Source organism: bacterium, from assembly GCA_019637795.1.
Lineage (GTDB): Bacteria > Desulfobacterota > Binatia > HRBIN30 > CADEER01 > JAHBUY01.
Genome location: JAHBUY010000003.1, coordinates 114,748 through 342,999, shown reverse-complemented (window position 1 = coordinate 342,999; position 228,252 = coordinate 114,748). Strand labels below are relative to the sequence as shown.

The following is a 228,252-nucleotide window of genomic DNA, read 5'->3' as shown; positions in this document are numbered from 1 at the left end:
GAAGTCGAGCTTCGACGGCGAGACGCTGCGCACCCACGGCTTTCGCCTGATGGTGCCGCCGGCGGCGCCGGTGCCGATCTACATCGGCGCCCTGCGGCCGGCGATGATCGAGCTCGCGGGCGAGATCGGAGACGGCGTCGCCATCAACCTGCTGCCGGCCGCCGCCGTGGCGCCGACCAGGGCGCACCTCGCGGCCGGCGCGGCGCGGGCCGGCAAGGATCCGGCGTCGCTCGAGGTGGTCTGCCGGCAGCAGGTGCTGGTCACCGACGACAAGGCCGGGGCGCGCGACCTCTTCCGCAGCGCCCTGACCGGCTACTTCGCGACCCCGGTCTACAACCAGTATGCCGCCTGGTACGGATTCGAGGAGGAGGCGAAGCAGATCGCCGAGGGCTTCAAGAGCGGCGATCGCGCCCTCACCCGCAGGGGGATGAGCGACCGCCTGATCGACGCCATCGCCATCTTCGGCAGCCTCGACGAGTGCAGGGAGCGGATCGCCGAATACGCCGCCGCCGGCGTCGACACGACCGCGATCAGCGTGCTCTCGTTCGATCCGAGCGTCTTCGCCAAGGTCATCGAGGGGTTCGCGCCGGGGAGGTGAGCGCGTCGGCGCCTCAGCCAGGTGGTCCGCCGGCCGCCGGTCATCGTCGCGACCAGCGCCGCCGCGCCGCCTCACTCGCTCGCGGGTGACGGGCCCCTGAGCGGCAGTCCCGCCTTCCGGTACACGGCATCGATCACCGCCATGTTGGCGATCGCGTGCGGCGGATCGGTCGGCGTCGGCGTGCCGTCGCGGACGGCGGCGACGAAGGCGCGCAACTGGTGCGTGTAGGTGGCGTCGCCGGCGACGCGCTCGGACGTCCTGCCGGCCGCGGTGCGCAGGCTGAGGCGGTGGTAGAGCTGCGGCAGGTACGGGTTGAAGACGCGCATCTCGCCGCGATCGCCGCGGACGATCGCCTCGACCTTCAGGAGGCGGAGGGAGAACAGCGAGCAGGTGATGCGCCCGCTGACGCCGCCGGGAAACGCCAGCTCGGCGGTCATCGCGCGATCGACGTCGGGCCGCGCCAGCCGCGCGGTCGCCGACAGGACCTCGGGCTCGCTGCCGGCGAGGAAGCGGACAACGCTGATGGTGTAGCAGCCGACGTCCATGGTCGCGCCGCCGGCGAGCTCGAAGCGGTAGCGGATGTCGTTCGGCAACGGCAGCGGGATGCACATCGTCGCCTCGACGTGGCGCACCGTCCCGAGGACGCCGGAGTCGACCACCTCGCGCATGCGCGCCGCCAGCGGATGGAATCGCCAGTGGAAGGCCTCGACCAGGCGCCGCCCGCTGCGTCCGGCGGCCTCCGCCATCTGCCGCGCTTCGCCGGCGTTGCTGGCCAGCGGCTTCTCGCAGAGCACGTGCTTGCCGGCCTCGAGGGCGCGGATCGTCCACTCGCAGTGATGACTGTTGGGGAGTGGGTTGTAGATGGCGTCGATCTCGGGATCGGCGACGAGGGCGGCATACGAATCGTGGACGCGCGGGATCCCGTGCCTGGCGGCGAACGCGCGGGCCCGCGCCGGATCGCGCGCCGCGACGGCGGTGATCGCCGCCTCGGGCACGCGGCGGGCTGGACGGAGCAGTGCCATCGGGGTGATGCGAGCCGCGCCGAGCACGCCGATACGGAGGGGAGTCATGCAGGGCTCGTATCCCGACGGCGTCGCCGCTGCCAGCGGGTGCATGGCTCGTTTCCGCAGATCCGTCGATCCACATCCGTCGGCCGGCGCTGGGTTCCGCGACGAGGGCCGGCGCGGTATGGTGCGTCGATCATGGCGCGCCTGGATTTCATCCGGCCGGCGGTGCGGGCGATGGCCGGCTACACGCCGGGGGAGCAGCCGCAGGGCGGCGGCTTCATCAAGCTCAACACCAACGAGAATCCCTACCCGCCGTCGCCGCGGGTGCGGGTGGCGATTGCCGCCTGTGCCGGCGACGATGTGCGGCTGTATCCCGATCCGATGGCCAACGCGCTGCGCGACGTCGCGGCGCGCCGCTACGATCTGCCGCGGGACTGCATCGTCGCCGGCAACGGGTCCGACGATCTGCTCGCGATCGTCATGCGGGCCTGCATCGATCCCGGCGACCTGCTCGCCTATCCCTCCCCGACCTACAGCCTCTACGATACGCTGGCCGAGATCGCCGGCGCCCGCGTCGAACGCCCGCCGTGGGCGCCCGGATACGCGCTGCCCGCGGCGTTGGCGGCCGCGGGGGCGCGCGTCACCATCGTCTGCAATCCCAACGCGCCCTCCGGCACGTTCGTCGCGGTGGAGGCGCTCGCGGCGCTGGCGCGCCGGCTCAGCGGCCTGTTGGTGGTCGACGAGGCGTACGTGGACTTCGCCGCCGACTCGGCGCTCGGGCTGGTCCGCCGGCACGACAACGTCATCGTCCTGCGCACGCTGTCGAAATCGTTCTCGCTCGCCGGCATGCGCGTTGGCCTAGCGTTCGGTCCGGCCCCGGTGATGGCCGAGCTCGGCAAGGTGAAGGACTCGTACAACCTGAGCCGGGTCAGCATCGCCGCCGGCGTCGCCGCGCTCGAGGACTACACGGTGATGCAGGCCCACGTCGTCCGCGTGCGCGCGACGCGCGATCGCCTCACCGAGGCGCTCCGCCGCCGCGGCTACGAGGTGCCGGACAGCCACGCCAACTTCGTGCTGGCGCGCCGGCCGGGCATCGACCAGCGCCCGGTCCTCGAAGCGCTCAAGCAGCGCCGCATCCTCGTGCGCCACTTCGCCACCCCCGCGCTGCGCGATGCGCTGCGGATCTCGATCGGCACGGACGAGGAGATCGACGCGTTGCTGCGCGCGCTCGACGAGCTGACCGCTCGGGCGTGCTGAAACGAGGCCGTCGGCGGTCGGCCGTCGCTCCCCGGCGGTCTCGCTCCGGCGCGGCTCCGCCGCAGGCCGACCGCGGCCGGCGCTGACTCAGAGCGGTAGATCCCCGGTGGCGGTGCGGGTGCTGCCCTCCTTGGTGTAGGCGGCGATGGTGCGCTGCGCGATGCGCATCTGGTGCACCTCGTCGGCGCCGTCCGCGAAACGGGCCCAGCGCGCGTGCTGGTACATGTGGGCGAGCGGCGTGTCGGTGGAGTACCCGAGGGCGCCGTGGACCTGGATCGAGCGGTCGATGATGCGGCCGAGCGCGTTGGCGACGAAATGCTTCGCCATCGACACCTCGGAGACGAAGTCGAGCTTGTTGTCGATGCGGTAGGCGGCGTGCAGGACCATCAGCTTGGCCTGGTACAGTTCCATGGTCGAGTCGGCGATCATCCACTGGATGCCCTGCTTCTCGGCCAGCAGCGAGCCGTGCGCGAAGCGCTTGAGGGAGCGGTCGACCATCATGTCCAGCGCCGTCTCCGCCTGGGCCAGCCAGCGCATGCAGTGCGCCAGGCGGGCCGGCCCGAGGCGGTACTGGCCGAGTCGATGTCCCTGGCCGCGTTCGCCGAGCATGTTGGCCGCGGGGATGCGCAGGTTCTCGATGCGGATCTCGGAATGGCCGGTCGCGCCGTGCATGGTCTCGATCTCGCGGACGCGGTGCCAGCCATCGCTCGGGATGTCGACGATGAAGCCGGTATTGGCGGCCTGCGGCCGATCGGGGGTGTCCTCGGTGCGCGCGATGAGGATGGCGAACGCGGCGCGGCGGGCGTTGGAGATGAACCACTTGTGGCCGTTGACCACCCAGTGGTCGCCGTCGAGCACGGCGCGGGTCTGGATCAGGGTGGGGTCTGAGCCGGCGACCTCCGGTTCGGTCATCGCGAAGCAGCTCATGGCCACGCCGTCGCACAGCGGGCGCAGGTACTTCTCCTTCTGCTCCGCGGTGCCCCAGTGCAGCAGGGTGTGCATGTTCCCCTCGTCCGGGGCCTGGCAGTTGAGGACCCACGGGCCGTAGTAGGCCTTGGCGGCCTCGGCCTGCACCATCGCCAACTGCACGTGGCCGAGCCCCATGCCCCCCCACTCGGCCGGCATGTGCGGCAACCAGAGGCCGGCGGCTTTCGCCTCGCTGCGCATCTGCAGCAGGATCCGCAGGTAGTCGGCGCGCTCGATCTTGTCGGGATCGCCGATCCTCTCCTCGCCCGGCTTCACGACCTGCTGGATGAAGTCGCGCACGCGCAGGCGCAGGTCCTCGAGCTCCGGGCCGAGGGTGAAATCGATGGCCATGGGATGATCCTCCTCGCCCGCGGATCATGACCCAAAGCCGCGCTCAGCACCACAGACGTCGCTGGGGCCAGAGGGGCCGAATCAGCGCCTTCACGCGCCTCCGCAGCACCTTCGTGGTCGCTGCCTCACTCTTCCTCGTCGAGCGGCGCGGCCTCGTCGTCTGGCATGCCCTCCATACCGGGAGGCATGCCGGCTGGCGGCCGCGGCGGGCGGGTGAAGTCGTCCGGCTTCTTGTCCACCTGGTTGAACTGGAACTCGCCAAGCTGCATCACCGCGGGGTCGCCCTCGCGCTGCGCCGTGTACTGGGTCGCGGGCGGATGTGGCGTCATCGAGCCGATGCGCACCGTGGCGAGGCGCTCGCCGTCGCTGCCGGTGACGCGGATGGTGATCGCCGGCGGGGCGAGGCCGTAGGCGGCCAGGTCCGTCGCCGAGTCCGCGAGCACCTGCGCGCCAGCGAGTCGACTGAGCGCGCCGACGAAGGCCTGCGCCGTCGCCGGATTGGTGGGCGCGCTCGCGCCCTCGAGCGCCCACTGTCCATCCTTGGACACGAGCGTGAAATCGGCGCCGTCGGCGCGGCTGACGGCGATGGCGGCGGCCGCCGTCGGGTCGAAGGTGAGCAGTGTCTTGTCGCGCAGCTCGTTCACGCCCTTGCTCAGATCGCTCTGCACCCACTTGCCGACCACGAAAACGGTCGGCCGGTCGCTCGACTTCACGTACAGCCCCTGGTCGGTTGCGTTGCCGACGTCGAGGGTGATCGTCTTGTCGGCGCCGGCGCGCAGCGCGAGCTGGCGCTGCGGCGGCGTGAGCCCGTAGGTGGCGAGATCCGCGGGCGCGGGGTTGTCGTTGGCGAAGTCGGTCGCGCGCAGGTTGCGCACGGTCGACAACAGCGCGCGCACCGCGTTGTTGTCGGCGCGGTAACGGGCCGGCTGCTCGATCCACCAGTTGCCGTCCTTCTTCGCCAGCTCGACGGCATTGCCGTCGCTGGCACTGAGGGTGACGGCGGTGACGTCGGCATCGTTGAAGCCGACGATCGTCTTGTCGCGCAGGTCCTTGGGCTGCTTGTCGACGCCGCTGCGGAAGCTCGATGGGGCCAGGAGGACCGCTGGCTTGTCGGCGCGCTGAACGTAGGTGGAATAGCTGACCGCGGTCGTCTTGCCGACCTTGATCGCCGGCACCGCCGTGCCGTCCCTGGTGGTGATGGCGATGGTGACGAATGGCGGGGCGAGCCCGAACGGGAGCAGGTCCTGCGGCGGGTCGTCGATGGACTTTTTCACCTCGACGTCGGCGATGGCGCGCACCAGATTCTTCACCGCCAAGTCGTCGGCGGCGGCCTCGACCGGCTTGGTCATGCGCCAGACGCCGTCGCGCTGCTCGAGGGCGATCTCGTGGTCGCCGTAGGTGAGGGTGAGGCCGGCGACGTCGTCTGGCTTCACATCGAGGAGCGCCTGCTTCTTCTCGCTCTCCGCCTGCTGTTTCGACTCGACGAAGTACAGGTAGGCGCCGAGGCCGACCAGGATCAGCGCCAGGACGATGGTGTAACGGGCACGCATGGCGGGTCAGCCGCCGGCGACTACTCGCGGCGCCACCAGACGAGGAGGCCGGCGAGCAGGAGCAGCTCCGGCAGCACCAGCACCGACAGGTAGAAGATGGCGGTGCCCTCGCGCTCGGTGAACGACACCCGCGAGGCGCGCATGGCGCGCGGGCGGATCGAGACGAGATCGGACTGCCCGGCCAGCCAGCCGACCGTGTTGAGCAGCAGGTCCTGGTTGTAGAAGGTTCCCTCGAGATTCTGGTTGCTGGCGAAGTCGCTCGATCCGAACACGGCGATCCGCGCCTCGCCGCCGCTACCGCCCAGTTGCTTGAGGTCGAGCTCGGCGGCGACGGCGACGGGTACGGGTCCCTTGCGGTCGGCCGGATCGAGCGTCGCCTGCTGATTCTCGAACAGGCCCACGAGATCGGTCTCGGCCCAGCTCGAGGGGCTGGTCTTCGCCAGCTCCGTCGCCTTCACGCCGGCCGTGCCCTCGGCTGCCGAAACCGATCGGGTCATCGGGAAGATGGTGCGCCCCTTGAGTGCCCTCGTGATCTCGTGTGTGGCGTCGTACGTCTCCACCAAGGGGGTCAGGCCGAGCGCCGGGCCCTGGAACAGTCGCACCACCTGGTCGACGACGACATCCTCGCCGAGCGCGATGCCGTACGGCTTGAGGAACGCCACGAACTCCTCGGCCTTCCGCGGCGGCAACAGGAAGAGCAGGCGGCCCCCGCCCTTCAGGTAGGCGTCGAGGAGTGGCAGCTCCTGCGCCAGGAAAGGCCGGGTGGGGCCGGCGACCGCGACGATGCTGCAATCGGCGGGGATCTGGTCGACGGTCGCCAGCAGCAGCGGCTTCACCTGGTAGGTTTCGTTCTCCAGCGCCTGCTTGAAGAGCGCGTAGCCGCGCGGGCTTTCGCGGTCGTTGAGGTCGGGCTCCCCGTGTCCCTCGACCACGCACACGGTGCGCGAAGTGGTGCGGGTGATCTTGATGATCGCGTTGGTGAGGTTCTCCTCGGTGGGCTGCGTCACCTGGTTGGACGCCTCGCCGTACTGCAGGCGCACGGTGTTGTACGCCTTGATGCCGTAGCGCTCGGCCAATTCGGGCTCGCGATCGGGATCGATCATGCGGACAGTCACCCTGTCCGACGCTGCGCGGTAATTGCGCAGCAGGTCCTCGATTTCGGGGTTGGCGCCGCCCTCGACGAAGGCCTCCAGCCGGAGGTCCTGGGTGAGCCCTTGGAGCAACTGCACCGACTGCGGCGAGAGGCTGAAGACCTTCTCGCTCGTCAGGTCGAAGCGGTGGTGGTGGCGGTAGGCGAGGAAGTTGAGCACGCCGAGGATGGCGATGAACAGCAGCGAGGCGACGACGGTGTTGGTGCCATAGCGGGTCGAGCGCTCGCCGAGGAAGGTGCGGAGGCTGTCGATGCCGGTGCTGAAGTAGGCGATCAGCAGCAGCACGCCGAAGACGCCGTGCACGGCGATGTAGATGACGTCGAAGATCGTCTCGCCGCGCGTGAGGACCAGCGCGACGCCGGCGAAGAGCAGGAGGATGACGCCGATGAGGCCGAACAGGCCGCTGCTGCGCCGCACGGTCTACCTCCAGCGCAGCGACTCGACCGAGCGCTGGGTGAGGAACAGCGCCAGGACGATGACGCTGCCGAAGTACGCCAGGTCGCGGGTGTCGATCACGCCCTTCACCAACTCGGAGAAGTGCTCGGTGAGCGAGACGTACTTGAGCACCGCGCCCATGGTCTCGCCGGCGGTGTCAGCCGGCCAGGAGATCACGTAGAGGAGCAGCAGGGCGACGAGACAGCTCACGGCGGCGATGATCTGGTTCTCGGTGAACGACGAGGTCAGCAGCCCGACGGCGACGAACGCGGTGGCGAGCAGCAGCAGGCCGAGGAAGCCGCTGAGCAGCACGCCGATCTCCGGATTGCCGTAGAGGACCAGGATCAGCGGGTAGATGCCGGTGAGCAGCAGCATGAAGAAGACGAAGGCAAAGGCCCCGAAGAACTTGCCGAGGACGATCTCGGTGACCGACAGGGGCGAGGTCATCAGCAGCTCGTAGGTGCCGCTGCGCTTCTCCTCGGCGAAGCTGCGCATGGTGATCACCGGCACGAGGATGACGAGGATGACCGAGAGATTGTGGAGCAGCGGCGCGATGACGAAGTCGTTGAGGTTCAGCCGCTGCATGGCCTCAGGGTTGCGGAAGCTGAGATAGAGGTTGAGCAGGACGTTGAAGCGCGCCAGCAGGTTGAAGAAGAACCAGCCGCCGAGCAGCAGAAAACCCGTGAGCACCACGTAGGCGATCGGCGAGACGAACTGCGAGCGCAGGTCCTTGGCGGCGATGGCGAGGATGTTCCTCATGCCGTCGCCTCCTCGCCGCGACCGCGGCTGATGTAGCGCATGAAGACCTCTTCCAGCGTCGCCCCCTGCGTCAGCGTGTCGATCTGCTCCTCGACCACCACGCGCCCCTCGTTGATGATCACCACCTTCTGGCAGATCTGCACGACCTCCTGGAGAATGTGGGTGGAGAGGATGACCGTGCGTTCGGCCGCGAGCTCGCGCACCAGGGCACGGATGTCGACGATCTGGCGCGGGTCGAGGCCGATGGTGGGCTCGTCCAACACGAGCACGCTGGGCTCGTGGATGATCGCCTGGGCGAGGCCGACGCGCTGTCGGTAGCCCTTCGAGAGGTGCCCCAGCACCCGCCGGGTCACGCCGGTGAGCCCGCAGCGCTGTAGGGCGCGGTCGACCGCGTCATCGAGCGCGGCGCGCGGGATGCCTTTGATCCGGCCGACGAACTGCAGATAGCTCGTCACCGTCATGTCGGCGTAGAGCGGCGGGTTCTCGGGCAGGTAGCCGGTGCGCTTCCGCACCTCGTGCGAATCGTCGAAGATGTCGAAGTTCTCGACTTTGACCGTTCCCTGGGTGGCGGGCAGGAATCCAGTGATGATGCGCATCGTGGTGGTTTTGCCGGCCCCGTTGGGGCCCAGGAATCCGACCACCTCGCCCTTGCGGGCGGTGAAGGAGACGCGATCGACCGCGACCAGGTCTCCGTAGCGCTTCGTCAGCTCGCGAACCTCGATCATCGCCTGAACCGATCGCCTGTGACGGCGGATCCCCTCTCGATATTCACCGTCAGACAGAAAAAATGGGCCGCATTTAGGCGGGGGCAAACTACTTGTCAAGGCGGACCTCTGTCACCAACGGGCGGGCCTCTGTCGCCGGTGGGGGCCCCCTGCGCTGCTGAGCGCCGCCGGGCGCCTGAATTGCCGCCCGGCGGGGGGTCTGGTAGCGTCGCCGCCCACCATCATGTCCGGACCTCGCCCGCGTCTCGTGTTGGTGGACGGCAGCTCCTACGTCTACCGTGCGTTCCACGCCCTGCCGCCGCTGACCGGCCCCTCGGGCCTTCCCACGCATGCCGTCTACGGCTTCACGACGATGTTGCTGAAGCTGCTGAACGACGCCAAGCCGGACTACCTGGCAGTGGTCTTCGACGCGGCGCGTAAGACGTTTCGCGACGAGATCTACGCCGACTACAAGGCCCACCGGCCGGCAATGCCGAGTGATCTCGCGGCCCAGTTGCCGGACATCCTGCGTGTCGTCAGCGCGCTGCGCGTCCCCACCCTGCGGGTCGAGGGGGTCGAAGCGGACGATGTCATCGCGACGCTGCTGACCCGGTTTGCCGCCGACGACCTGGAGGCGGTGGTGGTGACGGCCGACAAGGACCTGATGCAGCTCGTCGGACCGACGGTGCGGCTGTGGGACACCATGCGCGATCGCTGGATCGATGTCGCGGCCGTGCAGGCGCGGTTCGGTGTCGCCCCGGCCCAGGTCGGCGACGTGATCGCCTTGATGGGCGACGCCAGCGACAACATCCCCGGCGTCACCGGCATCGGCGAGAAGACGGCAACCGCCCTGGTGCGCGCGTTCGGTTCAGTCGAGGGCGTGCTCGATCACCTCGAAGCGGTCGCCCAGCTTCCGCTGCGCGGCGCCAAGGCGGTCGCGGCCCGCCTCTCGGCCGAGGCCGACGCGGCGCGGCTCAGCAAGCGGCTCGTGCAGGTGCGCCACGACGTGCCGCTCAGCGTCGCGCTCGAGGATCTGCGGGCCCGCAGCCCGGATGTCGACGCGGCGCGCGCGCTTTTCACCGAGCTCGGCTTCGAGAGCCTGCTGCGCCAGCTCGCCGCCGAGGCTCCGGCGCTCACCGTCGACCTGCGGCGCTTGGAGTCGGCCGGCGAGGTCGCCGCGTTCTTCGCCGAGGCGGGGCGCGCCGGGTGGGTGGGGCTGTCGACCTTGTGCGCCGCGGGCCCACCCGCGACCACGCCCGCCGGCGAATTGGTGATGAGCGCTGGCGCCGGCGGCGCGGTGCGCGTGCCTCTGGGCCCGGCGGAGACCCTGGCGGTTGCGCGCGCTGGGCTGGCGACCCCCGGGATGGAGACGCTCGGCCATGACCTGAAGCGCGATCTGCTGGCGCTGGCGGCGGCCGGGCTCCCGCTGCCGGGGCGACTCTTCGACGTCGCCATTGCCGCCGCGTTGGTGGACGTCACCGCCGCGCCGACGCTGGAGCGCCTCGCCGCCGATCTGCTGGGCGAGCGCCCGCCGCCGTATCGGGATGGGCCCGACGGCGCCGCCGCCGGCGTGACCCTGCTGCGGCCGCTCGCCGAGCGGCTGCGCAAGCAATTGGCGGCGGGCGAGCTGACGCGTCTGCTCGACGAGGTCGAGATGCCGTTGGTGCGCGTGCTGGCGGCGATGGAGCGTCGCGGCATGCTGGTCGACGTCGAGCATCTGCGCCGCCTCGGCGCCGAGTACGGGGAGCGCATGGACGCGCTGCTGCACGACATCCACGCGCTCGCCGGCGGCGAGTTCAACATCAACTCGCCGCCGCAGCTCCGCACGATCCTGTTCGAGCGGCTGCAGCTTTCCACCAAGGGGGTGAAGCGCGGCAAGACGGGGTTGTCCACCGACGTCGATGTCCTCACCCGCCTCGCCGCCCAGCACCCGCTGCCGGCCAAGATCCTCGACTACCGCGCCCTGTCGAAGCTCAAGTCGACCTATCTCGATGCACTGCCGGAAGCGGTGAATCCGGCCACCGGTCGTCTCCACACGAGCTTCAATCAGACCGGCGCGGCCACTGGCCGTCTGAGCTCCAGCGAGCCCAACCTGCAGAACATCCCGATCCGCGGCGAGGAGGGGCGCCGCATTCGCGCCGCTTTCGTGGCCCCGCCGGGCTCGGTGCTGATCGCCGCCGATTACTCGCAGATCGAGCTGCGCATCCTGGCGCATCTCTCTGGCGACCCAGCGCTCATCGACGCGTTCGCCAGCGGCCAGGACATCCACACCCGCACGGCCGCGGAGGTGTTCAACGTCCTCCCCGGGTTGGTCAGCGCCGATCAGCGGCGTGCCGCCAAGGTGATCAACTTTGGCATCCTCTACGGCATGGGGCCGCAGCGGCTGGCCGGCGAGCTCGGCATCCCGCTCGCTGAAGCGCAGGGATACATCGCGAGCTACTTCGCCCGCTACGCGGCCGTGCGCCAGTTCATGGAAGGGGTCGTGGCGTCGGCGCGGGCATGCGGCCATGCCACCACCATTCTCGGCCGGCGGCGGGCCATTCCCGAGCTGCGCAGCCGGGAACGGAGCGTGGCGCAGGCCGCCGAGCGGGTCGCCGCGAACACGCCCATTCAGGGGTCGGCAGCGGACCTCATCAAGCTGGCGATGGTACGGATCGACCGCCGCTTGGCGGAAGAGGAGGTGGCCGGGGGAATGATCCTGCAGGTGCATGACGAGCTGCTGCTCGAAGTGACCGAAGAGGATCGTGAACGGACGGCCGCCGTGGTGCGCGAGGAGATGGAAGGGGTGATGACGCTGGCGGTCCCGCTACGAGTCGACCTCGGCGTGGGCCACAACTGGGCGGAGGCCCACTGAATATGCGCGCGGCGCTGAATACGCGCTCGGGCATGCCGTCTATGGCCGTGGGTTGTCATCGTGGAACGTAGCGATCGCGAGTTGGTTCGCGAGAGCCGTCGCGGTGACAAGGAGGCCTTCCGCGAGCTCGTCGAACGGTATCAGCGAAAGATCTTGGCGGTGGCGATGGGCATGGTCCACAACCGCGAGGATGCCCTGGAACTGGCCCAGGAGACCTTTGTCAAAGCTTACGAGAACTTAGACCGCTTCAAGGGCGAATCGAGCTTCTACACATGGTTGTACCGCATCGTCGTCAATCTGGGCATCGACTTCCGTCGCCGCGACCGGCGGCATGGAACGGTGTCACTGGCGGATCGTCCCGGTGGCGGCGAGGACATCGAAGCGGCGCTGCCGGAACAGCGATTGGCGGATCCCTATCAGCAGACGCGCTCGCGGGAGATCGCGGAGCGCATGCAGCAAGCGATCGGCGAGTTGACCCCCGATCACAAAGCCGTCATACTTTTGCGCGAAGTCGAAGGGCTTTCCTACGAAGACATCAGCCGAGTCATGCAGTGCTCGAAGGGCACGGTGATGAGCCGTTTGCACTATGCCCGCAAGAAGCTGCAGGACAAGCTGAAGGATCTGCTGTGAGCGCGACCGGCAGCATCCTGGGATGGCCCGGCGCCGCAGCGAGTGCGGCGCGAAGGGAGCAGCGATGACCACGTGTCGCGAGGCGAGGCCGCTGCTGCCGCTCTTCTTCGACGGCGAGCTCGAAGCGCGCCAGATGCGAGCCGTGGCGCTGCACAGCACGCGGTGTTCGGAGTGCGAGCACGAGTTGCGCGATCTCGAGCAGTTGCAGGAGTCGATTTCGCTTCACATCAACGAGCTGGTCGACACCATCGATCCCGGTCAGGTCTGGGCCGGTGTTGCGCCCCGCCTCTCCGGCCGCGCTCCCTCGTGGCACGAGCGTTGGGTGACCTGGTGGGAGGAGGCGCGAGCCGGCTGGCGCATTCGTGGTCCCGCCTTCGCCGGCCTCGCGGCGGCCGCGCTCCTGGCACTGATCGTGGTGCAGCGCGGGGGCGAGATGGTGCCGGCAGCCAAGCAGGTCGCGACCGCGCGCGGGCCCAAGATCGACAACTCCGCCAAGCTGGATTCCATGCAGAGCAGCGTCGATTCGGTGGCACTGGTCACCGAGCCGGAAACCAATACCACGATGCTCTGGATCATGGACGATGCCACCGGCGCCATCGAGCACGTCGCCGACGACCTGGGAGCGGCGGAGTGATCGCGCGCGCGGTGCTGCTGGTCGCCGGCTGTCTGGTGATGGCAGGGGCTGGCGCCGCCGAGGTGTTGAGCACGCCCGAAGAGGGCGTCGAGGTGCGAATCGACACCGTTCTCGCCGGCAACTCCGACAAGGGATTCGATCCGGCGCTGCGACCGCTGAAGCAGCCTTTTCGGGCCCTGTTCCCATTCTCGTCCTATCGTCTGGTGCAGGCTGAGCGACGCCGCGCCAGTTGGCGCCGGGAGGAGCAGTTCATGCTTCCCGGGCAGCGCTATCTGGTGATCATTCCACGCGGTGTCCAGGGCGATCGCGTGTCGCTGAGCCTGATGCTGATCCAGGGCTCGCGGCCGTTGCTGAACACGGTGCTGTCCCTGAAGAACAACGGCACCTTCCTGGTTGCGGGTCCGCGCTACAACGATGGGGTGCTCATCTTCGCCATCAACGCCCGCACCCGCCCCGTGCCGGCGCAGGATCTGCCGCTCCGCGCCAGTGCCAACGTCGCCACCGGCGTGCCGCAGCCGTGATGGCGCAGGCGGGGGCCGGCCTGTGGGAGCAGGCGAGCACGCGCTGGCATGATCTGCGCGGACTGATCGGCTTCGGCGACGCGCTGTCTGCGCTGCCGAGCTGGCTGGCGCCGCCGCTGGCACTGGGTTCGCTGCTGGCGCTGGTGGTGCTCGCCGGCATCGGTCTCGCCGCGCTGGGTCTGCTCCTGACGGTCCTGCTCGTCGTGCACCTGCTGCTCGATCAGGTGTTCGGCATCCACCTCGAGCTCGCGCTGCCGCGCTGATCAGTGCACGTGCGCGGCGCGCCAGCGTGACGGCGTACCGCGCTATGGCCCGCAGGCGGCGCAGTCGGAGCGGCGCGGGTACGATCGCGGCGTGAGCATCGACGTCTCTGCCGCGAACCACAGCAGCGGCGAGGCGGGGGGCTCGAGCCCGAGCGCGCATTCCAGTCCCGCGAGCGCCAGCAGCGAGCCCAGCACGCCCGTCGCGACCGCGGCCAGGCGCGTCGCTTCCGGCGCCCGCGGTATCGACGCGACGGCACGTGCGGTGCAGCCGGCGCAGCCGTCCCCGCTGGCCGCGTGCAACCAGCCGGCGTCGCCGGCGCATGCCGCTGCCGTCAACGGGACCGCCTGCGCGCGCGCCTCGCGCACGCAGGCATCGAGTGCCGGCAACGCCAGATCGGCGGCGATGATCGCGGTCGCCGCGCCCGCGCGCGGCCGTTCATCGACCCGTACCTCGGGGTTCAGCCGCCGGAGGTCGTCGCCCAACGAGGCGAGCCCGGCCGCGTCGAGATGCAGGACGCCGACGCCGGCGCCGACGAGATAGCGGGCGGCGATGGTGGCGAGCTCGCCAGTGCCGTGCAGTGCGACCACCGCCGCACGCAGCCGCTCCTGCCCGCGGCCGCCGATCTCCGGCAGGATGATCTGGCGACTGTAGCGCTCGATCTCGGCGTCGCGCAGCGCCATCCTCACTCGATGTCGCCGTGCTCGATCGGCTCGCCGGCGGCGGCGCGGCCGCACCGCCAGGCGATGCCGCGATTGCTCTCACGGCGCGTCCGCTCCGGCTGCGGCGCCACCGGCCCCATCGTGCCGGGGACCGTGGCGCCGCGGACGGCGCGCAGCGCGTCCTGCGCGCCGTTCGCGCGGATCGCCGGCTCGATGATCCGGCGCGCTGGGTCGGTGGATGCGGTCCCTTCGCGCCTCGCGGCATCGCCCATCGGCGAGCCGGCCCGCGTCGGGCTCATGCGCGCGGGTGGTGTCGTTGCCATTTCGCCCATCCCGTCCACAGGTTCGTGCTCAGGTAGCGGTCGCCGAAATCCGGGAAGATGGCCACCACCACGCCCGCGTCGATGTCGCGGGCGATGCGCCGCGCGGCGTACAGGGCGGCGCCGCTCGACTGGCCGACGATCAACCCGTGCCGCGCGCCGAGCTCGTACACGAGGTCGTAGGCGGCGTCGGTGGGGACGGGCACTTTCCCGTCCAGCTCCGTCTCGTGGTAGATGCCGGGCACGATCGACGTCGCCATGTGCTTGAGGCCCTCGAGGCCGTGCAGCGCGTCGTCGGGCTCGGCGGCGATGACCTGGATGCGCGGATTGCGCGCCTTGAGATAGCGCCCGGTGCCCATGATCGTGCCGCCGGTGCCGATGCCGGCCACGAAGTGCGTGACCCGGCCTTCCGTCGCCTCCCAGATCTCCGGGCCCGTGCTTTCGTAGTGGGCCTGTGGGTTCATGGCGTTGAAGTACTGGTCGGGCTTGAAGTAACGCTCCGGCTGTTCGTGGAGCAGGGCGCGGCACTTGAGGATCGCCCCGTCGGATCCCTCGAGGCCGCTACTGTAGACGACCTCGGCGCCGAAGGCGTTGATGATCCGCTTGCGCTCCCGACTGACGTTGTCCGGCATCACCAGCGTCACCGGGTAGCCGAGGGCGGCGCCGATCATCGCCAGCGCGATGCCGGTGTTGCCCGAGGTCGAGTCGATGATCGTCTTGCCCGGAGCCAGCGCGCCGGTCGCCAGACCATGGCGCACCATCCACAGCGCGGCCCGGTCCTTGACCGAGCCGCCGGGGTTGAAGCCCTCCAGCTTGGCGTACACCTGCACGCGCGGCGACGCGCCGCCCGCGAGCGCGGTGACGTCGAGGAGCGGCGTCCGCCCCACCAGTTCGAGGATCGAGCCGCGGCGCGCGGCGCCCTCGGGCAGCGGGACACGCGTCGCTGCCCCCGCCATTCCCTCAGCCTCCCGCGATCGCCGGCACGATGGACAGCTCGTCGCCGTCCTTCACCGCCGTCTCGAGATTGCTGAGGAAGCGGATGTCGTCACCGTTGAGGTAGATGTTGACGAAGCGGCGGACGCGTCCTTCCTCGTCACACAGGCGTTCTCTGATGCCAGCGAACTGGCGTTCGAGATCGCTGACCACGGCGCCGACGGTGGCGCCGGTGGCGCCGACTTCTTCGGCGCCGCCGGTGAAGCGACGCAGCGGGGTGGGAATGCGGACCTTGGCGGGCATGGGGATCCTCCTGGCGAGCACGCGCTCACGCGTCGCCGGCGGCACGGCGCGCCTGCGGGGTGAGCGAGTCGAAGAGATGGTCGAACTCCTGCAGCCTGGCGTTGATCACGACCGGTGACGCGACGCTGTCGCGCACCGCTTCGAGCGTCTTGTAGCCGTTGCCGGTGATGCTGATGACGATCGACTCGTCGCGCGGGATGCGTCCCTGTTCGATCAGCTTGCGGGTCACCGCCACGGTGGTGCCACCGGCGGGCTCGGTGAAGATGCCTTCGGTGCGCGCCAACAGGTGGATGGCGTCGACGATCTCCGCGTCCGTCGCGGCTTCCGCCCAGCCACCGGATTCCCGCAGCGCCTGCAGCACGTAGTAGCCATCGGCGGGATTGCCGATGGCGATCGACTTGGCGATGGTGTCGGGCTTCACCGGCTCGATGAGGTCGGTGCCGCGATGCATCGCGTGCACCACCGGCGCGCAGCCGGCGGCCTGCGCCGAGTAGATCTTCGGCAGCGGCGCGTCGACCAGCCCGAGCTCCTGCAGCTCGCTGAAGGCCCTGGCGATCTTCGGCAGGATCGTGCCGCCGGCGGTCGGCACCACGATGTGCTGGGGGAAGGTCCAGCCGAGCTGCTCGGCGATCTCGAACCCGTAGGTCTTGGCGCCCTCGGTATAGAACGGACGGACGTTGATGTTGACGAACGCCCAGCGATACTTGTCGGCGATCTCACTGCACAGGCGGTTGACGTCGTCGTAGTTGCCGCGGATCGCCACCGTGTGCGGGCCGTAGATCGCCGAGCCGAGGATCTTTCCCTGCTCGAGATCGTCGGGAATGAAGATGAAGCAGTTGAGCCCGGCGCGGGCGGCATGCGCCGAGACGCTGTTGGCGAGGTTGCCGGTCGAGGCGCAGGAGACGGTGTCGAACCCGAGCTCGATGGCCTTGGAGATGGCGACCGACACGACCCGGTCCTTGTACGAAAACGTCGGATGATTGACCGAGTCGTCCTTGACGTACAGCTCGCGCACGCCCAGCGCCGCCGCCAGCCGATCGGCCCGGACCAGCGGTGTGCAGCCGGAGTGCGGCCCCACCACCGGGTCGGCGAGCACCGGCAGCAGCTCGCGGTAGCGCCAGAGGTTGCGCGGCCGCGCCGCGATGGTCTCACGGCTCACGACGCGCCGGATGGCGGCATAGTCGTACTGCACCTCCAGCGGGCCGAAGCACTGCTCGCAGACGTGCAACGGTTCGTGCGGGTAGTCGGCGCCGCACTCGCGGCAGCGCAGCCCCAGAACGTAGGCCATGGACCCTCTCCCTTATCGCGCCGCATCCGCGGCATCCAGACGCCGCCGGACGGTTGGCGCGCAGATCGGGCAGCGGGGACTGCGCGACAGCCGCACTCGCCTCCAGACGCCGCTGCGCGCGTCGATGGTCAGCAGCCGGTCGAGGAGTGGCTCGCCCCGACCAGTCAGGTGCTTGATCGCCTCCCCGGCCTGGATGGCGCCGATGGCTCCGGCCAGCGGGCCGATCACCCCCGCGTCGCGGCACGAGACATCCTCCGCCTCGCTCGGCGGCTCCGGGAACAGGCAGCGGAGGCAGGCGCTCCGGCCCGGCACGACGGTCATCGTCTGGCCGAGGAACCCGAGGATGCCGGCGTGCGAGAAGGGCGTCCCGATGCGGACGGCGCCGTCGTTGATGAGGAACTTGCTGGCGGCGCCGTCAGTGGCATCGATCACGAAATCGACGCCGGCGAACAGCTCCGGCAGATTCGCCGCCTCGAGCCGGACCGCGTGCGCCTCCAGCCGGAGGTTCGGGAACTCCCGCTGCAGGGCAGCGGCCGCGGAGGCGACCTTGAGCTCGCCGATGGCGTCCGTCGTGTGCAAGGGCTGTCGGTGCAGATTCGAGAGCTCCACCCGATCCGGGTCCACGAGCGCGATGGTGCCGACGCCCGCGGCGGCGAGAACCCGCGCCGCCGGACACCCCAAGGCGCCGAGGCCGACGACCATCGTCCGCGCCGACGCCAGCCGCTCGCTGTCGGATGTCCAACCTCGTCCGTTCATCAGGTCCAAAAAAGAAAGCCTCTGCCCACCGGGGCAGAGGCCAGAACGTGTGCTCGCTCTCGCCTTATCTCCCCGGGTCTCCCGGCTGGAATTAGCACCTGCATCGGCTGCGTATCGCTCGCCGATCGGTTGCTGTGGCTTCGTCGGGCCAGTCCCTCAGCCACTCTGGATAAGGTATGTGTCTACTTCGCTGCGGCGATCTAAGCCGGCGTCCTCCGCAGTGTCAACAAACGCCCTCTCGACGACCGTGGCGCCCTCACGGTCCGCTCCAGGTCACCTGATGGGCGGTGAAGTTGAGGTAGAAGTACCACCCCGGTACGCCGTCGGGTCCGATGTCCTTGGCGGTGTGGGAGGCGCAGTTGCCGGTGCCACCCGGCAGCGCGACGCTGACGGGTTTCCCCGCCAGTCCGACGAGCTGGAAGGTCGGGTCGTCGGGCAGGAAGATGTTGTCCGCCGCCGCTTCGCTGAGGAAGCCAACCAACAAGCCGTTCATGATCTGGTTGGCGGGGGGGCCGCCAACGTAGGTGCCGGACGCGCGCACGTCCTCGAGCGGCAGCTCGAACAGTCCGATCGGGAACGTGATCGTGGCGGGATCGGTCCCGAAGCACGGGGCGCCCGAGTTGGTGATCGGGGGACTGTACGGGGTCGCATTGTTGATCCCGCTCGTGCCTGGCAGCGGCGCCCCGCACGAGCCGCTGCCCTGGTTGCCGTAGGTCACGGTCGAGGGCGTGTTGGCGCCCAGGCTGCAGACGTCGGCCGTCGTGCAGTCGCCGAGCGTGACCTGGATGTCGGCGCCGGGGAGCGGCGGCTGCTGCAGCGGACGGAACAGCGCCAACAGGCTGAGATCGAAGAGCCCATCCATGTCCGAATCGCCGCCGATGAGGGTCGCGATCTGGCCATTGGCGGACAGGTTCGCGACGCCCGGCGGATCGGTGACATCGAAACAGCTCACGCCGAACAGCAGCGGAATGAGATGCGGATCGCGCAGCGAGAGGGAGTCGACCCGGAACGCGGTGGCGGGTGCCAGGGTGGGCGTCACCGTCGCGGTGCTCCCGGGCGGCACGGTGAAGGTCGCCGTGCGCGTCGACGACGGGGTCAGGGTGATGGTCGCCGTCGCCGTCGCGCTGGCGGTCAGGGTGATGGTCGGTGTGCTCGACGTCGTCGGCGTCCGCGACGGCGTCGGCGTCTCGGTGACGGTTGGCGTGAGCGTGATCGTCGGCGTCGGCTGCAGGCACGCGCTCGACGGGCCCTTGATGAGGATCTGGTCCGGGTCGTTCTTGATGAACGGCGAGCTCGGCGGCGCGAAGCGGCCGCAGTAGCCGCCGCCGTCGGCGACGATCTGCACTTCCAGGAAGCCGATCGGGCCGCTGATCGCGTCGACGCCGTAGCCGTCGCCCTTCAGCTTGATCAGCAGCTTGCCGCCGGTCGGTTTGCTCGCGAGCTTGATCGTGGTGACGCCGCCGGCGCTTCCGCTCGCGTCCTTGTAAGCGTAGCCGCTGCCGCCGCTCGCCGACCAGAAGCTGCAGTCGAGGTCGATGAGCAGGTCCTTCGTGTCGGTCTTCAGCCGCACCGTCGATGCCGCCGGGCACAGGGGGCTCGGCAGGGTGGTGATCAGTCCCGATTCCTTCACGAACTTGACGATGACCTGGTCGCCTGCCGTGCCGTCCTTGTCCCTGATCTTGACGAGGCGGCCGAAGCGCAGCGTGGTGTCGATGCCGATCGCCGGCAGACACCAGATCGCCACTGCAAATGCCAACACCACCCCAACTGCTCGTCGCATTGCGCCCCCCTGAGCTGATTCCGCACGGCCCCGGAGCCGTGGTCGCTGTCGGATCCGCTACCGCCGCCCACCGGCCAGGCAGACTCTGCGGCAGCGGGGGGGCGACAGTCAATGCGGAACCGCCACCCTGAGGCCTGGAATCGTTGGGAGTGCGGCCGCGCTCAGTAGCGGCCGCCGTACGGCCCAGCCCCCTGGCCACCGAACGGCCCGGCGCCGCCAGGGAGGCCGAATCCGGTGCCGGCCGGCGGGGGACCACCGCGCTGACTCTTCTGGACCGGCTTCGGCGCTGCCTGCGTCGCCGCCAGATCGCGGGTGCGCCCGGTCTCGGCGCGCAGCAACACGAGCGGGTCGCCGCTCGGCGCCGGGTGGTCCTTCTCCAGTCGGTCGAGCGCCTCCTCGGCCTGGCGCGCCGCCTCGTGGTCCGGGTGGTGGTAGACGACCGCGGTGTACGCCAGCACGGCCTTGTCGGGATCGTCGACGCGCTCGTACAGCGCGCCGAGATCGAGCAGCGCCTGTCCGGCCACGTCCGTCTCCGGATACCGGTTCACCAGGTCGATGATGCGGATCTCGGCGGCGCGGTCGTTCTTCTGGTGCTCGTAGAACTTGGCGACGTCGAGCTCGTGCGTCGCCAGGGTCTCGCGGGCGTAGGCGAGGCGGTCGCGCGCCAGCAGCGCGTATGGGCTGGTCGGATACTGCTGGATCAGCGCCTGGTAGTAGGCCTGGGCGTTTTGCGAGGCGCTCTGGTCGCGGTCGGCGGTGCGCATCTGCAGCTCGGCGCACTGCCCGAGGAGGTAGCCGACGAAGGGCAGGTAGGGGCTCGTCGGATGCCGCCGCTGGAAGTCGGTCAGCGACGCGCTCGCTTCGGGACAGGCGTTGTCCTTGTACTGGGCGACGCCGATCTCCAGCTCCGCTTCCTCGCTGTGCTCGTTGAACGGGTGCTCGTCGAGCAGCGACTTGTAGCCCTGGATCGCCTGCGTGTACGAACCGAGGCGCATGTTCTCGGCCGCGGTGTTGTAATACTCCGCGGCGCTGATCTGCTGTTTCGGCCCGCAACCGGCGCCCATCGCGGCGGCCGCCGTCGCGACCACCAGCATCGTTGCCCTTCGCATGGGGCAACTATGCAGCAAGCCGCGGAACGCCGCAAAGTCGACCGGTCAGCGGGCAGCGGGGGGCGAATGCCAGGGGGGCGGCGCCAGCCGCGCCAGGGGCACGCGCGTGCCCGGGCTAGTGGAATGCCGGCAGGACCCGTTCGGCGACCAATTCGAGCAGCTCGATCAGATGGCGGGGGCTGTCGTGCGTGAGCCCGAGGTGGACGGCGTCGGCGCCGGCGTCGCGCCACGCGGCTGCGGTGGCGATCAACTGCGCCGGATCCTCGACCCGCCCGGCGGCCACCGGCGCGACCGCCGTGAAGGTCCCGCCGCGCCCGGCGGCGCGATGTGCCGCCCGCGCCTGCGCCGCCTGTGCCGCGAAGTCCTCGCGCGTGATCTGCCAGGGCACCCAGCCGTCGCCGCAGCGGCCGGCGCGCTCGGCCATCGCCGGGGTGTTGCCGCCGATCCACAACGGCGGGCGGGGCTGCTGCAGCGGCCGCGGCGACACCATCATGTCGCGCCAGCGGACGAAGCGGCCGCTGAAGCTGGAGACGTCGTTCGCCAGCGCCGCCGCCAGCGCCTCCAGGTACTCCTCGCTGATCGCGGCGCGGGTCGCGTGATCGATGCCGAGGGAGCGGAACTCGGGCTTCAGGTGACCGCTGCCGGCGCCGATGATGACCCGACCGCCGGACAGCCGGTCGAGGGTGGCGAAGAGCTTCGCCGCCAGCAGGGGATGGCGGTAGGGGAGCACCAGGACGTGCGACATCAGCCGCACGCGCTGGGTCGCCGCGGCGACGAAGGCCAGCGTCGTCGCCGGCTCGTACCAGGTGGCGCCCATGCTGGCGGCATAGGCGGCGGGGACGGCGACGTGATCGCTGCACGTCACCCAGGCGTAGCCGAGGCGGTCGGCGGCGCGGGCCACGGCGACGATCTCCTCCGGCCCGGCGTCGCCCTCCCACGCCTGGGTCTGCGTCGGCACCTGCTGCACCACCGGGAGGCCAATGCCGAAGGAGAGCGCGCGCCGCATTGCGCCGCAGCAGTACCATTTGCTAGCCGAGGCCGGGAAGCATCATGAGCGAGCTCGAACTGCCCGTGCGTCGCGCCGCGCTGCTGCTGGTCGAGCTGCAGAACGACATCGTCCACGAATCGAACGTCGGCGCCCCCGGCTTCCGCGGCATCCTCGCCGCCCAGGTGCAGAAGCGCGGCGTGCTCGGCAAGGCGCAGGCGCTGGCCGCGGCAGCGCGCGCCGCCGCGGTCCCCGTCGGCTACGTCAACTACGCGCGCAAGCCGGACTTCCCGCGCCCGCGCACCCTGCTGCATCGCCGCACCGGCGCGACGCCGACCCTCATCGAGGGCACCTGGGGGGCGCAGACGCACGCCGCGGTCACGCCCGACGAGCGCGATTTCGTCTTCACCCGCTCCATCGGCATCGACGGCTCCTACGGCACGCAGCTCTACCCGGTGATGCGCATGCTCGGCCGCGACGCCCTGCTGGTCTGCGGCGTGTCGACCAACCTCGCGGTCGAGGGGTTGGTGCGCGCCTCGGTGAACCGCGGCTTCGAGATGTTCGTCATCGAGGACTGCTGCGCTGGCTTTCCCGATGCCTGGCACGATTTCTCGGTGACCAACATCCTGCCGCTGCTGTCGACGGTGACCTCGTCCACCGCCGTGCTCGCCGCGCTGCAGGCGGCGTCCGTATGAGCCATCCACTGGCGGGCGCGGTCGTCGTAGTCACCGGCGCCTCGAGCGGCATCGGCCGGGCGCTGGCGACTGCGCTCGTCGCCCGTGGCGCGCGCGTGGTCGCGGCAGCGCGCTCCGCCGATCGTCTCGCGGCGCTCGCCGAGGAGCTCGGTTCGGCGCTCATCCCGGTGGTGGCCGACGTCGCCAGTGCCGCCGCCGCGCAGCGGCTGATCGCCGCCGCCGGCCGCGTCGATGCCGTGATCAACAATGCCGGGATCGGTCAGGTCGAACCGTTCCTCGAGTCGGACCCCGCGGTCTGGCAGGCGACCCTCGACACCAATCTGATCGGCGCGCTGCTGGTGACCCGCGCCGCGCTGCCGGCGATGCTCGACGCCGGGCGCGGCGTCGTCCTCAACGTCGGCTCGGCCAGCGCCGCCGGGTGGCCGTATCTGACGCTCTACGCGGCGTCGAAGGCGGCGCTGCACGCCGCCAGCATCGCGCTCGACCGCGAATACGCGGAGCGCGGCGTGCGCGTGCTGCACGTCGAGATCGGTCCCACCCAGGGGACGGACTTCGGCAGCCGCTCCGACCCGATCCACCTGCCGGCCGCGGCGCGCGCCTGGACCGCGCTCGGCATCCCGTGGAACCGCGGCGTCACCACTCCTGCCGACTCCGCCGGGGTCATCCTGGCCGCGCTCGAGCGGGCGCTGGCCCGGTGCGCGGGGTGATGCGCTGGCGGGCGCTCGCGGTCGTCGGCCTGGCGCTGCTCGCGCTGGCGGTCGCGGCGCTGCCGCTGCTCGCCGCCGCCGGCCGCTTCCTGGTCGAGGACGACCCGCTGCGGCGGACCGACGCCATCGTCGTCCTCACCGGCTCGTACCCCGATCGCATCATCGAGGCGGCGACGCTCTACCGCGAGGGCTGGGCGCCGCGCATCATCCTCTGCCGCGAACCGGAGAATGCCGGCTTCGCGCGGCTGCGGTCACTCGGGGTGACGGTGCCGCGGCTGTTCGAGCTCAACCGCTCGGTCGCCGAGCAGCTCGGCGTGCCGGCCGACGCCATCACCGTGCTCGATCGACCGGCGGGCAGCACCTACAGCGAAGCCGAGGTCGTGCTCGGCGACGCCATCGCCCACGGCTACCGCTCGATCCTCATCGTCACCTCGAAGTACCATTCGACCCGGGCGGCGCGGATCTATCGGCATCTCGCCGCCGGACGGCTGGAGATCATCGTTCGCGGGGCGCGCGACGACGACTTCCAACCCGCCGGGTGGTGGCGCGACCGTCCGAGCACGCGCCGGGTGGTGATCGAGTACCAGAAGCTGCTCACCTTTCTCCTCCTCGATCGCTGGAAGATGGCGCCCGTCCCCGACGCCGCGACCCCGGCGCCGACGCCGGCATGAACGCGATGGCGGACGTCGGCGGTCTCGAGCCGATCTTCCTGCGCGTCGCGCCGATCGACATCGCGCTGGTGAAGTTCATCTTCGAATCCTACGAAGGCGTCGGCATCGTCCGTACCCTCGATCGCCGCGCCGCGGTCATCGTCGCCCTCATCAGTCGCGACTTCCTCGCCGACGCCCGCGGCATCGTCGCCGACCTGCAGGGCCGCATCGGCTGCGAGGTGATCCCCCCGCCGCCCGGCGCCGGCGACGACTGGCTGCTGGCGCTGATGGAGGATTCCTCCGGCGAGTGAGGGCCGCCGCGCGAACGCGCGCGGTCGTCAGCCCTCCGCCGCGCCCCTGTTCTGAATCCCCACCACGTCCACCGGCTCGCTCCGCCCCCGCACCGCGACCGGTTCCAGCTCCTGCAGCGCGCTGGCGAAGCCGCCGTCCGCGGCGAGCTGGCGGGTCACCGTGGTGGCGAGGAGCGGGTGGGCGCGCTGCTTGGCTGCCTCCTGCAGGCGCGCGGCGACGTTCACCGCGTCGCCGATCACGGTGTACTCGTAGCGGTCCTCGGCGCCGATGGTGCCGGCGATGACGACGCCGCTGGCCAGGCCGATGCTGAGGGCGAGCGGCGGCGCGCCGCTCGCCGCGCGCGCCGCGTTCAGCGCCGCCAGGCGGGCGGGCAGGCCGAGGGCGCAGCGCAGCGCCGCCGCCGCCGATTCGCGCCGCGCCGGTAGGTCGCCGTCGCCGAACAGGCCGAAGACGGCGAGGATGCCGTCGCCGATGAACTTGTCGACGTGGCCGCCCTCGACCCGCACCCAGCTCGCGACGGCGGAGAAGTACTCGTTCAGGATCGCCACCACCTCGCCCGGCGGCAGCCGTTCGCCGAGGGCCGTGAACCCGCGCAGGTCGGCGAACAGCACGGTGACGAAGCGCTCCTCGCCGCCGCGCCGCAGGTCGCCGGCGAGCAGCCGATCGCGCACCGCCGGTTCGACGACGCGGCCGAAGGTCTGCAGGATGCGCTCCCGTTCCTGCAGACCCTCCGCCATCGCGTTGACGCCGTCCTGCAGGACGCCGAGCTCGTCGCTCGCGGTCGACTGCAGGCGCGTCGTCAGGTCGCCGCGGCGCAGACGGCGCAGCGCCTGCGCGATCTCGGTCAGCGGCAGGGTGAAGGTGCGCGCCAGGATGACGGTGAACGCCATGCCGAGGGCGACGAAGACGAGAAACGTCACCTCCCCGGCGTGGGTCAGCGCCGGCACGACGGTCGCGATGTCGCCGCCGGCGCCGATCCGCGTCGCCGCGGCGCGGATCAGCCCGAGCATGGTGAACAGGGGGACGAAGGCGACGGCGATGAGGAAGATCAGCAGCCGGGCGCGGACGCCGAGCGCCCAGGAGCCCGGGACCTCCACCAGGCGCCCGGCGGGGAACACGCGTGGCAGCACCATGGCGCGGAACAGCCAGTCGAGCAGCAGGTAGGTCGTGGTCGCCGCCAGGAAGCCGTTCACCACCGGCGACAGCATCTGCTGCGAGGCCAGCTCCGGCTTCCAGGCGCCGAACGTGAGGAGGGTGGCGGTCGGATAGACGACGATGTTCAGCAGCCACGGCAGCAGGCCGATGCCGGCGACCACCGCCGGGGCGTTGAGCGCCCGCCGCTGCACCACCGGCGGGGCCGTCTGCGCCGCGTCGCAGCGGAAGAACGCGAAGATCGGCCACAGGTAGGCGAGCACGGCCGTCGTCGCGACGGCGTACGCGATCGCCTGATAGTAGGGCAGGATCCGCAGGTCCTGCAGCCGCACCGCCTCGGCGAACGGCGTCCGGCTGCGCATCAGGTCGATGGTGATGCGGGTCATCGCCGACGCCAGGGTGTTGGCGCCGAGGGCGATGACGATGGCGAGCAGGGTCCAGCGCGGGACGGTTTCACTCCGCGCTGTCATCGGCGGCCTCGGCGGCGGGAGCCGGAGCGCGCGCGAAGACGTACGCGACGCCGATGCTGAGCACGTACAGCACCAGCAGGGGTCCGGCCATCAGCATCTGCGACGCGACGTCGGGGCCCGGCGTGAGCACCGCCGCGACGATGACGATCACCAGCACGGCATAGCGGAAGTAGCGCAGCATGCTCCGGTGCGTCACCATCCCGAGGCGGGCGAGGAAGAACGTCACGACCGGCAGCTCGAACGTGACGCCGAAGGCGAGCAGCATGCGCGCCGTGAACGACAGGTACTCGCTGATGCGGATCGACGGCGACACCCCGATCGTCGCGTACTCGGCGAGAAAAAAGCGGTAGCCGACCGGGAAGACGACCACGTAGCAGAAGGCGGCGCCGAGCGCGAAGAAGACGGTGGCGAAGAACACGAACGGCCGGGCGTACTTCTTCTCGGCATCGTACAGACCCGGCGCGACGAACATCCAGAGTTGGTAGAAGATCACCGGACTGGCGACGAAGAGCGCGGCGATCGCCGAGACCTTGAGCTTGGTGAAGAACGCCTCGGTGACGCCGGTGCCGATCAACTGCACCGAGCCGTCGTGCAAGCCGATCAACGGCCGCGTCAGGACTTCGAAGAGCAGGTCCGAGAAGTTGTAGACGGCGATGAAGGCGACGGTGATCGCCAGCAGCGCCTTGATGAGCCGCCAGCGCAACTCCTCGAGATGCGCCGTGAGCGGCATCTGGACGTCGGACATCGGTGCCGCTGCGTGGGGGGCCGGCGTTCAGTCGCGCGGAGGGTCACCGACCGGCGCGACCACCGGCTCGACGGCCTCGCTCGCCGGCGCGGCCGCGGGCGCCGGCTCGACGCGCTGCTCGACGCCGGCCGGCATCGGTCGACTGGCCGCGGGCGGCCGGGTGGCGCGATCGGTTTCGCGCGCCTCGCGCTCGATCATGGTCTGCGCGCCGCGCAATTCCTCGGTCAGGTCGGCGGTCGCCTTGCGGAACTCCGCCAGGCCCTTGCCCAGGGCCTTGGCGACCTCGGGCAGCCGCTTGGGACCGAGCACGACCAACGCCACCACGAGGATGACGAGCAGCTCCGGCATACCGATGCCAAACATGACGCTCTCGGAGACTAGAGCCGCCGGCGGGTGGAGTCAATCAACGGAGATCGTCAACGGGGATCATGCGAGCGCGGCGCCGGCGCCGTCGGAACACGGATGGACACCGACCCCGCCCCCCACCCGCCGATGAACACGGAGATCCCCATCCACGCCGGCGGCCCCTGGGTGGCCTGGGCTTCGGTGTCCATCGGCGGGCGGGGGGCGGGGTCGGTGTCCATCCGTGTTCCCGTGTTTCCATCCGCGTCCGTCTGTGGTTTTCACGGGACATGCAGACCGGCGTCGTCCTCGATGCGCGCTACATGGCGCACGACACCGGTCACGGGCATCCCGAGCGGGCGGAGCGCATCGCCGCCCTGCTGCCGGCGATCGGCGAGCGTCCCGACGTGGTCCACGTGCCGCCGCGGCCGGCGACCGGCGACGACATCGTGCTGGTGCACGGCGAGGGCCACTTCGAGCGCGTGGCGCGCACCGCCCGCCACGCCCACGACGCCTTCGACGCCGACACGCCGGTGTCGGCGCAGTCGTTCGCGACCGCCTGCCTCGCCGCCGGCGGCCTCCTGGCGCTGCTCGACGAGGTCATGGCGGGCCGCCTGCGCAACGGCTTCGCCCTGGTGCGGCCGCCCGGCCATCACGCCGAGCGCGAGCGCGCCATGGGCTTCTGTCTGTTCAACAACGTCGCCATCGGCGCCGCCCATCTGCGCGCCCGCCATCACCTGGACCGGGTGATGGTGATCGACTGGGACGTGCACCACGGCAACGGGACCCAACAGGCCTTCGCCCGCCAGCCCGAGGTGCTGTTCGTCTCGACCCACCGCTGGCCCTTCTATCCCGGCACCGGCGGCATCGACGAGGTGGGCAGCGGCGAGGGCAGGGGCTTCACCGTCAACCTGCCGTTTCCCGGCGGCTTCGGCGATGCCGAGTACCTCGAAACCTTCCACGCGGTGGTGGTGCCGCTGGCGCTCGAATACGAGCCGCAGCTCATCCTCGTCTCCGCCGGCTTCGATGCGCACCGCCGCGATCCCCTCGGCGGCATGGCGGTCACCGAGCACGGCTTCGCCGGCATGGCCGGCGCGTTGCGCCAGGTCGCCGATCGGGTCTGCGGCGGCCGCCTGGTCGCCGTGCTCGAGGGCGGCTACGACCTGCGCGGCACCCGCGACTCGGTGGAGGCGGTGCTCGACGTCTTCTGCGGCCGCGCCCTGCCGCCGCCGCCGCCCCTTCCGCCCAGCCACGCCGGCCCGCTCCTGGCCGCCGTCAAGCGCCAGCACGGCGACCACTGGCGCGCGCTGTAGGCGTGGACCGCGCGCCGGCGCGGTCCGGGCGCTCAGTAGTCCTTCCGCATGAACTCGAGCGTCGACGGTTGGCGGGTGGCTCCGCCGTCGTTCGCCATCTGCACCGGCGGCACCGCCGGCACGGCACCCGGCTGCGGCTCGCTGCCCTCGCGGAAGCACTCCAGGTACGGCGCGCCGCCGGCACCGGCACGGGTGCCGGTCTGCGGATCGATGTTCACGCACTTCAGCCCGTTCGGCACCGGGAACTGGCCCTCTGGGACGTCCTTCAGGGCGGCCGCCATGAAGTCCTTCCAGATCGGCGCCGAGACGTGGCCGCCGGTGGACTTGGGGCCGAGCGGCCGCTTGTTGTCGAAGCCGATCCAGACCACGGCGAGCAACTGCGGCGTGTAGCCGACGAACCACGCGTCCTCGAGATCGTTGGTGGTGCCGGTCTTGCCGGCCGTCGGTTGGCTCAGCCCCTGGGCCGCGGTGCCGGTGCCGCGGCGCACCACGTCCTGCAGCATGCTGGTCATCTGGTAGGCGGTGGTCGGCGGCAGCACCTGCGTCAGGTCCGGCTCGTTGCGCGCCAACACCTGGCCCTCGGCGTCGGTGATCTCGCTGATCATGATCGGGACGGGCCGCTGCCCCTGGTTGGCGAAGGTGCTGTAGGCGACCGCCAACTGCAGCGGGGTCACCTCGAGCGTGCCGAGGGAGATCGACAAGTTGCGCGGAATCGGTCCCGGCAGGCCGAAACGCGGCAGATAGCCGGTGAGGTAGTTGAGCCCGATGCGTTCGGCGAGGCGCACGGTGACGACGTTGCGCGACTTGGTCAGCGCCTCGCGCAGCGACGTCGGCCCGTAGTACTTCCGGTCGAAGTTCTGCGGTGACCAGATCCGGCCGTTGTCCTTGTAGGAGATCGGCTCGTCGACGATCACCGACGCCGGGGTGAAGTTGCGATCGAGCGCCGCCGCGTAGACCAGCGGCTTGAACGCCGAGCCCGGCTGCCGACGCGCCTGGATGGCGCGGTTGAAGTGGCTGCGATCGAAATCGTAGCCGCCCACCAGGGCGCGCACGTACCCGGTGCCCGGCTCCATGGCGATCAACGCGCCCTCGAGCAGCGGGCTCGCATCGTACTCGAAGCGCAGCTTGCCGTCGCCGCCGTCGTCCTCCTCGATCGGCCGGGCGCGCACGAGGTCCATCAACCCCAGCTTCGCCTGCTTGCCGGTGGGCGAGGTCGGCAGCACGAGATCCCCGGCGAACGGTCCGACCTGCACCCGGGCGCTGCTGCCGCGCACGCTGGAGACCAGCGCCTCGTAGCTGAAGCCCGCCTCCGGGCGTTCCATGCCGCGGAACGCCGCCGTCTGCAGGCGCAGGTAGGTGTTGCGCTCCTCGTGCGACATCGCGCGGTAGGCGCCGTGATAGCTGTCGTGCTCGGCGGTCAGCCGCTCGATGCCGCGCCGCAGCGCGCCCTCCGCCTCGTTCTGCATGCGCAGGTCGAGCGTCGTCTTCACCCGCAGCCCGAGCTCGTAGAGCACCGTCCGCCCGTATTGCTCCTCGAGCAGGCGGCGGATGTGCTCGACGAAGTACGGCGCGGCCTGGAAGCTGCCCTTGCGACTCGACAGCGCGATCGGCTCGATGATCGCCGCGTCGCGCGTCTCGCGATCGATGTAGCCCTCCTCGTACATGCGGTTGAGCACGTAGCGCTGGCGCGCCTTGGCGTCCGGCCAGTGGCGGTACGGGGAGTAGCGGCTGGGCGCCTGCGGCAGGCCGGCGAGCAGCGCCGCCTCGGCCAGCGTGACGTCGCCGATGTCCTTGCCGAAGTACTCGTCGGCGGCGGCGGCGACGCCGTAGGCGCCGCTGCCGAGGTAGATGTGGTTCAGGTAGAGGGCGAGGATGTCGTCCTTCGACACCTCGCGCTCGAGGCGGGTCGAGAGGATCATCTCCTTCAGCTTGCGCTCGTAGCTCTTCTGCGGCGTCAGCAACACCGTCTTCACCACCTGCTGGGTGATGGTGCTGCCGCCCTGCACCTTGCCGCCGGCGACGAGGTTGTTGACGAAGGCGCGCAGGATGCCGTTGGCGTCGACGCCGCGGTGCTCGTAGAAGGAATCGTCCTCGGCCGAGATGAAGGCCTGACGGACGTAGAGCGGGATGCGGTCGAGCGGGACGAGGTAGCGCTTCTGCGAGTAGAACTCGCCGATCAGCGACCCGTCGGCGGCGAAGATCTGGGTGGTCGTCGGCGGCTGGTAGTCGACCGCCGCCTGGATCGGCGGCAGGGTCTCCATGAACTGCCGGTAGACGAACACCCCCACCGCCACCGCGACGAACCCGGCGACCGCGATCGCGCCGAGCAGGAGGCGGCGCACCGCGAGAAACCGGCGTCGCCGGGTGCGTGTCACCGCCATGGCGCCTCGACGATAGCGGGGGTCCCGATGATGTCAAGCAAGCGTCGGGCCGCGCCCTGATCGTCGCAACGGTGCGCGGCGGGCACGCTGCGCCGCCCTCTCCCAACGTGGTAGTGGCCGTCGAGATGACCCGCGCCGACAAGGCCCGACGCATCAGCGCCATCCTCGACCAGCTCTATCCGGAGGTGCCGATCCCGCTCGACCACCGGGACGCCTTCACCCTGCTGGTGGCGGTGGTGCTGTCGGCGCAGTGCACGGACGCCCGGGTCAATCTGGTCACGCCGGCGCTGTTCGCGCGGGCGCCGACGCCGCGCGCCATGGCGCGGCTGTCGGTGGACGAGATCCTCGGCCTGATCCGTTCCTGCGGCCTGGCGCCGTCGAAGGCGAAGAATCTGAAGGCCCTGGCGGAGCAACTGGTGGCGCGACACGGCGGCCGCGTGCCGCAGGATTTCGCCGCCCTCGAAGCGCTGCCGGGCGTCGGCCACAAGACCGCCAGCGTCGTGATGTCGCAGGCGTTCGGCCAGCCGGCGTTCCCGGTCGACACCCACATCCACCGCCTGGCGGCGCGCTGGGGGCTGTCGAACGGCAGCAGCGTCGAGCGCACCGAGCGCGACCTCACCCGTCTCTTCCCGCCCGCCGCGTGGAATCGCCTGCACCTGCAGATGATCTACTTCGGGCGCCAGCACTGTCCGGCGCGCGGCCACGACTTCTCCCGCTGCCCGATCTGCTCCTGGGCCGCCAGCCGGGCGCGCGCCCAGCGCGAGCGCCGGCGGCGCGCCGCCCGCGCCCCTCAGGGCTGATCGAGATGGCGCGTGCAGTTGAGCACGCGGACGGTCCACGGCGGCGCGGCGTCGACGACGGTCAACGAGGCGTTGTGCCAGGCGCCGCGCGGCGTCTCGGCGGCGAGCTGCAGGTGACGGTCGGCGAGCACGTGGCAGACGAGGCCGTGGGTGACGACCGCCAGGTTGCCGCCGGTCGCCGCGTGCGCGGCGACGATGCGCGTCCAGGCGGTCTCGACCCGGGCGCGAAACGCCGTCCACGACTCGCCGCCCGGCGGCTCGTAGGTCGAGGAGAGGATGTCCACGCCCAGCGCGCTGTAGGGCTGGCCGCGGGCGTCGCCGAAGTTCCGCTCCTGCAGGCTCGCATCGAGGGTGAGCGGCGCGCCGCAGGCCTGGCGGATCTTCTCCGCCGTCATCACCGCGCGCGGCAGATCGCTCGACAGGATGGCCGTCACGCCCTCGCCGGCCAGCCGCCGCGCCAGCGCGTCGGCCTGCGCCAGCCCGCGCGCGCTCAACGGCGTCTCCGGCGTCTGCACGACGCGCGCCGCGTTCAGCGCCGTCTCGCCGTGTCGGATGAGGAAGATCGCCATCGCCGCGCGCCGACCCTCGCAGTCGGCCGGGCGCGAGGCAAGATGCGATGGCGGCCGCGGGTGGGGCCCGGTACAGTGCGCCCATGCCCGCCGTCACCGTCAATGGAGTCGAGCTCGCCTACGAGGACCTCGGCGCCGGCGATCGCCCGCTGGTGCTCGTGCACGGTCTGACCGGATTCCGCGACGACTTCCGCGAGCGTCTGCCGGCGCTGGTCGCGCTCGGGCGCACCGTCATCTACGACCATCGCGGCCACGGCGATTCGACCAACACCGGCGATCCGGGGGGCTACTCGTTCGCGCAGCTCGTCGACGACCTCGCCGGCCTGCTCGCGGCGCGCGGCATCGGCCGCTGCGATCTGCTCGGACACTCGATGGGCGGCATGATCGCCCTGCGCTTCGCGCTCGCCCATCCGCAGCGGGTCGCCTCGCTGGTGCTGATGGATACCGCGGCGCGCGCCCCCGACCGCATGCCGCGGGCCGCGTTCGCCGCCGCCGGCGCGATCGCGCGTTCGGACGGCATGGCGACCCTGGCGGCCCTGCTGCGCGCCCGCGCCGGCGACGAGCCCGACCGCCCAGCCGCCGAGCGCCGGCTCGCAGCCGAGTGGGGCGAGGCCTACTGGGAGCGCCGCCACCGCCGCTTCACGGCGATGGATCCCGAGGCGTTCGCGGTGCTCACCCTGGAACTGCTGGATCAGCAGCCCCTCACCGATCGCCTCGGCGAGATCGACTGCCCGACGACGGTCCTCGTCGGCGAGCAGGACGCCGGGTTCCTGGCGCCGGCGCACGAGCTGGCGGCCGGCATCCCCGGCGCCCGCCTGGTGCGCATCCCCGACGCGGCGCACAGCCCGCAGATCGAGAACCCCGCCGCCTGGCTGCAGGCGATCACGGAGCACCTGCGGCGCGTCCGCTGACGCGACGGCGGGGCTACGCGACGACCCGCGGCACCAGCGGGAAGCGCCAGCCGCGCGGCGGTACGAAGGGGCGCCAGGACCCTTCCGGCTGCGCCAGCCGGTCGGCGATGGTCAGCAGCACCACCGGGTGGTGGCCGATGCCGAGATGGCTGCTCTCGACCTCGAGGTTCTCGGTGCGCGGCGCGGCGTCGGCGCGACAGCTCTCGCCGGCGGTGATGCCGTCGCTGTGGCTGAAGATCGCCGTCGTCGGCACCGGCAGCGGCGCCCGCAGGCGGGCGCGCACCAGGGCATCGTCGCCCACCGGGTTGCGGCGGCGCGCCCGGCCCTGGAGAAAGCGCGGCACGTTCACCGCGTCGAGGTCGCGGAAGGGGCTGGCGAGGGTGATCACCTGCCGCACCAGGTCCGGCATGGCGCGCGCCAGCTCGCGGGCGTAGATGCCGCCCAGGCTCCAGCCGATGAGACTGACGCGGCGGCCGCTGCGGCGGTGGACGTCCGTCAGCCGCTGGACCATGGCCGCGATCAGCGCCTCTGATGGCCCCAGGTTGCGGCCCTGCTTCCAGCCGTGCGCCTGGTACCCCTTGTCGCGCAGGAAGCGGCGCAACGCGCGGGTGGAGAAGTCGCTCGCCATCAGGCCGGGCAGGACGAGCACCGCATGGCCGTCGCCGGCCGGGGCGCGGCGCAGCACCGGGTAGGCCGGCAGCAGCGCCGCCAGCTCGAGCAGCGCTCGCCCCTCGAGCAGCAACAGCCGGCGCGAGGGAGCGGGAATCGATGTGACGTCCGTCATGTCGAGGGCCACGCCCGTAGAGTAGCCTTCAATGTTTCGCTGCGGTAGGGCTCGGACGATGCGAGAGGGAGGCCGCGCGCGGAACGTCGGCACGCGGATCGCCAGGTGGAGGGCGCGGGCGGCGTGAACAGTCATCTGGAGCCCACGCCGGGCGCCTCGGGTCGCGCGTTCGTCGGCCGTGAGCGGGAGTTGGCGGAATTGCAGGCCGGTCTGCGCGACGCGATCGAGGGGCGGGGCCGCCTGTTCCTCATCGTCGGCGAGGCCGGCATCGGCAAGACGCGCCTGGCGACCGAGTTGCAGATCGGCACCGATCCCGGCGCGGCGCGCGTTTCCTGGGCGCGCTGCTGGGAGGGGGAGGGCGCGCCGGCGTTCTGGCCCTGGACCGTGCTGCTGCGCCACGTCACCCGCGGCCTCGACGACGCGCGCCTGCGCGCTGCGCTCGGCGCCCGCGCCGATCTGATCGCGCATCTGCTGCCGGAGCTGCGCGAGCGCCTGCCCGAGGTGCCGTGCCCGGCGGCGGCCCCGGGGCTCGACAGCGAGCACGCGCGCTTTCCGCTCTTCGACGCCATCGCCCGCTTCCTCCGCCAGGTGGCGGAGACGATGCCGCTGGTCCTGCTGCTCGACGACCTGCAGGCGGCGGACGACGCGTCGCTGCGGCTGCTCAGCTTCGTCGCTCGCGATCTGGACGGCGCGCGCCTGCTCGTCATCGGCACCTGCCGCGAGGGCGGCGGCGCGCCGGAGTCCGACCACAGCCGGCTGCTGGGCGGCATCGGCCGCGCCGGCGTGCGCCTGCCCCTCGCCGGTTGGGCTCGCGACGAGACGGCGCGCTTCGTGCGCGCCGCCGCCGGCGTCGAGCCGGCGCCCGGCCTGGTCGAGCACCTGCACGCGCTGACCGACGGCAATCCGTTCTTCGTCGACGAGATCGTCCGCCTGTTGCTGGCGGAGGGCGGCGGCCGCCTGCCGGCGACGCTGACCCTGCGCCTGCCGGGCAGCATCCGCGCCACCATCCACGAACGCCTGCGGCCGTTGCCGCCGGCCTGCGTCCGCGTCCTGGAAGCGGCGGCGGTGATCGGCCGCGAGTTCGATCTCGCCACCCTGCGGGCGACGCTCGAGGACGAGGGCGGCGCCGTCGTCGAGGCGCTCGCCGCCGCCGAGGCCGCCGCGGTGATCGTCCGCCGGCGCGGCGCCGTGCCGCGCTACGGCTTCGCCCACGCGCTCACCCGCGAAGCGCTCTACGAGGCGATGTCGAGCGACGCCCGCATGACCTGGCACCAACGGGTCGGCGAGGCGCTGGAACGGCTGCACGCCGCCGACCTGGGTCCGCACCTCGACGAGCTCGCCCATCACTTCGCCCACGCCGCCTCCAGCGAGGCGGCGGCGAAGGCGATCGCCTACGACGTGCGCGCCGCCGCGCGCGCCGGCGACATGCTCGCCTACGAGGCCGCGGTGCGCCATCTCGAGCGGGCGCTGCAGGCGCACGCCCTGCTCGCCGCGCCCGATGCCGGGGCGGCGCTCGAGCTGCGACTGCAGCTCGGGGAAATGCAGGCCGCGGCGTGGGCCAACGACAGCGCCAGGGCGACGTTCCACGCCGCCGCCGAGCAGGCGCGCCGGCTCGGCCGCGCGCAGGAGGTGGCGCGCGCCGCCCTCGGCGTCGCCGGGCTCGGTTTCGGGCTGCCGCGCGGCGTCGTCGACGCGGAGAACGTCGCTCTGCTCGAGGAGGCGCTGCGCGGACTGCCGGAGTCCGATCCACTGTGGCCGCGCGTCGCCGTCCGCCTGGCGGTCGAACTGCACTTCTCCGCCGATGCCGAACGCCGCGAGACGCTCAGCCAGGCGGCGGTCGCGGCGGCCCGCCGGCTCCCCGACCTGGCGACGCTGGCGTACGTTCTCAACGCCCGCCACTTCGCCGCCTGGGACTCCGCCGAAGTGGAGGAACGGCTGGCCCTGGCCGACGAGGCGGTGCGGCTCGCCGATCGGATCGGCGAGCCCGAGACGGCCTTGCAGGGCCGCACGTGGCGGCTGATGGATCTGTGGGAGGTCGGCGACGTCACCGGCTTCGACCGCGAGTACGAGACCTACGCGCGCCTCGCCGAGGCGCGCCAAGCGCCCAAGTTCCTCGGTTTCGCCAGCGCCCTGCGCGGCCTGCGCCTGCTCTGGGCCGGCAAGTTCGAGGAGGTGGTGAGCCACAGCGAACGGGTGCTCGCGTTCGGGCAGCGCATCGGCGATCGCGCCGCGTTCATGAGCGCCGGCATCCAGGTGTTCGTCGCCCGCCGCGCCCAGGGCCGCCTGGCGGAGATCGAGCCGACGGCGCGCCTGTGGGCCGAGCAGGCGCCGACGATCCCGGCGGCGCGCTGCCTGCTGGCGGTGCTCTACGCCGATCTGGGGCGCGCGGCCGACGCGCGCCGCGAGTACGAGCTGCTGGCGGCGGACGATTTCGTCGCCCTGCAGCGGCGCAACGTCTGGCACCCGCTGTTGCCCTACCTCGCCGAGCTGGCGCTGGCGCTCGCCGACGGCCGCCGCGCCGCCATCCTCTACCGCGGGTTGCTGCCGTTCGCCGGCCGCAACATGGGCCTCGGGCCGCACGTCATCTTCGGTCCCGCCTCCCACCCGCTCGGCACCCTCGCCGCCCACCTCGGTCAGTGGGACGACGCCGAGCGCCACTTCCGCCACGCCATCGAGGAGGCGACGCGGGCCCAGGGGCCGGCCTGGCTGGCGGCCATCGAGTGCGACTACGGCGCCGCCCTGTGGGCGCGCGGCGAGACGGCGCGTGCCGACCCGCTGCTGCGCCGCGCCCGCGCCGCCGCCGAGCGCCTGGGCATGGAGCTGATCAGCCGCCGCCTGACGGCGCTCGAACGCCTGGAGGTGCCGCAGCGCGAGGCGCTCAGCGGCGCCGTTGCCGCCGCGGCCGAGAGCGGCCGCGGCGGGCCGGCGTCCGGGCGTGATGGGTCCAACGGCCGCGTGCTCCGCTTCCCGGTCAAGGCCGGGGCGCGCCCCGCCGCCCGCCCGCCGGGGCCGCAGGACGGCCAGTTCCGCCGCGAGGGCGAGTACTGGACCGTCGGCATCGGCGGCGACGTCGTCCGCCTGCGCGACACCAGCGGCCTGCGCTACCTCGCCGCGCTCCTCCAACAGCCGAGCGCCGAAGTGCACGCCCTGCTCCTCGCCGGCGCCGAGCAGGGCGTGGCGGTCGAAACCGGCGGCACGGAGGAGGCCGCGGCGCGGCAGGCGGGGCTCGCCGTCGACGAGGCGGCCGGCGCGCACGCGCTGCTCGACGAGCAGGCGCGCGCCGCCTATCGCAGCCAACTCGGCGACCTGCGCGAGCAGCTCGCCGAGGCGGAGCGCTTCAACGATCCGGCGCGCGCCGAGGCGGTGCGGCGCGAGATCGACTTCCTGTCGCGCGAGCTGGCGCGCGCCGTCGGGCTGCACGGCCGGGCGCGGCCGGGATCGACCCGCGCCGAGCGCGCCCGTCTCAACGTGACGCGGGCGATCCGCTCCGCCATCCGCCGCATCGCCGCCGCCAATCGCGACCTCGGCCTCTATTTCGATACCACCATCCGCACCGGCGCCTTCTGCGCCTACCACCCGGATCCCCGGGTGCCGGTGCGCTGGACGTTCTGAGGCCCGCGCGTCGCGCCCGGCTGGACTGGCCTAGGCTTCGAAGATGCGCGCCACCGCGGCGAGGCGGTGCGGGGCGCAGAGGACGAAGGCATGGTCGCCGACGTTCAGGCGGGTGGTGCCGCGCGGCGCGATCAGCTCGCTGCCGCGGACGATCAGCATGACGGTGACGTCCTGCGGCAGCGGCAGCTCGCTCAGGGTGCGATCGGCCGCCGGCGACGACGGCGCGATGAAGAACGTCCGCTGCGCCTCGCGCATCGGGGCGCTGGTGGTGATGTCGATCGACGCCGCCGGCTCGGGCGCGACCGGCTCCTCGAGGCGCAACAGACGCGGCAACCAGCGCACCGTCATGCCGGGAATGAACGAGCCGATGACGACGACGAAGAACACCAGGTCGAACTCGTCCAGCAGGTCGCGCTCCGGGGCGTGCGGCGTGCCGAGCATCAGCACCGGCACCGTGGCGAGGATGATGGGCACCGCGCCGCGCAGTCCCAACCAGGCGATGCAGAGGATCTCGCGCCACTGGAAGCGAAATGGCAGCAGGCAGACGGCGACGACGACCGGCCGGGCGACGATCGCCAGGAAGAGGGCCAGCAGCAGCCCGAGGCCGGCGACCGTTGGCAGCTCGGAAGGAAACACCAGCAGACCGAGCATGAGGAACATCGCCACCTGGGCGAGCCAGGCGAAGGACTCGTGGAAGCGCTGCAGCGTCACCTGGTGCGGCAGGTCCCCATTGCCGATCGCGATGCCGGCGACGTAGACGGCGAGGAAGCCGCTGCCCCCGAGCTCGGTGGCGACCCCGTAGGCGATCATCGCCACCGCCACGGTCACCGTCGGCAGCAGCGCCGGCGTGGACAGGCGGACGTGGCGCAACAACCAGCGGCCGAGCGCGCCGACCGACACGCCGAGCGCGAGACCGAGGATGAGCTGCAGCACGATGCCGGTGGCGAGCGTCCACGCCGCCGGCGCTTCGCCGGCGAGGTTCAGGGTCGCCGCGGTGGTGAGGATCACCGCCACCGGATCGTTGAGGCCGCTCTCCAACTCGATGGTGCGGGCGACCCGCCGCCGCAGCGGCACCCCCTCGAGCACCGCGAACACCGCGGCCGCGTCGGTCGAGGAGACGATGGCGCCGATCAACAGCGCCTCCGGCCAGGTGAGCCCGAGCCAGTGGGCGCCGGCCGCGGTCAGCGCCGCGATGCCGACGACGCCGACCGTGGCGAGGACCGCCGCCGGCGCGACGGCCAGCCGCACGTCGCGGACGCGGGTGTTGAGACCGCCGGCGAACAGGATCATCACCAGGGCCGCGGTGCCGCAGGCATAGGCGATGTCGAAGCGGTCGAACCAGATGCCGCCCGGCCCGTCGGAGCCGGCCACCATGCCGATGGCGAGAAACAGCAGGCTGACGGGCAATCCGATCCGGTTGCCGATCCGGCTCAGCAGCGAGCTGACGAGCAGCAGCACGCCGCCCATCGCCAGCGCGATGCCGATGAAGTCGATGACCCGCATGCGATCAGGGCCGCAGCGCCGCGTAGACCAACTGATCGAGGATCCGCCCGTCCTTGACCACGGCGCGCCGCAGCCGCCCCTCGAACTGGTAGCCGGCGTTGGTCAGGACGCGCGCCGAGGCCGGGTTGGTGGCGAAGACGCAGGCGAACACCCGCTCGAGCGCGCTGGTGGCGAACGCCCACTCGGTGACGGCGCGCACCGCCCGGGTCGCGATGCCGCGGCCCCAGTACGGCTCGCCGAGCCAGTAGCCGATCTCGGCGCTCAGGCGGTGGACGTCGCTCTGCCGCTGCAGGCCGATGCCGCCGATCGCCTCCCGTTGGCTGGCGATGGCGAAGTCGGCCGCCGGTTGCTGGGCGGTGGCGGCGGCGAGAAACGCCGCCGCGTCGGCCAGCGTGTAGGGGTGCGGAAAGCGATCGCGCAGGGTGATCCACACGGCCCGATTGTTGGCGTAGCGGGCGATCGCCGCCGCGTCGTCGGCGGTGAACGGGCGCACGCAGTAGTCGCCGAGGTCGAGACGCACCCCGGCTCCTCACAACCCGACGGCGGGGGCGGGCCGCCGCGGCGCGCGCGCGTTCATGGCCGCGCACTACGGCCGCGCGGCGAGCGGGTCAAGGCCGCGCCGCCGGCCTACTGTCGCTGACACTTTGAAAAGTCCGGGTCATTAGCTTTGAAGAATGTCCGCTGTTCGTGGATGCCATTCAGGCCCGCGGAAGGGACGCGGGGCGGCCTGGGGCGGTGGGGGTGCGCCGGGGTGGGCGGTGCGGGCCGGAACCGAGCCGGGCACCGCGGCGGGGGGTGGCGGCGCGCGGCGGCGGGGTGGCGAGCGCGGTGCCGTCGGGTTCGTAGCGCGCGAGGAGCCGGCCTTGGTAACTCACCCCGAAGCGCCCATCGGGAAACTCGTGCACCAGCACCGGGCAGCGGACGTAGTGCGCTCGGTCGCCGGTGCGCGGGAGTTGGAGGGCGAGGCGCCGGAACGACACGGTGCTGTCGTTTTGCACCGTGCGCGCATGCTGTACGGACAGCAGCAACTCGAGATCGACTCCGACCACCGGAATGAAGGCACTGCCGGTCTGCGCCGGGGCGACGGTGAAGCGGGCGTTGAAGTCGGGGACGAACACCTCGGCCAGATAGCGATTGGCCGCCGCATAGCTGGTGATGCCGGCGTGGCGGAGCTCGGCCGGCAAGCGGCCCTGCACCGTCCCGAAGGCGCGCTCACTGCGGCCGCGCGCTTGCGGGGAGTAGGCGAGAATCTGCCGAATGCCGAGCACCTTCAGGGCCCGGCTCACCTCGCCCTGATGCTCCGTGGTGGCGCCGCCCCCGGCCGTGGGCGTATGGCAGAAGTGGCTGCCGCGGTCGGTGTAGAGCTCGGCGAAGCGGCCATAGGTGCGCAGGATGTGCGCCACGGCCGCGAAGGTGGATGCGGTCCCCTCTTCGGGCACGAACGCGGCGTAGAGCATCCGGCTGTCGGCATCGTCGAGCGCCACCACCAGATCCTGCGGCGGCAGCCCGGGCAGCCAGTCGTGCCGCGACGCATCCAAGTGCACCATCTGCCCGCGCAGCGCCCGCCGCTCACGGCGCCGCCGATACCTCCCCCGCGCCCCCCCTGTCGGGGCCAACCCGGCGGCCTGCAACGTCAGCTTCGTCCACGTGTACGACACCGCCACGCCGTGCCTCGCGCTCAGCTGCTCCCAGAAGTGCTGGACGCTGTAGTCCGGGTATTCCTCGCGCTTGAGCCGACAGATCTCCTCCAGCGTGGCCACTGCAATGCGCTGCCGCCGCGGCGTGCGCCCGCGCTGGTCGAGCACCGCATCGAATCCCCGGCGCTCCACCTCGCGCTTGAGCCGCCGCATCTGGCGCGCGCTCATGCCGCAGATATCGGCTGCTTGCACCCACGTGAGCTCCCGCGCGATCGCTCGCAGGATCACTTCGCGTCTGGTCATCGCCTTCACCTCTCTCGCCACCGCTCGCTCCAGGGACACCATCCCCGAGCCGGTAGCCGGTTAAGGCGGACATTCTTGAGTGCTTATACCCCCGGACATCTTGAGTGCTGCCTACACGCGCCGCCGGCCTACTTGTGAGCCGGACGGCGACGTGGCAGCGTCGCGCCATGGAGCGCGAGATCGTGGTCGCCAGCCCGCGCGGCTTCTGCGCCGGCGTCTCGCACGCCATCGAGATCGTCGACCTGGTGCTCGACCAGCAGGCGCCGCCGATCTACGTGCGGCACGAGATCGTGCACAACCGGCACGTCGTCGAGCGCCTGCGCGGGCGCGGCGCGGTGTTCGTCGACGATCTCGCCGAGGTCCCGGAGGGCAGCGTGCTGATCTTCAGCGCCCACGGGGTGTCGCCGGCAGTGCGCGCCGAGGCGGCGGCGCGGCGGTTGCGGGTCATCGACGCGACCTGTCCGTTGGTGACCAAGGTGCACGTCGAGGCCCTGCGCTACGCGCGCGAGGGATACGACATCCTCGTCGTCGGGCATCGCGGACACGTCGAGGTGATCGGCACCCTCGGCCACGCGCCGCAGCGCATGCACCTGGTCGAGACCGCCGCCGACGTCGCGACCGTCGCGGTGACGGACCCGCGGCGGGTCGCCGTGGTCACCCAGACCACGCTGTCGGTGGACGACACGCGCGACATCGTCGAGGCCATCCGCGCCCGCTTCCCGGCGGTGTGCCTGCCGGCCAAGGACGACATCTGCTACGCGACGCAGAACCGGCAGACGGCGGTGAAGGAGTTGGCGCGCCAGACCGATCTGGTGTTGGTCATCGGCTCGCCGACCTCGAGCAACGCCAACCGCCTGGTCGAGGTGGCGCGCAACGCCGGCACGACGGCGCACCTGATCGAGGATCCCGCCGCGATCGATCCCGCCTGGTTGGCGCCGGCCCGCGCCGTCGGGCTGACGGCCGGCGCGTCGACGCCTGAGGAGCTGGTGTCGGCGGCGATCGACCACCTGCGCGGCCTCGGCTTCGGGCGCCTGCGCGACGTCACCACCGCCGTCGAGCACGTCGTGTTTCCGCTGCCGCGCGGGCTGCGCGAGGGCATCCTGCCCACCGCCTCGCGCCCGCCCGCCTGAGCCCTCAATCGGCCTGGGCGCGCTGGTACCCCGGCCGTTGCACGAGGCGCTCGACGTACGCGCCGAGCGCCGGCTGCTCGTCCAGCAATCCCATCAACGACGCCCAGGCGAGCGTCGAGCCGATCATCACGTCGGCGGCGGTGAAGTGCTCGCCAAGCAGGTAGGGGCCGCCGGCCAGGGCATCGGCGATCACCTGGCCGACCTCGGCGAAGCGGGCCCGGCCGGCCGCGGCCTGCGCCGCCGACCGCTCCGCCTCCGGAAGCTGAAGCGTGTGCATGAAGACCTGCAGCACCGGCGGCTCGAGCGTGGCGATCGCGTACACCACCCACTGGTAGTAGCGCGCGCGCTCCGCCGTCCCGACCGGCGGCGCCAGGTTGGCGGCGGGGAACTTGTCGGCGAGATGGAGGCAGATCGCCGCCGATTCGATCAACGCCAGGTCGCCGTCGACCAGCGCCGGCACCTGGCCGTGCGGGTGCGCGCGCCGGTGCGCCTCCGAGCGCGTTCCGCCGAGGTCGACGGTGACCAACTCGTAGTCGGCGCCGATTTCCTCGAGCAGCCAGCGCGGCCGCACCGAGCGCGAGCGCGGCGAGTGGTAGAGCGTGATCATCGGCGATCCTCCCTGGCGCGAGGCGTTAGCACCGGCGGCGGCGCGGCGGAAGTGCCGCGCGTCATCGCGGTTCGTGCCGCCACCGCCGTCTGCTATGCGCGGCACCGGGAGGGGCGTCCATGATGGACCGACGTGACATGCTGAAGATCGCGGCCGGCGCCGTCGCCTGGCTGCTGTGGCCGCGCGCGGGCCGCGGCGCGGCGTTGCCGCCGGCGACCGAGGCGGCGCTGCGGGCGTCGGATCTGATCTACGTCGCGACCCGCCGGCGCGACGGCTCGCTCAGCGCGGTGGCGCCGATCTGGTTCTACTATCGCGGCGACGGCACGCTGTTCTTCACCACCTCGCCCACCGCCTGGAAGGCGAAGCGCATCGCCGCCGGCAGCCCGCTCTACATCTGGGTGGGGGCCGAGGACGGGCCTTTCGTCCAGGGCCGGGCGCAGCCGACGACCGACGCCGCGCTCATCGACCAGATGGGCGCGGCCTATGCCGAGAAGTACTGGATCGCCTGGGCGGGCTTCTTCAAGCCGCGCAGCAGCCGCGTCGCCGAGGGCAAGACGAAGGCCTACGTGGTGACCCTCGAGGCGGCCGCGCCGCCCGAGAGGACGCCGGCGTGAGTCGGCGCCGCGCCCGCCCACGGGCCGGGTGGCAGGCCGCACGGACCGGCGGGCGCGCGCCTCACTTCAGCTCCTTGCGCGAGTAGCCGAGCAGGGTGCGGGCGATGATCAGGCGCTGGATCTCGCCCGTGCCCTCGTAGATGTCGGTGATGCGCACGTCGCGGAACCACTTCTCCAGCAGGTGGTCGCGGGAGACGCCCATCGGGCCGAGGATCTCGATGCAGCCCTGGGTGATCTCGCGCACCGCGCCGCCCGCCTTGGCCTTGGCGATCGACGCCTCCATGTTGTTCGGCTGGCCCTGGTCGGCGAGCCAGGCGGCGCGGATGGTCGCCAGTTGCGCCGCTTCGAGCAGCGCCTCGAGGCGCATCAGCCGCTCCACCGGCGCCGGCTGTGCCGCCAGGGTCGGGCCATAGGTGATGGCGAAGCCCGCCTCGCGCAGCGCGTCGCGGGTGAAGTCGATCGCCGCCTCGGCCATGCCGAGGCCGATCGCGGCCACCGCCGGGCGCGTCATGTTGAAGGTCTTCATCACGCCCTTGAAACCGCCCGAGCTCTCGCGGTGCACCTGCTCGTCGCCGCCCAGCAACTGGTCGCGCGGGATGCGGCAGTCCTGGAAGACGTAGGCGGCGGTGTCGTCGGCGCGGATGCCGAGCTTCTTCTCCTTGTGGGCGACGATGAAGCCGGGCGTGCCCTTGAGGACGAGGAAGGATTTGATGCCGCCGCGGCCGGCCGCCTTGTCGACGGTCGCCCAGACGACGACGCCCTCGGCGCGGCAGCCGGTGGTGACGAAGATCTTCTCGCCGTTCAGCACCCAGTGATCGCCGTCGAGGCGCGCGCTGGTGCGCACCAGCGAGGGATCGGAGCCGCAGCCCGGCTCGGTGATCGCCATCGCCAGCGTGAGGTGGCCCCATTTCGCCTTCTGCTCGTCGGTCCCGGCGGCCTGCAGCGCCGAGTTGCCGAGGCCGCGCTCCTGACGGCGCAGGCGCACCGAGTAGTCGCCCCAGGTCTGGCCCATGGCGATCAGCATCGACAACACCGCCATGCCGGCGTCGCCGTCGCCGCGGTGGCCCATGCGGGTCATGAAGCTCGGGTGATCCTTCGCCTCCGGCAACTGATCGGGCGGAAACTCGTGCTCGTTCTCGTCGTAGTAGCGGGCGTAGCGGCGGGCGATCAGGGCCTCCTCGCGCACCGCGCGCAGCACCTGTTCGTCGTTGGGGGAGAGGGTGAGATCGATCATCTGGATCCTCCGATCATGTGCAGAGCCACCGATGAACACGAACCCCACACCCCGCCCCCCGATGACCACGAACCCAGCCCCGCCACTGCCCCGAGAAGAAAATGGCTGGGGTGGGGTTCAGTGTTCATCGGGGGGCGGCGAGTGGGGTCCGTGTCCATCGGTGTTCTCTGATTCAGCGAGCGCCAACGGTGAACACGAACCCCGCCTGCCGCTCCGCGAAGAGATAGGGGTGGGGTGGGGATCGGTGTTCATCAGGGGGCGTCCGCGTTCATCTGTGCTCCGGTTTCACACCGCCGCGAGCCCCTCCAGCACGCCGAGGGTGCGGGCGTTGCGGTACCACATCTCGACCGGGTGCTCGCGGATGAATCCGTGGCCGCCGAGCACCTGGATGCCGTTGTCGGAGATCCACATCGCCTTCTCCGCCGCGTAGGCGCGGGCGAGGTGGGCGCTGCGGGTGGCGTCGAGTCCGCGCTCGAGCTGGCTCGCCGCCTTCCAGATCAGCCAGCGCATCGACTCGACCTCCATCTGCATCTCGGCGAGGCGGAAGGCGATCGACTGCTTGCGCGCGATCGGCTCGTCGAAGGCGACGCGCTCCTTGGCGTAGGGCACGCAGTAGTCGAGGACGGCGCGCGAGAGGCCGTTGAGGATCGCCGCCACCGCCACCCGCGACTGATTGAGCAGCCGCGTCACGTCGCAGCCGTCCTGTTCGCCGAGGCGGTCCTCCTGCGGCACGCGCACGCCGTCGAGCTCGAGGCTCACGGTCGGCAGCGCCTTGAGGCCGAGGTTCTTCTCGATGTCGCCGATCGCCAGCCCGGCGGCGTCGCGCGGCACGATGAAGGCGTCGAGCGCGTCGCCGGCGCGCGCCACGACCAGGAAGTGGCTGGCGCGGTCGCCGAGCGGCACGAAGCACTTGCGGCCGCGCAGCACCCAGCCGGCGCCGTCGCGCTCGGCGCGGGTGCGCGGCTGCCAGGCGGTCGACGCCGGGTGCGGCTCGTTCACCGCCAGCGAGGCCGCCTGGTAGCGCGTGCCGCAGAACGCCGGCAGGTAGCGCTGGCGCTGCGCCGCGCTGCCCTGGTCGGCGATGGCATAGGCGAACAGGGACGGCGCCACCGCCGCGAGGGCGAGCGTCGCGTCGCCGTAGGCGAGCTCCTCGAGCACGATGGCGTTGCTCACCGGCGAGCGCGGCGCGCCGTAGCCACCGGCGGCTTCCGGCAACTGCGTCGCGGTGAGCCCGAGCTCCCAGGCCTGGGCGTAGAACGCCTCGGGAATGGCCGACGCCTCGTCGCAGGCGCGCGCGTGGGGGCGCAGCGCCGCGGCGGCGAAGCCGCGCATGCTGTCGCGCGCTGCCTCCTGTTCATCGCTCATGGCGAACGAGATCATGCAGGGACTCCTCGTCGCGGCGCGGCCGCGCCACGGGCGCGGGACTGGCGCTGCGCTGCTGGGGATGACGCCGCGCCGTCGCGGCGGCGGTTGATCTGATGGAAGTAGAAGTCGAGCGCCTCGCGGCCGCCGTCCTTGCTCATCAGGCCGTCGCGGTGCACGGCCTTGGCGTCGCTGAGGCCGAGGGCGACGCCGCACCAGACGCGCGCCTCGGCGGTGTAGCGGACGTCGGCCCGCTCGGCGAAGCCCTCGCGCACCGTGCAGGCGCCGTCGTGGATGCGCACCGTCCAGACGCCGCCGCCGAGCCCGGTGAGGCGGATCTCGAAGGTGAGGTCGACGCCGGCGGCGCGCTCCTCGCGCAGCAGGAACGGCAGCGATTCCAACACCGAGCGCGCCGAGGTGCCACTGAAGCGGTTGGCATCGACCTGCAGCTCGTCGAGGCCGTCGCGCAGGTACCAGCGCGCCATCGCCGTGATCACCGGCTCGAGGGTGCGGCCGCGTTCGGTGAGGACGTAGGGCGCCCGGGCGCCATCGGCGCGGCTGACGAAGCCGCGCTTGGCCAGGGCCCGCAGCCGCATCGCCAGGACCCGCGGCGCGATGCCGGTGCGCGCCCGCAGCTCCTGGAAGCCGAGCGGCCCGCCGAGCAGATGGCGGATCAGCCCCAGCGTCCAGCGGTCGCCGATCACGTCCAGCGCCCGCCCGACCGGGCAGAAGATCTGGCCCGGGGCCAGGATCGACCCCCGCGTCGCGACTTCCCGCTTGGGCATGGCACGAATACCTATCGCAGCACTCGATCAGTATTCAAGTGATATCTCGGGGCTGCGTGCCTGTCTGCTGCCCGGTCCCGGCGCCCAGTGGGTGCCGCGCCCCGGGGTGGTCTTTGCGCCATCGGCTGTGCTTTCACCTCGGGGCATGCCGAGGACCAGCCGCGCCGTCGTGCAGACCGGGCCGCGCCAGCTCGAGATGCGGGAGCTGCCGCTGCCCGAGCTCACCGACGATACGGCGCTGCTGCGCGTCGAGGCGTGCGGCATCTGCGGCAGCGATGCCGAGCAGTACGCCGGCGTGCTGCCGGTGCGGCTGCCGGTGATTCCCGGCCACGAGCCGCTGGGGATCATCGAGCGCATCGGCGATCGCGCCGCGCGGCGGTGGCAGGTGGACGTCGGCGATCGGGTGGCGGTCGAGTCGCTGATCCCGTGCGGCGCCTGCCGCGACTGCCGCGCCGGCGCCTATCAGTTGTGCCGCGGGCGCGGCGGCCTGTTCGGGCACGGTTACGTGCCGCTCGCCACGCCGCCCGGCCTGTGGGGCGGCTACGCCGACTACATGCACCTCGACGCCGGCTCGATCGTGCACCCGGTCCGGCGCGACGTCCCGGCGAGCATCGCGGTGATGTACAACCCGCTCGGCGCCGGCTTCCGCTGGGCGGTGGAGATCCCGAACACCCGGCCGGGCGACTCGCTGCTGATCCTCGGTCCCGGCCAGCGCGGCCTGACCAGCGTCATCGCCGCGCGCGCCGCCGGCGCCGGCACGATCCTGGTGACGGGCCTGACGCGCGACGCGCCGAAGCTGGCGCTGGCGCGCGAGCTCGGCGCCGACCACGTGATCGACGTCGAGCAGGAGGACGTCGGCGCCCGGGTGCGCGAGGCGACCGGCGGGCGCGGCGTCGACATCGTCGTCGAGGTGTCGGCGAACGCCACCGAGCCGGTCGCCGAGGCGCTGCGCTACGTCAGGCCCGGCGGCACCGTCGTGCTGGCGGGCGTGAAGGGCTTCAAGCCGGTGCCCGACTTCGTCAGCGACTTCATCGTGGTGAAGGAGATCACCATCACAGGCGCGTTCGGCGTCACCGCGCGCGCCTACGAGCAGGCGATCGCGCTGATCGAATCGGGGCGCGTGCCGCTGGCGAGGATGCACACCCACGACTTCCCGCTGGCGCAGGCCGAGCTGGCGATCCGCACCCTCGCGGGCGAGGTCGAAGGACCGGCGAGCATCCACTCCTGCCTGCTCCCCTGACGCGGCGACGGCCGCGCGGGAGCGCGGCCCTCCATGCCGAAATGAAGCTTTCCTGCGTCAGTCGGCGTCGGCCGGCTCGCCGTCCTCGTTGCGGGCGGCGAAGTAGTCGGCGACGTAGGCGCGCATCTCCGCGTTGGTCGTCGTCCAGCGCCAGGCGCCCTGCGGGTCGACGGCGATGTCGGCGAAGGGATCGAAGCCGAAGCGACTGAACTCCTCGTGGCGGCGGCGGTAGCGGCGCGCCTTCAGGTCGCCGTGCCAGAGATGGACGAGGGTGGCGTCGGCGCAGCCGATGTCGCCGCCGACGTCGGCGAAGAACGGATCGGCCCAGGCGCGGAAGTGCATCGTCTGGCGCGCATTCATCGCCAGCCGGTCGAGGAGGTCGAAGCGGCCGAGGGCGGCGATCGCCATCGCCTTGTCGCCGCTGCCGAGGATGCAGCCGTCGTACAGTCCGTGCCGGTCGAGCAGGGCGCGGCGCGCCGCCCAGGCGAATCCCACCGCGTGGCCGCGCGCCAGGCGATGGCCGACGCCGCGCCGGAACAGCTCGTCGACCGGCGCGCCGGCGGCGAGCCGTCGTCCGAGCGCCTCGCCGCCAGGCCAGCCCGCGCTCGCCCCGCCGTCCCACGCCGCGGCGTCTGGCGGCGCTTCGCGGAAGCGGGCGAAGGGCTGGATGAGCGTGTGGCGGGTCAGCGCCTCGGCGACCCGGCGCGGCCAGTCGGGGGCGTCGAGCACGACGTCGCAGTCGAGCCAGACGACGGCGTCGCACTCCGCCGGCAGCGCCCGCAGCGCCACGTTGAGCAGGCGCTCTTTCTGCCACAGCCGATCCTCGCCGGTGCGCTGGAGCAGGCGGTCGGCGTCGCCCGGTCCGAGCTGGAATCGCGCCGGGTCGCGCGCCAGCTCGACGGTCAGCAGCGGCAGCGGCAGGTGGCGGCGGAAGTGACGATAGTTGGCGAGGCGGCGGGTCCAGCCCAGGGGATTGAAGTAGCTGCTGATCGCCCACAGGCGTTGCGGGGCGTTTCCCCGTGCCGCGCCGTTCATCGCCGCTCAACCCGCCTCGCTCTACGCGCCGCCGCGGGCGCGGTAAAGCCGTCGATCGGTCGCGGTGCTCCTTGCTCGGCCTGGTGACAGCGGATATGAGGCCGACGGGTTGCCGGGGATGCCTGCCGTCGAGGAGCCGAGCGCCGAGACGCTCGAACGGGTGATGCGGGCGCTGGCCGGCGTTCCCGGCGCTGCCTACTGCGTCCCGCACGAGTATCCCGGCGCGGCGCCGGCGTTCAGGCCGGAGCCGATGGCGGAGCGGCCGCCGCTCGACGGCGACCGCTTGCGCCTCTACGCCCACGTTCCGTTCTGCCGCTACCACTGCACCTTCTGCTGCTTCGCGGTGCGCACTGGCGTCGCGGACGGCACCATGGCGCGCTACGTGCGCGCCCTGCAGCGCGAGCTGGAGTGGATCGAGCCGGGGACGCCGCTGGCGCAACTGTTCATCGGCGGCGGCACGCCGACGGCGCTGCCGCCGCCGTTGCTCGACGAGCTGCTGGGCGCGATCTTCGCGCGCACGACGCGCTTCGGCGATGGCGTCCACACCGTCGAGGCCTCGCCCGAGACCCTCACCGCGGCACACATCGACGTCCTGCGCCGGCACGGCATCGGGCGCGTCAGCATGGGGATCCAGAGCCTCGACGACGCCGTGCTCGAGGGCGTCCACCGCCGCCACGGCGCGGCCGACGCCCTCGCCGCCTGCGAACGCCTGGTCGACGCCGGGCTGATCACCAACACCGACCTCATCTACGGCCTGCCCCGGCAGACCGAGGCGAGCTTCCTCGCCGACATGGAGACGGTGGCGGCCACCGGCGTGCACTCGCTGACGATCTACAGTCTCCATCTCAACGACCGGACGCCGGTCGCCAAGGCCCTGCACGAGACGGAACGCCTCGCCCTGGCGCGGCTGATCCGCTGGCGCGGCGCGGTGAAGCGCAAGGCTCGCGAGCTCGGCTTCGCGCAGACGCGCATGCACACCTTCAAGCGCCTCGACTCGATCGGCGCGCGGCACGAGCGCCTGGAGCACTTCCAGCCCAACGGTTGGGGGTACCAACTCGGCGTCGGCATGAGCGCCCGCTCGCATCTCGGCGGCACGGCGTATCGCAACGCCTCGCGGCTCGAGACATACCTCGAGCGCGTCGAGAGCGGCCGCAGCCCGGTCGAGGGGGCCCTGCCGCTGGCGGACGAGGACCGCAAGACGCAGTTCATCGGCCGCAGCCTCGGCGACGGCAAGCCGCTCAGCCGCGCCCTCTACGCGCGCGCCTTCGGACAGCCGATCGAGGACGATTTCGCCCCGGTGCTGGCTCGGCTCAGGGACGCGGATCTGATCGTCGACGACGGCGAGCACCTGACGATGAGCGAGCTCGGCACGTTGGTCTACGATCTGGTGGCGCTCTGCTTCTATCCGCCGCGGGCGCAGGACTGGCTGCGGGCGCGGCAGTCCGCGCTCGTGCGACCGCCGATCGAGCCGAGCGCAGCGGCGAGCTGATGGCCGCCGCGCTCCCCGATCGGTCGGCGGCGGAGCAGGGCCTGACCGCCAGGGACGCGGACCGCCGGCCGCGGCTCTCCATCATCATCGAGTGGGCGAACACGCGCCTGAACGGCGTGCCGCGCGCCTGGCGCCTGCTCGACGTCGTGCGCGTCCAATGGCGGCAGATCGTCGATCGACGCTTCCCGGCCTCGCTGCCGGCGGACGCCGCCGGCTTCCTCGCCGGGCTCGCGCCGCGCGCCGAGGTGCTGGTCGTCTCGGGCGAGGTGCTCGGCGCCGCGCTGGAGGCGGAGATCCGCGCCCGTCTCGGCGACGGCGTCGACGTCGCGGTCCACGTCGCCGAGGGGCTGGAGTACTACCCGCTCAAGAACCTGGGCGCGCGCCGCGCCGGCGGCGACCTGCTGCTGTTCCTGGACAGCGACGTGTGGCCCGACGACGACTGGCTGCCGCACCTGGTCGGCGCCTTCGCGCGCCGCGAGGTCGACGTCGCCTGCGCCCAGACCTACATCGCGCCGACCGGCGTCTTCGCCCGCGCCTTCGCGCTCGGCTGGCGTTATCCGCCGCGCGACGACGCGGACGCGCTGCGCACGGTGCGGACGTTCTACTTCAACTCGATCGCCTTCCGCGCCGCCGCCTTTCCGGCGGCGGGGTTCGCCTCGTTGGGGCGGCGCAGCCGCGGCGCGGGAACCATCATGAGGCGGACGTTGGCGCAGCACGGCACCTGCGTCTGGCAGAATCCCCGCGCCTCCGTCGCGCATCCTCCGCCGGCGAATCTCCGCCACTTCGTCATCCGCGCCCTCGCCGAGGGGCGCGATACCTACCTGGCGCGCGCCGACGATGACGCGCGAACCCTCGCCGGCCTCGCGCACAGCCAGGCGGAGGCGCTGCGGCGCCTGGGGCGGGTCGTCCACCGCGCGGCGCGCCACGGGCGGCGCGTCGGTCTCCGGGCGTGGGAGCTGCCGGTCATGCTGGCGATCTGCGGCGGCTACTACGGCCTCTCGGCGCTGGGCGGCGTGCTGACGCACCTGAGCCCCGAGGCGATGGGGCGCCGCTTCCGGGTCTGAGCCGGCGATGCCGGAATGCTATCTCGCCGCCTGCGCCATCTTCCGCAACGAGGCGCCCTACCTGGCGGAGTGGATCGACTTCCATCGCCTGGTCGGCGTCGAGCGCTTCTTCCTCTACGACAACGGCAGTGACGACGCGTCGCTGGCCGTGCTCGCTCCCTACATCGCCGCCGGCTGCGTCAGCGTGCAGCCGTGGCCGATGCCCTTCCGCCTGCCCGCCGCGCGCCTGGCCTATGCCGACTGCCTGACCCGGGTGCGCGGCCGCACCCGCTGGCTGACCTGCATCGACATCGACGAGTTCCTCTTCGCGCCCCAGGAGCCGACGCTGCCGCCGGTGCTGCGGCGCTTCGAGCGGGCGCCGGGCGTCGTCGTCCGCTGGCAGGTCTACGGTTCCAGCGGCCATCAGCACGCCAGCGACGAGCCGGTCATCGCCCGCTTCGACCGGCGCGCTCCGACGCAGTGGATCCGCAACCGCCGCGTCAAGTCGATCGTCGACCCGGCGCGGACGCTGGAGCCGGTGAATCCGCACTGCTTCCGCTACGCCGGCGGCGGCCTGGCGGTCGACGAGACCGGTGCGTCCGTCGATCTGGTGGCGCGCGCCCGGTTCAAGAAGCGGCTGCGGCGCTTCTACCGCCTGCTCGGCCCGGCGCTGCGCTACGTCGATCCGTGGGCGGCGACGGACATCACCAGCCGGCACGTGTCGGTCGATCACCTGCGGATCAACCACTACCCCGTCAAATCGCGCCAAGAGTTCGAACGCAAGGCGCGCAAGATGGAGGGGAAGGGGCGCTACGACGGCGTCGACTACTTCGCCTACCACGATCGCAACGAGGTCTTCGATCCGATCCTGTCGCGCTATCTCCCGCACCTGGGACGAGGACCGGCGGCCGATCCTTCCGTGGCGTCCGCGGGGGCGAGCCCGCCGCATCCCTCCGGTCCGCTTTCGTGATCCGGAGCGGCGCCCGCGTCTGGCATCCCTTCGGGATGCGGTGGATGCGGGCTGCTTCTCGAAGGGCTCGCCGGATTCGACCCGAGCGGCGCGCGGGCACGGGGCCGCCGTGCCGGGAGGGCCGGCGGCGTGTTCAGCGCCAAGCGGCGATCGCCGTCTCGGTGTGGGCGACGCCGTCGAGATCGAAGGCGTGCCGCGGCGGCGGCGCGGCGAGCGCGGCGCGCATCGCCGCGGCCAATGCGTCCACCGCGGGCGGGTCGCCTTCGACCACCTGGGCGAGCCCGAGCTGGGCGAAGCGCCGCGCCCGGTAGGTCTGGTCGGACATGGCCGGATCCGGCACCAGCACGGCGCGCGTGCGGGCGCGCAGCAGCGCGGCGCAGGTGTTGTAGCCGGCGCGGCTGATCGACAGGGGGCTGCCGGCGAGGGCGGCGGCGAATTCCGGTCCGAAGCCGCGCAGGCGGATCGGCTCGCGCTCCACGGCCGCGAGTCGGGCGAGATCGGCGGGCGTGGCGAAGCCGCCGGCGAAGACGAGCAGCGGCATCGCCGCGGTCGTGCCGTCGGCGGCGAGGCGCGCGAACGCCGCGCTGGCCGCGAGCAGGAAGGGCAGGGCGCCGGCGCCGCCGCCGCAGCTCAGCACCGCCGCCGGCGGCGAGGGCGGCGCCGCGAGGGGCGGCGGGGGCGGGGTGACGAAGCCGGTGTACGCGACGCGCACCGGCAGCGCGGCGGCGGGCGCGAAGTGCTCCTCCAGGCGGGTGAAGGCGGGATCGGCGTGCACCAGGACGCCGTCGAAGCCGGCGCGCAGCTCGTCGCGCACGCGCGCCGCGTAGGCCGCGGCGTCGGCCGGCTCGTGGCGCGTCCGCGGCGCGACGTCGCGCAGCGAGCAGAAGATCCGCGCCGCCGGATTGCCGCGCCGCGCCGCGGCGATCGCGGCGGCGATCTCCGCCGCCAGCTCCCACTTGCTGAACGGAAAGTGGTCGATGAGGACCGCGTCGGGCGGCCGCGCCGCGATGGCGCGCGCCAGGATGTCGGCGCGCTCCGCCAGCATGGCGGCGACCGGCGCGCCGCCGTCGAGCGCGACCAGTCGGCCTCCCGCCCGCGCCAGCCGTGGCAGCGACAGCAGCCGCAGCGCGGGCGGATCGGGGGCGCGCGGCACCGGGCGGCCGCCGTCGACCAGCTCGACCTCGTGCTCCCGGCTCAGGCCGCAGGCGAGGGCGTGCATGCGGACGAAATGCCCGACGCCCGACAGGTGCTGCGCGTAGCAGAGGATGCGCAGACCGTCAGCCCTCCGCCGCGAGGCCGAGCAGCGCCAGGATCTCGCGCCGCAGCGGGCTGTAGCGGACGTGGCTCATGGCGATCGATTCGGCGAGGAAGGTGTCGCCGGCGCCGTACTTGTCGCGCTCCTGCGGCAGCTCGATGATGTGGTTCTCCGCCGGCGCGCGCACCGTGCCGAGCGGATCCTCGCCGGCGCGCACGCGCTCGATCTGCTCGAACAGCAGGCGGCGGAGGAGGACGATGCCGCTGTCGGTGTCGACCAGCATCTCGCGCGTGCGGTCGGCGATCGCGCCCTGGGTCAGCCAGGTCATGATGTCGCCGCCGTCGACGAAGTCGAGCAGGAAGGCGCCGCGCTGGTCGCGGAACGGGACCTCGTAGACCGGCACCGCCTCCTGCGGCGGCGCCGTCGCGCCATCGCGCGGCCGGTAGCAGGAGTACCAGAAGTGCAGCGTGTGGGTGTCGTCCACCGGCACGCGGATCTGGAAGCGATGCTGGCGCTGCGCGCCGACCCGCACCATGCAGGGGAAGACCAGCGGATGACCGACGCGCCAGTCGTCGTCGTCGCGGCTGCCGCCGGCGAGCCGGCGCCGCTTGATGATGCCGTGCGCGAACAGGTCGAAGCCGATCTCCTCGTGGCGCCGGCCGTAGCGGCTCGGCGCCGGCAGCCCGGCGGCGGCGCGGGCGGCGCCGAGGTGATGCCCGTGCAACCACTCGAGGTGCGTCGGGTCGACGCTGTTCTCCATGATCTGCAGCCAGTTGCACGGCAGCAGCGCGCGTCCGATGTCGCGCAGCACGCCCTCCCACACGAAGAGGTCGTAGCGCGGCAGCAGCGGCGCGGGGTGCGGGCCGAGGTAGGCGAAGATCAGCCCGCCCAGCTCCTGCGTCGGGTAGGCGCGGGTGCGGGCGCGCTCGCGCAGGCCCGCCGCGTCGCCGCGCAGCGTCGGCACCTCGAGGCAGGCGCCGGCGGCGTCGAAGCGCCAGCCGTGGTAGGCGCAGCGCAGCGAACAGTCGTCGACGACGCCGTGGGCGAGCGAGGCGCCGCGGTGCGGACAGCGCGCGTCGAGCAGGCCGAGCGCGCCGTCGCCGGCGCGGAAGAGCGCCAGATCCTCGCCGAGGAGGCGCACCGGCAGGGCGGTTCCGGCGCGCAGCTCGACGCTCGCCGCCACCGGATGCCAGTAGCGCCGCAGCAGCTCGCCGGCCGGCGTCCCGGCGCCGACGCGGGTGAGGGTCTCCTGCTGCTCGCGGGTCAGCACGGATCGTCCCCGTACACCGCCTGCGCGCGCGAGTAGAAGGCCGCGTCCCAGATGCCGTGCTCGGGCGGGCCGATGCCGGACGCCTTCCAGCCCGAGAACGGCGCCCGCGGATGCACGGCGAGCGGGCCGCCGCCCAACTGCAGGATGCCGGCCTCGGCGGCGTCGCGGACGCGCGCCCGCCGGCGCGGGTCGCGCGTGTGCACGCTCATCACCAGGCCGTGCGGCACCCCGTTGGCGATCGCCAAGGCGGCTTCGAGATCGGCGGCGGGCAGGATGAGCGCCAGCGGGGCGAAGGTCTCCTCCTGGGCGATGCGATCGCGCGGGTCGACGCCCGCGAGCAGCGCCGGCGCCAGCCAGGCGCCGTGCGCCAGGGCGGGCGGCACGTCGCCGCCGATCAGCCGCCGCGCGCCGCGCGCCATCGCCTGCTCGATCGCCGCCATCACCGCCGCCCGCTTCTCGACCGAGATGAGCGGTCCGACCTCGGTCGCCGGGTCGTCCGGCTCGCCGTTCACCAGCCCCGCCACGGCGTCGCGCAGCAGCTCGGTGAAGCGCGTCGAGACCGATGCCTCGACGACGATGCGGCGGATCGCGGTGCAGCGCTGTCCGGCGAAGGCGAAGGCGGCGCGCGCCAGATCGTGGGCGGCGCGTTCGAGGTCGGCATCGGCGAGGACGATCGCCGCGTTGTTGCCGCCCAGCTCCGCCTGCAGCGGCTTCATGCCGAGGGCGCAGAGGCCGGCGACGACGCGGCCGGTGGCGATCGAGCCGGTGACCGAGACCGCGGCGATGCGCGACTCGCCGCACAGGGCGCGCGCCGTCGCGCCGTTGCCGAGCACGACGTTCACCAGCCCGGCCGCCAGGCCGACCCGGTGCAGGCTCTCGAGCAGGGCCAGGGCGGTCGCCGACGCCTGGGGCGCGGGCTTGAGCACGACGGCGTTGCCGAGCCCGAGGGCCGGCGCGAGCTTGCCGACCGGAATCGCCAGCGGGTTGTTCCACGGCGTGATGACGCCGACCACGCCGAGCGGCCGCTGGCGCGCCGCGACGCCGGCGGCGAGGCGGGACGCATCCGCGGTGGCGCGCGTCACCTCGGCGGCGACGCGCGCGTGCGCCACCGCGCGTTCCACCTCCTCCGCGGCGGCGCGCCGCGGCTTGCCGACCTCGCGCACGACGAGCGCTGTGAGCCGCTCGCGCTGCGCCGCGAGGTCGTCCGCCCAGCGCTCGAGGAGATCGGCGCGGACGGCGGGGGCGACGTGCGCCCAGTCCGCCTGCGCCGCGGCGCACGACGCGGCGGCGGCCGCGATCTCCGGCGCTCCGGCCAGCGGCACCTCGGCCAGGACCTCGGCGGTGCGGCAGGGATTGCGGTGGCGGACGCTGGCGTGCGCCGGGCCGGCGGGGCGCGGCCGGGCGTCGATCACCGCGGCCGGCAGACGCGTCGCCGCGGCGTCCGGCGCGGCGGCGGGCGCGAGCTCGGCGAGCAGGGCGTCGGTGCGCGCGAAGGTGGCGGCGCGTTCGCCGAGCCAGGCGCGGGTCAACTCCGCGTGCAGCGGTTCGGTGCTGCCGACCGCATCGTCGGCGACCGCCACCGCGTAGCCGCGCTCGTAAGCGTCGAGCGCCGTCGAGCGCACGCAGCCGTGCAGATAGACGCCGGCGACGAGCAGGCGCTGGACCCGGTGCTGGCGCAGCCAGGGCTCGAGCCGCGGATCGGCGAAGGCGCTGAAGAAGCGCTTGCGCAGTACCAGCTCGCCGTCGGCCGGCGCGAGCGACGGCGGCGCCAGGGCGCCGCGTGTTCCCTCGACGCAGGCGAGACGGCCCAGCCGCCGCCAGTGCGGCATGGCGTCGGCGCCGTCGGCGCCGATCAGCGTGTGCGCGTGCGCGACCGGGATCGATTGCCGCCGCGCCGCGGCGAGCAGGGCGGCGGCGCGCGCGCACAGCGCGTCGGCGGATGGGACCAGCCCGGGGCGTTCGAGGAAGTCGTGCTGCAGGTCGACCAGCAGGAGGGCGGTGCGCGGGCCCGGCGCGCTCACGCGATCTTCCTGGTGCCGCTCGCCAGATCCTCGGCTGCGCGCGCGATGCGCTCGGCGAGCTCGCGCGTGCCGACGACGCGGCTCGCCGGGCCGGCGATGTCCGGGGTACGCCAGCCGGCGGCGAGCACGGTCTCGACGGCGTCCGTGATGCAGCACGCGGCGTCTTCCAGGCCGAAGGTCTCGTGCAGCATCAGGGCGGCGGACCGGATCTGGGCCACCGGGTTGGCGCGGTCGAGGGATGCCAGATCGTGGGCCGCGCCATGGCCTGTCTGGTACGCGGCGCGGCCGTCCGGCCCGTAGTTGGCGGAGTACGACATGCCGCGCGAGCCGAGCAGCACGGTCGCCGAGTCGGCGAGGATGTCGCCGAGGAAGTTCGGCGCCAGGATGACGTCGAAGCGTCGCGGATCGGCGATGAGCTGGTAGCTGGCGTTGTCGATCTCCAGGAACTCGGCCGCCAGGCCGTGCTCGGACGCCACCGCCTCCGCCGTCTCGCGCCACAGCGCGCTCACCTCGGGGACGCCGCCCGCCTTGCCGGCGACCGTCAACCGCCCGCGGCGCGCCACCGCGAGCCGCGCCGCGACCTGCACGATCCGTTCGATCTGGTCGCTGTGGTAGGCGAAGGTCTGGTAGGCGACGCGCCCGCCATCGCGACGGCCGAACTCGCCCGCGTACACGCCGCCGAGGTTCTCGCGCACGATCAACACGTCGACGTCCGTCAGCCGTTCGGGGCGGACGATCGCCGCGTCGGCCAGCACCGCCGTCGGACGCAGCGGCACCAGCTTGCAGTAGAGATCGAAACGGGCGCGCAGCTCGTAGACGGCGCGGCCGCCCAGCGGGCCGCAGAACAGCGCACCGGCGCCGGCGAACACGCGCTCGCAGAAGTCGAAGCCCTCGCCCCTGAGCCAGCTCCGTTGGCGGCCGCCGGCCGGCGCCGCGGCGCGCAGGATGGTGATCGGCAGCCGCCTCGCCTGGGTCACCGCATCGAGGACGAGCAGCGCGGCCTCGACGACCTCGGGGCCGATGCCCTCGCCGGGGAGCACCCCGACGATGCAGGGATCGTGCGGCGAGCGGGGCTGCCACCCGGGCAGGCTCTGCGTCAGGCACCGCGTTGCGCCACGCGGCGAGGCGACACGATCAGCCACGGCGATTCCTGCGGCGCCTTATGCCAGGCTGGTCGACGGGGTCAACATCGCGGGTGGCGCCTGCGCCGGCGCTCGTCGATCGCGGTCATCGTCCGGAAAATCGCGGGGCGCGCTTCTCGCGGAAGGCGGCGACGGCCTCGGCGTGGTCGGCGGTGCGATAGAGGTGGTCGAGGACGTAGCCCTCGAAGCGGACCTGGGACTCGAAGCTGTTCTCCAGCCCCTGATAGATCGCCTGGCGGGTCATCGCGATCGACAGCGGCGCGCACTGGCCGACCTCGCGGGCGATGGCGCGCGCGGCGTCGAGCAGCTCGGCGCGCGGCACGACGTGATTGACCAGGCCCATGCGCTCGCACTCGGCGGCGCTGAAGCGACGGCCGGTCAGCATCAGCTCGCAGGCGCGGGCGGTGCCGACGATGCGCGGCAGCAGGTAGGTCGAGCCGAGCTCGGCCATGACGCCCATGCGCGAGAAGAGAAAACCGATCTGCGCCTCGGGACAGGCCAGACGCAGGTCGCAGAGCAGCGGCATGGTGGCGCCGATGCCGAGCGCGTAGCCGTTGAGGACGGCGATGGTCGGCTTCGCCAGCTTGCGCATGAGCTGCGGGAAGTCCTCGACCCGCGACGGCCCGCCGCCGCTGCCGCCGCTCGACCCGGTGCCGCCGCCGGCGGCGATCTGTTCGGCGAAGAAGCCCATGTCGGCGCCGGCGCAGAAGGCGCGCTCGCCGCTGCCGGTGAACAGCACGGCGCGCACGCCGGGGTCGCGGTCGGCAGCGCGGAAGGCGTCGACCAGCTCGCCGCCCATGATCGGCGTCCAGGCGTTGAGCTTGTCGGGGCGGTTGAGGGTGACGGTGGCGATGCCCTCGGACACCTCGTAGGTGATCTGCTGGTAGGTCACGACGTCCTCCGTCCGCGGCGCGATTGAGATAACCCGATGCGTATGCAACGCATCGCGGCGATGGTCGAGACCCCGCGCGTGGCCTGCGATTCGCTCGTCGCCCTCGGCGCCGCCACGGCGGACGGCGCGGTGCTGTTCGCCAAGAACAGCGACCGGCCGGCCGCCGAGCCGCAGCCGCTGCTGCAGCGGCCGGCGCGCCGGCACCCGCCCGGGGCGCGGCTGCGCTGCACCTACATCGAGATTCCGCAGGTGGCGGCGACCGCCCGGCTCATCGGCTCGCGGCCGTACTGGTGCTGGGGGTTCGAGCACGGGCTGAACGAGCACGGGGTGGCGATCGGCAACCATACCGTCTTCACCCGCGATCCCCTGGGCGCGCCGGGCCTGATCGGCATGGACCTGGTGCGCCTCGGCCTCGAGCGGGCGGCGAGCGCGGCACGGGCGGTGGAGGTGATCACCGACCTGGCGGCGGCGTACGGGCAGGGCGGGTCCGGCTACGCCGACAAGGACTGGCCGTACCACAACTCGTTCCTCGTCGCCGATCGCCGCGAGGCCTACCTGGTGGAGACCTCCGACCGCCGCTGGGCGGTGCGGCGGGCGCGCGAGGTCGACAGCGCCAGCAACCACCTCGCGATCGGCGCCGACTGGGACGGGCTCGCCGACGACACCATCGAGCACGCGATCGCCAACGGCTGGTGGCCGGAGGACGCTGGCGGCCGCTTCGACTTCGCCGCCGCCTACCGCGACACCGCGACCGCGCCCGCGGTGGTCTCGAACGGCCGTCATCGCCGCACCTGCGAGCTGCTCGCCGCCGGCCGCGGCCGGCTGACGCCGGCGGCGCTGCGCGCCGCGCTGCGCGACCACTACGGCGCCACCGCGCACCGCGCGGCGGACGCCCCGGACGACGAGCGCTACTTCGGCGTCTGCATGCACGCCGATCCGGTCGGCACCACCACCGCCAGCATGATCGCCCGCCTGCCCGAAGACCGCGACGACCTGCTGCGCTACTGGGGCAGCCTCGGCTCGCCGTGCGCCGGCGTCTTCCTGCCCTACTACGTCGACGGCGAGCTGCCGGCGGCGCTGGCGCGCGGCGGCGCCGAGCCGACCCCGGACGCGCCGTGGTGGCGGTTCAAGCATCTCCTGACGTTGGTCGAGCAGGACGTCCCGCGCCGCGCCCCGCACGCGCGCGCCTTCTGGGACGAGTTCGAGCGGATGCTCGACGGCGAGGCGGCGGAGGTGGAGCACAAGGCGGTGCGCCTGCGCCGGGCCGGACAGGTCGACAGCGCGGCGCGCCTGCTGACCCGCTTCATGGACGCCAACGTCGCGCTGGCGCTCGAACGCCTCGAGCGGCTGATCGGGGAGTTGGCGAGCTGAACGACCGCGGCGGCCACGGAGGGGCAGCGAGGCCCTCAGCGCGCCGCCGTGACCTCCGTGGTGATCGATGTGGATTGAGAAGCTGCGTTTCGGGGACCTGATCGACCGCGCCGCCGAGCGCTGGCCACAGCGCGAGGCGCTGTGGTTCGAGGGGCGGGGCTGGACGTTCGCCGCGCAGCGCGACGAGGTCGATCGCGCGGCGAAGGCCCTGATCGCGGCCGGCGTCGAACACGGCGATCACGTCTGCCTGTGGCTCGGCAACCGGCCGGAGTTCGTCTTCCTCTTCTTCGCCATCGCCAGGATCGGCGCCGTGTTGGTGCCGATCAACACCCGCTTCCGCACCCGCGACATGGCCTACGTGGTCACCCAATCCGACGCGACGACGCTGATCACCGCCGACCGCGCGCACGGCGTCGACTACCTCGGCATGGTCGAGGAGCTGCTGCCCGGCCTGCGCGACCAGCGCCCCGGCGCGCTGACGGTGGATGCCGCACCGGCGCTGCGCCGGGTCATCGTGCTCGGCGAGGCGATCGCCGGCACGACCGGCTGGGACGCGCTGCTGCGCGCCGGCGCGGCGGTGAGCGATGGCGAGCTGGCGCGGCGCCACGCCGCCGTCGATCCTGATGGCACCGCCTACATCATGTACACCTCCGGCACCACGGGATTTCCCAAGGGCGTGATGCAGGGGCACAACGTCGTCCGCAACATCCTCGACAACGCCAACCGCCTCGGCGTCACCTGCGCCGACGTCATCCTCGACTACCTGCCGCTGTTCCACGCCTTCGCGGTGTACAAGGCGCTGCTGATGTCGCCCGCCACCGGCGCCCGCCACGTGCTGATGGCGAGCTTCGACGCCGGCGAGGCGCTGCGCCTGATCGAGGAGCAGCGGGCGACGATGATCAACGGCTTCGACACCCACTACAAGGATCTGCTCGAACACCCGTCGCGGCCGTCGCGCGACACCTCCAGCCTGCGCACCGGCGTCTGCGCCGCCGGCATGCTGTCGAGCGAGCCGATCGCCCGCCGCGCCCAGGCGCTGATGCGCACCATGACCGGCTACGGCATGACCGAGATCGGCGTCGGCGTCACCGGCTCGTTTCTCGATACCGACGAGGAGACGCGGGTGACGATGAGCGGCTGGCCGCTCCCCGGCTACGAGATCAAGATCATCGACCCGGCGAGCGGCGCGACGCTGCCGGCCGGGCAGGTGGGCGAGATCTGCGTCCGCGGCTACCAGGTGATGCAGGGCTATTACAAAAAACCGCAGGAGACGGCGCAGACGATCGACGCCGACGGCTGGCTGCATACCGGCGACTCGGGCCTGCTGCGCGCGGACGGCTGCATGCGCTTCCTCGGCCGCTACAAGGACCTGCTCAAGGTGGGGGGCGAGAACGTCGACCCCACCGAGGTCGAGAGCCTGCTCCTCGCCGATCCGCGCATCAATCACGTCGCCGTGGTCGGCGTCCCCGACCCGCGCCTGTCGGAGATTCCGGTGGCATTCGTCATCCGCGAGCCCGGCGCGCAACTCAGCGAGGAGGACGTCATCGCCCTCTGCCGCGGCACCATCGCCGGCTTCAAATGCCCGCGGCGGGTGTTCTTCGTCGACTCCTTCCCGATGACCGGCAGCGGCAAGATCCAGAAGTACCTGTTGCGCGAACAGGCGCAGAGGTAGGGCCCGCCCCCGGGATCCGCCGACATCGGATCGCAGCAAACGGCCAAAAATGTCATTCCCGCGACGCCGCGGCTGGGTCATTTTTTGACACAGCGCAAGGCGCACGATGCGCGAGGCGTTCCAGCAGCGGCGGCAGCATGTTGGCATGCATGCTGCTCCAGCGTTTGGCCGTCGATGATGAGATCACGGCAAGCTGCTGGAGCGGCGGATAGAGGACGAGGCGCGGGGCTGAGGTCGGCCGCTTCGGAGGGGTTGCGCGCGCGTCTGGGGTTCGCGCGACCCATTACCGGACAGGGGGTATGCTCATGGGCAAGACGAGACAAGTGACGCTGCTGGAGTTGATCGCGGCCGTGCAGGACACCGCGCGTTCCGACGAGGAGGCGGTGGCAGTGCTCACGCACCTTCTGCGCACCGTTCGCCTCCATCGGTCGCTCCAGCTTCCCGAAGCTGCGTAAGGCGTTTCCCTCCCCGCTTCTCGGTTCCGCGTAGTTTCCCCCCTCTTTCCCCCACCGGGAGCCGGCGGTCCGCGTCAGCGGCGCCGTCGGCTCCCTTCCCCCCCACGCACCCCCGGGGGGCCGGCGGCGAGGCGCCGCCGATCGCCAAACGGCTGTTTGACCGCGGCCTGCGGCCCGGCTAGGAGAGTCGCGCTCTCCGCACCGATCCGAGTCCCGACATGCGCGCGCGTCTCCTGTTCGTCTTCGCCCTGTTGCTATGGGGGCGACCCGTCTGCGCCGACCCGACGCCGGGAGCGGAGGGCATCCCACCGCTGCCGTCGGTGGTGCAGTGGCACGCGACGCCGTCCGGGCTGCAGTACGCCGACACGGCGCTCGGCAACGGGCCGACGCCCAATGACGGGCAGATCGTCGTCGTCCACTTCGTCGGCTGGCTCGACGACGGCACCAAGTTCGACAGCACCCGCGACCGCGGCAAGCCGTTCGGCTTTCCGCTCGGCTCCGGACAGGTGATCCGCGGCTGGGACGAGGGTGTGCGCGGCATGCGCGTCGGCGGCAAGCGCCGCCTGGTGGTGCCGCCGGCGCTCGGCTACGGCGAGAAGGGCGTGCCGCCGATCGTGCCGCCCAACGCCCGCCTGATCTTCGACGTCGAGCTCGTCAGGGTGCTCGACAAGCCGCCCGAGCGCCGTCAATGAGCCGTCCCGCCCGCCCATTCGCGGCGCCGCCGCCGCGGCGCTGACATCACCAGCGAGGTATCCATGCCCGAGACGCCACGGCCCCGGCAGCCGATCAAGCCGGGGTTCTTCACCGTTCCCGACGATCCGGCGCAGCCGCCGAAGCTCCTCGGCACCCGCTGCGAGGACTGCGGCGAGTTCTTCTACCCGCGCCGCGCGCTGTGCGGAAAGTGCATGTCGCGTCGAACCGTCGAGGTGGAGCTCGACGCCCGCGGCACGCTCTACAGCTACACCTTCGTGCACCTGCCGCTGTTCGGTTCGACCAACATGGAGCACGCCGACGGCTATGGCGTCGGCCAGATCGATCTGCCGGAGGGGCCGCGGGTGCAGGCGCCGCTGGCCGGCAAGCAGCCTGAATTCCAGGTGGGCCAGACGGTGCAGGGCGAGCTCGACGTGCTGCGCGACGACGGCGGCACCGACATCATGATCATCCGATTCCGTCCGCTGGGGGAGGCTCGTCCATGAGAGAGGTCGCGATCCTCGGGGTGGGGATGCACCCCTTCGGGGCCTACTACAGCGGCAAGACCAACGCCGAGATGTCGTTGGTCGCCGGGCTCGCCGCGCTCGACGACGCCGGGCTCACGTTCGCCGACGTCAACGCCGCCTACATGGGCCACATCTTCGCCCAGGTGATGAGCGGCACCCGCATCCTCAAGGAGTTCGGCCTCACCGGCATCCCGGTGCAGCGCATCGAGAACGCCTCGGCGACCGGGTCGGCGGCGTTGCGCGAGGCGTACCTGTCGGTCTCCGCCGGCCACTACGACGTCGCCATGGTGCTCGGCTTCGACAAGATGACGAGCATGATCCAGAGCGGCACCGCCGGCACCGCGCCGGAGAACCTGGAGGACGCGATCCTCCCGGCCGCCTTCTTCGCCATGTGGGCGACCCGCCGCATGCACGAGCGGGGCACCAAGCCCGAGCACCTGGCGCGCATCGCCGCCAAGAACTTCAACAACGGGGCGCTGAACCCGATGGCGCAGCGGCAGGCGAAGGAGCGCATCACGGCGGAGAAGGTGTTGAGCTCCGGCATGGTGGCGTGGCCGTTGACCAAGATGATGTCGTGCCCGATCGGCGACGGCGCCGCCTGCGCCATCGTCGGCACGGTCGAGATGGCGAAGAAGCTGCGCCCCGGTCGGCCGGTGGTGAAGATCGCCGCCTCCACCCTGCAGAGCGAGCGCTACGAGCGCGGGCACATCTTCCAGGGCCCGGTGGTCGGCCCGGCGCGCATGAGCATCGACAGCTCCAACGCCGTCTACGAGCAGGCGGGCGTCGGTCCACGGGATCTCGACCTGCTGCAGGTGCACGACGCCTTCGCCATCGAGGAGCTCGAGTACTACGAGCTCGTCGGCCTGTGCCGGCCGGGCGAGGCGGAGAAGCACATCGAGGAGGGGGCGTTCGAGATCGGCGGCTCGCTGTGCGCGGTGTCCACCGACGGCGGGCTCATCGCCCGCGGGCACCCGGGCGGTCCGACCGGGCTGGCGCAGATCTGGGAGACGACGCTGCAGCTCCGCGGCGAAGCCGACCGGCGCCAGGTGCGGCGCAAGAGCGGCGACCTGCCGCGCCTCGGCATGTGCCACATGATGGGCGGCGGCAGCGTCTGCGTGATCCACATCCTGCAGCGCGTGTGAGCGGCCTCACGACGGCTGCGACGGCGGGATCGGCGTCGGCCGCGCGGTCGGCGCCGCCGTCGGCGGCGGTCCGCGCTGGATCAGCGCCGTCTTCTTGAGCTCGAGCAGGTAGGCGCGCTGCGCCTGGGCGCGCAGATCGTCGAGCAGCGAGCGTTCGATCGCCGGCTTGAGGGTCGCGAACGGCTTGCCGCCCAGCTCGGCGCGGTGCTGATCGTAGTACTGCTGCGCCGCGTCGGGCGGCAGGCGCACGTCCTTCCACACCACCTGGGTGAGGAAGGCGTCGACCATCAGCGTCTTGCGGGTGTCGGCGCGCAGCTCGGCCATGGTCAGGCCGCTGCGCGCCAGGGCGGCGTCGTAGTCCGAGGGCTTGGCGAACCGCTTGCGGCTGCGCGCCACCTCGGCGTCGATCTGCGCCTCGCTGATGGTGATGCCCTGCTTCTGCGCCGCGCCGTAGAGCAGCTCCAGGTCGATCAGCGACGCGAGCGCGGCATCGCTCAGCTTCGCGATCTCCTCGCTCGACGGCTCGTGGGCGCGGCCGCTGATCGCGTTCTTGACCACCGCGTTCACCATGTCCTCGGTGATCGGCACGCCGTTGACCCGCGCCACCACGGTGTCGTCGGCCGCCGTGGCGGCGACCAGCAGGGCGACCAGGATCGCCGGCAGCATCACCGCGCGCGCCTCGGCCGGAACTTCGGCAGGGAGATGGCGTCGTCGAGCGGTTCGAACACCACCTCGACCGCCGCGCCGATGCGCAGGTCCTCGGCGCTGCCGCCGACCAGGTTGCTGACCATGAAGGGTCCTTCCTCCAGCCGCACCACGATCACGTTGTACGGCAGCCGATCCTCGAACGCCGGCAGGGTCGGCCGGTGGACGATGGTGAAGGTGTGCACCACGCCGCGCCCGCTCGCCAGCGCCCACTCGCAGGCGAAGCTCTGGCAGCGCGGGCAGATCGGCCGCGGATGATGCCGCCACGCGCCGCAGCCGAGACAGCGCTGCAGCCGCAGCTCGCCGCGCCGGCAGCCATCCCAGAATCCCTGGTTGTCGGCGTCGGGAACAGGAACGGGAACGGGGATCTCAGCCATCGGTCACTCACCACGGAGGCGCGCAGCGGTGCGCGGTGATCCTCGGTGTGCCGCTCGGCGCTCCTGTGGTCGTCATCGTCGCAGCAGCACGGCGCCGGTCGGGTCGGTGTTCGAGCTGGTCACCAGCACCAGCTCGCAGTCCGGCACCTGGCAATGGGAGGTGCCGCGGATCTGCCGCACGCCTTCGAGGATGTGGTTGTAGCCGTGGATGTACGCCTCGGACAGGCTGCCGCCGTGCGTGTTCACCGGGATCGAGCCGTGCGGCCAGGCGTGCTCGCCGGCGGCGACGAACGGGCCGCCCTCGCCGCGGGCGCAGAAGCCGTAGTCCTCGAGGCTGAGGATCACCGCCGGGCTGAAGTGATCGAAGAACATCGCCGCGTCGACGTCGCGCGCCGTCACGCCCGCCATGCCGTAGAGCTGCTCGGCGACGGCGGCGCCGGCGGTCTTCTCCTGCCAGTGCGCCAGGTAGTCCGCCATCTGGATGTGAATCGGCCCCTCGGCCTGGGCGCCGGCGAGGAGGTAGGCGGGCGGCTGGCGGCAGTCGCGGGCCCGCTCCGCCGAGGTCATCACCACCGCGCAGGCACCGTCGGTCTCGAGGCAGCAGTCGAGCAGGCGCAGCGGCTCGGCGATCCAGCGCGACGCCTGGTGGTCGGCGAGCGTGATCGGCTCGCGCATCACCGCCTCGGGGTTGCGCGCCGCGTGCGCCCGCTGCGCCACCGCGACGGCGCCGAAGTGCTCCGTGGTGGTGCCGAATTCGTGCATGTGCCGGCGGTAGATCAGCGCCATCTCCTGCGCCGGAGTGATGAGCCCGAAGGGCACGTGGTACTGGTAGAAGTCGGTGAGCGCCGCCGCGTGCTTCGCCCAGGGCCGGCCGCCCTGCAGCGGCTTGGCGCCGTGCGACGACTGCCTGCCGCGGTTGCGCGCCCGGTAGCAGACGACGACGCTGGCCTGTCCGGTGGCGATGGCCATCGCCGCCAGCACCAGCGTCCCGGCGACCGCGCCGCCGCCGGAGGGGACGCCGGCGAAGAAGCGCAGGTGCGGGATGCCCATGCCGTACACGAGCTGCAGCTCGTTGACGTTCTCGATGTCGAAGCGGGCGATGCCGTCGACCTCGGCGATCGACAGCCCGGCGTCGTCCAGTGCCGCCAGGATGGCCGCCGCCGCCTGGTGCTGCTCGGTGACCCCGCTGCGCTTGCTGTACGGGGTGCGACCGATGCCGACGATGGCGGCGCGATCGCGAATCGAGAGAGGCGCGGGCGACATGCGGTGGGCTCGGCTATCGCCACCGCGGGCCGCTGTCAACGCGCCCGGCGGGGGATGCCGGCGGCGGCGATACGCCGCCGGCTCTCCGCTCGAACCGTGCCCGATCCCCTACGCCAACTCCGCCCGATGCGATCCGGTGATCCACCGCCCATCACGATCCACCACCCGGACCCAACCACCGCGCCACACCTCCCGTCGCATCATCACCACGGGCGATTCCTGTCAAAGCACTGGGCGTGCCAGCCGGGGCGGATGGGAAAGGCCGTCATACAACTGCCGATGCCCCATCATCGGGTGCGTCACCTGATCGATCATCGTCAGCAAAGTGGCACCAAGCGGTCTGCAGTCGTCGCGGTGACGACTCCCGCTCGCGGCATCGCGCATGGCATGACGCAGATTGCGACGCGGGCGCGCTCCGGACTACAGGTGACCGGACGGGGAGCGGGCATGGCACGACGACAGGGGGCGGAGCGGGCGCGTTGGGCGGCGGCACAGCCCGACCGGCCGGGCGAGGACTGCAAGGCGGCGCCGGGAACCTGGCGGCCGCAGGTCGACCACGCCCGCTGCGAAGGCAAGCGCGACTGCCTCGAGGTCTGCCCCTACGACGTGTTCGAGGTGCGGGTCATCGACGACGCCGACTACCGCCAGCTCTCCTGGCTCGCCCGCCTCAAGTCGACGGCGCATCGCTGGCAGACCGCCTACACGCCGCGCGCCGACCGCTGCCAGGCGTGCGGCCTCTGCGTCGTCGCATGCCCCGAGGACGCCATCCGCCTCGAACGCGCGTGAGCCGTCGACGGGCGCGAACGGAACAGCCCCGTGCCGCGGCGGCGATGTCCGCCGCGCGGCCGGATCAGAGCGCCACCCGGCGCAGACGCAGGGCGTTGGTGATCACCGAGACCGATGAGAAGGTCATCGCCGCGGCGGCGATCATCGGGCTCAACAGCAGGCCGAACAGCGGATACAGCGCGCCGGCCGCGATCGGCACCCCGAGGGTGTTGTAGGCGAAGGCGAAGAAGAGGTTCTGGCGGATGTTGCTCATGGTCGCGCGGCTGAGGCGGCGCGCCTTGGCGATGCCGCGCAGGTCGCCCTGCACCAACGTCACGCCGGCGCTCTCGATCGCCACGTCGGAGCCGGTGCCCATGGCGATGCCGACGTCGGCGGCGGCCAGCGCCGGGGCGTCGTTGACGCCGTCGCCCGCCATGGCGACGCGGCGGCCCTCGGCGCGCAGGCGGGCGACGATCGCCGCCTTGTCCTGCGGCAGCACCTCGGCGTCCACCGCATCGAGCCCGAGCTCGCGGGCGGCCTGCCCGGCGACGGCCTTGCGATCGCCGCTCACCATGTGCAGGCGCACCCCCTCGGCGTGCAACGCGCGGACCGCATCCGGGGTCGATGCCTTGATGGGATCCTGGATCGCCAGCACCGCTGCGGCGTCGCCGTCCACGGCGACCAGCGCCGTCGTCACCCCTCGATTGTCGAGATTGGACTGCATGACCCGCAGCGGCGCGTCGTCGATGCCGAGCCGGGCGAACAGGCGCGTCGTGCCGACGGCGACCCGCCGGCCGTCGACCAGGCCGCGGATGCCCTCGCCCGGCGTGGTCTCGACCTCCGTCGCCCGGCCGCGGACGTCGATGCCCTGCTGCCGCGCGTAGGCGACGATCGCCGCCGCCAGGGGGTGCTCGCTCGCCAACTCGAGCGCGGCGACCAGGGCGATGACCTCGCCCTCGCGCGCGCCCGGAGCCGGCATCACCCGCACCACGCGCGGCTTCCCCTCGGTCAGGGTGCCGGTCTTGTCCAGCACCAGCGTGTCGACGCGCTCCAGCACCTCGAGCGCTTCGGCGTTGCGGATGAGCACCCCGGCCTGGGCGCCGCGCCCGGTGCCGACCATGATCGACATGGGGGTCGCCAGACCGAGGGCGCACGGGCAGGCGATGATCAGCACGGCGACGGCGTTGACCAGCGCGTGCGCCAGGCGCGGCTCCGGCCCGAGCCAGGCCCAGACGACGAAGGTGACCAGCGATGTCAGCAGCACCGCCGGCACGAACCAGCCGGCGACGACGTCCGCCAGGCGCTGGATCGGCGCCCGGCTGCGCTGCGCTTCGCCGACCATCTGCACGATGCGCGACAGCAGCGTGTCGGCGCCGACCCGCTCGGCGCGCATGACCAGGCTGCCGGTGCCGTTGACCGTGCCGCCGGTGATCCGATCGCCGGCCTGCTTCTCCACCGGGATCGGCTCGCCGGTGAGCATCGACTCGTCGAGGCTGCTGCGGCCGTCGAGCACGACGCCGTCCACCGGCACCTTCTCGCCCGGGCGGACGCGCAGGCGATCGCCGACCGCCACCTGATCGAGCGGCACGTCGGCCTCGCCGCCGTCCTCGGCGAGCCGCCGCGCCGTCACCGGCGCCAGCCCGAGCAGGGCGCGGAGGGCGCTGCTGGTCTGGCTGCGGGCCCGCAGCTCCAGCACCTGGCCGAGCTGCACGAGGACGACGATGACCGCCGCCGCCTCGAAGTAGACCGCGACGCCGCCGTGAGCGTGGAAGGCGGGCGGAAACAGCGCCGGCGCCAGGGTGGCCACGACGCTGTAGAGCCAGGCGACGCCGGTGCCGATGGCGATCAGGGTGAACATGTTGAAGTGGCGCGAGCGCAGCGACGCGGCGCCGCGTTGGAAGAACGGCCAGCCGCCCCACAGCACCACCGGCGTGGCGATCAGCATCTGCAGCCAGCTCGTGGCGCTTCCGAGCGCGTGCTGCAGCGGCCGGCCGGGCAGCATCTCCGACATGGACAGCGCGAACACCGCCAGCGCCGGCGGCACGCACCAGCGGAAGCGGCGCCGCATGTCGTCGAGCTCCGGGTTCGCCTCCGCGAGCGCGCCGACGGTGCGCGGCTCGAGCGCCATGCCGCAGATCGGGCAGCTCCCGGGCGCGTCGCGGACGATCTCCGGATGCATCGGGCACGTCCACTCGCCGCGGACCGTCGGCGCCGCGGGCCGCAGCGGTTCGAGCGCCATGCCGCACCGCGGGCAGGGCCCGGGGTGATCGGCGACCACCTCGGGATCCATCGGGCAGGTGTAGCGGGACGCGGCAGCCGGCGCGCGCGCCCCCGCCGGTGCCTCGGGCGGCCGCAGGTAGCGCGCGGCATCGACGGCGAATTTCTCGCGGCAGCGCGGGTTGCAGAAGCCGTAGGTGACGCCGGCGTGGGTGAACGTCCCGCCCCTGGGCGCGGCGGGGTCGACGCGCATGCCGCAGACGGGATCGCGATCGGTGCTCATCGGGGGCGCCAGGATACGGCAGGGCTGGCGCGGCGCAAGGCGGACCGAACCGCAGGGGCCACGGCGCCCCACGGTGATCAGGCGCGGGCCGGTCGGGCTGGGGCGTCGTCCTGACCGCGGTCGTGGATGGGTCGCCCGCCCCGGTGAGTCGGGCCGAGACCGGGGGAGTGGTCTCGCCGTCGCGTGAGGGGGGCACGGACGGAGCTCACCAGGGCGGGCGATGGGGCCGGTTCAGATCGTCGGAGACTCCGGGTCGTCGAGCGCGGCCCGGCGCAGGGCGCGCATCGCCCGTCGCTGCAGGCGCAGCGCCGCGGCCGGGCGCAGGCCGAGGCGGCGCGCCGCGGCGGCGAGCGAGCAGGGCGGGCCATCGAGACCGAAGGTGAGGCGCAGGACGGCGGCTTCCGCGCCGTCGAGCGCCAGCGACAGGTAGCGCGCGACGGCGGCATCCAGCTCCGCGCGCACGAGGGTCGGGGATGGCGCCATGGCGTTCATCGGAATCTCCTGCTGGCGGAGGTGGCCGCGATGCCGTGCCGTCGCGGCGACACGGCATCGGCGGCCGGCGGGTCAGCGCACACCAGATCATCCACTGCGTCGCTGCCCGCATAGCGGTAGGGGGCGAAGAGCTCGGTGGCGAGGTAGCGCTCGCCGAAGCTGGGAATGATGACGACGATCAGCTTGCGGGCGTTCTCCGGCCGGCCGGCGTAGCGCACGGCGGCGGCGACCGCCGCTCCCGAGGAGATCCCGACCAGCAGGCCTTCCTCGCGCGCCAGGCGTCGGGCCATGACGAAGGCGTCCTCGTCGTCGACGGGGATGATGTCGTCGATCAGTTGCGGGTCGAGAATGTCGGGGATGAATCCGGCGCCGAGGCCCTGGATGCGGTGTCTGCCCGGCAGGCCGCCGGAGAGCACCGGGCTGCCGGCGGGCTCGACGGCGACGGCGCGGAACGAGCGCCGGCGCGCGCGCAACGCCTGGGCGATGCCGGTCAAGGTGCCGCCGGTGCCGACGCCGGCGACCACGGCGTCGACGCGGCCGCCGGTGTCGCGCCAGATCTCCTCCGCCGTCGTGGCGCGGTGCGCGGCTGGATTGGCGGCGTTGTCGAACTGGCCGAGGACGACGGCATGGGGAATCTCGCTCGCCAGCGCCGCGGCGCGGGCGACGGCGCCGCGCATGCCGTCGGCGCCGGGCGTGAGCACGACGCGGGCGCCGAAGGCGCGCAGGGTGACGCGGCGTTCCTCGCTCATCGTGTCGGGCATCACCAGGACGCAGGCATAGCCCTTGACGGCGGCGACGAAGGCGAGGGCGATGCCGGTGTTGCCGCTGGTCGGTTCGACCAGCACGTTGCGGCCGGGCGCCAGCCGGCCGTCACGCTCCGCCGCCTCGATCATCGCCAGGCCGATCCGGTCCTTCACGCTGGCCGCGGGATTCCGGCTCTCGAGCTTGGCGACGATCTCGGCGGGGAGATCGCCCGTCACCCGGTTCAATCGGACCAGGGGGGTGTGGCCGATCAGGTGGGTGATGTCGGGGGCGATGTTCATCTCGATCCGTGTCCGCGACGTGCGGTTCGCATGTGAGCCAGGCTGGCCGCTGGTGGGCGATCGGTGGCCCGGGAGGGGGGAGGGTGCCGAGCAGCCCGACCGCCCACCGGCGTCACAGCCTGTTCAGAACACGAACTGCACTCGGCTCATGATCACGTCCTCATCCGGCCGGTCGCCGCCGTTCTTGGCGCCGCCGGTGAACGTGCTCTGGTCGTAGTCGAGCATCAGGCGCACCATCGGATTGAGCGACCAGTTGAGGGCCAGGGCCCACGAGTCCGCCTCGCGCGCCGCCTTGTTCCGGTCGGCGAACCCGAGCGTGTAGACCTTGTTCTCGACGCTCAGCGCGGCATAGCGGAAGGCGATCTGGAGCGCGCCCCAGTTGCCGTCGAGGAACGTCCACGGATCGAAGTTGTGGGCGGGGACGATCGGTTTGTAGCTGTTGTCCTCGCCGGTCAGCACCCACGAGATCTGGGTCTGCCAGGAATTGGCGCGGATGTTCGCGGTGTTGTTGTTGAGGGTGATGTCGTTGTTCGACTGCACCCACTCGCCGAGGAAGCCGAAGGGTCCCCAGTAGTAGGTCGCCTGCGGCGAGATGCGCCACTGGTAGCCATTGGCGTATGCCGTGCCGGCGGCGGTCGGCGGGCTGTTGGTCACGTAGGTGAAGAAGTTCTGCTGGCCGTCGGTTTTGTACTGCGGCAGGCCGGGGGTGGAGAGCGATCCCTTGCGGATGCCGATGGTGCCGGCGATGCCGGCGCCCAGGCCGCGCGCCCACTCCCACTGCCCGTCCTTGAGCGGCTGGAAGAAGAGGCGGCCGGCGAACGTCTTGTCGTCGCCGAAGCCGACGTCGCCGTTGTTGCTGCCGCCGTCGGCGGTGCCGTTGAGGAGCGCCAGCTCGTACTCCATGGCGCCGTAGAACGGCACGCCCCAGAGCATGAAGCCGAGGTCGCGGTTGGGGACCAGGTTGTTGGGCAATCCGCGCTCGATGAAGACGAGGGCGTTGGCGGACTGCAGGCGCTCGATGCCGAACGGCGTCTTGTACTTGCCGGCCTGGATCCGGGCGTAGGGCACGTAGTTGACGTTCAGGTACGCGTCCTGGATCACCACCTGCCCGCCGGCGAAGTCGGGCATGAAACGGAACTCGTAGTACTTGAGGAACTTGCCCCGCAGGTCGAGACGGGCGCGGCGGAGGAGGAACTGCGAGACGCCGGAGTTGCTGCCGTTGATGAAGTACCGCCCGTCGAAGTGCACGTAGCCGCCGACGGTCATCTTGTTGGCGCCGTCAGGCGACTGGAGGAAGAATCCCTTGTCCCAGCCGGCGATCGGCTTGAGCTTGGCCGCCTCCTCGTTGGCGACCTCGAGCTTGCGGGTGTCGGTCCGGAGCTGCTTGTTGGTGGCGTCGAGCTTCTGGGTGTCGGTCTTGAGCTCCTTCAGCTCGCGTTCGAGGCGGTCGATGCGCTGTTGGGTCGTCTCCTCCGCCGCCGGACCGGCGGCGCCAGCCGCGCCGGCGAGGGCCAGGGCGGCCAGGATGACGAGATACCGGGTGAGTCGCATGGTGTTCTCCTGGTCGTCATGCGCGCACCTCCGGTGATCCGGTCAGTGGCGAGGGGTGGCATGGGGCCTCCCGTCGTCGGGTTGGCGAAACGAAACACGTCGCGTCAGGGGCGCGCGAGGCGGACCTTCTCGGTGCGCTCGACCTGCACCACGACGCCGTCCTGGACGACGACGGTGACGGTGCCGTAGCGCAACTCGGCGAGCGCGTCCCGCACCCTGTCGAGCGCCTGCGCGGCGCGTGGATCCTCCTGTGGCGTTCGGACCGCGTTGGTCATCTCTCCTCCTCCTCAGATCGAATAGTCCTGGACGAAGACGCGCACCCGCTTGGGGAACACGTACACGGATTCGCCGGTGCTCAGCCGCAGCTCGCTGTGGCGATCCGGGGTGAGCACGACGTTGATCGGCACGCCGAAGTCGCGCACCAGCAGCTCGACCTTGACGCCGATGCCGGCGGGATTGATGCGCAGCACCTCGGCGCGCAGGCTCGACGGCCCGTTGGCATAGCGGTCGATCTCGAGCTCGTTCGGCCGCACGTAGACCGTGGCGGGCTTGGCTTCGCCGTGCGGGTACTCGGGGAAGGCGAGCTCGAGCCCGCCGGCGACCGCGCGGCCGCCCTCGACGCGGCCGTGGAACACGTTGACGTTGCCGAGGAAGTCCATGACGAAGGCGTTGGCCGGCCGCTCGAAGACCTCCTCCGGCGTGCCGACCTGCTCGATGCGGCCGCGGTTCATCACCACGACGCGGTCGGCGACCTCGAAGGCCTCCTCCTGGTCGTGGGTGACGAAGACGCTGGTGACGTGGATCTCGTCGTGCAGTCGGCGCAGCCACTGCCGCAGCTCGGTGCGGACCTTGGCGTCGAGGGCGCCGAAGGGCTCGTCGAGCAGCAGCACGCGCGGCGAGGCGGCGAGGGCGCGGGCCAGCGCGACGCGCTGCCGCTGGCCGCCGGAGAGCTGCGACGGCACCTGCTGGCCGATGCCGTCGAGCTGGATCAGGCGCAGCAGCTCGTGCACGCGCGCCTCGACCTTCTCCCGCGGCCACTTCCGCACCCGCAGCCCGAAGGCGATGTTCTCGAACACCGTCATGTGGCGGAACAGCGCGTAGTGCTGGAAGACGAAGCCGACGTTGCGATCGCGTGGCGAACGGTTGGTCGCGTCGCCGTCCTCGTAGTGGATCTCTCCCCCGTCGGGGCTCTCGAGACCGGCGATGATCCGCAGCAGCGTCGTCTTGCCCGAGCCCGACGGCCCGAGCAGGGCCACCAGCGAGCCGTGCGGAATGTCGAGACTGACGTCGTCGACGGCGACGAAGTCGCCGAACCTCTTCGTGATGTTGCGAACCGAGATGCCCACGCCGGCTCCCTCCTCTCGGCGCGGTGCGCCGGTGGCGTCGCTCGCGTTGTCGCGTTGCACGAGCCGTAGTTGTCGTGACTGACCGGGCGTCGCCAGCTCGCCGGCGCCGTCGTCGGTGGCCTCGCGCACCCGCGCCGCGAGATCGCGCCGGGTCTTCCACTCGAGGCCGGTCTTCACCGCCAGCGTCACCAGGGCGAGCGACGACAGCAGCGAGGCGGCGGCGAAGGCGCCCGGCATGTTGTACTCCTGGAACAGTTTCTCGACCCGCAGCGGCAGGGTGTCGGTCTGGCCGGTGATGCGGCCGGAGACCACGTAGACGGCGCCGAACTCGCCCATGGCGCGTGCGTTGCAGAGGATGACGCCGTAGAGCAGGCCGTACTTGATGTTCGGGAGCGTGATGCGGCGGAAGATCTGCCAGCCGCGCGCCCCGAGGCTCACGCCGGCGATCTCCTCCTCGGCGCCGATCGCTTCCATCACCGGCACCAGCTCGCGGGCGACGAACGGAAAGGTGACGAATGCGGTGGCGAGGATGAGGCCGGGGGTCGCGAAGACGACCTTGAGGTCGTTCGCGCGCAGCCACTCGCCGAGCAGGCCCTGGAGGCCGAAGATCAGCATCAGCGCCAGGCCGGCGACCACCGGCGACACCGCGAACGGCAGGTCGATGCAGGCGGTGAACAGGGTCCGACCGCGGAAGCGGAAGCGCGAGATCGCCCACGCCGCCGCGACGCCGAAGACGACGTTGAGGACCACCGCCGTCGGGGCGACGATCAGCGTCAGGCGGATCGCCGCCAGCGTATCGGCGTCGTTGACCAGCGCGTTCCAGTAGGCGGTGAGGCCCTTGCCGAGGGCTTCGTAGAAGACGTTGACGATCGGCGCCACGATCAGGACGCCGACGACCGCGACGGAGAGGGCGATCAGCACTCCCTGGACGAACTGCGGATCCTCCTGAGCGCGGCGGACGGCCGTGGAATCAGGCGTAGCCATGGCGCTTGGTCCACCTTTCGAGGATGTTGATGGCGAACAGCAGCGAGAACGACATCGCCAGCATGACGACGGCGATGGCGGCGGCGTCGGCGTAGTGGAACGATTCCAACGAAGCCACCACCAGCACGGGCGCGATCTCGGTCTTGAAGGGCATGTTGCCGGAGACGAAGACGACCGAGCCGTACTCGCCGATGCCCCGCGCGAAGGCGAGCGCGAAGCCGGTCACGGTGGCGGGCAGCAGGATCGGCAGCAGGACGCGCCAGAACGTCTGCAGCCGGGTCGCGCCGAGGCAGGCCGCCGCCTCCTCCACCTCGGCCTCCAGGTCGGCGAGGACGGGCTGGACGGCGCGGACGATGAAGGGCAGGCCGATGAAGGTCAGCACCAGGACGATCGCCAGGCGCGAGTACGCGCCCTGGATGCCGAGCGGCACGAGGAAGCGGCCGAACCAGCCCTTCGCCACGTACAGGCTCGAATAGACCAGGCCGGCGACGGCGGTCGGCAGCGCGAAGGGGAGGTCGATGATGGCGTCGAGCACCCGCCGGCCGGGGAACTCGTAGCGCACCAGCACCCACGCGATGAGGATGCCGAAGGGGATGTTGACCAACGCGGCGACGAAGGAGGCGCCGAGGGTGAGCGCGTAGGCGGCCTGCGCCCGCGACGACCACGCCGCGCTGACGAACTCCTCCCAGCCGAGGCTCGAGGACTTCACCAGCACCGCGGCGATGGGGAGCATGATGAGCAGGCCCATGTACGTGGAGGCGTAGCCGAGACTGAGGCCGAACCCCGGCAGCACGCGGCGGTTGACGTCCGACATGGCCACGCTCAGCGCAGGACGCCCAGCACCAACCAGGCGATGCCACTCCACAGGACCAGCGCCAGGGTCAGCCCGGAGAGGAGCCCGAGCAGCGGCATCTGCGGCGCGCGATCGGGACGGTCGCGGTCGGCGATGAACATGGTCAGCTCCTCGTACGTCGGCCGCATGACGTCACTTCTGCTGGTAGATGGCGTCGAAGACTTGTCCGTCGCCAAAGAACTTTGCGTAGGCATCGTTCCAACCCTTTGCGACCGCATCGACCGTGAAGAACCTGATGGCGGGGAAGGTGGACTGGTACTTCGCCGCCACCGTCTGATCGATCGGCCGATAGAAGTTCTGCGCGATCAGCTCCTGGCCTTCCGGGGTGTAGAGGAAGTTGAGGTAGGCAGTGGCCGCGTCGGTGGTGCCGTGCCGCCGCGCGTTGACGTCGACGACCGCCACGGGCGGCTCGGCCAGGAAGCTGACCGACGGGTAGATGATCTCGAACTCGCCCGGCGTCTCCTTGAGCTGCAGGTGGGCTTCGTTCTCCCACGTGAGCTGCACGTCGCCGATGCCCTTCTGCGCGAAGGTGACGCTGGCGCCGCGCGCCGCGGCGTCGAGCACCGGGGCCTGCTGGTAGAGCTTGGTCACGAACTCCTTCGCGTCGGCCTCGCTGCCGCCGCCGGCCAGCACCGCGCCCCAGGCGGCCAGAAAGCTCAGTTTGCCGTTGCCCGATGTCTTCGGGTTCGGGGTGACGATCTCGACACCCGGCTTGACGATGTCCTTCCAGTCCTTGATCCCCTTTGGATTTCCCTTGCGCACCAGGAAGACGATCGTGCTGGTGTAGGGCGTCGAGTTGTTCGGGAACCGGCTCTCCCAACCGTCGCTGATCAGGCCGACCTTGCGGATGGCCTCGGTGTCCGGCCACATCGCCAGGGTCACGACGTCGGCCTCTAGGCCGTCGACGACGGCGCGCGCCTGCGAGCCGGAGCCGCCGTGCGACTGCTTGATTTCGAACGTCTGACCCGTCTGCTGCTGCCAGGCGGGGATGAATCTGGCGTTCACCGCCTTCCACAGCTCGCGCGTCGGGTCGTACGAGACGTTGAGGAGCTGATCGCCGGCGAAGGCGGGCGCGGCGAACAACAGCAGGGCAGCGAGAAAGGTCTTCATGGGTGTTCTCCTCCGAATGGGTTGGTGGTTGCCGGACGCGGGGGGCGGCGAGTGCCGCTCCAGCCGCGCCGGGGGCGCGAAAAGAAAAGGCCCGGGAGGATTCGTCCTCCCGGGCCTTTGGTCAGTTCAGCGTTGTAGCGCCGTCGTCAGCGACAGACGGCAGCAGGCGCAGCGTAACCACCGGCGCGAGAGGCCTCCCAGGCCTGCGGACAACAACACATCGCGATGTGGCGGAACGACTGCATTGCCGGTGGAGTTACCGGCGCGGTTGGTGAGAGTCAATGGTATTCGTCGAGCACATGGGATTTCGTCGAACACGGTCGCGGCAGGGGCGCGGGATGGCGGCCCGCGCGCCTGGCGCGCGGCGGAGGCGCTACCAGCTCACCGCGACGTACTTCGTCTCCGTGTACTCGAGGATCCCTTCCGGGCCGCCCTCGCGCCCGAGTCCGCTCTGCTTGATGCCGCCGAAGGGCGCCGCGGGGTCGGAGACGATGCCGCGGTTGAGCGCCACCATCCCCGCCTCGAGCGCCTCGGCGACGCGCAGCGCGCGCCCGAGGTCGCGGGTGTAGACGTACGACACCAGTCCGTACTCGGTGGCGTTGGCGAGGCGGATCGCTTCCTCCTCGGCGTCGAAGGCGACCACCGGCGCCACCGGGCCGAAGATCTCCTCGGCGAGGATCGGCGAGTCGGGCGCCACCCGATCCAGCACCGTCGGCGGATAGAAGAAGCCCGGGCCGCTCGGCGCCGTGCCGCCGACGCGCACGCGCGCCCCGGCGCCGCGCGCCGCGTCGACCAGGCGCGCCACCTTGGCGCGCGTTTCGGCGTTGACCAGCGGGCCGACGCGCACCGCCGGGTCGAGGCCGTTGCCCATCGCGAGCCCGCCCATGGCGCGCGCCAGCCGGTCGCTGAATTCGTCGGCGACGGCGCGTTCGACGTAGAAGCGGTTCGCCGCCGTGCAGGCCTCGCCGTTGTGGCGCATCTTGGCGATCATGGCGCCGGCGATCGCGGCGTCGAGGTCGGCGTCGGCGAAGACGATGAACGGCGCGTTGCCGCCGAGCTCCATCGAGCACTTCACCACCCGCTGCGCCGCCTGGGCGAGCAGGAGCCGGCCGACCTCCGTCGAACCGGTGAACGACAGCTTGCGCACCCGCGGGTCGGCGAGCATGGCGGCGGCCACCGCGGCGTTGCGCGTCGTCGGCACGACGTTGACCACGCCCGGCGGCGCTCCGGCCTCGGCGAGGATGGCGGCGACGGCGAGCGCGGTGAGCGGCGTCTCGGTCGCCGGCTTCAGGACGACCGTGCAGCCGGCGGCGAGCGCCGGGCCGATCTTGCGCGTCGCCATCGCGGCCGGGAAGTTCCACGGCGTGATCAGCAACGCGACGCCGATCGGCTGCCGCAGGACGAGCATGCGGTTGCCGCCGCCCGGCGCCGTGGCGAATCGACCGTCGAGGCGCACCGCCTCTTCCGAGAACCAGCGGAAGAATTCGGCGGCGTAGGCGACCTCGCCGCGCGCTTCGGCGATCGGCTTGCCGTTCTCGCGCACGATCAGCTCGGCGAGCCGATCGGCGCGCGTTAGCATGAGCTCGAAGGCGCGGCGCAGCACGTCGCTGCGCTGCCGCGGCGGTGCCGTCGCCCAGCCCGGACCGGCGGCGTGCGCCGCGGCGACCGCGGCGAGCGCATCGTCGACGGTCGCGTCGGCGACGCTGGCCAGCTCGGCGCCGGTCGCCGGCTCGCGCACGGCGAAACGCGCGCCATCCGCGGCGGCGCGCCACGCCCCGGCGATGGCGAGCTCGGTGTACGGGTCGGTCATGGCCCGGGAATACACCAATTCGCCGCCGGGCGCCGCTTCGAACCGCGCCCGGAGCGCGACGCTGGCGCGCGCATCGCGCCGTCGCCCGCTCGCCGTGGGGCCGCCGTGCTGGCGGGCTTGCCCGGTCGCCGGGCGGCTGCTCTAGTCGCCCGGTGCATCGCTGGCGCGTCCTCATGGTCCTGCTCGCCGTCGCCTGGTGCGGCAGCGGTGCCTGGTGGCCGAGCCGCGCGATCGGCGCGGCGGGCGCGGTGCTGGCGGCGAGCGAGCAGCCGGCGGATACGCTGGCGCTGCGTTCGCCCGTCGCGGGCGAGCAGGTGGCGCAGCTCTCCCGACCGCAGCCGACCGGCGACGCGGTGCCGCGCGATGCGGCGGTGCGAGCCGGTCGCGTCCTGGCGGCGATCGGCGCCAGCGCCGCCCCGCCGATCCCGTTCCGGCGCCGCCGGCGTGTGCCGGCGCGCCGCCTGAGCCGCGCGCCCGACGAATCCTCCTGACCGTCCGCTCCTCGACGTCCTGGGGCAGCGGCGCGATCGCCTCGCGCCGTCCGATCCACATCTTCAGGAGGTTGCGATGAGCGACGAACAGCAGGCCGACAGCGAGCCCGCCGCGGCTGGGACGCGCGCGGGTCTGGTGATACTGGTCCGCATCGCCATCATGTTCGTGGCCATACCGGTCGCGATCATGGTGGTGGCACACTATCTCTTCTGACGTGACCAGGTTCGCCGCCGGGCGCCGCGCGCGGCGCGGCGCCCGGCGAGCGGAGCCGACGAGGCGGGAGGGCGCATGGCGGAGGCAAGCAAGCGACGGGTGGAGGCGTGGTCGACGAAGGTGGGGGTGATCCTCGCCGTCGCCGGCTCCGCGGTGGGCCTCGGCAACTTCCTCCGCTTCCCCGGCCGCGCCGCGCTGTACGGCGGCGGCGCCTTCCTGATCCCCTACTTCATCTCGCTGCTGGTGATCGGCATTCCCATCTGTTGGGTGGAGTGGACCATCGGCCGTCACGGCGGGCGGCACGGCTTCAACTCGGCGCCGGGGATCTTCCGCGTCATCTGGCGGTCGCGGTCGTCGAGCGGCTTCGGCGCGCTCGCCGTGTTCGTGCCGGTGGGGATCTACATGTACTACGTCTTCATCGAGGCGTGGTGTCTGGCCTACGCCTGGTTCTATCTCACCGGCGCCATCGCCCCGGGCGGCGATCCGGCGGCCTACCAGGCCTACTTCTCCTCCTTCTTCAACGACTTCATCGGCGTCGCCGCCGACGGCGCGCTGTTCCGCGGCGCCAGCCCGGCGCTGCTGGCGCTGGTCGCCTGCGTCGCGTTCAACTTCTTCCTGATCTATCGCGGCCTCGCCGGCGGCATCGAGAAGTTCTGCCAGTGGGCCATGCCCGCCCTGGTGATCGCGGCGCTGATCGTGCTGGCGCGGGTGCTGACGCTCGGCACGCCGAATCCGGCGCTGCCGGAGCAGAACGTCATCAACGGCCTCGGCTTCATGTGGAACCCGAAGCCGATCGCGCCCGGCGCCGGCATGTTCTCCGCCCTCGCCGACTCGCGCGTCTGGCTCGAGGCGGCGGGGCAGATCTTCTTCACCCTGTCGGTGGGCTTCGGGATCATCATCACCTACGCCAGCTACCTGAAGCCGACCGACGACGTGGCGCTGTCGGCGCTCACCGCGTCGTCGGCCAACGAGTTCTGCGAGGTCTGCCTCGGCGGTCTGATCACCATTCCGGCGGCGTTCATCTTTCTCGGCGCCGCGCCGCTGGCGGCGGTGGCGGGCTCGACCTTCGGGCTCGGCTTCCACGCCGTGCCGGTGACCTTCCAGTATCTGCCGCTCGGCGCCTTCTTCGGCTTCCTGTGGTTCGGGCTGCTCTTCCTCGCCGCCGTCACCAGCTCGATCTCGATGCTGCAACCGGCGATCGCCTTCCTCGAGGAGGGGTTCGGCTTCGGCCGCCGCCCGGCGATGACGGCGCTGGCGCTGATCACCCTGCCCGGCACGCTGCTGGTGGCGTGGTTCACGCGCGACGGCGTGGCGCTCGACGTCATGGATTTCTGGATCGGCAGCCTGGCGATGGTGGTGCTGGCGTTCTTCGAGGTGCTGCTGTTCGGCTGGGCGATGGGCGCCGAGCGCGGGTTGCGCGAGGCCAACCGCGGCAGCGACCTGCGCATTCCCGGGATCTTCGCGCCGATCATCCGCTACGTCTGCCCGGTCTACCTGGCGCTGATCCTCGGCAGCTTCGCCTACCAGAACCTCGGCGCGCAGGCCCGTTCGATCCTCGAGCGCCCGGAGGCGATGCTCACCGCCGTCTACATGCTCGCCGTGCTGGCGCTGCTGCTGGTCCTGGTGCGGCTGGCGGAGCGGCGCTGGGACCGCGAGGGCCGCGCCGGCGCGCCGCGCTGAGCGGGCGGGAAGGGAGCGCATGCGATGACCGCCATGGGCTGGTTCCTCATGATCGTCTCAGTGGGGTCGGTGGTGACGCTGACCGTCTACTGCTTCTGGCGCGTGCTGACGACGCCGACCACCAAGGGCCATCTGCACGCCCCGCTCGAGATCGAGACCGATGAGCGGCTCGAATAGGCGCGATCAGCGCCCGTTCCGGCCGCCGCCGCCCTGACCGTCGCGATCCGTCGGCGCGGCGGCGCGGCGCGATTGACCGGCGCCCGACCGTGCGCCATGCTGCCGCTGCTTCACGCCGCCACCAGCCCCCAGATGAGCTCTGCCGAGGCGACCGCCTCTCCACTTCCCGGCGCGCCCGGCGCGCCCATCGACGCGGCGCCGTCACAGGCGCCGGCGCATCACGAGTCGCAGCCGAAGCTGCTGTCGCCGCTGCTCGTGTGGGCGGTGGTGTTCTGCGACATCGGCACCTCCGTCTATTACGTCCCCGGCATCCTCTACAGCCAGGTCGGCCCGCTGGCGCCGCTGTTCGTGCTCGGCACCACCGCCGGGTTCCTGCTGCTGGCGGCGAAGTACGTCGAGATCTGCTGGCGCAACCCGGAGGGCGGTGGCGTGGTCACCGTCGCCACCAAGGCCTTCAACCCGCGCTGGGGGTGCTTCGGCGGTATGCTGATCACCGTCGACTACTTCCTCACCTCGGCGATCTCGTCGGTGTCGGGGATGAACTACCTGGCGAGCCTGTTCGCGAGCCTCGACCCGCACATCATCGGGCTGAGCGTCGGCGCGCTCCTCTTCCTCGCCGCCATCAACCTGATCGGCATCCGCGAGAGCGCGATCATCTCGCTGGTGATGGCGGTGGCGGCGCTGACCGTGGACCTGGTGGTGGTCGGCGTCACCTGGTGGCACATCGGCCCGCCGCACTGGGAGCTCATCTGGCATCACCTGACGCTCGGCTCGACGCTGACCCCGACCACCTTCCTGGTCGGGTTCGCCGGCGCCTGGCTCGCCTTCTCGGGCCTGGAGAGCATCAGCCAGTTGAGCCCGGCGATGCGCGAGCCGCTGCGCGGCACCGCCAGCCGCGGCATGTACCTGGTCATCGCCTCGATCCTGGTCACCTCGCCGCTGCTCACCCTGTTCTCGGTCGCGCTCCTGCCCGAGGCGCTGAAGGCGCACGAGACCGAACGCTTCATCTCCGAGCTCGGCGCGATGTGGGGCGGGCTGCCGGTGAAGATCGCGGTGGTGACGACCGCGTCGGTGCTGCTGCTGTTCGCCGCCAACACGGCGATCATCGGCGGCTACCACGTGTTCCTGGCGCTGGCGCGCCAGGGTTTCTTCCCCGGCTTCATCACCGCCCGCAACCGTCGCTTCGGCACGCCGCACTGGGCGATCGCCATCGCCACCGTCGTGCCGGTGCTGGTGGTGCTCGGCACCGCCGGCAATCTCACCATCCTCGGCGAGATGTACGCCTTCGGCCTCCTCGGCGCCTTCGTCCTCAGCTCGCTCGGGCTCGACGTCCTGCGCTGGCGCGACGGGCAGCGCAGCGCCTACTTCTGGGTCGGCGTGTTCACCACCGCCATGGTGCTGGTGTCGTGGTGCGTGAACCTGGTGACCAAGCCGCTCGCCACCTTCTTCGGCGGCGGCCTGACCGCGGTGGGCATGGCGGTCGCCATCGGCGCGCAGCAGAAGCGCTTCCACGACGTCCTCTACCGCCTGCCGTTCGTCCGCCGTCGCACCGCCGAGCGCATCATCCGGGCGCACGGCGTCACCGAGGAGGTGCCGGAGCTGATCAGCCTGAGCGACGCGCAGGACCTGCGCCAGCTCTACCCGTCGACCACGCTGGTGGCGCTGCGCGGCCCGAACGCCCTGCTGGTGAGCGAAGCGGTGCGCCGCGAGCGCGGCCGCGGCGGCACCACCATCTACGCGCTCTACGTCGAGGAGCGGCCCGGTCTGTTCGTCGGCAGCGCCGCCAGCGAGCCGGACCCCGAGGGGCGCGATACGCTGCTCTTCGCCGCCCGCGTGGCACAGAGCGAGGGCGCGAATCTCCTGCCGGTCTGGACCATCTCCTACAGCGCCGCCGAGGGCATCGCGCGCGCCGCCCGCGAGCTGGGGGTGGACACGGTGATGATGGGCGTCAGCCGGCGCGGCGCCATCTACCACCTCCTGCGCGGCCACGTGATCAACGGCTTGGTCCGGCAGTTGCCGCCGAGCTGCCATCTGCTGCTGCATAGCTGACGGCGGCCGGCGCGGGTTCGCCGTGCCGGATCCGGGCTAGTAACACTCCGCGACGGCGAGCTCGTTGCCCGCTTTGACCTTGCGGTACTTGTCCCAGAAGCCGTCGTCGATGTCGCGCAGGCTGCGTTTGACCTTGTCGGCGCGGTAGCGGCGCACCTGGCCGGGGCCGCCGTTGTACATCGCGTAGGTGGAACGAGCGAGGTTGTCGATGCTGCCGGTGGCGGTGTGCTCGCCCTTGGCGACGGCGTAATCGCGCAGGTAGTGGAGGAGGATCTCGGCGCCGGCGCGAGCGTTGTAGGCGATGTCCTGCTGCAGGCCGCCGACCTCGTAGAAGCCGCGCCAGACGCGGGGCAGCACCTGCATGATGCCGACGGCGCCGGCTCCCGAGAGCATCGGCCGGATGCGGCCGTTGACGCGGACGAACTGGCGCCAGCAGCTCTCCTTCCAGGCGGTGGCGAGCACCAGCCAGCGGTAGAGCTGGTGGAATTCGCTCTTCAGCTCCTTGCTGTCCAGCGTCGCGTCGGCGGTCTGGCCGAGCAGCTCGCGCACCAGCGGCAGGTACTGGTCGAGGTCGTCCCGCGACGGCACCCAGTGGTTGAGCCGCGCCGCCGGCTCGGCGGCCCAGGCGGCGGCGGGCCACAGCCAGCTCAGGTCGACGTCGGGATTCGGCGCCGGCGCGGGCGGCGGCGGGCCGAACCCGAAGCGCTCCCGCAGCAGCGGATCGACGGCCTCGTCGTAGGTCAGCGGATCCCCGGGCGCGCTCGGCGCGATCATGCGCGCCAGGCGGCGCAGGCCGTCGGCGGAGATGTCGAGGCCGCTCGACGGCCCGAGCGCATCGATGGCGCGCAGCGCGTCGGCGGCGGTGATGAAGGTGAGGTAACGCAGCGCGCCCTCGCCGGGCAGGCCGAGGCTAATGTCGCGCAGCACCGGCGCCAGGCGCCCCCAGGTCTTGACGAAGAGGGGGCGCACCGGATCCGGGGCCCCGGGATGGGCCGGCGCGAGCGCGTCGAGCAGGTCGTAGCGGGCTTCGATCAGCACGTCGAAGAGCGCCTGCCGCTGCGCCGCGAGGGCGTCGCCGGCGGCGTTCTTGGCGACGAAGGTGACGAAGGCGTCCCACTGCTCCCAGGCGGCGTTCCAGGCCGCGATCTCCTGCGCGCTGAGCGTCGGCTCGGGGCCGGGCGCCAGCGGCTCCTCGACCAGCGTCGCCTCCTCGACCTCGAAGCGGACGTCGAGGCGCAGGCCGGCGTCGGTCACCGCCGCCCCGACCAGGCGCAGCGAGTCGATCAGACGCTGCGCCCGCTCGCCGCCATCGGGCAGCACGCTGGGCAGGAAGTCGCGCAGCTCGGCGAGCGGCTGCGCCAGGTCGATGGTCACCGCCTCGAAGCGCGGGTGGACGTACTGCTTCACCCAGTCCCAGACGGTGCCGGTGATCCGCTTCTTGCCGTCCGTGCCGTAGAGATTGGTGTCGACGACGCGGAAGCGCACCACCGGCGCGTTCGCATCGAGGGTCGGCTCCTCCAGCACCTCGACGGTGCCGGTCCAGTCGAGCGCGGTGAGACAACTGTTGCCCACCGCCGTGCCGACCCTCGCCAGGCCGTCGCTGACCACCCGCAGCCGCCCGCCAACCGAGTCGACGCGCGGGTTGGAGAGGATCATGACGTTGCAGCCGGATCCGTCGTCCCAGACCCGCACGGTGTTGTCGCGCAACGTGTACACCTGCTCGACCAGCATCTTGCGGACGAACGCGTGATCGAGCGACAGGGGGACGTCGACGTCACGGGTCGCGGCGACCGCCGGCAGCGCCAGCAGCGCGACGGCGAGTGCGATCAGGCGGCGGCTCACGGTCGCCGCAGCATAGCGCTCGCCGCGGCGGCGCGCACCCGCTCGACGCCGGGCAGCGGCCGGACGCGGCGCCTACGCGCCGCACTCCACATGGCCGGGGATGCCGTCGATCACCTCGCCGATCACCGCGCCCGCCGGGGCGCCGCGCGCCTGCAGGTCGGCGGCGAGCGCCGCGGCGCGCTCGGCCGCCACGGCGATCAGCAGGCCGCCGGAGGTCTGGGCGTCGGCGAGCATTAGGCGATCCACCTCATCGACGTCCGCCGCCCACTCGCAGTGCGCCGTCGCGGCGGCGAGGTTGGTGCGCGTGCCGCCCGGCACGACCCCGGCGCGCGCCAGGTCGCGGGCGAAGGGCAGCAGGGGGACCTGCGAGGCACGCAGCCGGGCCGCGACGCCGGAGCCGAGCAGCAGGTTGCGCAGGTGGCCGAGGAGGCCGAAGCCGGTGACGTCGGTGGCGGCGCGGGCGCCGGCGGCCAGCGCGGCGTCCTTGGCGGTCTTGTTGAGCGTCGTCATCAGGCGGGTGACCTCGGCCAGGTCCGCCGCCGCCAGCATCTGCTTCTTGATCGCCTGGGTGGCGATGCCGAAGCCGAGCGGCTTGGTGAGCACCAGGGCGTCGCCGGGGCGCGCCCGGGTCTGCGTCATCACCCGGGCGGGGTCGACGCTGCCGACGACGCACAGGCCGTACGTGAGCTCCGGGCCCCTGATGGTATGGCCGCCGGCGATCGCGCAGCCGGCCTCGGCGGCCTTGTCGCGGCCGCCGCGGAAGATCCGTTCGAGCACCGACAGCGGCAGCCGGTCGTCGGGGAAGGCGCACACCGCGAGCGCCGCCTGCGGCTCGCCGCCCATCGCGTACACGTCGCTGATCGCGTTGGCGGCGGCGACGGCGCCGAAGGTCTCGGGGTCGTCGACGAGCGGGGTGATGAAGTCGACGGTGAAGACGAGCGCCCCGCTCCCCGGCGGCGTCAGCAGCGCCGCGTCCTCCATCGCGCCGACATCGGGCGCGACCCACGGGTGCGCGGCGGACGGAAGCTGCCTCAGGACCTGGACCAGGTCCCCGGCGGCGAGCTTGCGGGCGCACCCGCCGGCCTGGCTGAGCGCGGTGAGACGGACGTCGTCGGTCATGCGTCAGCGGTTAGCGGGACGGCCGTCCGCGGACAACCGCGGCGCGGTCGCGCCGCGGAGAACGAACGCGGCCGGGCCGCCGCGCCCAGGCCCCGCGAGGTGGCGATGGCGGCGCGGCGGATCGCCGCGCCGCCATCGGTGTCAGTCGTTCTTGATCCGCATGCCGTAGAAGGAGCGGTACACGAACACCACCGAGATGCCGAAGCAGGCGACGGCCAGCAGCGTGTTGGCGGTGGGCGCGTGCTGGCCGAGGCTGACGGCGAGCTCGACGGCGAGCAGGCCGAACAGGGTGGTGAACTTGATGATCGGGTTCATGGCCACCGACGAGGTGTCCTTGAACGGATCGCCGACCGTGTCGCCGACCACCGTCGCCTCGTGCAGCGGCGTGTTCTTCGCCCGCAGCTCGGTCTCGACCACCTTCTTGGCGTTGTCCCAGGCGCCGCCGGCATTGGCCATGAACACCGCCTGGAAGAGGCCGAAGATGGCGATCGAGATCAGGTAGCCGATGAAGAAGAAGGGCTCGACGAAGGCGAAGGCGAGGGTGGAGAAGAAGATGACGAGGAAGATGTTGAACATGCCACGCTGCGCGTACTGGGTGCAGATCTCGACCACCTTCTTCGAGTCGGTGATCGACGCCTTCTCGACGCCCTCGAGCTTGATGTTGCGCTTGATGAACTCGACGGCGCGATAGGCGCCGGTGGACACCGCCTGGGTCGAGGCGCCGGTGAACCAGTAGATCACCGAGCCGCCGAGGATGAGGCCGAACAGGAACGGCGGGTGGAGAATCGACAGCAGGCTCATGTTCTCGGTCAGGCCATGGGTGAGGGCCATGACGATGGAGAAGATCATGGTCGTCGCGCCGACCACCGCGGTGCCGATGAGCACCGGCTTGGCGGTCGCCTTGAAGGTATTGCCGGCGCCGTCGTTCTCCTCGAGGAACGCCTTGGCGCGCTCGAAGTCGACGTCGAAGTCGAACTGCTTCTTGATCTCCTGCTTGACGTTGGGGACGTTCTCGATCAGCGACAGCTCGTACACCGACTGCGCGTTGTCGGTCACCGGGCCGTAGGAGTCGACCGCGATGGTCACCGGGCCCATGCCGAGGAAGCCGAAGGCGACCAGGCCGAAGGAGAACACCGCCGGCGCCAGCATCAGCGGCTTGCCGTCGGCCAGGGTCGCGCCGAGGCCCGCGTGGCTGACGAAGTAGGCGATGCCCATGAGGCCGACGATCACCAGGCCCATCCAGTAGGCGGAGAAGTTGCCGGCGGTGAGACCGGCGAGCACGTTGAGCGACGCGCCGCCCTCCTTGGAGGCCTCGACGCACTCGCGGACGTGGCCGGAGTTGGTCGAGGTGAAGACCTTGATCACCTCGGGAATGATGGCGCCGGCCAGCGTGCCGCAGGTGATGATCGTCGACAGCTTCCACCACAGCGTGCCGTCGCCGCCCAGGTTGGGGATCAGCAGGTAGGAGGCGACGTAGGTGATCACCACCGAGACGATCGAGGTCAGCCACACCAGGAAGGTGAGCGGGTGCTCGAAGTTCATGTTGGTGGCCGACGCGTACTTGCCCGACTGGATGCCTTCGTTGATCGCGTACGAGAGGATGCTGGCGACGATCATCATGACGCGCATCGCGAACAGCCAGACGATCAACTGCCCCTGCACCTCCGCATGCGGCACGGCGAGCAGGATGAAGGAGATCAGCGCCACGCCGGTGACGCCGTAGGTCTCGAAGCCGTCGGCGGTCGGGCCGACCGAGTCGCCGGCGTTGTCACCGGTGCAGTCGGCGATCACGCCCGGGTTGCGGGCATCGTCTTCCTTGATGTTGAAGACGATCTTCATCAGATCGGAGCCGATGTCGGCGATCTTGGTGAAGATGCCGCCGGCGATGCGCAACGCCGAGGCGCCGAGCGATTCGCCGATGGCGAAGCCGATGAAGCAGGCGTACGCCATGTCCCGCGGCACGAACAGCAGCACCAGCAGCATCAGCAGCAGCTCGATCGAGATGAGCAGCGTGCCGATGCTCATGCCGGCCTTCAACGGGATGGCGTAGCAGGGGAAGGGCCGTCCCTCGAGCGCCGCGAAGGCGGTGCGCGAGTTGGCGAAGGTGTTCACGCGGATGCCGAACCAGGCCACCGTGTAGCTCCCGCCGATGCCGATCAGGCTGAACAGGATGATGATCGCCACCCGGTACAGCGCCATGTCGCGCAGCAGCCAGAAGTAGACGACCATGATCGAGCCGATGAACAGCTCGAGGATCAGGATGAACCGGCCCTGGGTGATCAGGTAGGTCTTGCAGGTCTCGTAGATCAGCTCGCTGATCTCGAGCATCGACTTGTGGACCGGCATGTTCTTGAGCTGGGTGTAGATCCACAGGCCGAAGCCGAGGCCGGCCAGGCAGACGAGCAGGCCGCCGAACAACAGGCTCCGGCCGCTGGTGCCCATCATCATGACCTGGCTCAGGTCGGGCAGGACGAGGTCGAGCTCGCTGTGGCTCGCCGCCTCCTGGGCCAGCACCGGGCTGACGCCAAGGACGCCGAGCAGGGTCGGGATCAGGGTCATCATCGGCCGCATCGTCATAAATCTCCTCTTCTGGAAGCCCCCAAACCCGCAAGCCGTACACGATTCCCGCCGCGCAAGTAAAGGTGGGGCGGCGGCGGGAGCCGTCGTTGGGCCCCCAGCCCGGGCACGTCGGGGGCCGCGCCGCCGCGACGCGGGCCACGGCGGTGCGGGGCTCACGCCTCCAGCGACTGCTCGATGCGGCGCAGCTCGGCCTCGCTGCTGCGCTGCGGACCGGTGAAGCGATGGCGGGCGTCGACCGCCCAGTAGAGCGCCATGAAGAGGCAGAGGGCGACGATCGACCAGCCGGCGAGCTCGTTGGGCGGGATGGAGAAGAGGAGGGTGATGCAGGCCACCCAGGCGAGGGCGATGGCGTTGAGCGGCACCCCCCAGCGACCGAGGCTCCACGGCGCCAGCCGGGGCGTGGTGAACTCGCCGCGGCGGCGCAGCTTGTTGCGCAGGTTGAGCCAGATGGGAATCGCGTAGGCGAGGTAGAGCGCCGTCGTGCTGATTGCCACCACCACCGAGTAGAGGGCCGCATAGACGGTGAGCAGGACGGCCAGCGCCGAGGTGATGACGATCGACCAGATCGGCGTCCGCCAGCGCGGGTGGATGCGGCGGACCAACGTGTAGCCGGGCATGCCGCCGTCGCGCGCGAAGGCGAACCACATGCGGCTCATGCTGGTGATCGAGGACAGCCCGCACAGCCACATGGCGACGACGATGATCACCGCCACCAGGTGGGCGGCCGCGGCTGGCAGGTTGGCGTAGACGAGATAGAGCACCGCCGGCGCGTTGGCGGGGTCGACGGTGGCGGCGAGATCCGGCACGTGCAGCGTCAGGATCAGCAGCATCGCGTAGCCGACCACCGCCGAGACGGCGACGGACAGGAACACGCCCCAGGCGCTGTTGAGGCGCGCCATCACCGTCTCCTCGGCGACGTGCGCCGAGGCGTCGTAGCCGGTGTAGGTCCACTGCGCCTGCAACAGCCCGAGCACGAACGCCAGGCCGAGGCCGCCGCTCGCGTACACCGCCCCGAGGCCGGGCAGACGCAACATCAGCGAATCGAAGGCGAACGGGCCGACGGTGAAGGTGGCGCCGAGCGCGGCCGGGTCGACGGACCGCTGCGCGGTGAACAGGAAGCCGAGCGGCTGGGCGTGCGAGCCGAGCGCGATCAGCAGCCCGGCGATGACCAGCACGCCGCCGATGTGCCACCAGACGCTGAAGTCGTTCAGCGCCGAGGTCAGGCGGATGCCGAAGCAGTTGATGAGGATCTGCGGGATCATGATCAGCACCATCGCGATCACCGTGGCGGTGGTGTCGGTCGGCAGCGCCGTGCCGGCGATGCGGTTGATCGCGCCGAGCAGCGTGGTGGCCGCCGCGTAGTCGATGCCGGCGGTGATGGTGACCTGGCCGATCATGTTGAACCAGGCGGTGATCCACGCCCAGCGATGGCCGCCCAGCCGATGCGCCCAGAAGTACAGGCCGCCGGCGGTCGGGTACGCCGACGCCAGCTCCGCCATCGAGGCGGCGATGCAGAGCACGAACAGGCTCACCAGCGGCCAGCCGTAGGTGTTGATCGCCGGACCGGCGAACTGCAGGCCGTAGCCGAACAGTTGGATGGCGCCGGTGAGGATCGAGATGATCGAGAACGAGATGGCGAAGTTCGAGAACCCGCCCATCTCGCGGTAGAGCTGCTGCGCGTATCCCAGGGCGTGCAGATCGCGCACGTCCTGGCGGATCAGCTCGTCGCGGCGTTCGGCTCGCATCGCGGCCCTCCCGGAGGCCGGCCATGGCACGCCGGCGGCCCGGGCCGCAAATCGCCTCCGGCGCGGCGGGACCGCGCCGCCGCCGGTCACGGGGCGGTGGCGCGGTTGCGGTGGGCGGTGGCGAGGATCTCGAGGTGCTTGCGGGTCTGGCGGGCGGCCTTCAGCAGGTCGCGCGCCTGCTCGCGCAGCGGGTCGTAGGCCTTGCCCTCGAGCGCGTTGTAGGCGCGGAAGAGCTGCTCGTAGAAGTCGATCCGCGGCCCCTCGGCGGCCGCCTTGGCGGCGTAGTAGTCGGCGAGCGCGAGCTGCTCGGCCGGGGAGCGGAGGAGGCGGACGCGCTCGAGGACGTTGGCGTCGGTGACCGCCGGTCCGGGCGTGACGCGGGCCGTGGCCGCGGCGGCGCCGAGCAGCAGGGCGAGCGGGATGGCGAGGCGGCGGCGCATGTCACTGCCCCGGCGGCAGGTAGGTCATGGTGATCTGCAGCTTGTCGTCGACGAACTGCGACTTGGCGAGCATGATCGTCAGGCGTTTCGCCGGCACGGCGAAACGATTGATCTCGTACTCGCCGCTGCCGGAGGTCTCCGGCGCGACGCCGAGCGTCTTGGCGAAGTGTTCCGCGGCGGCGTGGAGCTGAGCGAGCGGCATCATGTACACCGCCATCTCCGCCGGCGGATCCTGCTTGCTGAGATAATCCACCGTCAGCTTGCGATTCAGCGTCGCCCCCTCCGGCGGCGTCACCCCGATCTTCGCCGGGTCGAGGATCCGCTTGATCCAATCGGCCGGGCTCTGGGCGTGGACGGCGCTGAGCAGGAGCAGGGAGAGCACGGAGGCGCACAGGGGCAGCTTGCGGATCATGGACGAACCTTTCGATGGCCACGCGTCGGTGACGAAGGTGAAATCAATCGGCACGCCGCTTCGTTCGCGGCACGCCGACGATACGACAGCCGGCGCGCGCGGTGAACCGGCCTTCGTGGTTCTCGGCGTCAATGTCCCCCTGACGAGCGAAAGGCGGGCATGACCTCGCGGGCGAAGAGCTCGGTGGCCCCGAGGCGGTCGACGCGGCCGAACATGCCGATGAAGTGGGTGACGCCGAGGGCGACGTACTCGCGCAGGCGGGCGATGATCTGCTCCGGCGTGCCGACCATGGCGTCGAGGCCGTAGGCGTCGCCGTGGCCGCGGGCGCGGCGCTTGGCGAGGCGGGCGTCGAGCGCCGCCTGCGTCGGCTCGATGATGACGTTGCCGAACCAACTCCGCTCGATCGCCGCCGGATCGCGGCCGACGGCGGCGCAGTGGCGCTCGAGGATCGGGATCTTGTGCCGGAACGCCGCCACGCTGCCGCCGAAGTTCCAGCGATCGGCGTAGCGGGCGACCAGGCGCAGCAGCACCCGCTCGCCGCCGCCGCCGATCATGATCGGCGGCCACGGCCGCTGCAGCGGCTTCGGATTGCACCACGCGTCGGTCACCCGGTAGTAGCGCCCGGCGACCGTCGCCCGTTCGTCGCGCCACATCGCCTGGCAGATCCGCAGGGCCTCCTCGAGGCGCGCCAGGCGCTCGCCGATCGGCGGGAAGTCGAAGCCGTAGGCGCGGTACTCGTCCTCGTACCAGCCGGCGCCGAGCCCGAATTCGAGGCGGCCGCCGGAGACGTGGTCGAGCGTCGCCGCCATCTTCGCCAGCAGCGGCGGGTGGCGGTAGCCGTTGCACACCACCAGGGTGCCGAAGCGCAGGCGCGAGGTCTCGCGCGCCAGCGCCGACATCAGCGTCCAGCACTCCAGCGAGTCGTCCGACCGCGGGGTGGCGACGCCGTAGAAGTGGTCGTCGAGCCAGGCGGCGTCGTAGCCGAGCTCCTCGGCCCGCTGCCAGTGGCGGGCGAGCGCGGCGAAGGTCGTGCCCTCGATCGGCGTCTGGACGGAGAAGCGGAGCGGCGTCATGCATCGCCTGGTAGCGCAGCCGCCGGCGAAAGGGCAGGGCGCGCGGCCGCTGCGCGCGGCGATCAGTCGCCGTCGGGAACCGCGGCGACGGCGTCGGCGCACGGGACCTGGAAGACGCGGCGGTCCTCGAGCCGCACTGCCGTCAGGGCGTTGCCCCAGACGCAGCCGGTGTCGATGCCGATGACGGCGGGCTCGAGGTGCAGGCCGAGGCGCGCCCAGTGGCCGAAGATCACGGTGGCGCTGGCGGTGCGGCGGCCCGGCGCGGCGAACCACGGCAGGTTGCCGCGCGGCGCCTCGGCCGGGGGGCCCTTGAACGTCCAGTCGGGCGTGCCGTCGGCGCGCAGGGTGCGCAGGCTGGTCAGCGCCGCGAGCACCGCGGCCGGGTCGGCGGAGCCGGCGGCGGCGGGCAGCGCCGGCGGCGGCCGGGACGCGGCGGCGGCGACGCGGGCGCCGTCCGGACCGCGCAACGCCGCGGCGGCGGCCGCCGCCCGGCGCTGCGCCGCGGCGGCGGTCCACCCCGGCGGCAGCCCGGCGTGGACGAGGAGCCGGTCGCCCTCCCGGTGCAGCGCCGGGCGCGCGCGCAGCCAGGCGCAGAGGGCCTCGCCATCCGGGGCGGCGAGCACGTCCTCGATGGTATCGCGCTTCTTGGCGGCGACCAGTCCGGCGGCCCGCGCCAGCAGGTGCAGGTCGTGGTTGCCGAGCACGACCACCGCGCGCCCGCCGAGGTCGCGCACGTCGCGCAGCACCGCCGCCGAGGCGGGCCCGCGGTTGACCAGGTCGCCGACGAACCACAGGCGGTCGTCGGCGCGCAGCGGCAGGCTCGCGAGCAGGCGATCGAGCGTCGCCGCGCAGCCCTGGACGTCGCTGATCGCGTAGATCGCCATGCGTGGATCGAATGTGTCCGATCCGCGGCGGCGCCGCCAGCCTGGCCGGTCTGGCCTCGATACGACAAAACACCTTCACCACGGAGACACGGAGACACGGAGGGGGCAGCGTGGGAATGGCGGGTGGGCGCGATCCCCATGGCCATTGCTGATGGCGTTGGGGATCTCGCCCCCGAACCCCCTCTTGTCCCGGTTACTCCGTGTCTCCGTGCCTCCGTGGTGAAATGTTTTCGTCACATCGGGGCTAGCCCGGATTATTCACGAGTTCGCTACTGCGAGCGCCGACGGCACGCCATCTCTGGCCGTGCTCGCTCCTCCCTCCTCGACAGACTGTCGAGTCTGCCTGCGTCGGTCGTCGCTGCGCTGGGCCAGATCTGGCGCACCCTCGGCGCTCTCGCGACGCGAGCTCGTGAATGATCCGGGCTAGTCGAGCAGGTCGGGCGCGTATCCCCCGGCGGCGTAGTCGGTGCAGAAGGCGTCCTCGTCGCCGGGGTGCGCGGGGTCGAGCGCGACCAGCGCCGGCCGCACGTCGGCCCAGAGATCGGCGGCGTTGCCCGGCGAATTCTTCACCACCAGCAGCAGATCGAGGGCGCGATGGCCGACGATGTACTGTCCGCCCAGGCCGGCGGCGAACCACATGCCGACGTCGAGCGGCTGGTCGCAGGCGTAGGGCGGATCGTAGTGGCAGTCCGGCGCCTCCGAGAGACCGTGCGGGTAGGCCGGCCAGAGCGCCACGGGCGCGCACGGATCGAGCGGCCCCTGCTGCTTGGGGCCGTTGGTCAGCCCCTGGGTGTAGTTCGAGTCGCTGTTGAGCCAGGTGAGGTAGCCGTAGGCGGTGTTGGCGTCCTCGAACGACGGGTGGGTCATCTTGTAGGTCCAGTCGGCATCGAGGACGCGGTCACCCGACCAGACGCCGTCGTGCAGGACGAGCAGGCCGACGCGCGCCATGTCGAGTACCGTCGAGATCCAACTGAAGCCGAGGAGCTTGTTGGCGTTGTGCCCGCTCCAGAGCGAGTCCGTCATGCCCAGCGGGCCGAAGACGAAGCGCTGGACGAACTGCTCGAGGTTGGTGCCGAGGCGTTCCGGGTCCTGCGCGACGACGGCGTTGATGACGTCGCTCAGGCGGTTGATCTGCACCGATCCGAAGATGTCGTAGGTGTAGGTCCGGCGGCCGTACGCGAGGTCCTCGTTGTGCGCCAGCATGGCGAGCACATGGGCGATCCGCGCCTCGGGGTTGAAGGTGACGCTGTCGAGCCAGTGGTCGACGCGGTCGTCGTCGGCGAGCGGCCCGGTCTTGCGTCCGCTGCGCGGCAGGTCGCGGGACTGGTACGCCGCGATGCCGGTGGTGAGCGCGCCGAGGGTCTTGGTGGTCGAGAACACCTCGCCCGGCGGGTCGCTGCCCTCGGGGTAGTACACGTGGCAGAGCTGGCCGTAGCGGATCACCGCGTAGGGGCGGGCGATGCGCGCGTCGGCGGCGTCGAGCCGGTCGGGGTCGAGGCCGCAGCGGCTGATCACCTGTTGGCGCGGCACCAGTTGCCAGGGGGCGGGGCCGGGATCGCTGCCCGACGGCGCGCAGCCGTCGAGCGTGGCGGCGATGCCGGCGAGGATCTCGTCGACCGTGACGTCGCGGCTGCCGTCGCGGTCGGCGGCGGCGCAGCGCGCCAGCGGATCGGCCCCGAGGCCGATCGAAACGGCGCGCAACAGCTCGTCGACGCGCACCGCGCCGTCGCGATTGCAGTCGACCGCGCAGCCGCTGCGCGGCAGCAGCCGCGACGCCTCCAGCGCCTGCGCGCGCGCCCCCGTGGCGCACGCCATCAGCCACACCGCCGCCACCACCGGTGGTCGCAATCCCCCGCGCATCGTTCGTCCCCCTGGCCACCTCATCGCCCGCGCCGCCGATTGAGACAAGGTCCTACGGGCTGACTGGTCGCAGCGCCTGTCTCAGCCGCCCCATGGCGTCCGGGGAGCGAACGGCGCGCCGACAGCGCGCGCCGGCGGATGAGAAATGGCGGCGGCGGCGGGATACCCCTGCCGAACCGCGTTTGGTACAAGCTGACCGTGGAGCGCGGCACGGTACGGCTTGGCGCGGTGCGCGGGGAGCGGGTCGATCCGGCCCTGGAGGTCTCGGTCGTCATCCCGGTGTTCAACGAGGCGCGCACCATCCCTCTGCTGTGCGAGCGGCTGCTGCAGGTGCTCGACGGTCTGGGGCGATCGAGCGAGGTGATCTTCGTCGACGACGGCAGCCAGGACGACTCGCTGGCGCGCCTGCGCGAGGTGTCGGCGCGCGACGCCCGGGTCACGGTCGTCGAGCTCAGCCGCAACTCCGGCCAGCACGCGGCGGTGGTCGCGGGGTTCGCCGCCAGCCGCGGCGCGATCGTCGTCACCCTCGACGCCGACCTGCAGAACCCGCCGGAGGAGATCGGCCGCCTGGTCGAGCAGATCGAGGCCGGCAACGACGTCGTCGGCACCTGGCGCGAGAACCGCCAGGACCCGTGGCTGCGGCGCGCCGTGTCGGCGATGGTGAACCGCGCCACCGCGGCGGCGGTGGGCGTGCCGATGCGCGATTACGGCTGCATGTTGCGCGCCTACCGGCGCGAGATCGTCGAGCAGATCGTCGAGTGCAACGAACGCTCGCTGTTCATCCCGGCGCTGGCCAACGCCCTGGCGCGCCAGACCACCGAGATCGAGGTCGGGCACGCCGAGCGCGCCGACGGCACGTCGCGCTACAAGCCGATGAAGTTGATGCGGCTGGGCTTCGATCTGCTCACCGGCTTCTCGCTGGTGCCGATCCAGCTCGTCTCGCTGGCCGGGGTCGCGGTCGCGCTCGCCGGCGTCGGCTTCGGCGTCTTCCTCTTCATCCGCCGGCTGATCGTCGGTCCCGAGGTGGAGGGCGTGTTCACGCTCTTCGCCATCCTGTTCGTCTTCCTCGGCCTGCTGATCCTCGCCGTCGGCCTGGTCGGCGAGTACATCGGCCGCATCTATCTCGAGGTGCGACAGCGTCCCCCGTACCGGGTGCGCGCGGTCTACCGGCACGGGGAGCCGCAGCGCTGAGATGCGCTCGGTGGTCTGCGCCAACTCGGAGCTCGGCGTCGTCTGTCTCTCCACCCTGCTCGAGCTCGGGGCGGAAGTGGCGGCGGTGTTCACCCACGCCGACGATCCCGCCGACCGCGGCTGGTTCCGCTCGGTGCGCGAGCTGGCGCAGGCGCGCGGTCTGCCGGTGTTCGTCGACGCGCCGCTCGGCGCGCCGGAGTGGCTGGCGCGGCTGCGGGCGTGGCGGCCCGATTTCCTGTTCTCCTTCTACTACCGCCGGCTGCTGCCGCAGGCGGTGCTGGACGTGGCGGCGCGCGGAGCGCTCAACGTCCACGGCTCGCTGCTGCCGCGCTATCGCGGCCGCTGCCCGACCAACTGGGCGCTGGTGCACGGCGAACGCGAGACCGGGGTCACGCTGCACCACATGGTGGCGCGCGCCGACGCCGGCGACATCGTCGCCCAGCGCCGGGTGGCGATCGCCGCCGACGACACCGCCATCACCCTCTACCGCAAGCAGGCCGCCGCGGCGGCGGCGATGCTGCGCGCCGCCTACCCGGCGCTCTGCGCCGGCACGGCGCCGCGCCGGCCGATGGACGTCGCCGCCGGCAGCTACTTCGGCGGCCGCGGGCCGCAGGACGGGGCGATCGACTGGCAGCGGCCGGCGCGCCAGCTCTACGACCTGGTGCGCGCCGTGACCCACCCGTATCCCGGCGCCTTCGCGCGCTGGCACGGCGCGCCGCTGCTGGTGTGGTGGGCGCGGGCCGAGGACGGCAGCGGCGGCGCGCCGCCGGGCACCGTGATCGCCGTCGACGACCACGGCGTGGCGGTGCAGAGCGGACGCGGACGCCTCCGCCTGCTGCGCGTCCAGGCGGCCAATGACGACGAACGACCGGCGAGCGATTGGGCCCGCCGCGCCGGCGTCGCGGAAGGGATGATGCTGGCATGAAGGTTCTGATCACCGGCGGCGGCGGCTTCGTCGGCTCGCATCTCGCCGACGGCTTCCTGGCGCGCGGCGACGAGGTGTTCGTGCTCGACAACGGCTCGGTCGCCAAGACCCGCCACCTGATCGGCACACCCGGGTTCCACTACGTGCGCGACAGCATCTTCGACCTCGAGATCCTCGAAGGCCTGATCGCCAAGGCCGACCTGATCTACCACCTGGCGGCGGTGGTCGGGGTCGAGCACTACGTCGGCGATCCCTTCGAGGTGCTCAACGTCAACGTCAACGGCACCCAATCGGTGCTCAAGCTGGCGTTCAAGCACCAGCGCAAGGTGGTCTTCAGCTCCACCTCGGAGGTGTACGGGCGCAATCCCAAGGTGCCGTGGCGCGAGGACGACGACCGGGTGCTCGGCTCCACCCGCATCGACCGCTGGTGCTATTCGACCTCGAAGGCGGTGGGCGAGCACTTCTGCTTCGCCTACCACGCCATGGGGCTGCCGGTGACGATCACCCGCTACTTCAACGTCTACGGCCCGCGCCTCGACAAGCTCGACGTCGGCCGCGTCATCACCATCTTCCTCGGCCAGGCGCTGCGCAACGAGCCGCTGACGGTGATCGGCGACGGCATGCAGACGCGCTGCTTCACCTACATCGACGACGCCATCCGCGCCACCATCGCCGCCGGCGTCGGCGACGGCACCAACGGCGAGGTGTTCAACATCGGCACCGACGTCGAGACCACCATCCTCGAGCTCGCCGAGCGGATCATCGCCGTCACCGGCTCGTCGAGCCGCATCGAGCTGGTGCCGCAGGCGAAGATCTACGGCGACAGCTACGAGGACATCGGCCGCCGCGTTCCCGACGTCACCAGGATGCGCACCATCCTCGGCGTCACCGCCGCGACCCCGCTCGACGACGGCCTGCGCAAGACCATCGAATGGTTCCAGGGCGAGGGGCGACGGGCATGACGCGGGCGCGGCGACGAGGACGCGGCGGCTGAACGCCTGCTCCCGCTCTCCCGTTTCCCATCCGCCATCCGCCTTCGGCTCCCATGACCGCGACTCCGCAGCTCGCCCTCAAGGTCGACGTCGACACCTACGTCGGCATGCGCGACGGCGTGCCGGCGCTGCAGGCGGCGCTGGACGGGCGCGGCCTGCGCGCCAGCTTCTTCGTGTCGTGCGGCCCCGACCATTCGGGGCGCGCGCTGCGGCGGATCTTCAAGCCCGGCTTCCTGGCCAAGATGCTGCGCACCAACGCGCCTGGGATGTACGGGTGGCGGACGCTGCTCTACGGCACGCTGCTGCCCGGGCCGCCGATCGCCCGCTCGTTCCCGCAGCACCTGCGCGCCCTGGCGGCGGCGGGCCACGAGGTCGGCGTGCACGGCTACGATCACGTCTACTGGCACGACCGGCTGAACGGCCTCGACGCCGAGGCGACCGCCGCCGAGCTGCGCCGCGGCCTCGAGGTGTTCAGCGACCTCGTCGGCCGCCCCGCGGCGGCGTTCGCCGCGCCCGGCTGGCAGTGCACGGCCAACAGCCTGGCGGCGATCGACGCCGCCGGCCTGCGCTACCACAGTTGCACGCGCGGCCGGGCGCCGTATCGCCCGCGCGCCGGCGACCGCGTCTTCGCCACCCCCGAGATCCCCACCACCTGGCCGACCCTCGACGAGGTCTACGGCCGCATCGGCAGCGACGCCGCGGCGCTCACCGCCTTCTACCTGGCGCAGGTGCGCCCGGGGCTCAACGTCCACACCATCCACGCCGAGGTGGAGGGGATGTCGCTGCGACCGCTGTTCGAGGCGCTGCTCGACGCGCTGCGCGGCCGCGTCGACTTCGTGCGCCTGATCGACGTCGCCGACGGTCTCGACGCCGCGGCGCTGCCCGTCTGCCCGGTCGCCAACGGCACCACCGAAGGGCGCGCCGGCACCGTCGCGCTGCAGGGAGCCGCCGCATGAAGGGCGTCCTCGGCCTGCTGCTCGCCGCCGCGACGCTCGCCATCTACTTCTACGGCGCGCACGGCTTCGCGCTCGCCGATCCGGACGAGGCGCGCTACGGCGAGATCGCCCGCGAGATGATCGAGAGCGGCGATTGGACGACCCCGCGCCTGAACTACGCCACGTACTTCGAGAAGCCGCCACTGGTGTACTGGGGGACGGCGCTGGCGATGCGCGTCTTCGGCGGCAGCGAGCTCGCCGTGCGCCTGCCGACCGTGCTGGCGGGTCTCTTCACGCTCGGGCTGACCGCGGCGCTCGCCCGCCGGTTGTACGGCGCCGCGACCGCGCTGCTCGCCGCCGCCGTGCTCGCGGCGGCGCCGCTGTTCGGATTCATGGCCATCGTCCTGACCCTCGACATGAGCCTGACGCTGTTCGTCACGGCCGCGCTGGCGGCGGTCTGGCTGGCGTGGAGCGGCGGCGGCGATCGCCGCTGGGTGCGCGTCGCCTACGCCGCGACGGCGCTGGCGATCCTGGTCAAAGGGCCGGTCGCCGCGGTGCTGGTGGGCGGCGTCGCCTTCCTGTTCAGCCTCACCCACGGCGGCTGGCGGGCGCTGCGGCCGTGGTTCGACTGGCGGGGCCTGGGGCTGGCGCTGGCGATCGTCCTGCCGTGGTTCCTGCTCGTCGGCTGGCGCAATCCCGAGTTCTGGCACTTCTTCATCGTCGACCAGCACCTGCACCGCTACACCAGCACCAAAGAGCACGGCGAGCCGATCTGGTTCTTCCTTCCCGTGATCCTGGGGGCGCTCGCTCCCTGGAGCCTGGTGCTGGCGTTCGACCCCGGGGCGCTGCGCGGCGCGGCGGATCCGCGCCGCTGGGCGCCGGCGACCCGCTTCCTCGTCCTGTGGGCGGCGGTGATCCTGGTGTTCTTCAGCCTGTCGATCTCGAAGCTCGTGACCTACGCGCTGCCAGCGCTGCCGCCGCTGGCGATCCTGGTGGCGCGCGCGGTGCTCTGGGCGGTCGAGCGCGGGCGCACGGCCGGCCTGGCGCGCGCCGCCTGGCTGCTGCTCGTCGGCGGGCCGGTCCTCGGCATCGTGGCCGCCGTCCTGCCCTACGCCAACACCCACTTTCGCGTCCCGCTGGTGGTGCCGTACCTCTTCGCCGGCGCCGTGCCGCTGGCGGTCACCGGTTTCGCCACCCTGCGCCTGCTGGCGGCGCGCCGGCCGCACGCCGCGCTGGTGGCGCTGGCGGCGGGGTGGATGCTGTTGTTCGCCGTCACCGTCGCCGGCCGCGGCGTCGCCAACGAGTACCGCAGCCTCGGCCTCGCCGCCCGCGCCGCGATGCGCCCCGGCGATCGCCTGGTGCTGTTCCTGAACTTCGTCCAGAGCATGGTCTACTACAGCGGCACGCGCTGGGTGATGGTCGGCAACCCCGGCGAGCTCGGCTTCGGCAGCCGGCAGGGCGACCAGTCGGCGTGGTTCTGGCCGACCACCGAGCAGTTCTTCGCGGAATGGTCCGGCCCGCGGCGGATGATCGTCCTCTTCAACCGCAGCCACATCGAACGCTTCGGCGACCGCCTCGATCCGCCGCCCATCATCCTCGCCACCAAGGACAAGAAGGTCCTGGCGGCCAACCGCTGAGGCGTCCGCTCAGCGCCGGTGGCGGCGGGCGACGTCGGCGACCACCTCGACGACGCGGTCGTGTTCGGCGTCGCTGAGGCCGGGGAAGAGGGGCAGCGAGAAGAGGCGCGCCGAGGCGTCGGTGGCGACCGGGAGGACGGGGCGCAGGTCGCCGAGGAGGCGGCGGTAGTACGTCAGCTCGTGCACGGCGGTGAAGTGCAGGCCGAGGCCGACGTCGGCGGCGATGACCTCGGCCATGAAGGCGTTGCGGTCGATGGCGAGCCGCGCCGGGTCGACCAGCACCACGTACAGGTGGTGCGCGTGGGTGCAGGAATGGGCGGCGCGGCCGAGCGGGCGCAGCGCCGGCACGTCGCGCAGCGCCGCGTCGTAGCGGGCGGCGAGGCGGGCGCGTTCGGCGTTGAAGGCGTCGAGCTTGCGGAGCTGGTGCAGTCCGATCGCCGACTGGATGTCGGTCAGGTTGTACTTCAGCCCCGGCTCGACGACGTCGTAGAGGGGGAGCTGGGCGCCGCCGTAGGCTTTCCAGGCATCGCGCTCGACGCCGTGGAAGCGCAGCAGGCGCAGGCGTCGGGCGAGCGCGGGATCATTGGTCGTCACCATCCCGCCCTCGCCGGTGGTCATGTTCTTGATCGGGTGGAAGCTGAAGATCGCCGTGTCGCGGCTGCCGATCGGCTGGTCGCGATAGCTGGCGCCGGCGGCGTGCGCCGCGTCCTCGATCAGGCGCGCGCCCGGCGCGGCGGCGGCGACGGCGTCGAGATCGCAGGGCTGGCCGGCGTAGTGGACCGGCAGCACGGCGCGGGTGCGCGGCGTGACGGCGCCGGCGATCAGGCGCGGGTCGATGTTGAGCGTCTCCGCTTCGACGTCCACCAGCACCGGCGTGCCGCCGGCGAGGACGATCGCATTCACCGTCGCCGGCCAGGTGAGCGGGGTGGTGATCACCTCGTCGCCGGGGCGCAGGTCGAGCGCCAGCATCGCCAGGTGCAGGCCGGCGGTTGCCGAGGTGACCGCCAGCGCCTCGGCGGCGCCGTGGCGGGCCGCGAACTCCCTTTCGAACTGCGCCGTTCGCGGCCCGGAGGTGATCCACCCCGAGCGCAGGCAGGCGACGACCTCGGCGATCTCCTCTTCGCCGATCGCGGGGCGGGAGAATGGAACCTTCATGCGCCCGCCGCTCCCCCCGGCGGGTGGCCGTGGCGCGCCATCACCTCGGCGGCGAAGCGCTCGAGGCACTCGAGGTAGTGGGCGAGGCTGTGGTGGACGAAGCGCAGGTTCAGCGCCGTCGCGCCGGCGCCGGCGTAGGCGGCGACCGTGGCGCGGGCCGCCTCGACGTCGGCGGCGGTGTCCAACGCCAGCGGTCGTTCGGGGCTGAGCACGATCTCGAGATCGGCGCGCCACTGCGGCGTCTGACGGGCGCGGTCGAGCATGGCGCGGAGCTGCGCCAGGTCGAGGCCAAAGGGATCCCATCCGTCGCCGAAGGCCAATGCCCGGCGCAGCGAGCGCGGGGAACGGCCGCCGATCCAGATCGGCAGCCGTTCCTGGACGGCGCAGGGGTCGATGCGGAAGCCGGCGAAGCGGTAGTGCGTGCCCTGGTACCTGGGCTCACTGCCGCCGAGCGCCGCGCGCAGGGCGCGCAACGCGTCCTCGTAGCGGGCGCCGCGGCCCGCGAAGTCGACGCCCAGGAGGGCGAACTCCTCGCGCAGACTGCCGACCCCGACGCCGAGGATGACCCGCCCGCCGGACAGCCGGTCGAGCGTGCCGTAGGTCTTCGCCACCGCCAATGGGTGGTGGTACGGCAGCACCAGGACGTGGGTGAGGAGCCGGATGCGGCTGGTGCAGGCGGCGAGGTAGCCGAGGGTGGTGGCCGGGTCGTAGTAGCGGCCGCCGCGGTGCTGGTCGGCGACGTCGACCGGAATGCCGACGTGTTCGCTGCAGCTCAGGTGGGAATAGCCCAGCCGGTCGGCGGTGATCGCGACCTGGCGGATTTCGGCCACCCCTGCGTCCCGCTCCCATGCGGCGTGGGTGCGCGGCACCATGGTGACCACCGGCGTGGTCAGGCCGAAACGCATGCGTCGGCTACTAGCGGATGGCCCAGGGCGAGGGGAAGGCAGCCAGTCGCCTCGGGGCATGCGGAGCCGGTTCGCATGTCACCGTCGGCATGGTGACGCCAGTTAGCGGCGCACTACGACCAGATGGTTGAAACCGTTTGCACCGATCAGGGATCCAACCACCAGGCTCGCTGGCGATGGAACGCTGGCACGCGCGATGCTCCAGGAACCCACCATGAACCAGGCGGCAACCAAGGTCGGGCAATTGCGGGCGCGGCGGCGGAACACGGTGCACCGCCCTGGGACGTTGCGGTTCCGTTGGCGACAGGCAGCGCGTCACGCGCCGTTGCCCTCGGACGAATCGACGCTGCTCCAGCTCGTGCAGGAAGTGCAGAAACGGGTTCGCAACGATGCGGAAGTGGTGCGGATCGTGCGCTGGCTGGTGAACTCCGGCGCGGTCGTTCTCACCGGCACCTTCGCCGGCCGGCACTTCTGACGCTCGCGGCGGGCGGGCCGCCGTTGGCGAGCGGGAATCCGGCGCGGCGAGCGAGTCGCGACGGACGCGGTGGCCCTGACGGCACCGCCGTGGTAGGACTCGGCCGCTCATGGCGGACGCGATCGTCGTCACCGGAGCGCGCGAGCACAACCTCAAGAACATCACCGTCGAGATCCCGCGCCACCAACTGGTGGTGATCACCGGCCTGTCGGGATCCGGGAAGTCCTCGCTCGCCTTCGACACCATCTATGCCGAGGGGCAGCGCCGCTACGTCGAGTCGTTGTCGGCGTACGCCCGCCAGTTTCTCGAGCAGATGGAGAAACCCGACGTCGATTCGATCGACGGCCTGTCGCCGGCGATCGCCATCGAGCAGAAATCGACCAGCCGCAACCCGCGCTCGACGGTCGGCACGGTCACCGAGATCTACGACTACCTGCGACTGCTCTTCGCCCGCCTCGGCACGCCGCACTGCTGGCAGTGCGGGCAGCCGATCGCCACCCAGACCGTACAGCAGATCGTCGACCGCGTACTCACCCTGCCGGAGCGGACGCGGGTCTACATCCTGGCGCCGATCGCCCGCGGCAAGAAGGGCGAGTTCCGCAAAGAGCTCGCGGAGCTGAGCAAAGCGGGGTTCGTGCGGGCCCGCATCGACGGCGCGCTGCGCGATCTCGCCGCGGACATCAGCCTCACCAAGACCCACGCGCACACCATCGAGGTGGTGGTCGACCGGCTGGTCATCCGCCCCGGCATCGAGAGCCGGCTCGCGGATTCGCTCGCCGTCGCCTTCACGTATGGCAACGACGTCGTCTCGGTGGCGGTGCTGGGCGAGAGCGGCGACACCCCGGTCGAGGAGACGCTCTACAGCCAGCGCTTCGCCTGCACCACCTGCGGCCTGTCGATGCCGGAGCTGACGCCGCGCCTGTTCTCGTTCAACAGCCCGCACGGCGCCTGCCCGACGTGCAGCGGCCTCGGGACCACGAACTATTTCGATCCCGAGCTGATCGTGCCCGACGAGTCGAAGTCGCTCGCCGACGGCGCGGTGGCGCCCTGGGAGAGCCGGCACACGCGCCACGACATGCTCGCCGGGCTGGCGCGCCACCTGAAGTTCTCGCTCGCGACGCCGTGGAAGGCGCTGCCGAAGAAGGCGCGCGACGCGGTGCTGTACGGCACCGGCGACGACGCGGTCGCCGTGGTGATCGAGCGCGGCAGCAAGCGCTACGAATTCCGGCGCCCGTTCGAGGGCGTCGTCCGCAGCCTGGAGCGGCGCTACAAGGAGACCGACTCCGAGTGGGTGCGCGAGGAGCTGGGCAAGTTCATGAGCGTGCGCCGCTGCCCGACCTGCAAAGGGGCACGCCTCAAGCCCGAGGCCCTGGCGGTGCGGCTGCACGGCAAGACCATCACCGACGTCTGCGCGCTGTCGATCGGCGCCGCGCACGCGTTCGTGACGACGCTCGACCTGACGCCGCAGGAGGCGGCGATCGGCGAGCGCCTGCTGCGCGAGGCGCGCGAGCGGCTCGGCTTCCTGCACGACGTCGGGCTCGACTACCTGACGTTGGAGCGGCAGGCGGCGACGCTGTCGGGCGGCGAGGCGCAGCGCATCCGGCTGGCGACGCAGATCGGCGCCAGCCTCAGCGGCGTCCTCTACGTGCTCGACGAGCCGTCGATCGGCCTGCACCAGCGCGACAACGCGCGCCTGCTGGAGACCCTGCGCCGGCTGCAGCGGCTCGGCAACACCGTGATCGTGGTCGAGCACGACCGCGACACGATCGAGGCCGCCGACCACGTCATCGACATGGGGCCGGGCGCCGGGGTGCACGGCGGCGCGGTGGTGGCGCAGGGCACGCCGGAGGAGATTCGCGCCGACCCGCAGTCGCTGACCGGCCGCTACCTGTCGGGCGCGCTCGAGATCGCGCTGCCGCGGCGGCGCCGGCGCGGGTCGGGGTACGCGCTCACCATCACCGGCGCGCGACACCACAACCTGCAGGACCTGACCGTCGAGCTGCCGCTCGGGACCTTCACCTGCGTCACCGGCGTGTCGGGATCGGGCAAGAGCTCGCTGGTGATCGACACCCTGTACCGGGCGCTGGCGCAGCGCCTCAACGGCGCCCGCGACAAGCCGGGGGCGTTCGCCAAGATCAGCGGCTGGGAGCTGATCGACAAGGTGATCGACATCGACCAGGCGCCGATCGGCCGCACGCCGCGGTCGAACCCCGCGACCTACACGGGGCTCTTCACCCACGTGCGCGAGCTGTTCGCGCAACTGCCCGAGGCGCGGGTCCGCGGCTACGATCCCGGCCGCTTCTCCTTCAACGTCAAGGGCGGCCGCTGCGAAGCCTGCGCCGGCGATGGCGTCATCCGCATCGAGATGCACTTCCTGCCCGACGTCTACGTCACCTGCGAGGTGTGCAAGGGCAGCCGCTACAACCGCGAGACGCTGGAAGTGAAGTACAAGGGCAAGCACATCGCCGGCGTGCTCGATCTCACCGTCGGTCAGGCGCTGGACTTCCTCGGCACCGTGCCGCCGATCCGGCAGAAGCTCGAGACCCTGGCGAGCGTCGGCCTCGACTACATCCGCGTCGGCCAGGCGGCGACGACCCTCTCGGGCGGCGAGGCGCAGCGCATCAAGTTGGCCAAGGAGCTGAGCAGGCGGGCCACCGGCCGGACGCTCTACATCCTCGACGAGCCGACCACCGGGCTGCACTTCCACGACGTGGACAAGCTGCTCGGCGTCCTCGACCGCCTGGTCGAGGCCGGCAACACCGTGCTGGTGATCGAGCACAACCTCGACGTCATCAAGGTCGCCGACCACGTCATCGACCTCGGCCCCGACGGCGGTTCCGGCGGCGGCCGCATCGTCGCCCAGGGGCCGCCGGAAGCGATCGCGGCCTCGCCGGCATCGCACACGGGACGGTTCCTGCGCAGCGTGCTGCCCGCGGCGCGCGCGGCGGGTTGACGGCGCGCTGGGTCGCGGCGCGGCGCGCCCCCCTGGCCTGCCCGGAGCGGGTTGGGTACCATCGCCGCGTGTCGCGCCTGGTCTACCTCGACAACCATGCCACGACGCCGGTCGATCCGCGCGTCCTCGAGGCGATGCTGCCGTACTTCGGCGAGCGCTTCGGCAACGCCGCCAGCCGCAGCCATCGCTTTGGCTGGCAGGCGGAGGAGGCGGTCGAGACGGCGCGCGGCGAGATCGCGGCCCTGATCAACGCGGCGCCGCGCGACGTCGTCTTCACCAGCGGCGCCACCGAGTCGGACAACCTGGCGATCAAGGGCGTGGTCGAGTTCCACGCCGACCGCGGCGACCACGTCATCACCGCCGCCACCGAGCACAAAGCGGTGCTCGACACCTGTCGGGCGCTGGAACGAGTCGGACGGACGCGGGTGACGGTGCTACCCGTGGATCGCTTCGGCCAGGTCGATCCGGACGACGTCCGGCGGGCGCTCACCCCGCGCACCGTTCTCATCTCGATCATGCACGGCAACAACGAGATCGGAACGCTGCACCCGATTGCCGCCATCGGCCGCATCGCCAAGGAGGCCGGGGTGCTCTTCCACTGCGATGCGGCGCAGAGCCTCGGGAAGGTGCCACTCGATGTCGAGGCCATGGGGGTCGATCTGCTGGCCGTCACGGCGCACAAGCTGTACGGCCCCAAGGGCGTCGGGGCGCTGTGGGTGCGCGGCCGCAGCCCCCGGGTGCGGATCGCGCCGCAGATGCACGGTGGGGGTCACGAACGCGGCATGCGCTCGGGCACCCTGAACGTCCCGGGCATCGTCGGCTTCGGCCGCGCCTGCGCGGTGGCGGCGCCGACGCTGGCGGAGGAATCGGCCCGGGTCGCCGCCCTGCGCGATCGCCTGCACCGCGGCCTGGCGAGCCGCCTGGAAGAACTGACGCTGAACGGACATCCGGAGGAGCGCCTGCCGGGCAACCTCAATCTCGGCATTGCCGGCATCGAGGGCGATTCGCTGATGGCGGCGTTGCCGGACGTGGCAGTGTCATCCGGGTCCGCCTGCACCTCGGCGACGCTGGAGCCATCGCCGGTGCTGCGCGCGATCGGGCTCGATGACGACGCGGCGCACGCCTCGATCCGCTTCGGCGTCGGCCGTTTCACCACCGAGGCCGACATCGACTACGCCATCGAGCGGGTCGCGCAGGAGGTCGAACGCCTGCGCGCCCTGTCGCCCGCCTGGGTGGCCCGCCGGCGGGCGGCATCATAAGGAGACATCATGGCCATCACGCTCACCGACAATGCGGTCATGAAGATTCTCAGCCTGGTGACCGACGCGCCGCGGCGCGGGCTGCGCGTCAAGGTCGTCGGCGGCGGCTGTTCCGGCCTGCAGTACAAGATGGATCTCGACGAGCCGCGCGACGGCGACAAGATCTTCGAACGCGACGGCGCCAAGATGATCGTCGATCGCAAGAGCTTCCTCTACCTCAACGGCACCGAGCTCGATTACGCCGACGGTCTGATGGCGACCGGCTTCACGCTGCACAATCCCAACGTCAAGAAGACCTGCGGCTGCGGCGCCTCGTTCTCGGTCTAAGTGGCCTGGAAGAAAGGGTTTCAGGGCATAGGCGAGGGGGGCGTGGCGGCGCGCGGAGGGGACGACCACCTGCAGGTGGTTCGGCGGCATCGGCATCCTCCGCGTTTTTCTTTTGGCTTTTGAATAGCCGCTCTCGAGCACCCGTCTGAGGGGGCATGCGTGACGACCTGGTTGGTGAGGGACGGCTCTTCGAACCCGACATCATGCTCCCGGCACAGTACTTCGCGGTCCTGCGCAAGTCCGCGCCGCAGGGACCCGAGTACCATCTGGTGTTCGCCATGTTGCAGGACGCGGTCGAGTGCGTGCAGAAGTATCGCTTCGCGCTCGATGTGAACGGGCGCGAGCTATACACCGACGCCTACGACTGGATCGCGTCTTCCGACCGGCAGTGGCCGTTCTCCTTCGAGAACGTCTGCGACATCCTGCGGATCAATCCCGAGTACCTGCGCAACGGATTGTTCCGCTGGTGCGAGCGCCAGGACGAGCTGCGGCGCGCCGGCAAGGTCGTCCCCCTGGCGAGCCGCAAGCCGGCCCTCGATCCGATGCCGGTCGCCGAGACCGCCAAGGCGAGCTGAACGCATTGCCCGCCGCCGAGCCGGCGGCGTAAGGTCCGGGCATGTGGCGATCCCTCCGGCGGTGGCTGGCGATTGGATACCTGCACGTCCGCTCCTGGCTGGCGCCGCGCAAGCCGTACGGCGTCCTGACCCTCTCCCTCGACGGCGAGCTGGCCGAGGATACGGGTGAGTCCCGTTTCCTCGGCCTGTTCCGCCGCCCCCCCACGGACTACCTGGGGGTTCTGACCGTGCTGCGCTGGGCGCGCGACGACCAGCAGTTGCAGGGCGTGCTGCTGCGCGTCGACGACCTGCACGCGAGCTGGGCGCGCATCCAGGGCCTGCGGCGCGCGATCGAGCGGCTGCGCGCCGCTGGGAAGCGCGTCTGGGTCCATCTCGAGCGCGCCGGCATGGGCGAATACTACCTCGCCAGCGCCGCCGATCGCGTGCTCTGCGCGCCCGCCGCGACGCTCGATGTCACCGGCCTGGCTTCCGAGGCCATGTTCGTGCGCGACACGCTCGACAAGGTCGGCATCGACGCCGAGGTCGTGCACGTCGGCCGCTACAAATCGGCCGGTGAGATGGTGACCAGGACGAGCATGTCCGAGGCCCACCGCGAGATGCTGGAGGCGCTGGTCGAGGACCTGTTCGGCCAGATCGCCGACGGCGTCGCCGCCGGGCGGGCGCTCGATGCGGCGCTCGTCCGCGACGCCCTCGGGCGCGGGCCGTACGTCGCCGCCGAGGCCCAGGCGGCCCGCCTGATCGACGGCACCGCCTACGCCGACGAAGCGGAGCGCCAACTCGCCGACGCCTGCGGCGGCGCGGCGGTCATCGAACGCGATCCCTACCTCGCGCGCCGCGGCCGCGCCGTCCGCCTCGACGCGCTGCGCCGCGCCCGCCACACCGTGGCGTTGGTGCACATCGGCGGCACGATCAAGCCCGGAGAGAGCGTCAGCCGCCCCGCCGGCGGCGGCGCCGCCGGCGTCCGCTCGATCGCCGCGGTGTTGAAGCGCGTGCGCGAACGCGACGACATCGCCGCCCTGGTCCTGCGGATCGCCAGCCCCGGCGGCTCGGCGCTGGCGTCCGACCTGATCTGGCGCGAGGTCGAGCGCACGCGGGCGGCGAAGCCGGTGATCGCCACCTGCGGCGACGTCGCCGCGTCCGGCGGCTACTACGTCGCCCTCGCCGGCCGGCCGCTGCTGGCGGAGGCAGGCACCATCACCGGCTCGATCGGCGTGGTCGCCGGCAAGGCGACACTGCGCCGCTTGTACGACCGCCTCGGCGTGCACAAGGAAACCGTCGCCCGGGGGCGCCACGCCACCCTGTTCTCGGACTACGTCGCCCTCGACGACGACGGGCGCGAGCGGATCCAGCACCAGGCGGAGTCGTTCTATCGCGACTTCGTCGGCAAGGTCGCGGCGGCGCGCGGCCTGAGCCCCGAGGCGGCCGAGGCCGCGGCGCAGGGCCGCGTGTGGACCGGCCGCCAGGCGCAGGCGCGCGGTCTGGTCGACGAGTTGGGCGGTTTGGAGGAGGCGCTCGACGCCGCCAAGCGCGCCATCGGCGTGGCGGTCGATCAGCCGGTGCTGGTCGAACGCGTCACCCGCCCGCGACGGCTCGGGGACCTCTCGCTCGGCCTCCGCCTGCCGCGCCGGACCGGCATCGCCGACCTCTTCGACATCCTGCCCTCCCTGCGCTTCCTGCTGCGCGAACGCGTCTGGGCCGTGATGCCGTTCGACATCCGCTTCTTCTGACCCCAGGCGCCGGGGCGTCGCCACCTCAGGCGCGCTCGTACGGCTGGCCGAGCGCCGCCGGCGCGGTGGCGCGGCCGATGCCGCCGGCGAGGACCAGCAGGGTCAGCACGTAGGGCAGGATGAGGAAGAACTGGAACGGCACCGCCAGGCCCATCGCCTGGAAGTGGAACTGCAGGGCGGTGGCGAAGCCGAAGAAGAGCGCCGCCAGCATGACGCCGATCGGATGGCGCCGGCCGACGATGACGATCGCGAGGGCGATGAAGCCGCGGCCCGCCGACATGCCTTCGACGAAGGTCCTGGCGTAGGCGAGCGACAGATACGCGCCGCCGGCGGCGGCGAGCATGCCGCAGACCACCAGCGCCGCCACCCGCACCCGCCCCACGACGACCCCCTGCGTCTCGGCCGCGTACGGATTCTCGCCCACCATGCGCAGGCGCAGTCCGGGCAGCGTGCCGCCCAGGACCCAGCCGACCAGAGGCACGGCGGCGAACGCCGCGTAGCCGATCAGCGTCTGGTCGAAGAACGGACCGAGCACCGGCAGCGCGGCGAGGCCGGGCAGCCGCCAACTCGGCGCCCCGGGGATCGTCAGCGCCGCGCCGGTGACGCCGAACACGGCGCGATAGGCGACGCCGGTCAGCCCCGCCGCCAGCAGGTTCAGCGCCGTGCCGGCCACCACCTGGCTCGCGTTCCAGCGCGCCACGAACACGCCGAGGCCGCCGCCGAGGCCGGCGCCGACCGCCAGCGCGCCGGCGGCGCCGAGCGCCGGCGAGCCGCTCAGCAAGGCGACGACGAGGGCGACGAAGGCGCCGCTCAGCAGCATGCCCTCGAGGCCGATGTTGAGGACGCCGGCGCGTTCGGCGATCAGCTCGCCGAGCGCCGCGAACAGCAGCGGCACCGCCATGGTGATCGTCGACGCGACGAGCGCGGTGAGCAGGTCGGCGGTCATCCGGCGCTCGCCAGCGGCCGGCGCCGCTCGAACGCCAGCAACGAGAGGATGACGATCGCCTGCACGGCGGAGACGAGCACCGCCGAGACGCCGGCGGCGCTCTGCATGGCGCTCGAGCCGACGTCGAGGGCGGCGAAGAAGACGGCGGCCGCGACGACGCCGAGCGGGTGCAGGCGGCCGAGCAGCGCGACGGCGATGGCCGTGAAGCCGTAGCCGGGCGAGAAGTTGTCGTAGAGGCGGAAGGTGACGGCGCTGACCTCGATGCCGCCGGCCAGGCCGGCGAGCGCGCCGCTGAGCGCCAGGGCGCTCAACAGGGCGCCGGTGGTGCGCAGCCCGGCGAGCCGCGCCGCGAGCAGGTTCAGGCCCGCGGCCCGCATTTCGAACCCGAGCACGGTGCGGAAGAGCAAGACGGCGGCGCCGGCGGCGGCGAGCAGCGCCAGTCCGAGGCCGGCGTGGACGCGATAGCCGGCGAACAACCGCGGCAGGCGCACCGCCGCGGCGACGGCGTCGGTCTGCGGGTAGGCGCCCGCGGCTTCCATCAGGGGGCCGTGGACGAGCCAGCCGACCAGGCCGAGGGCGATGAAGTTGAGCATGATCGTGCTGATCACCTCGTCGATGCCGCGCGCCGTGCGCAGCACGCCGGCGACGCCCGCCCAGGCCGCGCCGCCGAGCGCGGCGGCGGTCAGCGCCGTCGCGCTCGCCACCAGGGGCGGCCAGTCGCCGATCCGGCTGCCGAGCCAGGCGACCACGACCGCGCCCGCCAGCAACTGTCCCTCGGCGCCGATGTTCCAGATGCCGGCGCGGAAGGCGATCGCCACCGCCAGCCCGGTGAGCAGCAGGGGACAGGCGCGCACGCCGATCTCCGACCAGGCCGCGGCGCTGCCGAACGCGCCGCGTCCGAGGGCGCTCAGCGCCACCAGCGGGTTGCCGCCGGCGACCGCAATGAGCAGGGCGCTGCCGGCCAGCGCCACCACCAGCGCCGCCAGCGACGGCCAGAGGCGATCGAGACTCACGCCGCGGCGCTCCCGGCCAGCATGAGGCCCAGTCGCTGCAGCGGAAACGGGCGTTCCAGCGGGGCGCTCAGCTCGCCGCGATAGAGCACCGCGACGCGGTGGGCGCGCGCGACGATTTCGTCGAGATCGGTCGAGATCAGCACCACGGCGGCGCCGCGCGCCAGCGCCTGCAGGAGCGCCGCGTACACGGCCTCGGCGGCGGCGATGTCGAGGCCGCGGGTGGGATTGGCGGCGACGATGACCCGCGGTTGGGTGGCGAGCGCGCGGGCGATCACCAGCTTCTGCATGTTGCCGCCCGACAGGCTGCGCGCCGGGGCGTTGAGGTCGCCGGCTTTGATGCCGTACGCCGCCACCATCGACCGCGCCCGCTGGCGCAGGGTCCGGGCGCGCAGGAAGCGGCCGCCGGCGCGCAGCAGGCGGACGTTGAGCGACGCGTTGTCGGCGATCGCCATGTCGGCGACCACGCCCTGGCGCAGTCGATCGGGGGGGATGCTGCCGATGCCGATGGCGATCGCCGCCGCCGGGTCGGCGCCTTCCAGCGGCACGCCGCCGACCGCGATGCGGCCGCCGGTGGCCGGACGCAGCCCGGTCAGGACCTCGAAGAGCTCCTCCTGTCCGTTGCCGTCGACGCCGGCGATGCCGACGATCTCGCCGGCGTGCACCGCGAGGCTGACGTCGCGCAGGCAGGGCCGGCCGTCGCTGCCGCCGGTGCGCACCCGGTCGATCCGGAGCTGCACGGTGCCGTCGCCGCGGCGCGGCGGCGGCGCCTCGTCGGCGCGGCTGAGCGTGCCGATCATCAGGCGGGCGAGCGCCGGCTCGTCGATCGCGTCCCGCGCGGCGGCGCCCACGACCCGGCCGTGGCGCATGACGGTGATCCGGTCGGCGATCGCCATCACCTCGCCGAGCTTGTGGGTGATGAAGAGCACCGCCGTGCCGGCGGCGCGCAGGCGGCGCAGCACGGCGAACAACGCCCCGACCTCGCTCGGGGTCAGCACCGCGGTGGGCTCGTCGAGGATGAGGATGCGCGTCTCGCCGGCCAGCGCCTTGACGATTTCGATGCGCTGGCGCAGGCCGACCGGCAGCGTGCCGACCGGCGCGTCGAGATCGCCGAGCTCGAGGCCGATGCTCGCCGCCAGCCGCGTCGCCGCCGCGACGACGCGGCCGCGCCGCCAGCGCCACTCGCCGGGCGGGCTGAGGGCGAGCGCCAGGTTTTCGGCCACCGACAGCGCCTCCACCAGGGCGAACTCCTGGTGCACCATGCCGATGCCGGCACGCCGGGCGTCGAGCGGGCTGGCGAAGCGAACCGGCGTGCCATCGACCGCCATGGCGCCGGCATCGGGCGCGACGAGGCCGTAGACCACCTTCATCAGCGTCGACTTGCCGGCGCCATTCTCGCCCAGCAGCGCATGCACCTCGCCGCGCCGCGCCTCGATATCGACGCCGTCGAGCGCCACGACGGCGCCGAATCGCTTGGCGATCGCGTGCAGGGCAAGCGCGCAGGCCATGCTTCACTGCAGAGGCGCGGAGGCGCCGAGATCCCGCATGTCGGCCATGGCGTCTCTGCGTCTCCGCGCCTCTGCGGTGGAGCGCGTCAGAATTCCGCGCTCGGCGGGACGAGGGTGCCGGCGAGGATCGCCTGCTGCGCCGCATCCACCTTCGCCTTCACCTCGGGCGGGATGCGCTCGGCGAGCGCGGCGTTGTACTGCAGCGAGATCACGCCATCGCGCATCCCCAGCTTCTCGATCCGGGCGACGAAGGTGTGGTCCTTCACCTGGCGGGCGACGGTGAGGAAGCCGCGCGGGATGTCGATCACCGCGCTGGCCAGCACCACGTCGGGCGCGATGTCGTTCTGGTTCTTGTTGGCGCCGAACGCGAGCACCTGTTGCTGCTGCGCCGCCTGGAAGACGCCCAGCCCGGCGGCGTCGGCGTTGTGGAAGAGGAAATCGGCGCCCTGCCGGACCAGCGCCAGCGCCGCTTCCTTGGCGGCGCCCACGTCCTCCCAGTTGCCGACGTAGCTGGTCATCACCTGGAAGTCCGGTTGCACCGCTTTGGCTCCAGCCTCGTACGCCACGATGGTGCTCTTCACCGACGGGATCGCCATGCCGCCGACCGCGCCGGCCTTGCCGGTCTTCGACATCGCCGCCGTCAGCATCCCCTCCAGATAGGTGGCCTCCTCGAGCATGAAGCGGAGCGGGGCGACGTTCGGCCGCACGGTGTTCCCGGAGGTGGTGATGAACACGGTATCGGGGAACGCCGGCGCCACCGCCGCCGCGGCGTCCTGGAACTCGAAGCCGTGGCCGAAGACCAGGTTGAAGCCGCGGGCCGCGAAGTCGCGGAATCCATCCTCGAACTGGCCCGGGTTGCGGACCTCGAGCTGCGCGATCTCCGCGCCGAGCTGCGCCTTGATCGCCAGCAGCCCCTCGTAGGCGAGGGCGTTCCAGCCGGCGTCGCTCACCGGGCCGGGGCTGAGCAGCGCGACCTTGAACGGCGCGTCGGCGGGCGGCGCCGGCTCGGAGTGCGAGCAGGCCGCGACCAGCAGAAGAAGGATCGGCAGCAGGCGGCGCATTGGCGGAGCCTATCCAATTCGCCGCGCGGAGCACAGAGGCAGGCGCGACGCCGGTGTGTTCGGAGCGTCCGGCTGTGGTTTAGTGCAGCGGATGCCGAACCACTATCTGCTGATCGTGCTCGACAGTTGCCGCTTCGACGCCTTCGTGGCGGCGGATCCGCTGACGATGCAGAAGCTGGGCGCCCTGGAGCGGCGGTGGAGCTACGCCTCGTGGACGTCCCCGTCGCACTTCAACCTGCTGATGGGGCTGCTGCCGCACGCCAGCCCGCGACAGGTGTTCGCGTCGGAGTACTACAAGCGCGATTTCGCCCGCTACGCCGAGCGGCTGGGGGTCGACGGGGTCGCCTTCAAGGACCTGCTGCCGTCGCTGTGGCTGCCGACGTTCCTGCGCCAGCGGCTCGGCTACCGCGCGCACGCGCTGGTCTCGCTCCCGGTGCTCAACCCGGCGACGCCGCTGGCGCACGACTTCGACAGCTTCACGCTGATGCCGACCCACAACGACATGGCGGCGATGCTGCCGCGGCTGCGCTTCGACGACGACCGGCCGACCTTCCACCTGTTGAACGTCGGCGAGACGCACTACCCGTTCGCGCGGCCGAGCGAGGACCCGAGCCACTGGCCGCGCCTGTCGGGTGTGCACGGCACGCTGCAGCGCCTGGAGGACTCGGCCAGCGGTCCGGCGCCGTTCGACGCCCGGCAACTCGCCGAGCTGCGGGCGCGGCAGATCGACACGGTGCGCTACCTCGACGGCGTGTTCGAGCAGCTCTTCGATCTCCTGCCGGCCAACACCTACGTCACCATCACCGCCGACCACGGCGAGCTGTTCGGCGAGGACGGCTACATCGGGCACGGCCCGATCCAGCACGCGAAGGTCTTCGAGGTGCCCTTCCTGGAAGGGAAGCTGCGGTAGGACGAAGGCGCGGAGAGAGGATCAAAGACCAACGAGGAAGGACGGAAGCGAGTCGCCTTCGCCCTTCGTCTACGCCTTGGAGCGGTAGTACTCGATCAGGAGGTTGGTGATCTCCGGCCGCAGGGGGCAATGACTGCAGCGCATCCATGCGGAACATGGACCCGCGGATATGCGGGGAATTCCCTATTGCGGTCCCCCCCCCCTAAACCGCTAGTGGGCCTCGCAGACAGTCTGCTCGATCTCGCAGGGGAGCCCGCGCGAATGCATCCGCAGGTTTTCGGTGCCGTGTCCGTCTACTTCCTCGCTTGGGCGGCCGCGGCTGTAGTTGGGGTGGCGACCGCGCTGCGGCGCGCGACGGTGGTCAGCTTGCCACTCGGCAGGTCGTTCGTCGCGCTGATCTGCGTGGTGCTGGCGATCCTTCTCGGATCGCGACTGCTCTATCTCGCCGAGGCGAGTTGGTTCCCGGCCGACGACTACGTGCCACCATCGGTTCGCGGCGCGCTGCACGGCTTTCGCATCCCCGGCGGCATCCTCGCGCTGGCGCTGACCCTGCCCTTGATCTGCCGCGTGCTCGGCCTGCCCTGGACCCGCTTCGGCGATCGCGTCATTCCGCTGGTCGCCCTGGCAGTGGTATTCATTCGACTCGGTTGCTTCATGAACGGCTGCTGCTTCGGACAGGTGAGCAGCCTACCCTGGGCGGTCAGGTTCCCGCGCGGCACATGGGCCTTCTGGTACCACGCCACCCGAGGTTGGGTGCCGCCCGGCGCGGCGACATCCCTACCCGTACAGCCTCTGCAGCTCTATTTTCTCGGCGCCGCGGCATTCACGTTCGCCGTCCTCCTCTGGCTGGAGCGACGCTCGCCCCCGCTCGGCATGCTGCAGGTCGCGTTCTTCGCGTCGTTCTTCCTGACGACGGCTGTGCTCGAGCCGTTGCGGGAGAATTTCCTCACGCTCAATCAGCTCCTCGCGCCGGTCGCGGCGGCCGGCTCCATTCTCGTCGGGGTCGTCATCGTCGTACGACACGCCCGTCTCGTCTCGCCGCCCGAGCGCGGCACCGCCGGTGGCGTGGTATGACCGACATCGCGCACGGCGTTCTCGCCGCGCTCACGGCGACGACGATCATCGGCGCCGCGGACGCGCTGCGCGCGTTACGCCGGAATACCTACGTTCACCTCTCGCGCTACGTTTGGCTGTACCTCAGCGTGCCCATCGTCGCGCTCGCGCCGGTCGCACTCGTCTTCGGAACGCTATCGGCGGCCGGGACGGGGGCACTGGGCGCCTCCCGCGGCGCCACGGCGGCGACGGCGGTGGTCGTCTGCCTGGTCGCGGCCGGATGCGTGGAGGCCGCGGCGTTCCGCCGCCAGCTCGACGCCGGGTTGCGCGCCGCGCGCGTGCCCCGCCACGGAGAGGCGTGGGCTCGGCGAGCCGCCACGGCCGTGTGGGTGGTCCTGCTCGCCTGTGCGGGAGTTGCCGGCGGTCAATTCGTCGCCAGGCTGCCAGATGTCGCGGTTACGACGGCCGGCGCCGTGGTTGCGGCAGTCAACTTCCTGCTGACGCTGCCCGCGGTGGCGTTCCTGATGTCAGAGCTGCGCCGGGCACCCCGACGGCGAGAAGGAGCACGGCACCGTCGCAGTCGGGCCGTCGAGCCCTCGCTGGTGCTGATCTCGATCGACACGCTGCGAGCGGACCGACTCGGGGCGTACGGCGCGACGACCAGACTGACTCCATCCCTCGACGCGCTCGCGGCGAGGGGAACGGTGTGCGACACCGCGATCGCGACGTCCTCCTGGACCCTGCCATCGGTCGCATCGTTCCTGACCGGCCGCTATCCGTCGCGCCACGGCGCGGGCGAGTCGGTGAACGGATTCGACCTCATGGGCCGTTCGCCTCTCCGCCCCGGCGTGCGCACGCTCGCGGAGGCGTTCGCCGACGCGGGATACGGGACTTGCGCCGTGGTGTCCAACCCCTACCTCGCGCTGCAGTACGGTCTCGGCCGCGGGTTCAGCAGCTACGAGAACGTGTCGATCGAATCGGAGGCGATGGTCGCCATCCGCGGTACCCTCGCCGGACGCACGCTCGAATGGATGCTCGGCTCTCGTCCCGTGGACACTGGCACGCGCGTGTCCGACGTCGGGATCCGCCGCCTGCGCCGGGCCGCCAGCGTCCGGCGTGAGGACGGGCAGCCATTCTTCCTGCGGCTGCACTACATCGATCCGCACGCTCCGTACGGCTGCGCCGGCGACAAATCGTTCCGCGGCGATACGCTCCTCTCGGACATCCGACACGAAGGGCCGCTCGGCCAGCGGTTCGAGGCCGTTGCCCGATTGCGAGCCGGTGAGATTCGCCTGAACGCGACCGAGAAGGCCGATCTCGTCGCGCTCTACGATGCCGGCGTGGCCGCCGTCGACGCAGCGGTCGGGCGGGTGTTCGACGAGCTCACCGCGCTTGGCCTCGCGGATGAGGTGATCGTCGCGCTGGTGTCCGATCACGGCGAGGAGTTCTGGGAGCACGGCGGTGTCGAGCACGGTCACACATTCTACGACGAGCTCGTGCACGTCCCCTTGATGTTCGCTGGCCCGGGAGTGCCGCGAGGCGGGCGGGTCCGCTCGCTGGTCTCGCTGGCGGACCTGCCGCCGACGCTGCTTCGCTTGGCTGGGCTGAGCGCCCCACACGGGCTCGACGGCGTGCCGATCGCACTGAGCGACGCGTCGGCTGAGGACGACCGAGTCGTCCGCTGTGAATCGCTGTTGTTCGCCGAGCCGAAGGTCGCGGTGCGCACCCGCTCGCTGAAGTATGTGCTGTGGCAGGGTGGCAAGGAGGAGCTGTTCGATCTCGACCGGGATCCATGCGAGCTGCGCGATCTGGCGGCCACGGCCGATCTCGGATGGGCCCGCGGTCTGCTGGGCGACGGGCCCGGGCCTCCGCAAGGCAGCTATGCTGCCGCGCTGGACACGGCGTCACTTCGAGTGGCGATGGAACGACTCGGCTACGCGTAACCAGCTCCGTCGCTCCAGCTCGCCAGCTGCGCGGCGGCACACTATCCAGAAGGAGAGCGACATGGCGAATCGAAGCGCAGTGTTGGGCGTGACGGCGCTGACCGTGCTCTGCCTGGGAGGCGTCGATCGAGCCGTGGCGATGAAGATCACCGCGTCCGGGAGCTACAACGACCGGCTCGGGCACGGCGACGGCCGCTGGTCGGGCGCGCTGACGGTCGATGGTGCGCGCGTCACCGGGGCGATCGATCTCGATGGCGCCGTGACGCTCAAGCAGGTGCCGGTGACGGGTTTCCGGAACGGGCGCGGCATCGATCTTGCGGTCACCGACGGCACCGGAGCGACGCGGGCCTTCGCTGGCCGCCTCGATGACACCGGGATCGAGGGTGAATTCCAACTCGGCGAGATCGCGGGCACATGGAAGGGAACCTGGACGATCGCGCCCGGGGAGCCGCTCGCCCTGGCGCCGCTCGAGCCGCTGGCGCCGGTCCGTCAGCGTTCGCTGGAAAAGCCGCTGCCGCCCGCCGATCCCTATGACGTGTGCGCCGTTCTCGATGATCCCGAGGCGACGGCGCAGCTCTCGCCCGGCCGCGAGGCGGCCATGCGGCGGGAGTGCGACGGCTGGCAGGAGGCCCAGGCCTCGCTGATCCAGCGCGTGACCTGGCAGGTGGCGCAATCGCTGCGCCCGTTGTGGCGCTGGGCCGGTGACCGTCTGATCTTTGCCCGCAGCGCCTGGGCATCGGTCACGAACGTTCGCGTCAACGACAGCAGCCTCGAATCCTACCCGAACATCACCCAGGGCTCGCCCTCGGTCGCGGCCAAGCGCAGCCAGAACGCGACACTCCTCTCGGTGTTCGAGGACTTCACCTTCGGCAGCACCCGGCGCATCGCCTACAGTGTTTCCTACAACTCGGGGGTGAGCTGGGATGCGCAGCAGGCGTTCATTCCCCCGAGCCCGCCAACCTCCATCGACGGCGAGCCGCTCACGGTCAGCGACAGCGAGGGCTCGCTGTACGTCGTCTACCTGGCGACACAGACGGGCCAGCCGGGCGGGCGCATCGATGCGACCTGTTCGCTCGGGGGCGGCTCACCCAACGCATGGAAAACGGCGGCCGACGCCAGCCTGGGCGGCCAACCGGGGGCGATTCGCGACAAGCCCAACGTCGCCGTCGACGCCAACAATGTCTACGTCTGCTACACGGAGAAGTTTGGTGCGTATCAGACCATCCGCTTGGCGTCTGCCCCGAAGTGTAGCTCGGCAGGCTCGCCGCTCGTCTTCTCCAACCCCAATGTCGACGTGCTCGATGGGGACTACGCGAATGCGGGGCCGGCGACCAACTGCAGCATCGCGATCGGCCCGGCGGGCGATCTGTACGTCGGCTGGTGGAATCCCGACTACAGCAAGATGTTCGTCCGGCGCTCGACCAACGGGGGGGCGACGTGGGCGACGAGCGTCGCGTTGACGCCAGGCAACTACGCTCGCAAACCGGTGAATGTGTGCAACGGAAACAACGCGCGCCCAGTTCTCAACCAGAAAGTCTATTCGGAGCCGCGGCTCAACCTAGCCGCCGACCCGCTGGTCACCGGACGACTCTATGCAGCGTGGGGCCACGCCCCCGTGGACACGTCGGACGTCTACTTCACTCGGTCGGACAACCACGGTGCAAACTGGACCTTTCCTCCCGGCGTGCTCAACACCGCGACCGCCGGCGATCAGTTCCTCCCGGCGCTGGTCTCCTTCGTTTACCTTCCGTCGACGCCGCACGTTCCGGAGATCGATGCCGTCTGGTACGATCGCCGCCTCGACCCGGGCAATGTCTCTTACGATGTCTACCGGCGCGCCTCGTTCGACGGGGGCGTGACGTGGCAAACGGAGGAGCGGCTGACCTCGCAGACCTTGCTCTTGCCGCAGCTCTCGCCGCACTTCGATTCGCAGGCGCAGGCGGCCGGCCGAGAGTGCGTCCTGACCAATCGCGCGGGTCTGGCAGACAACAACCCGAGCGGGGCGTTCACCTACCCAGTATGGACTGACACGCGGATCGTCAGCCAGCCCCAGCCCGACCCCGACATCGAGATCGGGACCCCGCCCGGCGGCGGCTGCTGATCGTGCTCGCGGATTTGTGCCATCGGCGCGGCACGTCTCAGTGCCCGCCGATGGCTACGGCAGTTGGACCGCGATGGCGGAGAACACTCCGCGGGCTTGCAATTGCCGGCGTGCTACTGGCGGCCACGCGGGTCGCTGCTGCGGGCGATCTGGCGGTGGTCGTCGACAATGGGTCCAACCGGGTCCTCCTGGTCGATCCGGCTGCCGCGTCGGTGGTCCGCCAGATCTTCGTCGGCAACCGGAGGCTGATCGCCGACATCGCCCTCTCGCCCGACGGCGAGACGGCATTCGTGACCAGCGGCAACGCGCAGTCCGTCTACGCCGTCGACATCCGCAGCGGAGCTGTCCGGCGCAACCAAATCGGCGGCGGGCCGGTCGGGATTGCGATCTCGCCTGACGGCCTGACGTTGTTTGTCGCGCTTATCGACGCTGCGTCCGTCGCCGTCATGGACACAGGCTCCCTCGCCGTGTTGCGGACGCTGCCGGTTCCGCGTGAACCCGTGTCGGTAGCGCTTGATGCGAGTGGGAACCGATTGTTCAGCACTCACTTCGCTACCGACACCGTGACGGCTGTCGACGTAGGGTCGGGGACTTGGATTGGACAGGTGGACGTGGGCGCTTCTACGCAAAAGGCCCAGTACGGGCGGTACAGCGATCGCGTGTACGTCACAACAATGGCGGCTAAAGTGGCAAGCATCGACCCGCTGAGCCTGAAGGTAGATATCCTGAGCCTGCCGCAAACCGGGCTCTACGGCGCCGCGGAATCTGGCTCCGGGCTACTCGTTCTTGCGGCTGCCCAGTCCCAGGCTCTCGGACTATTTGTTGACGCAGGGGCGCTAACGCTGACTTCCGTCCTGCGGATGCTCGGTGAAGGCCCCGGTGCCGTCGCATTCGATTCGCACGGCGACCGTGCATACCTGACTAGCTTCTTCAACTCCATCAGTAGCGAGGAAGTCAGCGACGGCGTGTTGTCGGTTGTCGATGTAGCGGAGCCGCGCGTGTTGCTGGACATCCGCCGTGTCGGTCGCGCGGCGCGCGCCGTGGCGATCAGCAACGTCGAGCTGCCCTGCGGCGACGGCACCCTTGCGCCCGGTGAGGGCTGCGACGACGGGAACCGGGTCGGCGGCGACGGCTGCGCCCTGAACTGCACCCGCGAAGTGGCGCGGGTGTTCGAGGTGCGGCCGGAGGAATCGCGCCTGACGCTGCGCACACAACATGCCGACTACGAGGCTGGGGTGCGCGGCTCGATGGTGCTACGCACCGGCGGGGTGGGGCCGGATGGGATGGTGCCGGTGACGATCGCGACCGAGGACGTGGCGTTCGAGCCGATTCCGCTGCCCGGAGTCGGGTGCGCGTGCCTGCGACCCGGCACGCCGCCGGAGACCTACGGCCGGCGGCCGGCGGCCGGCGACATCGGCTGTAGCGATGCGGAGGTGCTGAACGTGCACTACTCCGCCAATCGCCTTCACGATCGCGCGCCGAGCGATCCCGACTGCGAGGGCGGGACGCGCGAGGGGCCGGGCGATCCGCACCCCGGCATCTGCAATGGCTTTGACACCTATCACTTCATCGCCGACGACAGCCGCGGCTCGGGGGTGATCGAGGCGCCGCTGCGCTTCGATCTCGTCGCCGACGGCGGCACCTGCGCGATCGACCCGACCGACCCGCGCAAGGGCGCCGACGGGCGCCCGTGCACCGCCGACGATCCGGGCGCCGCCACGGGCACGCCGCTGCACGCGTTCACCACCGGTTCGGTGCTCGCCCGCGTCGTCGTGGCGGATCTGGATCCGGCGGCGATCATCGGCGTCTACCTGGGAGGGCAGCGCTTCGACTGCGTGGCGCTGGCCGAGACGACGCGCGACGGCATCGGCGGTGTGCGGCTCGCCAGCGGCCTGCCGTTGCTGCACGTCCCGTCGCTGGGCGACGCCGTGCTGAGCCTGGTCCTGCAGGCGCACTCCGACGAGCCGCCGACGCCGACTCCCAGCCCGACCCCATTCCCCACGCCATCCGGTCCCGCGTTCCAGGTCGTGGACGCGTTTCCCGGGTCGTTGAACGGCCTCGACCCGAGGCTCGATCGCACCTCGACCGTGGCGCTCGACGGCTTCCTCTACCTCCCCATGCGCGATGCCGACGGGCCGCTGATCTGGCGCAGCGACGGGAGCGAGGCCGGCACGGTGCCGGTGCTCGGAGCGACCGCGCGCCCAGCGCTCACCGACATCCGCGGCCCTCTGGTGGCGCTTGGGCACCGCATCCTCTTCGCCGCCATCGATGCCGCGCACGGCGAAGAGCTGTGGCGCCTCGACACGGCCAGCGGCGAGAGCGCGATCGTGGCCGACATCAGACCCGGCGCCGCCGGTTCCGGCGCGCACCGCCTGGGGTCGCACCGGGGCATCGCCTACTTCGTCTCTGACGACGGCGAGCACGGCTACGAGCTGTGGCGCAGCGACGGGACGGCCGCCGGCACCGCCATGGTCGCCGACATCGCGCCCGGGGCGGCGTCGGCGAATCCGACGTCGCTGGTCTGGCTCGACGACGTGGCGCTGTTCAGCGCCGACGACGGCGTCTCCGGTCGCGAGCTGTGGCGCACCGACGGGACGCCGGCCGGCACGTGGATGGTGCGCGACATCGTGCCCGGCGCCGGCGGATCCTTCCCCGGGAGCCTCATCCGCTTCGGCCAGCGCGTGTTCTTCTCGACTCAGGCGGGCGGGCTGTGGGCGAGCGACGGCACGATGTCGGGCACGACGCAAGTCGCACCGATCACGCTGAGCCCCGATGCCGCCGTGCTCGGCGACTGGCTCATCTTCGAGGGCTTGGTCGACTTCACCACCCCGCAACTGTGGCGCACCGATGGCACGGCGGCCGGAACGACGCGGGTCACCACCCGCGAGCTCAACGCCGATACCGTCGGCCTGTCGAGCTTCACCGAGTACAACGGCAACCTCTACTTCAGCGCCGCCGCCGGCGTGCACGGCCGCGAGATCTGGAAGACCGACGGCACCGACGCCGGCACGCGGCTGCTGAAGGACATCGCGCCGGGGCCGGGTGGCGAGCAGTACAACATCGTCCAGGCGGCTGCCGGCTGGCTCTTCATCGCCGGCGACGACGGACAGACGGGCCGCGAGGTGTGGGTCAGCGACGGCAGCGAGGCCGGGACCCGCCTGCTGCAGGACATCGCCCCAGGCCCATTCCCCTCGCTGCAGGGCGGATTCTTCACGCAGGCCGGCGCCTACGTGTTCTTCGCCGCCGACGATCACGTCCGCAATGCGGGGAGCGAGCTGTGGGCGGTACGCAGCGCGGATCTCGGCACCCCGCCGTCCTCACCCACCCCGACACCTACAAGGACGCCGGCCCGCTGCGCGGGCGACTGCAATGGCGACGGGGTCGTCTCGATCGACGAGCTGATCGCGGCGGTCGCCGCAGCCCTGTCGGACTCCGCGCGGGATCGTTGCCCCGCCGCCGACACTGACGGCGACGGCGGCGTGTCGATGGCCGAGCTGATCAGCGCTGTTGCGCGCGCGCTCGAGGGGTGCCCGGGGGGGCGCTGAGCGACAGCCCGCGGTGCCCCCTGGCGATTCAGACTCGGCGTCCCGTGCGGCCGAACCACTATCTGCTGATCGTGCTCGACAGTTGCCGCTTCGACGCCTTCGTGGCGGCGGATCCGCTGACGATGCAGAAGCTGGGCGCCCTGGAGCGGCGGTGGAGCTACGCCTCGTGGACGTCCCCGTCGCACTTCAACCTGCTGATGGGGCTGCTGCCGCACGCCAGCCCGCGACAGGTGTTCGCGTCGGAGTACTACAAGCGCGATTTCGCCCGCTACGCCGAGCGGCTGGGGGTCGACGGGGTCGCCTTCAAGGACCTGCTGCCGTCGCTGTGGCTGCCGACGTTCCTGCGCCAGCGGCTCGGCTACCGCGCGCACGCGCTGGTCTCGCTCCCGGTGCTCAACCCGGCGACGCCGCTGGCGCACGACTTCGACAGCTTCACGCTGATGCCGACCCACAACGACATGGCGGCGATGCTGCCGCGGCTGCGCTTCGACGACGACCGGCCGACCTTCCATCTGCTCAACGTCGGCGAGACCCACTACCCGTTCGCGCTGCCGAGCGAGGACCCCAGCCAGTGGCCGCGGCTGTCCGGCCTGCACGGCACGCTGCAGCGCCTCGACGATGGCGCCGATGGCCCCGCGCCCTTCGACGCCCGCCAATTGGCCGAGTTGCGGGCGCGGCAGATCGAGACCGTGCGCTATCTCGACGGCGTCTTCGAGCAGCTCTTCGACCTGCTGCCCGCCAACACCTACGTCACCGTCACCGCCGACCACGGCGAGCTGTTCGGCGAGGACGGCTACGTCGGGCACGGCCCGATCCAGCACGCCAAGGTCTTCGAGGTGCCCTTCCTGGAGGGGAAGCTGCGCTGACCCTCGCCGGCGGACGCCAGCCGTCCGCGCGGCGGCGGTCGGCGCCCAGCGGGTCGGGCGCGAATCCGATCGCGCGGGGTGCCGCCCGCCGACCGGGGCGCGGTCAGGCGCCCTTGCCGCGGTAGTAGTCGATCAGGATGTCGGCGATCTCCGGGCGCAGGATGCGCGGATCGGGGCGCTCGCCGCTGGTCAGGGCCTCGCGCACTTTCGAGCCGGAGATGACCACCGGCTTCTCGTCCGGGTGGTTGTCCATCAGGTCGACGCGCTTGGCGCTGTCGTAGTACGCCGCGAAGCCGATGTTGCAGGGGCGGATCTGCAGCGCGCCGTTCAGGTTGAGGAAGATCTGCTGGGCGTCGAAGTCGCCCCAGATCGCCTTGCCGTCGTCGTACGGGGCGTCGGCGTGTTTGCGGCCGATGACGATGTCGGTGAAGCCGTGGTTCTGGCGGTAGATGCCGTGCATCACCGCTTCCTTCGGGCCGCCGTACAGCATCTTGATGTCGAGGCCGACGAGCTCGAAGACCTCGGTCAGGTCGTAGCCGCGCTCCCTCCACAGCGCCTCGTCCTTGTCGCCCTGGCCGAGGAGCTGCTGGTCGTGCAGCGCCCGGTAGCACTGCATGCGGATGCGGGCGGGGACGTCGTCGCCCTTGAGCTCGCCGACCAGCGGGTTCAGCACGACGCCGGCGAAATAGCCGAGGCGGGTGAGCTGCTCGACGCCGGCCACCAGCGCGTACTCGTGGGCGCGGTGCAGCGGGTTGCGGGTCTGGAAGGCGAGGGCGCGCTCCCAGCGGCGCTCGGCGATCAGCGTCCGCGTCTGGCGCGGGCTGAGGATGTACTGGCCGTAGTCGGCGTCGAACGGCTGCGGCAGCGCCCACAGCTCGCCCCCCACCAGTGTGCCGCGCGGGTCGTCCATCACCATGTGGCCGCCGGGATGGTCGGTGCGGCTGGTGCCGTAGAAGCGCTCGACGTGCTTGGCCTTGTCCCAGTCGAAGATGCTCGTCACCTGCAGGACGGCGACCACGGCGCCCTCGAAGGCGATGGCGGCGGCCTGCCCGACGCGCAGCGTCTTGGCCTCGTCGTCGGTCACCGGGAAGGAGATCGGCGCCGTCCAGGCGTAGGTGCGGAACCCGTACTCGATGGTGTCGGTGTCGAGCACGCGATGCCAGGTGCGCTCGTCCATCGGGCCGGTCAGCGGCGACAGGGTGCCGTCGGCGATGCGGTAGACGGTCGCCAGATCGGCGCGCGACATCTCGATCCGCGGCAGCGCCGCGGCCTCGGCGAGGAACGTCTGGCGGCGCGAGAGCGGCACCACTCGGGACACCGGCGCGTCGAGGCCGCCGTGGACCGGAACGAGATCGGGCATGGATGGTTACTCCTTCGTTTGACGTGGATCAGGCAGGCGACTCGCCCACGGCACCCCCCAGGTGCGCTCAGGCGACGGCCCGGACGACGAGCCGGATTCGACTGTCGCTATGCGAGGCCCTGCGGGGAGTCAAGTAACCGTCGGGCCAGGTGCGCGCCGCGCCGCCCGCCGCCGCGCCGTCACCGGCGCCACCCGCGCGTGGGCGGTGGCGACCGCGCCGCCCCTCAGCGCGCGCGGCGCCGTGGGGCGGGCGATCGAGCCGGTGATTGGATCAGCGGCGCCGCGCCGGTCGCTGCGACGCGGGCAGCGGGCTGCGCGACCGCGACGCGCTGGCGTTGCCGGCGCGTGCGCTGTTGGCCGCCGGTGCGCGCCGCGCCGTGGCATCGCGGCGCGAGCCGGACGACGCGCGCCGGCTGGCCGTCGATGCCGCCGTGTCGCGGCGAGAACGGCTGGCGTTCGCCGCCACCTCGGGCCGCGAGGCCTTGGCGGCCAGGCGAACGGTGCCGTCTCGCCCGGGGATGCGCAACTGCTGCCCGCTGCGCAGCCCGCGTTGGCCGCGCAGGCCGTTGGCCCGCGCCAGCGATGACACCGACACGCCGTAGCGGCCGGCGATCCGTCCCAGCGTATCGCCGCGGCGCACGGTGTGGATGCCGCTCGAGCGCGCGTCGAAGAGCATCGGCTGCGGCTCGCGATAGGAGGCGAGGGCGACCGTGAACTGGTCGCGGGTGCCCTCGGGCAGGCGGACCTCGTACCCGTCCGGCGGCACGATGCCGCGCTTCAGGGCCGGGTTCAGCTCGCGGATGGTGTCGACGTCACTGCCGGTGAGCTGCGCCACCGCCTGCAGGGAGATCGGCCGGCTGATCTGGATGGTGTCGAACTTGGCCGGCGGGCTCTTCACGACCTCGATGCCGTAGCGCTTGGGCGACTTCGCGACCTCCATGGCCGCCAGCACCTTGGGGACGTACTCGGAGGTCTCCTGGGGGAGGTAGCCGCGGTCGCGCATCTCCCAGAAGTCCTCGCACCCGCGATTGTCGCGAATGCGCTCGATGTTGCCCTCGCCGGTGTTGTAGGCGGCGAGCGCCAGATGCCAGTCGCCGAAACGGTCGTACAGGTCGCGCAGGTAGCGGGCGGCGGCGCGGGTCGCCTTCTCGGGGTCGCGCCGTTCGTCGACGTAGCCGTCGATGCGCAACCCGTAGCGCTGCCCGGTGCCGCGGATGAACTGCCAGGGCCCGACGGCGCCGGCATGCGAGGTGGCCTGCAGGCTGTATCCGCTCTCGACGATCGGCACGCCGTACGCGAACTCGGGAGGCACGCCCTCCTCCCGCAGCGTGTTCTTCATCCCCGGCAGGTACTTGCTGCCGCGCCGGAGCGCCCGCTCGAGGGTTGGCCGCATGGTCGTCTGATAGTCGGCCATGAGCGTCTGCACCCGTGGATGCTCGACATCCAACTCCGGGTGCTCGCGGTCGTTCTGAGCAGCGGTGGCTGCGGCGGGGAACCCGTGTTCACCCGCCCCACGTGGGGCAGTCGCCAGTGAATCTCCCCCCGATGGATCGCCGGGCCGGCGGCTGGCCGAGCAGCCGGACAGTGCCCACAAGGCGAACAATACCCCAAGGGCGACAATGGGTCGCTGATTCGCAGCGCGCATAGGTTCCTCCCTCCTGCCTGCCCGGCTGCCAGGGTGGGGAAGAGCCAAAGGCGCCCCGTGGCAACCGGGACGTCGCCGACTTCCGCGACGTCCGTCCAACCTCGTGTGACGAACCCGCCTGCGCGGGCGTCACGTTCCTCACTCCATCAACGGTCATCCTAATACCGCCTCGCGAACGAGGCGTTCCTCGCTACCACAGGCGCTTGCCGCGGTGCAACAGTGAAATGCGCGGGTGTCAACTTGTTGACACAGGGGACCGTGGAGCCGTTCACCGCATGGAGGGCTGGCGCGAGGCGGGGCGCGTGGCCAGCTCCGCCGCCATGCACAGCGCGGCGGTCATGCTCGATGCGTCGGCGCGTCCGCGGCCGGCGATGTCGTGCGCGGTGCCGTGGTCTGGCGAGGTCCGCACCACGGGCAGGCCGGCGGTGAAGTTCACGCCGTCCGCGAAATGCACCAACTTGAACGGCGCCAGGCCCTGGTCGTGGTACATGCACACCACCGCGTCGAAGTGGCCGGTGTAGGCGAGGGGAAACAGACTGTCGGCGGCGAGCGGGCCGCGGGCATCGATGCCGAGACGGCGCGCCCGCCGCACGGCGGGGGCGATGACGCGGAGGTCCTCGTCGCCGAAGACGCCCTGCTCGCCGGCATGCGGGTTGAGGCCGGCGACGCCGAGGCGCGGCCGCCGGATGCGGAAGCGCTCGCGCAGGGCGCGCTCGGCGATGCGCACCGTGGTCAGGACGTCGGCGGCGTCGAAGGCATCGGGGACGGCGCGCAGGGCGAGGTGGGTGGTGACCAGGGCGACCCGCAGCCGGCCGCCGATCATCATCATCCGCACCGGGACGTCGCCGCAGAGGGCCGCCAGGAGCTCGGTGTGGCCGCTCACCGCGCGGCCGGCGGCGACCAGGTTCGCCTTGCAGATGGGCGCCGTCGTCAGGGCGTCGGCGGCGCCGGTGCGAACCAGCCGCAGCGCTTCGAGGATGGCGGCGTGGGCGGCCCGGCCACCCGCCAGGGTCGGCCGGCCGGGCCGGCGCTGGGCGCGGGGGACGGCGGCGACCTCGCGGACCGCGACGGCGCCCCGCGGCAGCGCCTGGCCGGGTTCCCAGGCGGCGAAGCGGACCGGCAGCCGGAGCTGCCGCGCGACGTCGGCGTAGACGCCGATGTCGCCGACGAGGATGGGCTGCAGCCGCCGCCGCACGGCGGGACGCCGCAGGGCGGCGAGGGTGACCTCGGGGCCGATGCCGGTCGGGTCGCCCATCGAGATGGCGACCCGCGGCCGGCCGCTCACGGCAGGATCTCCACCGAGTGCTTCTGCCGCAGGTCCTCCTTCAGCCAGCGCGCGTATCGTTCCTCGAGGGCCTGGGAGTAGAGCTTCTCCTTGATCTCCTCGCGCTGCTGGTCGGAGAGCTGGTCGGGCGCGCCGGCGCCGATGCGCTCGTCGAGCTTGACGATGTGGATGCTGTTCTCGCCGCGCACCGGCTTGCTGAACTCGCCCGGATCGAGCCCGGCGACCGCCTCCTCGAGCTCGTCGCGCATCTCGCCCGGCTTGAAGGTGCCGAGCTTGCCGCCCGAGGCGGCGGCGCCGTCCTCGGATTCGCGCTTGGCGACCGTGGCGAAGTCGGCGCCGTCGCGCAGCTCGCGATAGATCTTGTCGGCGCGCTCCTGGACCGCCTCCACCTCGGCCGGGCTCGCCCCGGGCGGGATCTGCAGGACGATGTGCGAGATCGACACCTGCTCGCTGCTGCTCCCCTCCGCTTCGACCCCCTGCGCCTTCTGGTAGCGCGCGATCTCCTCCGGCGAGACGCTGACCTTGCCGCGGATCTCGCGGTTGATGAGCTGCGCCCGCTCGAGCTCGTCGCGGATCTGCTTGCGATAGCGCTCGCGGGTCAGGCCCTGCTGCGCCAGGGCGGCGTCGAGCTGCTCGTCGTCGATGTGGTTCCGCTGCTTGATGGTGTCGACGTAGCGGTCGATCTCGGCCTCGGAGATGGTGATCCCCTGCGCCTGCACCTCCTTGGACAGGATGCGCTGGGTGATGACCAGCTCGAGCACGCCGGCGGGATCGTGGCGCGCCGCCTCGGCGAGGCGGGGATCGTCGGTGGTGAAGGTCTCGAGCTCGTGCATGGTGATCGGGTCGCCGTCGACCAGGGCGACGATGCGGTTGACGACGGTGCCGGTGACGGCGACCGGCTGCTCGTAGGCGCCGATGTCGCAGCGTCCGCCGGCCGGTCGCCGCGTGCCGCGCTGGTCGACGGTGAGCAGGCGGCCGCCGTCGTCGGTGCAGCCGGACGGGTCGCCGGCGTCGATCGCCGGGCTGCCGCCGGTCAGCGCCACGGTCTGGGTCGGGCCGCCGTTGGGCGCCAGCGGGCCGACCCGGGCATCGGGGTTCTGCACGTCGCCGCTGCCGTTGAAGGCGCAGGTCTGATCGTCGGACAGGTTGTAGCCGTTGGAGGTCACGGCGCCGTCGCAGGCCCGCAGGTTGTCGGCGAGCAGGGTGTTGCGGGCCGACACCTCGCCGCCGCCGGCTTCCAGGCCGGCGCCGCGGTTGTGGGCGATCGAGCAGTTCGCGGTGTCGATGCGGCCCTTCTCGGTCCGGATGCCGGCGCCGCCGTTGGCCGCGACGGTCGAGTTGACGCAGTACACGGCGCCGCCGGTGGTCTCGATGCCGGCGCCGGCGTTGCCGCTCACCTGCGAGCGCACCAGGGTGATCCGGCCGTCGTCGATCGTGATGCCGGCCCCGCGGCTGTCCTCGACCGCGCAATCGAGCACGGTCGCCCGGCCGCCGCCGACCTCGATCGCGGTGTCGCCGCCGGCGATGGTCAACGCGGAGAGCGTGGTCGTGCCGTCGACCCGGAGCGTCGCCTTGCCGCTGCCGCGGATGGTCACGGCGTCGGCGCCGGGGCCCTTCACGGTGAGGTTCTCGATCTCCAGCGGCTCTGCGAGGACGATCGTGCCGCGCACCCCGGTGCCGAAGATGATCATGTCGCCCTTGCCGGCGTCGTCGACGGCCTCGCGCAGCGAGCCCTCGCCCTCGCTGTCGGTATTGCGCACCACGTGCGTGGCGGCCGCCGCCGGCGCGGCCAGCGCGATGAGCAGGGTGCAGGCGGGCAACAGATGACGCAGCATGCGGGCCTTCATAGCACGCCCGGGGGCCGACGTGTCAGGGCACCGCCGGCGGCCGCGGAGAATCGAGGGGGCGACTACATCACCACTTGAGAAAAGCTGCGGCAGCAGGAGGTGACCGCCACGGCCTATGTCCGCGGGGGGCCTGTGCAGGAGTGGCGTTGGCGACGGGAGGGAGCATGACGATGACGAGAATCTTCACCGCTGCGGCCCGTACTGTCCCGTACCCGTACTCGTACACGTACGCGTCTTCGTCCGTCGAGTACGTGTACGAGTACGCGTTTTGGCGCCGTATTCGCCACGTGCGCGCCGCGGGCTGAGGAGTTCCGGGCGACATTCCGGGGCGGTGCACGCCTCCCCGTACACGCCCGTACTGTCCCGTACCCGTACCCGTACACGTACTCGTCTTCGTCCGTCGTGTACGTGTACGAGTACGAGTACGGGTATGGGCGCCGTATCGCTGGGTACGTGCGGGGGGCTTCAGCGCTACCCGAACTCGGCTTCCGACTCGCGCACGCAGTCCGGCGGGCCGATCAGGCGGGTCAGCATGGCGACGATTCGCGCCAGCATCTGTTTGCCGGTCCGCCACTCGGTCTGTGAGATCACTGCGCAGCGGTGAAGGACGTCGAGGATGGCCGCGCACTCCCGTGTCGAGCCGCCGGCGATCTGCAGGAAGCGTCGACGCTCGGCTGACGGTAGCTTGCCGCATCCTTCCGCGATGTTGAGCGGGATGGACTGGGAGGCGCGCAGGAGTTGATCTCGAGCGTGACGGTCCGCGTTCCGCAGTCGCTTCGCGAGCTCGTACGACCAGGCGGCAAAGTCGAGACTCACCTGATAGACGTCCAATTGTTCGTGGTCCAGCTTCATGGGGATCGACGGCATGGCAGTCGAGCCATGTTCGTGGCGGCCGCCCGCAGCATCAACTCTACCGCGTGCGGGCGGCCGCGCCAACTGCGGATTCAGAGCGCTCTTGCAGGTACCGGTACCGTACCCGTACCCGTACTCGTACACGTACTCGTACACGTACTCGTACACGTACTCGTACTCGTACTCGTCCGTCGTGTACGTGTACGTGTACGAGTACGTGTACGGATACGACGGGTACGGGTACGGGTACGAGTACGTGTACGCGTACCGTGACGCCGATGGAGCGGCGCTTTCACGTCCGTCAGCGAACGGTGGCGGCGTCCGGCTGCGCCGGCGTCAGCGGCTGTTGCACCTCGCGCAGCACGTCCTGGATCTCCTGCACCAGGCCGTCCCAGTCGGCGTGGTGCGGGGTGAAGCTGAGCTGGAAGTCGGCCGAGAGCCGGTACCGACCCTTGCCGCGCTGCACCAGGGCGATCAGTTGCTCGACCTCGATCGGCGCTTCGGAGTGGAAGGTGAGGGTGACCATGCCCTGGCGCAGCAGGGCGCGGACGATCATGCACGCCTTGAGCACGCGGCGCAGGTCCATGACCCGCAGGAAGCTGTCGACCAGCGGCGGGATCGGCCCGTAGCGCTCGCGCAGCTCGCTGGCGATCTCCTCCAGCTCGGCGGCGCCCGCGGTCTGCGCCAGCCGGCGATAGAAGACCAGCCGTTGGTTCTCGTCCGGGATGTAGCTGTCCGGGATGTAGGCCGGGAAGCCGAGTTGGATCTCGGGCTCGACGTCGACCCGGCGGCGCTGGCCGCGCAGCTCCATCACCGCCTCTTCCATCATGTGGGTGTAGAGCTCGAAGCCGACGGCGGTGATCTGTCCCGACTGCTGCTTGCCGAGCAGGTTGCCGGCGCCGCGGATCTCGAGATCGTGGGCGGCGAGCTTGAAGCCGCCGCCGAGGTCGTCGAGCTCCTGCAGCACGCGCAGCCGCTTCTGCGCGTCCTTGGTGATGAGGTGCTCGCCGGGGATCATCAGATAGGCGTAGGCGCGTTCGTGCGAGCGCCCGACCCGGCCGCGCAACTGGTAGAGCTGCGCCAGGCCAAGGTGGTCGGCGCGGTTGATCAGGATGGTGTTGGCGTTGGGGATGTCGAGCCCGGACTCGATGATAGTCGAGCAGACCAGGACGTCGAGCTCGCGCTGCATGAACTGCAGCATCACCTTCTCCAGCTCGCGCTCGGGCATCTGGCCGTGCGCGACGCCGAAGCGCGCCGCCGGGACGACGGTGCGCAGGTGCCTGGCCATCAGCTCGATGTTCTCGACCACGTTGTGCACGAAGAACGCCTGGCCGCCGCGATCGAGCTCGCGCTGGATGGCGTCGCGGACGATGTCGTCGTCGTAGCGGGTGACGTAGGTGCGGACCGCCAGGCGGTCGACCGGCGGCGTCTCGATGACGCTCAGGTCGCGGATGCCGGTGAGCGACATCTGCAGGGTGCGCGGAATCGGGGTCGCGGTCATCGCCATCACGTCGACCAGATTGCGCAGCTCCTTGATCCGCTCCTTGTGCTTCACCCCGAAGCGGTGCTCCTCGTCGATCACCAGCAGGCCGAGGCGTTTGAACTCGACGTCGGCCTGCAGCAGGCGGTGGGTGCCGACGACGATGTCGACGGTGCCGGCGGCGAGGCCGCGCAGCGTCTCGCGCTGCTGCGCCGCGGACTGGAAGCGCGACAGGCACTCGACCCGCACCGGGTAGCCCTCGCAGCGCGTGCGGAAGGTGACGAAGTGCTGCTGCGCGAGCACGGTGGTCGGCACCAGCACCGCCACCTGGCGGCCGTCCATGACGGCGAGGAAGGCGGCGCGCAGCGCCACCTCGGTCTTGCCGTAGCCGACGTCGCCGCAGATCAGCCGGTCCATCGGCTTGCCGCGCCGCATGTCGCCGAGCACGTCGTCGATCGCCTGCTTCTGGTCCGGCGTCTCCTCGAACGGGAAGGTGGCCTCGAACTCGCGGAAGTAGCTGTCGGGCTGCGAATAGGCGTTGCGGGCGTCGATCTCGCGCGCGGCGTAGATGGCGAGCAGTTCCTTGGCCATGGCGAGGATCGACTCGCGGGTCTTCTGCTTCACCCGGTCCCAACTGCCGCTGCCCAGGCGGTCGAGGGCCGGCACCGCGCCCTCGGCGCCGACGTACTTCTGCACCAGGCTGATGCGGTCGACCGGCAGGTAGAGGCGGTCGCCGCCGGCGTACTCGAGGTGCAGATAGTCGCCCTCGGTGCCGGCGACCTGCAGGTGGCGCAGTCCGCGGTAGATGCCGACCCCGTGGTCGAGATGGACGACGAAGTCCTCCGGTTTGAGCTCGCTCAGGCTCTGCAGGAGCTGCGACACCGACACCCGACGCGCCGCGCGCCGGCGCACCTCGCCGAAGACGTCGGCTTCGGTGACGACGACCAGCGCTTCCTCGGGGACGCGAAACCCCTCGGTGAGGTGGCCGAGCACGATGTCGACGGCGCCGGCGCGTCGCGTCTCCGCGGCCGCCCCGCCGCTCACCTCCGCGAACGGCCGACTGGCGATCGCCGCCGGGATCTCGTTCGCCTCCAGGAGGCGGGCCAGGCGCTGCGCCTGCGGTTCGGTGCCGGCGACGAACAGCACCCGGTGGCCCTCTTGGCGCCAGGCGCGCACCTGTTCGGCGACCGGCGCGAAGCTGACCTCGTGCCGCTGGTGCACCCGCGCCGCCTTGAGGTCGCCGGTGGAGAACGAGTGCACCGACAGGCGCGTCTCTCGCCCGTCGGCGGCGAGCACGTCGAGGGCTTCGATCTCGACCATGGGGCGCTGCGCCAGCGCCGCCCGCCACGCGCTCGGCGTGAGATAGAGCTGTTCCGGCGGCGGGAAGAAGCGGTGCTCGGCGGCGCGCTCGCCGGCCCGGCGCTCGATCATCGCGGCGGCGCGCTCGAGCTGCGCGTCCACCTCGCCCGCCTGGTCGACGAACACCGCGCAGCCGTCCGGCAGGTAGTCCCACAGCGTGCCCAGCCGCGCGTGGAAGTAGGGCAGGCAGAACTCGACGCCGGGGAAGAGCAGGCCGCTGGCCAGGCCGTCCATCATCAGCAGCCGCTCGTCGCGCGCCAGCTCGAGCTCGAGCGCGCGCGCCTCGATGGCGCGGGCGATCTCCGGCCGCTGCCCGGCGGTGGGGTCGAGCTCGCGCATCGGCAGCAGCAGCAGCTCCGGCTGGGCCCCGGCGAGGCGCTGGCTCACCGGATCGAAGGCGTGCATGGCCTCGATCTGGTCGCCGCAGAGCTGCAGCCGGACCGGCTTGGGATGGGCGGGCGGGAAGACGTCGATGATGCCGCCGCGGATGCTGACGTCGCCGCGGTCCTCGACCAGCGGCACGCGCCGATAGCCCCAGCTCACCAGGCGGGCGGCGACCGCATCGCGATCGATCTCCTCGCCCTCGACGATGTACAGGTACTGGGCGGCGAACGTCTCGCGCGCCGGGACCCGCTGCAGCAGCGATTCCGGGGTCGTGACCACGATCGGATTCGGGCTCTGGCGCAGGTGGTACAGGCCCTCGATGCGGGCGGCGACGACGTCGGCGGTCGGCGACAGATCCTCGAACGGCGTCACCTCCCAACTCGGCAGATAGTGGATGCGGCGGGCGAACGGCTCCGCGTCGTCGGGCTCGCCGAAGCAGAAGCGCAGGTCGCACGTCAGGCGCTCGGCGTCCTTCCCGGTCGGCGCGATGATCAACGCCGGCCGCGGCGCCGCCGCCAGCAGGCGCCAGAGGAAGTAGGCGCGGGCGCCGCCCTTCAACCCCTGCACGCGCCATGGGCGTTGATCGCGGGCGCCCAGCCCGGCGGTCAATGCCTGCAGAGCCGGAACCCAGGTTGTCGCACTCGTGATGGACATGGCTGCCGCGGAGAACCCCACCGGTTACCAGCGCCCCGGAACCCCCACAAGGTCGGCGCTGCCGGGGCGCGTCGTCGCGGCCGCCGATTGTAAACCTTCCGGATAGCAGCGCGCGCGCGATGGGCTATTCTCGACTCGCGATGGCCGATGGCGCCGCCAAGATTCTCGTCATCGAGGACGCGCACGACCTGATGCGGCTCATGGTGCGCATCCTCGAGAGCGCCGGCTTCACCGTCATCCAGGCCTACGGCGGCGAGGACGCGCTGCGCAAGGTGCGCACCCACCACCCGGACCTGGTGCTGACCGATCTGGCGATGCCGCTGATGAGCGGGGTCGAGGTGATCGAGCGCATCAAGCGGACGCCCGAATCGGCTTCGATTCCGTGCGTCGCCGTCACCGCGTTCATGTGGGACCAGATCGCCTCGGCCGCCGGGCGGGTCGGCTGCGACGGCTTCGTCGGCAAACCGTTCACCAGCGCGACGCTCCTGGCCGAGGTCGCCAAGCACGTGCCGCTGCCGACCAAGATGCGCGCCGCCGGCTAGCCGGCGGCGCGAGGCGAGCGCCGCACGCGCCGGAGCCTACTCCGGGGCGACGTTGGCGCGGCGGAAGGCCTTGTAGACCTCCACCACGGTTTCGCGCTGGCGCTCGGTGAGGTGCGGGTCGCGGCGCAGCTCGCGCACGGCGTCGGATTCGTCCAGCTCGCGCGGGTCGAGGACGCCGGCCTGCAGGTAGAGCGTCTCCGCCGAGAGGCGGAGCGCGCCGGCGAGACTCTGCATGATCGCCTGGCTGGGGTTCTTCAGCCCGCCCTCGATTTCGCGCAGGACGACGCCGGGGATGCCGCTGCGCTCGATGATCTTGCGCAGCGAGATGTCGGCGAGACTGCGTTGGCGGCTGAGGTAGTCGCTGAGCGACGACGAGCGGGTGCGCCGCGCCGCGGGCGCCTCGGCGGGCGGCGCCGCGACGGGGCGCGCGGCAGGCTTCTTTCGCTTCCTCGCCATTGCGCCCGGTAGTTTGCATGCGCCGGGGAGTCCGGCAATAGCTACCGGGCGCCCGCCGCGTCGGGCGTCCGCATGACCGTCACCGCCGATCCGCCGCGCACCGCCACCGCCGACCTCGCCCTGGTGCGACGGTTCCCGGCGATCCACCGCGGCCTGCGCCGCCACCCGCTCTGCGCCCTGCCGACGCCGGTGGCGCCGCTCGAGCGCCTCGCCCGCGCCCGCGGCCTCGGCCCGCTGTGGATCAAGCGTGACGACGCCTCCTGCGCGCTCTATGGCGGCAACAAGCCGCGCAAGCTCGAGTGGCTGCTCGGGGCGGCGGTGGCGCGCGGCCGGCGCGCGGTCATGACCTTCGGCGGCATCGGCACGCACCACGGGCTGGCGACCGCGATCTGCGCCCACGACGCCGGCCTGCGCACGGTGCTGGTGCTGCTGCCGCAGCCGGTCACCGCGCACGTGCGCCGCTGCCTGCTGCTGCACCACGCCTTCGGCTGCGAGATGCACCTCGCCGAATCCGTGCCGGGCGTGGCGGCCATCGCGCTGCGGCGGCTGGCGCAGGGGGTGCGCCAGCGCGAGCCGCTGGCGGTCATTCCGACCGGGGGCACCTCGGCGCTGGGCAGCATCGGTTACGTCAACGCCGCCTGCGAGCTCGCCGACCAGGTGCGCGCCGGCCTGCTGCCGGAGCCGGCCGCGATCTTCGTGGCGGTCGGCAGCGGCGGCACGCTGGCGGGCCTGCAGCTCGGCCTGCGCCTCGCCGGCCTGCGCAGCACGCTGGTCGGCGTGCTGGTGACCGACATCCTGCCGCCGTCGCCGCGTCGCCTGGCCAGCCTGGCGCGCGGCGCCTTCCGCCGCCTGCGGCGGGTCGCGCCGTCGCTGCCGCGGACGCCGATCCGGCCGGCGGAGATCGTCATCGAGCGCGCGTACGTCGGCGACGGGTACGGCGCGGTGAGCGACGCCGGGGTGGCGGCGCAGCGCCTGCTCGCCGACAGCGAGGGCATCGCCCTTGAGACCACCTACACGGCGAAGACGATGGCGGCGATGCTCGACCTCGCCGCCCGGCCGCCGTATCGCGATCGGCCGCTGCTGTTCTGGAACACCTACAGCTCGGTCGATCCCGGGGCCGCGCTGCCGCGTCTGCCCGACTGGCGCGAGCTGCCGCCGGCCTTCCATCGCTTCTTCGCCTGAAGGGGCGGGGCGCCATCCGCCGCGCCAGGGGCCTCGATGGCCAAAGTCCACCGCGTCGTATAGCGGGAATCCATGGACTTCCGGGTGACGCGCCGCGGCCTTCTCCGGCTCGCCGGCTTTTCGGCCGGGATGCTGGCGCTGAGCCGGGTGCGGGCGCTGCCAGCGGCGCTGGCGGCGGAGGTCGCCGGCGACGCGCCGGGGCTGCGCGTGCTGTCGCCATCCGATGCGCGCATCCTCGCCGCCGTCGCCGAGCGCATGACCTTCACCGACGATCCGGCGATGCCGCGCTTCTCCGCCACCGACGGCCTGCGCACCATCGACGTGGCGCTGCGCCAGTTGCCGCCGGACGTGCCGCGGCAGCTCTCCTGGGGCCTGTGGATGTTCGAGTACGCGCCGCCGCTGTGCATCGGCCAGCCGGCGCGCTTCACCCGCATGAACGCCAACTGGCAGGACGTGTACCTCCAGGACTGGGCGGACAGCGGCCTGCAGGCCCGGCGCCTGGTGTTCCAGGCGCTGAAGAACCTGTCGATGCTCGGCTACTACGCGCAGGACGCCACCTGGCCGGGCATCCACTACAGCGGCCCGTGGGTGGTGCGGCCGCGGCGGGAGCTGCCGCAATGATCGTCACCGGGGCGCAGATCGACGGCGACCTCGCGCTCACCGCCGAGGTGTGCGTGATCGGCACCGGCGCCGGCGGCGCGGTGGTCGCCAGCGAGCTGGCGGCGGCCGGGCGCGACGTGGTGATGCTCGAGCAGGGCGGGCACTACACCAAGGAGGACTTCACCCAGCGCGAGGACGAGATGATGCCGCTGCTCTACGAGGACATGGGGCAGCGGGCGACCGACGACCAGACGATCCTCATCCTCCAGGGGCGCAACGTCGGCGGCTCGACCGTGCACAACCTCTGCTACTGCTTCCGCACCCCGGAGCCGATCCTCGAGCTGTGGCGGCAGGACTACGGCGTCCGCGACCTGCGCGGCTCCGACCTGCAGCCGTCCTTCGAGCGCGTCGAGCGCATGCTGAAGGTGAAGCCGATCACGCCGGAGGAGGTGAACACCCTCAACAACAAGATCCGGCTCGGCTGCGAGGAGCTCGGCTACAGCGGCTTCGTCACCAACCACAACCGCGAACGCTGCGCGCAGTCCGGTTTCTGTCTGCTCGGCTGTCCGTTCGATGCCAAGCAGAGCATGCTCATCACCTACGTGCCGGCGGCGGTGCAGGCCGGCGCCCGCCTGTACGCCAACTGCGCGGTGCGGCGCCTGGTCGCGGAGGCGGGGCGGGTGCGCCGCGTCGAGGGCGAGGTGGTCGACGCGCTCGGCCGGCCGCGCCACCGCTTCAGCGTCGCGGCGCAGGTGGTGGTGCTGTGCGCCGGGGCGATCAACTCGCCGGCCCTCCTGCTCGCCAGCGGTCTGGCCAACGGCAACGGCCGCGTCGGCCAGGGGCTGCACCTGCATCCGAGCGTGCTGCTCTCGGGCATCTTCGACGAGGACATCTACGGCTACCGCGGCATCCCGCAGAGCTACTACGTCGACGAGTTCATCGACCTCGAGCAGGACCCGCGCAGCGGCTACATCCTCATGCCGGTGTACGGATTCCCGGTGATGACCGCGACGCAGTTGCCGGGCTTCGGCGCCGCCCACTTCGAGATCATGAAGCAGTACCACCGCATGGTCGGTATCCTGGTGCTCATGCACGACCAGTCGAGCGGTGCCGTCACCGTCGACCGCAGCGGCCGACCGCGGATCACCTACGCGCTCGACGCCAGGGAGCGGCGTGCCATGGCCGAGGGCATGCAGCACTGCGCCGAGATCCTCTTCGCCGGCGGCGCGTCGCGCGTCCTGGCGCCGTACCATGCGCCGCTGGTGCTGGAACCGGAGGACGCGCTCGACGTGTTCGTCGAGCGCGGCGTGCGCCAGGGCGACATCCCGATCGCCTCGACCCACCCGCAGAGCACCTGCGCCATGGGCGAGGATCGGCGCCGAGCGGTGGTCAACTCGTATTGCCAGTCGCACGAGATTCCGAACCTGTTCGTCTGCGACATGGGCGTCTTTCCCACCTCGCTCGGCGCGCCGCCGCAGATCTCCACCGCCGCCATCGCCGACCGCACCGCCCGCTACATCGCCGCCAACTGGCCGAGCCTCGCCGGGAGCTGAGCGGCCGCACCGATCCGGGCGACCCGCCGCGGGCGGCGGGGCAGGGGGCGACTGGCGCGCGCGCGGTCGGCGCGGTACGAGCCGGGACGCGATCCGCGGTGCGGACCGTCGAGACGATGCGATTCTCCTACGCCGAAGCCCTCTGCGCCCCCACCCACTACCTGCCGCTGGCGCGCGCGGTCGAAGACGCCGGCTGGGATTCGTTCATCGTCCCCGACAGCCTCTGCTATCCCGAGGTCTCGGACAGCACGTATCCCTACACGCCCGACGGCAACCGGGAGTTCCTCGAGGACAAGCCGTTCATCGAGCCGTTCTCGCTGATTCCCGCCATGGGCGCCGTGACGAACCGGCTCCGCTTCACGACCTTCGTGGTGAAGCTGCCGATCCGCCAGCCCGTGCTGGTCGCCAAGTCCGTGGCCTCGGTCGCGGTGATGACGCAGGAGCGCTTCGGCTTCGGCGTTGGCCTCTCCCCCTGGCCCGAGGATTTCGTCGTCACCGGGACCGAGTGGAAGACGCGCGGCAGGCGGATGGACGAGATGATCGCCATCGTTCGCGGGCTGCTGCGCGGCGGATACTTCGCGTTCGCGGGCGCCCACTACACGGTGCCGCGCATCAAGATCTGTCCGGTGCCGGCGGCACCGGTGCCGGTCCTCATCGGCGGACACAGCGAACCCGCCCTGCGCCGCGCGGCGCGCCTCGGCGACGGCTGGATGCACGCGGGCGGCGATCACGAGCTCCTCGTCGGCTACCTGCGGCGTCTGGCGGAGCTGCGACGCGAGTACGGACGCGAGCGCGAGCCGTTCGAGATCCACGTCATCTCTCTGTACGCCTACACGGCCGACGGCGTCCGCATGCTCGAGGACCTCGGTGTCACCGACGTCATCGTCGGCTTCCGCGACCCGTACCACATGCCCGACACGCCGGTGGGCGAGAAGATCGACTACCTGCGCCGCTACGCCGACGACGTGATCGCGTCGACACGGTAGGGGGTTCCGGACCACCCGGTGCGGACATGGTCGCCGCGCTGGGCGTCCGTCCGCATCGCCGCTTGACGCCGCCCCGTGACGCAGACACTGTCCGCGCCGCGGAGGTGGTTTCGATGGAGGAGCGGCAGACCCGGCGAAACGACGGCGCGGAACCGGACGTGACGCAGCACTGCTACAACTGCGGCGAGCGTGGGGAATGGCAGAAGTGCAAGCTGATCTGCCGCAACCCGCGTTGCGGCGTGCACATCGTCCTCGCCTGCGTCGACTGAGCGCTCAGGCGGGGGTGAACTTCGGCAGCGTCACCTCGTCGGACAGCGTCTCGAAGACGACCCGTACCGGCATGCCGACGCGGACGGCGTGGGCATCGATCCCGACCAGGTTGGAGATCATCCGCGGTCCTTCCGCGAGCTGCACCAGCACCACGGTATAGGGCACCTCGGCGGCGAAGCCGGGGTGGTAGACCTGGTGCATCACGTTGAAGCTGTAGATCTCGCCGCGCCCCGACACCGCGATCCACTCGCTGTCGGTCGACAGGCAGGCCGAGCACAGCGCGCGCGCCGGGAAGCGCAGCGCGCCGCAGCCGCGGCAGCGCTGGACGCGCAGCTCGTGACGGCGCGCCCCCTCGAAGAAGGGGCGCATCTCGGGGGTGATGGCGGGGATCGGCTTGCCGGCGGCGGGCGTGGACATCAGCACTGGGTGGCGAGCACGAGCGTGGCGTGGGTGGAGAGGATGCCGCCGTTGCCGCTGACCAGGGCGACGCGGGCATCCGCGACCTGGCGGGCGCCGCCGTCGCCGCGCAGTTGGATGACGGCCTCGGAGATCGGCGTCATGCCCCACATGTAGAAGGCGGAGAGCTGGCCGCCGCCGGTGTTCACCGGCAGCGCGCCGCCCGGCGCGATGCCGCCGCCGGCGACGAACGGACCGCCCTCGCCCTTGGCGCAGAAACCGTAGTCCTCGAGGGTGACGAGGACGGTGAAGGTGTAGCAGTCGTACAGCTCGGCGACGTCGATGTCGGCGAGGGCGACGCCGGCCATCGCGAACGCGGCCTCTTTCGCCAGCGGCGCGCCGGAGGTGAGCGTCTCCACCGGATCGCCGCCCGGGTGTCCCTGGCCCATGCCGAGCAGGTACACGGGCGGGCGCCGCAGGTCGCGGGCGCGCTCGGCGCTGGTGACGATCACCGCCAGGCCGCCGTTCGAGACCAGGCAGCAGTCGAAGAGGTGGAACGGCTCCACCACCCAACGCGAGCGGTGGTAGTCCGCGAGCGTCATCGGCGTGTCGTGGAACTGGGCCGCCGGATTGCGATTGGCCCACTGCCGCTCGGCGACGGCGATGGCGCCGAGGTGCTCGTTGGTGGTGCCGTAACGGTGCATGTGGCGCTGCGCCACCATCGCGTACATGGCGTTGACCCCGAACTGCCCGTAGGCGGCATCGAGCCCGCGGCCGAACGCGTAGGCGCCCGCCGAGCCGCCGCCCCCCTTCGCCTCGCCGGCGGGCCGCGGCGGCTTCAGCGGCGCGTCCGAGAAGACGCAGGCGACGGCGCGGCACTGGCCGCTGGCGATCGCCAGGGCGGCGTACTGGATCATCGACGCGGCGGTCGCGCCGCCGGAGTTCATGCTCGAGGTCAGGCGCAGGTCGCGCAGGCCCATCGCCTGCTGGAGCTGGAACGACGCCATGCCCAGGTCGCCCCAGGAGAGGCCGGGATTGACCAGCAGCCCGTCGACATCGGCGCGCGTCAGGCCGGCGTCGTCGAGCGCCAGGCGCACCGCCTCGGCGGCGAAGGCGAGCGGCGTGCGGCCGTAGACCTTGCCCTGCTCGGTGATTCCGAGCCCCGCGATCGCCGTCCGGCCGCGCAACGACATGGCTCCGTCGCCTAGCGCCCGTTGGCCGCCGGGGCAAGGCGGCGATCAACCGTTGAGGAGGTCGTAGGCGAGGGCGTAGGCGGCGACGATGATGAGGAAGCTGCCGAGGCGCGCATACGGCAGCTCGCGCGCCAGCGCGATGGCGCCGGCGAAGCCGAGGACGCCGAGGATGCCGGACAGCGGCGCCAGCAGCGACTGCGTCGAGCCGCTGAACATCACCAGCACGAGCCCGCCCCAGAAGGCGGACATGCCGGCGAGCACGCCGTCGCACCAGGGCACTGCGGGGAGCGCCGCCACCAGGGCCAGGCCGACGAGCAGGACGGTGACGAACGACCGCAGGATGCTCGGCGGGTGCGGGCCCAGGCGGCCGAAGCGGGCGCTGATGTCGCTGTTGGCACCGCCGCCGCCGGGGCGGCCGTCGGCGCCGTAGCTCAGCACGTCGGCCCAGTCCGGGCCGCTGCGGTCGTAGATGTAGGGATGGCCCCAGGGATCGGTGTCGACCGACGGCAGGAACTCCGGCGCCAGCTTGCTCAGTCCCTCGCGCTCGTCCGGGATGTGGTGGTACTGGCCGCGGTAGCGGTCGATCGCGGCCGCGAGCTCGCGCGTGCCGGCGACGGCGATGCCGTAGGTGCCGTCGCCGTCGAGGCCGTTGTAGGCGGCGGTCAGCACGCGGGCGAGCAGCAGGATCAGGACGATCGGCAAGATCAGGCCCAGCCCGGCGCCGGCGGCGAACGCGAGTCGCGAGGAGGACACGAACCCGGCCGCGCGCTCAGCGTTTCAGGATGCGGAAGGAGCGGCGCAGGCGCGCCGCCTGGTCCTGCACCGAGCGCATCCGCTGCGCGTCGACGAGGGCGTGGAACAGCTCGGTGTCGCTGGCTTCCGGCTCGGCGTGCGCGCCGTGGGCGATGGCGTCGATGAGGTCGTTGATCAGGCGCGGGATCTCGCGCTGTGGAATCACCAGATCGCCGCGGCCGAGGCTGCCGCTCCAGTTCGCGGCGTACGGGCGCAGCACATCGAGGATCTTCTCCGTCTCGGGGCGCTCTCGCATGGGAACAGCGCGAACATACCACACGCGCGCGCGCAGGCGAACGTGCGATTGCTGGCCTGGCGCGCGGTTGCTACTCGAACAACGATGCGGAGCGCACTCGCGACGGCGGTCCAACGGCGCCGCGGATCACCGCTTCTGGTCGGCGGAGCTCGCGCCGCCGCGGGTCGTGATGTGGCCACCGCCGCCGGTGCCGATGGGCGCCGGACCGGCGGCGCCGAACGGCGCTGGGCCGGCGGCCCCGAACGGCGCGGGGCCGGCGGCGCCGAGCGGGGCGGGCCCGGCGGCGCCCAGTGGGGCGGGGCCGGCGGCGCCCAGAGGGGCGGGGCCGGCGGGGCTGCCCGACACGCGGCCGCGTGGCACGACGACCGACTGCGCGCCCGGCTGGGCGCACAGCCCGTGGACCGCGGCGACGGAGAGTCCCATCGTCTGCGCGATCTCCGCGACCGACAGTCCCTGCTGCTGCAGGCGGAGGGCCGTCTCGCAGCCGGCGTTGTCGGCGGATGCGGCGGCGGCGATGGCGAGCAGCGCCGCGGTCGCCAGCCCGAAGGGCAGCAATCGATGCAGTCGAGTCATGACAGAGCCTCTCCTCCCCTCTTGCGACGACTGTAGGGGCCGGGCAGAGATGCGGCAATCGGGTCCCGTGTGGGAGGTGTGGCATGCGCAAGCCGGCGCCGTTGCGGCCGGGTGATCTGATCGCGGTCACCGCGCCGGCGGCGGCGGTCGACGGCGCGGCGGTGGAGGCCGGGGCGCGCCTGCTCGAGCGGGCGGGGTTCGCGGTGCGCATCGGGGCGACGGTCGGCCGCCAGGCGGGCTACCTCGCCGGCACCGATGCCGAGCGGGCGGCTGAGCTGCAGGCGCTGTTCGCCGACCGCAGCGTCCGCGCCATCATCGCGGCGCGCGGCGGCTACGGCAGCGGCCGGCTGCTGCCGCGGCTCGACCTGGAGACCATCCGCCGGCAGGCGAAGATCGTGGTCGGCTACAGCGACGTCACCTTCCTGCTGACGGAGCTGGTGCAACGCGCCAACATGGTGGTGTTCCACGGCCCGATGGTCGCCGACCTGGCGGCCAACCCAAGCGGGGCCGACGCCCTGCTGCGTCTGCTGAGCGGCGACCGCACCACCTGGAATCTGCGGGCGCGCGAGATCGTCCAGCCCGGCACCGGCGAGGGCGTCCTGGTCGGCGGCTGCCTCTCGATCCTGGTCGCGGCGCTCGGCACGCCGTACGCGATCGAGACCAAGGGCCGGCTGCTCTTCCTCGAGGACGTGAACGAGAAGCCGTTCCGCGTCGACCGCATGCTCACGCAGTTGCGCCAGGCCGGCAAGCTGGACGGGCTCGCCGGGGTGCTGTTCGGCGACATGACCGGCTGCGGCCATGCCGGCGACGCGGTCACGGTGCGCGACGTCATCCGCGAGGCGTTCGCCGACGCCCGCTACCCGGTGGTGTTCGGACTGCCGACCGGGCACGGTGGGGGCACCGCCACGCTGCCGCTCGGCGCGCGCGCCCGCCTCGCCGGCGAGCGGCTGCACCTGCTCGAATCGCCACTGGCGGAATGAGATGGGCTTCGAGCGCGTCGAGCAGGAGATGGCGCAGGCGGTGCACCGCGGCGTCTTCCCCGGCGCCGTGCTGCTGGTGCGCGCCGGCACGCACGTCTTCTATCTGCGCGCCTTCGGCTCGCGGCAGATCGAGCCGACCCGCGCGCCGATGGCCGAGGACACCATCTTCGACCTCTCCTCGCTGACCAAACCGCTCGCCACCACCACGGCGATCATGCTGCTGATGCGCGACGGCAAGCTGCGCCTCGACGATCGGGTGACGCGCTTCCTCCACAACTTCGGCGTCTACGGCAAGACCCACGTCACCATCCGCCACCTGCTCTCGCACGCGTCCGGCCTGGCGGCGTGGCGGCCCTTCTACAAGGACCTGCAGCAGATCGAGAAGCGGGGCGAGAAGGTCAACTTTCTCGGCAGCACGGCGGCCAAGGAGTACGTCTACCAGGCGATCGGCCGCGAACGTCCCGAGTCGCCGGCCGGCGCGAAGGCGGTCTACAGCGATCTCGGCTTCATGCTCCTCGGGGCGCTGGTCGAGATGGCGTCGGGGACGACGCTCGATCGCTTCTACAACGACCGCGTCGTGCGGCCGCTGGGGCTGCGCGCCACCTCGTTCATCGATCTCGGCATGGTGCGATCGCGCCGCATCGTGCCGGTGACCGAGATGATCGCCGCCACCGAGCGCTGCCCGTGGCGCAAGCGGGTGCTGTGCGGCGAGGTCCACGACGACAACGCCTGGGCGATGGGCGGTGTCGCCGGACACGCCGGCCTGTTCGCGTCGGCGCGCGACATCGACACGCTGCTCTGTCACCTGCGTGCCGCCTGGGCGGGCCAGGACGAGGTGCTGCCGGCGGCGCTGGTGCGCGAGTTCTGGACCCGCGACCGGACGCCGGGATCGACCTGGGCGCTCGGCTGGGACACGCCGTCGCCCACCGGATCGCAGTCCGGCAGCCGCTTCTCGTCCGACACCATCGGGCATCTCGGGTTCACCGGCACGTCGATCTGGATGGACCTGGCGCGCGACCGCCACGTGGTGCTGCTCACCAACCGGGTGCATCCGACGCGCGACAACGATGCGATCAAGCAGTTCCGCCCCGTCATACACGACCTGGTGAACGAGGCGCTGGACGGGGAGGGGTGAGGATGGGTGACGCTCGACCGGCGGCGGATCTGGCCGCCGTGCGCCACGTGCACCTGATCGCCATCGCCGGCGTCGCCATGGCGGCGCTCGCCGGCATGCTGCGGGCGCGCGGGATGCGGGTGACCGGATCCGACGAGGCGATCTATCCGCCGATGAGCACCCTGCTCGAGCGCCTCGGCATCCCGGTGCTCGAGGGCTACCGGCCGGAGAACCTGCAGCCGCCTCCCGACCTGGTGGTGATCGGCAACAAGGTGTCGCGCGACAACGCCGAGGTGCAGGCGGTGCTCGCCGCGGGCCTTCCCTATCTCTCGCTGCCGGAGACGCTGGGGGCGCTCTTCCTCGCCGACAAACAGTCGCTGGTGGTCGCGGGCACGCACGGCAAGACGACCTCGACCGCGATGCTGGGCTGGGTGCTGGAGTGCGCCGGGCTCGACCCGAGTCTGCTGGTCGGCGGCGAGAGCCTCGATTTCGGCGGCAACTTCAAGCTCGGCCGGGGCCCGTGCTTCGTCATCGAAGGCGATGAATACGACAGCGCCTTCTTCGACAAGGGACCGAAGTTCCTCCACTACCGGCCGAGCGCCGCGATTCTCACCGCGGTCGAGTTCGACCACGCCGACATCTATCGCGACCTCGCGGCGGTGCAGGCCGCCTTCCGCGCCTTCGTCGCCCTGCTGCCCGCCGGCGCTCCGCTGGTCGTCGCCACCGCCTTTCCGCACGCCGTCGAGATCGCGCGCGGCGGCGCGGCGCGGGTCATCACCGTCGGCGAGGAGCCCGGCGCCGCGTGGCGCATCGCGGGTCTGCGCGACGAGGGCGGCGCCCTGCGCTTCGACGTGCTCTTCGCCGACCGGCGCGAAGGCGCGCTGACGCTGCGGGTCCCGGGCGCGATCAACGCCCGCAACGCGCTCGGGGTGTACGCGTTGGCGCGCGAGCTCGGGCTGTCCCACGACCGCATCGCCGACGGGCTGGCGCGCTTTCGCGGCGTCGCGCGACGCCAAGAGGTGGTGGGCGATTATCGCGGCGTCACCGTGGTCGACGATTTCGCCCATCATCCCACCGCGGTCGCCGGCACCCTGGCGGCGCTGCGCGCCCGCTATCCGGGCCGCCGCCTGTGGGGCGTGTTCGAGCCGCGCTCGAACACCAGCCGCCGGCGGGTGTTCCAGCGCGAATACGTCGCGGCCCTGTCGGCGGCCGATCGGGTGATCGTCGGCGGCGTGTTCCAGAAGCAGAGCGACGCGGTGAACGCCGATCAGCTCTTCTCCCCCGAGCAACTGGTCTCCGACCTGCGCCGGGCCGGCGTCGCCGCCGACGCGATCGGCGACGCCGGGGCCATCGCCGCGGCGATCGCCGCCGGTGCGGCGGCCGGCGACGTCGTCGTCCTCATGTCCAACGGGTCGTTCGGCGGGCTGCGCGACAAGCTCACCATCGCCCTGGCGCCCTGACCCGAGGGCCCATGGAACCGGCGCAGCGCTTGCGCTAGACATTTTGCCTCATGAGCGTCGCCATCCCGCGGTCGGTGATCGACACCGTCCTGTCGCGCGCCTTCGACGACAAGCCCGCGGAGGAGATCCTGCGCTGGGGGATGGACACCTTCGCGCCCCGTCTCGCGCTGTCCGCCAGCTTCGGCTCGCCCGAGGGCATGGTGATCCTCGACATGATGCACGCCATCGACCCGGCGCGGACCCGCGTCTTCACGATCGATACCGGCCGCCTCCACCAGGAGACGTACGACCTCATGGACCGCGTGCGCACGCGCTACGAGGTCGAGGTCGAGGTCTACTTTCCGCGCCCCGAAGCCGTGCAGGCCATGGTGCGGGAGCACGGGCTGAACCTGTTCTATGATTCGGTCGACCTGCGGAAGAAGTGCTGTGGCGTGCGCAAGGTCGAGCCGCTCGAACGCGCCCTGGCCGAGCTCGACGCCTGGATTGCCGGCCTGCGCCCGGACCAGTCGGTCACCCGCGGCGACGTCCGCGCGGTCGAGGTCGACGAGGTGCACGGGGGGCGGATCAAGTTGAACCCGCTGGTGCGCTGGACGCGCGAGGACGTGATGGCCTACGTCGATCGCAACCACGTGCCGGTGAACCGCCTGCACGATCAGGGCTACCCCAGCGTCGGCTGCGTGCCCTGCACCCGGTCCATCCAACCGGGCGAGGACGAGCGCGCCGGGCGCTGGTGGTGGGAGAACGCCGACCAGCGCGAATGCGGCATCCACGTCGGCTACGAGGAAAAAGGCTCCGGCATCTGAGCCGCGCGCGCCGCCCGGCTCGATCGGGCAGCGCCAGCCTTCCGTCGACGCCCGGTTCCATTCCCTTCTCCCGTCGCGCATCCAGCCGTGTCGGCGCCGTTTCCTCCGTTCCGGCAGGGACTTGCGGACGTACGATGTGCGAAGTCGCAACGTCTGAATATATCTTGACATTGCGGCTGACCGATCAGTAGGGTGACCGGCAAAACGATACAGCCGTTGGCATGGACGATCGAATGCGCGTCGCGGCGATCGTTCGTGTCCCAGTGACAGGGCACGTGCATAGATAACGCGTCTAGTGCGCCGCGGATGCCGGGGGGATGAAGCGGTGGCCGGTCGCAGTTCGTGTGGGGGAACCGGAATGAGACAACGACGCACGTCCGACAATCTCGCGCGCCGCGGCGCGCGGGGGGCCTGGGCGGCAACGTGGGTGCTACTGGCCGTGGCGGCACTGCTCCCCGCGCCTGCCTCGGCGACCCATGAGCGCGCCGCGCTCATCACCTGGGCGCCGATCGCCGGCAACACCGTCGAGTTCACCATCACCGGCGCCTGGCGGCGCAGCGCCTACAGCACCGCCAGTGGTCGCTGCCGCAACGTCGCCAGCCCGTCGCTGCCATCGATTGCGTGCAGCGGTGTCGACGGCTACGCCGCCGTCGGCGACGTCATCGTCGAATCGCTCGGCGGCACGCAGTTCGATCCCGGCCAGGGCTCGGTGATCTCCTCGCCGCTCAACGCCCTGCTCTACGTCGTCACCTCGGTCGACCCGGTCAACGACTGGCTCTACGGCACGGCGCTCGATCCCAGCAGCCTGCCGACGATCGACACCACGATCTCCAAGACCTACACCAACTCGTCGCCCAAGACGGCCTTCATCCAGGACTGCTGCCGCATCTCCAATACGCCGGGCGGCAACCAGCACATCAACAACCCCGACGGCAGCTATCGCATCGAGACGCGCGTCACGCTCGGCGGCAGCAACCGACCGCCGGTCAGCACCATGCCACCGGTCGTGCTGTGTCCGGTCAACGGTCTCTGCACTTTTCAGGTTCCGGGCACCGATCCGGACGGCGATCCGATCACGTATCGGTTCTCTACCGCGACCGAGGCGAGCGGGTCGTCGAGCGGGTTCCGCCAGCCGGGGCCGACGAGCGCGCCCAATGCGGCGACGATCAGCAGCAGCGGCCTCTACACCTGGAACACCGCCGGTGCCACGGTCGGCAGCGGCACCACCTATTATTCCACCCAGGTCACGATCGAAGATCGCGACGGCAGCAACAACGTCAAGAGCAAGATCGCGGTCGATTTCCTCATCCAACTCGTCAGCCAGAGCGGCACGCCGCCGGTCTTCGATCACCCGCCGACGCCGGCCTGTGGCAGCACCATCACCGTCAATCCGGGGGCCGTGGTTTCGTTCACCGCTCAGGCGTCCGACGTCGACTTCGGCCAGACGGTGACGCTCAACGCCGTCGGCATGCCCAGCGGGGCGACCTTCACCCCGTCGCTGCCAACCACCGCCAACCCGGTCAGCAGTGTCTTCACCTGGAACACCATCGGTGGCGACGCCGGAACGACGCACGTCGTCACGATGACCGCCACGGACAGCTCCAATCTGCAAGCCTCGTGTTCGGTCAACATCACCGTCAACCAGTGCCAGAGCGACGCCGACTGCGCCGACAACAGTCTGTGCACCACCGACACCTGCCAGCCCGGCAATCCCAACGCCAACGCCGGCGGCTGCGTCAGCGCCCCCGTCGTCTGCGACGCCTGCCAGACGTGCGATCCGGGCCTCGGTTGCACCGGCGCCGTGTGCACGCCGATCTACACGCTGACGTCGACGCCGACGCCCTCCTCGACGCCGACCGCCACCGAGACCGCGACCGGGACCAATCCGCCCACCGCGACCATCACCGACACGCCGACGGTGACCAATACGCCGACCCGTACCAACACGCCGGTGCCCTACTGCGGCGACGGCAATCTCGATCCTGGCGAGAGCTGCGACGACGGCAATGGCATCGCGGGTGACGGATGCGAGCCCGACTGCACCGTCTCGACCGCCTGCAGCCTGGTCTATCCGGGCGTCGAGCGCTTCGTCGGCGGCTGCGGAGCGCCGAGCGACCCCGACATCCAGACGGCGATCGACAACGCCGCGGACGGCGACATCATCACCATCTGTCCGGGCACCTACACGCAGCCGGTGCAGGTCACCAAGCAGGTCAAGATCCGCGCCTTCGCGCCCGGCGTGATCGTGCAGACGACCGGCACCGCCTTCGACATCCGGCGCAGCGGCGTGGTGATCGACGGCCTGACGATCCAGGCGAGCGGTGGCTCCGCGATTTCCGCGAACGCCATCTGCCCGCTCGGCCAACCGTCGTGCGCCAGCCCAGGGCGCGGCACGAACCTGACGTTGAGCAACAATACCATCAGCAACAGTGCCATCGGCATCGGCTGGCAGCGCCGCGTCGACTGCGTCCAGATCGAAGGCAACACCATGGCCGGCAACGCGTCGCACATCGAGATCCTGCAACAGGAGGGGACGCCGGCGATCCTGGTCAGCATCATTGCCAATCAGATCAGCGGCGGCGGCGCCAGCGGCTCGGCGGTGTCCCTGTCGGGCATCGGCGCCACGATCGCCGCCAACACCATCGCCAACTCGAACACCTCGGGATTGGTGCTCGCGGCGATGAGCGCCGGCAGTCAGGTGATCGAGAACGCGATCGCCAACAACAGCGGCGATGGCATCACCATTCGTCCCGGCGCCGAGGTGACGGCGATCCACGACAACAACATCACCCACAACGAGGTCGGCCTGGGCAACGAGTCCGGCGCCGGGACCCTCGACGCGTCCCTCAACTGGTGGCGCTCGCAGACCGGTCCGAGCGGCCTCTACACCGGCATCGGCGATCGCATCGTCAATCGCGTCGGTGGCGCCAGCACCACGTTCCTCGAGTTTCTCTGCAAGCCGTTCCCACAGGGCTTCCCGAGCATCCAGGGCGTGTGCAGCACCGAGACCGCCGAGGTGCGGCAGTTGGTGCCGGGGCGCAATCCGGATCTGGACACCTTCGGCCGCTACATCGTGTTCGAGTCGAGCGCGAACATGAACGTCGATCGGCGCAGCGCCTACAGCAATGGCGACGCCAGCCAGGAGATCTTCCTTCTCAATCGGCGGCCGAAGAAGTCGTTGACCGGCATCTGCCTCGGGGGGCTGCTGTCGTGTGACTTCGCCAATCTCGGCGCCTGCACGCGTTGCAACGGGCGCAAGCAGTGTCCGGGCGACCCGAGCGCCGATCCGATCATCCTGAACGGCGAGTGCGTGATCGTCACCCAGCTCACCAACGGTGGCGCCGGCACGAGCAGCCGTGGCCCCCGTCTCACCGGCCTCGCCAAGACGGTGGTGTTCGACAGCGACAGCGATGCCGCTGGCGGCAACGTGGACGGCTCGCGCGAGGTCGACGCCTGGAGCCGCAAGAGCTTCGAGAAGGCCGCGCCGGCGTTGTCGTCGTACTCCGACGGTGCGCCACCCGAGGGCTTCGAGCGCCCGGTGCCGGCGATGAGCGGCAAGGTGGTGGTGCTCGAGTCAAATGCGAATCCGACCGGCGGGAACGCGGACGGCAACACCGAGATCTTCATCTACAAGCCGCGCAGCAACCAGTGGATCCAGGTCACGGACACGCTGCCGCCGGTGGAGAACCACCGCCCGGCGACCATCGATGGGCGCCGCTTGATCTTCGACTCGACGGGCGACCTGCAGAACGATCCCAGGGCGCCGGCGGCCAGCAACGCCGACGGCAACCGCGAGCTGTTTCTGGCGCGGCTGCGCGGCGGCGGCGCGGTGGAGATTCGTCAGCTCACCAATACCGCGGCGCCAGCCGACAACCGGGCCGGTAGCCTCGACGCCAACAGCGCGCTGATCGCCTTCTCCTCGACCGCCGATCTGGTCACCGGGCAGAACACCGACGGCAGCCGCGAAGTCTTCACCTGGACGCGGCGTACGGGCGCCTTCGAGCAGATCACGCACGCCCCGAGCGGCGAGAGCACCAACCCGGTGATCAATCTCAGCAAGCGATTCCTGGTCTTCGAATCCACCGCCGATCTGACGTTGAGCGGCGCCAGCAACCGCCGCATCTTCCAGTTCGATCGCAGCAAGGGCGAGCTGCTCCTCCTGTCGCGATCGCGCTTCGGCACCAACCAGGCGCCGCGCATCAAGAAGCGGCGCTTCGTCGTCTGGGAGTCCAACGCCAATCTCACCGGCAACAACGCCGGCGGGGATTGGGTGATCTACCTGTTCGACCGCAAGAAGGACTGAAGCGCCGGCACCCGCGTCGTGTCAGCGTCCGCAGGGCCACCGGCCGAGCGAGCGTTCCATCGCGCTTGCTCGGCCGCTCTGCGCTGTTCCCACCCGCGCCCGATGAGCTCAATGGAAGCCCTTTGCGGCGCTCCGTCGGGTGCATCGGGCCGACACCTGGGCCCCCCCTGACGGCGCCCGGGCTGCCGCCGCGTTCGCCGCGGCGGGTGATCCAGTGGGCGACCGGCGGACGGGCCCAGTGGGCGTCCGCCGGTCGCTCCCACGCGGATCGCGGATCCGTCAGAACGACTTGCTGACGTGCCCGATGAGCGGCGCCGTGGTGGCCTCGAGATCGATGGGGATCGCCGCCTGGGTGGCCAGACCCTGCATCGCCTTGCGTGCCAACCGGCTCGGCTCGATGTGACCGTTCTCCCACCGGTTCACCGTGGACACGGTGACGCCGATGGCGTGCGCGAACTCCTCCTGCGTCATGCTGAGGCGCTGGCGCAGTTGGGAGATCATCGAACCCTGCTGGTTGATCCTGTCGCTGGTCATCATTGGCTTTCCTCCTGGTGTTGCGCCTGGGGTTGCGCGTGAGTCCAGCACGGCACATGCCACCTGGATCGACGACAAATCGTCGAACCATATGACGCCATGCTATGCGACCGCGGTGTCGAGAAAGCGTCGAAGTGTCAGTTGACCGTCACTTTACCCCGCAGGGCGCACGCCGATTGCTTCGGCGGAGGTCGGCGCGCTCGCGCATGCTGGCACAGTCGACCGAAATTCCAACGCTTTTCGGACGCGCGGCCAGTGTCGCGCAGTTGACGCTGAAGGGACGGGCGGGCATACACTGACAAAGTCGTGAGCTGGCGGATGGTGCGCGGGGCGAGCAATCGCGTCTTGATTGTGATCGCCGCGGCCGCGTGCCTGGCGCTGGGCGTCGGAGACGCGGCGGCGACGGTGTCCTCGCTCCCCGGTGACGCCGACTGCGACGGCTTGGTGACCGACGGCGACCTCGCGCAGTTGAGCCGCGAGCTCACCGACGGCGACGGCCCCTCGGTGGACGACGTCGACGGCGGCACGGTGGTCAGTTGCAGCGGCGTCGACGCCAACGGCGACGGCATGGTCACGGCGGCCGATTTTCCCGCCCTCGGTCGGCTGCTGCGCGGCGGCCAACCGGCCGGCAGCGGCCCGGTCATCACCTACGTGGGCATTGCCGCCGCGGACGGCACGGTCACCTCCCCGGCGGGGGATCTACCGGTGCCGACCTTTCAGTCGATCAGCGGCCTCGGCTTTCGCCTCGTCATAGAGGCGATGCCCGGACCCGGCAACGTGCCAATCGGGCAACAACTGGTGCGGACGCGCCCCGGCGACCCGCCCGATCTGCAGGTGCAGGTGACGCGCAATCTCGGCGATGGCAACGCCGCCGTCTGCGGCGAGGGCGGCGTTCCCGGTCTGGCTCCGCCGAGCTATGCGCCCCGCCCGGGACTGAACGAAGCCTTCAACGACATCGGCTGCCGCTTCGAATTCGCCGCCAACCCGTTTCGCGCCTGCACCTTCGACAGCTTCGGCGTGCAGCGCTTCGTCGATCCGCGCACCCGTGCCCAATTCTGCCTGCCGGTGTCCGCCGTCGAGGCTTTCCCGAACGGTGCGACCATCATCACCGCCCGCGTGCTCGACACCGCGGGCACGCCCAGCGCCCCGATGCAGATCCTCCTGCGCGTCGGCAGCGAGCCGCTGGTGACCGTGACGCCCCGTCCGACCGCTACTGGCACGCCGCTGCCTACCCGCTCCGCGACGGAGACGGCCGTCCCGGCCACCGGTACGCCGATTCCCACCGCAACCGCATCCCAACCGGCGACCGCGACCGTTACCGCTACTGCCAGTCGCTCGGCCACCCCGACCCGCACGCCCCCCAATTCCGCGACGCCCACGCGCAGCGCGACGGCGACGCGCACGGCAAGCCCGACCGCCAGCGGAACGCCGAGCGCGACCGGCACGCGTACTCGAACCATCACGCCCGGGCCGAGCCCGACCGCCACCGACACCGCCCCGCCGACCGCCACCGAGACGCGCACCGCGACGTTCACGCTGACTGTGACGCCGACGCGCACGCGCACCAGCCCCTTCACTCCGACCCGTACGCCGTTCCCGACCGAGACCGCCACGGGAACCCAGACGCCCACCCGGACGGTCACCCGCACGCCGTCGATCACCCCGACCCGCACCGTCACGGTGACCGGTACCGTGCCGGCGACCGGCACCAGCACCGCGACACGCAGCGCGACGGTCACCCGAACGGCCACCCGCACCCCGATCGCCACGGCGACCAATACCCGCCCCGAGCCGACCGAGACGCCGACCTCCACCGGGTCGCCCACTTCGACCCGCACCCCCACGCGCACCCCGGTGGGCTCACGCAGCCCGAGCCTCACCGCCACCGCGAGCGTGACCCGCACCCCGACCGCCACGGCGACGGCGAGCGGGACGCGCACCGCCACCGGCACGCCGACGCGGACGCCGAGCCGAACCAGCACCGGAACCGTGGCGGCCACTGCCACCGTGACGCCGACGCGCACCGCCAGTGGCACGCCGCAGCCGACCGCCACCCGCACCGGCACGCCGACGCAGACCATCACCGGGACGCGTCCGCCCACCGCGACGCTGACCCGGACGGGCACGGCGACCACGACGCCGCTGGCGACCGGCACGCGGACCCTCACGGCCACGCCCAGTCGAACGTCGAGCGCGATCCCGACGGTCACCGGCACGCCGACCCGCACCGGGACCATCACCCGTACGGGAACTCAGACCGCGACGTTCACCCAGACCCGCACCGAGACGGTCACGCGCACGCCGACCCGCACCGGGACGGCGACGCGCACCGCGACCATCACGCTGACGCCGACCATCACCCGCACGCCGACGCAGACGCGCACGCCGACGCCCACTGGGCGGGTCGGCGCCGACATCACCTACGTCGGCCTGGTGCGCGCCAACGACGAGGTCGTGCCCGCGTCTGGCACCACCAGCCAGGGCTGGCCGATCTACGTGCGACCGTTCGGCTTCTCGTTCTCTCTCGTGGTCGAGGCCAAGCCGGGACCGAGCCGCCGGCCGGTGGGCACCAACGCCTTCCGCAGCGATCTCACCGATCCCGCCACGCGCCCGGATCTCGAGATCATCGTCTCGCGCCCGCTCGGCAACGGCAGCCTCGCCGTCTGTGACGACATGCTGCCGATGATCGGCGGCATCCCGGCATCGCCGAGCTTCGACCTGACGCAGAACATCTCGAACGCGATCAACGATCTCTCCTGCCGCTTCGTCAACGGCAGCGGGCTGCCCGGCGGCCGGCGCGAGAGCGAAGCCTGCACGGTGTTCGGCAATGGCGAGTTCGGCTTCGTCGTCAAGGCCACGACCGTTCAGTTCTGTGCCCTGATCGCCGAGCCGTTCGGCTTTCCGGTCGGCGACACGGTCGTCAGCGTCCGCGTGCGCGACAGCAGCGGCCAGCCCGGACCGCCGGCGTCGTTCGTGGTCCGCATCACCCCCTGAGCTGGCGGCGCTGGCGGCTAACGTCGCAGCAGTAGCAGCTTGAACGTGGCGCCGCGGCGGCGGCGGAACTCGCGCAGCGAGCGCGCCACGTAGCGGCGCACCGGCTCCGCTCCGGCGGTCGTCCCGCGCGCGTGGCCGATCGCGCCGCTGCGCCACGTTGCCTCGGCGCCGACACCGGCCAGGGCCAGCATCCAGACCAGGGCCCGCTGCCGGACGATCTCCTCCAGCAGCCCGTCGTCCACCGCGATACCGCTCAGCCGCGCCAGCTCGGCCTGCGGTCCATAGGCGACGACCTGCCACCCGGCATCGCGCGCCGCGTCCGCGGCCAGGGTGAAGTCCACCATGAAGGTGATGTCATCGGCGCCGGGCGCGTCATAGATGCTGCGACCGGAGCGTGGCGGCCCGGCAAAGGCCTTGCGCCATTCCGGGGCGCGCAGATGGAAGCGGCGCAGCTCGCCGTAGTCGATCCAGATCGCGTCGGCACGCGTGTAGCAGCGCGCGGTATTGGCCAGCAGCGACGCCAGGCGCGGCGCGACGAACACCGGCGGGGCATCCGGTGGCAGGTCCCGCAACTCGGGATAGTACCGCGCGATGCAGCGGGCCAGCGCCGGGAGCTGGCGCAGCGGCCGGACGATCTCGCGGAAGCGCACGCGCTGGCGCGCCGCGGGGTCGCGCATCGCCGCGGCGAGGGCGGCGGGGCCGAGCGGCCGGCGGTGGAGCATCGGCTGCACGTGCACGACGCCCGGACCGCCGCTGGTGCCGACCACCTTGTGGTGCGGCAGGCAGTCCAGCACCTCGTTGGCCACGATCAGGCCGACGGGGCCGAAGGCGGCCGGCGCGCGCTGCGCGAGGTCGGCGCGTTGCCAGGTCACGCGCGCCGCCAGCGGGCCGAGAGTCCGGCGCTGGCGCGTCACCAGGCCGACGCTGCGCTCGACGATGCGGTAACGCGTCGCGGCGGCAAAGGCGCGCCACGTCGGACGCCGGCGCGCTTCGCCGTCGATCCCCAGCAGGGTGTCGAGGCAGAGCTGGCCGTTGCCGGCCCCGAGCTCGCAGAGCTCGAAGCGCGGCGGGCGACCGCGCCGCTGCCAGACGCGAAAGGCGTAGTGGGCCACCATGCGGCCGAAGACCGGCGACAGCGCCAACGGGTAGGTGTCGTAATGCCCGCCCTCGCCGAAACGCACCCCGCCGGTGCTGTAGTAGCCCCATGCGGGATCGAACAGGGCCCGGTCGACGAAGTCGCAGTATGAGAGCGGCTCGACGGCGGCACCGGTGGCGCCGCGGTCCGGCCGGCGGCGGCGCGCTGGCGACATGGCAACTGCGGCGGCTACCACATCCGCGCGATCGCGGCGACCTACCTCGTTGACTGGGGAAATGGCTTTCGGTATCGCTGGAGCGTCGGGCAGTCTCCGGCCCGCCGTGTGAGCAATCGCCCGGCATCGTGGACAGCGATCAATCCCGCGACCACCCGCTGCTGCCGACCCGAGGTTCGAGTTAGCGCCCAAGGAGGAAGCGCATCATGGCCGAGAAGAAGGCGAAAACCGCCCAGAAGGGGCCCGGAGCGGCGATGGTGAAGCACACCTGCCCGAGCTGCGGAGCCGACAGCCGTGTCACCTATTTCACCGGCTACGGTCCGCAGAAGGGATTCTTCTGGGTGTGCGACAAGGGCTGTGGCTACATGGCGCGGACGAAGTAGCCGCCGAGCGAGCGACGGGAGCGAGTGCGATGGCGCGCACAGCGAGCAAGAAGAGCAAGGGCTCGGGCAAGAAGAGCTACAGCGTGCTGGAAGCGAACGACGCCGGCGAGGGACAGGAGGACAGCGACCTTCCCAAGGACGAAGCCGGCCGGCGGAAGATCAAGCGGCAGTATGAGACGCTGCTCGGCATCCGCATCGAGAAGCTGAAGGGGCGCATCCTCAATCGCGAACGGATCAACAAGACGATCGAGGGCGTCTACTTCATCTGCGCCGAGTGCAAGAAGGTCTGCCACAACATGGACGACGGCCTGGTGGAAGACCCGAACAACGCGTACAACCTCTGCGGCGCCTGCGCCAAGACCAAGGGCAAGGGCAAGGCCGCCTGACGCGACCGGCGCCGGTCATCATGCCGGGGCCGCGAAGCTCGTCGGGGGCGGGCTCTCGATCCGCAGCCGGCCGCCGCTCGTGGGATGGCGCACGACGAGCGTCGCGGCATGCAGCATCAGGCGCGGCGCAGGCGAGCCGCCGTACAACGCGTCGCCGCGGATGGGATGGCCGATCGCGGCCAGGTGGACGCGGATCTGGTGGCGGACGCCGGTGGTGATCTCCACCGCCAGCAGGGTCATGTCGCCGCGCCGCGCCAGCGGCCGGAAGTGGGTGAGGGCGGGGCGCCCGGCGAGCGCGCGCGCCTGCTGCGGGTCGAAGCAGACGCGCATCGAGCGCGGCCGGCGCGGGTCGTGGGCGATGGGTTCGCGCCGCGTGGCGGCACGGGCGACGTCACCGTCCACCCATGCGAGGTAGTGTTTCTCGACCTGGCCGCGGTGGAACTGCCCGCGCAGGTCGCGCCAGGCGACCGCCGTGCGTGCGGCCAAGAGCACGCCGGAGGTGCCGGTGTCGAGCCGGTGGACGAGTCCCGCTTCGAGCGGCGAGCCTCCAGCGACGGCGCTTTCGGGGGCGATCGCGACGAGGAAGTTGGCCGCGGTATCGCGATCGTCGGAGCGCAGGGCCATTGCCGGCATGCCCGGCGGTTTGTCCAGGGCGATCAATGCCTCGTCCTGGTAGAGCAGCGGCAGCGCCAACTCCGGCTGGGCTGCGAGTGGCGCCGTGGCCAGGGCCGCGGCGTCGATCTCGACCACGTCGCCTCGCCGCAACAACTGCCCCTTGCGCGCCCGTCGCCCGTTGACCCGCACCGCGCCCGCGGCGATGATCGCCGCCGTACGCCGGCGGGTCATCCCACCACCGCGTTCGGCGACCAGGCGGTCGAGCCGGGTGCCGTCGGCGTCGCAGCGGATCTGCCGCGCGCCGGGAGCCGGGGGAGCGGGCACGGCCCGCACATATAGAGGAAGGGCGACGGTGACGACAATCGACTGGCAGGGCTGGCGGCGCGAGTTTCCCTCCACCGCCGACTGCGTGCACATGAACCACGCCGGGCTGGCGCCGCTGCCGCGGCGCGTCGCAGCGGAGATCCGCGCCTTCGCCGACGAGGCCGAGCGGTCGATCAGCACGACCTACGCCGGTTGGACGGCGCGGGTCGACGCGGCGCGAGCGGCGGCGGCGCGCCTGATCGGCGCCGTCCCCGAGGAGATCGCGTTCGTCCAGAACACGGCCGCCGGACTGTCGCTGGTCGCGGCCGGCCTGCGCTGGCGCCCGGGCGACAACGTCGTCGCCGTCGCCGACGAGTATCCCTCCAACGTCTACCCGTGGTGGGGGCTGCGGAGGTTGGGCGTCGAGACGCGCCTGGTGGCGCGGCCGCGCGTCCGCTTCGGCGTCGACGAGATCGCGGCCGCGGTGGACGCGCGGACGCGCGTCGTCGCGGTCAGCGCCGTCGACTGGCAGTCGGGGTTCCGCACCGACCTCGCCGCGCTCGGCGCGTTCTGCCGTCAACGCGACATCCGCTTCGCGGTCGACGGCATCCAGGCGGTCGGCGCCATGACGATCGACGCGCCCGCCTGCGGCGTCGACTTCCTGGCGGTCGGTGGGCACAAGTGGCTGCTCGCGCCGGAGGGGTGTGGCTTCCTCTTCGTCGCCAGCCGCGCCCTCGCGGACCTCGAGCCGGTGTTGTTGGGCTGGAAGAGCGTCGTCGACTGCGACACCTACCTCCCGTATCACTTCGAGCTGCGGCGCGACGCCGCGAAGCTCGAGCCGGGCACCCAGATGCACCTCGGCATCCGCGCCCTCGGCGCCGCCCTCGACCTGCTGCTCGAGGTCGGGCCGTCGGCGATCGAGCAACGCGTGCTCGCCATCACCGACGCCCTGGCGGACCAGCTCACCGCGCTCGGCGCCACGGTGTTGAGCCCGCGTCGGCCCGGAGAGCGCTCCGGCATCCTGACCATCGCGCTCGGCGACCCGGCGGCGCTGCACGCGGCCCTCACCCAGCACGGCGTCATCGCCCGCCAGCGGATGGGGGGTGTCCGCCTCGCGCCGCACTTCTACGCCGACGCCGGCGACATCGCGCGCGTCGTCGACGCGGCGCGCAGCGTACGCGCTGGTCGCTGACCGCGCGGTTGCGCTGCCGCATCCTTCTCGGATAGCTCGCCAGGGATGGGCACGAGGACGCCGACCCGCTTCGCGGTCATCATGGCGGGGGGCGCCGGGACGCGATTCTGGCCGCTCAGCCGCGCCGCCCGGCCGAAACAGTTCCTGCGTCTCGCCGGCCGCGGCACGATGCTGCAGGAGACGGCGCGCCGCGTCCATGGCGTGGTACGGCGCAGTCACCTGCTGGTGGTGGCGCCGCCGGCGCACGCGCCGATCGTGCGCGAGCAACTGCCATGGCTGGCGCCGCGGAATCTGATCGTCGAGCCCGCACCGCGCGGAACCGCTGCCTGCCTGGCGCTGGTGGCGGCCGAGATCGCGCGCCGCGCTCCGGCCGCGTCGATGGCGGTGCTCGCGGCCGATCACGCGATCACCGACGTCGCGGCGCTTCGCGACTGTCTGCGCCGCGCCTTCGACGTGGCCGAGGACGGATGGTTGGTGACCTTCGGCATTCCGCCGACCGGGCCCGAGACCGGCTACGGCTACGTCCGCATCGGCGCGCCGCTGGATCGCCGCCGTCCGCGCGTCGCGCGCGCCGTGCGGTTCGTCGAGAAGCCAGACCTGCCGACGGCCCGCCGGTTCCTCGCCAGCGGCGATTACCGGTGGAACTCGGGCATGTTCGCCTGGCGCGTCGACGTCTTTCGCGATGCCCTCGCCCGCCATGCGCCGGCCATCGCGGCGGCGGCGGATGCGGTCGCGGCCCGCGGCGCCGCCGCGGGCCGCGCCTACCGGCGGCTGCCCGCGGAGCCGGTCGACGTGGCGGTCCTGGAGCGAGCGCGCCGCATCGCGGTGGTCGACGCCACCTTCGACTGGAGCGACGTCGGGAGCTGGGCGGCGATGGCGGCGTTGTGGGGCGCCGATCGGGCCGGCAACGCGCATCGCGGCCCGGCGATCCTGCTCGACTGCCGCAACACGACGGTGCACGCGGGCAGCCGCGTCGTTGCCGTGCTCGGCGGCGACGACCTGATCGTCGTCGACACGGCGGACGCCGTGCTCGTCTGCCCGCGGTCGCGCGCCCAGGACGTCCGCGCCGTGGTGGCGGCGCTCGCGCGCGGGTCGACGCGGCGGCTGATCTGAGTTGAGTCGCTGGCCGCCTCGGCGCATGATGTGGGCCCGAGTCTCATGAGCCAGCCCGCCTACCGTCACGACGAGCCGACGCCGCCACCGGCAACTTCTCCCGTCCAGCCCGCGACCCGGTTCAACTTCCTCGTCACCTGGATCTGCCGGCGCCTCTTCGCGTCGATCCGCATCGCTCCCAGCGCCGTCGAGCACGTGCGTGAGCTCGCCGCCCGGGGCTCCGTGATCTACGTCATGCGCCAGCGCTCGTGGGTGGACTTCCTGCTCGTCACCTTCGTGCTCAAGCGCGAGGGGTTGCCGGTGCCGGCGTTCGTCAACGACCTGCCGCTCTTCTGGGCCCGCCCACTGCCAGAGATGGCGGGCGCGATGTGGCGCTGGCTCAAGCGGACGCGCCTGTTCGGCGGCCGCGAGCTGCGCGCCTTCGCCGACCGCAGCCGCTGCCAGCGGTTGGTTGCCGCCGGATATCCGGTGCTGCTGTTCCTGCGCGGGCGCGCCGTCGGGGTCGGCGGCCGCCCCGGTCGCCAACGGGCGCTGCGCGCCCGCACCGGTCCGGACTACCTGCGGGAGATCGTCCACCACCAGTGGACGTCGTCCGGCGACGAGGTCTCGTTGGTGCCGATCGCCGTCCTGCGCGGCCGCGGCATGCGGCGCAAGGAATCGCGCCTGGCGACCCTGGTGTACAGCCTGCAGGAGATGCCGGGCGAGATCCGCCGGCTGCTCTCGCTGCTGTGGAACCTCAACGATACCAGCCTCAGCGTCGGCCTCGAGGTGCCGGTGCGCTCGTTCACCCGCGAGTACCAGCGCGAGGGCGAGGAGCGCGTCGTCCGTCGCCTGACGCGGGCCTTGCAGATCTTCCTCTATCGCGAGGAGCGCGTCGTCTTCGGGCCGCTGCTGTTGCCGAAGCGCCAGGCGCGCCAGCGCGCGCTGCAGGACGACGAGGTGCGGGCCGCCATCCGGAGCCTGGCCGCCGACGGCCGCGAGGCGCAGTCGCAGCTCTGGCGGCGGGCCGAGCGCTACTTCGACGAGATGGCCGCCAACTTCCACGGCAGCTACTTCTCGATCGTCGAGTTCGTCTTCAACCGCATCTGGCCGCGGCTCTTCCAGGGCGTCGAGTACGCCGGCCTCGACAGGGTGACCGACACCATGCGCCAGCACCCGGTCGTGCTGGTGCCCTGCCACCGCAGCCATTTCGACTATCTCATCATCTCCTACCTCTTCCACGTGAACTACCTCAGCCCGCCGCACATCGCCGCCGGCATCAACCTCTCCTTCTGGCCGCTCGGCCCGCTGTTCCGCGGCGCCGGCGCGTTCTTCATCCGCCGCAGCTTCGAGGACAACCTCCTCTACAAGGCGGTGTTCCGTTCCTACCTGAAGTTCCTCATCCGCGAGGGCTACACGCAGGAGTTCTTCATCGAGGGCGGGCGCAGCCGGACTGGCAAGATCCTCACCCCCAAGCTCGGCATGTTGTCGGCGCTGGTCGACGCGTTCCTCGACGGCGCCCGCCGCGACCTCTACTTCGTGCCGGTGTCGATCCACTACGGCCGGATCGTCGAGGAGGAGGAGTACCAGCGCGAGCTCGGGGGCGCGGAGAAGGAGCCGGAATCGCTCGCCGGGCTGGTGCGGGCCCGGCGCGTGCTGCGGCGGCGCCACGGTACCGTCGACATCACCTTCGCCGAACCGATCTCGCTCGCCGCCGCGCTGGGCGCCAACCGCGAGGAATTCCGCCGCGACGACGATCCGGCGGTGAGCGAGCGCAAACGCCGCTTCGTGCAGAAGCTCGGGTTCCGTTTGCTGCGCGGCGTCAACGACGTCGCGGTCGCCGGCGCCACCTCGGTGTCGGCGACCGTGCTGCTCGGCTTGGCGCATCGGGCCTGCCGACTCGACGACTTCGTCACCCGGGCCCTGGCGCTGACGCACTTCCTGCGCGCCAGCGGCGTTCGCTTCACCGCCTCGCTGGAGCGCAACGCCGAGAGCGACTTCCGCGAGAACCTCGCCTTCCTCGAGGGCGGTGGGCTGGTTCAGCGCCTGTCCGGCGAGTCGCGGTCGGTGTTGCACGTCCCGGCCGAGAAGCGGCTGGCGCTCGATTTCTACAAGAACAACACGATCCACTTCTTCCTCCTGCCGTCCCTCATCGTCGACGCCATCGCCCGCGGGCTGACGGGGGAGGATTTGGTGATCGAGGTGGGCTGGTGGCTCGACCTCCTGCGCTGGGAGTTCCCGCGGCCCGAGCGGCAGGAACTGGCGGCCGCCATCGAGGACGTGCGCGTGCAGTTGCGCGGCCAGGACGTGGTGGTGGGCGAGGGAGAGGGGTCTCTGGCGACCGCGCATCCCTTCGTCGTCGCCGTGCGCCCGTTGCTCGACAACTTCCGCGAGGCGTACTGGATCGCCGCCCAGACGCTGCTCGAGCTGCCGGCGGCGGGCATGACCGAGAAATCGCTGATCGACCGGATGCGCAGGCGGTATCGCGCCGGGCTACTGCTCGGCGAGGTGCGCAAGCCGGAGGGGAACTCGTCGGTGACGCTGACCAACGCGATCAGCCGCTTCGCCGAGCTCGGAGCGGTCGAACGGCGAGCCGGTCGCGGCAAGGAGCGGCAGGTGCTGCCCGGGCCGCGGCGCGAGGCGCTGCGCGAGCTGGCCGCTCGGCTGGCGGCCGGCGTGATCGGCATCTGACGAAGGTTCGCGTTGACTCGGGGCCCTTGCCGGAGGACCCTGCGGGCGTGAGGTCCCTCGCGCCCTTCGCCACCGTGGTCCTGTTCGCCGTTCTCGCCGGCGGCTGCGCGCGTCACGGCGATCGACAGGTCGAGGTCCGCGTGCGCCGCATCGCGATGGATCCGGCATCGCGTTCGCCGGTGGTGCTCCTCGAAGATCCCGGCAGCAAGACGGCGCTGCCGATCTGGATCGGCATGACGGAGGCGCAATCGATCGCCATGGAGCTCGCCGGGGACACGCCGCCGCGCCCGCGCACCCACGACCTGGTGAAGACCATGTTCGACCGGGTCGGCGTGGATCTGCGGCGGGTGCTGATCCGCGACGTGCAGGAGGGGACCTACTTCGCCGACATCGTTCTCGCGCGCGATGGCGACGAGGTCACCGTGGACAGCCGCCCCAGCGACGCGATCGCCCTGGCGGTGCGGTTCGGGCGGCCGATCTTCGTCGAGCGCCAGCTTTTCGCGCGCGAGGCGGTGGTGCAGATGCGCGACTCCGCCGCGGACGACGTGGCGACGGTGGGGGGCATCACGGTCCAGGGTCTGTCGGTCGAGCTGGCCCGCTACTTCGACCTGCCGGCCGGCCGCGGCGTCGTCGTGTCCGACGTCACCGCCGGCGGGCCGCGCGCGCTGCGGCGCGGCGACGTGATCCTCGAGGTCGACGGCGAGCCGGTGCGCGATGCGCGGGACTTCCGCGCCAAGATGCGGCAGGGCGCCGCAGCGCTGGCCCTGCGGGTGCAGCGCGAGGGCGACGTGGTCGAGGTCGCGCTCGCGCACGACCCCGCGTTCGACCGCTGATCCGCGGCCCGCCGGTCGCCGCTGTCTGGCGCGCCGGCGCCCAGGGCATGGACCCCCGTTGCGCGGAGAAGCGGAACTTGACCATATAGGCGGCTGGATTTCCGACCATGAATCGAGTCGCCGAGGCGATTGGGGGAGCCGAGACGCGCGCCACCGGACAGGTGATGGCCGCCTACCTGGCGCTGACCAAACCGCGCCTCGTGACCATGGTGGTGATCACGGCCGCGGCCGGATTCTATCTCGGCGCGCCCGGCGCGATTCCCGCCGGTCTCTTTCTCCACGCGATGGCCGGCACGGCGTTCGCGGCGGCCGGGGCGTTGGCCCTGAACCAGTATCTGGAGCGCGATCTCGATGCCTGCATGGCGCGCACGCGGCGGCGGCCGCTGCCGGCAGGTCGGGTCCAGCCACTGCCAGCACTGCTGTTCGGTGGCGCGCTGACGGTGATCGGGCTCGCCCAGCTCCTGCTGGCGGTGAACCCGCTGGCATCCGCCGTCACGGCCGTGACCTCCGCCGTGTACCTGTTCATCTACACGCCGCTGAAGCGGATCACGCCGCTGTGCACCATCGTCGGTGCCGTGCCGGGTGCGCTGCCACCGGTGACCGGCTGGGTGGCGGCGCGCGGCGATTTCGGCGACGGCGCGGTGGTGCTGTTCGCGATCCTCTTCCTCTGGCAGATCCCGCACTCGCTCGCGATCGCGCGGCTCTACGCGGATCAGTACGCGGATGCGGGATTCCGGCTCCTGCCGGTGGTGGAGCCGGACACGCGTCGGACCGAGCGCGCGGTGCTCAGCTACAGCCTGGCGCTGGCGGCGGTGGGCGTGACGCCGGCGCTGCTCGGCATGGCCGGTCCCCTGTACCTCGCGGTGGCGCTGATCCTCGGCGGCGGTCTGCTCGCCACCGCGGTCGCCTTTGCGATCCGCCGCGCCGGTTCGGCGCGCTGGCTCCTTCTCGCGTCGCTGGTCTATCTGCCCGTCCTGTTGAGCATGATGGCCTTCGACCGGGTGGGACGCTGAGCGGCGCGATGCTGCGCTGACCCGGCGCCGCGAGCCGGGCGAGTCATGGCGCCGAACGCGCCGCATCGCACCGCGTCCCGGCCCTTGCGACTGGTCCACCGCGCCGGCGGACCGGTCGCGAGCAACGGCGACGGCGTCCGCGACAGCCCGGCGCTGCTGGGAATGAAGCTCGTCATCGGCAGCGAGGTGGTGCTCTTCGGGTCGCTGATCGCCGCCTACCTCGCCCTGCGTGCCCAAGCGGCCGCATGGCCGCCGCCGGGACAGCCGCGGCTGCCGATCGCGGTCACCGGCGCCAACACGTTGGTGCTGTTGCTCAGCGGCGCGACGGTCTGGAGAGCCGCGCGCGCGGCGCGCGTGGCCGCGCGCGCGGCCTGCCGGCGCTGGCTGTGGGCGACGCTGCTGCTCGGCGTCGTCTTTCTCGTCGCCCAGGGCAGCGAATGGGCGCGCCTGATCGGGTACGGGCTGCGTCTGTCGTCCGGCATCTACGGCGGCATGTTCTACTCGTTGATCGGGCTGCACGGGCTGCACGTCATCGCCGCGGTGCTCATCCTGGGGATCGTCCTGTGGCGCGGGCGGGCGATCGCCTTCACCCATGCGAGGCGGGTGGACGTGGCCGTCTCCCACCTCTACTGGATGTTCGTCGTCGCGATGTGGCCTCCGCTCTATCTGATGGTCTACCTGCTGTGAGCGCGGGTTCGCCGACTGCCGCCGCGGGGCGCGGCTGGCGTCCACTGGTGATCCTCGCGGTCGCCATCGCCGTGGCCGCCACGGCCGCGGCCCTGCTCATCGCGCGCCAGGCGCATCGCCCGCAGCCGCCCCCGGCGTTCGGAGTGGTTCCCGCGTTCGCGCTGACGGAGCGCTCCGGGCGCGAGATCCGGCGCGCCGATCTCGATGGCGGACCGTGGATCGCCGACTTCATCTTCACGCGCTGCACCGGGATGTGTCCGGCGCTCTCCTCGCGCATGGCGGAGCTGCGGCGGCGGGTCGCCGATACCGGTCTACCGGCCCGTTTCGTGTCGTTCAGCGTCGATCCCGCGCACGACACCCCGGCGGTGCTGCGCGACTACGCGCGGCGCGTCGGCGCCGACGGCGACGACTGGCTCTTCCTCACCGGACCGCGCGATGCGCTGTACGACCTGATCGGCGGCGGGTTCCGTCTCAGCGTCAGCGAGCGCGCGCCCGATGCGGTGGCCGTCGAGGGCGGCGAGCTCATCGCCCACAGCGATCGGTTCGTCCTCGTCGACGGCGTCGGCCAGATCCGCGGCTACTATCACGGACTCGAGCCGACGATGCCCGAGGCGGTGATCCGCGACCTCCGGGCGCTTGCCGACGATCGATGACGCTCAGCCGGCGGCGCGCGCGATCGCGGCGCGCAGCTCGTCGTAGGTGCGGGTGACCGGGAACTGCGGAAACTCGCGGATCACGTTGTCGGGCGGCCGGAAGAGGATTCCGGCGTCGGCTTCGTCGAGCATCGCCGTGTCGTTGTACGAGTCGCCGGCGGCCACGACGTCGAAGTTCAACAGCTTGAGCGCCATCACGGCGCGGCGTTTGCCATCCTCGATGCGCAGCCGGTAGTCGCGCACCCTGTCGTCGGCGTCCACCACCAGCGAGTGACAGAAGAGTGTCGGATGGCCGAGCTGCTCCATCAGCGGGGCGGCGAATTCGTAGAACGTGTCGGACAGGATGATGACCTGGTGCTCGCCGCGCAGCCAGGCGAGGAAGTCGCGCGCGCCGTCGAGCGGACCCATGCGGCGGATGACCGCCTGGATGTCGCGCAGGCGCAGCCCGTGCTGTTCCAGGATCGCGATGCGATTGCGCATCAGCTTGTCGTAGTCGGGTTCGTCGCGCGTGGTGATGCGCAGCGCCTCGATGCCGGTGGCCTCGGCGACGTTGATCCAGATCTCGGGGACGAGCACGCCTTCCAGATCGAGGCAGACGATCATGGCGGCTGGCTATCGGGTCTGCCGCGGAGGCGCAAGCGCCGTCCGGAGCCGCGACGGATGGTGGGAGCCGCGACGCGTCGGCTCGAACGGCGGTTGCGCGTCAGGCAGCCAAGCGCGCGCGCGCCGCCTCGACCGAGGCGACGTCGCCAACCGCCAGCCGCTCGATCGCGCGATCGATCCGGCGCACCAGGCCGCTCAGCACCGTGCCGGGTCCGACCTCGACGATCGTCGTCAGGTGCTGTTCCCTGATCATCGTGCGCACCAGTGTCGTCCAGCGCACGGTGCGGCTGACCTGGCGGGCCAGCCCGTCGCGCACCGCGTCGACATCGGCGGCGCGCGCGGCGTCGACGTTGTTGTAGAAGGGGATGCGCGGTGCGGCGAGGGCGACCGTGGCGAGGTCGCCGCGCAGGCGCTCCTCCGCCGGCTGCATCAGGCGGCAGTGGAAGGGAGCGCTCACCGGCAGCTCGATGATCTGGCGAGCGCCGGCCGCGCCGGCGACGCGACGGGCGGCGTCGCGCGCGCCGGCGATGACGATCTGGCCGGGCGCGTTGTCGTTGGCGATGTCGACCGCGCCACCGTCGGCAGCGATGGCGGCGCGAATGGCGTTCTCCTCGGCGCCGATGAGGGCCAGCATGGCGCCCTCGCCGGCGGGAACCGCCTCCTGCATGTAGCGGCCCCGCTGGTGGACCAGGCGGACGGCGTCGCGGAAGCTCAGGGACCCGGCGGCAACCAGGGCGGAATACTCGCCCAGGCTGTGGCCGGCGACGGCGGCGGGCTCGAGGCCGAGGGCGCGATAGGCGGCGACGCTGACCAGGAGGATCGCTGGTTGGGTGTTGGCCGTCAGCGTCAGCTCGTCCGCCGGCCCCTCGCGGATGATGCGGGAGAGGGAGAAGCCCAGGGCATCGTCGGCCTCGGCGAAGAGATCGCGCGCGCCGGCGAAGTGCGCGCAGAGGTCGGTGCCCATCCCGACCGCCTGGGATCCCTGGCCCGGGAAGACGAAGGCGACCGAATCGAGCATGCGACGGTTGCGCAGTCAGCCAGCGATCGCACGTGGCAGCGGCACCAGGTCGGGCGGCTCAGGCGATGGTGATCGCCGGGTCCGCGTAGACGTCCTGGATGATGTTGAGCAGCTTGACGCCCTCGTCCATCGGCCGCTGAAACGCCTTGCGGCCGGAGATCAGGCCCATGCCGCCGGCGCGCTTGTTGACCACCGCCGTCTTCGCCGCCTCCTCGAAGTCGCCCGCGCCAGACGACGCGCCGCCCGAATTGATGAGGCCCATGCGGCCCATGTAGCAACCGGCAACCTGGTAGCGGGTGAGGTCGATCGGGTGGTCGCTGGTGAGCGCGCTGTACACCAGCTTGCTGGTCTTGCCGAAGCTCAGTGCGGTGTAGCCGCCGTTGTTCTCGGGCGCCTTCTGCTTGATGATATCGGCTTCGATCGTCACGCCGAGGTGGTTCGCCTGGCTCGTGAGGTCGGCGGCCACGTGGTAGTCGACGCCGTCCTTCTTGAAGGCGTCGTTGCGGAGGTAGCACCACAGGACCGTCGCCATGCCCAGCTCGTGCGCGGCCTGGAACGCCGCCGACACCTCCTGGATCTGCCGGCCGGACTCGGCGGAGCCGAAGTAGATCGTCGCCCCGACCGCGGCGCAGCCCATGTCGGCCGCCTGTTGGACGTGCGCGAACATGATCTGGTCGAACTTGTTCGGATACGTGAGGAGCTCGTTGTGGTTGAGCTTCAGGAGGAAGGGAATCTTGTGGGCGTAGCGCCGTGCCACCGCGCCGAGCACGCCCAGCGTCGTCGCCACCGCGTTGCAGCCGCCCTCGATGGCGAGGCGAACGATGTTCTCGGGGTCGAAGTAGAGCGGGTTGGGTGCGAACGACGCGCCGGCGCTGTGCTCGATGCCCTGATCGACGGGCAGGATCGACAGGTACCCGGTGCCGGCGAGGCGTCCGTGGTTGAAGATCGACTGCAGGTTGCGGAGGACGGGGATCGGCCGGTCGGTGTGCGACAGGACGCGATCGACGAAGTCGGGGCCAGGGATGTGGAGGAGCGACCGGTCGATCGTCTTGCAGGTGTGGGTGAGAAGCGAATCGGCGTCCTTGCCGAGTAGGTCGCTGATGCGCGCCATCGAATGGTTCCTCCCTGTGGGTGCAAGCCTGCGGCTCGCCGATGCGAGCGTGCGTCGATGGTTCGCACATACCATCTGTGTCGGCAAGCGCGCGGGAGCGCGTCCCGGCGCGACAGCGGCGCCGCTCCGTGCGGGGCTCGAGCCGTTATTGCGGCGGCGGCAGCGGGCCTGCTACAGGCGAGATCGCAGCCGCGCCCCGCGCGACCACGCGAGAGTGGCGGAACTGGTAGACGCGCTAGACTTAGGATCTAGTGGGGCCACCCGTGGGGGTTCGAGTCCCCCCTCTCGCACGACGCGCAACTGGCGCGGCATTTTCTTGAATCACCGTACTGATCCCGTTAGTCATGGAGCGGCCTTGATGACGAAGGTAGCCTTGGAATCCGTCGATGCGGTGCGTCGGCGGCTGGCCGTCGAGATACCCGCCGCCGAGGTCGCGGCCGAGCTCGAACGCGCCTACGCACAGCTCAAGCAGCGCGCCCGCGTTCCCGGGTTCCGGCAGGGGCGCGCCCCGCGCGCCGTGCTGGAGAAGATGTTCGGCGATCAGGTGCGCGCCGATGTCTTCGGCCGTCTGGTGCAGGAGTCGTATCTGGACGCGGTGCGCGAGCAGAACCTGCAGCCGGTGAGCTCGCCCGAGATCATCACCGAGAGCGCCGAGCCCGGGGCGCCGCTGCGCTACTCGGCGACGATCGAGGTGCGACCGTCGGTCACCGCGACCGGCTATGCCGGCCTCGCGGTCGAGCGGCCCGTGCACGCGATCGCCGATTCCGACGTCGACTACTTCCTCACCGGCCTGCGCGAGCGAAACGCCACGTTGGTGTCGATCAGCGACCGCCACGAGACGCAGGCGGGCGACATCGCGACCATCGACTACGAGGCGCGGGTCGGCGACGCGCTGGTCGGCAGAGGCGACCAGCGGCTGGTGGAGGTCGGCGGGTCGGCGGAGGAGGGACCCGGTGCGCATCTCGCAGGCGCCCTGCTGGGCGTGCCGGTGCAGTTCGAGATCGCCTATCCAGCCGAGCATCAGAACCCCGACCTCGCCGGGAAGACGGTGCGCTTCACGGCGACGGTGACGGCGCTGGCGCGGCGCGACGTGCCGGCGCTCGACGAGGCATTCGCCAAGGCCCACGGCGACGTCGACACCGTCGACGCGCTGCGCGCGCTGGTCAAGCAGCAGCTCGATGTCGCGGCGCAGCGCGACGCGGCCGCGGCGGTGCGGTCGGCTCTGGTCGCCAAGCTGGTGCAAGCGCACGAGTTCGACGTGCCGCAGTCGATGATCGACCGGCGCGCCGAGCTGCTCGCCGACGAGGTGCTCGAGGGGCTTGGTCCGCGCCGACCGCCGGCCAGCCGGGCCGCGGAGTTCCGCGCACGGCTGCTGCACGACCTGCAGGAGCAGGCGCGCAACCAGGTCAAGGCAACGCTGCTGCTCGAGTCCATCGCCGCGCAGGAGCACCTCGCCGTCGACGACGCGACGATCGACGCCCACATCGATCGCCTGGCCGAGACCGCCGGCAAGGCGCGCGAGCGCGTCCGCGCGCTCTACCAGGACCCGGGGGCGCGCGCCGGGTTGCGCAGTCGACTGCTGCAGGACCGCGCACTCGATCTGCTCGTCGCTCGTGCCAACATTACCGACGTCGCGCGCCCATCGGGCGTTGCTGGGGTCTCTGGAAACGGCTAGACTTTTGCTTGGGAGTGGCGCCGCGGCATGAATCTGGTTCCGATCGTAATCGAGCAAACGGGTCGCGGTGAGCGTGCGTTCGACATCTTTTCGCGGCTCCTCAAGGATCGCATCGTCTTCCTGGGTTCGCCGGTCACTGACGACGTCGCCAACCTGATCACCGCGCAGCTCCTGTTCCTCGAGTCCGAGGACCCGGAGCGGGACATCCACTTCTACATCAACTCTCCAGGCGGCTCGGTGACCGCCGGCCTGGCGATCTACGACACCATGCAATACGTGCGGCCGGAGGTCTCGACCCTGTGCCTCGGTCAGGCGGCGAGCATGGCCGCGTGGCTGCTCGCCTCCGGAGCGCGCGGCAAACGGTATGCCCTGCCGCACGCCCGCATCATGATTCACCAGCCGCTCGGTGGCGTGCAGGGGCAGGCCGTGGATATCGACATCCAGGCGCGGGAGATCCTGCGTCTGCGCGAGCAACTCAACAACATCCTGGTGAAGCATACCGGCCAGAGTCTCAAGAAGATCGAGAAGGACACGGACCGCGACCTCTTCATGACCGGCAAGCAAGCAGTGGAATACGGACTGGTGGACGAGGTCATCGTCAGCCGGTCGATCAAGAAAGTGTGAGCGGGTGTCGTATGGCGAAGCACGGTGACGATCGCAGCGGCAACCTGGTCTGCTCCTTCTGCGGAAAGAGCCAGGACGAGGTCCGAAAGCTGATTGCCGGCCCGACGGTCTACATCTGCGATGAGTGTATCGACCTCTGCAACGACATCATCGCCGAGGAGTGCGACCAGGAGGAGGGGCTCACCTCGACCTCGGCGGTGCCCAAGCCGGCCGAGATCAAGAAGGTCCTGGACCAATACGTGATCGGGCAGGAGCGCGCCAAGCGGGTGCTCGCGGTGGCGGTCCACAACCACTACAAGCGCATCGATTCGCAACTGGTCACGGGCGACGTCGAGTTGCAGAAGTCGAACATCCTGCTCGTCGGTCCCACGGGTTCCGGCAAGACGTTGCTGGCGCAGACGCTGGCCCGATTCCTCCAGGTGCCGTTCACGATCGCCGACGCCACCAGCCTGACCGAGGCCGGGTATGTCGGAGAGGACGTCGAGAACATCATCCTCAGTCTGCTGCAGAACGCCGACTACGACGTGGAAAAGGCGCAGCGCGGCATCGTCTACATCGATGAGATCGACAAGATCTCCCGCAAGGGGGACAACCCGTCGATCACCCGCGACGTGTCCGGCGAGGGCGTGCAGCAGGCGTTGCTGAAGATCATCGAGGGAACGACGGCCAGCGTGCCGCCGAAGGGCGGCCGCAAGCACCCGCAGCAGGAGTTCCTGCAGGTCGACACCTCGAACATCCTGTTCATCTGCGGTGGCGCGTTCGTCGGCCTCGACGACATCATCCGCCGGCGCATCGGCATGAAGGGCATCGGCTTCGGGGTCGAGATCCGCGCCCGCGAGCACGGCCCGCAGCGGAATCTGCTGCACGAGGTTCAGACCGAAGATCTGCTGAAGTTCGGCCTCATCCCGGAATTCATCGGCCGCCTGCCGGTCATTGCCACCCTCGACGAGTTGCACGAGCAGGACCTGGTGCGGATCCTGAAGGAGCCCAAGAACGCGCTCACCCGCCAGTATCAGAAGCTCTTCGAGATGGAGGGCGTCCACCTCAAGTTCACGGACGGTGCATTGGTCGCGATCGCGCGCGAGGCGCTGCGCCGCAAGTCCGGCGCCCGCGGGTTGCGCGCCATTCTCGAGGACGTGATGCTCGACGTGATGTACGACATCCCGTCGCAGCCCAACATCAAGGAAGTGCTGATCGCCGAGGAAGTGATCACCAAGCGCGAGCAGCCGATCGTCCTCTATCAGAAGACGGCCGAGACCGCGTGAGCGGTGAGCCGTTCGGACAAAGGACCCTACATGCTCTTTCGGAACGATAAGAAAGATCGCGAGGACGGCCCAGGCGGCAATCTCCTGCGGGTGCCGTTGCTGCCGCTGCGCGACATCATCGTCTTCCCGCACATGGTCGTGCCGCTGTTCGTCGGCCGGCAGAAATCGATCAAGGCGCTGGAAGAGGCGATGAACAAACAGAAGTTCATCCTCCTGGCGGCGCAGCGCGAGGCGAAGACCAACGATCCAGGCGAGGACGACATCTACCGCGTCGGCACGCTCGGTACGGTCGTGCAGTTGCTCCGGCTGCCGGACGGCACGGTGAAGGTGCTGGTCGAGGGCAAGAAGCGGGCGCGCGTCGTCCGTTACGTCGACCAGAGTGAGTACTTCCTGGTCGAGGCGGAGGAGATCGAGGAGGTCTGCCCGAAGAGCACTGAGATCGAGGCACTGACCCGCTCGATCAACTCGACGTTCGAGCACTACGTCAAGTTGAACAAGAAGATTCCGCCCGAGATGATCATGTCGGTGGCCTCGATCGAGGACCCGGCGCGGCTCGCGGACACCATCGTCGCCCACCTCGGGGTGAAGTTGGAGGACAAGCAGGCGCTGCTCGAAATCGAAAACCCAGCCGAGCGGCTGGAGCGCGTCCTCGGCAACATGCGCTCGGAGATCGAGATCCTCGAGGTCGAGAAACGCATCCGTACTCGGGTCAAGAAGCAGATGGAGAAGACCCAGAAGGAGTACTACCTCAACGAGCAGATGCGGGCGATCCAGAAGGAGCTCGGCGAGAAGGACGAATTCAAGAACGAGATCCAGGAGCTCGAGGAGAAGATCAAGCAGAAGAAGATGTCCGCCGAGGCCAAGGAGAAGGCGGAGAAGGAGCTGAAGAAGCTCAAGATGATGTCGCCGATGTCGGCCGAGGCGACGGTCGTTCGCAACTACATCGACTGGATCATCTCCCTACCCTGGAACGAGTTCACCGACGACAAGTTGGACATCGGCGAAGCGGAGAAGGTCCTGGAAGAGGACCACTACGGACTCGAGAAGGTGAAGCAGCGCATTCTCGAATACCTGGCGGTGCAGTCGCTGGCGGGCCAGATGAAGGGGCCGATCCTCTGCTTGGTCGGCCCTCCGGGCGTCGGCAAGACCTCGCTCGGCAAATCGATCGCTCGCTCCACCGGGCGCAAGTTCGTTCGCATCTCGCTCGGCGGCGTTCGCGACGAGGCGGAGATCCGCGGCCACCGTCGTACCTACATCGGCGCTCTTCCGGGCAAGATCATCCAGTCCATGAAGAAGGCGGGATCGAGCAATCCGGTGTTCCTGCTCGATGAGGTCGACAAAATGTCGACCGACTTCCGCGGCGACCCGTCATCGGCTCTGCTCGAGGTCCTCGACCCGGAGCAGAACGCCAGCTTCAACGATCACTACCTCGACGTGGATTACGACCTCTCGAAGGTGATGTTCATCACCACTGCGAACACCCTCGAGGGGATTCCGCGGCCCCTCCAGGACCGCATGGAGATCATTCGCATCGCCGGCTACACCGAGGTCGAGAAGCTGCACATCGCCAGCAAGTACCTGGTGAAGAAGCAACGCGAGGCGAACGGGCTCAAGGACGAGAATGTGGAGATCTCGGACAACGCCCTGCTCGGCGTGATCCGCCACTATACGAAGGAGGCGGGGGTTCGAAACCTCGAGCGCGAGATCGCCGCGATCTGCCGCAAGGTGGCGGTGGAAGTCGTGAAGACCGATCGGTCGGCGCACGTGCGGGTGAACGGCAAGGTGCTGGCGAAGTATCTCGGGCCACCGAAGTATCGCTACGGCAAGGCCGAGGAGGACAGCCGCGTCGGCACGGCCACTGGTCTTGCCTGGACGGAACTGGGCGGTGAGCTGCTGGCGACCGAGGTCACGATCATGCCCGGCAAGGGCAAGTTGATCATCACCGGTCGCCTCGGCGACGTGATGCAGGAGTCGGCGCAGGCGGCGCTCAGCTACGTGCGTTCGCGCGCCGACGAGCTCGGGCTCGAGCGCGACTTCTACCAGAACATCGACATCCACATTCACGTTCCCGAGGGGGCAATTCCCAAGGACGGTCCGTCGGCCGGCATCACGATGGCCACGGCCCTGGTGTCGGCGCTCACCAAGACGCGAGTGCGGCACGACCTTGCGATGACCGGAGAGGTCACCTTGCGTGGCCGCGTGCTGCCGATTGGCGGCCTCAAGGAGAAGGTGCTCGCCGCCCATCGCGGTGGCATCAAGACCGTGCTCATCCCTGCCGAGAACGAAAAGGACATTCTGGACATCCCCGCCAACGTGCTGCGCTCGGTCGAGCTGATCATGGTCGACCACATGGACCAAGTGCTGCGGAGGGCGCTCGTGCTCGACAATCCGGACGAGCTGTTCCGCAAGCCGATCGCCGCCGAGCCGGCGACGACGGTGGCGTCTGCCACGCAGCCGGCATTCGGGGACGTGGTCGCTCACTGACCGCCGCCAGCCGGTCACTTCAGCCGCGACGGCTTGGTTGACTCGCTACCGGTGCGCTGTTATAGCGCCGGGGTTACTCACGTCGCCGCGACGACAGGGGACGGAATGACCAAAGCCGAGCTCATCGAATCCGTAGCAAGCAAAGTCGATCTGCCCCGTGCGACCGCTGAACGGGCGGTGAACACCATGTTTGACGAGATGGTGGCGGCGCTGAAGCAGGGCGACAAGGTCAACATATCCGGCTTCGGGACCTTTTCGGTTTCGACCAGGAAGGCGCGGACGGGGCGCAATCCGAAGACGGGCGAGAGCATCGAGATCGCCGCTTCGCGAGCTGCGAAGTTCAAGCCCGGCAAGACGCTCAAGGACGAAATCAACGGTTGATCTCGGAAAAACGGCGGGCGGGCTGGATGACCCGGGCGGGCGGTTAGCTCAGCGGGAGAGCATCGGCCTTACAAGCCGGAGGTCATCCGTTCAAATCGGATACCGCCCACCACTTCTCTCCCGCGAGCCCGGCGTGACGCGCCGGGGGAAACGACAGCACACAGCACATATCGGGGTGGTAGTTCAGCTCGGTTAGAACGCCGGCCTGTCACGTCGGAGGTCGCGGGTTCAAGTCCCGTCCACCCCGCCATTTTTCACACGCACGCGACACCACGGAGCACATGATGAAGTCGACCGCCATGCTGACGCGCGAAGAGGCGCTTGCCGGCCGCCGCTGGTACGTCATCGACGCGCACGACCGAGTTCTCGGGCGCGTCGCGTCGGAGGCGGCCAAGCTGCTGCGCGGCAAGGGCAAGCCCGCCTTCACCCCACACGTCGACTGCGGCGACTTCGTGGTGATCGTCAACGCCGAGCAGGTGCGGCTCACCGGTCCGAAGGAAGAGACCAAGATCTACTACCGGCACAGCGGCTTCCCCGGTGGTATCCGGGCGCAAAGCGCGGGGCGGATGCGGGCGTCGCATCCCGAGCGGCTCCTCCGGTTGGCGATCACGGGCATGCTGCCGAAAAATCGCCTCGGCCGGCAGCTTGCGACCAAACTCAAAATCTATGCGGGGGCGGAGCATCCGCACGCCGCCCAGCAGCCGGCGGTCATCGACCTGCCGGCGGCGGGAAGCAGGGAGTAAGTGATGGCTGAACGGACGGCGGCCCACGCGGCCACGGGCAAGCGAAAGACGGCGGTGGCGCGCGTCCGGCTGTTGCCGGGCGATGGCAAGGTGAGTGTGAATCGGCGTTCACTCGAGGAGTATTTCGGTCGTCCGACGCTGCGCATGATCGTCAATCAGCCGCTCGAGCTGACCAGCACCAAGGGGTCATACGACGTCGCCGCCAACGTGGTCGGCGGTGGGGTGTCGGCACAGGCGTCGGCGATCCGCCACGGCATCACTCGTGCGCTGATGGAGGCGAACCCGGACTTCCGCCCAGCGCTCAAGAAGGCGGGCTTCGTGACCCGGGATCCGCGCGAGGTCGAGCGCAAGAAGTACGGTCGCCACAAGGCGCGCAAGCGTCCGCAGTACTCGAAGCGCTGAGCGGCGCGGCGTCAGTCGCTCGAGAGGAAGAGCGCGACACCGAGCAGCAGATACACACCGTTGGCGGCCCATGCGGCTACCAGCGGTGGCAGGGCGCCAGTCTGCCCGAGCGAGGTCGACAGGCCGAGCACGACCCAATACCCGAACCCGACGGCCGTGCCGATGCCGACGATCGCGGCGATGCTCGGGTGGCGGCGCAGGCGGCCTGCGATCGGCACTGCGATCACGGCCAGGACGCAGTTGGCGAATGGGAGCGCCAGCTTCAGGTAGAGATCGACGAGGTAGTGCGAAGCGTCGATGCCCTTGCGCGCCAGGTCGTCGATGCGCTCGCGCAGCGCTGTGAAGCTGAGCTCCTCCGGCTCGCGTTGCACCTCGAGGAAGTCGTCCAGGGTCTCGGCGACGTGCAGTCCGTCGACCGGGATCGGGGTGCCGCTGACCGAGCCGTCGGTCATCGAGTACTCGACCGCGTTCGTCGTACGCCATTGGCCGTTGCGCCAATCAGCGCGTGGCACGTGCACGACGCTGCGCAGTCGGAAGCTTCCGTCGAGGCGGTAGATGGTGACGTCGAAGATGGCCTGCCGGTCCCGGTCGACGTAGTCGATGTGGTAGAAGCCGTCGGCGCCATGAAACCAGATGGCGCGCTCGCTGAGGACGCCTCGCAGGGCGCGTTTGCGGATCTCGACGTTGTTCACGTACTGGAACTTGCGCGATGAGTAGGGCACCACCGTCTCGTTCCAGATCAGGGCTGCGGCGCTGATCGCCAGACTCAGGACGAGCACGGGGGTGGCGGTCTGTGCCAGACTCACGCCGCCGGAGCGGAAGGCGATGATCTCGTTGCGTCGCCCCAGCAGCCCATAGGTCAACAGCGCTGCGGTGATGACCGCCGGCGGCGTGATCTGCGTCAGCATCAGCGGGATCTTGAAGAGGAAGTAGCGTGCGGCTGCCGAGACGGTCGCGTCGTGGCGCAGCAGGATGTCGAGGCGATCGAAGAGATCGATGATGATGTACAGCAGGATGAAGGCGGCAAGGATCGGTGCCAGCAGCGACAGGAACTGGCGAGCGACGTAGCGGTTGATGACGGTGAACGGACGCGGCGGCGTCGCCATGGTCATCCCGTCGCGCGGCTGCGCCGCGCGACCACCCGGCGCAGCCAGGCCGTGATGCGTTCGCGCAGTGACTGTGGCGTGTGCGCCGCCTCTTGGCCGGCTCGTAGCAGCAGGATCGCGGCGACCACGGTGAGCGCCACGTTCGGCAGCCACACCGCGACCACCGGCGGCAGCGACCCGCGGTCGCCCAGGTTCTGTCCGAAGGTCAGGAGCAGGTAGTAGAGGAAGATCAGGCCGAGGCTCAACGAGAAGCCGCGAGAATGCACGGCGCGGGTCGGCTGGATGCCGAGTGGCACGCCGATCGCCGCGAAGACCAGGCAGGCGAAGGGGATCGCGAGCTTGCGCTGGATCTCGACGCGCTCGGCGTTCGCCGGGTCGCCGCTCGCGACCTTCTCGGCGATGGTGTCGCGCAACTCGTGCAGCGTGAGCTCGCTGACGTCGCGCTCGCGATCGCGTAGCTGCGACAGCGCCGCGTTGAGGTCGAGCGTGATGTCGTAGGTCGTGAAGCGCGTGTCCTGATAGCCTTCGTCCTTGTCGCCGGTGCTGTAGATGCCGCCGTTTTCGAGCCGGAGGGTGAGGCTGTGCCGCCGTTCATTGGTAATCAGCCGTCCGGTCGTGGCGTAGACGGTGTTGTGGAGCGACGGGTCGCGGGTGTCGGCGACGAGGATCCCCTCGAGCACATCACTGGCCGAGCGGATACGGTCGACATAGATCACCAGATTCTTGAACTCGTCGTTGAACACCTTCGCCTTGATCCCGGCGGCGGCTCGCGTCTTCACGATCTCGTACAGCCCTTGGCGGAGATGGCTGTTGCCCCACGGACGGGCCGTGACTGACAGCCAGCCGGTGAGCAGCGCGATGACGAAGGCGAAGATAGCCACCGGCACCAGCAGGCGATACAGGCTGATGCCGGCCGCCCGCATGGCGATGACCTCACTGTCCGACGAGAGGCGGCCGAAGGCGACCAGAATCGCCAGCAGCAGCGCCATCGGGACCGTGACCTCGAGGAAGGCGGGAAGGATGTAGGAGAAGATCCGCACCATCTGGGCGAGTGGGACCCCGCGGTTGACCACCAGCTCGACGAGCTTGAGGATGCGGACGATCAGCAGGATCGAGGTGAAGATTGCCAGGCCGAGAAGAAACGGCACGACCATCTCGCGCAGGATGTAGCGGTCGAGGATCGTCACTCGGAGGAGGATGCTAGTGAAGGGCCAGCGGGATGTAAACGCGCGCGGGCGCAGGCGGCGCGAAGCGACGAGCTACTGGACGTTCGGCATCAACGCCGTCGAGCGCCGGCTGGTGGCACAGCCCGCCTCGGTGCGCGAGGTGTGCGTCCTGCGCGGTGACCATCCGCGCCGCGCCATCCTCGAGCGCGCGGCGCGTGGGCATGGCATCGCGGTGCGAATCGTCGAGGGTGACACGCTGCGCCGCCTCACCGGTTCGGACGCCCACCAGGGCGTCGCCGCGCTGGTCGGGCCATTCCCGTACGCCGACCTCGATGTTGTGTTGGAGACCGACCCCGGACCGGTTCTCATGTTGGATCACCTGCAGGACCCCCATAATTTCGGGGCGCTGGTCCGAACCGCGGCGGCCGCCGGAGTTGCCGCGGTCGTCATTCCGCGCGACCGCGCCGCCGGAGTGACGGGGGCGGTGGAGAAGGTGGCGGCCGGGGCGGTCAACGACGTCCCGATCTGTCAGGTGGCAAACCTGCACCGGGCGCTCGTCGACCTGCGCGAGGTCGGCTACTGGAGCATCGCCCTCACTCCGATTGGGGGGACCTCGATCTTCGACCTGGAACTGCCCGACCGGCCGGTCCTGGTCCTCGGGGGGGAGACCGGCCTCCACCCCCTGGTCGAGACGAGCTGCGATCTCAGGGCGTCGATCCCCCAACGCGCGGGAGTGGAGTCCCTGAACGCCTCGGTTGCCGGAGCCGTCGCCATGTACGATGTCTCCCGGCGATTGGATCGACTGCAGCGGCTTGACAGCATCTAGGAATCGCTGTTAGGAAGCAGGTTTCGCGCCAGGCGGGAATCGTGCCCCCTGGATCCAGGACATTTTCCGAGAACGCTGTGAGCCGATGTAGCTCAAAGGTAGAGCGACTGACTTGTAATCAGTAGGTTGCCAGTTCGATTCTGGCCATCGGCTCCAAGCTGGGGAGAGGTGCCCGAGTGGCCAAAGGGAGCAGACTGTAAATCTGCCGGCAATTGCCTTCGAAGGTTCGAATCCTTCCCTCTCCACCATCCTCTTCACGACGTTGTTGTTGTTGGGTCAGCCGGCCTTTTGGACAATGCGGGAGTAGCTCAGTTGGTTAGAGCATCAGCCTTCCAAGCTGAGGGTCGCGGGTTCGAATCCCGTTTCCCGCTCCATTTCGTGCGGCTCGAGTCGGCGATGGCGGCGGGCCTAAGGATGCCCAGGTAGCTCAGTCGGCTAGAGCACGTCCTTGGTAAGGACGAGGTCGGCGGTTCGATTCCGCTCCTGGGCTCTCAACCCCTTCACCACGACACATCAGAGGAAAAGCGATGGCAAAGGCGAAGTTCGAGCGGACGAAGCCGCACTGCAACATTGGGACGATCGGGCACATCGACCACGGGAAGACGACGCTGACGGCGGCGATCACCAAGGTGCTGGCGGAGGCGGGGACGGCGCAGTTCGTGGCGTTCGACCAGATCGACAAGGCGCCGGAGGAGAAGGCGCGCGGGATCACGATCAACACGGCGCACGTGGAGTACGAGACGAAGAATCGGCACTACGCGCACGTGGATTGCCCGGGGCACGCCGACTACATCAAGAACATGATCACCGGGGCGGCGCAGATGGACGGCGCGATTCTGGTGGTGGCGGCCTCGGACGGGCCGATGCCGCAGACGCGCGAGCACATCCTGCTGGCGCGCCAGGTGGGGGTGCCGGCGATCGTGGTGTTCATGAACAAGGTGGACATGGTCGACGACGCCGAGCTGCTGGACCTGGTGGAGCTGGAGGTGCGCGAGCTGCTGTCGAAGTACGAGTTTCCGGGCGATGACATTCCGATCATCCGCGGCAGCGCGCTGAAGGCGCTCGAGGGCGACAAGAGCGAGGTGGGGGCGCCGGCGGTGCTGAAGCTGATGGAGGAGGTGGACCGGTACATTCCGCAGCCGACGCGGGACGTGGACAAGCCGTTTCTGATGCCGGTGGAGGACGTGTTCTCGATCAGCGGCCGGGGCACGGTGGCGACCGGGCGGGTGGAGCGGGGGCGGGTGAAGGTGGGCGAGGAGATCGAGATCGTCGGCATCAAGGCGACGACCAAGACGGTGGTGACGGGCGTGGAGATGTTCCGCAAGCTGCTCGACGAGGGGCAGGCGGGGGACAACATCGGCTGCCTGCTGCGGGGGACCAAGCGCGAGGAGATCGAGCGCGGGCAGGTGCTGGCGAAGCCGGGGTCGATCACGCCGCACACGCAGTTCGAGGCGGAGGTGTACATTCTGACCAAGGAGGAGGGCGGGCGGCACACGCCGTTCTTCAAGGGGTACCGGCCGCAGTTCTACTTCCGGACCACCGACGTGACCGGGGTGGCGCAGTTGCCCGAGGGCACCGAGATGGTGATGCCGGGGGACAACGTGAAGCTGGCGGTGGAGCTGATCATGCCGATCGCGATGGAGGAGGGGCTGCGCTTCGCCATCCGCGAGGGCGGCCGCACCGTCGGCGCCGGCGTCGTCTCCAAGATCATCGCCTGATCATCGGGGAGGGAACCCATGCGCGACCTGATCTCGTTCCAGTGCGACCAGTGCAAGCGTCGCAACTACACGGCCACCAAGAACAAGAAGAAGACCACCGAGAAGCTCGCCTTCCGCAAGTTCTGTCCCACCTGCCGATCGCACACGACGCACAAGGAGGGGAAGGTCTGATCGAGGCCGCCACCGGGGGTCAGTAGCTCTAATTGGCAGAGCACCGGACTCCAAATCCGGGGGTTGCAGGTTCGAGCCCTGCCTGGCCCGCTTCTCGAACGACACAGACGCTATGGCGCTACAGGAACAGTTGAGCAAAGCGCGGGATGTCGTCCCGCGGTCGATGACCTTCCTCCAGGAAGTGTGGGCGGAGCTCAAGAAGGTCCACTGGCCCACGCGCTCGGAGACCTATGCCGCTACTGCCGTGGTGCTCGCGGTCGTGGCGATCGTCGGCATCTATCTCGGTACCGTCGACTTCCTTCTCTCACAGTTGATCCAGTTCATTCTCCGGTGAGTCTCGCCATGGCGAAAGAGTGGTACGTCGTCCACACGTACTCCGGCTACGAGCAGAAGGCGAAGGCGGCCCTCGAGGAGCGCATCAAGGCGCTCGGCAAGGAGGCGTCCTTCGGCGACGTGCTGGTGCCGGCGGAGAAGGTCGTCGAGCTGGTCAAGGGCCGCAAGAAGACGTCTTCGCGGATGTTCTTCCCCGGCTACATCCTCGTCAACATGGAGCTCAACGACGAGACCTGGCACATCGTGAAGAACACGCCGAAGGTTACGGGCTTCGTCGGCGGTTCCACGCAGCCGGCGCCGATCTCCGAGCGCGAGGTGCGCGAGATCACGGATCAGATGGCCGAAGGCGCAGTGCGCCCGAAGCCGAAGGTGCTCTTCGAGAGCGGCGAGCACGTGAAAGTGATCGACGGCCCGTTCCAGGACTTCAACGGTGTCGTCGAAGAGGTCAAGCCCGACAAGGGCAAGCTGCGCGTGCTGATCAGCATCTTCGGCCGCGCGACGCCGGTCGAGCTCGACTTCGTCCAGGTCGAGAAGGCCTGACGCAGGAGGACCCTTAGGTGGCGAAGAAAGTCATCGCAGAGATCAAGTTGCAGATTCCCGCCGGGGCGGCGAACCCCAGCCCGCCCGTCGGGCCGGCGCTCGGCCAGCGCGGCGTCAACATCATGGAGTTCTGCAAGGCGTTCAACGCCAGGACGCAGAGCCAGCCGGGCATGATCATTCCCGTGATCATCACCGTGTACGCCGATCGCTCCTTCACGTTCATCACCAAGACGCCGCCCGCATCGGTGCTGCTGAAGAAGGCGGCCGGCGTTGAGAAGGGCGCCGCCGATCCGAAGCGCGGCAAGGTCGGCAAGGTGACGCGGGCGCAGGTGAAGGAGATCGCCGAGCTGAAGCGGCCGGACCTCTCGGCCGAGTCGCTCGAGGCGGCCATGCGCACCATCGAGGGCACGGCGCGCAGCGTCGGGCTCGACGTGGTCGACTAGGAGGCGAGGAACAGGCAATGGCAACTGGCAAGCGGATGAAGAGCGCGCTGACGCGGGTCGATCACGAGCAGCGCTACGCCCTCGACGAAGCGGTCGGCCTCGCCGTCGAGCTCGCGCGGGCGAAGTTCGATGAGACGATGGAGCTCGCGGTTCGCCTCGGTGTCGATCCGCGGCAGGCGGATCAGAACGTGCGCGGCACCGTCGTTCTCCCGCACGGCACCGGCCGCGCGGTGCGGGTGGCAGTGTTCGCCAAGGGCGAGAAGGAGCGCGAGGCCAAGGAGGCCGGTGCCGACGTGGTCGGCGGCGAAGACCTCGTGAAGCGCATCCAGGACGAGGGCTGGCTGGAGTTCGACAGCGCCGTCGCGACGCCCGACATGATGGGGCTCGTCGGTCGCATCGGTAAGGTACTTGGACCACGCGGCCTGATGCCGAATCCGAAGCTCGGTACCGTGACCTTCGATGTCGGCAAGGCGGTCAGCGAGCTCAAGGCCGGCAAGATCGAGTATCGCGTCGACAAGGCTGGCATCGTACACCTGCCGTTCGGCAAGGCGTCGTTCGGCCCCGAGAAGTTGATCGCCAACGCGCACGCCGCGCTCAGCAGTCTCATCAAGGCGAAGCCGGCGTCGGCCAAGGGCAACTATGTCATCAGCGTGTCGGTGAGCTCGACCATGGGACCCGGCATCAAGGTCAACCCGCTCGCGGTCCGTACGCTTGCAGCGGCGTGAGGAGCCAGACGTGAATCGGGACGAAAAGGTAGCCTCGGTCGCCGAGTTGCACGAGCGCTTCAGCAGGGCCAGCGTCGCGCTGGTGGCCTCGAATCTCGGCCTCACGGCCGCGGAGTCGCGGGCGCTGCGGCGCACCCTGCGCGCTGCCGGCGGCGAGCTCAAGGTCGCCAAGCACACGCTTGGCAAGATCGCCATGCAGGAGACCCGCTACGCGCAGTGCGGTAGCCTGTTGGTCGGCCCGCGCGGCCTGGTGTTCGGCTACACCGACCCGGTGGCCGTCGCCAAGGCCCTGGTCGACTTCGCCGAGCAGCATGCCAAGCTGCAGATCGACGGCGGTGCCGTCGAGGGCCAGATCATCCCGAGCGACGGGGTGAAGGCGCTGGCAAGGATGCCCGCTCTGCCGGCGCTGCAGGCGCGGATCGCCCGCCAGGCCCTGTCACCGGGGTCGCGGATCGCTTCTTCGGTGCAAGCACCGGCGCAGCGCATCGCGGGTGCCATCGAGGCGTTGGTCACGAAGCTCGAAGAAGCGGGTGGCGCCTGAAGGGGCCGCCGCGACGAAATATCACACGGAAAGGGAACGGGAGGACACATGTCGGAAGCTGCACGCGATTGGTCGAACGAAGTGAAGGATCTTGGCGACAAGATCATGGGCCTGACATTGCTCAAGGCCCAGGAGCTCGGTGACTACCTGAAGGACGTCTACGGCATCGAAGCCGCGGCGGCGCCGGTGATCGCGGCCGGCCCGGCGCTGGCCGGCGGTGGCGCGGCGCCGGCGGCCGAGGCGGAGAAGGAAGACTTCTCGGTCGTGCTCACCGGCTCCGGCGACAAGAAGATCCAGGTCATCAAGGTGATCCGCGAGCTCACCGGCCTCGGCCTGAAGGAGGCCAAGGACTTGGTCGACGGCGCGCCGAAGACCGTCAAGGAAGACGTGCCCAAGGCGCAGGCCGAGGACATGAAGAAGAAGATCGAGGAGGCGGGCGGCACCGTCGAGTTGAAGTAGTGCTGCAGTTCACCCCGGTGATCGCGAGGGCGACGGAATGAGTGTTCGCGTAGCGCACAATGTCCGCCTACGGCGGAATTTCGGCAAGATCCGCAAGATCATCGACATCCCCAACCTGATCGAGATCCAGCGTCGGTCGTACGACGAGTTCCTGCAACTCGGGTTCTCGTCCGGCGAACGCCGCGATGTCGGCCTGCAGGGGGTGTTCAAGTCGGTCTTTCCGATCAAGGACTTCAACGAGACCGCGTCGTTGGAGTTCGTCAGCTACTCGCTCGGCGAACCGAAGTACTCCGTGCAGGAGTGCCACGAGCGCGGCATGACCTTCGCCGCGCCGCTGAAGGTCACCATCCAGTTGGTGATCTGGGACGTCGACCCCGAGACTGGTGCGCGCTCGATCAAGAACGTGAAGGAGCAGGAGGTCTACTTCGGCGAGATCCCGCTGATGACGACCAACGGCACGTTCATGGTCAACGGCACCGAGCGCGTGATCGTCAGCCAGCTCCATCGCTCGCCGGGCGTCTTCTTCGACCACGACAAGGGGAAGACCCACGCCAGCGGCAAGCTGCTCTACTCCGCGCGCATCATTCCGTATCGCGGCTCGTGGATCGACCTCGAATTCGACCCGCGAGACATCCTCTTCGTGCGCATCGACCGCCGTCGCAAGTTCCATGCGACGGTGCTGCTGCGCGCCCTCGGCATGACCACCGAGGACCTGCTCAACTACTTCTACAAGAAGGACACCGTTCTCATCGACGCCAACCGCCTGGCGAAGGTGTTCAAGCCCGGGCAGCTCGTCGGCAGCAAGGCGACGCGGGACGTTCGCGGCGCCGGCAACGAGCTCATCGTCAAGGAAGGCCGCAAGATCACCAAGGCGTCCATCAAGCAGATGGAGAGCGCCGGAGTGAAGGAGATCCCGGTCGCCCTCGAGGAGGTCCTCGGCCGCGTCTCGGCGCACGACGTCGTCGAGCCCAAGACCGGTGAAGTGCTGCTCGAGTGCAATCAGGAGCTCACCACCGAGATCCTCGACCGGCTGCGCGCCGCGGGCGTCAAGGACGTCGAAGTCCTGCTCATGGACGACACCCACATCGGGCCGTCGCTCCGGAATACGCTGCTGCAAGACAAGGTCGCCTCACCCGAGGACGCCATCCTCGAGATCTACAAGCGGCTCCGTCCCGGCGATCCGCCGACCATCGAAACGGCGACGACCTTCTTCAACAATCTGTTCTTCAACCCGGAGCGCTACGATCTCTCGCGCGTTGGTCGTCTGAAGTTGAACCACCGTCTCGGGCTCGACGCGCCGCTCGAGCAGGGCACGCTGCGGCGCGAGGACATTCTGCAGGTCGTCCGCTACCTGATCGAGCTCAAGAACGGCAACGGCCAGACCGACGACATCGACCACCTCGGCAACCGTCGCGTCCGCGCGGTCGGCGAATTGGTCGAGAACCAGTACCGCATTGGCCTCGTCCGCATGGAGCGCGCCATCAAGGAGCGCATGAGCCTGCAGGACATCGAGACGCTGATGCCGCAGGAGCTAATCAACTACAAGCCGGTGTCGGCGGTCATCAAGGAGTTCTTCGGGTCCAGCCAACTGTCGCAGTTCATGGACCAGACGAACCCGCTGTCGGAGATCACGCACAAGCGTCGCCTCTCGGCCCTCGGCCCCGGCGGTCTGACGCGGGAGCGCGCCGGTTTCGAGGTGCGCGACGTGCACCCGACGCACTACGGTCGCGTCTGCCCGATCGAGACGCCGGAAGGTCCGAACATCGGCCTCATCGCGTCGCTGTCGACCTTCGCCAGGGTGAACGAGTTCGGATTCGTCGAAACCCCGTACCGCGAGGTCGAGAACGGCCGCGTCACCGAGCGCGTGCGCTACCTGTCGGCACTCGAGGAAGAGCAGCACGTCATCGCCCAGGCCAACGCCCCGGTGGACGCTCGCGGGGAGTTCACCATCGACCGCGTGTCCGCCCGACGCGGCGGCGAGTTCGTGATGGTTCCGCCGGAGGAGGTGGACTTCATGGACGTGTCGCCGAACCAGTTGGTCAGCGTCGCCGCGTCGCTGATCCCGTTCCTCGAGAACGACGACGCGAACCGCGCGCTGATGGGTGCCAACATGCAACGCCAGGCGGTGCCGCTGCTGCGCACCGAGGCGCCCCTGGTCGGCACGGGCATGGAGAAGGTGGTGGCCCGCGACTCGGGCGTCACCATCGTCGCCGTGCGCGACGGCATCGTCGAGGCCGTCGACGCCACCCGCATCGTGGTGCGCGCCGACAAGCCGAGCGGCGGCCCGCGCGATCCCGGCGTCGACATCTACAACCTGACGAAGTACCAGCGCTCGAACCAGAACACCTGCATCAACCAGAAGCCGATCGTCCGCGAGGGCGACCACGTCAACGCCGGGGAGGTCATCGCCGACGGCTCGTCCACCGAGATGGGCGAGCTGGCGCTGGGCCGCAACGTGCTCGTCGCCTTCATGCCGTGGGGCGGGTACAACTTCGAGGACTCCATCCTGATCAGCGAGCGGGTGGTGAAGGACGACTTCTTCACCTCGGTGCACATCGAGGAGTTCGAGTGCGTCGCCCGCGACACCAAGCTCGGACCCGAGGAGATCACCCGCGACATTCCCAACGTCGGCGAGGACGCGCTCAAGGATCTCGACGACAGCGGCATCATCCGTATCGGCGCCGAGGTCCGACCCGGCGACATCCTGATCGGCAAGATCACCCCCAAGGGCGAGACCCAGCTCTCGCCAGAGGAGAAGCTGCTTCGCGCCATTTTCGGCGAGAAGGCCGGCGAAGTGCGCGACACCTCGCTCAAGGTGCCGCCGGGCGTCGAGGGCACCGTCATCAACGCCCGCGTCTTCTCGCGCAAGGGCGTCTCGAAGGACGAGCGGAGCCGCCTCATCGAGGAGGAGGAGACGGCGAAGCTGAAGAAGGACCAAGAGGACGAGCAGCGCATCATCCGCGAGTCCACCCTGAAGCACTTGAAGAAGCTGCTCGTCGGCAAGGAGGCCGGGAGCCGCATCAGCGACGATCAGCGCCGCGTCGTGCTGGCCAAGGGCAAGGTGATCGAGGCCGCTGACTTCGACGAGATCCCGACCAGCCTCTGGGGGGAGATCAAGATCGGCGACGCCAAGATCGAAGAGGAAGTGACGCGCCTGGTCGAGGCCATGCAGGAGCAGCTCTCGCTCATCCGCCTGGCGTTCACCGAGAAGCTCGATCGCCTCAAGGCGGGCGATGAGCTGCCACCGGGCGTCATCAAAATGGTCAAGGTCTTCGTCGCCATCAAGCGCAAGCTGCAGGTGGGCGACAAGATGGCCGGCCGGCACGGGAACAAGGGCGTGCTGTCGCGGATCCTTCCAGAGGAGGACATGCCGTACCTCGAGGATGGAACCCCGGTGGAGGTGGTGCTGAACCCGCTCGGCGTGCCGAGCCGCATGAACCTCGGCCAGATCCTCGAGACCCACCTCGGGTGGGCGGCGCGCGCCCTCGGTGCGCAGATCGCGAGCGAGGCCAACCAGAACGGCAAGACCAACGCCGCCGGCCTGCGCCGCAAGATGAGCGATCTCTACGGCAAGGACTACGGATCGTTTATCGACGATCTGCGGGACGAGGACGTCGTCCGCCTCGCCCAGGTCGCGCACGCCGGCGTCCACACCGCGTCGCCGGTGTTCGATGGCGCCTCCGAAGACGAGGTCTTCGGCTGGCTGCAGAAGGCGGGTCTTCCCAACAGCGGCCAGACCCGCCTGTTCGACGGCCGCAGCGGCGACGCGTTCGCCCACGAGGTGACCGTCGGCATCATGTACATGCTGAAGCTGCACCACCTCGTCGACGACAAGATCCACGCCCGCTCGACGGGTCCGTACTCGCTGGTCACCCAGCAGCCGCTGGGTGGCAAGGCGCAGTTCGGTGGCCAGCGCCTCGGCGAAATGGAGGTCTGGGCGCTCGAAGCCTACGGCGCCGCTTACAGCCTCCAGGAGATGCTGACGGTGAAGTCGGACGACGTGGCCGGCCGCACCCGTATGTACGAGGCCATCGTAAAAGGTGAGAATGTCCTCGAACCCGGGTTGCCGGAATCCTTCAACGTCATGGTGAAGGAGCTCCAGAGTCTCGCCCTCGACGTCGAATTGCTCGAGGAAAAGAAGCCCGAGACCGCCTGAGCGGCCAGGAGGCGGGAGAGCACATGGAAGATCTGTTCACGCTGTTCGAGAAGCCCAAGAATCCCCTCACGTTCAACGCCCTGCGCATCTCGCTGGCCTCGCCGGAGAAGATCCGGTCGTGGTCGCACGGCGAGGTCCGCAAGCCGGAGACGATCAACTACCGCACGTTCAAGCCGGAACGAGACGGTCTGTTCTGCGCCAAGATCTTCGGGCCGACCAAGGACTACGAGTGCAACTGCGGCAAGTACAAGCGCATGCGCCACCGCGGCGTGGTCTGCGAGAAGTGCGGCGTGGAGGTCATCCAGTCCAAGGTTCGCCGCGAGCGCATGGGCCACATCGAGCTCGCGACGCCGGTCGCCCATATCTGGTTCTTGAAGAGCCTGCCGAGCTGGATCGGTACCCTGCTCGACACCACGCTGAAGGAGCTGGAGAAGGTCCTCTACTTCGAGTCGTACATCGTCACCGACGCCGGCAAGACGACGCTCGAATACAAGCAACTGCTGAGTGAAGCGAACTACCGCAAGGCGCGCGAGGAGTTCGGCGACGCGTTCGCGGCCGAGATGGGCGCCGAGGCGATCCGCCGCTTGCTCATGGACCTCGACATCGAGAAGCTGTCGCAGGATCTGCGGGTCGAGATGAAGCAGGCGACCAGCGAGGCGAAGCGCAAGAAGGTGTCGCGCCGTCTCAAGGTCGTCACCGCGTTCCGCAACTCCGGTAACCGGCCGGAGTGGATGATCCTCGAGTGCATCCCGGTCATTCCGCCCGATCTGCGTCCGCTCGTCCCGCTCGACGGCGGCCGATTCGCGACGTCGGACCTGAACGATCTCTATCGCCGCGTCATCAACCGCAACAACCGCCTCAAGCGGCTGACCGAGCTGAACGCGCCGGACATCATCATCCGCAACGAGAAGCGCATGCTGCAGGAGGCCGTCGACGCGCTGTGCGACAACGGTCGCCGCGGCCGCGCCATCACCGGCCCCAACAAGCGCCCGCTCAAGTCGCTGTCCGACATGCTCAAGGGCAAGAGCGGCCGCTTCCGCCAGAACCTGCTCGGCAAACGCGTCGACTACTCCGGTCGCTCGGTGATCGTCGTCGGTCCGGAGCTCCGCCTGCACCAGTGCGGCCTGCCGAAGAAGATGGCGCTCGAGCTGTTCAAGCCGTTCATCTACAACAAACTCGAGGAGCGTGGCTTCGTCACCACCATCAAGAGCGCCAAGAAGATGGTGGAGAAGGAGCGTCCCGAGGTGTGGGACATCCTCGACGAGGTGATCCGCGAGCACCCGGTGCTGCTCAATCGCGCGCCGACCCTGCACCGCCTCGGCATCCAGGCCTTCGAGCCGACGCTCATCGAGGGCAAGGCCATCCAACTCCACCCGTTGGTCTGCGCCGCGTACAACGCCGACTTCGACGGCGACCAGATGGCGGTGCACGTGCCGCTGTCGGTCGAGGCGCAGGTCGAGGCGCGCGGCCTGATGATGTCGACCAACAACATCCTGTCACCCGCGAACGGCAAGCCGATCATCGTGCCGACGCAGGACATCGTGCTCGGCCTCTACTTCATGACCCGTGAGCGTCCGGAGGCCACCGGCGCCGGCCGCCGCTTCGCCAACACCGAGGAGGTGCGCATCGCCTACGACCACGGGTCGATCGGCCTGCACACCCCGATCAGCGTCCGGATGGACGGCGCGATGGTCGAGAGCACCGTTGGTCGCGTCCTGCTCTACGAGATCGTTCCGGCCGAGATCCCGTTCAGCGAAGTCAACAAGGTGATGAAGAAGAAGGAGCTCGGGAACCTGGTCGACCTGGCCTACCGGCTCTCGGGCAACAAGGCGACGGTCATCTTCGCCGACAAGCTGAAGGACCTCGGCTTCGAGTTCGCCACCAAGGCGGGTATCTCGATCGCCATCAAGGACATGGTGATCACTTCGAAGAAGCCCAAGATGCTCGACGAAGCGCGCACCGCGGTGCGGGAGATCGAGGACCAGTACAACAAGGGCCTGATCACCGACGGCGAACGCTACAACAAGGTCGTCGACATCTGGGCCGAGGTCACCGACCGCATCGCCGACGAGATGCTGCGCGAGCTCGCGACGGACACCGTCCAGAGCGAGGAGGGCAAGAAGTACACCGTCTCGAGCTTCAATCCGATCTTCATGATGGCGGACTCCGGTGCACGCGGCAGCGCACAGCAGATCCGTCAGCTCGCTGGCATGCGCGGCCTCATGGCCAAGCCGTCTGGCGAGATCATCGAGACGCCGATCACCGCCAACTTCCGCGAAGGCCTCACCGTGCTCCAGTACTTCATCTCCACGCACGGCGCCCGCAAGGGTCTCGCCGACACGGCGCTCAAGACCGCCAATTCCGGCTACCTGACCCGCCGTCTCGTCGACGTCGCGCAGGACTCGATCATCACCGAGGAGGACTGCGGTACGCTCGACGGCATCGAGATGAGCCCGCTGGTCGAAGGCGGCGAGATCATCGAAGGCCTGGGCGATCGCGTCCTGGGTCGCGTCGCGCTCGATGACATCCGCGATCCGTTCAACAACGAGCTGATCGTCAAGGCCAACGAAGAGATCAACGAGGACAAGGTGCGCATCATCGAGGACGCGGGCCTCGAGCGGGTGAAGATCCGCTCGGTGCTCACGTGCCAGTCCCGACAGGGCGTGTGCATCAGCTGCTACGGTCGCGACCTGGCGCGTGGCCATAAGGTGAATCTGGGCGAGGCCATCGGCGTCATCGCGGCGCAGTCGATCGGCGAGCCGGGAACGCAGCTGACGATGCGCACGTTCCACATCGGCGGCACTGCGAGCCGGCGCGCCGAGCAGACCACGCTCGAGCCCCGCAATGACGGGATCCTGAAGTTCATCAACCTCAGCACCGTCACCGACAAGCACGGCGACCAGGTGGTGATGAACCGCAATGGCGAGCTGGCCATCATCGAGATCCCCGAGCCGGGCCGCGAGCGCGAGCGCGAGCGCTATTCGATCGTGTATGGCGCCAAGCTCAAAGTGCGTGATCGCGAGCCCGTGAAGGCCGGGCAGCTAATCGCCGAGTGGGACCCCTACACGGTGCCGATGCTCACGGAAGTACCGGGCACGGTGAAGTTCGGCGACATTCTCGAGGGCGTCACCATGGAGGAGCGTGTCGACGAGCGTACCGGCCTGTCGACCCGCGTCATCATCGATTGCAAAGACCTCGACAAGCGACCGCGCATCTCGGTGAAGGACAAGGACGGCAAGACCGCCAAGCTGCCGAGCTCCGACAACGTGGCCCGCTACTTCATCCCCGTCGGTGCCCACATCGCGGTCGCCGAGGGGCAGGAGCTGACCGCCGGCGATGTCATCGCCAAGATCCCGCGCGAGACCACCAAGACCAAGGACATCACCGGCGGTCTGCCCCGCGTCGCCGAGCTCTTCGAAGCGCGCAAGCCGAAGGAATTCGCGATCATCAGCGAGATCGACGGCACCGTCTCCTTCGGCAAGGATACCAAGGGCAAACGCAAGGTCGTCGTGACCCCCGAGGTCGGCGAGCCGCGCGAGTACCTGATCCCGAAGGGCAAGCACATCAGCGTCCACGAGGGCGACTCGGTCCGCGCCGGCGAGGCCTTGATGGACGGCTCGCCCAACCCACATGACATTCTCACCATCCAGGGCGAGAAGGCGCTGGCCAAGTACCTGGTGGACGAGGTGCAGGAGATCTACCGTCTGCAGGGCGTTCGCATCAACGACAAGCACATCGAGGTGATCGTGCGACAGATGCTCCGCCGCGTCCGCATCAAGGAGGTCGGCGACACCGAATTCCTGGTCGGCGACCAGATCGAGAAGTGGCGTTTCGAACAGGAGAACGGCCGCGTGCTCGACGAGAAGGGGGAGCCGGCGATCGCCGAGCCGCTGCTGCTCGGCATTACCAAGGCCAGCTTGTCGACCGAGAGCTTCATCTCGGCGGCATCGTTCCAGGAAACCACCAAGGTCCTCACCGAGGCGTCCATCCACGGCAAGGTCGACCACCTGGTTGGCCTCAAGGAGAACGTCATCATGGGCCGGCTGATCCCGGCCGGCACCGGCGTGCCGCAGTACCGCGACATGGAGCTGCGGGTGCACGGCGCCGAGGTCGTGGAGGAGGAGCCCGCGCCGGTGGTGGGCTCGATCGAGGGGTGAGGGTGGGTTGACACCCTCACCCAGGTCCAGTACATACTGCCGTTTCCTTTGCACTTTTGAGAGATTGCCCATGCCGACGACCAATCAGCTCGTGAAGCACGGCCGCGTCAAGCAGCGGCGCAAGACCGCAGCCCCGGCGCTGCAGGCGTCGCCGCAGAAGCGCGGCGTGTGCACGCGCGTCTACACCCAGACGCCCAAGAAGCCGAACTCGGCGCTGCGCAAGGTCGCGCGCGTGCGGCTGACCAATGGGATCGAGGTCACGACCTACATCCCGGGCATCGGTCACAATCTGCAGGAGCACTCGGTGGTGCTGATCCGCGGCGGTCGCGTCAAGGATCTTCCTGGTGTGCGCTACCACATCGTGCGCGGCACGCTCGATTCGATCGGCGTGCAGGACCGCAAGCAGGGGCGCTCGAAGTACGGCGCCAAGCGGCCGAAGTGAGGCGAGATCGGCATGCCGCGCAAAGGTGAAGTCCGTCGCCGGGACGTGCTCCCGGATCCCAAGTTCCACGACCGCTTGGTGACGAAGTTCGTCAACGCCATGATGTTCGGCGGCAAGAAGAGCACCGCCGAGCGGATCTTCTACGGGGCGCTCGATATCGTGGCGCAGCGCACCAAGGAGGATCCGCTGGTGATCTTCCGGCGCTCCCTGGATAACGTGAAGCCGTCCGTCGAGGTACGCTCCCGGCGGGTCGGCGGCGCGACGTATCAGGTTCCGGTCGAAGTGCGGCCGGTGCGCCGCATGTCGCTGGGGATGCGCTGGCTGGTGTCGTTCGCGCGTGGGCGCAGCGAAAAGTCGATGGCCGACCGGCTGGCCGGCGAGATCATCGACGCCGCCAACAGTCGCGGCGCCGCGATCAAGAAGAAGGAAGATACGCACCGCATGGCGGACGCCAACAAGGCGTTCGCCCACTACCGCTGGTAAGGATCGAATCAGGAAGGAGAGGAAACGCGAGCGGCGAATGCGCCGCTCGCGTTTTCATCATTTATGGCACGGCAGGTTTCGCTCGAGCGCACGCGCAACATCGGCATCATGGCCCACATCGATGCCGGGAAGACGACGACGACCGAGCGCATACTTTTCTACACCGGCATCAACTACAAGATCGGCGAGGTGCACGAAGGCACCGCGACGATGGACTGGATGGTGCAGGAGCAGGAACGAGGCATCACGATCACGTCCGCCGCGACGACCTGTAGCTGGCGCGATCACCGCATCAACATCATCGACACGCCGGGGCACGTGGACTTCACCATCGAGGTCGAGCGCTCGCTGCGCGTGCTCGATGGCGCGGTGGCGGTGTTCTGCTCGGTGGGCGGCGTCGAGCCGCAGTCGGAAACGGTGTGGCGCCAGGCCGACAAATACATGGTCCCGCGCATCGCGTTCATCAACAAGATGGACCGCGTCGGCGCCGACTTCGACCGCGGGGTCGGCATGATGCGCGACCGACTGAAGGCGAACCCGGTTCCCATCCAGTTGCCGATCGGCGCGGAGGAGCACTTCCGCGGCATCATCGACCTGGTGACGATGAAGGCGCTGGTGTGGGACGATGAGAGCCTGGGCGCGCGCTGGCGCGAGGACGAGATACCGGCCGACATGAAGGATGCCGTCGACGCCGCGCGCGAGAAGCTGCTCGAGGCGGTGGCCGATGTCGACGAGCACCTGCTCGAGAAGTACCTGAACGGCGAGGCGATCGACGAGGCCGAGATCCGCCATGCCGTCCGCGCTGCGACCCTGCAACTGAAGCTGGTGCCGGTGTTGTGCGGCTCGGCGTTCAAGAACAAGGGCGTGCAGGCGCTGCTCGACGCCGTCGTCGACTATCTGCCGTCGCCGCTCGACAAGCCGCCGGTCATCGGCGTCAATCCCGACACGCAGAAGGAAGAGGAGCGCAAGGCCGAGGACAAGGCGCCGTTCGCTGCGCTCGCGTTCAAGATCATGACCGACCCATACGTCGGCACCTTGACTTTCTTCCGCGTCTACTCGGGCCGCATCGAGTCGGGCGAGCACGTGCTGAACCCCGCCAAAGGCAAGCGCGAGCGCATCGGCCGGCTCCTCAAGATGCACGCCAACAAGCGGGAGGAAATCAAGGAGGTCTACGCCGGTGACATTGCCGCGGCGGTCGGCCTGCGCGATTCCACCACCGGCGACACGATCAGCGACGTCGACCATCCGATCGTCCTGGAGTCGATCGAGTTCCCGGAGCCGGTGATCTCGATCGCCATCGAGCCGAAGACCAAGCAGGATCAGGAGCGCCTGGGGACCTCACTGCAGAAGCTGGCGACCGAGGACCCGTCGTTCCGCGTCGAGACCGACACCGAGACCGGCCAGACCATCATCAAGGGGATGGGTGAGTTGCACCTCGAGATCATCGTCGACCGCCTGCTGCGCGAGTTCAAGGTCGACGCCAACGTCGGCCGGCCGCAGGTCGCGTACAAAGAGACGATCCGCAAATCGGTGGAGCAGGAGACGAAATTCGTCCGCCAGACCGGCGGCCGCGGCCAGTACGGCCACGTGGTGCTGCGCATCGAGCCGCTGCCGCCGGGCAGTGGCTTCCAGTTCGCGGACGAGACCAAGGGCGGCGTCGTGCCGCGCGAGTACATCCCGGCGGTCGAGAAGGGTGCCAAGGAAGCGCTCGAGGGCGGGGTGCTCGCCGGCTATCCGATGGTCGATGTGAAGGTCGCCCTGACGTTCGGCTCGTACCACGAGGTCGACTCGTCGGAGATGGCGTTCAAGATCGCCGGCTCCATGGCGCTGAAGGACGGCGCGAAGAAGGCGTCACCGGTGCTCCTCGAGCCCGTGATGGCGGTCGAGGTCGTCGTGCCCGAGGAGTTCATGGGCGATGTGATGGGCAACCTGTCGAGCCGGCGCGGCCGGATCGAGGGCATGGAGGATCGGGCTGGCGCCAAGGTGGTGACCGCCAAGGTGCCGCTCAAGGAAATGTTCGGATACGCCACGGACCTGCGCTCGATGACGCAGGGGCGCGCCAATTACACCATGCAGTTCTCACACTATGAGCCAGTGCCGCAGATGGTCTCCGAGGAGATCCTGGCAAAGGGCGCGGCGGCGTAAGCATCCGGGGACGCGGGAGGAATCGCGATGGCGAAGGCGAAGTTCGAGCGGACGAAGCCGCACTGCAACATTGGGACGATCGGGCACATCGACCACGGGAAGACGACGCTGACGGCGGCGATCACCAAGGTGCTGGCGGAGGCGGGGACGGCGCAGTTCGTGGCGTTCGACCAGATCGACAAGGCGCCGGAGGAGAAGGCGCGCGGGATCACGATCAACACGGCGCACGTGGAGTACGAGACGAAGAATCGGCACTACGCGCACGTGGATTGCCCGGGGCACGCCGACTACATCAAGAACATGATCACCGGGGCGGCGCAGATGGACGGCGCGATTCTGGTGGTGGCGGCCTCGGACGGGCCGATGCCGCAGACGCGCGAGCACATCCTGCTGGCGCGCCAGGTGGGGGTGCCGGCGATCGTGGTGTTCATGAACAAGGTGGACATGGTCGACGACGCCGAGCTGCTGGACCTGGTGGAGCTGGAGGTGCGCGAGCTGCTGTCGAAGTACGAGTTTCCGGGCGATGACATTCCGATCATCCGCGGCAGCGCGCTGAAGGCGCTCGAGGGCGACAAGAGCGAGGTGGGGGCGCCGGCGGTGCTGAAGCTGATGGAGGAGGTGGACCGGTACATTCCGCAGCCGACGCGGGACGTGGACAAGCCGTTTCTGATGCCGGTGGAGGACGTGTTCTCGATCAGCGGCCGGGGCACGGTGGCGACCGGGCGGGTGGAGCGGGGGCGGGTGAAGGTGGGCGAGGAGATCGAGATCGTCGGCATCAAGGCGACGACCAAGACGGTGGTGACGGGCGTGGAGATGTTCCGCAAGCTGCTCGACGAGGGGCAGGCGGGGGACAACATCGGCTGCCTGCTGCGGGGGACCAAGCGCGAGGAGATCGAGCGCGGGCAGGTGCTGGCGAAGCCGGGGTCGATCACGCCGCACACGCAGTTCGAGGCGGAGGTGTACATTCTGACCAAGGAGGAGGGCGGGCGGCACACGCCGTTCTTCAAGGGGTACCGGCCGCAGTTCTACTTCCGGACCACCGACGTGACCGGGGTGGCGCAGTTGCCCGAGGGCACCGAGATGGTGATGCCGGGGGACAACGTGAAGCTGGCGGTGGAGCTGATCATGCCGATCGCGATGGAGGAGGGGCTGCGCTTCGCCATCCGCGAGGGCGGCCGCACCGTCGGCGCCGGCGTCGTCTCCAAGATCATCGCCTGACGGGATCGCTGACTGCCGATGAACGACAAGATCCGCATCCGCCTGAAGGCGTACGACCACCGGCTCCTCGACCAGTCGGTGCGGGAGATCGTCGAGACCGTGCGCCGCACCGGCGGCCGCGTCGCCGGCCCGATCCCGCTCCCGACCCGCATCGAGCGCTTCACCGTCAACCGGTCGCCGCACGTCGACAAGAAGTCGCGCGAGCAGTTCGAGATCCGCACCCACAAGCGCCTGCTCGACATTCTCGATCCGACGCAGCAGACCATCGACGCCCTCGGCAAGCTCGATCTGGCCGCCGGCGTCGACGTCGAGATCAAGCTGCAGTAGCGCGGGGCGGCTGAGACACTGAGGACACGAGAGACGCCATGGCGCTCGGATTGATCGGCAAGAAGCTGGGCATGACCCAGGTGTACACCGCAGCCGGCGAGCTGGTGGGGGTGACGGTGATCCAGGCCGGCCCGTGCACCGTCGTGCAGGCGAAGTCCGCGGTCACGGACGGCTATGCCGCCGTGCAGGTCGGCTTCGGCAACAAGAAGCCGCAACGCGCCACCAAGGCGACCCGCGAGCACTGCGTGAAGGCCGGCAAGGGCGTCTTCCAGGTGCTGCGCGAATTCCGCCTCGAGGAGGGCGCGCCAGCGATGGCGGCGGGCGACGAGATCACCGTTGCGGCGCTGTTCAAGCAGGGCGACAAGGTCGACGTCACCGGAATCACCAAGGGGCGCGGCTACACCGGCGTCGTCAAACGGCACGGCTTCGGCGGCTTCCCCGCCAGTCACGGCACGCACGAGTACTTCCGCCACGGCGGCTCCATCGGCAATCGCTCGTTCCCGGGTCGCGTGTTCAAGAACAAGCGCATGGCGGGCCACTATGGTACCGATCGGGTCACGACGCAGAACATCGAGATCGTCGCGGTGCGGCCCGAGGAGAACCTGGTGCTGGTGCGCGGCGCGGTGCCCGGCGCGCGCAACGGCATCGTGCTGCTGCGCCCGGCGGTGAAGGCGAAGAAGAAGCATGGCTGAGCTCACCACAGTTCCGGTCGTCACCCAGACCAAGCAGCCGGCCGGCGACATCACGCTGCCCGCCGGCACCTTCGACGGGCCGGTGCGCAAGCACCTGCTGTACGAGGTGGTGAACATGCAGCGCGCCAATCGACGCGCCGGCACGCACGCCACAAAGACCCGCGGCGAGGTGAGCGGCGGCGGCAAGAAGCCGTGGCGCCAGAAGGGCACCGGTCGTGCCCGGGCCGGCAGCACGCGCTCGCCGATCTGGACCGGCGGCGCCATCATCTTCGGCCCGCAGCCGCGCGACTATTCGTACCGTCTGCCGGCGAGCGCGCGCCGCAGCGCGTTGCGCTCCGCGCTGGCGATGCGCCTGCGGGAGAATGCGTTGACCGTGGTCGACAAGATCGACATTCCCGACGGCAAGACCAAGTCGGTGCTCGCGGTGCTCGGCGCGCTCGGCCTCGACAAGGCGCTGATCATCACCGAAGCCGCCAATCCCCTGCTCGAGCGTGCGGCCCGCAACCTGCCAATGGTGAAGGTGCTGCGGGCCGAGGGGGCCAACGTGTACGACATCCTCCGCTACCCGCACCTGGTGGTGACGCAGGCGGCGGTGGAGGCGTTGCGCGGGAGGATCGCACCGTGAGCTCCGTGTTCGACGTCGTCACCTCGCCGCTGATCACCGAGAAGGGCACGATGATCGGCGAGCTCGGCAACCAGGTCGTCTTCCGCGTCCGCCGCGACGCCAACAAGGAGCAGATCCGTCGCGCCGTCGAGACGCTCTTCAAAGTGAAGGTCGAGAAGGTCCGGACACTGAATCTGCTCGGCAAGACGCGCCGCGTCGGCCGTCACGTCGGCAAGCGACCGGATTGGAAGAAGGCCTACGTGACGCTGGCCGAGGGCCAGCGCATCGACTTCTTCGAGAACCCGTAGGAACGCCATGCCCACTCGTCAGTACAAGCCGACTTCGGCCGGCCGCCGCGGCATGTCGGTGGCCGATTTCACCGAGATCACGAAGACGACCCCGGAGCGTTCGCTGCTCGAGCCGCAGAGGCGATCGGGTGGACGCAATGCCCTCGGCCGCATGACGATGCGTCACCGCGGCGGTGGCCACAAGCGCCGCTACCGGGTGATCGACTTCGTCCGCAACAAGGACGGCGTGCCGGCCAAGGTCGCCGCGATCGAGTACGATCCGAACCGCTCGGCGCGGCTGGCGCTGCTCCACTACGCCGACGGCGAGAAGCGCTACATCCTGGCGCCGGTCGGACTCGCGGTGGGCGCGACGGTGGTCGCCGGTCCCGGCGCCGACATCAAGCCGGGCAACGCGCTGCCGCTCAGCAACATCCCGCTGGGCACCACGGTGCACAACGTCGAGCTCCGTCCCGGTCGCGGTGGCCAGCTCGGGCGCGGCGCCGGATCGGCGATCCAGTTGATGGCCAAGGAAGGCACCATGGCGCTGCTCAAGCTGCCGTCGGGCGAGCTGCGCCTGGTGCAGGCGGTCTGTCGCGCGACCATCGGCCAGGTCGGTAATGTCGATCAGTCCAACATCTCGATCGGCAAGGCCGGCCGGCGCCGCTGGCTGGGCCGTCGCTCGAAGGTCCGCGGCGTGGCGATGAACCCGGTCGACCATCCGCACGGCGGCGGCGAGGGGAAGTCGAAGGGCAACCACCCGACCTCGCCGTGGGGCCAGCCGGCCAAGGGCTACCGCACCCGCCACAACCCGCGCACCGACCGCTACATCGTCAAGCGGCGCGGCTGAGAGGAATCCTCGTGGCACGCTCAGTCAAAAAGGGGCCGTTCATCGACGGCCATCTGGTGAAGAAGGTCGAGGCGCTGAACGCGTCGGGCGACAAGCGCATCGTGCGCACCTGGTCGCGCCGGTCGACGATCACGCCGGAGATGGTGGGGCACACCTTCGCGGTGCACAACGGGCGCAAGTTCATCCCGGTGTACGTCAGCGAGAACATGGTCGGGCACAAGCTGGGAGAATTCTCGCCGACGCGCACCTTCCACGGCCATTCCGGCGACCGCAAAGCGGACGTGAAGGGCAAGTAGGGGGGGCCATGGAAGCGCGCGTCATCCATCGCCATCTGCACATCGCGCCGCGCAAGGTGCGGCTGGTCGCCGATCTGGTGCGCGGCAAGCGCGTCGGCGACGCCATCGGCGTGCTCCAGCACCTGCGCAAGAAGGCCGCGCCGATGCTGGTGAAGGCGCTCAAATCGGCGATCGCCAACGCCGAGAATACGCAGCGGGTCGACGTCGACCAACTCTACGTGAAGCGGATCATGGTCGACGAGGGGCCGACCGCGAAGCGATTCCTGCCCCGCGCCCATGGGCGCGCCACCGGGTTGCGCAAGCGTACCGCGCACCTGACGGTGGTCGTGGACGAGCGTACGGCGCGTTAGGAGCGAGCATGGGTCAGAAAGTCCATCCGCGGGGCTTCCGCCTCGGCGTCATCGAGAGCAGCGATTCCAAGTGGTATGCGCGCCGCGAATACCGCGATCTGCTCCACGAGGACCTCAAGCTGCGCAAGTTCCTGAAGGAGCGCCTCTACCACGCGGGCATCTCCAAGGTGGAGATCGAGCGTGCCGCCAACAAGGCGAAGATCAACATCTACACCGCCCGCCCGGGCATCGTGATCGGCAAGAAGGGCGCCGAGATCGAGAAGCTCAAAGCGGAGCTGGCGCGCCTCACCAGGAAGGAAACGTTCATCAACATCCACGAGGTGCGCCGCCCCGACCTCGACGCCCAGTTGGTCGCCGAGAACGTCGCGCTGCAGCTCGAGCGTCGCGTCGCCTTCCGCCGCGCCATGAAGGAAGCGGTCAGTCGCGGCATGCGCATGGGTGCCCAGGGCATCAAGGTGCACTGCAGCGGCCGCATCGGCGGCGCCGAGATCGCGCGCTCGGAGTGGTACCGCGAGGGGCGCGTGCCCCTGCACACGCTGCGCGCCGACATCAGCTACGGGCTGGCGGAAGCGAAAACCACCTACGGCGTCATCGGCGTCAAGGTGTGGATCTTCCGCGGCGAGATTCTCACCCGTCACGAAGAGGACCAGACCAAGACGGCGCTCGGCGTCTGAGCGCCGGACCGGGACCGCGTCATGCTCGCACCGAAGAAAGTCAAACATCGCAAGTGCCAGAAGGGCCGCCGGCGGGGCACCGCGCACCGCGGCGCGACCCTCGCCTTCGGCGACTTCGGCCTCCAGGCCGTCGATCGCGGCTGGATGACGGCGCGCCAACTCGAGGCGGCGCGTATCGCGCTGACCCGCCACATCAAGCGCGGCGGGCGCGTCTGGATCCGCGTCTTCCCGGATAAGCCGCTGAGCAAGAAGCCGGCGGAGACGCGCATGGGCAAGGGCAAGGGCAACCCGGAGATGTGGGTCGCCGTGATCCAGCCCGGCCGCATCATTTTCGAGATGGAGGGCGTGACCGAATCGGTGGCGCGCGAGGCGATGCGTCTGGCGGCGCACAAGCTGTCGATCGCCACCCAGTTCCTGCAGCGACCGGGGGCCGGCCATGCGAGCTAAGGAACTACGCGATCTGAGCGACCAGGAGCTGGCGCAGCGCGAGCACGAACTGCGCGAGAGCCAGTTCCGCTTCCGGCTGCGCCGTGGCACCAACCAGCTCGAGAGCCCGGCGGCGCTGCGCCAGGCGCGGCGCGACCTGGCGCGCGTCCTGACCATCCAGCACGAGCGCGCGCGCGCCGCGCAGGGGAAGTGAGCCAATGGAGCAGCGCGGAAGAGCCAAGACCCGTGAGGGCATCGTCGTCAGCAACAAGATGGACAAGACCGTGGTGGTCGTCGTCCAGCGCCTGGTGAAGCACCCGCAGTACAAGAAGTACGTGAAGCGTCGGGCCAAGTATAAGGCCCACGACGAGCAGAACCGCTGCGGCATCGGCGATCGCGTCGTGATCACCGAGAGCCGTCCGCTCAGCAAGGACAAGCGCTGGCGGGTGCGGCAGATCGTCGAGAAGGCGAGCTGAGGCGAGAGGGAGGGCGCGGCCCACGGGCCGCGAGGGACCAGTCATGATTCAGACGGAAACCGTACTCGACGTCGCCGACAATTCGGGCGCCCGCCGCGTGCTGTGCATCAAGGTGCTCGGCGGCTCGAAGCGGAAGTACGCCTCGCTCGGCGACGTCATCGTGGTGTCGGTCAAGGAAGCGAACCCCAATTCCAAGGTGAAGAAGGGCGACGTCATGAAGGCCGTGATCGTCCGCACCGCCAAGGAGGTGGGGCGACCCGACGGCTCCTACATCAAGTTCGACAGCAACTCGGCGGTGCTCATCGACAACCAGCGCGAGCCGGTCGGCACGCGTATCTTCGGACCGGTGGCGCGCGAGCTGCGCGCCAAGGCCTTCATGAAGATCCTGTCGCTGGCGCCCGAGGTGCTGTGAGGGACCCATGCGCGCGCGCATCAAGAAAAACGACACGGTGATGGTCATCGCGGGCCGCGAGCGGGGCAAGACCGGCAAGGTCCTGCGCGTCATCGCGGGCAAGGACCGCGCGCTGATCGAACAGCTCAACATGGTCAAGCGCCATCAGAAGGCGCGTGGCCCGCAGAGCGCGTCCGGGATCGTCGAGAAGGAAGCTCCCCTCCACATCTCGAACCTCATGATCATGTGCGACAAGTGCAATGCGCCGGTGCGGATGGGGAAGCGGGTGCTCGACGACAACCGCAGTGTGCGGGTCTGCCGGCGCTGCGGCGAACAGCTCGATCGGTGATGGTCATGGCGCGTTTGCACGAGAAGTACCGCAAGGACGTGGTCCCCCGGCTCATGAAGGAGCAGGCGTACCGCAACGTGAACCAGGTGCCACGGCTCGAGAAGGTCGTGCTCAATATGGGCCTCGGCGAGGCGATCCAGAACGCCAAGGTGATGGACTCGGCGGTCGCCGAGCTGACCGCGATCACCGGCCAGAAGCCGGTCGTCACCAAATCGCGCAAGGCCATCGCCAACTTCAAGCTGCGCGAGAACATGGCGATCGGCTGCATGGTGACCCTGCGCGGCACCCGCATGTACGAGTTCCTCGACCGCTTGATGAACCTGGCCCTGCCGCGCGTGCGCGACTTCCGCGGCGTGTCCGACCGCGCCTTCGACGGCCGCGGCAATTACTCGCTGGGCGTCCGCGAGCAGATCATTTTCCCCGAGATCGACATCGACAAGATCGACAAGGTCCGCGGCCTGACGGTCTCGATCGTCACCACCGCGAAGACCGATGCCGAGGGCAAGGCGCTGCTGCAGGCGCTCGGCATGCCCTTCCGCCAGTAGGAGGACCCGTGGCGAAGACCTGTTTGCGGATCAAGGCCCAGCGGCCGCCCAAGTTCAAGGTGCGCGGCTACAACCGCTGCCCGCAGTGCGGCCGGCCCCGCGCCTTCTTCCGTCGTTTCAACCTCTGCCGGTTGTGCTTGCGCGATCTCGCCCGCAGGGGCCAGATCCCGGGCCTGACCAAGGCGAGTTGGTGAGGGCGCCGTCATGTCGATGACCGATCCGATCGCCGATCTGCTGACCCGGGTGCGCAACGGCGCGCACGCCCGCAAGGAGTACGTCGACTGTCCGTGGTCGGGGATCAAGGAGCGCGTCGCCAAGGTGATGGTGGACGAGGGCTTCTTGCGCGAGGTGAGCACCGTCGAGGTCGGGCCGAAGAAGAAGGACCTACGCGTGTGGTTGCGCTACGACGCCGCCCAGCGGCCCGCCATCCGTGGCGTGCGCCGCGTCAGCCGCCCCAGCGCCCGCGTCTACGTCGGCGCCAAGGCGATGCCGCGGCTGCGCGGCGGCATGGGCATCAACATCGTGTCGACGCCGGTTGGCGTCCTGGTGGACCGCGAAGCGGTGCGCCGCAACGTCGGCGGCGAGATCATCTGCGCGGTCTGGTGAATCCGTCATGTCGCGCATTGGCAGATTGATCATCACCATCCCGAAAGGGGTGACGGTGAAGCAGGAAGGCAACGCCGTGCTGGTGGAGGGCCCGAAGGGGAAGGCACAGCATCCGCTGCCGCCGCGCATCGGCATCACCATCGCCGACGGCACCGCGACCGTGACTCGCGAGGCGGACGACCGCAAGACGCGCGCCCTGCACGGCCTGACGCGGAAGCTGATTGCCAACAGTACCATCGGTCTCAGCACGGGCTTCCAGCAGACCCTGGAGATCGTCGGCGTCGGCTACCGCGCCGAGGTGAAGGGCAAGGCGGTGCAGTTCAGCCTCGGGTACTCGCACCCCATCGTCTACCAGCTTCCGCCGGGCATCGAGGCGAAGGTCGATCGCCAAGTGGTGGTGACCCTGGAAGGCAACGACAAGCAGCTCCTCGGCGAAGTGAGCGCGCAGATCCGCGCGCTGCGGCCGCCGGAGCCGTACAAAGGCAAGGGCGTGAAGTACGCCGACGAGCGCATCCGGCGCAAGGCCGGCAAGGCGGCGGGCGCCGGCGGGAGATAGGATCATGGCGATGGACAAGACTCGGATCGCGCGCCAGCGCCGGCAAACGCGCGTGCGGCGGCGCGTCCGCGGCAGCGAGGCGCGGCCGCGGCTGTGCGTGTTCCGCAGCAACAAGCACACCTATGCGCAGGTGATCTCGGACGAGACGGGGCGGACCCTGGTGGCGGCCTCGACCCTGGAGGTCGAGGCGGGCAGCGGCAACAAGGCGGCGGCGCGCAAGGTCGGCGAGCGCATCGCCGAGCTGTGCAAGGCGCAGCGCATCGATCAGGTCGTCTTCGATCGCAATGGATTCCTCTTCCACGGCCGGGTGAAAGAGGTCGCCGAAGGCGCCCGCGCCGCCGGGTTGCAGTTCTAGGAGAGTGGTATGGCTGTCGGTCGTGGTCGCGAGCGCATCGAGATTCAGGGCGTCGAGTTCAAGGAGAAGGTCGTCCACATCAACCGCGTCGCCAAGGTGGTGAAGGGCGGTCGGCGCTTCAGCTTCGGCGCCCTGGTGGTGGTCGGCGACTCCAACGGGCGCGTCGGCTACGGGCTCGGCAAGGCGAAGGAAGTGCCGGAGGCGATCCGCAAGGCGATCGAGGCGGCGAAGAAGTCGCTGGTCACCGTGCCGCTGGTCAACGGGACGATCCCCTTCGACGTGAATGGCCGCTACGGTGCCGGCCACGTGCTGTTGCGTCCGGCCAGCGACGGCACCGGCGTGATCGCCGGTGGCGGCGTCCGCGCGGTGGTCGAGCTCGCTGGCGTTCGCAACGTGTTGACCAAGTGCCTGGGCTCGCACAATCCCCACAACATGGTGAAGGCGACCATCGCCGCGCTGCAGGAGTTGCAGATGCCCGAGGAGGTCGCGGCGCGGCGCGGCCGGTCCGTGGCCGAGCTGACGGCGTGAGACGACGATGACCGATGCGAAGACCATCAAGCTGACCCTGGTTGGCAGCCCGATCGGCCAGACAGCGCGGCAGCGCCAGACGCTGCGCGGCCTCGGCCTCACCCGGATGGGCAAGAGCGTGACCGTGCGCGGCGACGCGCCGACGCTCGGTATGATCCGCAAGGTGTCGCACCTGCTGCGCGTGGAGGCGTGAGGCGATGGATCTGAGCAATCTCAGCCCCGCCAAGGGCGCTCGCTCGGCGCGCAAGCGCCTCGGCCGCGGGCCGGGCTCCGGCCTCGGCAAGACGTCGGGCAAGGGCCACAAGGGCCGCAAGGCGCGTTCGGGCGGCAACACCCATCCGAGCTTCGAGGGCGGCCAGATGCCGCTGCAGCGCCGGCTGCCGAAGCGCGGCTTCCACAATCCGTTCCGCGAGGCCTACACCATCGTCAACCTGGCAAAGCTCGAAGCCACCTTCGAAAGCGGCGCGGTCGTCGATCCCGAGGTGCTGGCCGCGCGCGGCCTGGTCCGGCGCAAGCAGAAGGTGAAGGTGCTGGGGCAGGGCACGCTGTCGAAGGCGTTGACCGTCAAGGCGCACGCCTTCAGCGAGTCGGCGAAGGCGGCGATCGGCAGCGCCGGCGGCAACGCCGAGGTGATCACCGGTGCTTGAGGGTTTCCAGAACGCGGGGCGCATTCCCGAGCTCCGCCGGCGGCTGCTGTTCACCTTCGGCATGCTCGCCGTGTATCGCATCGCCGTCGCCATCCCGACCCCGGGCATCGACGGCAAGGCGTTGGCGGAGTTCTTCGAGCAGGTCCAGAACTCGGTGCTCGGCCTGGTGAACCTGTTCTCCGGCGGCGCGCTCGAGCAGTTCTCGATCGCCGCCCTCGGCGTCATGCCGTACATCAGCGCCTCGATCATCCTGCAGTTGATGACGGTGGTGATCCCGCACCTCGAACGCCTCTCGAAGGAGGGGGAAGCCGGGCGCCGGAAGATCACCCAGTACACCCGCTACGGCACCGTCGTGCTGGCGATCGTTCAGGGGTTCTTCATCAGCGTCGGCCTCGAGAATCTGCAGGCGCCGGGCGGCGCCCCGGTGGTCTTCGAGCCCGGCTGGAGCTTCCGGGTGATGACCATCATCACGCTCGCGTCCGGCACCTGCTTCCTGATGTGGGTCGGCGAGCAGATCTCCGAACGCGGCATCGGCAACGGCATCTCGATGCTGATCTTCGCCGGCATCGTGGCCAACCTGCCGTCGGCGGTGTTGACCACCGTGCAGTTCGTGCGCGAGGGCGAGCTCAGCATCTTCCTGCTCATCGGCCTTGCCGCGTTCATGATCGGCATCGTCGGCGTCATCATCTTCGTCGAGCGCGGGCAGCGACGCATTCCGGTGCAGTACGCGAAGCGGGTGGTGGGGCGCCGCATGTACGGCGGCCAGAGCTCGCATCTGCCGCTGAAGCTCAACACGGCCGGCGTCATCCCGCCGATCTTCGCCTCGTCGCTGCTGGTCTTCCCGGCCACGATCGCCCAGTTCGTCGACCATCCGTGGGCGAAGGGCATGAACAACCTGCTCAATCGCGGTGGCGTGCTCTACGACGTCATCTTCGTCGGGCTGGTGATCTTCTTTTGCTATTTCTATACGGCGGTCACCTTCAACACGAGCGACGTCGCCGAGAACATGAAGAAGTTCGGCGGCTTCATTCCCGGCATCCGCCCGGGGCAGCGCACCGCCGAGTACATCGATCGCGTCTTGTCGCGCATCACGCTGGTGGGCGCCATCTACATCGCCGCCGTCTGCATCCTGCCGACGATCCTCATCGCGCAGTTGAACGTGCCGTTCTACTTCGGCGGCACGGCGCTGCTGATCGTGGTCGGCGTCGCCCTGGACACCGTCGCGCAGATCGAGACGCACATGTTGACCCGCAGCTACCAGGGCTTCATGAAGCGCGGCCGGCTGCGCGGGCGGCGATAGCGTGGCGGCCAGGAGATTGCGCACGACCGGCGTCGGCGGGGGGCGCACACGGACATGCGGATCGTACTGTTGGGCCCACCAGGGGCCGGCAAGGGCACGCAAGCAAAGCTGATGTTGGAACGAACGGGTATGGTGCACGTCTCGACCGGCGATCTCCTGCGCGCCGCCGTGGCCTCGGGCAGCGCGCTCGGGGTGGCGGCCAAGGCGTCCATGGATCGCGGCGAGTTGGTGCCCGATCAACTGGTGACCGACATGATCCGCGATCGCCTGGCGACGATGGGGAGCAACCCGAGCTTCATGCTCGACGGTTTCCCGCGCACCGTCGTCCAGGCCGAGGCGCTGGAGCGGATGCTCGCCGGCCGCGGCCTGCCGCTCGACCACGTCGTCAGTCTCGACGTGCCGCGCGAGGAGCTGGTGCGCCGGCTGAGTGGCCGCCGGACATGTCGCGCGTGCGGCGCCATGTCGCACGTGCTGTTCGATCCGCCGCGCCGCGACGGCGTCTGCGACCGCTGCGGGGGCGAGCTGTACCAGCGTGAGGACGACCGCGAAGAGACGATTCGCGCCCGCCTCGAGGTCTACGATCGCGCCACCGCGCCGCTGATCGCGTTCTACAAGGGGCGCGGCCTGCTGCGCGCGGTCGATGGCACGGGCGCCACCGGCGCCGTGCTCGACCGGGTCCTGGCGCGACTGGAGTTGGCGGCGTGAGCGCGACGGCGCGCATTGCCGGGGAGTGAGTCGTGAAGGTCAGGACATCGGTCAAGAAGATCTGCAAGGATTGCATCGTCATCCGCCGCCAGGGCGTGGTGCGCGTGTTGTGCAAGAACCCGCGCCACAAACAGCGGCAGGGCTGAATCGGTCAGGAGTCGCAGCATGGCGCGTATCGCAGGAGTCGACCTGCCCCGGAACAAGCGGGTCGAGATCGCATTGACGTATCTGTTCGGCATCGGCCGCTCGCTCTCGAACGAGATCCTCGAGAAGGCGGGCATCGATCCGAACAAGAAGAGCGATGATCTGAACGACGAGGAAGTCGTCAAGATCCGCCAGGTGATCGACCAGAGCTACAAGGTCGAGGGAGATCTGCGCCGGGACGTGGCGATGAACATCAAGCGCCACATGGATCTCGGCACCTACCGTGGCCTGCGCCACCGCCGCAATCTGCCGGTGCGCGGCCAACGCACCCACACCAATTCGCGCACCCGCAAAGGGCCGCGCCGCGCCATCGCCGGCAAGAAGAAGGCGCCGGCCAAGTGACGCACGGGAACTGAGGACGACATGGCCAAGCCGCAGGGGACCGAGAATACTCCGGTCAAGAAGAAGAAGGTCAAGCGCATCGTCAGCGACGGCGTGGTGCACATCCACTCGACGTTCAACAACACGCTGGTGACGATCACCGATCAGGTGGGCAACGTGCTCGCCTGGTCGAGCGCTGGCGCGGTCGGCTTCAAGGGCTCCCGCAAGGGCACGCCGTTCGCGGCCCAGTTGGCCGCCGACGCCGCCGCCAAGAAGGCGATGGACAGCGGCGTCCGCAATGTCCAGGTGCACGTCAAGGGGCCTGGCGCCGGCCGCGAATCCGCCCTACGGTCGCTGCAGAGCGCGGGCTTCCACATCACCGTGATCCGCGACGTCACGCCGATCCCGCACAACGGCTGCCGCGCCCCGAAGCGGCGGCGCGTCTGATCGGCGCGTAAGGAGGAGACGTGGCACGTTATACCGATTCGGTCTGCCGGCTGTGCCGCCGCGAGGCGCTCAAGCTCTATCTCAAGGGCGAGCGTTGCTACACCGACAAGTGCGCCATCGAGCGCCGCAACTACCCCCCGGGGCAGCACGGACAGAAGCGGCCGAAATTCTCCGAGTACGCCATGCAGTTGCGCGAGAAGCAGAAGGTGAAGCGCATGTACGGCATTCTCGAGGGACAGTTCCGCCGCTACTTCGCGATCGCGGAGCGGTCGCGCGGCATCACCGGCGAGATCCTGCTGCAGCTCCTCGAGCGGCGGTTCGACAACATGATCTACCGCATGGGCTTCGCGACGTCGCGCCCGGAGGCGCGGCAGTTGGTGCGCCACGGCCACTTTCTGGTGAACGGCCGCAAGGTCGACATCCCGTCGGCGCTGCTCAAGGCCGGCGACGTGGTGACCGTCCGCGAGCGCAGCAAGAACGTCACCCGCGTGCAGGAGGCGCTGGCCCAGGCCGAGCACCGCGGCGCGCCGGAGTGGGTCGAGGTCAACCGCGAAGGGTTCACCGCCCGGGTGAAGGCGCTGCCGACCCGTGCCGAGCTGACGATGCCGATCAACGAGAAGCTCATCGTCGAGCTGTACTCGAAGTGAGGCGGGTCGATCTCCGACTGGAGGACAACTGATGCAGCCACAACGCAACTGGCGCGATCTGCTCAAGCCGCAGCACCTGGAATCGGATGAGAAGAGCCTCGGCGCCACCTACGGAAAGTTCGTCGGCGAGCCGTTCGAGCGCGGTTTCGGCACGACCATCGGCAACGCGCTGCGGCGCGTGTTGCTGTCGTCGCTGCAGGGCGCGGCGATCTCCGGGCTCAAGGTCGACGGCGTCCTGCACGAGTTCGCGACCCTCCCGGGCGTGCGCGAGGACGTGACCGACATCGTTCTCAACCTCAAGGAGGTCCGCCTCAAGCTGCACGACGGCCTGACGGCGAAGGCGACGATCGACAAGAAGGGCGAGGGCGTGGTCCGCGCCGGCGACATCCAGGGCGGCCCCAACCTCGAGGTGCTGAACCCCGAGCTTCCGATCGCCACGTTGTCCAAGGAGGGCGCGCTGCGCGCCGAGCTGACGATCAAGATGGGACGCGGCTACGTCTCCGCGGACCGCAACAAGGACGAGGAGGCGCCGGTGGGCACGATCCCCATCGACGCCATTTTCTCGCCCATCCGCAAGGTCAACTACACCGTCACCAACGCCCGCGTCGGCCAGCGCACGGATTACGACAAGCTCACCGTCGAGGTGTGGACGGACGGCAGCGTCCGACCCGACGACGCGGTCGCCTACGCCGCGCGCATCCTCCAGGACCAGCTCTCCATCTTCATCAACTTCGAGGAGACGGCGGAGATGCAGGCCGAGGAGGAGGCGGCGTCGCCGAGCCTCAACGAGAACCTGTTCCGCCCGGTCGCCGAGCTCGAGCTCTCGGTGCGCTCCGCGAACTGCCTGCAGAACGCCGACATCAAGTACATCGGCGAGCTGGTGCAGCGCTCCGAGGCGGAGATGCTCAAGACCAAGAACTTCGGCCGCAAGTCGCTCAACGAGATCAAGGAGATCCTCCGCGAGATGGGACTCGACTTCGGCATGCACATCGAGAACTTCCCGGCCCGCGACGAGCTCGACAAGCGGTTGGCGCGGGAGAAGGAAAGCGCCTGAGCCGCTGACCGCCGCGCGCCGTCAGCCCGAGGACCGTCATGCGACACCTGAACGCCGGACGTAAGCTCAATCGCAGCAGCTCGCACCGTCGCGCCCTGCTGCGCAACTTGGTCACGTCGCTGCTCCAGCACGAACACCTGCAGACGACCGACGCCAAGGCGAAGGAAATGCGCCGGTGGGTGGATCGCATGATCACGCTCGGCAAGCGCAACACCGTGCATGCCCGCCGCCAGGCGGCGGCCTTCGTGCGCGGTCGCGACATCGTCAAGAAGCTGTTCGACGAGATCGCTCCCCGCTTTGCCAGCCGGCCGGGCGGCTATACCCGCATCACCAAGCTCGGCAACCGCCACGGCGACGCGGCGCCGATCTCGCTCATCGAGCTCGTCGAACGCAGCGATCGCGCCCGCAGCGAGGCCGAGAAGAAGCGCGAACGCCGCCGCCGCATGCAGCAGAAGAAGGAAGAGGCCGCGGCGAAGGCAGCCCTGCCGCCCGCGTGAGGCTGTTGCGTTGTGCGGGGTGGGCGGTCGGATCGAATCCGATCGCCCACCCCGCACAACGCGCGGCGCGACCCTCCGGGCGAGCCTTCAGGCTCGCTCCAGGATCGTCGCCGCGCCCTGGCCCATGCCGCCGCAGATGGTGGCGAGCCCGTAGCGCGCCTGGCGGCGGCGCATCTCCAGCGCCAGCGTGCCGACCAGGCGGGCGCCAGAGGCGCCCACCGGATGGCCGAGGGCGCAAGCGCCGCCATTGACGTTGATCTTCCCGGCATCCTCCGCCGCCATCGCGAATTCGCGCATCAGCGCGATCGGCGCACAGGCGAAGGCCTCGTTGATCTCCACCACCTCCATGTCGCGCATGTGCAGCCCGGAGCGCTCGAACGCTCGGTGGGTCGCCGGAATCGCCGAGTAGATCAGATCGCGCGGGTCGCAGGCGCCGGTGGCGATGGTGTGGATCGACGCCAGCGGCGCGATGCCGCGCCGCTGCGCCTCGGCGCGCGACATCACCATGCACACCGCGGCGCCGTCGGCCTGGCCCGACGCGGCGGCGGCGGTGATGCGGCCGTCGGCGCGGTAGACCGGCATCAGGCCGGCGATCTTCTCCAGCGTCGTGTCGGCGCGCGGCCCCTGGTCGCGGTCAATCATCCGCGCCTCGCCCTCCGCGGTCATCCCCTCCACTGGCACGATCTCGTCCGCGAATCGCCCGCTCTGCTGCGCCGCGACGGCGCGCCGGTGGCTGAGCAGCGCCCACTCGTCGAGGTCGCGGCGGGTGATGCCGTAGCGGTCGCACAGGAGCTCGGCGCCCTGGCCGCCGTTGAGCTCGATGGGGTTGATGCGCGCCATCATCTTCGGATTCGGGTTCATGGTGGCCAGCATGTGGCCGCCCTCCTTGATGATGGCGTCCATGTCCATCCCGTCCTTGATGGTCGGGATGCGGAAGTGGGTCATGCTGTCGAGGCCGCCGGCGATGTAGACCGCGCCGAGGCCGCACTGCACGCTCATCGCCGCGACGTGCACCGACATCATCGCCGTCGTGCAGGCGCGCTCGACGCTCAGTCCGGTGACGTGCGGCGGGAATCCCGCGAGGAAGGGAATCGCCGTCCCCGGGTGCGCCTGCTCGCCCATCATCTCGACCGCGCCGAGGATGACGCCGTCCACCTCGCCCGCCGGCACGCCGGTGCGGCGCAGGATCTCCTGCAGCACGATGGTTGCCAGGTCGTCCGAGCGGACGTGGCGAAACCACCCCCGCTGGGGGTCCGCCTTGCCGAAGGGCGTGCGGACGTACCCGGCCAGCACCGCTTCGCGTTCAGCGCTCATATTCGATCTCCTCGAGGGGACACACCGCACGACACCAGGGAGCACGAACGACCACGCAGAACACGACACCTCCGTGTTGCGTGTGATCGTGCGCTCCGTGGTTAGCGAAGGGGGGCGAGAAACTCCAACAGACGCGCGTTCACCAGGTCGGGCGCTTCCTGGTGCACGAAGTGACCGGCGTCGGGCACGATCACCGTCTCCAGACCGGCGGGGAAGAGCGCCTCCATGCCGGCGGCGAGCTCGACCCCGATGCAGCCGTCGCGCGCGCCGTGCAGGTAGAGCGTTGGCATGGTCACCGGTTCCAATTGCGTGCGCCCTTGCGCCTCGGCCAGCTCTGGGCGTTGCAGCAGCGGGTTGAACGTATGGCGGTAGTAGCCGAGCGCTGCCGCGAGCACGCCGGGCTGGCGGAAGGTGTCCTTCAATGCCGCCATCTCGGCCGCCGGCCACGCCCAGCCTGGCGACCAATCGCTCCACAGGTGCTCGAGAAAGGCGAAGTCGTCGTGCGCCACCGCCATGTCGGCGAGCGGCGTCTGGAAGAAGAACATGTACCAGGAACGGCGCTGCTGCGCGTAGCTGGTGAGGAAGGCGGTGCCCAGCGCCGGCCCGTGCGGCACCGCCGCGGTCACCAGTCGCGCGACGCGCTGCGGGGCCAGGATCGCCGCGCCGTAGGCGGCGACGGCGCCCCAGTCGTGCCCGAACACCGCCGCTCGCTGGTGGCCCAACGCCTCGATCATCGCCGCCGCGTCCTCCGCCAGCGCCGCGCTCTGGTAGGGACCGTCGGCGGGCACGTCGCTCGGCGCATAGCCGCGCATGTACGGCGCGACGGCGCGGAACCCCGCCGCCGCCAGCGCCGGGAGCTGATGCCGGAACGATCGCGCATGATCGGGAAACCCGTGCAGACAGAGCACCAGCGGCCCGTCGCCAGCCTCGAGCGTCGCGAAGCGCAACCCGTTGGCCCGCACCTCGCCACGGCGGAATTCGGTCATCGACGACCCTCCAGGGCGCCGCAGGTAGCACAGAGGCGCGGCGCTCTGCACGCCGCGCCGGCGCACCGCCCAACGCGATCGGCGCAGGAGAGAGAGCGGAGCGGGCGGGATTTGAACCCGCGGTACCCTTTTGGGGTACACACGCTTAGCAGGCGTGCGCCTTAGACCACTCGGCCACCGCTCCGTGCCAGTGCTGACGGACGACCCTACGTGATCGGCGACTTTCAGGTCAACTCGGCTCCGGACGACTCGGCTCCCTGACGGCGCCGCGCGAGCGCCCGCCGGCGCGCGCGATGCCGCGCGCCGCGAACTCCGGCGCCGGCGACCGTCACCTTGACCCCCTCCGGGGGCGCTGTTACGCGGAAGGTCGTATGCGTCGAGGCGGGGTGCGCGCGCTGGCTGCGGCCGCGATGGTGGGCGCGCTGCTGGCGGCGGGGCAGGCCGTGGCGCGCCCCTACGGCGAGCGGGTCACCGAGACGACGCTCGACAATGGCCTCAAGCTCATCCTGCTCGAGGACCACAAGGCGCCGGTGGTCGTCTTCCAGCTCTACTACCGCGTCGGCTCGCGCAACGAACGCCTCGGCTACACCGGCCTCTCTCACATCCTCGAGCACATCACCTTCAAGGGCACCGAGACGGTGGCGCCGGAGGAGTACAGCAAGATCATCCAGCGCAACGGCGGCCGCACCAACGCCTTCACCTCGCAGGACAACACGACCTACTTCGCGATGCTGGCCAGCGACCGGGTCGGCGTCGTCATCGATCTCGAGGCCGACCGCCTCGCGCACCTCAAGGTGACCGACGAGCAGTTCCTACCCGAGCGCGACGTGATCATGGAGGAACGCCGACTGCGCATCGAGAACGATCCCGTCGCCGAGCTCTTCGAACAGCTCGCCTCGACCGCCTACGCCGCGCATCCGTACCAGTTCCCGATCATCGGCTGGTCGTCCGACATCGCGCAGGCGACGCTCGCCGACGTGCTGGCGTATCACCGGACGTTCTACATGCCGAACAACGCCTTCGTCGTCGCCGTCGGCGACTTCGACAGCGCCGCCCTGACGGCGAAGATCCGCGAGGCCTTCTCGCCCATCGAGCGCGGTCCCCTGCCGCCGAACGTGCGCGCCATCGAGCCGGCGCAACACGGTGCCCGCCGCGTCGAGCTCGAGCGGCCGGCGCAACTGCCGTTCGTCGCCATGGCCCACCACGTGCCAAACCTGCTGAGCCCCGACGCGGCGGCGCTCGAGGTGCTGTCGGCCATCCTCGCCGGCGGCGACAGCGCTCGCCTGCACGACGAGCTCGTCTACCGCAGCCGCCTCGCGCGCTCGGTCGGCGTCAGCTACGACTACACCGCGATCGATCCCGGCCTCTTCACCGTCTACGCGCAGCCGCTGCCCGGGCGCACCGCGGCGCAATCGGAGGCGGCGCTGACGCGCGAGATCGAGCGCATCCGCCGCCAGGCGCCGAGCGCCCGCGAGCTCGAGAAGGCGAAGAACGGCATCGAGTCGAGCTTCGTCTTCGCCCAGGACTCGCTGTTCTACCAGGGCATGCTGTTGGGCGAGTACGAGCTCTCCGGCACCTGGCGGCGCATCGACGACTACCTGCCCGGCGTCCGCGCCGTCACGGCCGAGGACGTGCGCCGCGTCGCCCAGACGTACCTGAGCCCGACCAACCGCACCACCGCGGTGCTCATCCCCAACCCGCCGATCGAGGGGCCGGCCGGCGGCACGCCGCCGTCGCCGGCCGGCATCGACTGATGGCGCCGCCGACCGCCCCCGATCGCGACTCGGACACCCGCCGCGCCAGGCGGCGCCGCGTCCTGGCGATCGTCGCCTGCGTCGCGGCGCTCGGCGCCCCACTCCCCGCCACCGCGCTCGGCCCGCAGGTGACGCAGGAGACGCTCGCCAACGGCGCCACCCTCCTGGTGTCCGAGCAGCGCAATCTGCCGCTGGTGCTCATCCGCGTCGTGCTCGACGCCGGCTCGCGGCGCGATCCGATCGGTCGAGGCGGCCTCGCCCACCTCACCGCGAGCCTGGTGACCGAAGGCACGGCCCGCCGCAGCGCCCAGCAGATCAAGGACCAGATCGACTTCATCGGCGCGTCGCTGGACGCCGACGCCGAGCAGGACTACGCCGTGCTGTCGCTGCAGGTGCTGCGCAAGGACCTCGACGTCGGCCTCGATCTGTTCGCCGACGTGCTGCTCCACCCGTCGTTCGCCAACGACGAGCTCGCTCGCCAGCGCGACGCCACCCTGGCCACGCTCCGCAGCCAGGAGGACGATCCGACCACGGTGGCGCAGAAGGCCTTCCAGCGCCGCCTGTTCGGCGACACCCCGTACGGGCATCCGGTCGAGGGCAGCACCGAATCGGTGCCGACGATCAGCCGCGGCGACGTGCAGCAGTTCTACGCGGCCTACTACCGCCCCGCCAGCGCCGCCGTGGTGGTGGTCGGCGACATCGCCGTCGACGAGGCGCGGGCGGCGTTGCTGCGCGTGCTCGGGAGCTGGGACGGCAGCCCGCCGGCGCCGTTCGTCTACCCGCCGTTCACCCCGCCGGCGGCGGAGACGATCCGCATCGACCGCCCGGTCACCCAGGCCGGCATCGTGCTGGGGCATCTCGGGGTGGCGCGCGACAATCCGGACTACGAGACCATCGCGGTGATGAACTACATTCTCGGCGGCGGCGGCTTCTCCTCGCGGCTGATGAACAGCATCCGCACCGAAGCCGGCCTCGCCTACTCGGTCGGCAGCTTCTTCGCCGCCGGCAAGTCGCCGGGGCCGTTCGAGATCGTCATGCAGACCAAGAACGCGTCGGTCGCCGACGCCGTCGCGCGCGCCCGCCAGCAGGTGGAGCAGATCCGCGCCAGCCCGGTCAGCGACGGCGAGCTGCAGGAGGCCAAGCGCTACCTCACCGGCAGCTATCCGCTGCGCCTCGACAGCAACGCCAAGATCGCCGACTTCATCGCCCAGACCTGGTTCTACGGCCTGGGGCCCAACTACGCCGACGTCTACATCGCGCGCGTCAACGCCGTGACCGGGGATGACGTGCAGCGCGTCGCTCGCCAGTACCTGAACCCGGATGGCTTCATCGAGGTGGTCGTCACGGCGGGCGAGCGCGGGACGGCGCCGGCACCCGACGCGCATCACCCGGCCGCGCCCTGAGCGTCTCCATGGCCGCCCGAGCCCGCCCGCGCGACGCGCGTCAGCGGCCCGCGCGCGGCGCCACCGGGCCAGCCGCGCGCGACCGCCGGCGCTGGCTGGCGCCCGGCGTCGTGGCGCTGGCGGCGCTGCTCACCTACGCGCCCAGCCTCGACAACGGCTTCGTCTGGGACGACATGGTGATCGTCGAGCGCCAGCTCGTGGTCTTCGACAGCCTCGGCGACGTGCTCGCGCCGCCGCGCGACATTCCGCAGTTCAGCCCGGACTACTATCGCCCGCTCACCATCGCGACCTATCTCGTCGACCGCGCCGTCGGCGGCGAGCGGCCGTTCGTCTTCCATCTCTCGGTGGTGCTCGCCCACGCCGCCGCCTCGCTGCTGGTGTGGATGCTGGCGGCGCAACTGCTCGGCGCCGCGCCGGGGGCCGCCATCGGCGCTCTGGCGGCCGGCCTGCTCTTCGCGGTGCACCCGGTGCACAGCGAGTCGGTCGCCTGGGCGGCCGGCCGCTCCGACGTGCTGACCACGGCGTTCCTGCTGGCGGCGCTGATCGCCCACGGCGCGGCCTGGCGCTGGCACGGCGCCGTCACCGGCCTCGCCGCCTTCGCCTCGCTCGCCGCCAAGGAGGCCGGCGTCGCCCTCTATCCGCTGGTGCTGCTGCGCGTGATCCTGCTGCGCGACCTGCTGGTCCGCCCGCTGCCGCGCCGCGCGGCCGACTGGCTGCGCGACTACGCGGGTCTCGCCCTGGCGGGCGTCGCCTACGTGTTGCTGCGCCGCCACGCGCTCGGTGAGCTCATCGGCACGGCGCCGACGATCGCGCCGGCGCACCGCTCGCCGCTGGAGATCGCCGCCGCCGTCGGCACCTACGTCGGCAAGCTGCTGTGGCCGTGGCCGCTCAACGCCTACATCGATCACCTGCCGCTGACCCCATGGGCCTTTGCCGCCGGCCTGGCGCTGCTGGCGGCGCTCGCCGCCGCCGCCTGGCTCTGGCGAACGCGCGGCGACGGCGTGCCGCTGTTCGGGCTGCTGTGGATCGTGCTGACCCTGGTGCCGTCGCTGGCGATCCTGTGGAAGATCCCCGACGCGCCGCTCGCCGAGCGCTACCTCTACCTGCCGTCGGCGGGCTTCTGCCTGCTGATCGGCGATCTGGTGGCGCGCGGATGGCGCCGACTGTCCTCGCCGGCGGCGCGCCGCGCCGCCTTCGCGGCCGGCGGCGTCGTGTTGCTGCTCGCCGCCGTCGGGTCGGCGCTGCGCTGCCGCGTCTGGCACGACGACATCGCGCTGTGGGAGGACACCGAAGGCAAGAGCCAGGTTTCGGGCATGGCGGCGCGCAATCTCGGCACCGCCTACCAGCAGGCCGGCCGCGCCGCCGAGGCGCGGGCCGCGTTCGCCCGCGCCCTGGCACGCCGCAACGACGCCCGCGGCCTGCAGACGATCCACAACAACCTCGGCACGCTGGCGATGATGGACGGCGATTACCCGGCCGCGCAGCGCGCCTACGAGCAGGCGCTGGCCGCCGCGCCGGACGCTCCGGACACGCTGTTCAACCTCGGGCTGGCCATCCTGCACGGCGGCGACGCGACGCCCGATGCCGCCCGCCTGGCACTGCCCCGGCTGCAGCGCGCCCGCGAGCTCAACCCGCACGACGCCGACATCGAGGCCGGGCTGGGACAGCTCTATCTGATCCTCGGCGAGCGCCCCCGGGCGTGCGAGCATCTGCGCCGCGCCGAGCAACTGCGGCCGTCCGAGCGCACCGCCGCCGGCATTCGACAACTGCGCGCCCAATGCGACTAGCCCTGGCGGGCGCCGCTCCGTCGGTGCCGGATCGATCGCGTCATGCGCGGCCCCCCATCACGCAGCGAGCGGGTTTGCGGAACCTGCCTACCGTCGGGAATAACTCGACCATGCGCCGCGTCGCTCTGCTGCCGCTTCTCTGCGTCCTCCTCGCCGCCTGCGGCGAGGAGGGAGGGGACGGCCGGGGCGCGACCGCGACGCCAACCGCCGTCCCCACGCCGACGCGCGGCCCCACGCTGGGCCCGGTGCTGCTGATCGCTGGCGAAACCTCGCTCGCGCTGCACGCCGCCGCGGCGACCCTGGTCATCACCCGCGATCCCTTCCAACTCGCCTTCCGCGATCGCCTCGGCGACCACCTCGCCGCGCAGGTGCCGGGCCGACTGCGCGTCCAGAGCGGCGGCGCCGACTGTGCCGTCAGCGCGCTCGGCGCGTTCCGTTTCGATCCCGCGTCCGGCCGTTTCGATGCCGAGGTGGAGACCGGCTGCGGCACCGGGACGCTGGCCGTCGAGTGGCCGAGCGAGCGCGCCGCGCGGGTGATCTTCGCGCCGCCGGCGGACGCGTCACCGCAGGCGCTCGCCGACACCTGGGCCCTCGAGCCGGGCGAACGGATCTACGGGCTCAGCGAGCGGCTCACCGACTCGCGTCCGCTCAACGGCGTGCCCGGTATCCTCCAGGTTGACGAGATCAATCCGCGCGAGGTGGGCTCCCTCGATCGCCGCGGCGAGAAGATCGACATGCTCGTGCAGGGGACCGTCGGCATCTACGCCCCGTTCTACCAGAGCTCGGCGGGCTACGGGCTGTACGTCGAAGGCACCGCGGTCGGCGCCTACGACGTCGGCGCCGGCGATCCCGACGCGCTCGACTTCACGTTCGCCGCCGGCACCACGCCGGCCAGCCGCACCCTGCGCTACGTCCTCTTCGCCGGCACGCCGGCGCAGATTCTCGATGCCTACACCGGCCTCACCGGCCGTCCCTTCATCCCCCCGGAGTGGGCCTTCCGGCACTGGCGCTGGCGCGACGAGGCGGCGATCGGGACACCGGCGGTGGTCGACGGCGAGGCGATGAATGCCCAGGTGGCCGAGGACCTCACGATGTACGAGGCGCTCGACATACCATCCGGCGTCTACATGATCGACCGTCCGTGGGCCGGCGGCGCCTTCGGGTTCGACGACTTCCAATGGGATCCGCAGCGCTTCCCCAATCCCGAGGGGATGCTGCGCGTCCTGCGCGACCGCGGCTACCGGGTCGCGGTGTGGAGCGCCGCGCTCGCCTCCGGCACCGCGCCGGGCAGCAACGGCGCCGAGGCGCGCGCCAGCGGCTATCTCGCGCCCGGGCTCGAACCCTGGCCCGACACGCCCGACGCCCAGGTGCTCGACATCACCAATCCCGCGGCGCGCGCCTGGTGGAGCCAGAAGCACCTCGACTTCCTCCGCCGCTGGGACATCTCGGCGATCAAGCTCGACCGCGGCGAGGAGTACGTCACCCAGCAGCCGACCGACGTCTTCGCCGACGGCCGCAGCGGGGTCGAGGTGCGCAACGACTTCGTGACGCTCAACCTCCGCCTGTACCACGACATCCTGCAGGCGGCGCGCGGCGACGGCGACTTCGTGGTGAAGGCGCGCTCCGCCTATGCCGGCGCCCAACGGTGGGGCATCGTCTGGGGCGGCGACTCGCCCGGCAGCCGGGCCTTCGGCGCCGGTCCCGGCACCGACCTCGGCCTGCGCGCCGCGATCATCCAACAGCAACGCGCCGCCTTCCTCGGCTTCCCCTTCTGGGGCTCCGACACCGGCGGCTACTATCAGTTCAAGCAGCGCGACGTGTTCGCCCGCTGGCTCCAGTTCAGCGCCTTCTGCGCCCTGATGGAGATCGGCGGCCACGAGGCGCACGCGCCGTGGGACATGCCGACCGAGCCGCGCTACGATGACGAGATGATCGCCATCTACCGCCGCTACGTCCGGCTGCACCACGACCTGATTCCGTACACGATGCGGCAGGCGGAGACGGCGGCGCGCAGCGGCCTGCCGATCGCGCGGCCGCTGGTGTTCGCCTGGCCCGACGATGCGGCGGTGGCCGACCGCTGGGACGAGTACCTGTTCGGCGAGGACCTGCTGGTCGCGCCGGTATGGCAGAACGGGGCGCGCCGCCGCGACATCTACCTGCCGGCGGGGCGGTGGGAGGATTTCTGGGACGCGACGCGCACGTTCGACGGCCCGCAGACGATCACCGTCGACGCGCCGCTCGACGTGATCCCCGTGTTCGTGCGCGCCGACGCCGTGGTGGAGGGACGACCGTGAGAAGTCTACTGATGATGCTGATCGCCTGCGTGACGCTCGGCGCGGCCTGCAGCTCGACGTCCGAGCCGTCGCCGAAGCCGGCGGCGATCAAAGTGAAGGTGAGCCCGGACGGCGGCCTGCGCTTCACGATGCGCAAGGCGAGCGTGGAGGGCCAGGTCCTGCACATCAACGGCGCGCTCGTGAATCGCTACGACAAGCCCGTGGCCGGCGTCCGCTACACCATCGAGATGGCCATCCCCGGCTCGCCGCCGCGCATCATCAACACGGCCTGGCGGGAGACCGAGACGACGCTGGAGCCAGGGCAGGTGGAGACCGTCGTGTTCGAGATCGACAACCCGGTGTACGCCTCGACGAGCGCGATGTTCAGCGTCGATGCCACGCCGGTGAAGCTCGGCGGCACCGCCGTCCCGCCGCCGGCGGGATGGAAGCCGTAGGGCGGCCGATCGCGCCGGGCTCCGGTTCACAGGACGTCTTCGACCGCGACGTGGGGCAGGCGGAAGGCGTCCGCGACCGCCTCGTGGGTGATCCGGCCGCGGCGGACGTTGACGCCGCGCCGCAACGCCGGGTCGTCGGCGACGGCATGGCGCAGGCCGCCGTTGGCGAGCGCCAGCGCGTACTGCAGCGTCGCGTTGGTCAGCGCGTAGGTCGAGGTGTGGGGCACGATGCCGGGCATGTTGGTGACCGCGTAGTGCACCACCTTCTCCTCGACGTAGATCGGCTTGCGGTGGCTGGTCGGGCGCGCCGTCTCGACGCAGCCGCCCTGGTCGATCGAGACGTCGACGATCGCCGAGCCGGGCCGCATCGAGCGCACCATGCGGCGCGTCACCAGGCGCGGCGCCTTGGCGCCGGCGATCAGCACGGTGCCGATCACCAGGTCGGCCTCGCGCACCTCGGCTTCGATGTTGGCGCGGTTCGACATCAGCGTCGTCAGGTGGCCGCCGAGCACGTCGTGCAGGTAGCGCAGGCGGTTGGGATTGCGCTCGATGACGCTCACCGTGGCGCCCATGCCGACCGCCACCTGGCAGGCGTTGCCGCCGGCGATGCCGCCGCCCAGCACGACGACCTTGCCCGGGCGCACGCCCGAGGCGCCGCTCAGCAACACGCCGCTGCCGCCGTTCTGCGCCTCGAGACACCAGGCGCCGACCTGCACCGCCAGCCGTCCGGCGACCTCGCTCATCGGCGCCAGCAGCGGCAACGAGCCGTCCTCGAGCTGGATGGTCTCGTAGGCGACGCCGGTGACCCCCGACCGCATCAGCGCCCGGGTGAGCGAGCGGCTGCTGGCGAGGTGCAAGTAGGTGAAGAGGATGAGGTCCTCTCGCAGGTAGCGGTATTCGTTCGGCAGCGGCTCCTTCACCTTGATGACCATCTCGGCGCGCGTCCACACCTCGCGCGCCGTGGCGAGGCGCGCGCCGGCGCGCCGGAACTCGAGATCGGTGATGCCGCTGCCGAGCCCGGCGCCGCGCTCGATCGCCACCTGGTGCCCCTGGGCGGCGAGGGCCGCGACCCCGCTGGGGGTGATGGCGACCCGCTTCTCCTCGGCCTTGATCTCCTTGGGAACGCCGATCCGCATGGCGCCTTATGCCATGGATTCACGCCGCGCGCACGGCGCCGCGCGCCGGCTGTGTACCTGCGTGGGGAATCTCGCTATGTCCGCTCCATGGCGCAGATCATCGACGGCAAAGCGGTCGCCGCCGCGGTGCGCGATGAGGTACGCGCCGAGGCGGCGGACTTCGCGGCGCGCCACGGGCGCGCCCCCGGGCTGGCGGTGGTGCTGGTCGGCGACGATCCCGCTTCCGCCACCTACGTCCGCAACAAGCGCAGGGCCTGCGCCGACTGCGGTATCGCGTCGATCGGCCACGAGCTGCCGGCGACCACCGCGCAGGCCGACCTGCTGACATTGGTGCGCGAGCTGAACGCGCGCCGCGACGTCGACGGCATCCTGGTGCAACTCCCCCTGCCGAAGGGGCTGGATGCGGCGCCGGTCATCGACGCCATCGATCCCGACAAGGACGTGGACGGGCTGCACCCGATCAGCCAGGGCCGCCTGGTGTCCGGCATGCCCGGCCTGCGGCCCTGCACGCCGCTCGGCGTCATGCGCCTGCTCGACACCGCCGGGGCCGCGCTCGCGGGCGCGCGCGCCGTGGTGGTCGGGCGCAGCAATCTGGTCGGCAAGCCGGTCGCCTTTCTTCTGCTCGAGCGCCACGCGACGCTGACGATCTGCCACTCGCGCACCCGCGACCTGGCCGCCGAAGTGCGCCAGGCCGACGTGCTGGTCGCCGCCATCGGCCAGGCGCGCTTCATTCAGGGCGACTGGATCAAGCCGGGCGCCATCGTCATCGACGTCGGCACCAACCGCGGCGCCGATGGCAAGCTGGTCGGCGACGTCGACTTCGCCGCCGCCAGCGCCCGTGCCGCGGCCATCACGCCGGTGCCCGGCGGCGTCGGCCCGATGACCATCGCCATGCTGCTCAAGAACACCGTCGCGGCGGCGCGCGCGCGCGAGGCGCGGGCGTGAGCCGCACGCCGCTCTACGACGCGCACCGCGCGCTCGGCGCGCGCATGGTCGACTTCGCCGGCTGGGAGATGCCGGTGCAGTATCGCGGCATCATCGAGGAGCACGCCGCGGTGCGCACGCGCGCCGGGCTGTTCGACGTCAGCCACATGGGCGAGATCGAGCTGCGCGGCGCCGGCGCGCTCGCCGCCTGCCAGCGCGCCACCGCCAACGACGTCGGTCGCCTGCGCGACGGCGCGGCGCAGTACTCGCTGCTCCTCGATCCCGGCGGCGGCATCGTCGACGACGTCATCGTCCACCGCCTCGATGCCGAGCGGCTGATGCTCTGCGTCAACGCCGCCAACCGCGCCGCCGACCTCGCCTACCTGCGCGAGCACGCGCGCGGCGCCGACGTCGTCGACGTCAGCGATGCGACCGCCCTGCTGGCGCTGCAGGGGCCGCGCGCCACCGCGATCCTGTCCGGCTGCACGGCGCTGGCGCTGGCCGAGATGCCGCGTTTCACCTTCGCCGCGGCCGAGGTCGCGGGCCGCCGCGCCCTGGTGGCGCACACCGGCTACACGGGCGAGGACGGCTGGGAGCTCTATCTCGCCGCCGGCGATGCGCGCGCCGTCTGGGACGCGCTGCTCGAGGTCGGCGCCGCGCACGGCATCAGCCCCGCCGGCCTCGGCGCGCGCGACACGCTGCGCCTGGAGGCGGCGCTGCCGCTCTACGGACACGAGCTGGGTCCCGACACCTCGCCGTACGAGGCGCGGCTCGGCTGGGTGGTGCAGCCGGGGAAGGGCGAGTTCGTCGGCCGCGCGGCGCTCCTCGCCGCCAGGGCGCGCGGCCCGCGCCGCCTCCTGGTGGGCATCGAGCTGGTCGATCCGGGCGTGCCGCGCGCCGAGTACCGCGTCCTGCGCGACGGCGAGCCGGTCGGCGTGCTCACCAGCGGCACCAAGTCCCCGACCCTTGGCAAGGGCATAGCGCTCGGATATGTCGACCCCGCCGCAAGCGCGGTCGACACGGCGCTGGCGGTGGAGATCCGCGCCCGCGCCGCCGCGGCACGGGTGGTGCCGTTGCCGTTCTACCGGCGCGGCGGGTCGTGACCGGAGGGGGCCGGATGCACGCCGCAGGGGGCAAGGAGAGAGCGACATGGAGTTCCCGGACGATCTGAAGTACTCGCGCGAGCACGAATGGGTGCTCGTCGAGGGCAAGGTGGCGACGGTCGGCATCACCGCCTTCGCCGAGGAGCAGCTCGGCGACGTCGTGTTCGTCGAGCTGCCGGCGGTCGGCGACAAGGTGACGAAGGACGAGGCGATGGGCGTGGTCGAGTCGGTGAAGGCCGTGTCCGACGTCTACGCGCCGGTCAGCGGCACCGTCCTCGAGGTCAACGACGACCTGCCCGAGAGCACCGAGCTGGTGAACGAGGATCCGTACGGCGACGGGTGGATGGTGAAGATCGAGCTCAGCGATCCCACCGACCTCGACGAGCTGATGACCGCCGCCGAGTACGAAGCGTTCGTGCAGGAGCAACAGGAATAGCGCCGGCAACAGCGCGACGGGTGACCGGTGATCCGTGACCGGTCCGCCTTTTCCACCGGTACCGGCTGCCGGGCACCGGTCCTTCTCTCTTCCAATGCGTTTCATCCCCCACAGCCCCACCGACGTCGCGGAGATGCTCGCTGCCGTCGGCGTGGCGTCGCTCGACGACCTCTTCCGCGACATCCCGGACGCGCTGCGCGCGACCGGTGCCATCGCCCTGCCGCCGGGCCTCTCCGAGCAGGAGGTGCGGCGCCGGCTCGCGGAGCTGGCGGCGCGCAACGACGGCGCGACGCACCTGAGCTTCCTCGGCGCCGGCGCCTACCCGCACTTCTCGCCGGCGGTGGTCGACAACCTGCTGCAGCGCGCCGAGTTCTACTCCGCCTACACCCCGTACCAGCCGGAGGTGAGCCAGGGCACGCTGCAGGCGATCTTCGAGTTCCAGACCCTGGTGGCGATGTTGTTCGGGCTCGAGGTCGCCAACGCCAGCATGTACGACGGCGCTTCGGCCACCGCCGAGGCGGCGCTGATGGCGCTGCGGCTGGCGCCGAAGCGGCCGCGCATCGTCCTCGCCCGCTCGCTGCACCCGCACTATCG

215 protein-coding genes, 9 tRNA genes and 1 riboswitch (2 of these 225 cut by a window edge) are annotated in these 228,252 nt (G+C 70.7%); of the genes, 138 read left to right on the top strand and 86 right to left on the bottom strand.

Going from position 1 to position 228,252, the window contains the following annotated elements; genetic code table 11:
• A protein-coding gene (locus KF840_11555) for an LLM class flavin-dependent oxidoreductase (protein ID MBX3025530.1) crosses the window boundary here: on the top strand, positions 1-598 show its 3' portion. It extends 392 nt beyond the left edge of the window; 598 of the gene's 990 nt are visible here — the last part of the coding sequence; the start codon falls outside the window, past its left edge; it ends in the stop codon at positions 596-598.
• Between the two features lie 71 nt (positions 599-669).
• Here the strand turns inward: KF840_11555 and KF840_11550 are convergent, their stop codons facing one another.
• Positions 670-1,668 carry a Gfo/Idh/MocA family oxidoreductase gene (locus KF840_11550; protein MBX3025529.1) on the bottom strand — a complete coding sequence of 333 codons (999 nt, stop codon included), beginning with the start codon at positions 1,666-1,668 and terminating at the stop codon, positions 670-672.
• Positions 1,669-1,800: 132 nt separating this feature from the next.
• On the opposite strand from KF840_11550, the gene hisC reads away from it, so the two are divergent.
• Positions 1,801-2,862, top strand: a complete 1,062-nt coding sequence (hisC, locus tag KF840_11545; GenBank protein ID MBX3025528.1) for a histidinol-phosphate transaminase — start codon at positions 1,801-1,803, stop codon at positions 2,860-2,862.
• A gap of 87 nt (positions 2,863-2,949) precedes the next feature.
• Here hisC and KF840_11540 read toward each other — a convergent pair whose 3' ends face one another.
• The 5 genes from KF840_11540 to KF840_11520 all read right to left on the bottom strand — a co-directional run bounded on the left by KF840_11540 (position 2,950) and on the right by KF840_11520 (position 8,799).
• Positions 2,950-4,179: an acyl-CoA dehydrogenase family protein gene (locus KF840_11540; GenBank protein ID MBX3025527.1), complete on the bottom strand. Its 1,230-nt coding sequence runs from the start codon at positions 4,177-4,179 to the stop codon at positions 2,950-2,952.
• Positions 4,180-4,304: 125 nt separating this feature from the next.
• A complete protein-coding gene (locus tag KF840_11535; protein MBX3025526.1) occupies positions 4,305-5,729 on the bottom strand; it encodes a DUF4340 domain-containing protein in 1,425 nt (474 codons plus the stop codon).
• 20 nt (positions 5,730-5,749) lie between these two features.
• On the bottom strand, positions 5,750-7,297 hold the full coding sequence (locus tag KF840_11530) for a GldG family protein (GenBank protein MBX3025525.1): 1,548 nt from the start codon (positions 7,295-7,297) through the stop codon (positions 5,750-5,752).
• A gap of 3 nt (positions 7,298-7,300) precedes the next feature.
• Positions 7,301-8,074: an ABC transporter permease gene (locus tag KF840_11525; protein ID MBX3025524.1), complete on the bottom strand. Its 774-nt coding sequence runs from the start codon at positions 8,072-8,074 to the stop codon at positions 7,301-7,303.
• Positions 8,071-8,799 (bottom strand): ATP-binding cassette domain-containing protein, encoded by a 729-nt coding sequence (locus tag KF840_11520; GenBank protein ID MBX3025523.1) that lies wholly within the window; start codon positions 8,797-8,799, stop codon positions 8,071-8,073. The genes KF840_11525 and KF840_11520 overlap by 4 nt, the downstream gene beginning before the upstream one ends.
• A 223-nt stretch (positions 8,800-9,022) precedes the next feature.
• Between KF840_11520 and polA the strand changes: the two genes are divergently transcribed.
• The 5 genes from polA to KF840_11495 all read left to right on the top strand — a co-directional run bounded on the left by polA (position 9,023) and on the right by KF840_11495 (position 13,680).
• Complete coding sequence (gene polA / locus KF840_11515; protein MBX3025522.1) at positions 9,023-11,632, top strand: DNA polymerase I; 2,610 nt, start codon at positions 9,023-9,025, stop codon at positions 11,630-11,632.
• A gap of 60 nt (positions 11,633-11,692) precedes the next feature.
• A complete protein-coding gene (locus KF840_11510) occupies positions 11,693-12,262 on the top strand; it encodes a sigma-70 family RNA polymerase sigma factor (GenBank protein ID MBX3025521.1) in 570 nt (189 codons plus the stop codon).
• Between the two features lie 64 nt (positions 12,263-12,326).
• A complete protein-coding gene (locus KF840_11505) occupies positions 12,327-12,896 on the top strand; it encodes a zf-HC2 domain-containing protein (protein MBX3025520.1) in 570 nt (189 codons plus the stop codon).
• Positions 12,897-12,907: 11 nt separating this feature from the next.
• Positions 12,908-13,417, top strand: coding sequence for a hypothetical protein (locus KF840_11500; GenBank protein MBX3025519.1), 510 nt, complete (start codon positions 12,908-12,910; stop codon positions 13,415-13,417).
• Positions 13,417-13,680: a hypothetical protein gene (locus KF840_11495; GenBank protein MBX3025518.1), complete on the top strand. Its 264-nt coding sequence runs from the start codon at positions 13,417-13,419 to the stop codon at positions 13,678-13,680. Before KF840_11500 ends, KF840_11495 begins: the two co-directional genes overlap by 1 nt.
• Before the next feature lie 42 nt (positions 13,681-13,722).
• Here KF840_11495 and KF840_11490 read toward each other — a convergent pair whose 3' ends face one another.
• The 9 genes from KF840_11490 to KF840_11450 all read right to left on the bottom strand — a co-directional run bounded on the left by KF840_11490 (position 13,723) and on the right by KF840_11450 (position 21,835).
• Positions 13,723-14,361, bottom strand: coding sequence for a hypothetical protein (locus KF840_11490; GenBank protein ID MBX3025517.1), 639 nt, complete (start codon positions 14,359-14,361; stop codon positions 13,723-13,725).
• 2 nt (positions 14,362-14,363) lie between these two features.
• Positions 14,364-14,639, bottom strand: coding sequence for a hypothetical protein (locus tag KF840_11485; GenBank protein MBX3025516.1), 276 nt, complete (start codon positions 14,637-14,639; stop codon positions 14,364-14,366).
• On the bottom strand, positions 14,636-15,616 hold the full coding sequence (locus KF840_11480; GenBank protein ID MBX3025515.1) for a pyridoxal-phosphate dependent enzyme: 981 nt from the start codon (positions 15,614-15,616) through the stop codon (positions 14,636-14,638). The genes KF840_11485 and KF840_11480 overlap by 4 nt, the downstream gene beginning before the upstream one ends.
• Positions 15,617-15,620: 4 nt before the next feature.
• Complete coding sequence (locus KF840_11475) at positions 15,621-15,896, bottom strand: MoaD/ThiS family protein (GenBank protein MBX3025514.1); 276 nt, start codon at positions 15,894-15,896, stop codon at positions 15,621-15,623.
• A gap of 25 nt (positions 15,897-15,921) precedes the next feature.
• Positions 15,922-17,184 carry a threonine synthase gene (locus KF840_11470; protein ID MBX3025513.1) on the bottom strand — a complete coding sequence of 421 codons (1,263 nt, stop codon included), beginning with the start codon at positions 17,182-17,184 and terminating at the stop codon, positions 15,922-15,924.
• Positions 17,185-17,196: 12 nt separating this feature from the next.
• Positions 17,197-17,940, bottom strand: a complete 744-nt coding sequence (locus tag KF840_11465; GenBank protein MBX3025512.1) for a HesA/MoeB/ThiF family protein — start codon at positions 17,938-17,940, stop codon at positions 17,197-17,199.
• 61 nt (positions 17,941-18,001) lie between these two features.
• Positions 18,002-18,116: riboswitch (SAM riboswitch) on the bottom strand.
• An 80-nt stretch (positions 18,117-18,196) separates the two neighbouring features.
• Entirely contained in the window at positions 18,197-19,720 is a 1,524-nt protein-coding gene (locus KF840_11460; GenBank protein ID MBX3025511.1) for a hypothetical protein, read from the bottom strand.
• Positions 19,721-19,881: 161 nt separating this feature from the next.
• Entirely contained in the window at positions 19,882-20,829 is a 948-nt protein-coding gene (gene bamD, locus KF840_11455) for an outer membrane protein assembly factor BamD (protein MBX3025510.1), read from the bottom strand.
• A gap of 115 nt (positions 20,830-20,944) precedes the next feature.
• A complete protein-coding gene (locus KF840_11450) occupies positions 20,945-21,835 on the bottom strand; it encodes a TIGR03619 family F420-dependent LLM class oxidoreductase (GenBank protein ID MBX3025509.1) in 891 nt (296 codons plus the stop codon).
• Positions 21,836-21,879: 44 nt separating this feature from the next.
• Between KF840_11450 and KF840_11445 the strand changes: the two genes are divergently transcribed.
• Genes KF840_11445 through KF840_11430 form a run of 4 tightly spaced genes read left to right on the top strand, consistent with a single transcriptional unit; the run spans position 21,880 to position 24,177 of the window.
• Positions 21,880-22,509, top strand: coding sequence for a cysteine hydrolase (locus tag KF840_11445; GenBank protein MBX3025508.1), 630 nt, complete (start codon positions 21,880-21,882; stop codon positions 22,507-22,509).
• Positions 22,506-23,216, top strand: coding sequence for an SDR family NAD(P)-dependent oxidoreductase (locus tag KF840_11440; protein MBX3025507.1), 711 nt, complete (start codon positions 22,506-22,508; stop codon positions 23,214-23,216). The genes KF840_11445 and KF840_11440 overlap by 4 nt, the downstream gene beginning before the upstream one ends.
• Positions 23,216-23,887, top strand: a complete 672-nt coding sequence (locus KF840_11435) for a YdcF family protein (protein MBX3025506.1) — start codon at positions 23,216-23,218, stop codon at positions 23,885-23,887. Before KF840_11440 ends, KF840_11435 begins: the two co-directional genes overlap by 1 nt.
• Positions 23,884-24,177: a DUF4911 domain-containing protein gene (locus KF840_11430; GenBank protein MBX3025505.1), complete on the top strand. Its 294-nt coding sequence runs from the start codon at positions 23,884-23,886 to the stop codon at positions 24,175-24,177. The genes KF840_11435 and KF840_11430 overlap by 4 nt, the downstream gene beginning before the upstream one ends.
• A gap of 27 nt (positions 24,178-24,204) precedes the next feature.
• On the opposite strand, the gene KF840_11425 is transcribed toward KF840_11430, so the two are convergent.
• The 3 genes from KF840_11425 to KF840_11415 are packed head-to-tail and all read right to left on the bottom strand — an operon-like array spanning position 24,205 to position 26,908.
• Positions 24,205-25,800 (bottom strand): adenylate/guanylate cyclase domain-containing protein, encoded by a 1,596-nt coding sequence (locus tag KF840_11425; protein ID MBX3025504.1) that lies wholly within the window; start codon positions 25,798-25,800, stop codon positions 24,205-24,207.
• Complete coding sequence (tatC, locus tag KF840_11420; GenBank protein MBX3025503.1) at positions 25,784-26,545, bottom strand: twin-arginine translocase subunit TatC; 762 nt, start codon at positions 26,543-26,545, stop codon at positions 25,784-25,786. Before tatC ends, KF840_11425 begins: the two co-directional genes overlap by 17 nt.
• A gap of 27 nt (positions 26,546-26,572) precedes the next feature.
• Complete coding sequence (locus KF840_11415) at positions 26,573-26,908, bottom strand: twin-arginine translocase TatA/TatE family subunit (GenBank protein ID MBX3025502.1); 336 nt, start codon at positions 26,906-26,908, stop codon at positions 26,573-26,575.
• A gap of 269 nt (positions 26,909-27,177) precedes the next feature.
• Here KF840_11415 and KF840_11410 point away from each other — a divergent pair, with 269 nt between their 5' ends.
• The gene (locus KF840_11410; GenBank protein ID MBX3025501.1) at positions 27,178-28,200 is read left to right on the top strand and encodes a histone deacetylase; all 1,023 of its coding nucleotides are present in this window, start codon (positions 27,178-27,180) and stop codon (positions 28,198-28,200) included.
• A gap of 32 nt (positions 28,201-28,232) precedes the next feature.
• Here the strand turns inward: KF840_11410 and KF840_11405 are convergent, their stop codons facing one another.
• A complete protein-coding gene (locus tag KF840_11405) occupies positions 28,233-30,581 on the bottom strand; it encodes a PBP1A family penicillin-binding protein (GenBank protein MBX3025500.1) in 2,349 nt (782 codons plus the stop codon).
• A 125-nt stretch (positions 30,582-30,706) separates the two neighbouring features.
• On the opposite strand from KF840_11405, the gene nth reads away from it, so the two are divergent.
• Positions 30,707-31,381, top strand: a complete 675-nt coding sequence (nth, locus tag KF840_11400) for an endonuclease III (protein ID MBX3025499.1) — start codon at positions 30,707-30,709, stop codon at positions 31,379-31,381.
• Here the strand turns inward: nth and KF840_11395 are convergent.
• Positions 31,372-31,950 carry a histidine phosphatase family protein gene (locus KF840_11395; protein ID MBX3025498.1) on the bottom strand — a complete coding sequence of 193 codons (579 nt, stop codon included), beginning with the start codon at positions 31,948-31,950 and terminating at the stop codon, positions 31,372-31,374. The two genes, nth and KF840_11395, sit on opposite strands and share 10 nt — an antisense overlap.
• 83 nt (positions 31,951-32,033) lie before the next feature.
• On the opposite strand from KF840_11395, the gene KF840_11390 reads away from it, so the two are divergent.
• Entirely contained in the window at positions 32,034-32,861 is an 828-nt protein-coding gene (locus KF840_11390; GenBank protein MBX3025497.1) for an alpha/beta hydrolase, read from the top strand.
• Between the two features lie 13 nt (positions 32,862-32,874).
• On the opposite strand, the gene KF840_11385 is transcribed toward KF840_11390, so the two are convergent.
• Positions 32,875-33,645: an alpha/beta hydrolase gene (locus tag KF840_11385; protein MBX3025496.1), complete on the bottom strand. Its 771-nt coding sequence runs from the start codon at positions 33,643-33,645 to the stop codon at positions 32,875-32,877.
• Positions 33,646-33,768: 123 nt separating this feature from the next.
• On the opposite strand from KF840_11385, the gene KF840_11380 reads away from it, so the two are divergent.
• On the top strand, positions 33,769-37,257 hold the full coding sequence (locus KF840_11380; protein MBX3025495.1) for an AAA family ATPase: 3,489 nt from the start codon (positions 33,769-33,771) through the stop codon (positions 37,255-37,257).
• Between the two features lie 30 nt (positions 37,258-37,287).
• Here KF840_11380 and KF840_11375 read toward each other — a convergent pair whose 3' ends face one another.
• The 3 genes from KF840_11375 to KF840_11365 form a co-directional block, all read right to left on the bottom strand.
• Positions 37,288-38,760, bottom strand: a complete 1,473-nt coding sequence (locus tag KF840_11375) for a potassium/proton antiporter (GenBank protein ID MBX3025494.1) — start codon at positions 38,758-38,760, stop codon at positions 37,288-37,290.
• A gap of 4 nt (positions 38,761-38,764) precedes the next feature.
• Positions 38,765-39,280, bottom strand: coding sequence for a GNAT family N-acetyltransferase (locus tag KF840_11370; GenBank protein ID MBX3025493.1), 516 nt, complete (start codon positions 39,278-39,280; stop codon positions 38,765-38,767).
• Between the two features lie 178 nt (positions 39,281-39,458).
• Positions 39,459-40,700, bottom strand: a complete 1,242-nt coding sequence (locus tag KF840_11365; GenBank protein ID MBX3025492.1) for an ISNCY family transposase — start codon at positions 40,698-40,700, stop codon at positions 39,459-39,461.
• Between the two features lie 167 nt (positions 40,701-40,867).
• Between KF840_11365 and ispH the strand changes: the two genes are divergently transcribed.
• Entirely contained in the window at positions 40,868-41,830 is a 963-nt protein-coding gene (gene ispH, locus KF840_11360; protein ID MBX3025491.1) for a 4-hydroxy-3-methylbut-2-enyl diphosphate reductase, read from the top strand.
• 4 nt (positions 41,831-41,834) lie between these two features.
• On the opposite strand, the gene KF840_11355 is transcribed toward ispH, so the two are convergent.
• On the bottom strand, positions 41,835-42,437 hold the full coding sequence (locus KF840_11355) for a glutathione S-transferase family protein (protein MBX3025490.1): 603 nt from the start codon (positions 42,435-42,437) through the stop codon (positions 41,835-41,837).
• A gap of 119 nt (positions 42,438-42,556) precedes the next feature.
• Here KF840_11355 and KF840_11350 point away from each other — a divergent pair, with 119 nt between their 5' ends.
• Positions 42,557-43,051, top strand: coding sequence for a pyridoxamine 5'-phosphate oxidase family protein (locus KF840_11350; protein ID MBX3025489.1), 495 nt, complete (start codon positions 42,557-42,559; stop codon positions 43,049-43,051).
• A gap of 61 nt (positions 43,052-43,112) precedes the next feature.
• Here the strand turns inward: KF840_11350 and KF840_11345 are convergent, their stop codons facing one another.
• From KF840_11345 to KF840_11335, 3 genes are all read right to left on the bottom strand, one after another.
• A complete protein-coding gene (locus KF840_11345; protein ID MBX3025488.1) occupies positions 43,113-44,285 on the bottom strand; it encodes an acyl-CoA dehydrogenase family protein in 1,173 nt (390 codons plus the stop codon).
• Between the two features lie 285 nt (positions 44,286-44,570).
• Positions 44,571-45,665, bottom strand: coding sequence for an acyl-CoA dehydrogenase family protein (locus KF840_11340; GenBank protein ID MBX3025487.1), 1,095 nt, complete (start codon positions 45,663-45,665; stop codon positions 44,571-44,573).
• Positions 45,662-46,432, bottom strand: coding sequence for a transcriptional regulator (locus tag KF840_11335; GenBank protein MBX3025486.1), 771 nt, complete (start codon positions 46,430-46,432; stop codon positions 45,662-45,664). The genes KF840_11340 and KF840_11335 overlap by 4 nt, the downstream gene beginning before the upstream one ends.
• A 145-nt stretch (positions 46,433-46,577) precedes the next feature.
• On the opposite strand from KF840_11335, the gene KF840_11330 reads away from it, so the two are divergent.
• A complete protein-coding gene (locus tag KF840_11330) occupies positions 46,578-47,672 on the top strand; it encodes a zinc-binding dehydrogenase (GenBank protein MBX3025485.1) in 1,095 nt (364 codons plus the stop codon).
• A 57-nt stretch (positions 47,673-47,729) separates the two neighbouring features.
• Here KF840_11330 and KF840_11325 read toward each other — a convergent pair whose 3' ends face one another.
• A complete protein-coding gene (locus tag KF840_11325) occupies positions 47,730-48,707 on the bottom strand; it encodes a hypothetical protein (protein ID MBX3025484.1) in 978 nt (325 codons plus the stop codon).
• A gap of 118 nt (positions 48,708-48,825) precedes the next feature.
• Between KF840_11325 and KF840_11320 the strand changes: the two genes are divergently transcribed.
• Genes KF840_11320 through KF840_11310 form a run of 3 tightly spaced genes read left to right on the top strand, consistent with a single transcriptional unit; the run spans position 48,826 to position 52,209 of the window.
• A complete protein-coding gene (locus KF840_11320) occupies positions 48,826-50,196 on the top strand; it encodes a coproporphyrinogen III oxidase family protein (GenBank protein MBX3025483.1) in 1,371 nt (456 codons plus the stop codon).
• Positions 50,196-51,260 (top strand): glycosyltransferase, encoded by a 1,065-nt coding sequence (locus KF840_11315; protein ID MBX3025482.1) that lies wholly within the window; start codon positions 50,196-50,198, stop codon positions 51,258-51,260. Before KF840_11320 ends, KF840_11315 begins: the two co-directional genes overlap by 1 nt.
• A gap of 7 nt (positions 51,261-51,267) precedes the next feature.
• Positions 51,268-52,209 (top strand): glycosyltransferase family 92 protein, encoded by a 942-nt coding sequence (locus tag KF840_11310; GenBank protein MBX3025481.1) that lies wholly within the window; start codon positions 51,268-51,270, stop codon positions 52,207-52,209.
• A 133-nt stretch (positions 52,210-52,342) separates the two neighbouring features.
• Here KF840_11310 and KF840_11305 read toward each other — a convergent pair whose 3' ends face one another.
• From KF840_11305 to KF840_11285, 5 genes are all read right to left on the bottom strand, one after another.
• Positions 52,343-53,428, bottom strand: a complete 1,086-nt coding sequence (locus tag KF840_11305) for a hypothetical protein (GenBank protein ID MBX3025480.1) — start codon at positions 53,426-53,428, stop codon at positions 52,343-52,345.
• Positions 53,429-53,486: 58 nt separating this feature from the next.
• Positions 53,487-54,734, bottom strand: a complete 1,248-nt coding sequence (locus tag KF840_11300; protein ID MBX3025479.1) for a Rieske 2Fe-2S domain-containing protein — start codon at positions 54,732-54,734, stop codon at positions 53,487-53,489.
• A complete protein-coding gene (locus KF840_11295; protein ID MBX3025478.1) occupies positions 54,728-56,755 on the bottom strand; it encodes an aldehyde dehydrogenase family protein in 2,028 nt (675 codons plus the stop codon). Before KF840_11295 ends, KF840_11300 begins: the two co-directional genes overlap by 7 nt.
• A complete protein-coding gene (locus KF840_11290) occupies positions 56,752-57,897 on the bottom strand; it encodes a 3-isopropylmalate dehydrogenase (GenBank protein ID MBX3025477.1) in 1,146 nt (381 codons plus the stop codon). Before KF840_11290 ends, KF840_11295 begins: the two co-directional genes overlap by 4 nt.
• 85 nt (positions 57,898-57,982) lie before the next feature.
• Complete coding sequence (locus KF840_11285; protein ID MBX3025476.1) at positions 57,983-58,789, bottom strand: enoyl-CoA hydratase/isomerase family protein; 807 nt, start codon at positions 58,787-58,789, stop codon at positions 57,983-57,985.
• Positions 58,790-58,825: 36 nt separating this feature from the next.
• Here KF840_11285 and KF840_11280 point away from each other — a divergent pair, with 36 nt between their 5' ends.
• The 5 genes from KF840_11280 to KF840_11260 all read left to right on the top strand — a co-directional run bounded on the left by KF840_11280 (position 58,826) and on the right by KF840_11260 (position 64,646).
• On the top strand, positions 58,826-60,160 hold the full coding sequence (locus KF840_11280) for a C69 family dipeptidase (protein MBX3025475.1): 1,335 nt from the start codon (positions 58,826-58,828) through the stop codon (positions 60,158-60,160).
• A 67-nt stretch (positions 60,161-60,227) separates the two neighbouring features.
• Positions 60,228-61,832: an AMP-binding protein gene (locus KF840_11275; GenBank protein MBX3025474.1), complete on the top strand. Its 1,605-nt coding sequence runs from the start codon at positions 60,228-60,230 to the stop codon at positions 61,830-61,832.
• A gap of 673 nt (positions 61,833-62,505) precedes the next feature.
• Positions 62,506-62,979 (top strand): FKBP-type peptidyl-prolyl cis-trans isomerase, encoded by a 474-nt coding sequence (locus KF840_11270; protein ID MBX3025473.1) that lies wholly within the window; start codon positions 62,506-62,508, stop codon positions 62,977-62,979.
• 63 nt (positions 62,980-63,042) lie between these two features.
• Entirely contained in the window at positions 63,043-63,483 is a 441-nt protein-coding gene (locus tag KF840_11265) for an OB-fold domain-containing protein (protein MBX3025472.1), read from the top strand.
• The gene (locus KF840_11260) at positions 63,480-64,646 is read left to right on the top strand and encodes a thiolase family protein (protein MBX3025471.1); all 1,167 of its coding nucleotides are present in this window, start codon (positions 63,480-63,482) and stop codon (positions 64,644-64,646) included. The genes KF840_11265 and KF840_11260 overlap by 4 nt, the downstream gene beginning before the upstream one ends.
• A 6-nt stretch (positions 64,647-64,652) precedes the next feature.
• Here the strand turns inward: KF840_11260 and KF840_11255 are convergent, their stop codons facing one another.
• The 3 genes from KF840_11255 to KF840_11245 form a co-directional block, all read right to left on the bottom strand.
• A complete protein-coding gene (locus KF840_11255) occupies positions 64,653-65,312 on the bottom strand; it encodes a SurA N-terminal domain-containing protein (protein MBX3025470.1) in 660 nt (219 codons plus the stop codon).
• Positions 65,312-65,728, bottom strand: coding sequence for a Zn-ribbon domain-containing OB-fold protein (locus tag KF840_11250; GenBank protein MBX3025469.1), 417 nt, complete (start codon positions 65,726-65,728; stop codon positions 65,312-65,314). The genes KF840_11255 and KF840_11250 overlap by 1 nt, the downstream gene beginning before the upstream one ends.
• Positions 65,729-65,800: 72 nt before the next feature.
• The gene (locus KF840_11245) at positions 65,801-66,991 is read right to left on the bottom strand and encodes a lipid-transfer protein (GenBank protein ID MBX3025468.1); all 1,191 of its coding nucleotides are present in this window, start codon (positions 66,989-66,991) and stop codon (positions 65,801-65,803) included.
• Positions 66,992-67,438: 447 nt separating this feature from the next.
• On the opposite strand from KF840_11245, the gene KF840_11240 reads away from it, so the two are divergent.
• Positions 67,439-67,777 (top strand): 4Fe-4S binding protein, encoded by a 339-nt coding sequence (locus KF840_11240; GenBank protein ID MBX3025467.1) that lies wholly within the window; start codon positions 67,439-67,441, stop codon positions 67,775-67,777.
• 64 nt (positions 67,778-67,841) lie between these two features.
• On the opposite strand, the gene cadA is transcribed toward KF840_11240, so the two are convergent.
• From cadA to KF840_11190, 10 genes are all read right to left on the bottom strand, one after another.
• Positions 67,842-70,256, bottom strand: a complete 2,415-nt coding sequence (gene cadA, locus KF840_11235) for a cadmium-translocating P-type ATPase (protein ID MBX3025466.1) — start codon at positions 70,254-70,256, stop codon at positions 67,842-67,844.
• A gap of 231 nt (positions 70,257-70,487) precedes the next feature.
• Positions 70,488-70,748 (bottom strand): hypothetical protein, encoded by a 261-nt coding sequence (locus KF840_11230; GenBank protein ID MBX3025465.1) that lies wholly within the window; start codon positions 70,746-70,748, stop codon positions 70,488-70,490.
• Positions 70,745-71,791: a cysteine synthase A gene (gene cysK / locus KF840_11225; protein MBX3025464.1), complete on the bottom strand. Its 1,047-nt coding sequence runs from the start codon at positions 71,789-71,791 to the stop codon at positions 70,745-70,747. The genes KF840_11230 and cysK overlap by 4 nt, the downstream gene beginning before the upstream one ends.
• Before the next feature lie 123 nt (positions 71,792-71,914).
• Positions 71,915-73,342: a porin gene (locus KF840_11220; protein ID MBX3025463.1), complete on the bottom strand. Its 1,428-nt coding sequence runs from the start codon at positions 73,340-73,342 to the stop codon at positions 71,915-71,917.
• 104 nt (positions 73,343-73,446) lie between these two features.
• On the bottom strand, positions 73,447-73,617 hold the full coding sequence (locus tag KF840_11215) for a DUF2292 domain-containing protein (GenBank protein MBX3025462.1): 171 nt from the start codon (positions 73,615-73,617) through the stop codon (positions 73,447-73,449).
• 12 nt (positions 73,618-73,629) lie between these two features.
• The gene (gene cysW, locus KF840_11210; GenBank protein ID MBX3025461.1) at positions 73,630-75,672 is read right to left on the bottom strand and encodes a sulfate ABC transporter permease subunit CysW; all 2,043 of its coding nucleotides are present in this window, start codon (positions 75,670-75,672) and stop codon (positions 73,630-73,632) included.
• Positions 75,659-76,486, bottom strand: coding sequence for a sulfate ABC transporter permease subunit CysT (gene cysT / locus KF840_11205; GenBank protein ID MBX3025460.1), 828 nt, complete (start codon positions 76,484-76,486; stop codon positions 75,659-75,661). Before cysT ends, cysW begins: the two co-directional genes overlap by 14 nt.
• A gap of 8 nt (positions 76,487-76,494) precedes the next feature.
• Positions 76,495-76,653 (bottom strand): hypothetical protein, encoded by a 159-nt coding sequence (locus tag KF840_11200; GenBank protein ID MBX3025459.1) that lies wholly within the window; start codon positions 76,651-76,653, stop codon positions 76,495-76,497.
• 4 nt (positions 76,654-76,657) lie between these two features.
• Positions 76,658-77,635, bottom strand: a complete 978-nt coding sequence (locus tag KF840_11195; protein ID MBX3025458.1) for a sulfate ABC transporter substrate-binding protein — start codon at positions 77,633-77,635, stop codon at positions 76,658-76,660.
• 373 nt (positions 77,636-78,008) lie between these two features.
• Positions 78,009-79,445, bottom strand: coding sequence for an NAD-dependent succinate-semialdehyde dehydrogenase (locus KF840_11190; GenBank protein ID MBX3025457.1), 1,437 nt, complete (start codon positions 79,443-79,445; stop codon positions 78,009-78,011).
• Positions 79,446-79,597: 152 nt separating this feature from the next.
• Here KF840_11190 and KF840_11185 point away from each other — a divergent pair, with 152 nt between their 5' ends.
• The 5 genes from KF840_11185 (at position 79,598) to KF840_11165 (ending at position 84,056) form a co-directional block, all read left to right on the top strand.
• On the top strand, positions 79,598-79,936 hold the full coding sequence (locus tag KF840_11185; protein MBX3025456.1) for a hypothetical protein: 339 nt from the start codon (positions 79,598-79,600) through the stop codon (positions 79,934-79,936).
• Positions 79,937-80,012: 76 nt separating this feature from the next.
• Complete coding sequence (locus KF840_11180; protein MBX3025455.1) at positions 80,013-80,150, top strand: hypothetical protein; 138 nt, start codon at positions 80,013-80,015, stop codon at positions 80,148-80,150.
• Positions 80,151-80,225: 75 nt separating this feature from the next.
• Positions 80,226-81,830: a sodium:calcium symporter gene (locus KF840_11175; GenBank protein ID MBX3025454.1), complete on the top strand. Its 1,605-nt coding sequence runs from the start codon at positions 80,226-80,228 to the stop codon at positions 81,828-81,830.
• A 24-nt stretch (positions 81,831-81,854) separates the two neighbouring features.
• The gene (locus KF840_11170; GenBank protein MBX3025453.1) at positions 81,855-82,007 is read left to right on the top strand and encodes a hypothetical protein; all 153 of its coding nucleotides are present in this window, start codon (positions 81,855-81,857) and stop codon (positions 82,005-82,007) included.
• Positions 82,008-82,139: 132 nt separating this feature from the next.
• Positions 82,140-84,056, top strand: coding sequence for a universal stress protein (locus KF840_11165; protein ID MBX3025452.1), 1,917 nt, complete (start codon positions 82,140-82,142; stop codon positions 84,054-84,056).
• Positions 84,057-84,092: 36 nt separating this feature from the next.
• On the opposite strand, the gene KF840_11160 is transcribed toward KF840_11165, so the two are convergent.
• From KF840_11160 to KF840_11120, 9 genes are all read right to left on the bottom strand, one after another.
• A complete protein-coding gene (locus KF840_11160) occupies positions 84,093-85,898 on the bottom strand; it encodes a lytic transglycosylase domain-containing protein (GenBank protein MBX3025451.1) in 1,806 nt (601 codons plus the stop codon).
• A gap of 72 nt (positions 85,899-85,970) precedes the next feature.
• Positions 85,971-87,017 (bottom strand): selenide, water dikinase SelD, encoded by a 1,047-nt coding sequence (gene selD, locus KF840_11155; GenBank protein MBX3025450.1) that lies wholly within the window; start codon positions 87,015-87,017, stop codon positions 85,971-85,973.
• Positions 87,018-87,158: 141 nt separating this feature from the next.
• Complete coding sequence (locus KF840_11150; protein MBX3025449.1) at positions 87,159-89,594, bottom strand: sodium-translocating pyrophosphatase; 2,436 nt, start codon at positions 89,592-89,594, stop codon at positions 87,159-87,161.
• A gap of 155 nt (positions 89,595-89,749) precedes the next feature.
• Positions 89,750-91,342: an amino acid permease gene (locus KF840_11145; GenBank protein MBX3025448.1), complete on the bottom strand. Its 1,593-nt coding sequence runs from the start codon at positions 91,340-91,342 to the stop codon at positions 89,750-89,752.
• Positions 91,343-91,428: 86 nt separating this feature from the next.
• On the bottom strand, positions 91,429-91,782 hold the full coding sequence (locus tag KF840_11140; protein ID MBX3025447.1) for a hypothetical protein: 354 nt from the start codon (positions 91,780-91,782) through the stop codon (positions 91,429-91,431).
• A 1-nt stretch (position 91,783) separates the two neighbouring features.
• The gene (locus tag KF840_11135) at positions 91,784-92,194 is read right to left on the bottom strand and encodes a hypothetical protein (GenBank protein MBX3025446.1); all 411 of its coding nucleotides are present in this window, start codon (positions 92,192-92,194) and stop codon (positions 91,784-91,786) included.
• 128 nt (positions 92,195-92,322) lie between these two features.
• Positions 92,323-93,267, bottom strand: coding sequence for an LLM class F420-dependent oxidoreductase (locus KF840_11130; protein MBX3025445.1), 945 nt, complete (start codon positions 93,265-93,267; stop codon positions 92,323-92,325).
• 62 nt (positions 93,268-93,329) lie between these two features.
• Positions 93,330-94,151 (bottom strand): symmetrical bis(5'-nucleosyl)-tetraphosphatase, encoded by an 822-nt coding sequence (locus tag KF840_11125; protein ID MBX3025444.1) that lies wholly within the window; start codon positions 94,149-94,151, stop codon positions 93,330-93,332.
• 423 nt (positions 94,152-94,574) lie between these two features.
• Complete coding sequence (locus KF840_11120; GenBank protein ID MBX3025443.1) at positions 94,575-96,011, bottom strand: hypothetical protein; 1,437 nt, start codon at positions 96,009-96,011, stop codon at positions 94,575-94,577.
• A 138-nt stretch (positions 96,012-96,149) separates the two neighbouring features.
• Between KF840_11120 and KF840_11115 the strand changes: the two genes are divergently transcribed.
• From KF840_11115 to KF840_11095, 5 genes are all read left to right on the top strand, one after another.
• Positions 96,150-97,202, top strand: coding sequence for a glycosyltransferase (locus KF840_11115; GenBank protein ID MBX3025442.1), 1,053 nt, complete (start codon positions 96,150-96,152; stop codon positions 97,200-97,202).
• Between the two features lies 1 nt (position 97,203).
• Positions 97,204-98,127 (top strand): formyltransferase, encoded by a 924-nt coding sequence (locus KF840_11110; GenBank protein MBX3025441.1) that lies wholly within the window; start codon positions 97,204-97,206, stop codon positions 98,125-98,127.
• A complete protein-coding gene (locus tag KF840_11105; protein ID MBX3025440.1) occupies positions 98,124-99,089 on the top strand; it encodes an NAD-dependent epimerase/dehydratase family protein in 966 nt (321 codons plus the stop codon). Before KF840_11110 ends, KF840_11105 begins: the two co-directional genes overlap by 4 nt.
• An 83-nt stretch (positions 99,090-99,172) precedes the next feature.
• Entirely contained in the window at positions 99,173-100,075 is a 903-nt protein-coding gene (locus tag KF840_11100; protein ID MBX3025439.1) for a 4-deoxy-4-formamido-L-arabinose-phosphoundecaprenol deformylase, read from the top strand.
• Positions 100,072-101,691 (top strand): glycosyltransferase family 39 protein, encoded by a 1,620-nt coding sequence (locus tag KF840_11095; protein ID MBX3025438.1) that lies wholly within the window; start codon positions 100,072-100,074, stop codon positions 101,689-101,691. The genes KF840_11100 and KF840_11095 overlap by 4 nt, the downstream gene beginning before the upstream one ends.
• A 9-nt stretch (positions 101,692-101,700) precedes the next feature.
• Here KF840_11095 and KF840_11090 read toward each other — a convergent pair whose 3' ends face one another.
• Positions 101,701-102,846, bottom strand: a complete 1,146-nt coding sequence (locus KF840_11090) for a DegT/DnrJ/EryC1/StrS family aminotransferase (protein MBX3025437.1) — start codon at positions 102,844-102,846, stop codon at positions 101,701-101,703.
• Positions 102,843-103,751: an LLM class F420-dependent oxidoreductase gene (locus tag KF840_11085; GenBank protein MBX3025436.1), complete on the bottom strand. Its 909-nt coding sequence runs from the start codon at positions 103,749-103,751 to the stop codon at positions 102,843-102,845. The genes KF840_11090 and KF840_11085 overlap by 4 nt, the downstream gene beginning before the upstream one ends.
• A 214-nt stretch (positions 103,752-103,965) precedes the next feature.
• On the opposite strand from KF840_11085, the gene KF840_11080 reads away from it, so the two are divergent.
• From KF840_11080 to sppA, 6 genes are all read left to right on the top strand, one after another.
• A complete protein-coding gene (locus KF840_11080; protein MBX3025435.1) occupies positions 103,966-104,226 on the top strand; it encodes a hypothetical protein in 261 nt (86 codons plus the stop codon).
• A gap of 109 nt (positions 104,227-104,335) precedes the next feature.
• A complete protein-coding gene (gene uvrA / locus KF840_11075) occupies positions 104,336-107,179 on the top strand; it encodes an excinuclease ABC subunit UvrA (GenBank protein ID MBX3025434.1) in 2,844 nt (947 codons plus the stop codon).
• A 68-nt stretch (positions 107,180-107,247) separates the two neighbouring features.
• Positions 107,248-108,438 carry an IscS subfamily cysteine desulfurase gene (locus KF840_11070; GenBank protein MBX3025433.1) on the top strand — a complete coding sequence of 397 codons (1,191 nt, stop codon included), beginning with the start codon at positions 107,248-107,250 and terminating at the stop codon, positions 108,436-108,438.
• 9 nt (positions 108,439-108,447) lie between these two features.
• On the top strand, positions 108,448-108,765 hold the full coding sequence (locus KF840_11065) for an iron-sulfur cluster assembly accessory protein (protein ID MBX3025432.1): 318 nt from the start codon (positions 108,448-108,450) through the stop codon (positions 108,763-108,765).
• Positions 108,766-108,920: 155 nt separating this feature from the next.
• On the top strand, positions 108,921-109,340 hold the full coding sequence (locus KF840_11060; GenBank protein ID MBX3025431.1) for a hypothetical protein: 420 nt from the start codon (positions 108,921-108,923) through the stop codon (positions 109,338-109,340).
• Positions 109,341-109,381: 41 nt separating this feature from the next.
• A complete protein-coding gene (gene sppA, locus KF840_11055; protein MBX3025430.1) occupies positions 109,382-111,067 on the top strand; it encodes a signal peptide peptidase SppA in 1,686 nt (561 codons plus the stop codon).
• Positions 111,068-111,092: 25 nt separating this feature from the next.
• On the opposite strand, the gene KF840_11050 is transcribed toward sppA, so the two are convergent.
• The 4 genes from KF840_11050 to KF840_11035 form a co-directional block, all read right to left on the bottom strand.
• A complete protein-coding gene (locus KF840_11050) occupies positions 111,093-112,013 on the bottom strand; it encodes an ABC transporter permease (GenBank protein MBX3025429.1) in 921 nt (306 codons plus the stop codon).
• The gene (locus KF840_11045; GenBank protein MBX3025428.1) at positions 112,010-113,026 is read right to left on the bottom strand and encodes an ABC transporter permease; all 1,017 of its coding nucleotides are present in this window, start codon (positions 113,024-113,026) and stop codon (positions 112,010-112,012) included. The genes KF840_11050 and KF840_11045 overlap by 4 nt, the downstream gene beginning before the upstream one ends.
• A complete protein-coding gene (locus KF840_11040) occupies positions 113,023-114,531 on the bottom strand; it encodes an ABC transporter ATP-binding protein (GenBank protein ID MBX3025427.1) in 1,509 nt (502 codons plus the stop codon). The genes KF840_11045 and KF840_11040 overlap by 4 nt, the downstream gene beginning before the upstream one ends.
• An 86-nt stretch (positions 114,532-114,617) precedes the next feature.
• Positions 114,618-115,592 (bottom strand): BMP family protein, encoded by a 975-nt coding sequence (locus tag KF840_11035; GenBank protein ID MBX3025426.1) that lies wholly within the window; start codon positions 115,590-115,592, stop codon positions 114,618-114,620.
• A gap of 91 nt (positions 115,593-115,683) precedes the next feature.
• On the opposite strand from KF840_11035, the gene KF840_11030 reads away from it, so the two are divergent.
• From KF840_11030 to KF840_11005, 6 genes are all read left to right on the top strand, one after another.
• On the top strand, positions 115,684-116,502 hold the full coding sequence (locus KF840_11030; protein MBX3025425.1) for a sulfatase-like hydrolase/transferase: 819 nt from the start codon (positions 115,684-115,686) through the stop codon (positions 116,500-116,502).
• A gap of 213 nt (positions 116,503-116,715) precedes the next feature.
• Positions 116,716-117,576 carry a prolipoprotein diacylglyceryl transferase gene (locus KF840_11025; protein ID MBX3025424.1) on the top strand — a complete coding sequence of 287 codons (861 nt, stop codon included), beginning with the start codon at positions 116,716-116,718 and terminating at the stop codon, positions 117,574-117,576.
• Entirely contained in the window at positions 117,573-119,498 is a 1,926-nt protein-coding gene (locus KF840_11020; protein MBX3025423.1) for a sulfatase, read from the top strand. The genes KF840_11025 and KF840_11020 overlap by 4 nt, the downstream gene beginning before the upstream one ends.
• 61 nt (positions 119,499-119,559) lie before the next feature.
• The gene (locus tag KF840_11015) at positions 119,560-121,599 is read left to right on the top strand and encodes an exo-alpha-sialidase (protein ID MBX3025422.1); all 2,040 of its coding nucleotides are present in this window, start codon (positions 119,560-119,562) and stop codon (positions 121,597-121,599) included.
• Positions 121,600-121,709: 110 nt separating this feature from the next.
• Positions 121,710-125,144, top strand: coding sequence for a hypothetical protein (locus KF840_11010; protein ID MBX3025421.1), 3,435 nt, complete (start codon positions 121,710-121,712; stop codon positions 125,142-125,144).
• Positions 125,145-125,266: 122 nt separating this feature from the next.
• Positions 125,267-126,010 (top strand): sulfatase-like hydrolase/transferase, encoded by a 744-nt coding sequence (locus tag KF840_11005; GenBank protein ID MBX3025420.1) that lies wholly within the window; start codon positions 125,267-125,269, stop codon positions 126,008-126,010.
• Positions 126,011-126,113: 103 nt separating this feature from the next.
• On the opposite strand, the gene KF840_11000 is transcribed toward KF840_11005, so the two are convergent.
• From KF840_11000 to mfd, 6 genes are all read right to left on the bottom strand, one after another.
• The gene (locus KF840_11000; GenBank protein MBX3025419.1) at positions 126,114-127,370 is read right to left on the bottom strand and encodes a sulfate adenylyltransferase; all 1,257 of its coding nucleotides are present in this window, start codon (positions 127,368-127,370) and stop codon (positions 126,114-126,116) included.
• A gap of 271 nt (positions 127,371-127,641) precedes the next feature.
• The gene (locus KF840_10995) at positions 127,642-128,817 is read right to left on the bottom strand and encodes a transglycosylase SLT domain-containing protein (protein MBX3025418.1); all 1,176 of its coding nucleotides are present in this window, start codon (positions 128,815-128,817) and stop codon (positions 127,642-127,644) included.
• 466 nt (positions 128,818-129,283) lie between these two features.
• Positions 129,284-130,270: a 4-hydroxythreonine-4-phosphate dehydrogenase PdxA gene (gene pdxA / locus KF840_10990; protein ID MBX3025417.1), complete on the bottom strand. Its 987-nt coding sequence runs from the start codon at positions 130,268-130,270 to the stop codon at positions 129,284-129,286.
• Positions 130,271-130,296: 26 nt separating this feature from the next.
• A complete protein-coding gene (locus tag KF840_10985; protein ID MBX3025416.1) occupies positions 130,297-132,135 on the bottom strand; it encodes a peptidylprolyl isomerase in 1,839 nt (612 codons plus the stop codon).
• Between the two features lie 483 nt (positions 132,136-132,618).
• Complete coding sequence (locus KF840_10980; GenBank protein MBX3025415.1) at positions 132,619-132,999, bottom strand: four helix bundle protein; 381 nt, start codon at positions 132,997-132,999, stop codon at positions 132,619-132,621.
• Between the two features lie 301 nt (positions 133,000-133,300).
• Positions 133,301-136,789 (bottom strand): transcription-repair coupling factor, encoded by a 3,489-nt coding sequence (gene mfd, locus KF840_10975; GenBank protein MBX3025414.1) that lies wholly within the window; start codon positions 136,787-136,789, stop codon positions 133,301-133,303.
• A 206-nt stretch (positions 136,790-136,995) separates the two neighbouring features.
• Here mfd and KF840_10970 point away from each other — a divergent pair, with 206 nt between their 5' ends.
• Complete coding sequence (locus KF840_10970) at positions 136,996-137,418, top strand: response regulator (GenBank protein ID MBX3025413.1); 423 nt, start codon at positions 136,996-136,998, stop codon at positions 137,416-137,418.
• 36 nt (positions 137,419-137,454) lie between these two features.
• On the opposite strand, the gene KF840_10965 is transcribed toward KF840_10970, so the two are convergent.
• Entirely contained in the window at positions 137,455-137,874 is a 420-nt protein-coding gene (locus KF840_10965; GenBank protein MBX3025412.1) for a transcriptional regulator, read from the bottom strand.
• Positions 137,875-137,946: 72 nt separating this feature from the next.
• Here KF840_10965 and KF840_10960 point away from each other — a divergent pair, with 72 nt between their 5' ends.
• From KF840_10960 to KF840_10940, 5 genes are all read left to right on the top strand, one after another.
• Positions 137,947-139,056, top strand: coding sequence for a pyridoxal-phosphate dependent enzyme (locus KF840_10960; GenBank protein ID MBX3025411.1), 1,110 nt, complete (start codon positions 137,947-137,949; stop codon positions 139,054-139,056).
• Between the two features lie 72 nt (positions 139,057-139,128).
• Positions 139,129-139,677 (top strand): hypothetical protein, encoded by a 549-nt coding sequence (locus tag KF840_10955; GenBank protein ID MBX3025410.1) that lies wholly within the window; start codon positions 139,129-139,131, stop codon positions 139,675-139,677.
• Positions 139,674-141,209, top strand: coding sequence for a GMC family oxidoreductase (locus KF840_10950; GenBank protein ID MBX3025409.1), 1,536 nt, complete (start codon positions 139,674-139,676; stop codon positions 141,207-141,209). Before KF840_10955 ends, KF840_10950 begins: the two co-directional genes overlap by 4 nt.
• A gap of 116 nt (positions 141,210-141,325) precedes the next feature.
• On the top strand, positions 141,326-142,195 hold the full coding sequence (locus tag KF840_10945; GenBank protein ID MBX3025408.1) for a TIGR03619 family F420-dependent LLM class oxidoreductase: 870 nt from the start codon (positions 141,326-141,328) through the stop codon (positions 142,193-142,195).
• Positions 142,196-142,308: 113 nt separating this feature from the next.
• Positions 142,309-142,464, top strand: a complete 156-nt coding sequence (locus KF840_10940) for a hypothetical protein (protein MBX3025407.1) — start codon at positions 142,309-142,311, stop codon at positions 142,462-142,464.
• A gap of 4 nt (positions 142,465-142,468) precedes the next feature.
• On the opposite strand, the gene KF840_10935 is transcribed toward KF840_10940, so the two are convergent.
• The 5 genes from KF840_10935 to KF840_10915 form a co-directional block, all read right to left on the bottom strand.
• Positions 142,469-142,882 carry a Zn-ribbon domain-containing OB-fold protein gene (locus KF840_10935; GenBank protein MBX3025406.1) on the bottom strand — a complete coding sequence of 138 codons (414 nt, stop codon included), beginning with the start codon at positions 142,880-142,882 and terminating at the stop codon, positions 142,469-142,471.
• Entirely contained in the window at positions 142,882-144,054 is a 1,173-nt protein-coding gene (locus tag KF840_10930) for a thiolase family protein (GenBank protein MBX3025405.1), read from the bottom strand. Before KF840_10930 ends, KF840_10935 begins: the two co-directional genes overlap by 1 nt.
• 45 nt (positions 144,055-144,099) lie before the next feature.
• Complete coding sequence (locus KF840_10925) at positions 144,100-144,807, bottom strand: type II secretion system protein GspG (GenBank protein ID MBX3025404.1); 708 nt, start codon at positions 144,805-144,807, stop codon at positions 144,100-144,102.
• Positions 144,808-144,823: 16 nt separating this feature from the next.
• Positions 144,824-145,102: a hypothetical protein gene (locus KF840_10920; GenBank protein ID MBX3025403.1), complete on the bottom strand. Its 279-nt coding sequence runs from the start codon at positions 145,100-145,102 to the stop codon at positions 144,824-144,826.
• A gap of 126 nt (positions 145,103-145,228) precedes the next feature.
• Entirely contained in the window at positions 145,229-145,675 is a 447-nt protein-coding gene (locus KF840_10915; GenBank protein MBX3025402.1) for a hypothetical protein, read from the bottom strand.
• 83 nt (positions 145,676-145,758) lie between these two features.
• Here KF840_10915 and KF840_10910 point away from each other — a divergent pair, with 83 nt between their 5' ends.
• The 5 genes from KF840_10910 to KF840_10890 all read left to right on the top strand — a co-directional run bounded on the left by KF840_10910 (position 145,759) and on the right by KF840_10890 (position 154,335).
• Entirely contained in the window at positions 145,759-146,655 is an 897-nt protein-coding gene (locus tag KF840_10910; GenBank protein MBX3025401.1) for an LD-carboxypeptidase, read from the top strand.
• 1 nt (position 146,656) lies between these two features.
• A complete protein-coding gene (locus KF840_10905) occupies positions 146,657-147,790 on the top strand; it encodes a serine hydrolase (GenBank protein ID MBX3025400.1) in 1,134 nt (377 codons plus the stop codon).
• 2 nt (positions 147,791-147,792) lie between these two features.
• A complete protein-coding gene (locus tag KF840_10900) occupies positions 147,793-149,229 on the top strand; it encodes a hypothetical protein (protein MBX3025399.1) in 1,437 nt (478 codons plus the stop codon).
• Between the two features lie 50 nt (positions 149,230-149,279).
• The gene (locus tag KF840_10895; GenBank protein ID MBX3025398.1) at positions 149,280-150,032 is read left to right on the top strand and encodes a phosphoadenylyl-sulfate reductase; all 753 of its coding nucleotides are present in this window, start codon (positions 149,280-149,282) and stop codon (positions 150,030-150,032) included.
• A gap of 439 nt (positions 150,033-150,471) precedes the next feature.
• The gene (locus KF840_10890; GenBank protein MBX3025397.1) at positions 150,472-154,335 is read left to right on the top strand and encodes a right-handed parallel beta-helix repeat-containing protein; all 3,864 of its coding nucleotides are present in this window, start codon (positions 150,472-150,474) and stop codon (positions 154,333-154,335) included.
• Positions 154,336-154,614: 279 nt separating this feature from the next.
• Here KF840_10890 and KF840_10885 read toward each other — a convergent pair whose 3' ends face one another.
• Positions 154,615-154,872 (bottom strand): helix-turn-helix transcriptional regulator, encoded by a 258-nt coding sequence (locus KF840_10885; GenBank protein ID MBX3025396.1) that lies wholly within the window; start codon positions 154,870-154,872, stop codon positions 154,615-154,617.
• 348 nt (positions 154,873-155,220) lie between these two features.
• On the opposite strand from KF840_10885, the gene KF840_10880 reads away from it, so the two are divergent.
• Positions 155,221-157,863: a hypothetical protein gene (locus KF840_10880; GenBank protein MBX3025395.1), complete on the top strand. Its 2,643-nt coding sequence runs from the start codon at positions 155,221-155,223 to the stop codon at positions 157,861-157,863.
• 17 nt (positions 157,864-157,880) lie between these two features.
• Here KF840_10880 and KF840_10875 read toward each other — a convergent pair whose 3' ends face one another.
• Positions 157,881-159,173, bottom strand: a complete 1,293-nt coding sequence (locus tag KF840_10875; GenBank protein ID MBX3025394.1) for an SAM-dependent methyltransferase — start codon at positions 159,171-159,173, stop codon at positions 157,881-157,883.
• A gap of 206 nt (positions 159,174-159,379) precedes the next feature.
• Here KF840_10875 and KF840_10870 point away from each other — a divergent pair, with 206 nt between their 5' ends.
• A complete protein-coding gene (locus KF840_10870; protein ID MBX3025393.1) occupies positions 159,380-159,556 on the top strand; it encodes a hypothetical protein in 177 nt (58 codons plus the stop codon).
• A gap of 29 nt (positions 159,557-159,585) precedes the next feature.
• On the top strand, positions 159,586-159,942 hold the full coding sequence (locus tag KF840_10865; GenBank protein MBX3025392.1) for a hypothetical protein: 357 nt from the start codon (positions 159,586-159,588) through the stop codon (positions 159,940-159,942).
• An 18-nt stretch (positions 159,943-159,960) separates the two neighbouring features.
• Here KF840_10865 and KF840_10860 read toward each other — a convergent pair whose 3' ends face one another.
• A complete protein-coding gene (locus KF840_10860) occupies positions 159,961-160,881 on the bottom strand; it encodes an RluA family pseudouridine synthase (protein MBX3025391.1) in 921 nt (306 codons plus the stop codon).
• A 28-nt stretch (positions 160,882-160,909) separates the two neighbouring features.
• On the opposite strand from KF840_10860, the gene KF840_10855 reads away from it, so the two are divergent.
• The 7 genes from KF840_10855 to KF840_10825 all read left to right on the top strand — a co-directional run bounded on the left by KF840_10855 (position 160,910) and on the right by KF840_10825 (position 169,021).
• Positions 160,910-162,052, top strand: coding sequence for an aminotransferase class V-fold PLP-dependent enzyme (locus KF840_10855; GenBank protein MBX3025390.1), 1,143 nt, complete (start codon positions 160,910-160,912; stop codon positions 162,050-162,052).
• Between the two features lie 45 nt (positions 162,053-162,097).
• Positions 162,098-163,165: a mannose-1-phosphate guanylyltransferase gene (locus tag KF840_10850; protein ID MBX3025389.1), complete on the top strand. Its 1,068-nt coding sequence runs from the start codon at positions 162,098-162,100 to the stop codon at positions 163,163-163,165.
• A 45-nt stretch (positions 163,166-163,210) separates the two neighbouring features.
• Positions 163,211-165,835 carry a 1-acyl-sn-glycerol-3-phosphate acyltransferase gene (locus KF840_10845; protein MBX3025388.1) on the top strand — a complete coding sequence of 875 codons (2,625 nt, stop codon included), beginning with the start codon at positions 163,211-163,213 and terminating at the stop codon, positions 165,833-165,835.
• A 47-nt stretch (positions 165,836-165,882) separates the two neighbouring features.
• Positions 165,883-166,668 carry a bifunctional nuclease family protein gene (locus KF840_10840; protein ID MBX3025387.1) on the top strand — a complete coding sequence of 262 codons (786 nt, stop codon included), beginning with the start codon at positions 165,883-165,885 and terminating at the stop codon, positions 166,666-166,668.
• A gap of 107 nt (positions 166,669-166,775) precedes the next feature.
• On the top strand, positions 166,776-167,681 hold the full coding sequence (gene cyoE, locus KF840_10835; GenBank protein ID MBX3025386.1) for a heme o synthase: 906 nt from the start codon (positions 166,776-166,778) through the stop codon (positions 167,679-167,681).
• A gap of 84 nt (positions 167,682-167,765) precedes the next feature.
• Positions 167,766-168,368, top strand: coding sequence for a heme-copper oxidase subunit III (locus KF840_10830; protein ID MBX3025385.1), 603 nt, complete (start codon positions 167,766-167,768; stop codon positions 168,366-168,368).
• Between the two features lie 47 nt (positions 168,369-168,415).
• Entirely contained in the window at positions 168,416-169,021 is a 606-nt protein-coding gene (locus KF840_10825) for an SCO family protein (GenBank protein MBX3025384.1), read from the top strand.
• Between the two features lie 3 nt (positions 169,022-169,024).
• Here KF840_10825 and thrH read toward each other — a convergent pair whose 3' ends face one another.
• The 3 genes from thrH to KF840_10810 form a co-directional block, all read right to left on the bottom strand.
• Complete coding sequence (thrH, locus tag KF840_10820; protein MBX3025383.1) at positions 169,025-169,624, bottom strand: bifunctional phosphoserine phosphatase/homoserine phosphotransferase ThrH; 600 nt, start codon at positions 169,622-169,624, stop codon at positions 169,025-169,027.
• A gap of 100 nt (positions 169,625-169,724) precedes the next feature.
• Positions 169,725-170,642 (bottom strand): ACP S-malonyltransferase, encoded by a 918-nt coding sequence (fabD, locus tag KF840_10815; GenBank protein MBX3025382.1) that lies wholly within the window; start codon positions 170,640-170,642, stop codon positions 169,725-169,727.
• Between the two features lie 58 nt (positions 170,643-170,700).
• Complete coding sequence (locus KF840_10810) at positions 170,701-171,753, bottom strand: class I fructose-bisphosphate aldolase (protein ID MBX3025381.1); 1,053 nt, start codon at positions 171,751-171,753, stop codon at positions 170,701-170,703.
• A gap of 208 nt (positions 171,754-171,961) precedes the next feature.
• Here KF840_10810 and KF840_10805 point away from each other — a divergent pair.
• The 10 genes from KF840_10805 (at position 171,962) to rpsI (ending at position 179,327) form a co-directional block, all read left to right on the top strand.
• Positions 171,962-172,043, top strand: a tRNA-Leu gene (locus KF840_10805).
• 68 nt (positions 172,044-172,111) lie between these two features.
• Positions 172,112-173,428: a trigger factor gene (gene tig / locus KF840_10800; GenBank protein ID MBX3025380.1), complete on the top strand. Its 1,317-nt coding sequence runs from the start codon at positions 172,112-172,114 to the stop codon at positions 173,426-173,428.
• 27 nt (positions 173,429-173,455) lie between these two features.
• Positions 173,456-174,052 (top strand): ATP-dependent Clp endopeptidase proteolytic subunit ClpP, encoded by a 597-nt coding sequence (gene clpP, locus KF840_10795; protein MBX3025379.1) that lies wholly within the window; start codon positions 173,456-173,458, stop codon positions 174,050-174,052.
• A gap of 11 nt (positions 174,053-174,063) precedes the next feature.
• A complete protein-coding gene (clpX, locus tag KF840_10790) occupies positions 174,064-175,317 on the top strand; it encodes an ATP-dependent Clp protease ATP-binding subunit ClpX (protein MBX3025378.1) in 1,254 nt (417 codons plus the stop codon).
• Positions 175,318-175,347: 30 nt separating this feature from the next.
• Positions 175,348-177,801: an endopeptidase La gene (lon, locus tag KF840_10785; protein ID MBX3025377.1), complete on the top strand. Its 2,454-nt coding sequence runs from the start codon at positions 175,348-175,350 to the stop codon at positions 177,799-177,801.
• A 105-nt stretch (positions 177,802-177,906) separates the two neighbouring features.
• Positions 177,907-178,182, top strand: a complete 276-nt coding sequence (locus tag KF840_10780; GenBank protein MBX3025376.1) for an HU family DNA-binding protein — start codon at positions 177,907-177,909, stop codon at positions 178,180-178,182.
• Between the two features lie 37 nt (positions 178,183-178,219).
• Positions 178,220-178,294 (top strand) — tRNA-Val (locus tag KF840_10775).
• A gap of 60 nt (positions 178,295-178,354) precedes the next feature.
• Positions 178,355-178,432: transfer RNA gene (locus KF840_10770), tRNA-Asp, on the top strand.
• 34 nt (positions 178,433-178,466) lie between these two features.
• Positions 178,467-178,925, top strand: coding sequence for a 50S ribosomal protein L13 (rplM, locus tag KF840_10765; protein ID MBX3025375.1), 459 nt, complete (start codon positions 178,467-178,469; stop codon positions 178,923-178,925).
• A 3-nt stretch (positions 178,926-178,928) separates the two neighbouring features.
• On the top strand, positions 178,929-179,327 hold the full coding sequence (gene rpsI, locus KF840_10760) for a 30S ribosomal protein S9 (protein ID MBX3025374.1): 399 nt from the start codon (positions 178,929-178,931) through the stop codon (positions 179,325-179,327).
• An 11-nt stretch (positions 179,328-179,338) separates the two neighbouring features.
• On the opposite strand, the gene lptG is transcribed toward rpsI, so the two are convergent.
• Positions 179,339-180,433, bottom strand: coding sequence for an LPS export ABC transporter permease LptG (gene lptG / locus KF840_10755; GenBank protein ID MBX3025373.1), 1,095 nt, complete (start codon positions 180,431-180,433; stop codon positions 179,339-179,341).
• A 2-nt stretch (positions 180,434-180,435) separates the two neighbouring features.
• Positions 180,436-181,620, bottom strand: a complete 1,185-nt coding sequence (lptF, locus tag KF840_10750; protein MBX3025372.1) for an LPS export ABC transporter permease LptF — start codon at positions 181,618-181,620, stop codon at positions 180,436-180,438.
• A 16-nt stretch (positions 181,621-181,636) separates the two neighbouring features.
• On the opposite strand from lptF, the gene KF840_10745 reads away from it, so the two are divergent.
• From KF840_10745 to rplQ, 49 genes are all read left to right on the top strand, one after another.
• Positions 181,637-182,425 (top strand): RNA methyltransferase, encoded by a 789-nt coding sequence (locus KF840_10745; protein ID MBX3025371.1) that lies wholly within the window; start codon positions 181,637-181,639, stop codon positions 182,423-182,425.
• Positions 182,426-182,506: 81 nt separating this feature from the next.
• A tRNA-Thr gene (locus KF840_10740) sits at positions 182,507-182,581 on the top strand.
• A 6-nt stretch (positions 182,582-182,587) separates the two neighbouring features.
• A tRNA-Tyr gene (locus KF840_10735) sits at positions 182,588-182,673 on the top strand.
• Positions 182,674-182,722: 49 nt separating this feature from the next.
• Positions 182,723-182,799, top strand: a tRNA-Gly gene (locus KF840_10730).
• Positions 182,800-182,841: 42 nt separating this feature from the next.
• Positions 182,842-182,915, top strand: a tRNA-Thr gene (locus KF840_10725).
• A 37-nt stretch (positions 182,916-182,952) separates the two neighbouring features.
• A complete protein-coding gene (gene tuf, locus KF840_10720; protein ID MBX3025370.1) occupies positions 182,953-184,143 on the top strand; it encodes an elongation factor Tu in 1,191 nt (396 codons plus the stop codon).
• 18 nt (positions 184,144-184,161) lie between these two features.
• On the top strand, positions 184,162-184,314 hold the full coding sequence (gene rpmG / locus KF840_10715) for a 50S ribosomal protein L33 (GenBank protein MBX3025369.1): 153 nt from the start codon (positions 184,162-184,164) through the stop codon (positions 184,312-184,314).
• Positions 184,315-184,330: 16 nt separating this feature from the next.
• Positions 184,331-184,404 (top strand) — tRNA-Trp (locus KF840_10710).
• Between the two features lie 40 nt (positions 184,405-184,444).
• Positions 184,445-184,648 carry a preprotein translocase subunit SecE gene (gene secE, locus KF840_10705; GenBank protein ID MBX3025368.1) on the top strand — a complete coding sequence of 68 codons (204 nt, stop codon included), beginning with the start codon at positions 184,445-184,447 and terminating at the stop codon, positions 184,646-184,648.
• Positions 184,649-184,656: 8 nt separating this feature from the next.
• Positions 184,657-185,187, top strand: coding sequence for a transcription termination/antitermination protein NusG (nusG, locus tag KF840_10700; protein ID MBX3025367.1), 531 nt, complete (start codon positions 184,657-184,659; stop codon positions 185,185-185,187).
• 17 nt (positions 185,188-185,204) lie between these two features.
• Positions 185,205-185,630, top strand: coding sequence for a 50S ribosomal protein L11 (gene rplK / locus KF840_10695; GenBank protein MBX3025366.1), 426 nt, complete (start codon positions 185,205-185,207; stop codon positions 185,628-185,630).
• A 17-nt stretch (positions 185,631-185,647) separates the two neighbouring features.
• A complete protein-coding gene (gene rplA / locus KF840_10690) occupies positions 185,648-186,355 on the top strand; it encodes a 50S ribosomal protein L1 (protein ID MBX3025365.1) in 708 nt (235 codons plus the stop codon).
• Between the two features lie 10 nt (positions 186,356-186,365).
• Positions 186,366-186,896 (top strand): 50S ribosomal protein L10, encoded by a 531-nt coding sequence (gene rplJ, locus KF840_10685; protein MBX3025364.1) that lies wholly within the window; start codon positions 186,366-186,368, stop codon positions 186,894-186,896.
• Positions 186,897-186,944: 48 nt separating this feature from the next.
• Complete coding sequence (gene rplL, locus KF840_10680) at positions 186,945-187,355, top strand: 50S ribosomal protein L7/L12 (protein ID MBX3025363.1); 411 nt, start codon at positions 186,945-186,947, stop codon at positions 187,353-187,355.
• A 37-nt stretch (positions 187,356-187,392) separates the two neighbouring features.
• Positions 187,393-191,511: a DNA-directed RNA polymerase subunit beta gene (gene rpoB / locus KF840_10675; protein MBX3025362.1), complete on the top strand. Its 4,119-nt coding sequence runs from the start codon at positions 187,393-187,395 to the stop codon at positions 191,509-191,511.
• 23 nt (positions 191,512-191,534) lie between these two features.
• On the top strand, positions 191,535-195,668 hold the full coding sequence (gene rpoC, locus KF840_10670) for a DNA-directed RNA polymerase subunit beta' (GenBank protein ID MBX3025361.1): 4,134 nt from the start codon (positions 191,535-191,537) through the stop codon (positions 195,666-195,668).
• 70 nt (positions 195,669-195,738) lie between these two features.
• Complete coding sequence (gene rpsL, locus KF840_10665; protein ID MBX3025360.1) at positions 195,739-196,110, top strand: 30S ribosomal protein S12; 372 nt, start codon at positions 195,739-195,741, stop codon at positions 196,108-196,110.
• Between the two features lie 12 nt (positions 196,111-196,122).
• Positions 196,123-196,593: a 30S ribosomal protein S7 gene (rpsG, locus tag KF840_10660; GenBank protein ID MBX3025359.1), complete on the top strand. Its 471-nt coding sequence runs from the start codon at positions 196,123-196,125 to the stop codon at positions 196,591-196,593.
• Between the two features lie 63 nt (positions 196,594-196,656).
• Positions 196,657-198,738, top strand: coding sequence for an elongation factor G (fusA, locus tag KF840_10655; protein ID MBX3025358.1), 2,082 nt, complete (start codon positions 196,657-196,659; stop codon positions 198,736-198,738).
• A gap of 27 nt (positions 198,739-198,765) precedes the next feature.
• The gene (gene tuf / locus KF840_10650) at positions 198,766-199,956 is read left to right on the top strand and encodes an elongation factor Tu (protein MBX3025357.1); all 1,191 of its coding nucleotides are present in this window, start codon (positions 198,766-198,768) and stop codon (positions 199,954-199,956) included.
• Positions 199,957-199,974: 18 nt separating this feature from the next.
• A complete protein-coding gene (gene rpsJ / locus KF840_10645; protein MBX3025356.1) occupies positions 199,975-200,283 on the top strand; it encodes a 30S ribosomal protein S10 in 309 nt (102 codons plus the stop codon).
• 38 nt (positions 200,284-200,321) lie between these two features.
• Positions 200,322-200,975: a 50S ribosomal protein L3 gene (gene rplC / locus KF840_10640; GenBank protein ID MBX3025355.1), complete on the top strand. Its 654-nt coding sequence runs from the start codon at positions 200,322-200,324 to the stop codon at positions 200,973-200,975.
• A complete protein-coding gene (gene rplD / locus KF840_10635) occupies positions 200,968-201,600 on the top strand; it encodes a 50S ribosomal protein L4 (protein MBX3025354.1) in 633 nt (210 codons plus the stop codon). Before rplC ends, rplD begins: the two co-directional genes overlap by 8 nt.
• Entirely contained in the window at positions 201,597-201,887 is a 291-nt protein-coding gene (locus KF840_10630; protein MBX3025353.1) for a 50S ribosomal protein L23, read from the top strand. The genes rplD and KF840_10630 overlap by 4 nt, the downstream gene beginning before the upstream one ends.
• A gap of 7 nt (positions 201,888-201,894) precedes the next feature.
• Complete coding sequence (gene rplB, locus KF840_10625; GenBank protein ID MBX3025352.1) at positions 201,895-202,713, top strand: 50S ribosomal protein L2; 819 nt, start codon at positions 201,895-201,897, stop codon at positions 202,711-202,713.
• An 11-nt stretch (positions 202,714-202,724) separates the two neighbouring features.
• Positions 202,725-203,009, top strand: coding sequence for a 30S ribosomal protein S19 (gene rpsS / locus KF840_10620; protein ID MBX3025351.1), 285 nt, complete (start codon positions 202,725-202,727; stop codon positions 203,007-203,009).
• 8 nt (positions 203,010-203,017) lie between these two features.
• Positions 203,018-203,359, top strand: coding sequence for a 50S ribosomal protein L22 (gene rplV, locus KF840_10615; protein MBX3025350.1), 342 nt, complete (start codon positions 203,018-203,020; stop codon positions 203,357-203,359).
• 8 nt (positions 203,360-203,367) lie between these two features.
• Positions 203,368-204,033: a 30S ribosomal protein S3 gene (gene rpsC / locus KF840_10610; GenBank protein MBX3025349.1), complete on the top strand. Its 666-nt coding sequence runs from the start codon at positions 203,368-203,370 to the stop codon at positions 204,031-204,033.
• 21 nt (positions 204,034-204,054) lie between these two features.
• Complete coding sequence (gene rplP / locus KF840_10605) at positions 204,055-204,480, top strand: 50S ribosomal protein L16 (GenBank protein MBX3025348.1); 426 nt, start codon at positions 204,055-204,057, stop codon at positions 204,478-204,480.
• Positions 204,470-204,673: a 50S ribosomal protein L29 gene (gene rpmC, locus KF840_10600; GenBank protein MBX3025347.1), complete on the top strand. Its 204-nt coding sequence runs from the start codon at positions 204,470-204,472 to the stop codon at positions 204,671-204,673. The genes rplP and rpmC overlap by 11 nt, the downstream gene beginning before the upstream one ends.
• Positions 204,674-204,677: 4 nt before the next feature.
• Positions 204,678-204,935, top strand: coding sequence for a 30S ribosomal protein S17 (gene rpsQ / locus KF840_10595; GenBank protein MBX3025346.1), 258 nt, complete (start codon positions 204,678-204,680; stop codon positions 204,933-204,935).
• A 43-nt stretch (positions 204,936-204,978) separates the two neighbouring features.
• Entirely contained in the window at positions 204,979-205,347 is a 369-nt protein-coding gene (gene rplN, locus KF840_10590) for a 50S ribosomal protein L14 (GenBank protein ID MBX3025345.1), read from the top strand.
• 7 nt (positions 205,348-205,354) lie between these two features.
• A complete protein-coding gene (gene rplX, locus KF840_10585; GenBank protein MBX3025344.1) occupies positions 205,355-205,675 on the top strand; it encodes a 50S ribosomal protein L24 in 321 nt (106 codons plus the stop codon).
• 5 nt (positions 205,676-205,680) lie between these two features.
• Complete coding sequence (gene rplE, locus KF840_10580) at positions 205,681-206,220, top strand: 50S ribosomal protein L5 (protein ID MBX3025343.1); 540 nt, start codon at positions 205,681-205,683, stop codon at positions 206,218-206,220.
• Between the two features lie 8 nt (positions 206,221-206,228).
• Positions 206,229-206,414, top strand: a complete 186-nt coding sequence (locus KF840_10575) for a type Z 30S ribosomal protein S14 (protein MBX3025342.1) — start codon at positions 206,229-206,231, stop codon at positions 206,412-206,414.
• Positions 206,415-206,424: 10 nt separating this feature from the next.
• Positions 206,425-206,826, top strand: a complete 402-nt coding sequence (gene rpsH / locus KF840_10570) for a 30S ribosomal protein S8 (GenBank protein ID MBX3025341.1) — start codon at positions 206,425-206,427, stop codon at positions 206,824-206,826.
• A gap of 7 nt (positions 206,827-206,833) precedes the next feature.
• The gene (rplF, locus tag KF840_10565) at positions 206,834-207,382 is read left to right on the top strand and encodes a 50S ribosomal protein L6 (GenBank protein ID MBX3025340.1); all 549 of its coding nucleotides are present in this window, start codon (positions 206,834-206,836) and stop codon (positions 207,380-207,382) included.
• A gap of 10 nt (positions 207,383-207,392) precedes the next feature.
• A complete protein-coding gene (rplR, locus tag KF840_10560) occupies positions 207,393-207,737 on the top strand; it encodes a 50S ribosomal protein L18 (protein ID MBX3025339.1) in 345 nt (114 codons plus the stop codon).
• 9 nt (positions 207,738-207,746) lie between these two features.
• Positions 207,747-208,265, top strand: coding sequence for a 30S ribosomal protein S5 (gene rpsE / locus KF840_10555; protein MBX3025338.1), 519 nt, complete (start codon positions 207,747-207,749; stop codon positions 208,263-208,265).
• A gap of 7 nt (positions 208,266-208,272) precedes the next feature.
• Positions 208,273-208,458: a 50S ribosomal protein L30 gene (gene rpmD, locus KF840_10550; protein ID MBX3025337.1), complete on the top strand. Its 186-nt coding sequence runs from the start codon at positions 208,273-208,275 to the stop codon at positions 208,456-208,458.
• Between the two features lie 4 nt (positions 208,459-208,462).
• Positions 208,463-208,912, top strand: a complete 450-nt coding sequence (rplO, locus tag KF840_10545; GenBank protein ID MBX3025336.1) for a 50S ribosomal protein L15 — start codon at positions 208,463-208,465, stop codon at positions 208,910-208,912.
• Positions 208,905-210,212, top strand: coding sequence for a preprotein translocase subunit SecY (gene secY / locus KF840_10540; GenBank protein MBX3025335.1), 1,308 nt, complete (start codon positions 208,905-208,907; stop codon positions 210,210-210,212). The genes rplO and secY overlap by 8 nt, the downstream gene beginning before the upstream one ends.
• Positions 210,213-210,266: 54 nt before the next feature.
• Positions 210,267-210,917: an adenylate kinase gene (locus tag KF840_10535; protein ID MBX3025334.1), complete on the top strand. Its 651-nt coding sequence runs from the start codon at positions 210,267-210,269 to the stop codon at positions 210,915-210,917.
• A gap of 32 nt (positions 210,918-210,949) precedes the next feature.
• Positions 210,950-211,063: a 50S ribosomal protein L36 gene (gene rpmJ / locus KF840_10530; GenBank protein MBX3025333.1), complete on the top strand. Its 114-nt coding sequence runs from the start codon at positions 210,950-210,952 to the stop codon at positions 211,061-211,063.
• Positions 211,064-211,082: 19 nt separating this feature from the next.
• A complete protein-coding gene (gene rpsM / locus KF840_10525) occupies positions 211,083-211,463 on the top strand; it encodes a 30S ribosomal protein S13 (protein MBX3025332.1) in 381 nt (126 codons plus the stop codon).
• Between the two features lie 21 nt (positions 211,464-211,484).
• A complete protein-coding gene (gene rpsK, locus KF840_10520; GenBank protein MBX3025331.1) occupies positions 211,485-211,889 on the top strand; it encodes a 30S ribosomal protein S11 in 405 nt (134 codons plus the stop codon).
• A gap of 20 nt (positions 211,890-211,909) precedes the next feature.
• Positions 211,910-212,536: a 30S ribosomal protein S4 gene (gene rpsD / locus KF840_10515; protein MBX3025330.1), complete on the top strand. Its 627-nt coding sequence runs from the start codon at positions 211,910-211,912 to the stop codon at positions 212,534-212,536.
• 31 nt (positions 212,537-212,567) lie between these two features.
• Positions 212,568-213,590 (top strand): DNA-directed RNA polymerase subunit alpha, encoded by a 1,023-nt coding sequence (locus KF840_10510; GenBank protein ID MBX3025329.1) that lies wholly within the window; start codon positions 212,568-212,570, stop codon positions 213,588-213,590.
• A 38-nt stretch (positions 213,591-213,628) separates the two neighbouring features.
• Entirely contained in the window at positions 213,629-214,087 is a 459-nt protein-coding gene (gene rplQ, locus KF840_10505) for a 50S ribosomal protein L17 (protein ID MBX3025328.1), read from the top strand.
• An 87-nt stretch (positions 214,088-214,174) separates the two neighbouring features.
• Here the strand turns inward: rplQ and KF840_10500 are convergent, their stop codons facing one another.
• The 3 genes from KF840_10500 to KF840_10490 all read right to left on the bottom strand — a co-directional run bounded on the left by KF840_10500 (position 214,175) and on the right by KF840_10490 (position 216,571).
• Positions 214,175-215,401, bottom strand: a complete 1,227-nt coding sequence (locus KF840_10500) for a thiolase family protein (protein ID MBX3025327.1) — start codon at positions 215,399-215,401, stop codon at positions 214,175-214,177.
• A gap of 101 nt (positions 215,402-215,502) precedes the next feature.
• Complete coding sequence (locus KF840_10495; GenBank protein ID MBX3025326.1) at positions 215,503-216,387, bottom strand: alpha/beta hydrolase; 885 nt, start codon at positions 216,385-216,387, stop codon at positions 215,503-215,505.
• A gap of 96 nt (positions 216,388-216,483) precedes the next feature.
• Positions 216,484-216,571 (bottom strand) — tRNA-Ser (locus KF840_10490).
• A gap of 226 nt (positions 216,572-216,797) precedes the next feature.
• Here KF840_10490 and KF840_10485 point away from each other — a divergent pair.
• The 5 genes from KF840_10485 (at position 216,798) to KF840_10465 (ending at position 224,059) form a co-directional block, all read left to right on the top strand.
• A complete protein-coding gene (locus KF840_10485; protein MBX3025325.1) occupies positions 216,798-218,141 on the top strand; it encodes an insulinase family protein in 1,344 nt (447 codons plus the stop codon).
• Positions 218,141-219,544, top strand: coding sequence for an insulinase family protein (locus KF840_10480; GenBank protein MBX3025324.1), 1,404 nt, complete (start codon positions 218,141-218,143; stop codon positions 219,542-219,544). Before KF840_10485 ends, KF840_10480 begins: the two co-directional genes overlap by 1 nt.
• Positions 219,545-219,552: 8 nt before the next feature.
• Positions 219,553-221,331 carry a tetratricopeptide repeat protein gene (locus KF840_10475; protein ID MBX3025323.1) on the top strand — a complete coding sequence of 593 codons (1,779 nt, stop codon included), beginning with the start codon at positions 219,553-219,555 and terminating at the stop codon, positions 221,329-221,331.
• 110 nt (positions 221,332-221,441) lie between these two features.
• Entirely contained in the window at positions 221,442-223,625 is a 2,184-nt protein-coding gene (locus tag KF840_10470) for a glycoside hydrolase family 31 protein (GenBank protein MBX3025322.1), read from the top strand.
• Positions 223,622-224,059: a hypothetical protein gene (locus KF840_10465; protein MBX3025321.1), complete on the top strand. Its 438-nt coding sequence runs from the start codon at positions 223,622-223,624 to the stop codon at positions 224,057-224,059. Before KF840_10470 ends, KF840_10465 begins: the two co-directional genes overlap by 4 nt.
• 26 nt (positions 224,060-224,085) lie before the next feature.
• Here the strand turns inward: KF840_10465 and ald are convergent, their stop codons facing one another.
• Positions 224,086-225,195, bottom strand: a complete 1,110-nt coding sequence (gene ald, locus KF840_10460; GenBank protein ID MBX3025320.1) for an alanine dehydrogenase — start codon at positions 225,193-225,195, stop codon at positions 224,086-224,088.
• Between the two features lie 87 nt (positions 225,196-225,282).
• Here ald and folD point away from each other — a divergent pair, with 87 nt between their 5' ends.
• The 4 genes from folD to gcvPA form a co-directional block, all read left to right on the top strand.
• Positions 225,283-226,140 (top strand): bifunctional methylenetetrahydrofolate dehydrogenase/methenyltetrahydrofolate cyclohydrolase FolD, encoded by an 858-nt coding sequence (gene folD, locus KF840_10455; GenBank protein ID MBX3025319.1) that lies wholly within the window; start codon positions 225,283-225,285, stop codon positions 226,138-226,140.
• The gene (gene gcvT / locus KF840_10450) at positions 226,137-227,222 is read left to right on the top strand and encodes a glycine cleavage system aminomethyltransferase GcvT (GenBank protein ID MBX3025318.1); all 1,086 of its coding nucleotides are present in this window, start codon (positions 226,137-226,139) and stop codon (positions 227,220-227,222) included. The genes folD and gcvT overlap by 4 nt, the downstream gene beginning before the upstream one ends.
• Before the next feature lie 46 nt (positions 227,223-227,268).
• Positions 227,269-227,658: a glycine cleavage system protein GcvH gene (gene gcvH / locus KF840_10445; protein ID MBX3025317.1), complete on the top strand. Its 390-nt coding sequence runs from the start codon at positions 227,269-227,271 to the stop codon at positions 227,656-227,658.
• Between the two features lie 94 nt (positions 227,659-227,752).
• On the top strand, positions 227,753-228,252 hold the start of the coding sequence (gene gcvPA, locus KF840_10440; GenBank protein MBX3025316.1) for an aminomethyl-transferring glycine dehydrogenase subunit GcvPA. It continues 841 nt past the right edge of the window; the window shows 500 of its 1,341 coding nt (coding positions 1-500); the start codon lies at positions 227,753-227,755; its stop codon lies off the right edge, out of view.

Coding starts and splice junctions, on each gene's coding strand:
- rplX (MBX3025344.1), top strand. CDS start 205,355: ATGCGCGCGCGCATCAAGAAAAACGACACGGTGATGGTCATCGCGGGC.
- KF840_11385 (MBX3025496.1), bottom strand. CDS start 33,645: ATGACGGACGTCACATCGATTCCCGCTCCCTCGCGCCGGCTGTTGCTG.
- rpoB (MBX3025362.1), top strand. CDS start 187,393: ATGAGTGTTCGCGTAGCGCACAATGTCCGCCTACGGCGGAATTTCGGC.
- rpsK (MBX3025331.1), top strand. CDS start 211,485: ATGGCCAAGCCGCAGGGGACCGAGAATACTCCGGTCAAGAAGAAGAAG.
- KF840_11520 (MBX3025523.1), bottom strand. CDS start 8,799: ATGATCGAGGTTCGCGAGCTGACGAAGCGCTACGGAGACCTGGTCGCG.
- KF840_11465 (MBX3025512.1), bottom strand. CDS start 17,940: ATGAACGGACGAGGTTGGACATCCGACAGCGAGCGGCTGGCGTCGGCG.
- KF840_11355 (MBX3025490.1), bottom strand. CDS start 42,437: ATGATCACGCTCTACCACTCGCCGCGCTCGCGCTCGGTGCGGCCGCGC.
- KF840_11240 (MBX3025467.1), top strand. CDS start 67,439: ATGGCACGACGACAGGGGGCGGAGCGGGCGCGTTGGGCGGCGGCACAG.
- KF840_11410 (MBX3025501.1), top strand. CDS start 27,178: ATGCAGACCGGCGTCGTCCTCGATGCGCGCTACATGGCGCACGACACC.
- KF840_11100 (MBX3025439.1), top strand. CDS start 99,173: ATGACCGCGACTCCGCAGCTCGCCCTCAAGGTCGACGTCGACACCTAC.
- KF840_11020 (MBX3025423.1), top strand. CDS start 117,573: ATGACCGACATCGCGCACGGCGTTCTCGCCGCGCTCACGGCGACGACG.
- KF840_10485 (MBX3025325.1), top strand. CDS start 216,798: ATGGTGGGCGCGCTGCTGGCGGCGGGGCAGGCCGTGGCGCGCCCCTAC.
- rplL (MBX3025363.1), top strand. CDS start 186,945: ATGTCGGAAGCTGCACGCGATTGGTCGAACGAAGTGAAGGATCTTGGC.
- KF840_11485 (MBX3025516.1), bottom strand. CDS start 14,639: ATGAGCCCGACGCGGGCCGGCTCGCCGATGGGCGATGCCGCGAGGCGC.
- rplM (MBX3025375.1), top strand. CDS start 178,467: ATGAAGTCGACCGCCATGCTGACGCGCGAAGAGGCGCTTGCCGGCCGC.
- rpsC (MBX3025349.1), top strand. CDS start 203,368: ATGGGTCAGAAAGTCCATCCGCGGGGCTTCCGCCTCGGCGTCATCGAG.
- cyoE (MBX3025386.1), top strand. CDS start 166,776: ATGAATCGAGTCGCCGAGGCGATTGGGGGAGCCGAGACGCGCGCCACC.
- KF840_11175 (MBX3025454.1), top strand. CDS start 80,226: ATGGCGGAGGCAAGCAAGCGACGGGTGGAGGCGTGGTCGACGAAGGTG.
- KF840_10970 (MBX3025413.1), top strand. CDS start 136,996: ATGGGCTATTCTCGACTCGCGATGGCCGATGGCGCCGCCAAGATTCTC.
- KF840_11135 (MBX3025446.1), bottom strand. CDS start 92,194: ATGATCCGCAAGCTGCCCCTGTGCGCCTCCGTGCTCTCCCTGCTCCTG.
- KF840_10495 (MBX3025326.1), bottom strand. CDS start 216,387: ATGACCGAATTCCGCCGTGGCGAGGTGCGGGCCAACGGGTTGCGCTTC.
- uvrA (MBX3025434.1), top strand. CDS start 104,336: ATGGCGGACGCGATCGTCGTCACCGGAGCGCGCGAGCACAACCTCAAG.
- KF840_10870 (MBX3025393.1), top strand. CDS start 159,380: ATGGCCGAGAAGAAGGCGAAAACCGCCCAGAAGGGGCCCGGAGCGGCG.
- KF840_11200 (MBX3025459.1), bottom strand. CDS start 76,653: ATGCGGCCGACGTACGAGGAGCTGACCATGTTCATCGCCGACCGCGAC.
- KF840_10905 (MBX3025400.1), top strand. CDS start 146,657: ATGGGCTTCGAGCGCGTCGAGCAGGAGATGGCGCAGGCGGTGCACCGC.
- KF840_11125 (MBX3025444.1), bottom strand. CDS start 94,151: ATGGCGATCTACGCGATCAGCGACGTCCAGGGCTGCGCGGCGACGCTC.
- bamD (MBX3025510.1), bottom strand. CDS start 20,829: ATGCGAAGGGCAACGATGCTGGTGGTCGCGACGGCGGCCGCCGCGATG.
- cysW (MBX3025461.1), bottom strand. CDS start 75,672: ATGGCTACGCCTGATTCCACGGCCGTCCGCCGCGCTCAGGAGGATCCG.
- rpoC (MBX3025361.1), top strand. CDS start 191,535: ATGGAAGATCTGTTCACGCTGTTCGAGAAGCCCAAGAATCCCCTCACG.
- KF840_10945 (MBX3025408.1), top strand. CDS start 141,326: ATGCGATTCTCCTACGCCGAAGCCCTCTGCGCCCCCACCCACTACCTG.
- KF840_11535 (MBX3025526.1), bottom strand. CDS start 5,729: ATGCGTGCCCGTTACACCATCGTCCTGGCGCTGATCCTGGTCGGCCTC.
- rpmD (MBX3025337.1), top strand. CDS start 208,273: ATGACCGATGCGAAGACCATCAAGCTGACCCTGGTTGGCAGCCCGATC.
- KF840_11350 (MBX3025489.1), top strand. CDS start 42,557: ATGATGGACCGACGTGACATGCTGAAGATCGCGGCCGGCGCCGTCGCC.
- KF840_10810 (MBX3025381.1), bottom strand. CDS start 171,753: ATGGCGCGCATCAGCGACCTACTCGGCAAGGACGCCGATTCGCTTCTC.
- tig (MBX3025380.1), top strand. CDS start 172,112: ATGACGAAGGTAGCCTTGGAATCCGTCGATGCGGTGCGTCGGCGGCTG.
- KF840_10510 (MBX3025329.1), top strand. CDS start 212,568: ATGCAGCCACAACGCAACTGGCGCGATCTGCTCAAGCCGCAGCACCTG.
- KF840_10965 (MBX3025412.1), bottom strand. CDS start 137,874: ATGGCGAGGAAGCGAAAGAAGCCTGCCGCGCGCCCCGTCGCGGCGCCG.
- cysT (MBX3025460.1), bottom strand. CDS start 76,486: ATGTCGGACGTCAACCGCCGCGTGCTGCCGGGGTTCGGCCTCAGTCTC.
- KF840_10470 (MBX3025322.1), top strand. CDS start 221,442: ATGCGCCGCGTCGCTCTGCTGCCGCTTCTCTGCGTCCTCCTCGCCGCC.
- tuf (MBX3025357.1), top strand. CDS start 198,766: ATGGCGAAGGCGAAGTTCGAGCGGACGAAGCCGCACTGCAACATTGGG.
- KF840_11340 (MBX3025487.1), bottom strand. CDS start 45,665: ATGATCTCGTTCGCCATGAGCGATGAACAGGAGGCAGCGCGCGACAGC.
- KF840_11425 (MBX3025504.1), bottom strand. CDS start 25,800: ATGACAGCGCGGAGTGAAACCGTCCCGCGCTGGACCCTGCTCGCCATC.
- KF840_11040 (MBX3025427.1), bottom strand. CDS start 114,531: ATGGCCTGCGCGCTTGCCCTGCACGCGATCGCCAAGCGATTCGGCGCC.
- KF840_11170 (MBX3025453.1), top strand. CDS start 81,855: ATGACCGCCATGGGCTGGTTCCTCATGATCGTCTCAGTGGGGTCGGTG.
- KF840_11265 (MBX3025472.1), top strand. CDS start 63,043: ATGCCCGAGACGCCACGGCCCCGGCAGCCGATCAAGCCGGGGTTCTTC.
- KF840_11195 (MBX3025458.1), bottom strand. CDS start 77,635: ATGAAGACCTTTCTCGCTGCCCTGCTGTTGTTCGCCGCGCCCGCCTTC.
- KF840_11015 (MBX3025422.1), top strand. CDS start 119,560: ATGGCGAATCGAAGCGCAGTGTTGGGCGTGACGGCGCTGACCGTGCTC.
- KF840_10940 (MBX3025407.1), top strand. CDS start 142,309: ATGGAGGAGCGGCAGACCCGGCGAAACGACGGCGCGGAACCGGACGTG.
- KF840_11145 (MBX3025448.1), bottom strand. CDS start 91,342: ATGCGAGCCGAACGCCGCGACGAGCTGATCCGCCAGGACGTGCGCGAT.
- tatC (MBX3025503.1), bottom strand. CDS start 26,545: ATGTCCGACGTCCAGATGCCGCTCACGGCGCATCTCGAGGAGTTGCGC.
- rpsQ (MBX3025346.1), top strand. CDS start 204,678: ATGGAGCAGCGCGGAAGAGCCAAGACCCGTGAGGGCATCGTCGTCAGC.
- KF840_10535 (MBX3025334.1), top strand. CDS start 210,267: ATGCGGATCGTACTGTTGGGCCCACCAGGGGCCGGCAAGGGCACGCAA.
- KF840_11390 (MBX3025497.1), top strand. CDS start 32,034: ATGCCCGCCGTCACCGTCAATGGAGTCGAGCTCGCCTACGAGGACCTC.
- KF840_11375 (MBX3025494.1), bottom strand. CDS start 38,760: ATGCGGGTCATCGACTTCATCGGCATCGCGCTGGCGATGGGCGGCGTG.
- KF840_10475 (MBX3025323.1), top strand. CDS start 219,553: ATGGCCGCCCGAGCCCGCCCGCGCGACGCGCGTCAGCGGCCCGCGCGC.
- KF840_11060 (MBX3025431.1), top strand. CDS start 108,921: ATGCGTGACGACCTGGTTGGTGAGGGACGGCTCTTCGAACCCGACATC.
- KF840_11345 (MBX3025488.1), bottom strand. CDS start 44,285: ATGATCGATCTCACCCTCTCCCCCAACGACGAACAGGTGCTGCGCGCG.
- KF840_11430 (MBX3025505.1), top strand. CDS start 23,884: ATGAACGCGATGGCGGACGTCGGCGGTCTCGAGCCGATCTTCCTGCGC.
- KF840_11405 (MBX3025500.1), bottom strand. CDS start 30,581: ATGGCGGTGACACGCACCCGGCGACGCCGGTTTCTCGCGGTGCGCCGC.
- KF840_11230 (MBX3025465.1), bottom strand. CDS start 70,748: ATGAACGCCATGGCGCCATCCCCGACCCTCGTGCGCGCGGAGCTGGAT.
- gcvH (MBX3025317.1), top strand. CDS start 227,269: ATGGAGTTCCCGGACGATCTGAAGTACTCGCGCGAGCACGAATGGGTG.
- KF840_10960 (MBX3025411.1), top strand. CDS start 137,947: ATGACCGTCACCGCCGATCCGCCGCGCACCGCCACCGCCGACCTCGCC.
- KF840_10500 (MBX3025327.1), bottom strand. CDS start 215,401: ATGAGCGCTGAACGCGAAGCGGTGCTGGCCGGGTACGTCCGCACGCCC.
- KF840_11460 (MBX3025511.1), bottom strand. CDS start 19,720: ATGCGACGAGCAGTTGGGGTGGTGTTGGCATTTGCAGTGGCGATCTGG.
- rplR (MBX3025339.1), top strand. CDS start 207,393: ATGGACAAGACTCGGATCGCGCGCCAGCGCCGGCAAACGCGCGTGCGG.
- KF840_10930 (MBX3025405.1), bottom strand. CDS start 144,054: ATGTCGTTGCGCGGCCGGACGGCGATCGCGGGGCTCGGAATCACCGAG.
- KF840_10865 (MBX3025392.1), top strand. CDS start 159,586: ATGGCGCGCACAGCGAGCAAGAAGAGCAAGGGCTCGGGCAAGAAGAGC.
- KF840_11305 (MBX3025480.1), bottom strand. CDS start 53,428: ATGCACGCCCTCGCCTGCGGCCTGAGCCGGGAGCACGAGGTCGAGCTG.
- ispH (MBX3025491.1), top strand. CDS start 40,868: ATGGAGCGCGAGATCGTGGTCGCCAGCCCGCGCGGCTTCTGCGCCGGC.
- KF840_11245 (MBX3025468.1), bottom strand. CDS start 66,991: ATGTCGCCCGCGCCTCTCTCGATTCGCGATCGCGCCGCCATCGTCGGC.
- clpX (MBX3025378.1), top strand. CDS start 174,064: ATGGCGAAGCACGGTGACGATCGCAGCGGCAACCTGGTCTGCTCCTTC.
- polA (MBX3025522.1), top strand. CDS start 9,023: ATGTCCGGACCTCGCCCGCGTCTCGTGTTGGTGGACGGCAGCTCCTAC.
- KF840_11450 (MBX3025509.1), bottom strand. CDS start 21,835: ATGCGGCGCGCGCTCTCCTTCGGCATTGGCCTCCCGGTGGTGCAGCAG.
- rpsL (MBX3025360.1), top strand. CDS start 195,739: ATGCCGACGACCAATCAGCTCGTGAAGCACGGCCGCGTCAAGCAGCGG.
- hisC (MBX3025528.1), top strand. CDS start 1,801: ATGGCGCGCCTGGATTTCATCCGGCCGGCGGTGCGGGCGATGGCCGGC.
- KF840_10920 (MBX3025403.1), bottom strand. CDS start 145,102: ATGCGAGAGCGCCCCGAGACGGAGAAGATCCTCGATGTGCTGCGCCCG.
- KF840_11220 (MBX3025463.1), bottom strand. CDS start 73,342: ATGCGACTCACCCGGTATCTCGTCATCCTGGCCGCCCTGGCCCTCGCC.
- KF840_11250 (MBX3025469.1), bottom strand. CDS start 65,728: ATGGCTGAGATCCCCGTTCCCGTTCCTGTTCCCGACGCCGACAACCAG.
- KF840_11270 (MBX3025473.1), top strand. CDS start 62,506: ATGCGCGCGCGTCTCCTGTTCGTCTTCGCCCTGTTGCTATGGGGGCGA.
- KF840_11435 (MBX3025506.1), top strand. CDS start 23,216: ATGCGCTGGCGGGCGCTCGCGGTCGTCGGCCTGGCGCTGCTCGCGCTG.
- rpsJ (MBX3025356.1), top strand. CDS start 199,975: ATGAACGACAAGATCCGCATCCGCCTGAAGGCGTACGACCACCGGCTC.
- rplO (MBX3025336.1), top strand. CDS start 208,463: ATGGATCTGAGCAATCTCAGCCCCGCCAAGGGCGCTCGCTCGGCGCGC.
- KF840_11165 (MBX3025452.1), top strand. CDS start 82,140: ATGAGCTCTGCCGAGGCGACCGCCTCTCCACTTCCCGGCGCGCCCGGC.
- fusA (MBX3025358.1), top strand. CDS start 196,657: ATGGCACGGCAGGTTTCGCTCGAGCGCACGCGCAACATCGGCATCATG.
- rplE (MBX3025343.1), top strand. CDS start 205,681: ATGGCGCGTTTGCACGAGAAGTACCGCAAGGACGTGGTCCCCCGGCTC.
- lon (MBX3025377.1), top strand. CDS start 175,348: ATGCTCTTTCGGAACGATAAGAAAGATCGCGAGGACGGCCCAGGCGGC.
- KF840_11310 (MBX3025481.1), top strand. CDS start 51,268: ATGCCGGAATGCTATCTCGCCGCCTGCGCCATCTTCCGCAACGAGGCG.
- rpmG (MBX3025369.1), top strand. CDS start 184,162: ATGCGCGACCTGATCTCGTTCCAGTGCGACCAGTGCAAGCGTCGCAAC.
- ald (MBX3025320.1), bottom strand. CDS start 225,195: ATGCGGATCGGCGTTCCCAAGGAGATCAAGGCCGAGGAGAAGCGGGTC.
- KF840_10985 (MBX3025416.1), bottom strand. CDS start 132,135: ATGCTGCGTCATCTGTTGCCCGCCTGCACCCTGCTCATCGCGCTGGCC.
- KF840_11550 (MBX3025529.1), bottom strand. CDS start 1,668: ATGACTCCCCTCCGTATCGGCGTGCTCGGCGCGGCTCGCATCACCCCG.
- KF840_11275 (MBX3025474.1), top strand. CDS start 60,228: ATGTGGATTGAGAAGCTGCGTTTCGGGGACCTGATCGACCGCGCCGCC.
- KF840_10780 (MBX3025376.1), top strand. CDS start 177,907: ATGACCAAAGCCGAGCTCATCGAATCCGTAGCAAGCAAAGTCGATCTG.
- KF840_11005 (MBX3025420.1), top strand. CDS start 125,267: ATGCAGAAGCTGGGCGCCCTGGAGCGGCGGTGGAGCTACGCCTCGTGG.
- KF840_10980 (MBX3025415.1), bottom strand. CDS start 132,999: ATGAAGCTGGACCACGAACAATTGGACGTCTATCAGGTGAGTCTCGAC.
- KF840_11090 (MBX3025437.1), bottom strand. CDS start 102,846: ATGAAGGTTCCATTCTCCCGCCCCGCGATCGGCGAAGAGGAGATCGCC.
- KF840_10875 (MBX3025394.1), bottom strand. CDS start 159,173: ATGTCGCCAGCGCGCCGCCGCCGGCCGGACCGCGGCGCCACCGGTGCC.
- fabD (MBX3025382.1), bottom strand. CDS start 170,642: ATGCTCGATTCGGTCGCCTTCGTCTTCCCGGGCCAGGGATCCCAGGCG.
- clpP (MBX3025379.1), top strand. CDS start 173,456: ATGAATCTGGTTCCGATCGTAATCGAGCAAACGGGTCGCGGTGAGCGT.
- KF840_10845 (MBX3025388.1), top strand. CDS start 163,211: ATGAGCCAGCCCGCCTACCGTCACGACGAGCCGACGCCGCCACCGGCA.
- KF840_10915 (MBX3025402.1), bottom strand. CDS start 145,675: ATGACTCGACTGCATCGATTGCTGCCCTTCGGGCTGGCGACCGCGGCG.
- lptG (MBX3025373.1), bottom strand. CDS start 180,433: ATGGCGACGCCGCCGCGTCCGTTCACCGTCATCAACCGCTACGTCGCT.
- KF840_11140 (MBX3025447.1), bottom strand. CDS start 91,782: ATGCGCCGCCGCCTCGCCATCCCGCTCGCCCTGCTGCTCGGCGCCGCC.
- rpsI (MBX3025374.1), top strand. CDS start 178,929: ATGGCTGAACGGACGGCGGCCCACGCGGCCACGGGCAAGCGAAAGACG.
- KF840_11080 (MBX3025435.1), top strand. CDS start 103,966: ATGAACCAGGCGGCAACCAAGGTCGGGCAATTGCGGGCGCGGCGGCGG.
- KF840_11365 (MBX3025492.1), bottom strand. CDS start 40,700: ATGACCAGACGCGAAGTGATCCTGCGAGCGATCGCGCGGGAGCTCACG.
- KF840_10910 (MBX3025401.1), top strand. CDS start 145,759: ATGCGCAAGCCGGCGCCGTTGCGGCCGGGTGATCTGATCGCGGTCACC.
- folD (MBX3025319.1), top strand. CDS start 225,283: ATGGCGCAGATCATCGACGGCAAAGCGGTCGCCGCCGCGGTGCGCGAT.
- KF840_11415 (MBX3025502.1), bottom strand. CDS start 26,908: ATGTTTGGCATCGGTATGCCGGAGCTGCTCGTCATCCTCGTGGTGGCG.
- sppA (MBX3025430.1), top strand. CDS start 109,382: ATGTGGCGATCCCTCCGGCGGTGGCTGGCGATTGGATACCTGCACGTC.
- KF840_11085 (MBX3025436.1), bottom strand. CDS start 103,751: ATGCGTTTCGGCCTGACCACGCCGGTGGTCACCATGGTGCCGCGCACC.
- KF840_11525 (MBX3025524.1), bottom strand. CDS start 8,074: ATGAGGAACATCCTCGCCATCGCCGCCAAGGACCTGCGCTCGCAGTTC.
- KF840_11325 (MBX3025484.1), bottom strand. CDS start 48,707: ATGAACGGCGCGGCACGGGGAAACGCCCCGCAACGCCTGTGGGCGATC.
- KF840_11330 (MBX3025485.1), top strand. CDS start 46,578: ATGCCGAGGACCAGCCGCGCCGTCGTGCAGACCGGGCCGCGCCAGCTC.
- rplB (MBX3025352.1), top strand. CDS start 201,895: ATGCCCACTCGTCAGTACAAGCCGACTTCGGCCGGCCGCCGCGGCATG.
- rplA (MBX3025365.1), top strand. CDS start 185,648: ATGGCAACTGGCAAGCGGATGAAGAGCGCGCTGACGCGGGTCGATCAC.
- nusG (MBX3025367.1), top strand. CDS start 184,657: ATGGCGAAAGAGTGGTACGTCGTCCACACGTACTCCGGCTACGAGCAG.
- rpsH (MBX3025341.1), top strand. CDS start 206,425: ATGTCGATGACCGATCCGATCGCCGATCTGCTGACCCGGGTGCGCAAC.
- KF840_10950 (MBX3025409.1), top strand. CDS start 139,674: ATGATCGTCACCGGGGCGCAGATCGACGGCGACCTCGCGCTCACCGCC.
- KF840_11315 (MBX3025482.1), top strand. CDS start 50,196: ATGGCCGCCGCGCTCCCCGATCGGTCGGCGGCGGAGCAGGGCCTGACC.
- rplP (MBX3025348.1), top strand. CDS start 204,055: ATGCTCGCACCGAAGAAAGTCAAACATCGCAAGTGCCAGAAGGGCCGC.
- rpsM (MBX3025332.1), top strand. CDS start 211,083: ATGGCGCGTATCGCAGGAGTCGACCTGCCCCGGAACAAGCGGGTCGAG.
- KF840_11395 (MBX3025498.1), bottom strand. CDS start 31,950: ATGGCGATCTTCCTCATCCGACACGGCGAGACGGCGCTGAACGCGGCG.
- KF840_11130 (MBX3025445.1), bottom strand. CDS start 93,267: ATGACGCCGCTCCGCTTCTCCGTCCAGACGCCGATCGAGGGCACGACC.
- KF840_10935 (MBX3025406.1), bottom strand. CDS start 142,882: ATGTCCACGCCCGCCGCCGGCAAGCCGATCCCCGCCATCACCCCCGAG.
- rplV (MBX3025350.1), top strand. CDS start 203,018: ATGGAAGCGCGCGTCATCCATCGCCATCTGCACATCGCGCCGCGCAAG.
- rpmC (MBX3025347.1), top strand. CDS start 204,470: ATGCGAGCTAAGGAACTACGCGATCTGAGCGACCAGGAGCTGGCGCAG.
- tuf (MBX3025370.1), top strand. CDS start 182,953: ATGGCAAAGGCGAAGTTCGAGCGGACGAAGCCGCACTGCAACATTGGG.
- KF840_11475 (MBX3025514.1), bottom strand. CDS start 15,896: ATGCCCGCCAAGGTCCGCATTCCCACCCCGCTGCGTCGCTTCACCGGC.
- KF840_11440 (MBX3025507.1), top strand. CDS start 22,506: ATGAGCCATCCACTGGCGGGCGCGGTCGTCGTAGTCACCGGCGCCTCG.
- KF840_11115 (MBX3025442.1), top strand. CDS start 96,150: ATGAGAAATGGCGGCGGCGGCGGGATACCCCTGCCGAACCGCGTTTGG.
- cysK (MBX3025464.1), bottom strand. CDS start 71,791: ATGAACATCGCCCCCGACATCACCCACCTGATCGGCCACACCCCCCTG.
- rplC (MBX3025355.1), top strand. CDS start 200,322: ATGGCGCTCGGATTGATCGGCAAGAAGCTGGGCATGACCCAGGTGTAC.
- KF840_11105 (MBX3025440.1), top strand. CDS start 98,124: ATGAAGGTTCTGATCACCGGCGGCGGCGGCTTCGTCGGCTCGCATCTC.
- selD (MBX3025450.1), bottom strand. CDS start 87,017: ATGACCGACGACGTCCGTCTCACCGCGCTCAGCCAGGCCGGCGGGTGC.
- KF840_11150 (MBX3025449.1), bottom strand. CDS start 89,594: ATGACGATGCGGCCGATGATGACCCTGATCCCGACCCTGCTCGGCGTC.
- cadA (MBX3025466.1), bottom strand. CDS start 70,256: ATGAGCACCGATCGCGATCCCGTCTGCGGCATGCGCGTCGACCCCGCC.
- KF840_11065 (MBX3025432.1), top strand. CDS start 108,448: ATGGCCATCACGCTCACCGACAATGCGGTCATGAAGATTCTCAGCCTG.
- KF840_10955 (MBX3025410.1), top strand. CDS start 139,129: ATGGACTTCCGGGTGACGCGCCGCGGCCTTCTCCGGCTCGCCGGCTTT.
- KF840_11110 (MBX3025441.1), top strand. CDS start 97,204: ATGCGCTCGGTGGTCTGCGCCAACTCGGAGCTCGGCGTCGTCTGTCTC.
- KF840_11050 (MBX3025429.1), bottom strand. CDS start 112,013: ATGACCGCCGACCTGCTCACCGCGCTCGTCGCGTCGACGATCACCATG.
- KF840_11000 (MBX3025419.1), bottom strand. CDS start 127,370: ATGCCCGATCTCGTTCCGGTCCACGGCGGCCTCGACGCGCCGGTGTCC.
- rplQ (MBX3025328.1), top strand. CDS start 213,629: ATGCGACACCTGAACGCCGGACGTAAGCTCAATCGCAGCAGCTCGCAC.
- KF840_11095 (MBX3025438.1), top strand. CDS start 100,072: ATGAAGGGCGTCCTCGGCCTGCTGCTCGCCGCCGCGACGCTCGCCATC.
- rpsG (MBX3025359.1), top strand. CDS start 196,123: ATGCCGCGCAAAGGTGAAGTCCGTCGCCGGGACGTGCTCCCGGATCCC.
- KF840_11260 (MBX3025471.1), top strand. CDS start 63,480: ATGAGAGAGGTCGCGATCCTCGGGGTGGGGATGCACCCCTTCGGGGCC.
- KF840_11540 (MBX3025527.1), bottom strand. CDS start 4,179: ATGGCCATCGATTTCACCCTCGGCCCGGAGCTCGAGGACCTGCGCCTG.
- KF840_11255 (MBX3025470.1), bottom strand. CDS start 65,312: ATGCTGCCGGCGATCCTGGTCGCCCTGCTGGTCGCCGCCACGGCGGCC.
- KF840_11335 (MBX3025486.1), bottom strand. CDS start 46,432: ATGCCCAAGCGGGAAGTCGCGACGCGGGGGTCGATCCTGGCCCCGGGC.
- KF840_10900 (MBX3025399.1), top strand. CDS start 147,793: ATGGGTGACGCTCGACCGGCGGCGGATCTGGCCGCCGTGCGCCACGTG.
- KF840_11490 (MBX3025517.1), bottom strand. CDS start 14,361: ATGGCGCTGCGCGACGCCGAGATCGAGCGCTACAGTCGCCAGATCATC.
- KF840_11480 (MBX3025515.1), bottom strand. CDS start 15,616: ATGGCGGGGGCAGCGACGCGTGTCCCGCTGCCCGAGGGCGCCGCGCGC.
- KF840_11495 (MBX3025518.1), top strand. CDS start 13,417: ATGGCGCAGGCGGGGGCCGGCCTGTGGGAGCAGGCGAGCACGCGCTGG.
- KF840_10895 (MBX3025398.1), top strand. CDS start 149,280: ATGAGCGTCGCCATCCCGCGGTCGGTGATCGACACCGTCCTGTCGCGC.
- rplF (MBX3025340.1), top strand. CDS start 206,834: ATGTCGCGCATTGGCAGATTGATCATCACCATCCCGAAAGGGGTGACG.
- KF840_11190 (MBX3025457.1), bottom strand. CDS start 79,445: ATGACCGACCCGTACACCGAGCTCGCCATCGCCGGGGCGTGGCGCGCC.
- KF840_11215 (MBX3025462.1), bottom strand. CDS start 73,617: ATGACCAACGCGGTCCGAACGCCACAGGAGGATCCACGCGCCGCGCAG.
- KF840_11470 (MBX3025513.1), bottom strand. CDS start 17,184: ATGGCCTACGTTCTGGGGCTGCGCTGCCGCGAGTGCGGCGCCGACTAC.
- KF840_11030 (MBX3025425.1), top strand. CDS start 115,684: ATGCCGAACCACTATCTGCTGATCGTGCTCGACAGTTGCCGCTTCGAC.
- KF840_10480 (MBX3025324.1), top strand. CDS start 218,141: ATGGCGCCGCCGACCGCCCCCGATCGCGACTCGGACACCCGCCGCGCC.
- KF840_11505 (MBX3025520.1), top strand. CDS start 12,327: ATGACCACGTGTCGCGAGGCGAGGCCGCTGCTGCCGCTCTTCTTCGAC.
- KF840_11320 (MBX3025483.1), top strand. CDS start 48,826: ATGCCTGCCGTCGAGGAGCCGAGCGCCGAGACGCTCGAACGGGTGATG.
- KF840_11035 (MBX3025426.1), bottom strand. CDS start 115,592: ATGCGCCGCCTGCTGCCGATCCTTCTTCTGCTGGTCGCGGCCTGCTCG.
- KF840_10885 (MBX3025396.1), bottom strand. CDS start 154,872: ATGATGACCAGCGACAGGATCAACCAGCAGGGTTCGATGATCTCCCAA.
- KF840_10850 (MBX3025389.1), top strand. CDS start 162,098: ATGGGCACGAGGACGCCGACCCGCTTCGCGGTCATCATGGCGGGGGGC.
- rpsE (MBX3025338.1), top strand. CDS start 207,747: ATGGCTGTCGGTCGTGGTCGCGAGCGCATCGAGATTCAGGGCGTCGAG.
- thrH (MBX3025383.1), bottom strand. CDS start 169,624: ATGATCGTCTGCCTCGATCTGGAAGGCGTGCTCGTCCCCGAGATCTGG.
- KF840_11180 (MBX3025455.1), top strand. CDS start 80,013: ATGAGCGACGAACAGCAGGCCGACAGCGAGCCCGCCGCGGCTGGGACG.
- rplN (MBX3025345.1), top strand. CDS start 204,979: ATGATTCAGACGGAAACCGTACTCGACGTCGCCGACAATTCGGGCGCC.
- KF840_11120 (MBX3025443.1), bottom strand. CDS start 96,011: ATGCGCGGGGGATTGCGACCACCGGTGGTGGCGGCGGTGTGGCTGATG.
- KF840_11280 (MBX3025475.1), top strand. CDS start 58,826: ATGCGTATGCAACGCATCGCGGCGATGGTCGAGACCCCGCGCGTGGCC.
- pdxA (MBX3025417.1), bottom strand. CDS start 130,270: ATGGGCGACCCGACCGGCATCGGCCCCGAGGTCACCCTCGCCGCCCTG.
- nth (MBX3025499.1), top strand. CDS start 30,707: ATGACCCGCGCCGACAAGGCCCGACGCATCAGCGCCATCCTCGACCAG.
- KF840_11445 (MBX3025508.1), top strand. CDS start 21,880: ATGAGCGAGCTCGAACTGCCCGTGCGTCGCGCCGCGCTGCTGCTGGTC.
- rplD (MBX3025354.1), top strand. CDS start 200,968: ATGGCTGAGCTCACCACAGTTCCGGTCGTCACCCAGACCAAGCAGCCG.